The 230,686-nt window shown below is 35.6% G+C and carries 211 protein-coding genes, 2 tRNA genes, 6 pseudogenes and 1 other annotated feature (1 of these 220 cut by a window edge); of the genes and pseudogenes, 51 read left to right on the forward strand and 168 right to left on the reverse strand.

All coding sequences use genetic code 11. From position 1 onward, the window contains the following. Window positions 1-10 precede the first annotated feature (10 nt). Genes ID741_RS12985 through ulaG form a run of 4 tightly spaced genes read right to left on the reverse strand, consistent with a single transcriptional unit; the run spans window position 11 to window position 3,378 of the window. Window positions 11-310: a PTS sugar transporter subunit IIB gene (locus ID741_RS12985; RefSeq protein ID WP_218324776.1), complete on the reverse strand. Its 300-nt coding sequence runs from the start codon at window positions 308-310 to the stop codon at window positions 11-13. Between the two features lie 21 nt (window positions 311-331). Then, on the reverse strand, window positions 332-1,819 hold the full coding sequence (locus tag ID741_RS12990; RefSeq protein WP_438720244.1) for a PTS ascorbate transporter subunit IIC: 1,488 nt from the start codon (window positions 1,817-1,819) through the stop codon (window positions 332-334). Window positions 1,820-1,831: 12 nt separating this feature from the next. After that, the gene (locus tag ID741_RS12995; RefSeq protein WP_438720245.1) at window positions 1,832-2,293 is read right to left on the reverse strand and encodes a PTS sugar transporter subunit IIA; all 462 of its coding nucleotides are present in this window, start codon (window positions 2,291-2,293) and stop codon (window positions 1,832-1,834) included. Between the two features lie 17 nt (window positions 2,294-2,310). Beyond that, window positions 2,311-3,378: an L-ascorbate 6-phosphate lactonase gene (gene ulaG / locus ID741_RS13000; protein ID WP_438720246.1), complete on the reverse strand. Its 1,068-nt coding sequence runs from the start codon at window positions 3,376-3,378 to the stop codon at window positions 2,311-2,313. Between the two features lie 186 nt (window positions 3,379-3,564). On the opposite strand from ulaG, the gene ID741_RS13005 reads away from it, so the two are divergent. Next, entirely contained in the window at window positions 3,565-4,329 is a 765-nt protein-coding gene (locus ID741_RS13005; protein WP_438720247.1) for a DeoR/GlpR family DNA-binding transcription regulator, read from the forward strand. Between the two features lie 595 nt (window positions 4,330-4,924). Here the strand turns inward: ID741_RS13005 and ID741_RS13010 are convergent. Continuing rightward, the gene (locus ID741_RS13010; protein WP_438720248.1) at window positions 4,925-5,824 is read right to left on the reverse strand and encodes a diacylglycerol/lipid kinase family protein; all 900 of its coding nucleotides are present in this window, start codon (window positions 5,822-5,824) and stop codon (window positions 4,925-4,927) included. Window positions 5,825-6,461: 637 nt separating this feature from the next. Between ID741_RS13010 and ID741_RS13015 the strand changes: the two genes are divergently transcribed. After that, complete coding sequence (locus ID741_RS13015) at window positions 6,462-7,532, forward strand: iron-containing alcohol dehydrogenase family protein (RefSeq protein ID WP_438720249.1); 1,071 nt, start codon at window positions 6,462-6,464, stop codon at window positions 7,530-7,532. 143 nt (window positions 7,533-7,675) lie between these two features. Here ID741_RS13015 and ID741_RS13020 read toward each other — a convergent pair whose 3' ends face one another. From ID741_RS13020 to ID741_RS13030, 3 genes are all read right to left on the reverse strand, one after another. Continuing rightward, window positions 7,676-8,602, reverse strand: a complete 927-nt coding sequence (locus ID741_RS13020) for a carbon-nitrogen hydrolase family protein (protein WP_438720250.1) — start codon at window positions 8,600-8,602, stop codon at window positions 7,676-7,678. Window positions 8,603-8,722: 120 nt separating this feature from the next. Further along, window positions 8,723-9,772, reverse strand: a complete 1,050-nt coding sequence (gene allD / locus ID741_RS13025; RefSeq protein WP_438720251.1) for an ureidoglycolate dehydrogenase — start codon at window positions 9,770-9,772, stop codon at window positions 8,723-8,725. A 166-nt stretch (window positions 9,773-9,938) separates the two neighbouring features. After that, window positions 9,939-14,744 (reverse strand): SpaA isopeptide-forming pilin-related protein, encoded by a 4,806-nt coding sequence (locus ID741_RS13030; RefSeq protein ID WP_438720252.1) that lies wholly within the window; start codon window positions 14,742-14,744, stop codon window positions 9,939-9,941. A gap of 438 nt (window positions 14,745-15,182) precedes the next feature. On the opposite strand from ID741_RS13030, the gene ID741_RS13035 reads away from it, so the two are divergent. Beyond that, the gene (locus ID741_RS13035) at window positions 15,183-15,656 is read left to right on the forward strand and encodes a TspO/MBR family protein (RefSeq protein WP_438720253.1); all 474 of its coding nucleotides are present in this window, start codon (window positions 15,183-15,185) and stop codon (window positions 15,654-15,656) included. Window positions 15,657-15,751: 95 nt separating this feature from the next. On the opposite strand, the pseudogene ID741_RS13040 reads toward ID741_RS13035, so the two are convergent. The 8 genes and pseudogenes from ID741_RS13040 to ID741_RS13075 form a co-directional block, all read right to left on the reverse strand. Next, window positions 15,752-17,166 (reverse strand): annotated as a pseudogene (locus tag ID741_RS13040) (IS3 family transposase). A 91-nt stretch (window positions 17,167-17,257) separates the two neighbouring features. Next, a complete protein-coding gene (locus tag ID741_RS13045; RefSeq protein ID WP_438720254.1) occupies window positions 17,258-17,611 on the reverse strand; it encodes a PTS glucitol/sorbitol transporter subunit IIA in 354 nt (117 codons plus the stop codon). A 15-nt stretch (window positions 17,612-17,626) separates the two neighbouring features. Then, window positions 17,627-19,015, reverse strand: a pseudogene (gene lpdA / locus ID741_RS13050) (dihydrolipoyl dehydrogenase). Between the two features lie 13 nt (window positions 19,016-19,028). Beyond that, on the reverse strand, window positions 19,029-20,243 hold the full coding sequence (locus ID741_RS13055) for a dihydrolipoamide acetyltransferase family protein (RefSeq protein WP_438720255.1): 1,215 nt from the start codon (window positions 20,241-20,243) through the stop codon (window positions 19,029-19,031). Between the two features lie 11 nt (window positions 20,244-20,254). Next, window positions 20,255-21,051: pseudogene (locus ID741_RS13060) on the reverse strand (alpha-ketoacid dehydrogenase subunit beta). Between the two features lie 12 nt (window positions 21,052-21,063). After that, window positions 21,064-22,053, reverse strand: coding sequence for a thiamine pyrophosphate-dependent dehydrogenase E1 component subunit alpha (locus tag ID741_RS13065; RefSeq protein WP_438720256.1), 990 nt, complete (start codon window positions 22,051-22,053; stop codon window positions 21,064-21,066). A gap of 22 nt (window positions 22,054-22,075) precedes the next feature. Continuing rightward, the gene (locus ID741_RS13070) at window positions 22,076-23,029 is read right to left on the reverse strand and encodes a sugar-binding transcriptional regulator (RefSeq protein WP_218324760.1); all 954 of its coding nucleotides are present in this window, start codon (window positions 23,027-23,029) and stop codon (window positions 22,076-22,078) included. Between the two features lie 92 nt (window positions 23,030-23,121). Beyond that, window positions 23,122-24,369 carry an NAD(P)H-dependent oxidoreductase gene (locus ID741_RS13075; RefSeq protein ID WP_438720257.1) on the reverse strand — a complete coding sequence of 416 codons (1,248 nt, stop codon included), beginning with the start codon at window positions 24,367-24,369 and terminating at the stop codon, window positions 23,122-23,124. 256 nt (window positions 24,370-24,625) lie between these two features. On the opposite strand from ID741_RS13075, the gene ID741_RS13080 reads away from it, so the two are divergent. The 4 genes from ID741_RS13080 (at window position 24,626) to ID741_RS13095 (ending at window position 27,271) form a co-directional block, all read left to right on the forward strand. After that, on the forward strand, window positions 24,626-25,018 hold the full coding sequence (locus ID741_RS13080; protein WP_218324758.1) for a transcriptional regulator GutM: 393 nt from the start codon (window positions 24,626-24,628) through the stop codon (window positions 25,016-25,018). After that, entirely contained in the window at window positions 25,018-25,542 is a 525-nt protein-coding gene (gene srlA, locus ID741_RS13085; RefSeq protein ID WP_218324757.1) for a PTS glucitol/sorbitol transporter subunit IIC, read from the forward strand. The genes ID741_RS13080 and srlA overlap by 1 nt, the downstream gene beginning before the upstream one ends. Before the next feature lie 15 nt (window positions 25,543-25,557). Further along, complete coding sequence (gene srlE, locus ID741_RS13090; RefSeq protein WP_438720258.1) at window positions 25,558-26,583, forward strand: PTS glucitol/sorbitol transporter subunit IIB; 1,026 nt, start codon at window positions 25,558-25,560, stop codon at window positions 26,581-26,583. A 133-nt stretch (window positions 26,584-26,716) separates the two neighbouring features. After that, complete coding sequence (locus ID741_RS13095) at window positions 26,717-27,271, forward strand: helix-turn-helix transcriptional regulator (protein ID WP_438720259.1); 555 nt, start codon at window positions 26,717-26,719, stop codon at window positions 27,269-27,271. 63 nt (window positions 27,272-27,334) lie between these two features. Here ID741_RS13095 and ID741_RS13100 read toward each other — a convergent pair whose 3' ends face one another. The 3 genes from ID741_RS13100 to ID741_RS13110 are packed head-to-tail and all read right to left on the reverse strand — an operon-like array spanning window position 27,335 to window position 30,966. Continuing rightward, on the reverse strand, window positions 27,335-28,132 hold the full coding sequence (locus ID741_RS13100; RefSeq protein ID WP_438720260.1) for an HAD family hydrolase: 798 nt from the start codon (window positions 28,130-28,132) through the stop codon (window positions 27,335-27,337). Next, the gene (locus tag ID741_RS13105; RefSeq protein WP_218324753.1) at window positions 28,125-29,558 is read right to left on the reverse strand and encodes a 6-phospho-beta-glucosidase; all 1,434 of its coding nucleotides are present in this window, start codon (window positions 29,556-29,558) and stop codon (window positions 28,125-28,127) included. The genes ID741_RS13100 and ID741_RS13105 overlap by 8 nt, the downstream gene beginning before the upstream one ends. Window positions 29,559-29,577: 19 nt before the next feature. Beyond that, a complete protein-coding gene (locus tag ID741_RS13110) occupies window positions 29,578-30,966 on the reverse strand; it encodes a 6-phospho-beta-glucosidase (protein ID WP_438720261.1) in 1,389 nt (462 codons plus the stop codon). Window positions 30,967-31,174: 208 nt separating this feature from the next. On the opposite strand from ID741_RS13110, the gene ID741_RS13115 reads away from it, so the two are divergent. After that, window positions 31,175-32,083, forward strand: coding sequence for a MurR/RpiR family transcriptional regulator (locus ID741_RS13115; RefSeq protein ID WP_218324751.1), 909 nt, complete (start codon window positions 31,175-31,177; stop codon window positions 32,081-32,083). A 41-nt stretch (window positions 32,084-32,124) separates the two neighbouring features. On the opposite strand, the gene ID741_RS13120 is transcribed toward ID741_RS13115, so the two are convergent. From ID741_RS13120 to ID741_RS13145, 6 genes are all read right to left on the reverse strand, one after another. Next, entirely contained in the window at window positions 32,125-34,047 is a 1,923-nt protein-coding gene (locus ID741_RS13120; RefSeq protein WP_218324750.1) for a beta-glucoside-specific PTS transporter subunit IIABC, read from the reverse strand. A 12-nt stretch (window positions 34,048-34,059) separates the two neighbouring features. After that, complete coding sequence (gene licT / locus ID741_RS13125) at window positions 34,060-34,899, reverse strand: BglG family transcription antiterminator LicT (protein WP_218324749.1); 840 nt, start codon at window positions 34,897-34,899, stop codon at window positions 34,060-34,062. Window positions 34,900-35,432: 533 nt separating this feature from the next. After that, window positions 35,433-36,890 carry a glycoside hydrolase family 1 protein gene (locus ID741_RS13130; RefSeq protein ID WP_438720262.1) on the reverse strand — a complete coding sequence of 486 codons (1,458 nt, stop codon included), beginning with the start codon at window positions 36,888-36,890 and terminating at the stop codon, window positions 35,433-35,435. Window positions 36,891-36,901: 11 nt separating this feature from the next. Continuing rightward, window positions 36,902-38,737, reverse strand: a complete 1,836-nt coding sequence (locus tag ID741_RS13135; RefSeq protein ID WP_438720263.1) for a beta-glucoside-specific PTS transporter subunit IIABC — start codon at window positions 38,735-38,737, stop codon at window positions 36,902-36,904. Between the two features lie 112 nt (window positions 38,738-38,849). Continuing rightward, entirely contained in the window at window positions 38,850-40,601 is a 1,752-nt protein-coding gene (locus tag ID741_RS13140; protein WP_218324746.1) for a helix-turn-helix domain-containing protein, read from the reverse strand. 69 nt (window positions 40,602-40,670) lie between these two features. Next, window positions 40,671-42,161 (reverse strand): glycoside hydrolase family 1 protein, encoded by a 1,491-nt coding sequence (locus ID741_RS13145; RefSeq protein WP_438720264.1) that lies wholly within the window; start codon window positions 42,159-42,161, stop codon window positions 40,671-40,673. A 414-nt stretch (window positions 42,162-42,575) separates the two neighbouring features. On the opposite strand from ID741_RS13145, the gene nox reads away from it, so the two are divergent. Together nox and ID741_RS13155 are read left to right on the forward strand one after the other, a co-directional pair. Then, complete coding sequence (gene nox / locus ID741_RS13150) at window positions 42,576-43,910, forward strand: H2O-forming NADH oxidase (protein ID WP_218324744.1); 1,335 nt, start codon at window positions 42,576-42,578, stop codon at window positions 43,908-43,910. Window positions 43,911-44,067: 157 nt separating this feature from the next. After that, window positions 44,068-44,913, forward strand: coding sequence for a GyrI-like domain-containing protein (locus ID741_RS13155; protein ID WP_438720265.1), 846 nt, complete (start codon window positions 44,068-44,070; stop codon window positions 44,911-44,913). A 34-nt stretch (window positions 44,914-44,947) separates the two neighbouring features. Here ID741_RS13155 and ID741_RS13160 read toward each other — a convergent pair whose 3' ends face one another. Continuing rightward, window positions 44,948-45,874, reverse strand: a complete 927-nt coding sequence (locus ID741_RS13160) for a LysR family transcriptional regulator (RefSeq protein ID WP_218324743.1) — start codon at window positions 45,872-45,874, stop codon at window positions 44,948-44,950. Window positions 45,875-46,020: 146 nt separating this feature from the next. On the opposite strand from ID741_RS13160, the gene metE reads away from it, so the two are divergent. Further along, the gene (metE, locus tag ID741_RS13165; protein WP_438720266.1) at window positions 46,021-48,285 is read left to right on the forward strand and encodes a 5-methyltetrahydropteroyltriglutamate--homocysteine S-methyltransferase; all 2,265 of its coding nucleotides are present in this window, start codon (window positions 46,021-46,023) and stop codon (window positions 48,283-48,285) included. Next, on the forward strand, window positions 48,272-49,141 hold the full coding sequence (metF, locus tag ID741_RS13170; protein ID WP_218324741.1) for a methylenetetrahydrofolate reductase [NAD(P)H]: 870 nt from the start codon (window positions 48,272-48,274) through the stop codon (window positions 49,139-49,141). The genes metE and metF overlap by 14 nt, the downstream gene beginning before the upstream one ends. A 157-nt stretch (window positions 49,142-49,298) precedes the next feature. Here metF and nifJ read toward each other — a convergent pair whose 3' ends face one another. From nifJ to ssnA, 16 genes are all read right to left on the reverse strand, one after another. Next, the gene (gene nifJ / locus ID741_RS13175; RefSeq protein WP_218324740.1) at window positions 49,299-52,826 is read right to left on the reverse strand and encodes a pyruvate:ferredoxin (flavodoxin) oxidoreductase; all 3,528 of its coding nucleotides are present in this window, start codon (window positions 52,824-52,826) and stop codon (window positions 49,299-49,301) included. Window positions 52,827-52,841: 15 nt separating this feature from the next. Continuing rightward, the gene (gltA, locus tag ID741_RS13180; protein ID WP_438720267.1) at window positions 52,842-54,242 is read right to left on the reverse strand and encodes an NADPH-dependent glutamate synthase; all 1,401 of its coding nucleotides are present in this window, start codon (window positions 54,240-54,242) and stop codon (window positions 52,842-52,844) included. Between the two features lie 9 nt (window positions 54,243-54,251). After that, window positions 54,252-55,070, reverse strand: a complete 819-nt coding sequence (locus ID741_RS13185) for a sulfide/dihydroorotate dehydrogenase-like FAD/NAD-binding protein (protein WP_218324738.1) — start codon at window positions 55,068-55,070, stop codon at window positions 54,252-54,254. Window positions 55,071-55,094: 24 nt separating this feature from the next. Next, window positions 55,095-55,538 (reverse strand): flavodoxin, encoded by a 444-nt coding sequence (locus tag ID741_RS13190; RefSeq protein WP_438720268.1) that lies wholly within the window; start codon window positions 55,536-55,538, stop codon window positions 55,095-55,097. A gap of 297 nt (window positions 55,539-55,835) precedes the next feature. After that, window positions 55,836-56,426, reverse strand: a complete 591-nt coding sequence (locus tag ID741_RS13195; RefSeq protein ID WP_438720269.1) for a nucleotidyltransferase family protein — start codon at window positions 56,424-56,426, stop codon at window positions 55,836-55,838. An 11-nt stretch (window positions 56,427-56,437) separates the two neighbouring features. Then, entirely contained in the window at window positions 56,438-59,011 is a 2,574-nt protein-coding gene (gene xdh / locus ID741_RS13200) for a selenium-dependent xanthine dehydrogenase (protein WP_438720270.1), read from the reverse strand. Window positions 59,012-59,228: 217 nt separating this feature from the next. After that, window positions 59,229-59,594 carry a winged helix-turn-helix domain-containing protein gene (locus tag ID741_RS13205; RefSeq protein ID WP_438720271.1) on the reverse strand — a complete coding sequence of 122 codons (366 nt, stop codon included), beginning with the start codon at window positions 59,592-59,594 and terminating at the stop codon, window positions 59,229-59,231. A gap of 324 nt (window positions 59,595-59,918) precedes the next feature. Beyond that, window positions 59,919-61,256 (reverse strand): nucleobase:cation symporter-2 family protein, encoded by a 1,338-nt coding sequence (locus tag ID741_RS13210; protein WP_218324734.1) that lies wholly within the window; start codon window positions 61,254-61,256, stop codon window positions 59,919-59,921. Between the two features lie 21 nt (window positions 61,257-61,277). Beyond that, window positions 61,278-61,658, reverse strand: coding sequence for a RidA family protein (locus ID741_RS13215; protein WP_438720272.1), 381 nt, complete (start codon window positions 61,656-61,658; stop codon window positions 61,278-61,280). A gap of 27 nt (window positions 61,659-61,685) precedes the next feature. Beyond that, a complete protein-coding gene (gene arcC, locus ID741_RS13220) occupies window positions 61,686-62,621 on the reverse strand; it encodes a carbamate kinase (protein WP_438720274.1) in 936 nt (311 codons plus the stop codon). Between the two features lie 75 nt (window positions 62,622-62,696). After that, the gene (ygeW, locus tag ID741_RS13225) at window positions 62,697-63,896 is read right to left on the reverse strand and encodes a knotted carbamoyltransferase YgeW (RefSeq protein WP_438720275.1); all 1,200 of its coding nucleotides are present in this window, start codon (window positions 63,894-63,896) and stop codon (window positions 62,697-62,699) included. Between the two features lie 78 nt (window positions 63,897-63,974). Beyond that, entirely contained in the window at window positions 63,975-65,294 is a 1,320-nt protein-coding gene (locus tag ID741_RS13230) for a YgeY family selenium metabolism-linked hydrolase (RefSeq protein ID WP_218324730.1), read from the reverse strand. 4 nt (window positions 65,295-65,298) lie between these two features. Continuing rightward, entirely contained in the window at window positions 65,299-66,492 is a 1,194-nt protein-coding gene (gene dpaL, locus ID741_RS13235) for a diaminopropionate ammonia-lyase (RefSeq protein WP_438720276.1), read from the reverse strand. A 20-nt stretch (window positions 66,493-66,512) separates the two neighbouring features. Continuing rightward, window positions 66,513-67,883, reverse strand: a complete 1,371-nt coding sequence (gene hydA / locus ID741_RS13240) for a dihydropyrimidinase (RefSeq protein ID WP_438720277.1) — start codon at window positions 67,881-67,883, stop codon at window positions 66,513-66,515. Between the two features lie 12 nt (window positions 67,884-67,895). Beyond that, a complete protein-coding gene (gene ygfK / locus ID741_RS13245) occupies window positions 67,896-70,901 on the reverse strand; it encodes a putative selenate reductase subunit YgfK (protein WP_438720278.1) in 3,006 nt (1,001 codons plus the stop codon). Between the two features lie 27 nt (window positions 70,902-70,928). Next, window positions 70,929-72,263 (reverse strand): putative aminohydrolase SsnA, encoded by a 1,335-nt coding sequence (ssnA, locus tag ID741_RS13250; protein WP_218324726.1) that lies wholly within the window; start codon window positions 72,261-72,263, stop codon window positions 70,929-70,931. A gap of 268 nt (window positions 72,264-72,531) precedes the next feature. Here ssnA and ID741_RS13255 point away from each other — a divergent pair, with 268 nt between their 5' ends. Beyond that, window positions 72,532-73,164, forward strand: a complete 633-nt coding sequence (locus tag ID741_RS13255) for a helix-turn-helix transcriptional regulator (RefSeq protein WP_438720279.1) — start codon at window positions 72,532-72,534, stop codon at window positions 73,162-73,164. A gap of 57 nt (window positions 73,165-73,221) precedes the next feature. On the opposite strand, the gene yqeB is transcribed toward ID741_RS13255, so the two are convergent. Genes yqeB through ID741_RS13270 form a run of 3 tightly spaced genes read right to left on the reverse strand, consistent with a single transcriptional unit; the run spans window position 73,222 to window position 75,753 of the window. Then, window positions 73,222-74,043: a selenium-dependent molybdenum cofactor biosynthesis protein YqeB gene (gene yqeB, locus ID741_RS13260; protein WP_438720280.1), complete on the reverse strand. Its 822-nt coding sequence runs from the start codon at window positions 74,041-74,043 to the stop codon at window positions 73,222-73,224. Further along, on the reverse strand, window positions 74,031-74,771 hold the full coding sequence (yqeC, locus tag ID741_RS13265) for a selenium cofactor biosynthesis protein YqeC (protein WP_218324723.1): 741 nt from the start codon (window positions 74,769-74,771) through the stop codon (window positions 74,031-74,033). The genes yqeB and yqeC overlap by 13 nt, the downstream gene beginning before the upstream one ends. Further along, window positions 74,761-75,753: an XdhC family protein gene (locus ID741_RS13270; RefSeq protein ID WP_438720281.1), complete on the reverse strand. Its 993-nt coding sequence runs from the start codon at window positions 75,751-75,753 to the stop codon at window positions 74,761-74,763. Before ID741_RS13270 ends, yqeC begins: the two co-directional genes overlap by 11 nt. A gap of 285 nt (window positions 75,754-76,038) precedes the next feature. Between ID741_RS13270 and modA the strand changes: the two genes are divergently transcribed. Further along, a complete protein-coding gene (gene modA, locus ID741_RS13275; protein WP_438720282.1) occupies window positions 76,039-76,866 on the forward strand; it encodes a molybdate ABC transporter substrate-binding protein in 828 nt (275 codons plus the stop codon). 48 nt (window positions 76,867-76,914) lie between these two features. Here the strand turns inward: modA and ID741_RS13280 are convergent, their stop codons facing one another. The 9 genes from ID741_RS13280 to moaC form a co-directional block, all read right to left on the reverse strand. After that, window positions 76,915-77,607 (reverse strand): sunset domain-containing protein, encoded by a 693-nt coding sequence (locus tag ID741_RS13280; protein ID WP_438720283.1) that lies wholly within the window; start codon window positions 77,605-77,607, stop codon window positions 76,915-76,917. A 79-nt stretch (window positions 77,608-77,686) separates the two neighbouring features. After that, window positions 77,687-78,190 carry a MogA/MoaB family molybdenum cofactor biosynthesis protein gene (locus tag ID741_RS13285; protein ID WP_218324719.1) on the reverse strand — a complete coding sequence of 168 codons (504 nt, stop codon included), beginning with the start codon at window positions 78,188-78,190 and terminating at the stop codon, window positions 77,687-77,689. 12 nt (window positions 78,191-78,202) lie between these two features. Further along, window positions 78,203-79,231 carry a sulfate/molybdate ABC transporter ATP-binding protein gene (locus ID741_RS13290; RefSeq protein WP_438720284.1) on the reverse strand — a complete coding sequence of 343 codons (1,029 nt, stop codon included), beginning with the start codon at window positions 79,229-79,231 and terminating at the stop codon, window positions 78,203-78,205. Then, window positions 79,228-79,896, reverse strand: coding sequence for a molybdate ABC transporter permease subunit (gene modB / locus ID741_RS13295; protein ID WP_438720285.1), 669 nt, complete (start codon window positions 79,894-79,896; stop codon window positions 79,228-79,230). Before modB ends, ID741_RS13290 begins: the two co-directional genes overlap by 4 nt. Window positions 79,897-79,910: 14 nt before the next feature. Beyond that, window positions 79,911-80,882, reverse strand: coding sequence for a molybdopterin-binding protein (locus tag ID741_RS13300; protein ID WP_438720286.1), 972 nt, complete (start codon window positions 80,880-80,882; stop codon window positions 79,911-79,913). Between the two features lie 122 nt (window positions 80,883-81,004). Beyond that, window positions 81,005-82,021, reverse strand: a complete 1,017-nt coding sequence (moaA, locus tag ID741_RS13305; RefSeq protein ID WP_438720287.1) for a GTP 3',8-cyclase MoaA — start codon at window positions 82,019-82,021, stop codon at window positions 81,005-81,007. Between the two features lie 4 nt (window positions 82,022-82,025). Beyond that, the gene (locus ID741_RS13310; RefSeq protein ID WP_218324715.1) at window positions 82,026-82,271 is read right to left on the reverse strand and encodes a MoaD/ThiS family protein; all 246 of its coding nucleotides are present in this window, start codon (window positions 82,269-82,271) and stop codon (window positions 82,026-82,028) included. Next, entirely contained in the window at window positions 82,255-82,677 is a 423-nt protein-coding gene (locus ID741_RS13315) for a molybdenum cofactor biosynthesis protein MoaE (RefSeq protein WP_218324714.1), read from the reverse strand. Before ID741_RS13315 ends, ID741_RS13310 begins: the two co-directional genes overlap by 17 nt. A 131-nt stretch (window positions 82,678-82,808) precedes the next feature. Beyond that, window positions 82,809-83,282 carry a cyclic pyranopterin monophosphate synthase MoaC gene (moaC, locus tag ID741_RS13320; protein WP_438720288.1) on the reverse strand — a complete coding sequence of 158 codons (474 nt, stop codon included), beginning with the start codon at window positions 83,280-83,282 and terminating at the stop codon, window positions 82,809-82,811. Window positions 83,283-83,395: 113 nt separating this feature from the next. Between moaC and ID741_RS13325 the strand changes: the two genes are divergently transcribed. Beyond that, window positions 83,396-84,403 carry a HesA/MoeB/ThiF family protein gene (locus tag ID741_RS13325; protein WP_438720289.1) on the forward strand — a complete coding sequence of 336 codons (1,008 nt, stop codon included), beginning with the start codon at window positions 83,396-83,398 and terminating at the stop codon, window positions 84,401-84,403. Between the two features lie 19 nt (window positions 84,404-84,422). Here the strand turns inward: ID741_RS13325 and ID741_RS13330 are convergent, their stop codons facing one another. Next, on the reverse strand, window positions 84,423-85,769 hold the full coding sequence (locus ID741_RS13330; RefSeq protein WP_438720290.1) for a citrate/2-methylcitrate synthase: 1,347 nt from the start codon (window positions 85,767-85,769) through the stop codon (window positions 84,423-84,425). Between the two features lie 169 nt (window positions 85,770-85,938). On the opposite strand from ID741_RS13330, the gene acnA reads away from it, so the two are divergent. Genes acnA through ID741_RS13345 form a run of 3 tightly spaced genes read left to right on the forward strand, consistent with a single transcriptional unit; the run spans window position 85,939 to window position 90,087 of the window. Beyond that, window positions 85,939-88,596 carry an aconitate hydratase AcnA gene (acnA, locus tag ID741_RS13335; protein WP_438720291.1) on the forward strand — a complete coding sequence of 886 codons (2,658 nt, stop codon included), beginning with the start codon at window positions 85,939-85,941 and terminating at the stop codon, window positions 88,594-88,596. After that, window positions 88,597-89,814 carry an NADP-dependent isocitrate dehydrogenase gene (gene icd / locus ID741_RS13340; protein ID WP_438720292.1) on the forward strand — a complete coding sequence of 406 codons (1,218 nt, stop codon included), beginning with the start codon at window positions 88,597-88,599 and terminating at the stop codon, window positions 89,812-89,814. Between the two features lie 60 nt (window positions 89,815-89,874). Further along, complete coding sequence (locus ID741_RS13345) at window positions 89,875-90,087, forward strand: hypothetical protein (protein ID WP_218324708.1); 213 nt, start codon at window positions 89,875-89,877, stop codon at window positions 90,085-90,087. A gap of 70 nt (window positions 90,088-90,157) precedes the next feature. Here ID741_RS13345 and ID741_RS13350 read toward each other — a convergent pair whose 3' ends face one another. Continuing rightward, a complete protein-coding gene (locus ID741_RS13350; RefSeq protein WP_218324707.1) occupies window positions 90,158-90,382 on the reverse strand; it encodes a hypothetical protein in 225 nt (74 codons plus the stop codon). Between the two features lie 106 nt (window positions 90,383-90,488). Continuing rightward, entirely contained in the window at window positions 90,489-90,965 is a 477-nt protein-coding gene (locus ID741_RS13355) for a GAF domain-containing protein (RefSeq protein WP_438720293.1), read from the reverse strand. 269 nt (window positions 90,966-91,234) lie between these two features. Here ID741_RS13355 and ID741_RS13360 point away from each other — a divergent pair, with 269 nt between their 5' ends. Further along, window positions 91,235-92,596 carry a peptidoglycan DD-metalloendopeptidase family protein gene (locus tag ID741_RS13360; RefSeq protein ID WP_218324705.1) on the forward strand — a complete coding sequence of 454 codons (1,362 nt, stop codon included), beginning with the start codon at window positions 91,235-91,237 and terminating at the stop codon, window positions 92,594-92,596. 88 nt (window positions 92,597-92,684) lie between these two features. Here the strand turns inward: ID741_RS13360 and budA are convergent, their stop codons facing one another. Continuing rightward, the gene (gene budA, locus ID741_RS13365; RefSeq protein WP_438720294.1) at window positions 92,685-93,395 is read right to left on the reverse strand and encodes an acetolactate decarboxylase; all 711 of its coding nucleotides are present in this window, start codon (window positions 93,393-93,395) and stop codon (window positions 92,685-92,687) included. Window positions 93,396-93,398: 3 nt separating this feature from the next. Then, the gene (alsS, locus tag ID741_RS13370; RefSeq protein ID WP_218324703.1) at window positions 93,399-95,057 is read right to left on the reverse strand and encodes an acetolactate synthase AlsS; all 1,659 of its coding nucleotides are present in this window, start codon (window positions 95,055-95,057) and stop codon (window positions 93,399-93,401) included. A gap of 167 nt (window positions 95,058-95,224) precedes the next feature. On the opposite strand from alsS, the gene ID741_RS13375 reads away from it, so the two are divergent. Beyond that, a complete protein-coding gene (locus ID741_RS13375) occupies window positions 95,225-96,088 on the forward strand; it encodes an SPL family radical SAM protein (RefSeq protein ID WP_438720295.1) in 864 nt (287 codons plus the stop codon). A gap of 37 nt (window positions 96,089-96,125) precedes the next feature. Here ID741_RS13375 and ID741_RS13380 read toward each other — a convergent pair whose 3' ends face one another. Beyond that, window positions 96,126-98,180: an FAD-dependent oxidoreductase gene (locus tag ID741_RS13380; protein WP_438720296.1), complete on the reverse strand. Its 2,055-nt coding sequence runs from the start codon at window positions 98,178-98,180 to the stop codon at window positions 96,126-96,128. 265 nt (window positions 98,181-98,445) lie between these two features. Here ID741_RS13380 and ID741_RS13385 point away from each other — a divergent pair, with 265 nt between their 5' ends. From ID741_RS13385 to ID741_RS13395, 3 genes are all read left to right on the forward strand, one after another. Further along, complete coding sequence (locus ID741_RS13385) at window positions 98,446-99,330, forward strand: LysR family transcriptional regulator (protein WP_438720297.1); 885 nt, start codon at window positions 98,446-98,448, stop codon at window positions 99,328-99,330. A gap of 74 nt (window positions 99,331-99,404) precedes the next feature. Then, the gene (locus tag ID741_RS13390) at window positions 99,405-99,686 is read left to right on the forward strand and encodes a hypothetical protein (protein ID WP_438720298.1); all 282 of its coding nucleotides are present in this window, start codon (window positions 99,405-99,407) and stop codon (window positions 99,684-99,686) included. Then, window positions 99,686-100,606: a LacI family DNA-binding transcriptional regulator gene (locus tag ID741_RS13395; RefSeq protein ID WP_438720299.1), complete on the forward strand. Its 921-nt coding sequence runs from the start codon at window positions 99,686-99,688 to the stop codon at window positions 100,604-100,606. The genes ID741_RS13390 and ID741_RS13395 overlap by 1 nt, the downstream gene beginning before the upstream one ends. A 17-nt stretch (window positions 100,607-100,623) precedes the next feature. Here the strand turns inward: ID741_RS13395 and ID741_RS13400 are convergent, their stop codons facing one another. The 3 genes from ID741_RS13400 to ID741_RS13410 are packed head-to-tail and all read right to left on the reverse strand — an operon-like array spanning window position 100,624 to window position 104,387. Next, window positions 100,624-102,279 (reverse strand): amino acid ABC transporter ATP-binding/permease protein, encoded by a 1,656-nt coding sequence (locus ID741_RS13400; protein WP_438720300.1) that lies wholly within the window; start codon window positions 102,277-102,279, stop codon window positions 100,624-100,626. Then, window positions 102,280-103,989 carry an ABC transporter ATP-binding protein/permease gene (locus ID741_RS13405; protein ID WP_438720301.1) on the reverse strand — a complete coding sequence of 570 codons (1,710 nt, stop codon included), beginning with the start codon at window positions 103,987-103,989 and terminating at the stop codon, window positions 102,280-102,282. Further along, window positions 103,986-104,387: a YbaN family protein gene (locus ID741_RS13410; protein ID WP_218324695.1), complete on the reverse strand. Its 402-nt coding sequence runs from the start codon at window positions 104,385-104,387 to the stop codon at window positions 103,986-103,988. The genes ID741_RS13405 and ID741_RS13410 overlap by 4 nt, the downstream gene beginning before the upstream one ends. 278 nt (window positions 104,388-104,665) lie before the next feature. On the opposite strand from ID741_RS13410, the gene ID741_RS13415 reads away from it, so the two are divergent. Continuing rightward, window positions 104,666-105,442 carry an SDR family NAD(P)-dependent oxidoreductase gene (locus ID741_RS13415; RefSeq protein ID WP_246601356.1) on the forward strand — a complete coding sequence of 259 codons (777 nt, stop codon included), beginning with the start codon at window positions 104,666-104,668 and terminating at the stop codon, window positions 105,440-105,442. 40 nt (window positions 105,443-105,482) lie between these two features. Here ID741_RS13415 and ID741_RS13420 read toward each other — a convergent pair. The 9 genes and pseudogenes from ID741_RS13420 to rpsP all read right to left on the reverse strand — a co-directional run bounded on the left by ID741_RS13420 (window position 105,483) and on the right by rpsP (window position 112,661). Next, window positions 105,483-107,253 (reverse strand): annotated as a pseudogene (locus ID741_RS13420) (1-deoxy-D-xylulose-5-phosphate synthase). Window positions 107,254-107,375: 122 nt separating this feature from the next. Beyond that, window positions 107,376-108,353, reverse strand: a complete 978-nt coding sequence (locus ID741_RS13425) for a tRNA dihydrouridine synthase (RefSeq protein ID WP_438720302.1) — start codon at window positions 108,351-108,353, stop codon at window positions 107,376-107,378. 96 nt (window positions 108,354-108,449) lie between these two features. Then, the gene (locus ID741_RS13430; protein WP_438720303.1) at window positions 108,450-109,346 is read right to left on the reverse strand and encodes an NAD(P)-dependent oxidoreductase; all 897 of its coding nucleotides are present in this window, start codon (window positions 109,344-109,346) and stop codon (window positions 108,450-108,452) included. Window positions 109,347-109,478: 132 nt separating this feature from the next. Continuing rightward, window positions 109,479-109,826: a 50S ribosomal protein L19 gene (gene rplS, locus ID741_RS13435; RefSeq protein WP_218324655.1), complete on the reverse strand. Its 348-nt coding sequence runs from the start codon at window positions 109,824-109,826 to the stop codon at window positions 109,479-109,481. Window positions 109,827-109,960: 134 nt separating this feature from the next. After that, the gene (trmD, locus tag ID741_RS13440; protein WP_438720304.1) at window positions 109,961-110,698 is read right to left on the reverse strand and encodes a tRNA (guanosine(37)-N1)-methyltransferase TrmD; all 738 of its coding nucleotides are present in this window, start codon (window positions 110,696-110,698) and stop codon (window positions 109,961-109,963) included. Then, on the reverse strand, window positions 110,688-111,215 hold the full coding sequence (gene rimM / locus ID741_RS13445) for a ribosome maturation factor RimM (RefSeq protein ID WP_438720305.1): 528 nt from the start codon (window positions 111,213-111,215) through the stop codon (window positions 110,688-110,690). Before rimM ends, trmD begins: the two co-directional genes overlap by 11 nt. Window positions 111,216-111,233: 18 nt before the next feature. Continuing rightward, window positions 111,234-112,028, reverse strand: coding sequence for a hypothetical protein (locus ID741_RS13450; RefSeq protein WP_438720306.1), 795 nt, complete (start codon window positions 112,026-112,028; stop codon window positions 111,234-111,236). Window positions 112,029-112,128: 100 nt separating this feature from the next. Continuing rightward, complete coding sequence (locus ID741_RS13455) at window positions 112,129-112,374, reverse strand: KH domain-containing protein (protein ID WP_218324652.1); 246 nt, start codon at window positions 112,372-112,374, stop codon at window positions 112,129-112,131. Between the two features lie 11 nt (window positions 112,375-112,385). Continuing rightward, window positions 112,386-112,661 (reverse strand): 30S ribosomal protein S16, encoded by a 276-nt coding sequence (gene rpsP, locus ID741_RS13460; protein ID WP_438720307.1) that lies wholly within the window; start codon window positions 112,659-112,661, stop codon window positions 112,386-112,388. A 194-nt stretch (window positions 112,662-112,855) separates the two neighbouring features. Between rpsP and ID741_RS13465 the strand changes: the two genes are divergently transcribed. Beyond that, window positions 112,856-113,419, forward strand: a complete 564-nt coding sequence (locus tag ID741_RS13465) for an NADPH-dependent FMN reductase (RefSeq protein ID WP_218324650.1) — start codon at window positions 112,856-112,858, stop codon at window positions 113,417-113,419. A gap of 38 nt (window positions 113,420-113,457) precedes the next feature. Here the strand turns inward: ID741_RS13465 and ID741_RS13470 are convergent, their stop codons facing one another. Next, the gene (locus tag ID741_RS13470; RefSeq protein WP_438720308.1) at window positions 113,458-113,979 is read right to left on the reverse strand and encodes a dihydrofolate reductase family protein; all 522 of its coding nucleotides are present in this window, start codon (window positions 113,977-113,979) and stop codon (window positions 113,458-113,460) included. After that, complete coding sequence (locus ID741_RS13475; protein WP_438720309.1) at window positions 113,980-114,558, reverse strand: DNA-3-methyladenine glycosylase I; 579 nt, start codon at window positions 114,556-114,558, stop codon at window positions 113,980-113,982. Window positions 114,559-114,667: 109 nt separating this feature from the next. On the opposite strand from ID741_RS13475, the gene ID741_RS13480 reads away from it, so the two are divergent. Genes ID741_RS13480 through ID741_RS13500 form a run of 5 tightly spaced genes read left to right on the forward strand, consistent with a single transcriptional unit; the run spans window position 114,668 to window position 118,306 of the window. After that, window positions 114,668-115,054 (forward strand): GntR family transcriptional regulator, encoded by a 387-nt coding sequence (locus tag ID741_RS13480; RefSeq protein WP_438720310.1) that lies wholly within the window; start codon window positions 114,668-114,670, stop codon window positions 115,052-115,054. Next, entirely contained in the window at window positions 115,051-115,953 is a 903-nt protein-coding gene (locus ID741_RS13485) for an ATP-binding cassette domain-containing protein (RefSeq protein ID WP_438720311.1), read from the forward strand. Before ID741_RS13480 ends, ID741_RS13485 begins: the two co-directional genes overlap by 4 nt. After that, the gene (locus tag ID741_RS13490; protein ID WP_438720312.1) at window positions 115,946-117,148 is read left to right on the forward strand and encodes an ABC transporter permease; all 1,203 of its coding nucleotides are present in this window, start codon (window positions 115,946-115,948) and stop codon (window positions 117,146-117,148) included. Before ID741_RS13485 ends, ID741_RS13490 begins: the two co-directional genes overlap by 8 nt. A gap of 18 nt (window positions 117,149-117,166) precedes the next feature. Next, the gene (locus ID741_RS13495; protein WP_438720313.1) at window positions 117,167-117,778 is read left to right on the forward strand and encodes a VanZ family protein; all 612 of its coding nucleotides are present in this window, start codon (window positions 117,167-117,169) and stop codon (window positions 117,776-117,778) included. 15 nt (window positions 117,779-117,793) lie between these two features. Further along, a complete protein-coding gene (locus ID741_RS13500) occupies window positions 117,794-118,306 on the forward strand; it encodes a VanZ family protein (RefSeq protein ID WP_438720314.1) in 513 nt (170 codons plus the stop codon). A 46-nt stretch (window positions 118,307-118,352) separates the two neighbouring features. On the opposite strand, the gene ffh is transcribed toward ID741_RS13500, so the two are convergent. Genes ffh through ID741_RS13515 form a run of 3 tightly spaced genes read right to left on the reverse strand, consistent with a single transcriptional unit; the run spans window position 118,353 to window position 120,577 of the window. Next, window positions 118,353-119,768, reverse strand: a complete 1,416-nt coding sequence (gene ffh / locus ID741_RS13505) for a signal recognition particle protein (protein ID WP_438720315.1) — start codon at window positions 119,766-119,768, stop codon at window positions 118,353-118,355. 13 nt (window positions 119,769-119,781) lie between these two features. Continuing rightward, a complete protein-coding gene (locus tag ID741_RS13510) occupies window positions 119,782-120,120 on the reverse strand; it encodes a putative DNA-binding protein (protein ID WP_438720316.1) in 339 nt (112 codons plus the stop codon). Beyond that, window positions 120,110-120,577 (reverse strand): DUF523 domain-containing protein, encoded by a 468-nt coding sequence (locus ID741_RS13515; RefSeq protein WP_438720317.1) that lies wholly within the window; start codon window positions 120,575-120,577, stop codon window positions 120,110-120,112. The genes ID741_RS13510 and ID741_RS13515 overlap by 11 nt, the downstream gene beginning before the upstream one ends. A 171-nt stretch (window positions 120,578-120,748) precedes the next feature. Between ID741_RS13515 and ID741_RS13520 the strand changes: the two genes are divergently transcribed. Both ID741_RS13520 and ID741_RS13525 read left to right on the forward strand, forming a co-directional pair. After that, window positions 120,749-121,450 (forward strand): response regulator transcription factor, encoded by a 702-nt coding sequence (locus tag ID741_RS13520; RefSeq protein ID WP_218324639.1) that lies wholly within the window; start codon window positions 120,749-120,751, stop codon window positions 121,448-121,450. Then, window positions 121,447-123,186, forward strand: coding sequence for an ATP-binding protein (locus tag ID741_RS13525; protein ID WP_438720318.1), 1,740 nt, complete (start codon window positions 121,447-121,449; stop codon window positions 123,184-123,186). The genes ID741_RS13520 and ID741_RS13525 overlap by 4 nt, the downstream gene beginning before the upstream one ends. Window positions 123,187-123,226: 40 nt before the next feature. Here ID741_RS13525 and ID741_RS13530 read toward each other — a convergent pair whose 3' ends face one another. Beyond that, window positions 123,227-124,105 (reverse strand): phosphate ABC transporter substrate-binding protein PstS family protein, encoded by an 879-nt coding sequence (locus ID741_RS13530; protein WP_218324637.1) that lies wholly within the window; start codon window positions 124,103-124,105, stop codon window positions 123,227-123,229. A gap of 201 nt (window positions 124,106-124,306) precedes the next feature. Here ID741_RS13530 and ID741_RS13535 point away from each other — a divergent pair, with 201 nt between their 5' ends. Then, complete coding sequence (locus ID741_RS13535) at window positions 124,307-124,507, forward strand: hypothetical protein (RefSeq protein WP_218324636.1); 201 nt, start codon at window positions 124,307-124,309, stop codon at window positions 124,505-124,507. A 38-nt stretch (window positions 124,508-124,545) separates the two neighbouring features. Here the strand turns inward: ID741_RS13535 and ID741_RS13540 are convergent, their stop codons facing one another. Continuing rightward, complete coding sequence (locus tag ID741_RS13540) at window positions 124,546-125,712, reverse strand: pyridoxal phosphate-dependent aminotransferase (RefSeq protein ID WP_218324635.1); 1,167 nt, start codon at window positions 125,710-125,712, stop codon at window positions 124,546-124,548. Between the two features lie 236 nt (window positions 125,713-125,948). Between ID741_RS13540 and ID741_RS13545 the strand changes: the two genes are divergently transcribed. Beyond that, window positions 125,949-126,314 (forward strand): hypothetical protein, encoded by a 366-nt coding sequence (locus ID741_RS13545; protein WP_438720319.1) that lies wholly within the window; start codon window positions 125,949-125,951, stop codon window positions 126,312-126,314. Between the two features lie 92 nt (window positions 126,315-126,406). On the opposite strand, the gene ID741_RS13550 is transcribed toward ID741_RS13545, so the two are convergent. The 5 genes from ID741_RS13550 to ID741_RS13570 form a co-directional block, all read right to left on the reverse strand. Next, on the reverse strand, window positions 126,407-126,670 hold the full coding sequence (locus ID741_RS13550; protein WP_218324633.1) for a type B 50S ribosomal protein L31: 264 nt from the start codon (window positions 126,668-126,670) through the stop codon (window positions 126,407-126,409). A 98-nt stretch (window positions 126,671-126,768) separates the two neighbouring features. Next, window positions 126,769-128,064, reverse strand: a complete 1,296-nt coding sequence (rho, locus tag ID741_RS13555; RefSeq protein WP_438720320.1) for a transcription termination factor Rho — start codon at window positions 128,062-128,064, stop codon at window positions 126,769-126,771. 1 nt (window position 128,065) lies between these two features. Continuing rightward, the gene (locus tag ID741_RS13560) at window positions 128,066-129,343 is read right to left on the reverse strand and encodes a UDP-N-acetylglucosamine 1-carboxyvinyltransferase (RefSeq protein WP_218324631.1); all 1,278 of its coding nucleotides are present in this window, start codon (window positions 129,341-129,343) and stop codon (window positions 128,066-128,068) included. Between the two features lie 159 nt (window positions 129,344-129,502). Further along, window positions 129,503-130,372 (reverse strand): class II fructose-bisphosphate aldolase, encoded by an 870-nt coding sequence (locus ID741_RS13565; RefSeq protein WP_218324630.1) that lies wholly within the window; start codon window positions 130,370-130,372, stop codon window positions 129,503-129,505. Between the two features lie 167 nt (window positions 130,373-130,539). Then, complete coding sequence (locus ID741_RS13570) at window positions 130,540-132,036, reverse strand: helix-turn-helix domain-containing protein (protein WP_438720321.1); 1,497 nt, start codon at window positions 132,034-132,036, stop codon at window positions 130,540-130,542. A 183-nt stretch (window positions 132,037-132,219) separates the two neighbouring features. Here ID741_RS13570 and ID741_RS13575 point away from each other — a divergent pair, with 183 nt between their 5' ends. Further along, entirely contained in the window at window positions 132,220-133,008 is a 789-nt protein-coding gene (locus tag ID741_RS13575; protein WP_438720322.1) for a MerR family transcriptional regulator, read from the forward strand. A gap of 40 nt (window positions 133,009-133,048) precedes the next feature. Here the strand turns inward: ID741_RS13575 and ID741_RS13580 are convergent, their stop codons facing one another. From ID741_RS13580 to rpoN, 19 genes and pseudogenes are all read right to left on the reverse strand, one after another. Then, complete coding sequence (locus ID741_RS13580; RefSeq protein ID WP_218324627.1) at window positions 133,049-134,659, reverse strand: CTP synthase; 1,611 nt, start codon at window positions 134,657-134,659, stop codon at window positions 133,049-133,051. Window positions 134,660-134,830: 171 nt separating this feature from the next. Continuing rightward, window positions 134,831-135,277 carry a YueI family protein gene (locus ID741_RS13585; RefSeq protein ID WP_218324626.1) on the reverse strand — a complete coding sequence of 149 codons (447 nt, stop codon included), beginning with the start codon at window positions 135,275-135,277 and terminating at the stop codon, window positions 134,831-134,833. Window positions 135,278-135,342: 65 nt separating this feature from the next. Next, the gene (locus ID741_RS13590) at window positions 135,343-135,603 is read right to left on the reverse strand and encodes a hypothetical protein (protein WP_438720323.1); all 261 of its coding nucleotides are present in this window, start codon (window positions 135,601-135,603) and stop codon (window positions 135,343-135,345) included. After that, on the reverse strand, window positions 135,604-136,527 hold the full coding sequence (locus tag ID741_RS13595) for a nitrilase-related carbon-nitrogen hydrolase (protein ID WP_218324624.1): 924 nt from the start codon (window positions 136,525-136,527) through the stop codon (window positions 135,604-135,606). It abuts the gene before it with no gap. A 21-nt stretch (window positions 136,528-136,548) separates the two neighbouring features. After that, window positions 136,549-137,376, reverse strand: a complete 828-nt coding sequence (locus ID741_RS13600) for a helix-turn-helix domain-containing protein (RefSeq protein WP_438720324.1) — start codon at window positions 137,374-137,376, stop codon at window positions 136,549-136,551. A gap of 128 nt (window positions 137,377-137,504) precedes the next feature. Next, complete coding sequence (locus ID741_RS13605; RefSeq protein ID WP_218324622.1) at window positions 137,505-137,870, reverse strand: nuclear transport factor 2 family protein; 366 nt, start codon at window positions 137,868-137,870, stop codon at window positions 137,505-137,507. A 17-nt stretch (window positions 137,871-137,887) separates the two neighbouring features. Then, window positions 137,888-138,787, reverse strand: coding sequence for an amidohydrolase family protein (locus tag ID741_RS13610; RefSeq protein ID WP_218324621.1), 900 nt, complete (start codon window positions 138,785-138,787; stop codon window positions 137,888-137,890). Window positions 138,788-138,798: 11 nt separating this feature from the next. After that, window positions 138,799-139,710 carry an amidohydrolase family protein gene (locus tag ID741_RS13615; RefSeq protein ID WP_438720325.1) on the reverse strand — a complete coding sequence of 304 codons (912 nt, stop codon included), beginning with the start codon at window positions 139,708-139,710 and terminating at the stop codon, window positions 138,799-138,801. 11 nt (window positions 139,711-139,721) lie between these two features. Then, on the reverse strand, window positions 139,722-140,912 hold the full coding sequence (locus ID741_RS13620; protein ID WP_438720326.1) for an MFS transporter: 1,191 nt from the start codon (window positions 140,910-140,912) through the stop codon (window positions 139,722-139,724). A gap of 164 nt (window positions 140,913-141,076) precedes the next feature. Next, the gene (locus ID741_RS13625) at window positions 141,077-142,003 is read right to left on the reverse strand and encodes an FAD-dependent oxidoreductase (RefSeq protein ID WP_438720474.1); all 927 of its coding nucleotides are present in this window, start codon (window positions 142,001-142,003) and stop codon (window positions 141,077-141,079) included. Window positions 142,004-142,021: 18 nt separating this feature from the next. Continuing rightward, window positions 142,022-143,041 (reverse strand): annotated as a pseudogene (locus ID741_RS13630) (hypothetical protein); the annotation flags it as partial. Between the two features lie 14 nt (window positions 143,042-143,055). Continuing rightward, window positions 143,056-144,744, reverse strand: coding sequence for an amidohydrolase (locus tag ID741_RS13635; protein ID WP_438720327.1), 1,689 nt, complete (start codon window positions 144,742-144,744; stop codon window positions 143,056-143,058). A 236-nt stretch (window positions 144,745-144,980) separates the two neighbouring features. Then, window positions 144,981-146,585 (reverse strand): hypothetical protein, encoded by a 1,605-nt coding sequence (locus ID741_RS13640; protein WP_438720328.1) that lies wholly within the window; start codon window positions 146,583-146,585, stop codon window positions 144,981-144,983. Between the two features lie 302 nt (window positions 146,586-146,887). Continuing rightward, window positions 146,888-148,198, reverse strand: a complete 1,311-nt coding sequence (eno, locus tag ID741_RS13645; RefSeq protein WP_218324615.1) for a phosphopyruvate hydratase — start codon at window positions 148,196-148,198, stop codon at window positions 146,888-146,890. Between the two features lie 109 nt (window positions 148,199-148,307). Further along, the gene (tpiA, locus tag ID741_RS13650) at window positions 148,308-149,063 is read right to left on the reverse strand and encodes a triose-phosphate isomerase (RefSeq protein WP_218324614.1); all 756 of its coding nucleotides are present in this window, start codon (window positions 149,061-149,063) and stop codon (window positions 148,308-148,310) included. Between the two features lie 34 nt (window positions 149,064-149,097). Beyond that, window positions 149,098-150,288 (reverse strand): phosphoglycerate kinase, encoded by a 1,191-nt coding sequence (locus ID741_RS13655; RefSeq protein ID WP_218324613.1) that lies wholly within the window; start codon window positions 150,286-150,288, stop codon window positions 149,098-149,100. 138 nt (window positions 150,289-150,426) lie between these two features. Continuing rightward, on the reverse strand, window positions 150,427-151,428 hold the full coding sequence (gap, locus tag ID741_RS13660) for a type I glyceraldehyde-3-phosphate dehydrogenase (protein WP_218324612.1): 1,002 nt from the start codon (window positions 151,426-151,428) through the stop codon (window positions 150,427-150,429). A gap of 41 nt (window positions 151,429-151,469) precedes the next feature. After that, window positions 151,470-152,507 (reverse strand): sugar-binding transcriptional regulator, encoded by a 1,038-nt coding sequence (locus tag ID741_RS13665; RefSeq protein WP_218324611.1) that lies wholly within the window; start codon window positions 152,505-152,507, stop codon window positions 151,470-151,472. A gap of 181 nt (window positions 152,508-152,688) precedes the next feature. Further along, the gene (gene rpoN / locus ID741_RS13670) at window positions 152,689-153,990 is read right to left on the reverse strand and encodes an RNA polymerase factor sigma-54 (RefSeq protein ID WP_218324610.1); all 1,302 of its coding nucleotides are present in this window, start codon (window positions 153,988-153,990) and stop codon (window positions 152,689-152,691) included. Window positions 153,991-154,043: 53 nt separating this feature from the next. Between rpoN and ID741_RS13675 the strand changes: the two genes are divergently transcribed. After that, window positions 154,044-154,115 (forward strand) — tRNA-Arg (locus ID741_RS13675). A 116-nt stretch (window positions 154,116-154,231) separates the two neighbouring features. Here ID741_RS13675 and rpoE read toward each other — a convergent pair. Then, window positions 154,232-154,849, reverse strand: a complete 618-nt coding sequence (rpoE, locus tag ID741_RS13680; protein WP_218324609.1) for a DNA-directed RNA polymerase subunit delta — start codon at window positions 154,847-154,849, stop codon at window positions 154,232-154,234. A gap of 72 nt (window positions 154,850-154,921) precedes the next feature. Further along, complete coding sequence (locus ID741_RS13685; RefSeq protein ID WP_218324608.1) at window positions 154,922-155,356, reverse strand: DUF1934 domain-containing protein; 435 nt, start codon at window positions 155,354-155,356, stop codon at window positions 154,922-154,924. A gap of 139 nt (window positions 155,357-155,495) precedes the next feature. Between ID741_RS13685 and ID741_RS13690 the strand changes: the two genes are divergently transcribed. Then, window positions 155,496-156,299 (forward strand): lipoate--protein ligase family protein, encoded by an 804-nt coding sequence (locus ID741_RS13690; protein WP_218324607.1) that lies wholly within the window; start codon window positions 155,496-155,498, stop codon window positions 156,297-156,299. Further along, window positions 156,289-157,632, forward strand: a complete 1,344-nt coding sequence (locus tag ID741_RS13695; RefSeq protein ID WP_218324606.1) for an HD domain-containing protein — start codon at window positions 156,289-156,291, stop codon at window positions 157,630-157,632. Before ID741_RS13690 ends, ID741_RS13695 begins: the two co-directional genes overlap by 11 nt. Window positions 157,633-157,664: 32 nt before the next feature. Here ID741_RS13695 and ID741_RS13700 read toward each other — a convergent pair whose 3' ends face one another. After that, complete coding sequence (locus ID741_RS13700; protein ID WP_246601350.1) at window positions 157,665-158,099, reverse strand: NUDIX hydrolase; 435 nt, start codon at window positions 158,097-158,099, stop codon at window positions 157,665-157,667. A 173-nt stretch (window positions 158,100-158,272) separates the two neighbouring features. Here ID741_RS13700 and gloA point away from each other — a divergent pair, with 173 nt between their 5' ends. Next, window positions 158,273-158,644, forward strand: a complete 372-nt coding sequence (gene gloA, locus ID741_RS13705) for a lactoylglutathione lyase (protein ID WP_438720329.1) — start codon at window positions 158,273-158,275, stop codon at window positions 158,642-158,644. Between the two features lie 35 nt (window positions 158,645-158,679). Here gloA and ID741_RS13710 read toward each other — a convergent pair whose 3' ends face one another. From ID741_RS13710 to ID741_RS13755, 10 genes are read right to left on the reverse strand one after another with little or no spacing between them, the layout of a single operon-like run. Next, window positions 158,680-160,020: a TrkH family potassium uptake protein gene (locus tag ID741_RS13710; protein WP_438720330.1), complete on the reverse strand. Its 1,341-nt coding sequence runs from the start codon at window positions 160,018-160,020 to the stop codon at window positions 158,680-158,682. 12 nt (window positions 160,021-160,032) lie between these two features. Continuing rightward, the gene (locus ID741_RS13715) at window positions 160,033-160,665 is read right to left on the reverse strand and encodes a V-type ATP synthase subunit D (RefSeq protein WP_218324603.1); all 633 of its coding nucleotides are present in this window, start codon (window positions 160,663-160,665) and stop codon (window positions 160,033-160,035) included. Window positions 160,666-160,671: 6 nt separating this feature from the next. Then, window positions 160,672-162,048, reverse strand: coding sequence for a V-type ATP synthase subunit B (locus tag ID741_RS13720; RefSeq protein ID WP_218324602.1), 1,377 nt, complete (start codon window positions 162,046-162,048; stop codon window positions 160,672-160,674). Continuing rightward, the gene (locus tag ID741_RS13725; RefSeq protein WP_218324601.1) at window positions 162,041-163,822 is read right to left on the reverse strand and encodes a V-type ATP synthase subunit A; all 1,782 of its coding nucleotides are present in this window, start codon (window positions 163,820-163,822) and stop codon (window positions 162,041-162,043) included. Before ID741_RS13725 ends, ID741_RS13720 begins: the two co-directional genes overlap by 8 nt. A 13-nt stretch (window positions 163,823-163,835) precedes the next feature. Continuing rightward, window positions 163,836-164,147: a V-type ATP synthase subunit F gene (locus tag ID741_RS13730; RefSeq protein ID WP_218324600.1), complete on the reverse strand. Its 312-nt coding sequence runs from the start codon at window positions 164,145-164,147 to the stop codon at window positions 163,836-163,838. Further along, entirely contained in the window at window positions 164,137-165,129 is a 993-nt protein-coding gene (locus ID741_RS13735; RefSeq protein WP_218324599.1) for a V-type ATPase subunit, read from the reverse strand. The genes ID741_RS13730 and ID741_RS13735 overlap by 11 nt, the downstream gene beginning before the upstream one ends. Window positions 165,130-165,139: 10 nt before the next feature. Continuing rightward, on the reverse strand, window positions 165,140-165,724 hold the full coding sequence (locus tag ID741_RS13740) for a hypothetical protein (protein ID WP_438720331.1): 585 nt from the start codon (window positions 165,722-165,724) through the stop codon (window positions 165,140-165,142). Between the two features lie 12 nt (window positions 165,725-165,736). After that, a complete protein-coding gene (locus ID741_RS13745; RefSeq protein WP_218324597.1) occupies window positions 165,737-166,207 on the reverse strand; it encodes a V-type ATP synthase subunit K in 471 nt (156 codons plus the stop codon). Next, window positions 166,204-168,177 carry a V-type ATP synthase subunit I gene (locus ID741_RS13750; protein WP_218324596.1) on the reverse strand — a complete coding sequence of 658 codons (1,974 nt, stop codon included), beginning with the start codon at window positions 168,175-168,177 and terminating at the stop codon, window positions 166,204-166,206. Before ID741_RS13750 ends, ID741_RS13745 begins: the two co-directional genes overlap by 4 nt. After that, window positions 168,164-168,487: a hypothetical protein gene (locus tag ID741_RS13755; protein ID WP_218324595.1), complete on the reverse strand. Its 324-nt coding sequence runs from the start codon at window positions 168,485-168,487 to the stop codon at window positions 168,164-168,166. The genes ID741_RS13750 and ID741_RS13755 overlap by 14 nt, the downstream gene beginning before the upstream one ends. 97 nt (window positions 168,488-168,584) lie before the next feature. Then, window positions 168,585-168,633 (reverse strand) — a sequence feature (sodium ion sensor (DUF1646 type); this cis-regulatory element may regulate processes involved in with the transportation of sodium ions). Window positions 168,634-168,774: 141 nt separating this feature from the next. Between ID741_RS13755 and ID741_RS13760 the strand changes: the two genes are divergently transcribed. After that, complete coding sequence (locus ID741_RS13760; RefSeq protein WP_218324594.1) at window positions 168,775-169,497, forward strand: gamma-glutamyl-gamma-aminobutyrate hydrolase family protein; 723 nt, start codon at window positions 168,775-168,777, stop codon at window positions 169,495-169,497. A 40-nt stretch (window positions 169,498-169,537) separates the two neighbouring features. Here ID741_RS13760 and ID741_RS13765 read toward each other — a convergent pair whose 3' ends face one another. The 18 genes from ID741_RS13765 to ID741_RS13850 form a co-directional block, all read right to left on the reverse strand. Beyond that, window positions 169,538-170,353: an aldo/keto reductase gene (locus ID741_RS13765; protein WP_218324593.1), complete on the reverse strand. Its 816-nt coding sequence runs from the start codon at window positions 170,351-170,353 to the stop codon at window positions 169,538-169,540. Window positions 170,354-170,427: 74 nt separating this feature from the next. Continuing rightward, window positions 170,428-171,687 (reverse strand): ABC transporter permease, encoded by a 1,260-nt coding sequence (locus tag ID741_RS13770; protein WP_218324592.1) that lies wholly within the window; start codon window positions 171,685-171,687, stop codon window positions 170,428-170,430. Beyond that, window positions 171,680-172,579: an ABC transporter ATP-binding protein gene (locus tag ID741_RS13775; RefSeq protein ID WP_218324591.1), complete on the reverse strand. Its 900-nt coding sequence runs from the start codon at window positions 172,577-172,579 to the stop codon at window positions 171,680-171,682. The genes ID741_RS13770 and ID741_RS13775 overlap by 8 nt, the downstream gene beginning before the upstream one ends. A 17-nt stretch (window positions 172,580-172,596) precedes the next feature. Beyond that, window positions 172,597-173,286 (reverse strand): DUF2812 domain-containing protein, encoded by a 690-nt coding sequence (locus ID741_RS13780; protein ID WP_438720332.1) that lies wholly within the window; start codon window positions 173,284-173,286, stop codon window positions 172,597-172,599. Beyond that, complete coding sequence (locus tag ID741_RS13785) at window positions 173,286-173,600, reverse strand: PadR family transcriptional regulator (protein ID WP_218324589.1); 315 nt, start codon at window positions 173,598-173,600, stop codon at window positions 173,286-173,288. Before ID741_RS13785 ends, ID741_RS13780 begins: the two co-directional genes overlap by 1 nt. Before the next feature lie 259 nt (window positions 173,601-173,859). Further along, entirely contained in the window at window positions 173,860-175,635 is a 1,776-nt protein-coding gene (gene uvrC, locus ID741_RS13790) for an excinuclease ABC subunit UvrC (RefSeq protein ID WP_438720333.1), read from the reverse strand. Window positions 175,636-175,726: 91 nt separating this feature from the next. Further along, a complete protein-coding gene (trxA, locus tag ID741_RS13795) occupies window positions 175,727-176,041 on the reverse strand; it encodes a thioredoxin (protein ID WP_218324587.1) in 315 nt (104 codons plus the stop codon). Between the two features lie 80 nt (window positions 176,042-176,121). Further along, complete coding sequence (locus ID741_RS13800) at window positions 176,122-178,485, reverse strand: endonuclease MutS2 (protein WP_438720334.1); 2,364 nt, start codon at window positions 178,483-178,485, stop codon at window positions 176,122-176,124. Between the two features lie 53 nt (window positions 178,486-178,538). After that, window positions 178,539-179,087 carry a CvpA family protein gene (locus tag ID741_RS13805; RefSeq protein WP_218324585.1) on the reverse strand — a complete coding sequence of 183 codons (549 nt, stop codon included), beginning with the start codon at window positions 179,085-179,087 and terminating at the stop codon, window positions 178,539-178,541. Between the two features lie 12 nt (window positions 179,088-179,099). Next, window positions 179,100-179,525 (reverse strand): cell division protein ZapA, encoded by a 426-nt coding sequence (gene zapA, locus ID741_RS13810; protein ID WP_218324584.1) that lies wholly within the window; start codon window positions 179,523-179,525, stop codon window positions 179,100-179,102. Between the two features lie 225 nt (window positions 179,526-179,750). After that, window positions 179,751-181,103 (reverse strand): alanine/glycine:cation symporter family protein, encoded by a 1,353-nt coding sequence (locus ID741_RS13815; RefSeq protein WP_218324583.1) that lies wholly within the window; start codon window positions 181,101-181,103, stop codon window positions 179,751-179,753. Between the two features lie 278 nt (window positions 181,104-181,381). Continuing rightward, a complete protein-coding gene (locus ID741_RS13820) occupies window positions 181,382-182,023 on the reverse strand; it encodes a DUF4767 domain-containing protein (RefSeq protein WP_438720335.1) in 642 nt (213 codons plus the stop codon). Between the two features lie 140 nt (window positions 182,024-182,163). Then, window positions 182,164-183,120 carry a siderophore ABC transporter substrate-binding protein gene (locus ID741_RS13825; protein ID WP_438720336.1) on the reverse strand — a complete coding sequence of 319 codons (957 nt, stop codon included), beginning with the start codon at window positions 183,118-183,120 and terminating at the stop codon, window positions 182,164-182,166. Between the two features lie 23 nt (window positions 183,121-183,143). Continuing rightward, window positions 183,144-183,899 (reverse strand): iron ABC transporter ATP-binding protein, encoded by a 756-nt coding sequence (locus ID741_RS13830; RefSeq protein ID WP_438720337.1) that lies wholly within the window; start codon window positions 183,897-183,899, stop codon window positions 183,144-183,146. After that, window positions 183,896-184,855, reverse strand: coding sequence for an iron chelate uptake ABC transporter family permease subunit (locus tag ID741_RS13835; protein WP_438720338.1), 960 nt, complete (start codon window positions 184,853-184,855; stop codon window positions 183,896-183,898). Before ID741_RS13835 ends, ID741_RS13830 begins: the two co-directional genes overlap by 4 nt. After that, window positions 184,852-185,781 (reverse strand): ABC transporter permease, encoded by a 930-nt coding sequence (locus tag ID741_RS13840; protein WP_438720475.1) that lies wholly within the window; start codon window positions 185,779-185,781, stop codon window positions 184,852-184,854. Before ID741_RS13840 ends, ID741_RS13835 begins: the two co-directional genes overlap by 4 nt. A 205-nt stretch (window positions 185,782-185,986) precedes the next feature. Further along, window positions 185,987-186,877: an acetamidase/formamidase family protein gene (locus ID741_RS13845; protein ID WP_438720339.1), complete on the reverse strand. Its 891-nt coding sequence runs from the start codon at window positions 186,875-186,877 to the stop codon at window positions 185,987-185,989. Window positions 186,878-187,187: 310 nt separating this feature from the next. Beyond that, the gene (locus ID741_RS13850; protein WP_438720340.1) at window positions 187,188-188,906 is read right to left on the reverse strand and encodes a PrpR N-terminal domain-containing protein; all 1,719 of its coding nucleotides are present in this window, start codon (window positions 188,904-188,906) and stop codon (window positions 187,188-187,190) included. A 177-nt stretch (window positions 188,907-189,083) separates the two neighbouring features. Between ID741_RS13850 and ID741_RS13855 the strand changes: the two genes are divergently transcribed. Genes ID741_RS13855 through pdxA form a run of 3 tightly spaced genes read left to right on the forward strand, consistent with a single transcriptional unit; the run spans window position 189,084 to window position 192,242 of the window. Beyond that, window positions 189,084-190,055, forward strand: coding sequence for a 2-keto-3-deoxygluconate permease (locus ID741_RS13855; protein ID WP_438720341.1), 972 nt, complete (start codon window positions 189,084-189,086; stop codon window positions 190,053-190,055). After that, the gene (locus ID741_RS13860; protein ID WP_438720342.1) at window positions 190,048-191,259 is read left to right on the forward strand and encodes a four-carbon acid sugar kinase family protein; all 1,212 of its coding nucleotides are present in this window, start codon (window positions 190,048-190,050) and stop codon (window positions 191,257-191,259) included. The genes ID741_RS13855 and ID741_RS13860 overlap by 8 nt, the downstream gene beginning before the upstream one ends. A 2-nt stretch (window positions 191,260-191,261) precedes the next feature. Beyond that, window positions 191,262-192,242, forward strand: coding sequence for a 4-hydroxythreonine-4-phosphate dehydrogenase PdxA (pdxA, locus tag ID741_RS13865; RefSeq protein ID WP_438720343.1), 981 nt, complete (start codon window positions 191,262-191,264; stop codon window positions 192,240-192,242). A 475-nt stretch (window positions 192,243-192,717) separates the two neighbouring features. Here the strand turns inward: pdxA and ID741_RS13870 are convergent, their stop codons facing one another. From ID741_RS13870 to ID741_RS13940, 15 genes are all read right to left on the reverse strand, one after another. Further along, a complete protein-coding gene (locus ID741_RS13870) occupies window positions 192,718-193,326 on the reverse strand; it encodes a hypothetical protein (RefSeq protein WP_438720344.1) in 609 nt (202 codons plus the stop codon). Then, window positions 193,284-193,490, reverse strand: coding sequence for a hypothetical protein (locus ID741_RS13875; protein ID WP_438720345.1), 207 nt, complete (start codon window positions 193,488-193,490; stop codon window positions 193,284-193,286). The genes ID741_RS13870 and ID741_RS13875 overlap by 43 nt, the downstream gene beginning before the upstream one ends. A gap of 99 nt (window positions 193,491-193,589) precedes the next feature. Beyond that, entirely contained in the window at window positions 193,590-194,474 is an 885-nt protein-coding gene (locus ID741_RS13880) for a hypothetical protein (protein ID WP_438720346.1), read from the reverse strand. Window positions 194,475-195,331: 857 nt separating this feature from the next. Beyond that, a complete protein-coding gene (locus tag ID741_RS13885; RefSeq protein ID WP_438720347.1) occupies window positions 195,332-195,817 on the reverse strand; it encodes a DUF3841 domain-containing protein in 486 nt (161 codons plus the stop codon). 24 nt (window positions 195,818-195,841) lie between these two features. Next, on the reverse strand, window positions 195,842-196,054 hold the full coding sequence (locus ID741_RS13890) for a hypothetical protein (RefSeq protein WP_438720348.1): 213 nt from the start codon (window positions 196,052-196,054) through the stop codon (window positions 195,842-195,844). A 57-nt stretch (window positions 196,055-196,111) separates the two neighbouring features. Then, window positions 196,112-196,303: a hypothetical protein gene (locus tag ID741_RS13895; RefSeq protein ID WP_438720349.1), complete on the reverse strand. Its 192-nt coding sequence runs from the start codon at window positions 196,301-196,303 to the stop codon at window positions 196,112-196,114. A 155-nt stretch (window positions 196,304-196,458) separates the two neighbouring features. Continuing rightward, on the reverse strand, window positions 196,459-196,779 hold the full coding sequence (locus ID741_RS13900) for a DUF1292 domain-containing protein (protein ID WP_438720350.1): 321 nt from the start codon (window positions 196,777-196,779) through the stop codon (window positions 196,459-196,461). 16 nt (window positions 196,780-196,795) lie between these two features. Then, window positions 196,796-197,224 (reverse strand): Holliday junction resolvase RuvX, encoded by a 429-nt coding sequence (gene ruvX, locus ID741_RS13905; protein ID WP_218324575.1) that lies wholly within the window; start codon window positions 197,222-197,224, stop codon window positions 196,796-196,798. Next, the gene (locus ID741_RS13910) at window positions 197,221-197,490 is read right to left on the reverse strand and encodes an IreB family regulatory phosphoprotein (RefSeq protein WP_218324574.1); all 270 of its coding nucleotides are present in this window, start codon (window positions 197,488-197,490) and stop codon (window positions 197,221-197,223) included. The genes ruvX and ID741_RS13910 overlap by 4 nt, the downstream gene beginning before the upstream one ends. A gap of 191 nt (window positions 197,491-197,681) precedes the next feature. Further along, complete coding sequence (gene glnA, locus ID741_RS13915) at window positions 197,682-199,022, reverse strand: type I glutamate--ammonia ligase (RefSeq protein WP_218324573.1); 1,341 nt, start codon at window positions 199,020-199,022, stop codon at window positions 197,682-197,684. A gap of 42 nt (window positions 199,023-199,064) precedes the next feature. Next, window positions 199,065-199,448, reverse strand: a complete 384-nt coding sequence (locus ID741_RS13920; protein WP_218324572.1) for a MerR family transcriptional regulator — start codon at window positions 199,446-199,448, stop codon at window positions 199,065-199,067. Between the two features lie 131 nt (window positions 199,449-199,579). Next, complete coding sequence (locus ID741_RS13925; RefSeq protein WP_438720351.1) at window positions 199,580-200,830, reverse strand: aminotransferase class I/II-fold pyridoxal phosphate-dependent enzyme; 1,251 nt, start codon at window positions 200,828-200,830, stop codon at window positions 199,580-199,582. Next, window positions 200,817-202,061: a GTPase HflX gene (gene hflX, locus ID741_RS13930; RefSeq protein WP_438720352.1), complete on the reverse strand. Its 1,245-nt coding sequence runs from the start codon at window positions 202,059-202,061 to the stop codon at window positions 200,817-200,819. The genes ID741_RS13925 and hflX overlap by 14 nt, the downstream gene beginning before the upstream one ends. Window positions 202,062-202,063: 2 nt before the next feature. Next, window positions 202,064-202,984 carry a tRNA (adenosine(37)-N6)-dimethylallyltransferase MiaA gene (gene miaA, locus ID741_RS13935; RefSeq protein ID WP_438720353.1) on the reverse strand — a complete coding sequence of 307 codons (921 nt, stop codon included), beginning with the start codon at window positions 202,982-202,984 and terminating at the stop codon, window positions 202,064-202,066. A 7-nt stretch (window positions 202,985-202,991) separates the two neighbouring features. Further along, a complete protein-coding gene (locus tag ID741_RS13940; RefSeq protein WP_218324568.1) occupies window positions 202,992-203,507 on the reverse strand; it encodes a hypothetical protein in 516 nt (171 codons plus the stop codon). 193 nt (window positions 203,508-203,700) lie between these two features. On the opposite strand from ID741_RS13940, the gene clpP reads away from it, so the two are divergent. Continuing rightward, entirely contained in the window at window positions 203,701-204,294 is a 594-nt protein-coding gene (gene clpP, locus ID741_RS13945; protein WP_218324567.1) for an ATP-dependent Clp endopeptidase proteolytic subunit ClpP, read from the forward strand. 37 nt (window positions 204,295-204,331) lie between these two features. Here clpP and ID741_RS13950 read toward each other — a convergent pair whose 3' ends face one another. Both ID741_RS13950 and ID741_RS13955 read right to left on the reverse strand, forming a co-directional pair. Beyond that, complete coding sequence (locus ID741_RS13950) at window positions 204,332-205,102, reverse strand: TraX family protein (RefSeq protein WP_218324566.1); 771 nt, start codon at window positions 205,100-205,102, stop codon at window positions 204,332-204,334. 91 nt (window positions 205,103-205,193) lie between these two features. Beyond that, window positions 205,194-205,916: a DNA/RNA non-specific endonuclease gene (locus ID741_RS13955; protein WP_438720354.1), complete on the reverse strand. Its 723-nt coding sequence runs from the start codon at window positions 205,914-205,916 to the stop codon at window positions 205,194-205,196. Window positions 205,917-206,102: 186 nt separating this feature from the next. Here ID741_RS13955 and ID741_RS13960 point away from each other — a divergent pair, with 186 nt between their 5' ends. After that, window positions 206,103-207,272, forward strand: a complete 1,170-nt coding sequence (locus tag ID741_RS13960; RefSeq protein ID WP_218324564.1) for a DNA/RNA non-specific endonuclease — start codon at window positions 206,103-206,105, stop codon at window positions 207,270-207,272. A 107-nt stretch (window positions 207,273-207,379) separates the two neighbouring features. Here ID741_RS13960 and ID741_RS13965 read toward each other — a convergent pair. Together ID741_RS13965 and ID741_RS13970 are read right to left on the reverse strand one after the other, a co-directional pair. Then, window positions 207,380-208,794, reverse strand: a pseudogene (locus ID741_RS13965) (IS3 family transposase). A gap of 75 nt (window positions 208,795-208,869) precedes the next feature. Next, the gene (locus ID741_RS13970; protein ID WP_218324563.1) at window positions 208,870-209,547 is read right to left on the reverse strand and encodes a CPBP family intramembrane glutamic endopeptidase; all 678 of its coding nucleotides are present in this window, start codon (window positions 209,545-209,547) and stop codon (window positions 208,870-208,872) included. A 203-nt stretch (window positions 209,548-209,750) separates the two neighbouring features. Here ID741_RS13970 and ID741_RS13975 point away from each other — a divergent pair, with 203 nt between their 5' ends. Then, the gene (locus tag ID741_RS13975) at window positions 209,751-210,671 is read left to right on the forward strand and encodes a hypothetical protein (RefSeq protein WP_218324562.1); all 921 of its coding nucleotides are present in this window, start codon (window positions 209,751-209,753) and stop codon (window positions 210,669-210,671) included. 69 nt (window positions 210,672-210,740) lie between these two features. Here the strand turns inward: ID741_RS13975 and ID741_RS13980 are convergent. Further along, window positions 210,741-210,811 (reverse strand) — tRNA-Gly (locus ID741_RS13980). Between the two features lie 245 nt (window positions 210,812-211,056). Between ID741_RS13980 and ID741_RS13985 the strand changes: the two genes are divergently transcribed. Continuing rightward, a complete protein-coding gene (locus ID741_RS13985) occupies window positions 211,057-211,263 on the forward strand; it encodes a thioredoxin family protein (RefSeq protein WP_246601349.1) in 207 nt (68 codons plus the stop codon). Window positions 211,264-211,308: 45 nt separating this feature from the next. Here ID741_RS13985 and ID741_RS13990 read toward each other — a convergent pair whose 3' ends face one another. Next, window positions 211,309-211,947, reverse strand: a complete 639-nt coding sequence (locus tag ID741_RS13990) for a redox-sensing transcriptional repressor Rex (protein ID WP_218324561.1) — start codon at window positions 211,945-211,947, stop codon at window positions 211,309-211,311. Between the two features lie 212 nt (window positions 211,948-212,159). On the opposite strand from ID741_RS13990, the gene ID741_RS13995 reads away from it, so the two are divergent. Next, the gene (locus ID741_RS13995) at window positions 212,160-214,079 is read left to right on the forward strand and encodes an ABC-F family ATP-binding cassette domain-containing protein (RefSeq protein WP_438720355.1); all 1,920 of its coding nucleotides are present in this window, start codon (window positions 212,160-212,162) and stop codon (window positions 214,077-214,079) included. A 62-nt stretch (window positions 214,080-214,141) separates the two neighbouring features. Then, entirely contained in the window at window positions 214,142-214,792 is a 651-nt protein-coding gene (locus ID741_RS14000; protein ID WP_438720356.1) for a C39 family peptidase, read from the forward strand. Between the two features lie 60 nt (window positions 214,793-214,852). On the opposite strand, the gene ID741_RS14005 is transcribed toward ID741_RS14000, so the two are convergent. Continuing rightward, window positions 214,853-215,584, reverse strand: coding sequence for a winged helix-turn-helix domain-containing protein (locus tag ID741_RS14005; protein ID WP_438720357.1), 732 nt, complete (start codon window positions 215,582-215,584; stop codon window positions 214,853-214,855). A 228-nt stretch (window positions 215,585-215,812) separates the two neighbouring features. Between ID741_RS14005 and ID741_RS14010 the strand changes: the two genes are divergently transcribed. Both ID741_RS14010 and ID741_RS14015 read left to right on the forward strand, forming a co-directional pair. Further along, the gene (locus tag ID741_RS14010) at window positions 215,813-216,565 is read left to right on the forward strand and encodes a response regulator transcription factor (protein ID WP_218324557.1); all 753 of its coding nucleotides are present in this window, start codon (window positions 215,813-215,815) and stop codon (window positions 216,563-216,565) included. 4 nt (window positions 216,566-216,569) lie between these two features. Continuing rightward, entirely contained in the window at window positions 216,570-217,829 is a 1,260-nt protein-coding gene (locus tag ID741_RS14015; RefSeq protein ID WP_438720358.1) for a sensor histidine kinase, read from the forward strand. 50 nt (window positions 217,830-217,879) lie between these two features. On the opposite strand, the gene ID741_RS14020 is transcribed toward ID741_RS14015, so the two are convergent. The 12 genes from ID741_RS14020 to ID741_RS14075 all read right to left on the reverse strand — a co-directional run. Then, the gene (locus ID741_RS14020; RefSeq protein ID WP_438720359.1) at window positions 217,880-220,354 is read right to left on the reverse strand and encodes an ABC transporter permease; all 2,475 of its coding nucleotides are present in this window, start codon (window positions 220,352-220,354) and stop codon (window positions 217,880-217,882) included. Further along, the gene (locus ID741_RS14025) at window positions 220,355-221,014 is read right to left on the reverse strand and encodes an ABC transporter ATP-binding protein (protein ID WP_438720360.1); all 660 of its coding nucleotides are present in this window, start codon (window positions 221,012-221,014) and stop codon (window positions 220,355-220,357) included. Between the two features lie 90 nt (window positions 221,015-221,104). Then, window positions 221,105-222,241 (reverse strand): sensor histidine kinase, encoded by a 1,137-nt coding sequence (locus tag ID741_RS14030; RefSeq protein ID WP_438720361.1) that lies wholly within the window; start codon window positions 222,239-222,241, stop codon window positions 221,105-221,107. Then, on the reverse strand, window positions 222,214-222,888 hold the full coding sequence (locus ID741_RS14035; RefSeq protein ID WP_438720362.1) for a response regulator transcription factor: 675 nt from the start codon (window positions 222,886-222,888) through the stop codon (window positions 222,214-222,216). Before ID741_RS14035 ends, ID741_RS14030 begins: the two co-directional genes overlap by 28 nt. Window positions 222,889-223,013: 125 nt before the next feature. Further along, window positions 223,014-224,204, reverse strand: coding sequence for a MalY/PatB family protein (locus ID741_RS14040; RefSeq protein WP_438720363.1), 1,191 nt, complete (start codon window positions 224,202-224,204; stop codon window positions 223,014-223,016). Continuing rightward, on the reverse strand, window positions 224,191-225,234 hold the full coding sequence (locus ID741_RS14045; RefSeq protein WP_218324550.1) for a M42 family metallopeptidase: 1,044 nt from the start codon (window positions 225,232-225,234) through the stop codon (window positions 224,191-224,193). Before ID741_RS14045 ends, ID741_RS14040 begins: the two co-directional genes overlap by 14 nt. Next, a complete protein-coding gene (locus tag ID741_RS14050) occupies window positions 225,221-226,300 on the reverse strand; it encodes a M24 family metallopeptidase (RefSeq protein WP_218324549.1) in 1,080 nt (359 codons plus the stop codon). The genes ID741_RS14045 and ID741_RS14050 overlap by 14 nt, the downstream gene beginning before the upstream one ends. A gap of 51 nt (window positions 226,301-226,351) precedes the next feature. Next, window positions 226,352-227,698: a PTS sugar transporter subunit IIC gene (locus tag ID741_RS14055; protein WP_438720364.1), complete on the reverse strand. Its 1,347-nt coding sequence runs from the start codon at window positions 227,696-227,698 to the stop codon at window positions 226,352-226,354. A gap of 11 nt (window positions 227,699-227,709) precedes the next feature. Beyond that, window positions 227,710-228,042, reverse strand: a complete 333-nt coding sequence (locus ID741_RS14060; RefSeq protein ID WP_218324547.1) for a PTS sugar transporter subunit IIB — start codon at window positions 228,040-228,042, stop codon at window positions 227,710-227,712. A gap of 22 nt (window positions 228,043-228,064) precedes the next feature. Beyond that, the gene (locus ID741_RS14065) at window positions 228,065-228,370 is read right to left on the reverse strand and encodes a PTS lactose/cellobiose transporter subunit IIA (RefSeq protein WP_218324546.1); all 306 of its coding nucleotides are present in this window, start codon (window positions 228,368-228,370) and stop codon (window positions 228,065-228,067) included. A gap of 4 nt (window positions 228,371-228,374) precedes the next feature. Beyond that, window positions 228,375-230,303, reverse strand: coding sequence for a BglG family transcription antiterminator (locus tag ID741_RS14070; protein ID WP_438720365.1), 1,929 nt, complete (start codon window positions 230,301-230,303; stop codon window positions 228,375-228,377). Window positions 230,304-230,663: 360 nt separating this feature from the next. Beyond that, window positions 230,664-230,686, reverse strand: partial view of an ABC transporter substrate-binding protein gene (locus tag ID741_RS14075; protein ID WP_438720366.1) — the 3' end only. Its footprint extends 1,048 nt past the window's final position; only the last 23 of its 1,071 coding nucleotides appear in the window; its start codon lies beyond the right edge, outside the window; it ends in the stop codon at window positions 230,664-230,666.

A 230,686-nucleotide genomic window follows, 5' to 3' on the forward strand; every position in this document is an offset into this window, starting at 1 on the left:
TAAACCCCTTTTATTTCATTTTTTGATAAATTTCAGACTCAGCAAATTTCTCGCCAATTTCCTTTGCTGACATAACATTTTTGATACCTATCACTGTAGTTCCTTTTTTTTGCGCTTGAGCAAACATACTTAAAAAATTCATAGGAGTGAAAACAACATCATATTGACCTGCTGAGCTTTTACCTTCCGAAATTGCACAGTGATGAATTTTTGTTATAGTTACATCCAAATCTTTCATCGCTTTTTCTACACTTCTCATCATCATTAAACTAGTTCCAGATCCATTTGCACAAGATACTAAAATTCTCATTATAAATCCTCCTTAAAGTAATTAATTGTTTTGAAATTTTTCTGCATACTCTTCATAATCATCTACAATCATAAAATAGCCTTCTGGATTTTTCCGATACTGTAATTGAGGAATAATCAACAATCCAATTACCACGACGGCTACACCTACATAACCTAAAACTTTCATCACTACAGTCATTACTGGCCAAACAGTTGCCCAGTCAAACATTCCAATATAACCGCCAAATTTAGACAAACCAATCCATGTAGCGAATAAAGCAGATCCTCTTACTTGAATTAATCCTGAAATAAATGGGAAAATACATGCTGCTTTAAATCCGCCGCGATTATTTGCAAAAACAGCAATTACAGCATTATCAAAGAACAACGGAATGAAACCAGCAATGACAATTGTTGGTGATTTAAATAAAATTAATAAACCAATCATCACAAACTGACCTAGTGCACCGAATAAGAAACCAACTGTTACAGCATTGGGCGACCCAAATCCAAAAGTAGCAGCTACATCAATCCCGGGAACTGCTCCTGGTAGAATCGTATTGGAGATTCCTTGGAACGATTGTGTTAATTCATCAACGAAAGTACGAACACCCAGTTGTAAAATAGCTAGGTACACTGCAAAGTTCAAAGATGTCGTCATAATGTAAAATAGGAAACTTTGTCCCTGTTCCATAAATCCTGCTTGAACTAGATAATCCTGACCTAATACTAATAAAATAATGCCAAAGAAAAACAACATTAATAAAGAGGTAGCGACCATGTTTTCATTGAAAATTGATAAGAAACCAGGCAATTCCATATCCTCTAATTTTTTATCAGCTTGTTCTGATCGATGATTCTTTCTATCACGTTTCTTCATGAATTCTGCCAACTTAGCAAAAATAAATATGCCAAACATTTGTTGATGGGCTACTGCAAAACCAGCCCCTTCGGTCAATTCTTGAGTAATTCCCACAGTTAAGTTAGAGGCCACCGCCCAATAACATCCTAAAATTAGTCCCATAAAAACCAAAACTTCTATTCGACCTAAATTAGGGAAACAAAATAGTAAAATCCAAAATGCGGTTGCTGCTTGTTGAATTTGAACATTTCCGGTAGTGAATACTGCTCTTAACTTTGTAAATTTCTGAAAACGTACCAATAAAATATTCATAATAAAAGCAATTAGCAATAAAATCATCACGTCACCAAATGTACGACCAAATGTTTTCATTAAACCAGCATCAACAGCATTTTGACCAAAATAAGGATCGGTAACCATCGCGTCTAGATTAAATCGATCTTTCAATCCTACTAGGATCGGGCGGAAATTATTTACCAATCCACCAGAACCTACAGATAAAATAAAATAACCTACAGTAGCCTTTAAAAAACCAGCCAAACACTCATAAAAAGGTCTACGCAGTAAGATATAGCCTAGCAAAACTATAAAACCAATTAAATAGGCTGGTTGCGTCAGAATGTTAGTAGCAAAATATGTCCAAATTTTTAGTAAAAAATCACCCATTCATATCTCCCCCTAGATATTAAATTCTTTCATTATACGTTGATAGTCTTCGATAGACTCACTAGCGACTAGTTGATCAATTAATCCTTCTGTCATCAATAATTCAGACAAGTTCTGAATATTTTCCATATGTTCTTCCGAGTTTTTAGCGGCTAATGTGAAAAAGAGACTGGCTGATTTTTCTTCTTCATCATCACTTTCAAACACAATTGGTGATTTAAATTTTGTAAAAGCTATCGCTGTACCAAAAATCCCTTCACTTTTATCAGAAGAATGAGGCATTGCTACTTGCGGTACAATAACAATATATGGACCGTGTTTTTCAATACATGTGATAATTTCATCAATATATGTTTGATTAATTATTCCCTTATTCAGTAATTGTTGACAACTTTCACTAATTGCCTCCCGCCAATCAGTAATTGTTTTTTCTGAATAACTTACTAACTCATTTTCAAAAAAATATTTAAGCATTTTAATACCCTCTTTTCTTATAAGAATGATGGGAATGGCGTATCATTTTCGATAGAAAAAGCATCATCAAATCCACGATAAAAGTTAAATTCCAAATCGTCTTTATCTGTTGGATAAGTAAATTTCCCGCCTACTTGCCAAATGAAAGGTTTAAACTGATATTTCAAACGATCCTTTTTAAACTGCCACAATTCAGTGATCTCTTTTGGGTCCGCCATAAAATTCGCCCAAATATCGTAATGAACAGGGATAACAACTTTAGCATTTAATGATTCCGCCATTCGAAGCATATCGACAGAGGTAACTTTGTCAGTAATTCCTCGTGGATTTTCCCCATAGGCTCCTAAACAAACATCAATTGTATGTTCATTTCCATGCTTAGCAAACATATTAGAATAATGAGAATCACCTGCATGATAAATATTTCCACCAGAAGTTTCAAATAAATAATTAACTGCTATTTGATCCATATCTTGAGGTAATTTTCCTTTCAATGATACAGCAGGATCTTCACAAGTTACCAAAGCAGTACGATCAAATGCTTCTAAAGCAACTATTTTAATATCTTTAACCTGTACTTCATCTCCTGGTTTAACAATGATAGTTTTTTCTTCAGGGATCCCCCACTTCAACCAAGTAGCTACCACTTCTTTTGGCCCAATAAATTTTGCTGTTGGGCAGTTTTGATGGACCGCAGCAGCAGTATTAATATCTAAATGGTCTGAATGAATATGAGTAACAACTAATGCATCCACATTTTTGATCTCAAAAGGATCAATTACAAATGGCTGTGTACGTAAATTAGGTTGCATTTTTTGAACACCACTCATTCGCATCATTTGATGACCTTTTTTCATTTGACCATTTCCATGGCTACGTTTACCTGTACCACACCATAAATCACACAAAATGTTTGTTCCGGCAGCAGATTTCAGCCAGATACCTGTGCATCCAAGCCACCACATTGAAACAGTCCCATCTTTTACTTCAGTTTCCTCAATTTCTTCGTTTAAATAAGTCCCCCATTCTGGGAAGGTACTCAAAATCCAATCTTCTTTTGAAATATTATCTACCGTATTCGCCATAATTGAATCTCCTTAAATGATTTATTTGTTCTTTACATTTACAATCATATATTCAAAAAATCATTATGAAAACCCTTTTTTATGACCGTTAGAACATTATATGATTTTTTTGGATTAATTAATCTTTTTTTGTTGTATACTTGTTCATATGAGATATAAATAAAAAATTTTAAAGGAGGAACCTCAGTGAAAAATTCCATTGCCACTATTGAACAACGTCACAAAAATATTTTGAATATTTTAGAACAACATGAACGGATGACTACACAAGAGTTAGCAAACTCGTTAGGGGTATCGATTAGTACCATTCGTCGGGACCTGAATGTTCTAGAAGAGAAAAATGATATTCAACGTAAATATGGTTACTGCATTTTTAATTACGACAATCAAAAAAATTTCGATGCATCTGGTCCTGAATTAATCAAGCAATCTATCGCAAGAATTGCCAGTACTTATGTAAGCGATTACGATACTGTCTTTATTAATTCAAGTTCCACTGCTTTAAATACTGTGAATTACTTAAAAGCCAAACATTTAACTATTGTCACCAATAATTTGAAAATTGCTCACTTACCTCACAATGCAAACTATAATTACATTTTAACTGGAGGAGAATTACGTTTTCCAAAAGAAGTCTTAGTGGGTGATATCGCGATAGATACAATCACTTCCACTAATGCAGATATTTGTATTATTGGCTGTAGTGGTGTTGATATAGTAAATGGCGTTACTACCAAAATTTTAAACGAAGCAAAAATCAACGAACTCATGATTAAACAAACCGTTAAATATAAAATACTCGTTGCGGATCATCGAAAAGTCGGGTTAACTTCCAAATTCAAAATCGCTGATCTTTCTGTCTTTGATTGTTTAATCACCGATCGGTATTGTCCACCAAAATTAATTACTCAAATCGAAAAGGCTGGATTAAAAGTAATAAAAGTACAATAGCCAACATAAAAAAAACGCGAGGTTTTTCCTCGCGTTTGACTGTGAACAAGATCCCGTTTATAGATGCAATTGCAGCTTTTGCTTTTTGTAAGATTAAAGGCGAATACAAATGAAAAATTATTCGATGATAATCTCAAGCATGATGTATTCTTTAGGTTATCAGTATATACCGGCATGGGAAAACAAGAAATTTCTTCAATTTAATGGAATAACAAAAATTTTAAAAAGAAAACGTAAATATTCATCGAGCCTTCCTCAGAGACTTAGACAGTAATTATACATTGCTGACCGGGCAACTATTGCCACTTTTAAACGTATTTTTATTATTCATAGTGACATACTAGAAATTATGAACAAATGGCAAAAAACAGCAAAAACGCGTATGAAGGATTGATAATCAATTAAGCTGCTTAACATCTGGAATCAAAGGTGTTAAGCAGCTTATAAATTGTGGCTCATGACACACAGGAAATATCACCATCTAATTGAATAAATAGCATGGTATGAAAGCTTAAATAATAAATATCTAAAGTTTTTTATCAATATCTACTATTATAAAATCTATTTTTAGATTTCCAATCATGTGCAGTATACTTTATTTCTTTTGAGGTCCAACATAAATCTCTAAATGTTGTGGTAGAATTTTAAAACACAATGGTAACCCTGGACCTTCATCACCATCTACACTAGGATGCAAATCAACCTCTTCTTTAACTGATAAACTGCCTTCAGTGAAAGGTTGGTAACCAATGTAATCTGTCGAATGATCGATTCCCTTTATAATATCTGGGACACTTTTTACCATTTCGAGCACATTTTGGTTCTTCAGATATATCAGATACATTTTGCCATCATCAGGCCTAGCTTCTGGCACAATATGACCGTAACCACCGATAGTTTGGGTTAGCGCAATGACGACAGCGCTACTTTCAATTGTTCTTTTTTCACCTTCGATTTCTAACTCAAAATGATAACTTTCATCTTTTAGCACTTGCTTGAAACCAGAAGTAAAATAAGCTAATTTACCAAACTTAGTTTTTTCTTCAACCTCCACGTCACTGATAGCTTCAGGAATTCCACCGACTGCAACAATATTCATAAAATAATTTTCGTTGACTTTTCCAATGTCTAAAGCTATCCGACGAGCCAAATCCAATTCAGCAATCGCTTCTTCTGGTTCCATTGAGATATTCAGCGAGCGAGCCAAATCATTTACTGTACCTAATGGAAAGAAGCCAAATTTCGGTCGGTATTCTTGTTCTGCTAAACCACTGATCACCTCATTAACTGTTCCGTCACCACCCATAGCAAAAACACTGTCTACTTTATCTTTCACTGCTTGGTTCGCAAATTTAGTTGCATCTCCAGTGTCTCTTGTATGCTGTACCTCTACTTCATTAAATATATCCGTCAGTTTTTCCTTGACCAATTTCTCATATTCTTGAGCTTCCTCATTACCAGAACTAGGATTTACAATCAATACTGCTTTTTTCATTGTCGGACTGCTCCTTTCTTGCTATTTATCTATTTAGTATAGCAGGAATAATAACCTTTCATCTGTACATAGGATTATCAAATTTATTTGTACGTCTTCCTTATAAAACATCAATAATCAGAAAATTTTCTATATTATTTAAAAAAAGCTATTGATATTTTTTTAACATCTTGTTTCTTCTATTACTTAGGTATATATTGTTCTCCATTCTAATATCAGAAAATCAAAATTGAATTCACAAAATCAGCCATCAATCTCTCACCTCCAGCCCACAATCTCATATTTTTTTAAACTTATTTTAACTAAATTTCCATTTTTAGATTGACAAAGAGATATCTATTTTGTAAACTGTAAAGAAATATTGATACAATATTCCGAAAATTCAAAAAATAGTAGGTGAAGACAATGATGGAAAAAAATCAGATGGCAATTATTATTTTATTATTATAGCTGGGACTTTTTTGAGAATCTAATCAAAAAGTCCCTATTCACATTGCATTTAAAAGAAGGAAGAACTTCTTTTATGGAATGTTTTTTTTATACTCAATTTCAGTATTAGAAAAATAACATTTGTCATGATTTTGACTATCGCTACTATATTTAACAAATCAACTGATTAAGAAAGAAGGAAAATAATATGAGTCAAACAGTCTTTTTACCTAACTATACAATTGGTGTCGATGCTTATGAGCAAATCACAGATATCGTAAAAGAATACGGTAGCAACGCAGTTATGATTGGTGGCGAAACAGCACTAGAAAAAGCCGAAACAAAAATTAAAGAAGCACTATCACAAGAAATCGAAGTCACTAATACCCTTTGGTACGGTGGTAACTCAACTTATGAAAATGTCGAAAAATTAGTGAATAATGCTGATGTCCAAAAGGCAGATGTTCTTTTTGCAGTAGGAGGCGGCCGTGTTTGTGATACAGTCAAAGTAGTTGCTGAGAAAATGGGAAAAACGGTTTTCACTTTTCCTACAATTGGTTCAAATTGTTCACCAGTAACTGCAGTCTGTGTGATGTATACCGAAGAAGGTGAAATGCAAGGTCTCTTTTTCCCATCTAAACCACCTACGCATACATTTATCGATACTGCTATTATCGCCAAGGCACCAGATAAATATTTGTGGGCTGGCGTTGGAGATGCACTTTCTAAAGAAATTGAATCAACTTTCTCTGCTCGTGGAGACCAACTAGATTACACCGACGGATTAGGTATTCAAATTGGAAAAATGTGTACTGATCGTCTGTTGGAATATGGTACACAGGCCTTAAAAGACAGTTCTGCAGGGATTCCATCTTTTGCCATTGAACAAGTGGTTGCCGATATTATTGTTACTACTGGTTTAGTTTCAGTATTAGTAATCAATGACTATAACTCTGCGATGGCTCATTCTTTTTATTATGGCACAACAGTTCTTAAAAAAATGGAAGACTATTTACATGGGGCTTCTGTAAGTTACGGTGTTTTAGCCTTGTTAAAAATGGATCAGCAAGACGCTCTTTTTGAACGAGTTTATCGCTTCATGAAAGAAAATAAACTTCCAGTTTCACTAACCGAAATGGGACTAAATAATACAACCGACTTGACCGCTATTATCGATAAGGCGATGTCCACGAATGATATCGTTCATGTTCCTTATGAGATTACACAGGATATGTTTAAACAAGCAATCTTTGATGTTGAAGCTTATCAACTATCATAAATTTTTCAATCCAATCAATTAAAAATTTCTGAGAATATTTCTCTGATAAAAAAAGCTATAAATTGGTATTATCACGCCAATTTATAGCTTTAGTTTTTAATATAATCTTGTCAATTGACTGGGAACAAATGGTTGTTACTTAATTAGTTATTATTTACTTCCAAATGAAATACATCCGGCCGTGAATAATGCCCAGTCGGATCAAAATCCATTCGACTTAACGGTACTTGTTCCATGTCTAATTCTTGATAAATAATGGTCTCTTTATTCCAAACTGGTTCAACTAAATACTTCCCAAAAGGACTGACAATACAGCTACCTCCTGGACACAAATCTTCAGGTAATGCAGCTAATTCATTTTGAGAATGCAAGCCTTCTGGATACTGAGATTTTGTCACATGTTGATTACAACCAATCACAAAACAGCGTCCCTCCATCGCAATATGTTGCATCGTATGTTGCCATTCTTCACGATTATCGGCTGTCGGTGCCAAATAAATCGAAACGCCCTTTTGATATAAAGCAGCCCTAGCTAATGGCATATAGTTTTCCCAACAAATTAATCCACCCATTGTGCCAAATACTGTATCTACAGTCGAAATTGCCCCTTCATTTCCGTCACCCCAGATACAACGTTCTGTACCAGTCGGTTTTAGTTTGCGGTGTTTCGACACAATTTTGCCTTCTGGACTAAAAATAATAAAGGTACAATACAAAGTACAATTTTTTTCATCTCTTTCATTAATACCGATGGCAACATAGGCATTCGCTTCTTTGGCTGCACTTGCAATTCGATCGGTATCTTTACTGGGAACTACGACTGAATTGTCATAAAGTAATTTCCAATCTTGCCGACCTTCCATTGTTCGACTGCCTACAACAAATCCATATGAAAAACCTCTGGGATAGCAAGGAATAAAGGCTTCAGGGAAAACAATTAAATCGGCAGACTTTTGACTGGCATCTTCTATTAAAGCAATCGTCTTATCAATCGTTTTTTCTTTATCAAATAGAACAGGAGCTGCTTGAACAACGGCAACTTTACATTTACTTTTTTCAAAATCAATCATGGTAATGCCTCCTTAGATTATATTACATTTATTCTATCATTATTATTGTCAACAAAATCAATATAAAATAAAAAAATGTACCTATACCTATTAAATAGATATAAGTACATTTGATCTGATTTATTCAGCAAATTTATTCTTGTGATCGTAATAATCAAAATGAATATCGTCACTAACTAAATAATTATAAATATCATCAACGATTTCAATTCCGTTTTCTGCATATTTTTGTTCCCGCATTCGGCCTCGTTCACCAGGATAATTGACTTCTTTAAATCCTTCGCTTGGTACGATTTCTTTGATTTCATCTAACATGGTTGAAATTGATTTTTTAAATGTATCTAACCCAACAAAATATTCAGGATTGATGACTACATGAAGTTGTCCTAATTCACGTCCTTTAGAAAGATCATGATACATAGAAGACACATGTTTACCAAATGGTACGCCCAATAACACACCAGATAAAATATCAACCATCATCATTAAGCCGTAACCTTTTGGCCCAGCGATTGGTAACAAAGCATTCACTTTAGTTGAATCAGTGGTAGAATTTCCTTGTTCATCGACTGCCCATGAATCTGGAATAGATTCTTTACGAGAACGGGCATGTAAGATTTTTCCCCAGGCTTGAACTGTTGTAGCCATATCAAAAGTAATAATTCTATCATCATTACTCGGTGCAGCAAAAGCAATCGGATTGGTTCCAAAATAAGGTTCACTACCGCCAAAAGGTACAACCATTGGATCAGATTGACACATGGACAATGCAACCATATCATGAGTAGCTGCTCTTTCTACATAATAAGCTAGTGCGCCACTATGAGAAATATTTCTAATACCAACAACAGCAATACCGGTTTCTTTCGCGATTTCGATAGCATGATCCATCGCTTTTTCAGCAGCAACGAAACCTGAACCATTATCTCCTTCAAAAATGCCAACACTGGGACCAGTTTTTTTGAATTCAAATTTTGGATTTTGCGTGATACCACCTTTAGCAATCCGTTCTGAATAATATTCTACTCGCATTGCACCATGAGAATGAATCCCTCTTGCATCAGCAAAGGTTAAAACATCACTAACAATCGCTGCTTGATCTTCAGACAAACCTGCCTTATGAATTTTGTTTTGGATTAATTGATGTAAATCTTCTTTTGTTACGCGCATTTTCTTCACCTGTTCCTTTTTATTTTCAGACAAATAAACTTTTTCTAGTTAATAGTAAGCGTTTTCTGAGATTCTATCATTGGTTAAAACGAACAATAAACTGAATCTAATTGTCTGTTTTAACCAAAAAAGTTCCTATCACCTGAATGGCGATAGGAACTTTCCTTTAATTATATTTCTTTTTGTAAAATGTAAAAGCAGCTAATATCAACAGTATGATCGTACCAATCACTATTAGAATTGGTGAACTACTATTACCTGTTTTTGGTAAATACGTGTGGTTCCTACCAGCCGACTGTATAGCAGAGGTATTGCTTAATAATGATTTTTTGGATGTATCGTCATTGGTTGGATCTTTTTTGGTTGGTTGCTCTTTTTGATTTTCCTTTGTCAGATTAATCATATCAAAATTTTTCGTTGTTATTTCAAAGTCAATTGGTTGACTGTCTAATTTGTAACCCAATGGTGCTTTCGTTTCAACCAATTGATACTTTCCTACAGCTAATTTTTCAATTAATAATTTACCATCTTCATCGCTGACTAAATTTTCTTTGATGATTTCTCCTGCTTGATCTTGCAAAGTGAATTGAGCATTGGCTAATCCTTCACCAGTCACACTATCGACTTTTTTCATAAGTACACTTGAAGGGATTTGTCTATTGGTCTTTTTCACTTGTACTGCTTGATCTTGCTTACTCTTAATAGTAAATGTTACTGGTTTTTCATCAAGTTCGTAACCTTTTGGTGCTTCTTTTTCGACAAATTGATAATTACCAGGTGATAATTCATCCACTGCCAATCGTCCATTATCATCGGTAGTCATTTTTTCAGTTTTAATAGTTTCATTTTCTTGTGTCTGTAAAACAAATGTTGCACCAGAAAGTGGCTGTCCTGTTAATTCATCGACTTTTTCTAAAATAACACCTTGATTTATTTTTTTATTGGTTTTAGCTAATTCGATTTTTTCTGACGGATCTTTGACAGTAAATTTCACAGGTTTATTATCTTCTTGATAGCCAGTTGGTGCCTTTGTTTCAATCAACTGGTAACTTCCAGCCGGTAGTGTTTCAAATGAAATTTTACCAGATTTGTCAGTAACCAGTTCCAGATCGCTTGGCAAATCCTTTCCTGCGCTGTCTTGCAATTTAAAGGTTGCCCCTGCCAAAGCTTCTCCAGTTTCTTCATCAGTCTTCGTTAATGTAATAGTACCTGGATCTGGGTTTTTAATATTGGTTTTCTCAACAACAATCGCTTCATCTTGTCCTTTAGCAATTGTGAATTCAACTTCTTTTTCATCTAGTTGATAACCAGTTGGTGCCTTCGTTTCAATAAATTGATAATCCCCTGGAGCTAAGTCCTCCACTTTCAACTGTCCTAAGCCATCTGTTGCTAATTCAGATTTTAAGACTATCCCTTGCTTATTTTTCAGTTGGAAAATGGCGCCTTTTAATGGTTCTTTTGTTTGTTCATCAACTTTATTTAATATGACAGAACCAGTTAATAAAGTATTTTCTTTTTCAAGATTAACAACTTGTCCTTGTCGTTCGCTGATGGCAAATGTTACTGGAGTTTGATCTAATTTATATCCATCTGGTGCTTGTGTTTCAATAAATTGATATTCACCAATTGGTAAGTCTTTCACAGTGAAGCGCCCGTCAGTACCGGTCTCATGATCAGAACTAATAATTGTTCCATCGGATTTTTCTAGTTGGAATTTTGCCCCAGCCAACCCTTCTTTTGATATTTGATCGACCTTAGTTAACTCGACACTATTAGGAACAGTCGCTTGATTGACAACTTTGATAGTAGCCATTTTTTCAGTCAAGGTAATTGCTTTACCTTCTTGATAATCAGGATTAATTTCATAGCCGTTTGGCGCTTTGGTCTCTTTTAATAGGTAATTATCTAATGGTAGTCCTTCAAAAGTTAGCTCACCATTTTCATCAGTATCAGCCTTCAAGCCGGTTTCTGTTCCATCAGCTTTAAGGATTTCAAAAGTTGCGCCAGCTAAAGGTTCATCTTTATCATTGACTTTTAGTACCGATAAATTATCAGTCTTAATCACTCCAGAGCCGCTTCCGCTAGTAAAGCTTAAATTAACGGTTGCTGTACTTTGACGATAATACGTTCCTAAGCCGCCATAACTTGCTGAATTGACTTGAGAAAGATTTTTTACTGCACCAGGAAATTCACTGACCGTATTATAAGTCACTTGAATATTGCTTTCTGCCTGATAATCTAAGAAATTAATTTTGAAAGAATTTCCGCTTATGGTTAAGCGGTAATGTTCAGTACCAATTTTTTCACCAGTTGCCGTATCGGTTACGACAAAAGAAGTTGGATCATAAGTTGCATTAGTCGTTCCCTGAGTTAAGGTATCTGTAATTTCAGGATTATTAACTGGTAAATCAGTGGAAATATTCTTAGTTGTAATTGTCCAGTTGGCAACATTTTCTTTTGTGGCATCTTTAGCAACTGCTTTTTGTAACGCTGACTGATAGTTATAAGCATAAACACTATATTTTAAATCAATTGGTGCTTTATCATCATAGGTTACCTTAGCAACATTATCTAATTTTTGATAAACATACCAATCTTTTTTCACTCTTGTCCGATATTTTACATAGACCCGTTTTGAGCCTAAGTTGGCGAACTCTAAGTTCATTTGATTATCTTTAATATCGATTTTTGTTGGATACGCGTCTGAACCTTCTGGTACTAATTTATAGTCTGTCGACAGATAGTTAGCCATGTTTTCAATCATCGACTGACTCGTTACTTCTTCAAAACGTAAAGAATCTGGAACCAACTCAGTTCCTGCTGGTAAAGTATCTTCAAGTTTCGTCAGATTAAAATCTGAACCTTTTGAGTTTAAAAATACTAACCAATCTTGATATAAATATTTTTCTGATGTTTGATTGGATGTTTGGCCTATTTTTGTTGCTCCTGTGTAATAAGGATCTGTAAAAGTTCCTTTAGCTTCATATTCAACAACACCGGGAACATCGCCATAATTCAAAGTAGCTTTATTTTTTACTTCAGTTTTTTGACCTGAAGAATCAATTTTAGTTTTAATGGTAATCACCAAAGTATCTTTTAGATTTTGATAGTCACCTAAAAAATCAATTCTTATACCACCATTAAAACTATCTGGTGCGCCATTCACATTTGGCTGTGCGCCAACAGGAGAACCATTTTCATCAAACTTAGTCACTTTATAATCGACACCTTCAACTAAAGGTGTTGATTCTGTTTCTGAAATTTTCTTACTGATTGTTACACCTGAATAATCTTTTACTGCGCCAATAAAGTAATCGTGAACAACGGGATTTTTCATAGTATATTTCTCCGCATTCACAGTGATGCTCCATTCCATAGTACGGTCGAAAATATCTATTTTTCCGGCTTCTTTTGTTAAAAGATTGGGAATCAAACTAACTTGAACTTCTTTATTTATTGTTCCGTTGGTAACTTTATTTTTAATAATTCGTTCAGTTGGATCAGTTATTTTTGTGGAATATTTTATGATATACGCTTGCGTAGTGTTAGCCTTAGTCGTTAAAGTTAATGACCCATCCGTATTGGCTGACTGGTCAAAATCACCACTTCCATCACCTTTTGCTTGAACATCATAACTATTGCCACTAGTATAATTCAAATCAACTTTTTGAATATCTAGTGATCCATCTACCATCTCGACACCTTGATCTGCTAAGTTTGTTATTAGCTTAGAAGTAGATGTTAACGGCTGTTGATTGAAATTGTATTTGATCTCCCAATCAATCATGCCTGTTTCTTGATTAATTTTGCCACTGGCTTGTAACGGCTGCAAAGTGACAAAAGTTTTACTAGCAAATGCAGAATTCACTTGTGTTTCATTTTCATAAGTATAAGCATAGTTATATAAATAATTGTATTCATACCCTGCAATACCATCATCAACATAATTTTTTCCATCAATCCCAGAAATAGTAGCTTCTGTGACAATTGCTTTTTTTCCAATGGATTTTAACAAAGTAATATCAGCTGTCGCTTGAGAGGTATCATTGCCTTTGTAAGTAATTTGATAGTCCTCATCTTGTTTTAGCAGTGTTTTACTACCAACAATTGTGCCATTAAAATCAACATCACTAGAATAGACCTTAATTTCATCATAATTTAGTTTACTAGTATTATTGTTGACATAGATTTGATAGCGACGATTGGTATTGTCTGTCCGATCTAAATTAAAAACGGAATTGATCTTTGCTGTCTTTGGATTCAGAGTATCTGAAGTGATGGTTGTCGTCGTCTTTCCCTTATCAATACTGGAAGTCATTTCAAGCGTATAAATGGTCTGTTGAGGTGTTGTATCAAAAACTATTTTTTGGCTTTCTTCATCGACACCAGATATTTTTTCTAACGAAGTCACTAACGTTAGATCATAGTTTTCTGAAGAAACATTATCTTCTAAAAAAGTAATCGTTAACTCTTTAGTAGCAGCGCTAATGGACCATTTTGCTGAAGTCATTGGACTAAAATCACCAGATAAATCCTTTGCAATTGCTAACTGTGCTGGTAACTGTGTAGTAAATGTATCCCCTGCTTGGTAATTTTTATTGGCAAATGAAAAATTCATAGTTAGCTTGATACCTGACATATTCGGTATCGTATCAGTTGGTTGAATTTCATCGCCATTAATTTTATACATTTTAATAGAAGTAAAAATATTATCACTGATTGCTGCTTTGGTTTTTTTAGGAGTGACCGGCTTATTCTCATTTGATTGCTCCGTTGATTTAGAACTTTCAGTCGTCTTATTTTCTTCCGAGCTTAAAATAGAAGAAGACACTTTTCCTAACTCACTAGTTGTAGATGTTTTTTCTGAATTGGTTGTAGCGGTTGAAGCTTCTTGTGCATAAGTAATTGTTGGCATTAAAATTTGTAAAATTAATATTGACACAACAAACAATACAGATAATTTCTTTTTCATAAAAATGACACCTTTCCTTTAAAAAATTTTAAAAAAAACTTGTTTTTTATAAGAACAAAATAAAAAACATTATAATTAACTTCAAATTCCATCATAACTGTTTTTATTTGTGAGTTATCTTTTTTGAAACCGTTTGCATCGTTTGTTATATCATTTACATCAATAATTTTTTTAATAAGTCCATTAATTATTAAAATTCAGTTCAATCAATAAAATAATTCAAGGAAAAAAAATGATTCTCAATATATAAATAGCTATTTCCACAATATTTAGTAAATTTTTTTCTGTTATCAAGGCTTTTTCTGATAATTATTTAGGAAATAGGCCGTATAAAAAGAAGAAAATTCAGTTTTTCAGATTTTTTCTAGGTCATTTGAATCCAATTATTTATCTTTACTTGTTAAGCTAGGATTAATCAGAACAGAGGAGGAGTTTAAAATGAATAAAAAGAAATGGCTAATTCTGGTAGCGGCAATTATATTTACAGAATTAGTAGGTGGATTGTCTGGCTTATTAGCCGGTAATTCTCGCAGTATTTATGAATCTTTTGATAAAATCCCGTTGGCACCGCCGGGTTCACTATTCGGAATTGTTTGGCCAATTTTATATTTAATGATGGGTGTCTCACTTTTTTTCATTATTACCGGAAACATCCGTCAAACTCACAAAAGAAATGCTTATCTGTTATACGCTATCCAGTTATTACTTAATTTTACATGGAGTTTAATATTTTTTGGCGGAAATCAAATGGGACTGGCAATTATTAACATTCTCGCCTTGGATATTGTCGTTGCTTATCAAATTTTTTATTACCACAAACTTTCAAAACCGGCAGCATATCTATTGATTCCTTACCTAGTTTGGATTTTATTTGCTACTTATTTAAATATTGGTTTTGCCTTGATAAACTAAAAAAAGCCTGCTAGATGTAGTGACCCCAAATAGTTAGACTTTTTTGGAGTGGAGAAATCCACTCCTTTTTTCTTTGTTTTTACTGCTATTATATTTTAAGCTGCTTTCAATGCCGATTTTCTAAATTGCACCGGACTCTGCCAATTTAATTTTTTCTTCATACGTTCATGATTGTAGTAATAAATGTAATTATCAATTGCTTGTTTCAATTCCTCAAAGCTATGAAATTCTCGTCCATAATAAATTTCTTGTTTTAATAAACTAAAGAAATTCTCCATGATTGAATTATCCAAGCAGGTGCCCTTACGGGACATACTTTGAAATATTTTATGTTCTTTTAATTTATGATTGTATGCCTTCATTTGATAAGCCCAGCCTTGATCAGAATGAAAGGTTCGACGGTAGAGACAGTCTTTTGTTACTTGAATCGCTTCTTCCAATGCCTCCATGATCGCTAGTGCATTTGGCTTTTCAGAAATACGATAAGAAATAATCTCACTGTTGTACATATCTAAAAAGGGATCAAGATACAGTTTCTTTTCACGAATGGTCCCGGATTTGTCTAGTTCAAAATATTTTAGCTCTGTCGTATCTGTCGTAATCTTTTGATGACAAATGCTTGTGCAAAAGCGTCGATGAATTCGATTTTTCGTAACCGCACCGATCTTCCCACGATAAGAATGATAACGACGAGATTTCCTCGTGAATGAGCGGACCTCAATACCCAGTTTCCTAATCAAGCGTTGCACTTTCTTCTTGTTTACATGGAACCCACGATTACATAATTCCTTTGTTAGGCGCAAACAGCCATAATCCTTATGTTGGCTTCTTATCTTAAGTATTTCCTCTTCAATTTCTTGATCTGGATTTTGTCGATCAAACCGTTTTTGCCAATACATAAAGGTCGATTTAGGGAATTTCAAAGTTTCAAGAAGCTCAACTAATTTGAAGGATCCTCGGAGGCTGTCGATGATTCGTGCGATTGATTCTTTCGTCTTTGTTGGGCTTCCTGTTTTCGCAGCTTCCTCAATTCTTTTAAAAAAGCATTTTCAATCTGAAGAGAACGGACTTGTTTTTCTAATTCCTTGATGCGATCACGTTCTTCAAGGGTTGCTTTGTTTGCCTTTGGATTTTCTTTTTTCTTAGACAAAATCGGCGGACGTCCTTTCTTTTTTGAGAGTCCATCTACTCCTTCTGCACGAAAGGTTCTCATCCAATTGGCGATTAATGCAGGATTGTTTATCCCTAAATGATTCGCCACTTCACGATAGGACAACTCAGTTGTTTGATATAACTCTATCGCATCCATCTTGAATTGAACAGAATAACTTTGATTTTGTCGTTTACGAAGAAGCCCTTCTTCACCAAATTCTTGATAAGCATTGAGCCAATTTTTCATTTGATTTTCTGACTTCAACCCGTGTTTCTTAGATAAATAGGAGAAACCTCCTTTTCCGTCAAGATACTCTTGAAGGATTTTCAGTTTGAATTCAAAACTATATTTAACCATAAAAATACCGACCTCCAGAAGTTAGATTTTTGGTCTAACTTTTTGGGGTCGGTACAAGATTTATAAAAATCTAGCAGGGCTTTTTATTTTTTTAATAAATGTCAATAAAATCGCCAATCGCAAATGATGGAAATACTTCAGGAGAAGCAACTATTGCCCCTGGTAAGACTTCCGTTTCTTCATTCCGAAAATAAATAGAAATATGTCCTAATTCATCAAAATTCTGATTGGCAGCATCTCCAATTGATTGAATGTGATATTCTTGTTGATTAATTTTAATTTTCCCATTAGCCTTTAGGGGACTTTTTTCTATTTCAACTGGTTCGTGAACCACACAAATCGGTAATAATTCAGCCGTTACTTGTTGACCAAATAAAATCAGTAGCTTTTCTTCTTCAAAAGCCGGCACCATTTCACCGATATCAGTAATTTTTATTCGTACCATCAATTATCTCCTTTTTTACATATGGATTGGTAAACCTAAACCAACTTCACTGGCATCCATCACCATCTCTGATAAGGTTGGATGACCATGAATTGTTAGTGCTATGTCTTCTAATGTTAAATAAGATTCGATTGCCAAAGTAATTTCAGCGACTAAATCACTGGCATTTACTCCAACAATTTGTGCACCGACAACTAATTCAGTATCCTTTTCAAAAACTAAACGAACAAAGCCTTCTGTTGCATTTAATGACAAGGCACGACCATTGGCTTGCATTGGAAAGTTTGCCGTAGACACTTTTAAACCAGCTTCTTGTGCTTCTTTTTTAGTCAGTCCTACAGTAGCCACTTCGGGATCTGTAAAGCAAACTGCTGGTATCACACGATAATCTTTTTTCACATTTTTTCCAGCAATCACTTCAGCCGCTACTTTTGCTTCATAGCTTGCTTTATGAGCGAGTGCCAGGCCTGCAACTACATCACCAATCGCATAAATATTTTTTTCCTGGGTCTGATATTGATCACTCACAGGAATTAGTCCTTTTGAATCAGGCATGATAGCTAAATTATCCAAACCTAAATTGGCAGTATTGGATTTTCTGCCAACAGTGACCATTACATAATCTGCTGTCATTTTTTCTTTTTTTTCATTAACATCAATTTCAATCGTTACCGAGTCATTCGTCTGATCAGCTTTTAGCGCTTTAGCTGAAGTAACTACTCTTATATTTTTTTCTTTGAAACCTTTAACCACTAAAGCTTGAATATCCGATTCAAACGCTGGTAAAATATTAGAGCTACCTTCGACAATTGTCACTTTTGCACCTAAGTTGGCGTAAGCACCTGCCAATTCACAACCGATATAGCCGCCGCCAACTACAATTAATTCTTTAGGAATTTCTTTTAGATTTAGTCCTCCTGTAGAATCAATCACTCTTCCTTCAAACTTAAAATTAGGAATTTCAATTGGCGAACTGCCAGTAGCAATAATCGCTTGTTTAAACATTAGCTTTTCATCGCCATTTTTCGTCTTTACCTGCAAGGTTTTCTTATCAAGAAAAGAGCCAAAGCCTTCCATAATTGTGACGCCATTTTTCTTTAAAAGAGCACGAATACCATTCGTTAAAGTTTTTACAACTTGTTGGTCTTTCCATTTTTGGGTTTTGCTGAAATCTAACGTCACTTCTTTTGTCTTTACGCCTAAAAAATCCGATGATTGTGCTTCTTGAAAACGGTGGCCGGCAGTAATCAGAGCCTTTGAGGGAATACATCCAACATTTAGACAGACACCACCAATTTCTCAAGCTTCAACTATCGTCACTTTTTGACCCAATTGTGCCGCGCGAATTGCTGCTACATAACCTCCGGGACCTGCCCCAAGTACAACGGTTTCTGTTTCTCTCACAAACTTAACCTCCTTAAAGTAACAGTCCTAATGGGTTTTCCAACAATTCAACAATTCTAGATAAAAAGGCTGCCGCCGGTGCACCATCTGCTACACGATGATCAAAAGATAGACTTAAATTCAGTGTTGGCACCTCTACAAATTCGGGTCCAACTTCACTTTCAACCATTTTCCAAACTGATTTCATGCCACCTACTCCAAGAATCGCCACTTCTGGCGCATTGATAATCGGGTTAAACGACTGAACTTTTGAACGTCCCAAAGAGCTGATGGTAAATGTACCACCTTGTAAGTCATCACCAGTTAATTGACCATTACGGGCTTTACTAGTCAGTTCTTTGGTCTGTTTCGTCAAATCAGCCAAGCCCATTTTGTTAGCTTCTTTAATCACTGGAACCAGTAAGCCATCCGACACTGCTACTGCTATGCCTAAATCAATTTGGCTATATTGATAGATAGCGTCTTCTTTTCCATGGGCATTAAAAATTGGAAACTCTTTTAAGGCGACCATCGTTGCTTTCATAATAATTTCAGTGTAAGAAATACGTTCAGCAGTTTGAGCCTCCACCATTGGTAAGACTTGTTCACGTAATTCTTTTGCCTTAATCATATTGACTTCTGCTTGCATTGTTACATGAGGAATCGTTGTTTTACTGTACGACATACGATCAGCAATGACTTTTCGCATACCTTCCCAGGCAATAACTTCCACATCACTTTCAATTTCATGACTATTTTTACCAGTAGTTTTAGGAGATTGATAATTTTTTACATCTAACGCTTGTATTCTTCCCTTGGGACCTGAACCATTGATTTCAGCTAAATTGATTTGTTTTTCATTAGCTATTCGTCTGGCTGCTGGTGTTGCCCGAATTTTTGAAGTAGCTATATTTTCAGTTTTTGCTTCAGGCGTTGCCCCTGCTGTCTCACTAATTACTACTTCGGTCTCTACTATTTCAACACTAGGCGTAGTCTCAGGGACAATTTCTCCAGCTTCACCAATATAAGCAATCACTGAATTAACTGGCGCACTTTCACCATCACCAATGTATTTTTTTAATAGCATGCCTTCTTCATAAGCCTCAACTTCGATCGCAATTTTATCGGTCATCACTTCAAAGATTGCTTCGCCAATTTCAACAGAATCGCCTTCTTCTTTCAACCAAAGGGTAATGGTTCCTTCATCCATGGTGGAGCTAAGTTTGGGCATCGTTACTTCATGAGCCATCGCTATTCCTCCTAACCTTTCACTAAGTTGCGACAAGCTTCAACAATATCTTCCACTTGTGGCACCGCTAATTTTTCCAAATCAGGATGATAAGGAATCGGCACTTCTTTACCAGCTAAACGAACCAATGGTGCATCCAAAAAGTCAAAACTTTCACTTTCGACAATCACACTAGCTAATTCGGCGCTAAAGCCACTTCTTTTAACAGCTTCTGTCACCACTACGGCTTTACCCGTTTTAATCACTGAATCAATAATCGTTTGCTTATCCAAAGGTACCAATGTTCGAGGATCAACTACTTCAATATCGATTCCTTCAGCTGATAATTTTTCGGCTGCTTCTAAAGCTTTGTGAACCATAATACCTGTTGCCACTACTGTTATATCAGTTCCAGCTTTTTTAATATCTGCTACACCAATTGGAATTGTATATTTTCCTTCTGGTACATCACTTGTGGTGCGATAACAAAGCTTGTGTTCATAAAACATCACTGGATTATCATCTTCGATTGCAGCATGCAGTAGTCCTTTAGCATCATAGGCAGTTGCCGGTTGGATTACTTTTAAACCGGGAACATGCGCTGTCCAATTTTCTAAACTTTGAGAATGCTGGGCTGCCGCGCCAGTTCCCGATCCTCCGGGAGTTCGCATAACCAATGGAATTTTAGCTTTTCCACCATACCGCGACTGACTCCGAAAGCACCACCATAAATACCAATATCTTCACCGATCATGAAGACGGTTTCATCTGTGCGCATCGCTTCAGACATTGCCTCTCTTACTGCCTCTGAATACGTAATTTCTCTCATGACAATTCCCTCCTAATCCGCATAAACGTTTTCGTAAAGAGTTTCTAAAGCTGGCATTGGACTTTCTTCTGCAAAAGTCACAGCATCTTCAATTCGTTGTTTTGCCTGTAACCGAATTTCTTCAGCTTCTTCTTCTGTAAAAATGCCCGCTCCGATCATCTGTTCTTTCGCTAAGCGAATCGGATCACGATTTTTTCGCCAATCTTCCTCTTCTTCTTTTGTACGATATTTTTTAGCATCAGATTTTGAATGCCCTTTCCAACGGTAAGTCATTGCCTCAATCAAGGTTGGTCCTTCACCACGGCGGGCTTTTTCTACTGCTGCATAAGTCGTATTAATAACCTCAATCAAATCATTGCCATCGATAGTTACGCCTTCAATCCCATATGCTTTAGCCCGATCAGATAATTTATCTACTCGCATCATTTTCTTAAAAGGACCACTCATACCATATTGATTATTTTCAATAAAAAATATAACAGGTAAATCCCATATCGCAGCTAAATTGACAGACTCATGAAAGCTTCCTTCATTAGTAGAGCCGTCACCAGCATAGGCCAAAGCAACTGTGTCTGTTTTTTTCAACTTCTCAGTCAAAGCAGCTCCGGTTGCAATTGGAAATCCACCACCCACAATACCATTAGCTCCGAGATTTCCTGTGTCGAGATCAGCAATATGCATCGAACCACCTTTACCTTTATTGGTACCAGTCGTTCGACCAAATAATTCTGCCATCATCGCATGAATATTGGTCCCTTTAGCAATCGTCTGACCATGACCGCGGTGAGTAGCAGTGATCCAGTCAGTTTTTCTTAGAACCGCGCCACTTCCTGCTGCAGTTGCTTCTTGACCCACTGCCAAGTGAGTTGTTCCGTGAATCACACCCTTGGCGAAAAGCTGATCCACTTTCTCATCAAAAAAACGAATATTCCACATCGTTTCATATATATCTTTTAATTCTTGATCCTTTAATCCAGCATCATTTGGTAATGACATGCTCATTGCCGACACTCCTTTGTGACGACTACATAAAATCTAGTAATAAATTTGCGGTAATATCATCCGTAATTAAAATATTGATTAAGCCACCAGAAATCGCTGCATGAATACTTTCAACCTTATCATGACCACCACAGACACCAATCACTTTTGGTATTTTTTTCAAATCGTCTAATGGTAACGAAATCACTCGTTGATTCCAGTTACAGTCTACTAATGCACCTTGCTTGTCAATAAAATTGTAACAAATATCTCCAACAATATCCGTTCGTTTTATATCCTCAGCCAATTCATTGTTTTTTTCAGTCAAATAAATTTTAGTCATCGTTGAATATACTGGTGAACCACCGATTCCAACAACCGCAATATCCGCTGCTGCTGCTTTAGTGAATACCTTTTTAATAAAGGATTGATTCATAAAAACTTCTTTCGCTTCTTTTGTGTCTGTCGTAATCGGTGCATGCAAAGCTAAATATTGACCACCACTTTTTTGACCTAATATTTCACAGACGGTATTGGCTTGAATCGCACTATGTTGCTGACCCAATCCACCTGCCAAAGGAACAAAAGTCACTGATGATAATTTATTTTTCGAGTAAAAATTCAGCGCCATTTCATGCACAGTGTTGCCAGCTGACACGCCAACAATTTGGTTTGGCTGAATGACACGAGTTAGATATTTTGCTGCAGCTACGCCTAATTTTTTAATTAATTGCTCGGGTTCTTTTGAATCTACGCAAATCACTTCGTCTAAATTGTAGCGTCTTTTTATTTTGTCCTCGATATTTTTATGGGGATGAATCATTTCGTCATGAATAATAATTTCAACTAATCCCAATTCTCTTGCTTTTGTAAGATATTTTGAAACAAGCGAGCGGCTGATATTATATTTTTTGGCAATATCAGCTTGTTTCGCTCCCTCGTCGTAATACATTGTGGCAATGCCAACTAATAAATGCATATCTTGTGAATAGCTCATAATTCCCCTCCGAATTTTCCTTTTTATTAATACTCTTTATTTTACAAGAAAAATTAGTGAAAATGTATGGTTTTCACAATCAACCACATTTTTTAATCAAATGTACTATCTTGTAATTTTCTTAATTGATAAACTGTCGTTGATTCATCCAATACAACATCTTCTTCAGTAATAAACGTTCCCGCTTTAATTGGTCGACGGGCAATCACATTTCCAGAAATCAAACCAATTGGAATATGACCATCTTTCTTCATATCAACATGAGTTTCCAATACGCCACGAACACAGAATCCACCGATGCCATCTAGTTTTTCACCTTCAGCAATATCCTTTTTCGTTACAGCTACAGTTTCTGAAACTGGTGCGCCTAGCGGTACAATAGCATGATCATTTCTTAAAACTGCTTTTGCGATTGTAATCGGTGTTTCTAAACTTGCTAAGTGATATGGTCGATATAAAATATGATGATCCCGATCACCTCTCTTCATTAAGTAACTTAACTCATGACGGACGCCTTCATTTTGTCCTTTCACAATGACAAAGACTCCTGGTGCCAACCCATCAACATATTCTACTACGCCATATTGACTTAAGACACCTCCATTTTCTTTCAAATCTAAATCTTTAATAACCGAGTCTACATCTCCTGCTAGTCCATGCATTCCTACTTTATCCGGTACAAATCCGATCGCATTTGATAGTAAATTCATTTCTGCCATTGTTTTTGTACCATCTTGGAAGGCTGCCAACATATGTGAAGCCATTTGTTTCTTATCTGCTTCTGCTTGAGCAGTATCTGGATTTGCACCAACATTTAATTTATTATTTTTACCTTTACCAGCTACTAAAACTTCCATTCCCATTGATTTAGCAAATTCAAAAAGCTCGGTTGTTGCTGCGGGTTCATCTCCATCAGAACCGGTATAAACTAAATCAGCTGCTTGATAAAGCTTATGCATCAATGGCCCAATGGTGATATCAATTTCAACATTTAATAGAACCAATTGTTTTTTGGCGATCAACGTTTCCAAAGCAATTTTTGCCCCAACTTCTGGTACACCCGTCGCATCTACAATCACTTCAACGTTTAGCGAATGAATGACTTCTTTAAAATCGGTAGTTACTAACACTTTATTTTTGATATCTGATGAAGCTAAATACGCATCGGCTGCCTTTTGAGCAAATTCTTGGCGAATATCACTCACGCCAGTGACTGCCATTCCTGGGATCGTTGCAATTTGTGCAATCATGCCATAACCCATTTGTCCTGCACCGATTACCCCGACTTTGATTGGATTTTCTTCTACTTGTCTTTGTAACAACTGTTGATAAATTGTCATACTGTTATCGCTCCTTCTCTTTTGTTATTACACGTAACATATGATACACAAACAATCATAAAGCGCTTTATTTTAAAAGTCAATGAGTAAATTCATATTTTTTCTAATTGTAATGTAACATAATTTCCGATTTATTCACAAATATCACATATGTTCCAATATGTGAATTATGATAAAATTCCGTTGACATTGATTTCAAAAAAATTTAAGATTTTGTTTATACAAGCGCTTACATAGAAAAAAGAGGAGGAAGACTATGGCTAACTATGCTGGTTTAATTATTTTATTAGTGCTTTGTTGGGGAATACAGATTGGCATGTCATATTTTCAGCATAAAAATTATCATCATATGTTGAATCAAATTAAGCATCGATCTGATGGTTACTTAGGTGTGGGCGTCGCCAAAGCAAAATTTAAAATGGGAAAAGGTGTAATTTCTCTACTTGTGGCGGATGAACACGGTACGATTTTAGACTATCGCGAAATGTCTGGTTATACCGTTTTTGCTCGATTCAAACAAAAAGAACGATTGATAGGAAAAAATGTCAATGAAACAATGACGGCTTTAAAGGGGAAACAAAGAATCAGAGCTTTTCAACAAGCCTTTGATTTAATCAATCAAGAAATAATGAAAGCGGAGGGAATCTAATGGACTTTTTAGTAAAGATTGCAGAAGGATTTATCGGAATTTTTAATGCAGGTGGGGAAAACTTAGTTGGTTTAATTACTGGGATTTTGCCTACCTTGATGGTCTTATTAACATTTGTAAATGCTCTTATAGCTTTAATTGGAGAAGAACGGGTAACGAATTTCGCTCAATTTTGTACTAAAAATATTGTCTTACGCTACTCCCTATTCCCACTATTGGCGGTCTTTTTCATGACCAATCCGATGTGTTATTCCTTCGGACGTTTCTTAAAAGAAAAACAAAAACCAGCTTTTTACGACTCAGCGGTTTCATTAGTTCACCCAATTACTGGTCTATTTCCCCATGCGAATGCTGGAGAATTATTTGTTTGGACGGGTATTTCATCTGGGATTACTACTTTAGGTTTGTCAACAATGCCTTTAGCCGTTCGCTATTTTCTTGTAGGCTTAATCGTCATTCTAATTCGTGGTATTTGTACAGAAACATTAACTAAAATTATGTGGAAAGAACCGGCAGAAGCCTAGATGGAGGACAAAACTATGTATAGAAAAATCTTTGTAGGTCGTGGAAATAATGGCTGGGGACCTGGCTTTGAATTAAAACCTGAAGGAAAAAAAATAAAAATAGCCTCTGTAACTGGTGGTGGGATTCATCCAGTTGCTGAAAAAATTGCTGAACTATCCGGCGGAGAAGCCGTCGATGGCTTTAAGACTTCGATTCCTGAAGATGAGATGATGTGTGCTGTAATTGACTGTGGTGGGACTGCACGGATTGGCGTTTATCCCATGAAACGGGTGCCAACCGTGGATGTTCTGCCTTCCTCCCCTTCTGGACCTCTGGCAAAACATATCACAGAAGATATTTTTGTTTCTGGAGTGAAGCCAGAAAATATTCGGATCGTGGAAGAATCTGATGAAGTTAGTGTAGAACCAGTAGTAGCTCCTGAAGAAAATGAAGAAAACTTTCAAGATAAATATGCGCAGGCAAAAGTCGATGTCAAAGAGAAAAAAGCAGCTACGCAAAAGCAAGGTGGGATTTTCGGCTTAATTAATAAAATTGGTCGTGTCGTAGGACAGTTTGTCGGTGTTTTTTATCAAGCTGGGCGAGATACTTTAGACATGGTTATCAAAAATATCTTACCTTTTATGACTTTTGTAAGTATGTTAGTAGGTTTGATTAATTACACTGGTATCGGTAACTTTATTGCGACAGGTGTCCGACCTTTAGCAAATAATATTGTTGGGATGGTCATTTTATCCTTAATCTGTACAATTCCAATCTTATCACCAGTATTAGGACCTGGAGCTGTTATTGCTCAAGTTGTTGGTGTACTTTTAGGCGTAGAAATTGGTAAAGGTTCGATTGCTCCTGCTATGGCTTTACCAGCATTGTTTGCGATTAATTCCCAAGCTGGTGCAGATTTTGTTCCTGTTGGTTTAACTCTTTCTGAAGCAGAACCTTATACAGTTGAAATTGGTGTACCAGCTGTACTTTTCTCAAGGCTTTTGACGGGTCCCCTTTCTGTTTTAATTGCTTGGCTATTTAGTTTTGGACTATATAAATAAAAATATTTTTTGAACTCCACGAAGGATAATTCCTTTCTGGAGTTTTTTTTGTTGTTAAATCAATGATGCTAAGAATATTTGCTAGTAAAACCTCCTCTTTCATTTACAATTAAACTAAGCAAGGGGTGAAAATATGTTAGGGAATATTTTAAAAATGCGTAGAAATGAATTGCAGCTGACGCAACAACAAGTTGCTGATTATTTGTTTGTCTCTAGACAAACAGTTTCCAGTTGGGAAACTGAAAATAGCTTTCCGGATGTGCCTACTCTAATTAAAATCAGTGATTATTATCAAATGTCATTGGATGCGTTAATGAAAGGAGATGAGAAGTATATGAAAAAGCTTAAACAAGATGTTACCTTATTTAACTTAGTTCAACAAGGGGTTTTTATTAGCATCATTTCTTTTACTGTTATCATTGGCTCGATTGCCGGCTTTATTAATGTTATTCGTCAAACAGAAATTTTTGAAGCGATTATCCTAGTAATCCCTCTTCAATTAGCCCAACTTATTTTTCTTTTCTGGATCACCATTTATTATAAAGAGGATTTTTATCAACCAGTATCAAAAATAAAACTACTCATCAGTCAAAGAATGATTCAAGGAATAATTTTTCTTAGCTTTTTAGTTGTTTTCACTTTGTTAGTTATTTATTTTTTGGCTGCTTTTGGTATCATTAAAATCTAAAACTACTTGATCTCAACCGAAAAACAAGCAGCCAGCTTGAATAACACAAACTGACTGCTTATTTTAAATTGCTAACATTTTTGCTAATGTTACTAATACAGCATTTTCATCATTGCTCAAGTTCACTTGATAATTTGCGGCAGCTTTAGTCTCAGTGAATGCATTTTTCACAGCAAAGCTATAGTCGGATTCGGCAAACAATTCTATATCATTTAAACCATCTCCAAATGCCATTGTTTCGGATTTTGAAATACCTAACAATTTTTGCAATTCTTGAACTGTCGTGCCCTTATGGACATTTAGCTGAGCAATATCTATCCAGCGAGGTTCAGAAGCCACAAAATATGCTTGATCTTGATACTGTTCTAAAAGCTTAACCGTTTCAAAAGTACGTAGCTGATTATCCAAAACCGTAATTTTTATGAAATCATCACTTATTTGATCATACTTGTCAACAAATTTCACTACTTGGTACGACCCATTTACAAAAAATAAGTCAGCTTCCGGCGTATCTTTTAAGATAAAAGCGGCTTCTTCAGTGCAAGCGATAATTGTCTGATGTGGGATCTGTTGTAGCTTCTCAATCATTTTAAGACCGACTCTATTTGGCAACAAATCTTGATAAACAATTTTCCCTTGATGCTTGATTCGAGTTGCACTGTCTCCTAAAATCCATAAGTCTTCAAAGCCTACATTCACAAAAAGTTCCTCAACTCTTTCAGCTTGTTTTCCAGTCACGGGTGCAAAAATAATTCCCTTTTCTTGCATCATTTTACGCACTTTCAAATATAACTTCTCATCAAACAGACTTTGACTATTTAAAAATGTGCCATCTAAATCGGTTAAAACCAACTTAATCATTACTCAAATCCTCACCGTTTGTGGTAATCACTTTTTTATACCAGTCGAAAGATTTCTTCTTACTGCGTTTTAGACTGCCGTTGCCGTCATTATCACGGTCTACATAGATGAAACCATAACGTTTTTTCATCTCGCCAGTTCCAGCTGAAACCAAATCAATACAGCCCCAAGTTGTATATCCTAAAAGATCAACTCCATCTAACTCGACAGCGTCTTTCATTGCTTGTAAATGTTCAGCCAAATAATTTATCCGATAATCGTCTTCAACATAGCCATTTTCATCTGGTGTATCAACAGCTCCTAAACCATTCTCTACAATAAATAATGGTTTTTGATAGCGATCATATAAGTCATTTAAAGTAATTCTCAGCCCTAAAGGATCAATTTGCCAACCCCATTCACTAGCTTTTAAATAGGGATTTTTAATAGAAGCAAAAATATTTCCTTCAGTTTTTTCCAATAAATCAGGATCAGTGGTTGCCACTCGAGAAGAATAATAAGAAAAAGAAATAAAATCGACAGTATGATTTTTTAATAATTCTGCATCGCCATCGGCCATTTTAATTTCGATGCCGTTGCGTTCTAATTCTTTTATAGCATATGCTGGATATTCACCACGAGATTGAACATCAATAAAGAAATAATTTTCTCGATCATTTTTACGAGAAGCCCACACATCTTCCGGGTTACATGAGTACGGATAGTAAGCACCAGCGGCTAGCATACATCCCACTTTATTTTCCGGGTCAACTTCATGGGCAATTTTCGTTGCTATCGCTGAAGCAACTAATTCGTGATGGGCTGCTTGATATTTCACTTGTTCCTTGTTTTCTCCTGGTTCAAAGTAAAGTCCAGCTCCCATAAATGGCGCATGTAGAATCATATTGATTTCATTAAAAGTCAACCAATATTTAACCAAGCCTTTATATCGATTAAAAATCACCTGACATAAGTTTTCATAAAAACCAACTAATTCACGACTACGCCATGCGCCATATTTCTCAACTAAATGCATTGGACAGTCAAAATGAGTAATCGTCACTAGCGGTTCAATATTGTATTTATGACATTCTTTAAACAAGTCTTCATAAAATTTTAAGCCATCTTCATTTGGTTCGGTTTCATCACCTTTAGGAAAAATCCGACTCCAAGCAATCGATAAGCGATAAGTTTTAAATCCCATCTCACCAAATAAAGCAATGTCCTCTTTATAGCGATGATACATATCAATCGCATTTTTTGCTGGATAAAAATGGTCATCATCAAAATCAAACATTTTTTGCTCACCAGTAATGACCCCTATTCGATCTTTGCCAACTGGTGCTAAATCGACATTGGCAAGACCACGTCCACCTTGATCGTATCCTCCTTCACATTGATTAGCAGCTGTTGCGCCACCCCATAAAAAATCTTTTCTAAATGCCATGCATGATTCCTCCTAAGTTTTATACTTCTATTAAATCTAAATGACTAGCTACTTGATCCTGAACTTCGATTCCTTCTGCCATTAATTTTTCGATTGTTGCTTTAAAGTTTGGTAAATATTCTTTGTGGGCAATAAACAATTCATCCATTACTCGTTTGGCAGTTTTTCCTGACGGAATTAATGGATTAATCGTGAAGGCTTGCAAAACAGTATTATAATCACCTGTGACTGCAGCCTCAATTGTCAATAATTCCATTGCTTTCATCACTTGCAGCCAACCTCTTTCAGCTGTCGGTAATGTACCAAAGGCAACATTGCGTGCTCCTTGACCACCTACATAAGCAGTCACTTCAACAACACAATCCGCTGGTAAATCCGGAACAGCACCATCATTTTTAGTAGAAACGACCAATTGCGTGTTTTTATTGGCATAGATTGAAGCAATTGTTTCACAAGCTGCATCAGAGTAATACGCTCCACCCCGTTGCTGCAACTGCTCCGGTTTGTAATTTAGTGCTGGATCTTTGTAGAGTTCAAATAATTCAGTTTCTGTTTGCTTGACTTGTTGGGCGCGCGTACCAATTGTTTGATATTCTTCTAAAGCATGTTCCAGCATTTCTTCTTGACGATAGTAATACCGATGATAACCACAAGGAATCATTTTCATCTGTTCTAGCTGTTCATGATAAAAAGGAATATCGAAAATATTTTTCGGTAAGCCGTTGTCTTCTTCATACATTTTTTCAATGATATCCATCGTCACGTCATTGCCATGATTATCCGCAACTTTATGCCAGTGAAAATGATTTAACCCAGCAAATTTATAAATTAACTCATCTGGATTTTTCCCGATTAATGCTGGCTCAATCATCGTCGCCATCACAGGTACATTACATAAACCAATGACTTTTTCCCACTTAGCATAACGAACAATGGCTTCTGTCACCATGCCACTAGGATTGGCAAAATTAATCAACCAGGCATCTGGACAAAGCCGTTTCATATCTTCAACAATTTCCAGAATGATTGGCACAGTTCTTAACGCTTTAAAAATTCCACCTGGTCCGTTAGTCTCTTGTCCTAACATGCCATAATAAGCAGGGATTCTTTCATCCTTGATTCGTGCTTCCAATAAACCAACTCGAAATTGTGTGGTAACAAAATCAGCATCTTTTAAAGCTGCTTCGCGATCTAAAGTCAAATGGATTTTCACATCATATGGTGAAGCATCCCACATTCTTTGGGCCATTGCTCCGACAATCGCTAACTTTTCTTTTCCAGCTTCAATATCTACCAACCAAATCTCTGAAATTGGTAATTCCTCATATCTTTTGATAAAACCTTCCATTAATTCTGGGGTATAACTACTTCCGCCACCAATCGTGGCAATTTTTACACCTTGATTCATTAGCTCACTCCTTATAATTAATTTACAAATTTATTATCCTATCTGTAAAATATATTTACAATTCGTTTTGAGTTGATTCCAATACTATTTACAAATTTTATCTTTATATGCGGTATTATTTGTAAACGCTATTGCAAAACAGTAGTACTTTGCTTTAATATCATTTACAACAATACAAAAATATCGTAAATATTTTGGAGGGGAATATATGCTTATCCGTGAAAAAATGAAACAAATTCATTTTTCAACTGCTGAAGAGAATGTTATTAGGTTCCTATTACATTCTGACAGTCAGTTGAGAGACTTAACCGTTAAAGAAATTGCCGAAATCACTTATGTCCATCCATCCACATTAATTCGTGTCGCTAAAAAACTAAATTTTTCAGGTTGGTCGGCTTTAAAAGATGCTTTTTTAGCTGAATCCCACTATTTGAATACGTATTTCACTGATATTGATGCCAATTTACCGTTTTCGCCACAAGACGGCATTATGACAGTTGCTCATAAAATTGCTAGTCTAGAAAAAGACACAATCGCTGACAGCTTAAGTTTGCTCCATCATGATCAATTACAAAAAGCCCAACAATTATTGCTCAATGCCCGTACCATTAAGATTTTTGGAAGCAATGCCAATTTATTGATCGCTGAAGACTTCGCTTTAAAGATGCGCCGACTCAATCGAGCTGTTCGTGTAGTATCCACTATGAATGAACAATCTTATGAAGCACATAATACTCATCCCGATGATGTTTGCATTTTGATTTCATATACCGGTGAAAATGTCATGATGACTAAATTAGCTGAACTTTTTAATCAACAAAAAATTCCTTTTATTGCGTTAACAAGCATTGGTGAAAATACGCTTGCTGAAAAAGCTCAAGCTGTTTTGCACATAACAACCAGAGAAAGACTCTATTCAAAAATTGCAAACTATAGCATTAATAGTTCGATCAGTTTTTTATTAGATGTTTTATACAGCTGCGTCTTTGCTGAAGATTATGAAAAAAATCTTAATCACCTAATTTCCATCGGTGAACAAGTAGATATCAGAAAGTCCAGCTCAGATATTATGGCTGAACCTAACATTCAATATCGTGATTTTTTAAGACCAAATTAAAGAAAAGTCACTAGTTAAAGGACTTTTCTTTAATTATTGATTTACAATACCGCTGTTAATAGTTCGTCATTGTCGTTAATTTCTTTTTTATCTGATTCAACAATATCTAAATAATCAGCTGAGTTGGTAACGATTACAGGAGTTTCGACGGAATAACCAGCATTTCGAATTTCTTGAATATCAAAACTCACTAATTTGTCTCCACGTTTTACCTTGTCACCTTGTTTGACGTGATTTTCAAAGAAATTTCCATTTAATTGAACGGTGTCCATACCAATATGAATCAATAGTTCCATACCATGATCTGAAACTAAACCAATCGCATGTTTTGTCGGGAACATCGTCATAACTGTACCGTCAAATGGGGCAACGACTTCTCCTTTAGTTGGATGAATCACAACACCTCTACCTAAAATACCTTGGGCAAAAGCTTGATCACTTGCTGTATCTAGTGGCATTAACTGTCCTTCTAATGGAGAGGTAACAACTTCTTTCCGAATTTTTGCAGCATTTTCTGGTAATTCTTGATCAGCAACAACAGTTTTATCCTTCCAAAAAGCCATTGTTAAACCAAAACCAACGACTCCAGCGATACCAATCGCTATTAATGAAATCCACATGCCTCTAGCATTTCCATCTGGAGAAATGTAGTTAAAAATACCAAAAATTCCTAATCCACCTGATGTGAAGGCAGTCACTTGATTAATCATTAAAAACAGACCTGAAACAGCTCCGGCGATCATTGAGAAAACAAATGGCGTCTTTTTAGGTAAAGTAATCCCGTAAATTGCTGGCTCGGTTACACCGAACAAGCCTGAAATAATTGCTGGCGGGCATAAAGCTTTCAAATTTTTGTCTTTTAGCTTGAAGTACATAGCTAAAACAACGGCAGTTTGAGCAAAACTTGCGCCAAATGTACCTGTTAAAATCATACTTGATCCATTCATGGTTACTTGCATAATTGCTAATGGAACAATTGACCAATGTAAACCGAAGATAACCAGCACTTGCCAGAAGAAACCTAAAACCACACCATATAATGCTGGTGAGAAGGCCATCAATGCTTGGAAACCAGCACTTAAAAGATCAGTTAAAATTGAAATTACGGGTCCAATGACCAAAAAACCAATCGGTAAAGCAATTAAAAGAACTAAAAATGGTACAACGAAATTTTGTACAACAGTCGGAATAATCTTTTTCGCCAATTTTTGAATTTGGGCAGCAAAGGCAATAATAAAAATAACTGGTACAACACTACTAGTATAGTTTGCTCCTACCCATGGAATGCCAAAGAATCTCTCATATGCCGGTAATCCAAACAAGCTATATGGCGCAGCTGCATTTGCACCAGCAGCTTCAGTAAAGGCTGCCTGTAACGCTGTTCCTTGAACTGTTGGGTAACACATTGCAGCACCTACTACAATTCCCACCATTGGATTTAGTCCAAATTTTTTCGCTGCAGTGAAACCAAGAACTACTGGCATGAACATAAATATTGCGTCACCAATGGCATTTAACATCAAATAATTACCAGATGTCACCGTGTAGTTGAACCAGCCCAACGTTCCCAAAAATACTAACAAAGCATTTAAACCTTTAATCATCCCGGCCGCTGCTAAAGCACCTAAAAATGGTTGGAAACAACCACTTAAGATGTCGATTAAACGGTTAAAAATATTGCCATCACTTTTTGCGGCATCTTCAGATTCACCACTTATTCCAGCTACTGATTGCACATCTGCGTAGACATCAGGTACGTGATTACCGATGACTACTTGATACTGTCCGCCACTTTTCATGACAGTCACAACACCATCCGTATTTTTTAAAACTTCATCTTTGGCTTTATTTTCATCTTTCAATTTAAAGCGTAAACGGGTAATACAATGGGTCAGACTATTAATATTGTCACTTCCCCCAACATTATCGACGATCTTTTTTGCCAAATCTTCATATTTTCCCATCTTTTATCCTCCTCAAATAGTTTTTTGAACAAGTCTTGCAATATGAATTGTCAAATATAATTTTTCATCATTAGTCATTAAATACTGATATTTCTGATAAATAAATGTCGCAATTTTTTCCGTGCAATAATAAGCATTCTGATATTTCTTTTGGATCATCAATAATAATTCTTCGTCCGTTTCATCATTGAACTGTTTATTAGTTAAAATTCTTGAAGCAAAAAAGCGTAGATGCGTGGTAAAGCGATAAAAATAGACCGATTCTTCGTCAAATTGAACTTTAAAATAATAGCTGGTAATTTGAATGATTTCTTGCATCAATTCAGTTAATTCCTGGACGTTACCATTTTCAACATCGCTTTGTGCATTTACCAAATGCAAAGCAACATTTCCAGCTTCGTCATCTCCTAAATCAACTGAAAACAACTCTTTAACTTGGACAATCGCTTTCTTTCCCAATGCATATTCATCAGGAAAAAAACGTTTGATATCCCAAAGCAATAAATTTTTTAATTGGATTCCTTCTCTTCCTCTTTCAATCGCACCATGTAAATGATCCGTTAAAGACAAATATAGTGAATCGTTTAAGGGTTTATCTAATTTTTTCTTTGCCTCATCTATAATTTCAGTGGCCAACTCAACATAGATAAGAGGAACATTTTCTAATAATTCTTGAAACTTGTGAGATAAATTTTCATTATCTAGACGATAAATTTTATCAATCTCTTTACTAGAAATGACATCTCCGATTTTTTTTTTGAACGCTAAACCACGTCCCATTGCAACAACTTCATTATTATTTTGATCTGTTGTGATCACAACATTATTGTTTAGAATTTTTTGAATCTGCATGCTTAGATCCTCCATTTTCCTACTATCTGCAACAATAAATAATAAATAACCAACTCCTTATTTGTTATTTTTCATGACAGATGTGATATAAAATAAACACAAAAAATATTCATTTATTATTTTTTTGCAACAAAAAAACCCAATGAACGTACACAAAAAAGCGTACTTTCATCAGGTTTAGCTTGTACTTAAACAATCACTATCCATCAGTGGTCTATTTTCTTCAAAATCATCATAGCAAATTAAGAAAACGCTGTCAATGATTTTTTTTGTTCTTTTTTAGTTTTTTGATTAAAAGTCTTTGGAATTGTAAATGTTAGATTATTTTATAGTACTATTGTTAGCCAATTTAAAAGAATAATTACGTTTAAAATAAATTAAGAAGACTAATTTTCTATACTAAACTGAAAATATTATTTATTTCTTTTAAATTAGTTTTAATTTAAGGTGTATTTTCTGATTATTGATTTGTCAGCAGCTTTTAGTGCCATTAAAGCCGAAAAAATTCCTACCGGCTGGCAGGAATTTCTTTTTTATAATTCTTCACCGTTTGTCGCTATGACATTTTTATACCAGTCAAAGGATTTTTTCTTTCTTCTATTTCTTGTACCATGACCTTCATCGTCTTGATCAACATAAATGTAGCCATAACGTTTAGACATTTGTGAGGTTGAAGCACTGACAATATCAATACATCCCCACGAAGTGTAACCAAATAAGTCAACACCATCATGAATTGCCTCTTGTATCTGTTCAATATGTTGTTTTAAGTAATCAATTCGGTAATCGTCTTGAATGGTACCATCTTTTTCAATTTGATCAACAGCACCCAGACCATTTTCAGCAATAAATAATGGTTTTTGATAGCGATCATAGAGTTGATTTAAAGCAATTCTCAAACCTTTTGGATCAATTTGCCAACCCCACTCACTGCTAGGTAGATACGGATTTTTTATTCCGCCGGTAATCAAATTTCCTTCTGCATTTTCTAAATTTTCAGGATGAGCTGAGACAGCTGACGACATGTAGTAACTAAAAGAAATAAAATCTACTGGATACTGCCGCAATATTTCTTCATCACCAACTTCAGTCTCTAAAACAACCCCTTTTTCTTCAAACATTCTTTTTGTATAAGCAGGATAATAGCCCCGAGCTTGGACATCTGAGAAAAATAGAGAGGTTCTTTGACTTTCGACAGTTTTTTGAACATCATCTGGGTCACATGAATATGGAATCAATAATTGATAACTAATCATACAACCTACTTTTGAGTCAGGAATAATTTGATGACAAGCTTTAGTCGCCAGAGCACTTGCGATAAATTGATGATGTGCACCTTGATATTTAGCTTGTTCAATATTGGGATGATTTTCTTCGATCACACCAATGCTCACGTATGGATGGTGCTTCACACAATTAATTTCGTTAAAAGTCATCCAATATTTTACTTTATTCTTATATCGTTTAAAAACAGTTGTTGCAAATTTAACATAGAAATCAATTAACTGACGATTCGGCCAGCCACCATATTCGGTTGCCAAATGTAAAGGCATTTCATAATGGGACAAAGAAACGACCGGTTCAATACCGTATTTTAAAAGTTCATCAAACATTTTATCGTAGAAAGCTAGACCAGCTTCATTCGGCAAGTCCTCATATCCATTTGGAAATATTCGAGTCCAAGCAATCGATGTGCGGTAACATTTGAAGCCCATTTCTGCAAATAGCGCGATGTCTTCTTTGTAGTGATGATAAAAATCATTGCCGTTCCGTTTTGGATAATATTTTTTACTATCTGGATTTTGTGCCTCCGCCACTTGAGCATGTGTCATCAAATGCCATTGGTCTGTCCATTTTTCTTTTGGCAAACTACTGTCAAATGTATAAACATCTGAAACAGAAAGTCCTTTTCCGCCTTCGTCGAATCCACCTTCAACTTGATGAGCAGCTGTTGCACCGCCCCATAAAAAATCTTTCGGAAATTTTGTCATAGCTTTTCTCCTTATACTAAAAGTTCTGCAAATTGATCATTCAAAGGCAGACTTTGATTTTCATCTACAAATTCAATAGACCCAAATTTCGTACTGTTAGTGACCATTACCATAATTGTTGGATCATATCCGGCAGCTTGAACGGCTGCTAAATCAAAGCTTACCAATAATTCACCGGCTCTAATTGAATCATTTTCAGCAATTGAAGTTTTAAAATATTTTCCAGCCAAATTAACTGTATCAATACCAATATGGATTAAGATTTCAGCCCCTTCTGGTGTTATCATTCCTACTGCGTGTTTGGTGGGAAAAATAGAGGTAATGGTTCCAGCAACCGGGCTATAAACTTCTCCCCTAGTCGGAATGACAGCAAAACCTTCGCCCATTGCACCACTAGCAAAAGTTGGATCATTAACTTCAGTCAAAGCAATCGTTTTTCCTTGTGCAGGTTTTTCTAATACTAAGGCTTTTTCATTGGCTAAGATCAATTGGTCTTCTTCAGCGGCAACTTCATCTTTATAACCAAATAGGAAAGTTAAAATACATGAAACAAACATAGATAAGAAATAACTAGCGACTAGCCAAACAAAACCTTGACCAATATAGATTGGGAAAGACAAGATACTTCTTGTAGCGACAGCTAATGCGCCGGCACCAGCAGCACCTGCTACTCCACCAAAGATTGCACCAACACCGCAAGCAATATAAAATGGTTTTTTGTATTTTAAAGTAATCCCATAGACAGCTGGCTCAGTAATTCCAAATAATGCACTAATGAAAGATGAAATAGCTAAGCTTTTTACTTTTTTATCTTTAGCTTTGAAAAACACCCCTAAAACAGCCCCAGCTTGTGCGGCAACAGCTGTCATGCAACCAGGTCCTAAAGTATCTCGACCATAAAAGCTGATGTTATTCGTCATTACTGGCACCATACCCCAATGTAATCCGAAGATGACTAAGACTTGCCAGAATCCACCAATCACTGCACCAGATAAAATTGGACTGAAATTATAAACAGCTAAATACCCATTCGCAATTAATTCACTAGCCATATTTGCAATCGGACCAACCACCATTAACGTCAAAGGAACCATGACAATCAAGCAGATAAATGGGGTTAATAAATTTCTGACACTTTCATGGAGTCTAGGTCTAATTAGACGTTCTAAATGTGATAACACATAAACTGCCAAAATCGCTGGAATAACGGTGCTAGAATATCTTGCCAGCGAAACTGGTATGCCGATAAAATTTAACGCTGTTCCATCTGTAAAAGCTGTTGTAATTGATGGATATACTAACGCTGCGGCTAAAACCATGGCGATAAAGATATCTGTTTTGAATTTTTTTGCTGCAGTATAAGCTAAGAAAATTGGCAAGAAATAGAAGAAAGCATCTGCTGCAGCATTTAAAACAACATAAGTGCCACTTTCAATTGATAGCCAACCGACACTTGTTAACAAAGCCAAAACTCCTTTAATTAACCCACTACCTGCTAAAACACCTAAAGTTGGTGCAAAAACCGCAGCAATCATATCAATAAAACTATTTAAGATACTTTTCTTTTCTTTTTTTTCGGTTACTTCTGAGCTAGCAGTTCCGAGATTTGATATCTTAGTGATGGCTTCATAAACATCATTGACTGTGTTACCAATAACCACTTGGAACATTCCACCAGCTTCAACGACTGAAATGACACCGGTTAAATTTTCTATCTCAGCTTTTTTCGCTTTTTGCTGATCATTTAGCGTGAAACGTAATCTTGTGGCACAGTGATATAAATTACTGACATTTTCTTCTCCGCCAACATTTTTTAAAATATCTTTAGCCAATTGCTGATAATCCATTTTTGTTTCCCCCTTATAATTTGTATCCGTTTTCTATATCAATAGTATAAGAAGGAAAACCTTTTCATGCCATTCAAGATAAATCGTCACTAAAAAGGAAATTGACTGAACACTATTTTGTCGTTAGGATTTCACTGATTGCAGAAAAATCGGCTAGTATTTTGGGATTTTTAACATAGGATATATGGATCAAAGTTGAAATTTTTCTTTGCTGATAGATGATGGGTTCTTTTAAATGATATTCACGTATTTGAGACATACCACTTTCTTTTATTTCACAAGCAAATAAGATTTTTGAAGTAATAGGCACCAATACTAATTCACTAGAATTAGGTAATAATTGATGAATATTATCTATTTTTTTAGTAATATCTACCTGACTTTCTGCCCCATAGTATTTGGACAAAAAGTTTTTCTTATTTATTTCTTCTCGTTCACTAATAACGTGATAAAGCTCCGTGCTTAATTCATTCAGTTCTGCTTCTGATAAAACACTCGGAATAAAACTGAAGCCTGGATTCTCGAAAACTATTTCTTGTTCTGTGGTCAATAACACGCTGTAATCATGTTGTTCTTTTTTTGCTTCAAAAACATAAACTGGTTCAATTTGCACTTGGCGGATTTTTCGTTGTAAGCTATTCTCTATACTGCGTTTTAAAGCATTTAAAATACTCAAGGGCTGATTACTGACAATTAGCAAATTCCCCTCACTACGATAATTCTCTAATGCTTCTGCCAAATACAAGACTAAATAAGAAAGTTCAGCAAGATTCGGTCGCAAGTCAAAGTACAACGGAAAAAATCGACGCACTAAATAGGTTTCCAAAGGATAATTAGACAGTGTTTTTTGAGCGAAATGGTTTAACACATTGTGACCTGCCGCCATTCTAGTTGCCATCTGCTGAATATGGACTAGTAATGCATCGGGATTTTTAAAAAGTTGCTCAGTTGGTAGCTTTAAATAATCAATTAAAGCTGTTTCAAATTTTCGCAGTTTTTGTTTTAAAACTAAATTGTCGCCTTCGTTTAAATGTAAATAATTTAGTTCTAACAGACGATTTCCTAAAGCCGTTTGCTCATTATCGTCCAAAGAATAATCAAAAGTTTTATCTAAAAACAATGTTAGTTTGTCAATCACTGAAACTAAGAGATCATTTTGTTCTAACAATTCTAATTTTTTTTGATTCTTTCCTCTGACGACTGTCAAACTCACATAACGGGCATATCTTAAGAAATCTTCTCCAGAAACAATATAATTGGCCTCAATCAAAGCAGTTTGCATAAAGTTTTGAATCACTGATATTTTTTCTAACACTTCCATAATAAATGCTTCTGGTAATTTACTCTCGATTAGAACTGACTCAGTTCCCACCATTGAAGCAAAAATTCGTCGCATATTTTCACTACTATGAATTTTTAGCCCCTTGTGACTGGAAATCTCTAAATCTAAATGAACATTACGTTCTATCCAGCGTTGGATTGTTTTAATTTCATTTGAGATAGCTGTTTTTGATAGAAAAAAAAGATCAGCTAAGTGCTGCATACTGACGTAGTCTTCTTGAAATATTAAATAGATAATAATAGTTGATGCTCTAAAATTCATACTGGAATACATTTTATGTTTCTTTACTTCTGCTACGATTTGGGTTTGTAATTCTGGTGCTAGAAATAAAAGATGATAGCCATTACGTTTGTTACTTTCAATCTCTATATCATCTGGATAAAGTTCCAGCATGTTTTTAATTTCAGATTGTACCGTTTTTTTATTGGTGTGAATATGTTCAGCTAGCTTTTCACTAGTTAGCCAAGTATTGATATTGGCTAAGTAGACTAACAGTTCTAATTGCCGTTTTGTTAAATCCATTGAATGATCACCTCCATGCTTATTGTAGCAAAAAAGCTGTACTTAATAGTTTAAGTACAGCTAATTATTTTAAATGTTAATAGAAAGGTTAGCGCCATTTGTTTCAATCACTTGTTTGAAATAATCAAAGCTATCTTTTTTCAGCCGCTTGAAACTGCCACTGCCATCATTATGGCGATCGACATAAATAAAGCCATAACGTTTCTTCATTTCACCAGTTCCTGCTGAAACAATATCGATGGGTCCCCACCAAAGATAACCAATAACATCACAACCATCTTTAATTGCTTCTGCCATTTGTTCAATATGCATTTTTAAATAGCGCGCTCTTTCAACATCGTTGATTCTTTGATTTTCGTCAGGCGTTTCATCAATTCCCAAGCCATTTTCAACGATAAATAATGGTAGCTCATACCGATCAGTTAACTCATTCATAACATAGCGGAAACCTAGCGGATCAATTGGCCAATTCCAAGGTTCAGGAGATTTTTCAGTCAAGAAAGGATTATCAAAACCTTTTGCACCACCAGTGTCTACACGCATCTCAGCATCTTTACTGTAAACGGTACTACGATAATAACTAAATGCAACGTAGTCTGAAGTATACTCTGCTAATAAATCTAGATCCCCTGCAGCAATTTCTGGTGCACAGTCTTCTTCACGCCAAATCCTTTTGACATATCCAGGATAATGTCCACGACACATCACATCAGAATATAGATATGAATTGCGTTTAAATTCTAAGGCTCCAAAAACATTCTCAGGATTACAATCCACGGGATAAGTTGCTAAAGAAGAAAAACTACACATCACACCCATTAATGCATCAGGATCTGCTGCTTGCATCCTTTTTGTTGCTAATGCATTAGCGACAAATAAGTGATGAACCGCTTGAAAAATTTCTTTTTTAGTCAAAGTTGCAATTGGTTCTTTTGGATCTGTCGCCGGAAATTTGACTACACCTGCAGCAGCATAAGGCATCCGAAAAGCATTATTTATCTCATTAAAGGTCATCCAGTACTTTACTTTCCCTTTATAGCGATTGAAAATAACTGTCGCATAACGATCAAAAAAATCAATTAAACGTCTATCTTGCCAACCCCCATATTCTGCTACTAAAGCTAAGGGCGTTTCATAATGACTTAAAGTGAGCACTGGTTCCATGTGATATTTTAAAAGAGTCTCGATTAAGCGGTCATAAAAAAGTAGACCAGCTTCATTTGCCTCTTCTTCGTCACCTTTTGGAAAAATCCGTCCCCATGAAATGCTTGTACGAAAAGCTTTAAAACCCATTTCACTCATCATTTTAATGTCCTCTTCAAAACGATGGTAAAAATCTACCGCCTCGTGAGATAAAAAAGCGATATCTTCAGGTAAGTCCAACTCCCAAATTCCTTGGGCTTCATTCCATGAGATACTTGGATGCTGATTCATAATACCAACTAAAGTATCTGTTACATTAGGTAGTTTTCCATCCTCTAGCCAAGCTCCTTCTACTTGATTGGCAGCTACTGCACCACCCCATAAAAAATTTTCGGGAAATACATTGGTTTCTGTCATAATGACCCTCCTATATTTTCGAATCCGTTTTCTTAATATAAGCATATATTTATTGCCGTAAATTTGCCATACTAGAATTTTCCTATGTAAAAAAGAAATTTTGTGAACGAAAGAAAGTTAATTAGCCATTACCATTCTCAATTCTGTTACATAATGATCCTACTTTAACAGTCAAATACACTAATTTAACAATATTTCTCTTTTTTTGTAATTATTCTTAATTTAGTTTAACTTTTCTGGTATAATTTTAAAGTGAGAGCGATATCATAAAAAATAATACTTGAATCGCTCATCCCAAAAAACTTTATTTGTTAAAGGGGGAAAGATTGACCTTAGTTCTATCGTTTTTTGTGAAATACTTTACAATTGCTGTCGTAACAAATTAATCTTATTTTGGAAGTGAGGAATTTATTAATGACAAAGACAATTATTATCGGAGCGAACCATGCGGGAATTGCAGCTGCAAATACTTTATTGGACACTTATAAAGATCAAGAAGTCGTAATGATCGATCGCAACACAAACTTAAGTTATCTAGGTTGCGGAACTGCTTTATGGGTAGGTCGTCAAATTGATTCTTACGAAGGATTATTCTATACAAAGAAGGAAGATTTTGAAGCAAAAGGCGCTAGAATCATGATGGAAACTACGGTTGATCATATTGATTTTGATAAAAAAGAAGTTCATGCTTTAACTAAAGATGGCGAAAAAGTTGTTGAAACTTACGACAAACTAATTCTAGCAACTGGTTCTTTACCTATCTCACCGCAAGTTCCTGGTAAAGATTTAGAGAACATCCATTTCTTGAAACGTTTCCAAGACGGACAAGCTGTTGATGCGATTTTAGCAAATGATGATGTAGAAAATGTAGCTGTTATCGGAGCTGGTTATATCGGTGTTGAAATTGCCGAAGCTGCTAAACGACGTGGCAAAAATGTTCTATTATTTGATGCTGCTTCTCGCTCTTTACCAAACTACTATGACAAATGGTTCACAAATGACATGGATCAAGTTTTAACGAAACATGATATTCAATTACATTTTGATGAATTGGTTAACGAGTATAAAGGTGATGAAAAAGTTGAACGGATCGTTACTAAAGCGGGAGAATATCCAGTTGATTTAGTTATCAATGCAATTGGTTTCTTACCAAATAATGACTTAGCTAAAGATCATCTAAAATTATTTAAAAATGGCGCTTACTTAGTTGATCGTCATCAACAAACAAGTGATGAGAATGTTTATGCTGTTGGCGATTGTGCGACCGTTTATTCAAATGCCTTAAGAGATACAACTTATATTGCCTTAGCGACAAATGCTGTTCGTTCAGGGATTGTCGCTGCCCATAATATTGGCGGAACTCCTTTAGAATCGACTGGTGTTCAAGGTTCAAACGGTATTTCCATCTTTGGTTACAATATGGTTTCAACTGGCTTATCCGTTGAAGCTGCTGAAAAAAATGGCATGAAAGTAAAACATACTGACTTTGAAGACTTACAAAAACCTGGCTTTATGAAAGAAAACGATAAAGTGAAGATTCGAATCGTTTATGAAGAAGGTTCTCGTCGAGTAGTTGGTGCCCAACTTGCTTCAACTACTCCTGAAATTGCTATGGGTATTCATATGTTCTCATTAGCAATTGAAGAAGGTGTAACTATCGATAAATTAAAATTATTAGATATTTTCTTCTTGCCTCACTTCAATCAGCCATATAACTACATTACGATGGCTGCTTTAAGTGCTGAATAATTAAAGGTAAAGTGATAAGCGAAATCAATATTTTGCTTATCACTTTTTTTCTACATATTTTACACTCGCTGTTTTGTGCACAATTTAAGAGGCTCAACTGCAGAAATTACCTTAAACTATAAATACCACAACAGTTGTGGGAAAGGAAGTGAACTATTTGGATTGGTTAGAACGGTTAAATCAGAGCTTAAATTATTTGGAAAATCATCTAGAGCAAGAAATTTCTTATGAAGAAATTGCAAAGATTGCCTGTTGTTCCAGTTATCATTATCAACGGATGTTTTCTTATATTGCCGACGTCTCTTTAGGAGAATACATTCGTCGTCGAAAAATGAGTCTCGCAGCAGTCGATTTACAGAATAGCGGAAAAGTAATTGATGTAGCAGTCAAATATGGCTATGATTCCCCTACTTCATTTAATCGTGCTTTCAAAAAGATTCAAGGTATGACTCCGCAACAAGCAAAAAATTCTGATACCAAACTGCTAAGCTATCCAAAGTTAAACTTCTCAATTCAAATTAAAGGAGTGGCAGCAATGGCTTACAAAATTGTCGAAAAAGGACAGCTTCGTTTTATTGGAAAGAAAGTATCTCTGGGTCCTGATGTCGAAACAGCAATGGTAGAAATCCCAAAATTTTGGCAAAAACTCTCAACAGAAGGCGATCTCGAAAAATTATTTCCTTTAATTCAACCAGAATTTCCTGCGGTATATGGCATTAGTATTTCAGAAAACATTGATCAAAAACAATGGGAGTACATGATTGGTATTCAAAGTGATCAAAAATTATCAGGTTTCGATGAGTATTATTTACCCGCAGCTAAATGGGCAATCTTCGACGGGACTGGTGAGATGCCAAAAGGAATTCAAGAACTAAATAAACAAATTTATACCGAATGGTTACCCACATCTGGTTTCGAATATGCGAACTTACCTGTATTAGAGGCTTATTTAAACAACGACCCCATTCATTCAGAATTCCAAGTCTGGTTTCCAGTAAAATAAAGTAAAGCGAGGATGTAAAAATCCTCGCTTTATCTTATTCCCCAATGATAGTGAAACCAAAACCTCGAATGTGAGTTTTGAGCATTTCTAAATACTCATTGGCAATAGGTGTTAAGGCAGTTTGTTCATGTTTTAGCCAACCTAAAGTAATAGTATCTTCAACCTCTAGCGGTATCGCAACAATTTTATCATCATTTAATTCACTAGAAATGATTCCCGAACTAATGGTATATCCATTTAAACCAACCATCAAATTAAAAATAGTAGCTCGATCAGATACTTTGATTTGTTTTTTATGATCCAAGGTACTCAAAATTTCTTCAGAAAAATAAAAAGAATTCCCCTCACCTTGTTCATAAGACAAATACGGATAATCCAGCAAATCCTCTAAACTTACAGTTGTCTTTTTTGTTAATGGATTTTGAATCCCAACAAAGACATGGGGCTTTGCATCAAATAAAGGCGTGAAAATCAAGTTTTCTTCTTTAAATAGTTTCTTCAACACCTTTTGATTAAAATCATTTAAATATAAAATACCGATTTCACTTTTAAAGCTACTTAAATCTGTCAAAATATTTTGCGTTTCAGTTTCTCGTAAAGTAAATTGGTATTTTTCACTTTCCACTCCCCGAATCAACTCCACAAAAGCATGCACCACAAAAGCATAATGTTGTGCTGAAACTGAGAAAGCTTGTTTTCGCTTACTTTGTTGCTTATACCGTTCCTCTAATAAATTTACCTGATCTAAAATTTGACGGGCATAAATCATAAATTCTCGTCCTTCATCAGTCAGGGAAACACCCATTTTACTCCGTAACAGCAGTTTCAAATTCAATTCATTTTCTAATTCTTTAATTGCATTAGAAACACTAGGCTGAGTTAAAAAAAGCTGTTTTGCTGCCTCATTAATTGAGCCAGTTTTCACAATTTCCTCTAAATATTGCAGTTGTTGGATTCTCATTTTTTCTCCCTTATATCTTTTTAAATAGTTTACGTCAGGTTATAGTTTTTAGCTATAACTTTTGCCATATTTTTTCAATTATCCAAGCATTCATATTCATGTTAATCTTTCAAATAACAACAAGGAGTACTTAGGAGGAAGAATATATGACTACAACAATTATTGGTTTTCCCAGATTGGGTGAATTTAGAGAATTAAAATTTGCAACTGAAAAATATTTTAGAAATGAAATAAATGAATCAGAATTACAAGCTACAGCAAAAGAATTACGCCGAAAACATTGGCAATTAGTCAAAGAATCAGGTGTAGATGAAGTTGTCAGTAATGACTTTTCCCTATACGACAATCTCTTAGACACAGCTTTTTTATTCAATATCATTCCGTCAAATGTTGAAACTAGTCCCTTATCGTCTTTAGAAAAATTCTTTGCTTTAGCTCGTGGGCATCAGTCAGAAACAATTGATATCAAAGCTTTACCTATGAAAAAGTGGTTTAATACCAATTATCACTATTTAGTACCGAAGTTTGAAAAAATAACTAAAGTAAAAATTAACAGCAGTAAAATATTTAATGAATATCAAGAGGCAAAAGCATTAGATATCGAGACTCGTCCAGTTTTAATTGGACCATTTACCTTACTTTCATTGGCAGATTTTGAGGAGGGTATTTCTGCAAAAGATTTTGTGAATGATCTTACGATTGCTTATCAAGACATTTTCAAGGAGTTAAAAGCGTTAGGTGCCCAGTGGATTCAATTAGATGAACCCAGCTTAGTAACCGATCTTTCTGTAGAACAAAAAGCACTATTTTTAGATATTTACCATAATTTATTAAATGACAAACAAGATTTAAAAATTTTGCTACAAACTTATTTCGGTGATGTTCGTGATATTTATCAAGATTTGATTCAATTATCGATTGATGCTATCGGATTGGACTTTGTCGAAGGTCCAAAAAATATATCATTATTACAAACAGGCTTTCCTGCTGATAAAAAATTATATGCGGGTATCATCAACGGAAAAAATATTTGGCGAAATCAATATCAAAAAAGCTTAGCAATTTTACAACAATTACCTACTCAAAATGTTGTTTTAAATACTTCTTGTTCATTATTACATGTACCATTTTCTATTGAAAACGAAGAATTCCCTGTTGAAGTTAAAAAACATTTTTCTTATGCTACTGAGAAATTAAATGAGCTGGTTGAGTTATCAGAGATAGTTGCTGGAAAATCAGAAAAGCTAGAAAAAAATCAAGCCTTGTTCCAACAAGAACGATTCACAAAAGATCCAAAGGTAGAAGAAAAAATTGCTTCTCTAACGCCTGAGTCATATATCCGTCAACCAGCTTTTGAAAAAAGAGAACTTCTCCAACGAAAAGAATTCCAATTACCTTTATTACCAACCACAACTATTGGTTCATTTCCGCAAACCAAAGAAGTTAAGCAAACTCGTGCGCGTTTCAAGAAAAAGGAAATTGACCAGAAAACGTACGATCAATTCATTGCCCAGCAAATAGATAACTGGTTGCAATGGCAAGAAGAAATTGATCTAGATGTGTTAGTTCACGGAGAGTTTGAAAGAAACGACATGGTTGAATATTTTGGGCAAAACTTAGCGGGCTATTTATTTAGTAAAAATGGCTGGGTGCAATCCTATGGTACTCGCGGTGTCAAGCCACCAATTATTTGGGGAGACATTTATCGAACAGCACCAATTACTGTTAAATGGTCCAAATACGCACAAAAACAGACCAACAAATGGGTCAAAGGAATGTTGACTGGTCCAGTAACCATTTTAAACTGGTCTTTTCCACGAGAAGATATTTCTTTAAAAGAATCAACCTTACAAATTGCACTAGCTATACAAGAAGAAGTTTTAGACTTGGAAGAAAATGGCATCCGAATTATTCAAATTGACGAAGCTGCTTTACGAGAAAAATTACCATTAAGAAAAAATGATTGGTACAGCGAATATTTAGATTGGGCTATTCCAGCTTTTCGGTTAGTTCATAGTAAAGTGCAGCCACAAACACAAATTCACACCCATATGTGTTATAGCGAATTTACTGATATTATTCCGGCAATTGATCAGATGGATGCTGATGTCATCTCCTTTGAAGCTTCTCGGTCAAATTTAGAAATTTTAGATGAATTAAAAGCTAATCACTTTAAAACGCAAGTTGGCCCAGGAGTCTATGACATTCATTCGCCACGAATTCCTAGCACTGAAGAAATTAAAACTACAATTGATGCTATTTTAGCAAAAGTACCGCAAGAAAAAATTTGGATTAATCCAGACTGTGGACTGAAAACGCGAGGCATTAAAGAAACAAAAGCCAGTCTACAAAATATGACGGCTGCGGCAAAATTCGCCCGAAAGGAGTTATTAATCCATGACAAAAAATAAGACACCCTCCTTGTCTTTTGAAATATTTCCACCAAAAACACAAATCGGCAATCAGAAAATGCTGCAAATCCTCAACGATTTGCAGCAACTCTCTCCTGATTTTATTAGTGTCACTTGTAGTAATACCAAGGGAAGTTTTGAATCAACAACAATCAAATTGGCCGATTATATCCAAAATCAACTCAATATTCCGACTGTTACTCATTTACCAGCAGCTTATCTAACAAAAATTGAAGTAGCCACTATTCTTGATCATTTGAACCAACTAAATATAAAAAACATTTTAGCCTTACGTGGCGATATTTTACCTGAAGAACCTGCAAAAGATGATTTCAAATATGCCAGCGATTTAATCGATTTCATTCAAGCAAAGCAGCCTGATTTTAAAATCAGTGGCGCTTGTTACCCAGAAATTCACCCTGATTCTGCTAATCGTATTACGGATATTCAAAATCTTAAGCAAAAAGTCGATGCAGGTTGCAACGAACTAATTACTCAACTTTTTTTTGATAATGAACTTTTTTATGACTTCCAAGAAAAATGCCAACTAGCCAACATCAATGTTCCAATTTTAGCGGGCATTATGCCAATTATTAATCGTAATCAAGCATTGCGATTAATTAAAACAAGTGAAGCAAAATTACCGAGAAAATTCCTAGCCATATTGGAAAAATATGAGCACGATCCAATTGCCTTACGAGATGCTGGAATTGCTTATGCAATTGACCAAATTGTCGATTTAGTCACCCAAGATTCAGCCGGCATTCATTTATACACTATGAACCACGCTGAAACAGCAAACCAAATTGTAGCTGCCACAGCTTCCCTATTCCATAAACAGAAAATGATAAGTTAAATAAAGACTGTGACATAAGTATTTTATAGATGAAATATCCTGAATACCCTAATTATCAGAGGCCGTTCAGATATATTAATTCTGTTCTAACTTATGTCATAGTCTTTTTTTGCATAAAAAAACCCAAGCCATAATCTACAGCTTGGGAATAATTGATTTATTTTTTCTTCATGTTAGCCATGTCAGCATATGTTTCAGAACGTTTTTCCATATCTTCGACAGTTTGCTGATACATTTCTTCCACTACTTCTGGATCTTTTTTGATGCTCTTCAAGGCAGCAAAACGAGTCTGTGTATCCAATAAATCTGGAATTTTAGAGAAGTCAGCTTTCTTAAAGTCAATCCGCATTGGATCTTTTCCTTTAGCAGCTAAACGAGGATCATAGCGATACAATTGCCAATATCCTGACTCAACTGCAGCTTTTGCTTCTTGAATTGAGTTCGTCATCCCACCGTGTAAGCCGTGAGCAATACATGGTGTGTAACCAATGATGATTGATGGACCATCATAAGCCTCCGCTTCAGTAATAGCTTTAATAGCTTGAGTTGCATTAGCTTCCATCGAAATTTGTGCTACATAAACGTTGCCATAAGTGACAGCCATCATACCTAAGTCTTTTTTAGCCGTTTTCTTACCACCAGCTGCAAATTTTGCGATTGCAGATGTTGGTGTTGCTTTCGACATTTGTCCACCCGTGTTGGCATATACTTCATTATCCATAACAAAGATATTTACGTCTTCACCAGAAGCCAAGACATGATCAATTCCGCCAAAGCCAATGTCATAAGCCCAACCATCGCCACCAATAATCCATTGACTAGGTTTAACAAAACCATCTTGTTCAGCTAAAATTGCTTGTAATTTTGCATCCGTTTCCTCAGCTAAAACAGCCTTTAATTTTGCTGCTCGTTGTTGAGAACCGTCACCTTCTAATGCGTGATCTACCCAATCTTGCATAATGTTTCGAGTATCTTCAGTGCCTAAACCTTCTGCTAAAGCATCTTTCATCATTGTCATTAGACGTTGACGTTTCACTTGCGTAGCTGTGTACATACCGAAACCATACTCAGCATTATCTTCAAATAATGAGTTAGACCAAGCAGGTCCTTGACCAAATTGGTTAGTAGTGTAAGGCGTTACTGGTGCAGATGCGCCCCAAATTGACGAACAGCCAGTAGTATTAGCAATCATCATACGATCACCATATAATTGTGTTAATAATTTAATGTACGGTGTTTCACCACAACCAGAACATGCTCCTGAGAATTCTAATAATGGTTGTTCAAATTGTGAGCCTTTAACTGAAGCTAATTTCACAGGGTTTTCTTTTTGACGTAAAGTCATTGCAAATGCCCAGTTAACAGCTTCTTCTTTTTGTTCTTCATAAGGTTTCATGACAAGCGCTGAAGCAGGACATTGTTCCACACATAGTCCACAGCCAGTACAATCTTCTAATGAAACTTGAATTCTGAACATCAAACCATTTTTCTTGAAGTCACGAGTAATGAAACCTTCTGGTGCATCACCAATTTCATCTTCATCAATTAAGAATGGACGAATCGCAGCATGTGGACAAACGAATGAACATTCATTACACATGGTACATTTATCAGTTAACCATTCAGGGACTTCTAGAGCAATTCCTCGTTTTTCATAAGCTGCTGTACCCATCGGGATTCGACCGGCTAACATGCCATTATCAATCAAATCACCAACTGAAAGATCATCACCTTCTTGGCGATTCACTGGATCTAAAATATTGCGAACAAAAGCTGGACGATCAGAATCATCCACTTTTTCAACCACAACTTCAATTTCAGCCCATTCTTTTGGTACTTCAACTTCATGTAGTTTATCGAAAGTTTGATCAATTGCTTGCCAGTTCATTTCAACTACTTTTTGTGATTTATTGCCATACGTATTTTGAATTTCTTCTTTAAGTAATGGCAAGAACTCATCGCGTTCCATAATATCTGAAAGTTCAAAGAATGAAGCCGACATAACTGTATTAATTCTGCGACCTAACCCAATTTTGCTGGCAATTGACATAGCGTTGATAATGTAGAACTTGATATTATGCTCTGCTAAATAACGTTTCAACGAATTTGGTAAGTGTTTTTTAACCTGCTCTTCATCCCAAACTGTATTCAGTAAGAAAGTTCCGCCATCTCTTAGGCCTTTAACCAAATCATATTTGTGTAAGTAAGCGGCATTATGACAACCGACAAAGTTTGGACGTTCAACTAAGTAAATTGAATTAATCGGATCCATCCCAAAACGTAAATGAGACACGGTTAACCCGCTTGATTTTTTAGAGTCATAAGAGAAGTATGCTTGAGCATAACGATCAGTGTGGTTCCCGATGATTTTGATGGCTTGTTTATTAGCACCAACAGTACCGTCTGAACCAAAGCCCCAGAATTTTGCTTGATAAGTTGTATCTGGCGTCAAATCAAGAATTTCACGTTTTTCCAATGATAAATGCGTCACATCATCAATAATTCCGATTGTGAAGCGTTGTTTCATTTCATCAACTGGTTTCACTAATTCATCATAAACAGAAACAATTTGATCAGGTGTTGTATCTTTTGAAGCAATACCATAACGGCCACCAATAACGATTGGTCGTTTTGTATGACGATACAAGATGCTTTGAACATCTAATAATAATGGTTCGCCGTCTGCACCCGGTTCTTTGGTACGATCTAAAACGGCAATGCTTTTAACTGTATCTGGTAATTTTGCCAATAAATTTTCAGTTGGGAAAGGACGGTATAAGTGAATATTAATATGTCCCACTTTGCGACCTTGTTTATTCAAATAATCTACTGTTTGACGAATCGTTGGTGCCACAGAACCCATTGAAATAATCACTTCGGTTGCATCTTCAGCACCATAATAAGTTGTTAAATCGTAATTAGTGCCACGAAGTTTATTAATTTCAGCCATATATTTTTCAACAACTGCTGGTAAACGATCATAAAATTGGTTGACTGTTTCACGAGATTGGAAATAAAGATCCGGGTTTTGGGCAGTTCCTGAAACGTGTGGATTATTTGGATTCAAAGCACGATCACGAAACTCTTTTAGTTTTTCTTGATTAACTAAACCTTTTAAATCTTCATAATCTAATACTTCAATTTTTTGCAACTCATGACTTGTTCTGAAACCGTCAAAAAAGTTTACAAAAGGCAAAGTGCCTTCAATACTTGCTAAATGAGCAACAGCAGACAAGTCCATTACTTCTTGTACGCTACTTTCTGCTAACATCGCAAACCCAGTTGAACGAGCAGCCATTACATCACTATGATCACCAAAAATAGATAAAGCATTGGTTGAGACCGCACGTGCTGCAACATGGAATACACTTGGCAATAATTCTCCGGCAATCTTATACATATTAGGAATCATTAGCAATAATCCTTGTGAGGCTGTATAAGTAGAGGTAAGAACGCCCGTTTGTAAGGAACCATGAACTGTACCAGCAGCCCCTGCTTCCGATTGCATTTCAACTACTTTAACAGGTTCACCAAAAATATTTTTTTGTCCCTTTACAGCCCATTCATCGACTACTTCAGCCATTGTTGAACTAGGCGTAATTGGGTAAATCGCTGCAACTTCTGTAAATGCATAGGAAATATAGGCAGCTGCTGTATTTCCATCCATTGTTTTCATCTTTTTCATTGCAAACTTCCTCTTCTATTGATCTTTTTGCTGAGTAATGTAGGCATCGATCTCTTTGGCAGCAAGTTTTCCTGCACCCATAGCCAAAATAACTGTGGCCGCACCGGTCACGATATCTCCACCGGCAAAAAGTCCTGGGACGTTCGTAGCGCAAGTTTCTTCATCTGCATCAATATAACCCCATTTGTTAAGGTTCATATCTGGATAGCTTTCTAGTAAAATTTTGTTTGGTCCTTGACCAATAGCCTCAATCACTTCACTTGATTCAATGATAAATTCGCTATCAGGAATCGGTACCGGTCTCCTACGACCAGAATCATCAGGTTCACCCAATTCCATTTTTATACATTTCACACCGATTAAATTACCGTCACCATCACCTAAATATTCTACCGGAGCAGTTAACCATTCATATTCGATACCTTCTTCAACTGAATGATGGTATTCTTCTTCTCTGGCAGGCAATTCTTCAACAGTTCGGCGATAAATAACCGTTACTTGATCGGCCCCTAAACGTTTAGCCGAACGAGCTGCATCCATTGCGACATTTCCGCCGCCAATAACCGCAACTTTTTTACTTCGTTTGACTGGTGTATCATATTTAGGGAATTCATAACCATGCATTAAATTAATCCGTGTTAAAAATTCACTTGAGGCTTGAACACCATTTAAACCAGTCCCTGGAATACCCATGAAGTTTGGTGTTCCCGCACCGACTGCGATATAACAAGCATCAAACTGATCCATAATTTCTTCCATTGTAATTGTTCTACCAACAATCACGTTCGTTTCAATTTTTACGCCAGCTGCTTTGATTTGGTTGATTTCTTTAGCTACAATACTTTTTGGTAAACGGAACTCAGGAATACCATAGCTCAATACACCACCAGCTTTATGCAGCGCTTCAAAGATAGTCGCTTCATATCCCATTTTGGCTAAATCACCAGCCACAGTTAAACCAGACGGTCCTGATCCAATCACGGCAACTTTTCCTTTGTCCAATGGGATCGGTTCTTCCGAAACCGCATTTTCTAAAGCCCAATCAGCAACATAACGTTCTAGTTTACCAATTGCTACTGGTTCGAATTTTTTCGATTTTCCTAAACGGCAAACCATTTCACATTGCTTTTCTTGCGGACAAACACGACCACAAATAGCCGGTAAATTAGAAAAGCGATTAATAATACGATAAGCTTCCGGCATATCTTCATCTTTAATTGCTTGAATGAATCCTGGGATGTCAATCATCACTGGGCAATATTGAATACAAGGAGCATCTTTACATTGCAGACAGCGAATCGCTTCTAAGCGTCCCTCTTCATCCGTATAACCTAGAGCAACTTCTGAGAAATTAGTCGAGCGAACAATTGGATCTTGCTCTTTCATCGGTGTCTTTGTATAACTTCTTTTTGCCATTTTCGCCACCTACCTTCCCAATTGTTCTAATGAGAGGGTTTCTTCTTCACGATACTGTCTACTTCGCTGAACAAACTCATCCCAATCAACATCATATGCATTAAACTCAGGCCCATCTACACAAGCAAATTTTATTTCATTGTTAACCGTGATACGACAACAGCCACACATGCCAGTGCCATCAATCATAATTGGATTCAAAGAAACAAACATTGGTACTTCATATTTTTGAGCAGTTAAAGTAGCAAATTTCATCATCATGCTTGGTCCAATCGCCCAACAATAATCAATTTTTTCTCGTTCGAAAACATCCACCATTGCTTCAGTTACTAGACCTTTACGACCCAATGAGCCATCGTCTGTCATAATAATTAATTCGTCTGATAATTCTTCGACTTCATCTCGCAAGATGACTAGCTCATCTGTTTTTGCCCCTAGTACGCTAATTACTCGGTTACCAGCTAGACTTAAACCTTTAATAATCGGTAATAATACTGCGATTCCGACACCACCACCAACCAATAATACAGTTCCATAATTCTCAATCTCAGTCGGTTTGCCTAATGGGCCGACAATATCGCTAAGATAATCGCCATCTCTTAATTCAGCAAGCAAAATTGTCGAGCGGCCAACAACTTGGAAAATCACTTTGATGGTCCCAGCTTCTAAATCTGTATCTACAATAGTTAATGGAATGCGTTCCGCCTCTTCATCTTTTTTTAAAATGACAAATTGACCTGGTTGAGCCTTTTCAGCAATTCTCGGCGCTTCCACCCAAAATTCAAATTCATTTTCAGCTAATTGTTTTTGTCTTGAAATCAGAAACACATTAACCCATCCCTTTCAGTTTGACTAGGCATCAATTAATGCAGCAACAAATGCTTCCAATGTTACTACGTCTTCATCTTCTGCTTCATTTTCAATTTTCACAACATCAGCGCCTTTTTTAGCTCCTGTTTTTGCGAAAGCTGCATCAAAGTCATCTGCTGCTGTACAGAAATAGTCAGGATAAAGCTCACTATCACCAGTACCTACAACACCGTAAACTTTGCCGTCTAAATCTTGATCCGGTAATTCTTCATAGAAATCTTCAAAATCAAATGGTAATTCACCATCATTGTAAGTATAAGTTGCTACAACACAGATATCTGCATCATCAAAGAAATCATCGTCAGCGTCGTCTACTTCAACACGTTCCACATCGATTCCTTTGTCTGTAAATTTTTCTTCCAAGATTTCCGAAATTCCTTCTGTGTTTCCTGTCATACTTGCATAAACGATTTTTGCCAAAGCCATATTGCTCATCCTTCCTTTAAATCAGATTTTTTATGATAACAAATGAAGAAATGTGAAAAGCCTTACAAATTAATATACTTCGACTTTCCTACTTCATTTATAATATAACATATATTTCACAAATTTCCATAATTTTTTTTAGCACATCAAATTCTTTTTGCAAGACAAAAACTTTTTTTAAAGTCTGTGTAAACATTTACAAACTTATCTCTTAAAAAAGAGGTAGAATCTTAAAAGATTCTACCTCTGGACAAACGAATTTGACAGTGCGGTAATAGGTATTCACCTAACACTATTTTATAATACTTTGTTACTTTTTTCTAGTAATTCTTGATAATTTTCTGGCGTATCAATATCGAATAATTCTTCTTTCGACCAAGGAATTTCAATCGTAAAATCATGATACTTGTCACGTATTTTACGTCCACCAGTTTGACCACTTACTTCTTTTAATTCAGCTATATATTTTTCCCCAAAAAAAGTTGGGGAACTGGGATTTCCGTTATGGATTGGGTAGACAATATTTTGACTGTCCCCTTGTTTTGCCAGTTTTTCTAGCAATTCACTGGATAATCTAGGTTGGTCAATCGGTATAAAAATAAGATGTTTTCCACTAGCCTCTGAGGCACCTAACTTTACACTGGTGCTTTGGCCAAGACCGCTCTCGTGATTTAAAACTACTTTAACTTTTGGCGGTATTTCTATTTTAGCCAAATCCTCTGGTTTAATGACTAATAATACTTCATGAAATGCAGAATTTTTTAATGCTAACTTAAGTGCCCGCGTTAAAAATGTTTCCCCTTGATAAGTTAAAAATAATTTATTTTTCTTCATGCGATTTGAAAAACCACTCGCCATGATTACGATACTTGTATCAGAAATTACCATGAGCTACCTCATTATCTTTTCTTTTTTTGGTAAGGTGTATTGACTATTGGTAAGACATTTCTTAACTCTCCATCAAAGGCATGGTATGCTCCGGCTACTGCTGGTGCCGTTGGAATCGTTGAAAGTTCACCGACCCCTTTTATCCCGTACGCTAATCCTTCATGAATGTCTTTAGCTGCAACAAAACTTGTTTCAATTGGTGGTACTTTGGAAGCATCCATTAAACCAAGAGTAGCATATTTTGCTTTCACAAATCCATCTTCCATCGCAAAGTTTTCTGTCAAGGCATAGCCCAAGCCCATAACAATTCCGCCTTCAATTTGTCCTTCTGCTGCTCTTGGATTAATTACTTGACCCATATCATAAGATGCATATATTTTTTCTAGTTTTCCTTTTTCATCCAAAGTAACTACTTCAGATGCGTAACCATAGCCGGCATGGCTTACTGGATTTTCTTTTTCAGAATTTAATGGATCAGTAATCGCAGAGTATTCTCCAAAGTATTCTTGCCCTTCCAAGGATTCCAAAGTACGTCCCATATCTAAATCTACTCTCAATTGCATTGCTGCTCTTCGTGTTGCTTCACCAGTAAATAATGATTGCCGAGAAGCAGTGGTAGTACCTGAATCTGGTGTACGAGCCGTATCTGGCTGTTCTGCAATAATTAATGCTGGATCAATATCTAAAGCCTCAACAGCTATTTGAGTAGTAACCGTTTGCATTCCTTGACCAATACAAGCTGCCGAAGTTCGAACATGCACCTTGCCATCTTCAACGGAAACGATACATCGACCAATATCAGATAAACCAACACCAATTCCACTATTTTTAAAGAAACATGAAATCCCAGCTACATCGGCATTTTCATAGGCATCTTTAACAGCTAGCAAGCTTTCTTTCAAAGCCGCATTTTTTGAAACAACTTGACCATTCGGTAAAACATCACCTGGTTCAACTGCATTTTTATACCGAATTTCCCAAGGACTGATACCAACTTTTTCGGCTAGTAAATTCAAATTACATTCAATCGCAAAAGCTGTTTGACACACACCAAATCCGCGGAAAGCACCTGCTGGTGGATTATTAGTATAAACTGCAAAACCTTCAATATCGATATCTTTATATTTATATGGTCCTGCTGCGTGAGTACATGCTCTTTGTAAAACAGGTCCTCCCAAGGAAGCATAAGCACCCGTATCAGAATAAATCACAGCCTTCATTGCAGTTAAATTACCTTCTTCATCACAACCAGTTGTGAAATCCATTTCCATTCCATGACGTTTCGGATGAACCATCAAACTTTCATCTCGGCTAAGTAAAACTTTGACTGGTTTCTTTAATAGATAAGCTGCCAAACTGGCATGATGCTGGACGCTCATATCTTCTTTACCACCGAAACCACCACCGACAAGTTTCGCTTGAACATGGACTTTTTCTTTTTCTAAACCTAACATACGAGCACATTCTCGTTGCTCATCATAGATACTTTGGCCAGCACTCCAAAGCAATACCCCATCTCCTTCAGGTTGACCGATAGCACATTCAGGCTCCATGAAAGCGTGCTCATTAATAGGTACAGAATAATGTTCAGTAACTACATATTTTGAATTATTTAATTTTTCTTCGACATTTCCACGAATTAAATGCTCATGACTTAATACATTACCTTTTTCATGGATTTTTGGTGCATCCTCAGCCATTGCTTGCTCGCAAGACGTCAGTGGTTCAAGAACCTCATATTCAATCTCAACTAATTCTTTAATTTCGGCTAATGAACCTTTATTGCTAGAAACTACTAGCACAATAGCATCTCCAACATATCGAGTGATTTCACCTTCTGGAATCATTACATCCCAGTCAGAAATAAATTCTAAGTGACCAATTTTATTATTTCCGGGAACATCTGCTGCTGTGAGTACTGCTTCACAGTCTGGATGAGCCAAAGCTTTTTCTGAATTGATTTTTAAGACTTTCGCTCTTGGATAAGCTGATCTTACGGCAGATGCGTGAAGCATTCCAGGGACGACAATATCATCTACATAAATGCCTGTTCCTAGTGTTTTTTCTACAGCATCAACTCGTTTGAAATCATCACCTAATCTTCCTTCAGCTGGCTCCTCAGGGATTGGCGTTTCCTCTCTTAACATTTGCGCTGCTAATTGTATTCCTTCGATAATTTTCACATAACCAGTACAGCGACAAATATTTGCTCGAATACCTTTACGAATATCTTTTTCACTTGGATCTGGATTTTTTTCTAATAAACCTACAGCAGAGACAACAAATCCCGGAATACAGTAGCCACATTGAACAGCCCCAGTTTTAGCAAAAGCATATGCAAAAACATCTTTTTGGCGTTGGCTAATCCCTTCAACCGTTGTTACATCTTTTCCATCAACTTTTGATAATGAAAATAAGCAGCTTTTGGAAGCCCTTCCATTTATAATGACAGTACAAGCGCCGCAAGCTCCTGAATCACAACCATCTTTTGTACCAGTCAAACGCAAATCATCTCGCAAGAAATGCATCAATTCTTTATCTTCTTCACATGTGACTGGCTGGCCATTTACAGTAAATGAATACATATTTTTACACCCCTATACTATTAAAAATAAGTTTTTATCTCAAAAACATTATACCATCAAAAATATTTTTTGTATTCAAAAAATATTTATTTTTGGATATTTTAAAATTTATTATTCGTTATTTAAAGTTCGTTTATCTGCGATTTTTAAAAAAAGAAACAAGTCAAAATATAATTTTGATTTGTTTCTTTTCATTAAGTCAAATATAGTCTTCTATTTACTTATTTTGATTCATATCTTGCGAGAAGAAACGTTTAAAAGTTTTATCAACTAAACTATAAGTCTCTTTTTCGAAATTTTGATAATTAGTTAATAGTCGTTTACCTTCTTTGGTTAACTGTGATCCACCGCCATTCTTACCACCAACTATTGACTCTATCAATGGTTGTCCCCAACACTTTTCAGCTTTTTGTAAGATTCTCCAAGCTTTGTTATAAGACATATTCATTTCTTTAGCAGCTTTACTTAAAGAACCTGTTTCACTAACAAAAAAAAGGACTTCAGCTACCCCAGGACCAAAGAAGACCTCCCCTTTTTTTAGACGCAGTGTCATGGTGTAATCAAGCTTTGCTTCGTTATTCATTCCTTCACCTCGTTATTTTTAAAATAGATAACGGTTTTGAAATAAGAGGACTTTACCTTTTCAGCAGAGTCCTTTTCTTAATTATAAATGTTTTATTAGATATTTACTATTGCTTTATGGAAAACAGGAACAGCGAAAGTAGGTCAACTTAAATTTGCATCGAGAAAAACAAATTAGCTAAAGGCAATTAAAATGTAGAGGTAAGGTTTTTCTAAAAAAACTTGTTAAAATTAACGAACCTGTGAAGACTTTAAAATTTTATTTCTTATTTTTGAAGTTTGTTCAAACCTAAGATGATCTACTTTACAAAGCTCCTGAATTACACTATTTTTTTAATTTTGGTCGATTAAAAATGATGTTTAAAAGAATCGCCATAATGGCTGTTAAAATCACTTCTGACTCCCCGAAGATTGTTTGAAACCACTCTGGAAATCCTTGTAATGAATTCGCTGATAAAGCTACCCCAGTCCCTAAAGCTAGTGATAAACCAACAATAGTAGCATTTTGTGAGGTTAATTTTTCATTAGCAATGGTCTGAATTCCCGTTAAAGCAATCGTTGCAAAAACTGAAATAGTTGCGCCACCAATCACTGCATAAGGAATTGATGTTAACAGACTAGCAATTTTCGGTACAAAACCTGCAATAATTAGAATTGCTGATGTGAAGGTTAAAATATATTTATTAATTGCTTTAGTCGAAATCACTAAGCCAACATTTTGACCAAAAGTTGAAATTGGTACTCCACCAAAGAATCCTCCTAGAAAAACAGCTAAACCTTTGCCTAAAATACCACCAGATAATTCACGATCCGTCGGTTGTCGATCCATTGCTCCAACTGTTGTAGCTGTGAATTGACCAATGGCTTGAACAGTATCAACAAATATCAATAAAATCAAAGTGAATATTTGAACAAAGTTAAAGTTTAAGCCAAAATGTAAAGGCCGAATCATTTGAAACATACCAGCTTCTTTAACGGATTCAAAAGAAACCATTCCTAATGGTAATGAAATTAAATAACCTACAACCATACCAACTAAAATAGATGATAATTTTAAAAATCCTTTGCCAAAACTATTCAAATAAAAAACAATAATAAACGTAATAATCGCAACCAACCAATTTTTCATTGAGCCATATTCAGAACTTGAAACGCCGCCTGCCATGTATCCTACAGCAACTGGAAACAAAGACATCCCAATACTCAAAATGACTGTTCCAGTGACAATTGGCGGAAAGAAAACTCGAATTTTTTTGATGACTAATCCAATAAATATAACTGCTAGACCACCAAAAATTTGCGAACCAAAAATAGTTGCAATACCATAATTTGCTCCCATAGTAATTAAAACTGGAACGTAAGCAAAGCTCGCTCCCATCATAACCGGTAAGCGTGCTCCAAAATAACGAAAAACTGGAAACAATTGAATTAACGTTGCAACACCAGCAAAAATAAGCGATGTTTGAATGATTAGCGTGGTGTCGCTAGCGCTCAAATTACATGCCTGCGCAATCATTAATCCCGGTGTGACAATACCCACCACAGCGGCAATAACATGTTGCAAACCTAACGGCACCACTTCAATTAGTGAAGGTACGGCGTCATAGTCAAACAGGGCATTGGTTTTTTCTGATACGAGTATAGTTTCTTTGGGTTCTGCCATAACACGTACCTCCTTTAATTTTTAATCTCTTACTAAAATTGCTTCCATTTCAAAAAGTCCACCTTTTGGTAAGGCAGCAACCGCAATTGCTGAGCGAGCTGGTTCCCAATCAGTAAAGTATTGACTGTAAACTTCGTTGACTTCTGCAAAATTATCCATAGTTGTCAAAAAGACCGTCGTTTTTACTACATCAGAAAAAGTAAATCCAGCTTCTTCAATGATCGCTTTAAAATTTTCAAACCCTTGGATTGCTTGCTCCCGAACTGTTTCTTTTAAGTCACCTGTTGTAGGATCAATCCCTAATTGTCCAGAAACAAACAACATATTATCGTGTTGAATCGAATGAGAATAAGGTCCGATCGCTGCGGGTGCTTTTTCACTATTATTCACTTTATTTGCCACTTTAAGTCCTCCTTATAAAAAGTCAATTTATTTTGAAATAACTGTACCAGTTTTTCCAGCTAAGCCATCTTTGGCCTTTTCTAATGATGTAATTAATGTCCGTTTTCCTGATTTTTCAGCAAAATCAATGGCCGCTTCAACTTTTGGCAACATTGATCCTGGTGCAAAATGACCTTCACGAACGTATTTTTTCATTTCTTCAACAGAAACATTTTCAAGGTTCTTTTGTTCTACTGTACCGAAATTCAAAGCAACTTGTTCAACTGCAGTCAGGATCACTAGGAAATCAGCATCGATTGTTTCAGCTAATAAAACAGAACAGTAATCTTTGTCGATAACTGCTGGAACACCTTTCAAATGATCATTTGCTTCTTTAATCACCGGAATACCGCCACCACCACAAGAGATAACTAGTTGATCAGCACCGATTAGGGTGTTGATTGTTTCTAATTCAACAATTTCTTTTGGTTTTGGTGAAGCAACTACTTGGCGATAGCCACGTCCAGCATCTTCCATGACAGTAATATCTTTTTCAATAGCCATTCGAACTGCTTCATCTTTTTCCATAAAACGTCCAATTGGTTTAGTTGGTTTATCAAAGGCAGGATCATCTTTATCAACCACAACCTGTGTAGCAACCGTCACTACTGGTTTGTGAATGCCACGGTGCAGCATTTCCTCTCTTAGGGCGTTTTGTAAGTCATAGCCAATATAAGTTTGACTCATCGCTACTGCGACTGATAGAGATACTGGTGGATATTTTTTCTCATCAGTAGCAGTTAATTCATCCATGGCTAGTTTAATCATGCCAGCCTGTGGGCCGTTTCCATGAACTAAAACCACTTGATAACCTTCTTCAACTAAATCTACAATGGAAAGTGCAGTTTGTTTAACCGCTTCCATTTGTTCTTCCAAATTATTTCCTAAAGCATTTCCGCCTAAGGCAACGACAACTTTTGTCATTTTGGTACTCCTTTCGTATAAGAAAGAGGCTACAGAGATTGGTCATTAATCATCAGAGCCTCTTATATTTAATTATTATTTTTTAGAAATATTACGTTCGGTACCACGAGCTTCCAAATCTTTCAATGCTTTTGCAGGATCTTGGAATTTAGATAAGAAGATCATTGCAGCAATCACATATGGTTTGTAGCTTGCTTCACGATATAATTCATCACGGTAGCGATCAAAGACAGAAGCGTCAACTTCACCTTCTTCAGCAGAAACACCAGTAATGTCAGCTGGAAGTGGGTGCATATACAATGCTTTGCCAGCTTTAGTTAAGCTCATCATTTCTTCAGTTGCAGCCCAATCTTTATGATTGGCGTTTTGAACTAATAATTCTTCTTCTAGTTTATCAATGCCATCAAAGTCGCCTTTACCATAAAGCTCAGTTCTTTCTTCCATTGCTTTAAATGGTGCCCAAGATTTACAATAAATCACGTCAGCATCTTTAAAGGCTTCTTTCATATCATTTGTTTTAGAATACTTACCACCAGATTTTTCAGCATTTTTCTTAGCGATTTCTTCCACTTCAGGCATTACTTCGTAGCCTTCTGGATGAGCTAAGACAACATCCATTCCAAAACGAGTCATCAAACCGATAATTCCTTGTGCTACTGATAAAGGTTTGCCATATGATGGTGAGTATGCCCATGACATAACAATTTTTTTACCTTTTAAGTTTTCTACGCCGCCTAATTCATGGATAATATGATCCAAGTCTGCCAGCGCTTGTGTTGGATGATCTTGGTCATCTTGTAAGTCTACTAAGTTCGGACGTTGTTCCAAAATACCAGCTTCATGAGATTCTTTCACTGATTCAATGACTTCGCGCATGTAAGCATCGCCTTTACCGATATACATGTCATCACGAATACCAATTACATCTGCCATAAATGAGATCATTGTTGCTGTTTCACGTACTGTTTCACCATGAGAGATTTGTGATTTTTTCTCATCTAAATCTTGCACTGCTAAACCAAGCATGTTACAAGCTGATGCAAATGAAAAACGTGTCCGTGTAGAGTTATCACGGAAAATCGATACACCTAAACCTGAATCGAAAATTTTAGTTGAAATATTTCTTTCTCGTAAATCTCTTAACGCATCTGCCGTATTTAAAACTGCATCAATTTCATCATCATTTTTTTCCCATGTTTGTAGAAAGTCCCCGCCGTATAAACCGGAAGTATTTTTATCCTCAATATTTTTTACTAAGTCTTTGAATTCAGCCATTGTCGCTCTCCTTAAGATATATTTTTTAAGTGGTTTTCTAGTGAGTCAATAACAAGGGACTCACTAGAAAAAGCAAAATTATTTAGTGTTTTTTGTATAAATTGTTGGTAATGCTGCATAGAAAGCCGCACAGTTTACTAAATCTTGTTTCCATGAAATTTCATTTGGTGCATGTGCTTGTGCTTCAGCCCCTGGACCAAAACCGATACAAGGAATGCCGTTACGTCCCATAATTGATACACCGTTTGTCGAGAAGGTCCATTTATCTAACAATGGGCGAGCTTCACGCATTTTAATTTGTGTATCTGGGCCTAAGCGTTTTTCACCAAATAATTCATGATGAGTTTCCATTAAGCTTTGCGTTACTGGAGATTCTTCAGGAATTACCCAAGTTGGGAAGTACGCTTCGATTGGATAAACCAAACCTGTGTATGAAGGACGGTCATAATTATAAAGTGAAACTGTCACATCGTCGCCATAACGTTTTACAGCTGGTAATTGACGAATTTCTTCTAGACAACCTTCCCAAGTTTCGCCAGCAGTCATCCGACGGTCTAATGATACAGACGCACCATCTGCAACGGCACAACGAGATGGAGAAGAGAAGTAAAGTTGTGAAGCAGTCACTGTTCCACGACCTAAGAAACGCGCTTCTTGCCATTCAGGATTCCATTTTTCATGTAACATTTTTTCAAGACCTAAAATTTCGGTACTTTCAGTACAACCATTATTATTTAAATCACGTACATCATTTAAGATATCTGATAGTTTGTAGATTGCATTATCGCCACGTTCTGGTGCAGAACCATGAGAAGAAATTCCGTGAACATCGATACGAATTTCCATTCTTCCCCGTTGGCCACGATAGATGCCACCATCAGTTGGTTCAGTTGAAACAACAAATTCTGGACGAATTTTGTCTTCTTTAATAATATATTCCCAACATAAACCATCACAATCTTCTTCTTGAACAGTTGCTGTTACTAATGCAGTGTAATCATCATTTAATAAACCTAAATCTTTCATGATTTTAGCACCATAAACTGCTGAAACAATTCCGCCTTCTTGGTCAGATGTTCCGCGGCCACCGATTTCAGTATCTGTTTCGTAACCTTCATAAGGATCAAATTTCCAGTTGTCACGATCACCAATAGCAACTGTATCCATATGACCATCAAAAGCAATTAATTTTTTACCAGTACCCATATAGCCTAATAAGTTTCCTTGAGGATCGAATTCTACTTTATCAAAACCAAGTTTTTCCATTTCTTCTTTAGCTCTTTGTAATTTCGGACCTTCTTCAGCAGATTCACCAGGAATTGCTACTAAGTCTCGTAAAAATTTGACCATGTCTTTTTCATAATTTTTTGCTGCGTCTTTGATTGCGTTAAAATCCATCTTTCTATTCCCCCCACACAATGTGTTTATAATTATCAGGATCGGTGTCTCCTTCAGTTGAGAACATCAATACCTCTGATTCCGAATTTAATTCTAGTGCATTTTTTAAATCAGCATATTCAGGATCTTGCATTAAAGCAGCAACTAAGCCCATACCGACAGCTCCTGATTCGCCTGAAATCACTTGTTGATCTCCTTTAACCGGGTTTCCTAGCATTCGCATGCCTTTTGCAGCTACCCAGTCTGGACAAGATACAAAATAATCAACATGATTTTTCAAAATATCAAATGAAATCGTATTTGGTTCACCACAAGCAAGACCAGCCATAATCGTATCTAAATCGCCGTCAACAATTCTAATGTTGCCATCTTTTGCTTCAGCTGATTTGTATAGACAATCAGCAGCTTGTGCTTCCATTACAACTAATTTTGGTGGATTGTCTTTGTAAATATTGGCAAAGTAACCAACGACTGCACCTGCTAAACTACCTACACCCGCCTGTACAAAAATATGAGTTGGTCGTTTGTTTTCTTCTTTTAACTGTTTGGCAGCTTCTGAAGCCATCGTACCGTAACCTTGCATGATCCATGTCGGTAATTTTTCATAGCCATCCCAAGCAGTGTCTTGAACCATTACACCGTTTTCATCTTTTTCAGCTAAATCATTTGCCATCCGAACAGCTTCGTCATAGTTCACATCTGTAATAGTTACGTCAGCGCCTTCATTTGCAATATTATCGAAACGTGATTTAGCAGAACCTTTTGGCATCAAGACCACTGATTTTTGTCCTAAAGCACTAGCAGCCCAAGCAACGCCACGACCATGGTTTCCGTCAGTTGCTGTATAAAAAGTTGCTGTCCCAAATTCTTTTTCCAACTCTGGTGAAGTCAAACGTTCGTAGGTCATTGTTTCAATGTCGTCACCAACTTTATCTGCTACGTAGTTGGCAATCGCATATGACCCGCCTAATACTTTAAACGCATTTAAGCCAAAACGATAAGATTCATCTTTTACGAAGAAATCTTTTAAGCCTAATAATTTTGCCATATGGGTTAGATCAACCAGTGGCGTTTCAGAATACTGCGGGAAACTTCGATGGAAGAAGCCTGCTTTTTCCATATTTTCTTGGTTCATTAAATGTAAATACTGATCGTCTGATTTGGGCATCTCGTTCTTTACCCATTTGATTTTACTCACTGAATACGCCTCCTAAAAATTTAAGTAATCTTGCGGAAAATAAATTTCCCTTGTTTTGTTGAAATAATTTCGCCATTTTCTGCGACTTTATTTCCTCTTAAATAAACACTTCGGGCTTTACCCTTTGTTTGGAATCCTTCAAATGGTGTGTAATCACAATGTTGTAACTGTGTTTTTGCACTAATCACACCCGTAGCTTCCGGATCCCAAATAACGATATCAGCATCACTGTCGACTTGAATGATGCCTTTTTGTGGATATAAATCGAATTGTTTGGCAATGTTTTCTGACAACAATTCAACAAAACGTTCAGGAGTAATCTTGCCGGCTGCTACTCCTGCGGTATATACAAGTTCGGGACGACTTTCCACTCCTGGCATTCCACCAGGAATTTTTGTAAAATCATCTTTTCCTATTATTTTCTGATCTTTAAAATTAAAATCACAATGATCGGTAGAAATCGTATTTACTTCTCCATCAATAATTCCTTGCCACAGAGCTTCTTGATCTGCTTTTTTTCTTAACGGTGGCGAGCAAACATATTTCGCGCCTTCAAAATTTGGTAATCCGTAAGCCTCGTCATCTAACAATAAATATTGTGGACAAGTTTCTACGTAAACTTCCTGACCTTCAGCTCGTGCACGTTTTACCACTTCTAAAGCTTCCTTTGTGCTTAAATGCACAATATTTACCGCAAGATTTGCTTGTTTAGCAATCGTTAAGTAGCGATTGACCGCTTCGGCTTCTAATTGATTTGGTCGTGTTAATGGATGGTTTTCAGGACCAGTTTTACCAGCCTTTAAATATTCTGCTTGCAACTGATTGATGACATCGCCATTTTCACAGTGCACACCTAACATACCGCCAACTGATTTAATGATTTTCATTGCTTCATACAATTCGGCATCATTGGTCCGCAAATTGTCATAAGCCATATACATCTTAAAAGTTGTGACCCCTTTTTTGACCATCTTGGGAATCTCTTTTGCGATGTTTTCATTCCATTCGATAACTGACATGTGATAATTGAAGTCTGCCGAGGATTTTCCTTCAGCCATTTTGTTCCAAGTAACGAGACATTCATCTAAAGTGCCACCATGCTCAGGTGTCGCCATATCAATGACTGTCGTTGTCCCTTTTGCCACAGCGGCAATTGAACCCGTTGTAAAATCATCTGAAGTATCGGTCATCCCATTATTTAGCTCTAAATGGGTATGACCATCAATAAATCCAGGAAAAATGAAACATCCTGTTGCATCGACGACTTCTTCACCGTCGGCAATGGATAAACCATTGCCGAGTTCGGTGATTTTTTCGCCGTTAATTCTAATATCTAACTGTCGACGGCCATGACTTGAAACGACCGTTCCACCTTTGATTACGATTGACATTTCTTTCACCTCTTAGTTCGCTAAAACGAAAGCATAGTCATCAATAACAGTTTCCATCATATCTTGTAGGCCATTTGCTACCTTCACATTGCCATCATTTAATGAGAATGTATTTTCTTCGCCTTTGTTTCGAACCAAGACTAATTTACGACTTGGATCTACTACATAGAAACCTTCATTTGTACTATCGTGAAAATCTTCTTCTGAATTAAATAAAGTGAATTTATCTTTGTATGGTGCACTAGAGTATGGACAGAATGTTTCACAGTTGCCACATTCATTACACATCCGATCAACGTGCATGATTTGTGCTTCATCATGAACCATCACGACGATATTTGCTCGGTTTGGACAAACATCTACGCATGATTCACATACAGTTGAACATTCTAAACAACGAGCTGCTTGACTCATCGGGGTTTCCGGTATCACCATATCTCCACGTTTTGCTCGAACTGAAGCGGTATCAATATTTAGATTTGCCCGTTCATAGTTGCGATTATGAACTTCAACAATCGCATTACAAGCTTTTGTTGAATCTGCAATTGCTTCCACAATTGTTGCTGGTCCTAAGTTAGCATCACCAACTACAAAAACATCTTTTAAGTTAGTTTCCAAAGTTTGTGGATTAACTACTACACGACCAAGGTTATCTGTTTCGATGCCAACTGAATTAAAGAAGGTATCATCAACTTTTTCACCGATTGCTGAAATCACTACGTCTGCTTTCACTTCAACAAACTCGCCAGTTGGTTCCGGACGCTTACGACCTGATGCATCACGAGCTCCCAGTTTCATTACTTCACAAGTTAATTTACCATCAACTAATTTTATTGGTGCAAGTAGCTCACGGAAAGTAACATCATCATCTAGTGCCAAATACAATTCTTCTTCATCGGCTGGCATATTTCGTTTGTCACGACGATAAACTAGCGAAACTTCTTTGACTCCTGGTAATTGTTTTGCAGCTCTAGCACAATCCATAGCGGTATTTCCGCCGCCGATTACGACAATGTTTTCACCATACGGATTTTCTTGCGTGTTTTGCCGCGTTTTAACTAAGAATTCTAGTGAATTAATTGCTTCACCAGCTTCTAATTTCAAATTATTATGTTTCCACGCGCCAATAGCATAAATCACTTTTTCATATCCTTGCGCTCTTAAATCTTCTAAACTTGGTGCTGCTTTACCAGTCTTGAACTCCGCCCCCATGAAACGTGCCATCTCGACATCTTTTTGCACGCTTTCCATCGAAATTCTAAATTCTGGTACGACTTGACTACAAACGCCACCTAAGGTTGTATCTTTTTCAAATACAGTTACTGGGAAACCTTCGCGAGCTAATAAATAACCTGCTGAAATCCCTGCCGGTCCACCACCAACAACAGCTGTTTTTGGTGCATCAGTAACTGGTTCAGGTTTAACCATTGAAGCTAATAATTCATCGTAAGCATGTTCTGCCGCTTCTAATTTCACGCCACGAATATCGATAGCGCCTTCATAAAATTGACGGGTACATTTTGTTTCACAAGGATGGGCACAAATTGTTCCAGTGATAAATGGTAGTGGATTTTTATCCACAATTACTTTCAACGCATCAAGATATTTGCCTTCTTCTACATAACGTAAATAAGCTGGAATATCTTGGTCAATAGGGCAGCCACCAGTTCCGCGACAAGGCGCCGTATAACAGCTTAGTAAAGGTACTGTTTCTTTAATTTTCGGAGATCCAGGTAATTTTATTGATTTTTGATATTTTGCTGTTTCGGTTGATTTTTCAACTAATTTACTGACTTTTTCTAAATCAACTTTCACATGAGTTGGATAATCTAGGGTTGAAACAACATTAGCCATTTGGGTTAAGCGTTGATAACCGCCTGGTTTTAATAAAGTTGTCGCCACTGTTATTGGCCAAATACCTGCTTCAAACAAATCTTTCATATTGAATACATCGGCACCACCGGAATAAGAAATCTGTAGCTCACCATGGAAAGCGTCAGATAATCTTTTCGCAACCATAATTGATAATGGATACAATGAGCGACCAGACATATACATTTCTTCAGATGGTAATTCATCTTGTCCTACATCAACAGGGAAAGTATTGGTAATTTTCACCCCGAAGTTTAACTGTTCTTTATCAGCTAGATCTTGTAGCCTTTGTAACATCGGTACAGCATCTTCAAACTGTAAATCTTCAGTAAAATGATGGTCATCAAATTCCATATAATCGAAGCCAAGTTCATCCATAGTTTTTCTAGCATATTCATAACCTAATAACGTCGGATTGCATTTAATGAAAGTATTTAACTTTTGTTCATCTAATAAGTGAACAGCAATTTGTTCGATTTCATGCGGTAAAGTCCCGTGCAACGTCGATAGCGTAATAGAATGGGAAACTTTCGGACTAATATGATCAATGTAATCTTCATCCACTCGGGTAAATTGATTCAATCGACTTTTTGCTGCTTCAACACACTCCGCCCAAATTGGTGTAGCTTTTGCATCTTGCATCTCATGAATATATTTTTGGATCTTAGGCGTTTTAATTCCTTCTAAGTCATATCCAACACTCATATTGAAAATGAAACCATCAGGATCGCCTAAATCAAATTCACGCGCCAATAATTTTAAAACAAACCAGCCTTTGACATATTCTTCAAACGCTTGTGGTACACGTAACTCGGTAGACCACTCACAGTTGTAACCCTCATCGCGAGCTGAGATACAAGGTTTTGCTACAGGTAAATCTTCACCATCTAAAATTTGTACCGTTTTTAATTCGAAGAAACGTGAACCTGTTAAGTAAGAAGCAACTATGTTTTGCGCTAATTGCGTATGTGGACCTGCTGCTGGGCCAATCGGTGTCTCCATCTTTTCATTGAATAAAGAAATTTGTTTGTCGCCTTCTGGCTTAAAGAACTTTCTAACACCGAAAATTGTGCCAGACTTTTTATATTCCTGCATGACCCAATCAAGTAACGCATCGATTGAAATCGGGCGCATAATATCGCTCATATTTTTTCACCTCATTGATTTGACTTTCTATTTGTTAATTCTATTCCATAATTTAACAGCTTCTTCACGGGCACTTGCGTAAACTTCCTCTTGGTCAATTCCAACCACTTCACGGTTACGCATTCGAACATCTCCAGCAACAATTGTGTCAGTTACATTTGCACCATTCATACCGAATAAAATATGACTATTAAAATTACTTTCATTCATTGGAGTCGCTGCGTGATAATCTACAATGATTACATCGCCAGCAGCATCAGGTTCTAATACACCAAGTTTAGTGTCAAAATAGCGGTTTGCCATCGCAGCATTGTTGTCAAATAACATTGCTGGAATTTCAGCCCAAGCAACAGTTGGATCTGCTAAATGATGTTTATGAATAATGTTTCCTACTTTGTAAGATTCGGTTATATCTTGCGTGTAACCATCTGTCCCTAAACCACACATAATATTAAATTCATTAAACATTCGAATTATTGGTGGGCAACCTACTGCATTACCCATATTAGATTCAGGATTTGTTACAACCATTGTGTCTGTATCTTTAATTAGTTTCATTTCATGTGGATTGATATAAATGCAGTGACCTAACATTGATTTAGAACCTAAAATATCTAAATCATAAAGGCGATTAACGATTGGCTTATTGTACTTGTGTAGTGAGTCTTTCACATCAGCAATATCTTCTGCCACGTGAATGTGGAAACCAATATCTGAAGGTGTTACTTTACGTGCTTTTTCAAATGTTTCATCTGAAACTGTAAAGGCTGCATGCATCCCCATCATAGCTTTTTGCATATCATCTTTACGCGCTTTAGCAGCATTAATGAATCGAACATTTTCTTCAATTGCTTCCTCAGCTGGTTTTACGCCATTTCGATCAGAGACTTCATAACATAAACAAGTTCTGATACCCATTTCGTCAGCAGCGTTTGATAATTGTTCCAAACTACCGCTAACTTCTCCATAACTTGCTTGATGATCAAACATTGTAGTAACGCCATTTTTTATACTTTCTAAATAAGAAACTCGTCCGCTTTGTAATGTCGTATGATTGTTCATTTCACTATCAATTTTGAACCATTGACCTTCTAAAATATCCATAAAGTTTTTTGGATTGTAACCATTAATACTTAATCCACGAGCAAATGTACTATAGATATGATTATGCATGTTGATAAACCCTGGCATAATCACGCCACCTTTTGCGTCAATAAAATCTGCCTCTGGGTACTTTGCCTTCAAATCCTTTGTTTGGCCAACTTCTTTAATCGTTTTTCCATCGATTGCAACTGCACCATTTTCAATAAAAGCATTTTCTTTTTGACGTGTAATTAAGTGACCATTTCCAATGAGTAACATAGTTTTCCTCCTTTTAGATAACGCTTACAATTTTAATTTTTTAAATCATAAAAAACTTTTTTTGAAGCCCTTTACAATTTTGTGGTCAACGTTTCTTGTTGTTTCTTGCTTAACCATAGTATAGCACAAAACTAAAAAAAAAAAAGCCTTACTAAAAAATTTTTTTGTTAGTTTGTTTTCTCAATATTTTCATGGTAATATTGTTTTGAGAAAACACGAAAAATTAAAGTCTTGTTATCATGAGATTGGTATATTGGAGGTTTTTAAGATGCTATCAGAAAACAATGTGGAATTTTTGCGACAAATTGGTAAAGCGATTACAACTCAATTTGGTGAAGATTGTGAAGTTGTCATTCACAAGGTTGATTCAGACGATGCGGAGCATTCAATTATCTATATTGAAAACGGCCACGTGACTGCTCGTCATATTGGTGATGGCCCTTCTCAAATCGTATTAGAAACATTGAAAAAAGATCCAGAAGAATTACAAAACCGATTTAATTATTTAACCCGCACTCACGATGGTCGCGTGTTAAAATCTAGCACAATTTATTTTAAAAATGATGAAGGTAAGTTAGATGGTATCTTTTCAATCAACTTTGATACTTCCTCCATCTTTGCAGCTGAAAATGCGTTGCATAAATTAACTGCCACTTCTGAAGAAGAGACGACAACTGACAATAGTTTGATTCCAAAAAACGTCAATCAATTACTTGATGAATTAATTTTGGAATCTGTCCGAATCGTTGGTAAACCTGTCGCTCTAATGACTAAAGAAGATAAAGTTAAGAGCATCCAATACTTGAATAAAAAAGGTGCTTTCTTGATTACTAAATCAGGAGACAAAGTAGCGAAGTTTTTCAACATTTCAAAATATACTCTATACAATTACATTGGATAAATTCTAGGCCTGAACTAAAAATAGTTCAGGTCCTTTTTTTCAAAAAAAGTTTGGATATTAATCCAAACTTTTCAGTTGATTCATTTTAATAAAGGCCGCCTCCAAAGCCGCCCCCCCTAATGCTCGAGCTTTGTCAGAAATAGCTAAATAATCAATTTCTTCTGACGGTCGTGGATCAACATCAGCTACTTTTAAACCTTTTCGAATAGTTAGCCCTGCTTCGATTAATCCTCTTAAGGTGCCATCTAATGGAGACTTCACTTCCACATTATCAACTTTAAAAAGTACCTGATCTTTTTTTACCCGATCTCCAATTTGATGGATATGTTCAACTTTTCCGCCAGCAGGTGAATGAATTACTCTTTCATTACTTTTGCCACCAATGATACCTGGGACACCCGTGTTCGGTAAAGCCGCTCCAGAAAAAATTAATTTGGCTAGCGCGTGTCCGCGCATGGTTTCGATTACAATATCTACATCTTTTCCAGCTGTGAATCCTGGGCCTAATGCGATAGTTATCGGTGCTAATTGTTGACTGGTTCCTAAATTGCGTTTAGCCAAAATCGCATCCACCACAATGGTTGGTCTCAATTTTTCAATAGATTTCCCTTCAGGGTCAATTAGAATTGGTACCTCACTCGCTTGCCAGATTTTGTTTATTTCCTCAAATGAATCTGCTCTTCTAGCCTTAATATCTTCCACTTGATAAACACCATCGTAAACTGCGGAACACAACGCAACTGTTCGTCTAATCGCCAGCGGTTGGGCTATTTCCAAAATCAATACTTTAAAGCCCGTTCGTTGAAATTTTTGAACTACACCAGTTGCCAAATCTCCACCGCCACGAATCACGACGATTGTTTCATTTATTTTTCCCATAAAATTATTCCCTCTTCTTTTTGCCCACTACCAGCAATGATTTTAGTTATTTGATGGGGAAATTGATTGATTTCTTCTGCTAATTGTTGAGCATTTTCTAGATCATCTTTTGTATCTACTTGGTTAATGAATAATATTTCTATTCCCTGCGCTAAATAAAATAAACCTTTTTCTTGGATTACAATTTCAGCAAGGAGCTTTAAACTTATTTCTTTCTCAGCCACAACAGACAGCCATTCTAAAAATAATGGTAAGCGATGCACCGTAGTTGTATTAATTTTTTTATGCAAGGCTTTGATTGGCAGCACACCGATTGTGACCGTTGTCTCTGGCAAAATGACTGGTTCAAAATCAGCCCAAGCCTTTAATGGCAATTGTTTCGAACCATCCGCTTCTAAAAAAACCTGATCAAAATTTGCAAAAGATGCACGGACAGCCGGATCAGAAGGAAAAGTCACTTTTTCTTCATCTGACGTTACTCTTGCTGCAAAACTAATTCCGCTTTTTTTACCTAATTGGTCAAACTCAGAAAAATATATTTGATCATACTCATTCTTTTCAGGCATCCTCATTTTCGTCGTTGTGGCAACTAAAACTTTTTCAGCTGCATATTTTTGCGCCAAGTAGTTTAACAGAGTTGTCTTCCCACCACTGCCAATAATTGAAACAACGGCTTTTTCAGGTAAGTTAAAACATTCAGATAATTCTTTAGTCGGTTTAGTTTTCATTTTTTTCAGCTCTAACTTTGATTAACTCTCCTGCAATACTAATCGCCAATTCTGGTGGTGTTTCGGCTTTAATGGATAAACCAATCGGCATATAAATTCGCTCTATTTCAGTTTGGCTAAAACCTGATTCTTTTAATCTCTTCTTTTGAACTGCAATTTTATGCGCACTACCCATCATACCGATATAGTAAGCAGGTGAATGCAATAGTTGAACAGCAACTTTGAAATCAAATAAATGTCCTCTTGTTACCGAGATGACAAAATCATCTTTGGTAATTTCTACTGTTGCTGGAATATTTTCGAAATCTACCAGCTTTCGTTGATCAGCTGCTGGAAAAAGTACGTCTGTTAAAAATTCCGGACGATCATCTAGTACGACTGTATAAAAATCTAAATACTGTAAAACAGGAACTAAAGCTTGAGAAACGTGCCCGCCTCCGAAAATATAAACTTTCCCAGGCTGGCTTAGAACCTCTGCAATATACTCATTTTCTTGATAAATAATCACTCCGCTCTTCTCAGGAAAATCCTCTGTATCTTCTGATTTCTCAGCCAAAAAGATGATGGGTTGATCTGAATGTAAATCCAACGCTGTCAATAAATAAGCAGCTTGATTGTTTTGTAAAGCAGTTAAAGCCTGATTAATCACTGTAAATAATTCTTTTGTTTCAAAGGATAAATATTGGAACAGCATTTCCACTTGTCCACCACAAACCATACCCAAACCTGCCGCTTCCTTAGGCGTCAGTTTATATTTCTCAAAAGCATTTTCTTTTTTCGTTAATAAATCTTGGGCTTTTGTGATACAAGTGTACTCAACTTTTCCACCTCCTACCGTCCCTGCTAGAATCCCCTCTTCACCAACTAGCATTTTTGCTCCTTGTTTTCTTGGTACTGATCCGTGACTATTGACAACAGTAACTAAGACTACTGGTTTTTTCTCTTCAAATTGCTGTAACAAAAATTCAAATATTTCTTTCATAAATATCACCTACTTTTCTTAAATTATGATTATTTTGCAATATGTAACCGCTCTATTTTTTTGCTAAAAAAATTTCTTCTTACAAATTATATCATCAATTATTAGTAAAAACAAACAGACCAAAAAAATATTTTGGTTAAAAATACTGTTAAATCAGTTTTTTTAGTTGTTTCTAAAAAACTAAAAAAAATTTGTTTATACTTATTTTTTTTAAGAAAACGCTATCTTTTACACGAATAGCGTGCTAAACTTAATTTATCAAAAAGAAGTAGGAGGATATTTGACGTGAAAAAATTGAAATTTGGTTTATTAGCAGCAGGAGTATCTTTATTATTACTAGGTGGGTGTGGCAGCGGTAACGATACAAATTCCAACTCATCAGCAACTGACAGCAGTGGAGCCAGCAGTAGCGAGGAAAAAGTTACCGTTAAAATTGCAGCTGCAGCCAGCTTGCAATATGCATTTGAAGAAAAAATAATCCCAGCTTATGAGAAAGAACATCCAAATGTGACGATTGAAGGAACTTATGATAGTTCAGGTAAATTGCAAACGCAAATTGAACAAGGTTTAGATGCTGATATTTTCTTCTCTGCAGCGACTGCACAAATGACAGCTTTAGAAGAAGGTGGCTTTATTGATGATAAAACAGTCAGCAATCTTCTAGAAAACAAATTAGTCTTAATTGTTCCTACTGACAATCCAGATGATATATCGAGCTTTGACGATTTAACAAAAGCTGAAACCATTGCAATTGGTGATCCTGCGAGCGTACCAGCGGGACAATATGCACAAGAAGCTTTAACTTCATTAGGTTTGTGGGATGAATTACAAAGTAAGTTTTCTCAAGGAACAAATGTAACAGAGGTACTAAATTGGGTAGCTGAAGGTAGCGCCAATGCAGGGCTAGTCTATGAAACAGATGCTAAAACAACTGACAAAGTTGAAATCGTAGCAACAGCACCGGAAGATAGCTTAACAGAACCAATTGTTTATCCAATTGGACAAATCAAAGACAGTAAAAACAGCAAAGCTGCTGCAACATTTTTAAAATACTTAAAATCTGACGCAGCTAGTGATATTTTCAAAGATTACGGTTTTACTCCAGAAAAATAAAATGATAAAAAAGGATTCATGCATTTGGAAGTGCATGAATCCTTTTTATTAATTTTGAGGTGCACGATATCCAGCAGCCTCAGCTTCTGCAATAGTTTTAAACCACGCAACAACATTTGTTGTACGATCATAATACTTACTTCCTGGAATATGATAAATATTATTTTGAGAACCTTTAATTAATCCATTTCCTTGGGCATCAACATAAACGCCGCTATTGTTAGAATTACCAGGAGTAGATGGATTGACTATTGGTCGTCCTTCTCCAATGGCATACCAACCAATATTTTCATCATGCCAACCTGCTGATAATAAACTTTGTTGCTCACCAGTATTTGTTGTGTAATTATGGCTACCGGTTTGTGCGTTTGGATTATATGCGCGGTAAACGGCAACTGTTTCTTGCGTGTCTGAATACCAGCCAATCCCTTCATATTGCCAACCAACTGAAATTAAATGATCTTTTTCACTTACGTTTAGGGTATAGTGGTGATCTCCTACATTCGGATTATACACACGATAAACCGGATCTCCATTATCTGGAGCTACCCAGCCTGTTCCTTCGTACTGCCAGCCAGCGGATGCTAATTGATTTTTTTCAGTTCCGTCAGCCGTGTAAAAATGTTCACCTGAATTAGGATTGTACAATCTTAACATTTCTGCGGCGTCTACTTTCTCACCAACAGTAAACACACCAAGAATCGATAGTCCCAACAACCATACTAATAATTTTTTCTTCATTTTATTCCTCCTCTTGTTTGACTTATCTTAATTATCTAAATAATTTCAAAAAACGTCAATAATCTTTTATAAAAAATATTTATTTTTCAAAATGATTTTGAGAAGCTTGCTTTTGATTCTTTAATAAGGCCAATGCATGAGGGATTTGATCAATAATGTAGGACAAAGACTCATCAACTGCTTTGGTGCTTCCCGGTAAGTTAATGATTAATGTAGCTTTTCTTGTAACCGAAACGCCCCGACTTAGCATCGCCCGCTTTGTTATTTGCAAGCTTAAGCTGCGCATTGCTTCTGAAAAACCAGGAACCATTCGATCCGCAATGGCTAGTGTTGCTTCTGGTGTACAATCTCTCGGAGCAAGGCCCGTACCGCCAGTCGTTAAGATTAAATCAGCTTCTTCTTGATCAGCTATTTGTTCCATCGTTTGACTTAATAAGGCAGCTTCATCAGGTAAGATTATTTTTTTTATGACAGACAACTGATTTTTTTGACAAATTTCAATTACTTTTTCTCCACTTAAATCTTCTCTTTTTCCAGCATAGCCACTGTCACTTGCAGTTATTACAACGACTTTAAAAGCCACTATTTTTACCTCCTAATTTTTAAGTAATTGAATATCTTGAGCTGAAATTTTCAAATGACCGGAAAATTTTTCAGCTGCTTTTTGATTTTTTTCATATTCCCACCAGATGATTTCGTCTGAATATTCAGTCTGACAATATTTTTGAATTTCAAAAGGACTCTCTGTTTGGTCGATTACTTTCACTTTAAATGTATTTTGCTCACCTACTTGTCCTGCTTGAAAATAATGAGAACGTATCCCAAGATAACTAACGTCTGTTGATATTTTTTCATTAGTTGTTAGCTCAATACCCCAATCAAGCGCACGTAGTTGATAATCACTTATTTTTTCAATTGCTGAAAAATTTTTACAGCCAGTTAATTTTGATGTGGCCAAATACTTAGGTTTTGCGAAAATCTTTTTTAAATCACCTTGTTCAAGTGTTTCCCCTTGATGCAAAATAATTAGTTTTTCGCATAAACGATAGGCTTCGTTACGATTGTGGGTAACAATGAACACGTCTCCTTGATAATTATTAATGAAATTTTTCATTTCTAATTCGACTTTATCTTTTAAAAAAGTATCCAACGCGGAAAAAGGTTCATCTAGTAATAAAATTTCAGGTTCACTCGCTAACAAGCGAGCTAATGCGGCTCTTTGCTGCTGACCACCTGATAACTCTTCGCCGTATTGATTAGCTATGTTTTCTAGCTCGAATTGCTGTAATAGCTGGTTGGTTCGTTGATTAGATTTTTTCTTTAATCCGCTAGCAATATTTTGACGGACAGTGAAATTAGGAAACAAAGCGTAATTTTGAAATAAAATGCCTACTTTTCTTTTTTGCGGTTTCAAATTGATTTTTTCCTGCGAGTCAAATAAAGTTCGTCCGTTTAAACGAATATATCCTTCATCTGGTGTTTCAATTCCAGCGATACATTTTAAAAGCATACTTTTTCCAGAACCAGAAGCTCCTAATAATGCAGTCAAATCATCCTGTGAAGTAATTTCTGCTGAAAGAGTAAATTCCTGTAGTTTCTTTTTTATTTTCAATTCTAAGCTCATATTTTTCCCTTTTTTCTTCTTTTAAAAGTTAGCACATTCATTAGCACAACAATAACAAATGAAAATACGACAATAATTCCTACTTCTTTATAGGCGTCTTGCATACGACCCGCAGACACGTAAGAATATATTGATAACGGTAAGGTACGAGTAATTCCTGGAATATTTCCAGCAATCATCGCTGTGGCTCCGAACTCTCCCAAACCCCTCGCAAATGCTAAAATTCCACCTGATAAAATTCCAGGAGTTGCCAAAGGGAGCTGTATCCGTAAAAATATATAGGTTTCGGATAATCCTAATGTTCGAGCGGCATACAAGTAGTTTTCATCCACTTGTTCTAATGCACCCAGAGCGGATCGATACATCAATGGAAAAGAAATGACTACTGCTGCAATCACCGTTGCCCCCCATGAAAATGCAATCCGCCAATTAAATATTTCCAAAAATAATTTTCCTAATGGTCGCTGAACACCAAAAAGATATAATAAGAAAAAACCAGCAACTGTTGGCGGTAAAACCATTGGTAAAGTTAAAAGGCCATCAAAAACTGCTCGAATACTTTTGTGCCGTAAACCACTAACGAACTTTGCCGTTAGTAAACCCATTACAAAAGTAATCAAAATCGAAACTAGTGCCGTCTTCATTGACAGCATAAATGGTGACATAAAATCCCAACTTTCTACAATAATCCACCGTGTCCTAAATCAGCAATATCAGAAAAATCGACCGGTATATCTGCCATAATACGAGGGAAAATAAGGTCAAAAACAGTTCGTTTAGCAAAAATAACTGAGCCTGGCAATCCCATGATTGCTTGACCGGTTTTTGTATAAGCCAACGCAAACATGGCGCCCGGTAAAACTGGCGTTCCATAGGTTACAAAATCATCCGCACTTTCTTTAATTGCTCGCGGTGTCAGATCGTCAGCATCAACACTCATTCCACCTGTACATAAAACGATATCGGCAATTGCCAACATTTCGTTAATCGCTTCTTTAATCATCGATAATTGATCATCAACTATTTTCACTGCAACAATTTCAGTCGGATAGGCAGCCATTTTTTTTCTAAGCACTGGTTCAAAGCCGTCTTTAATTCGTCCTTTAAAAATTTCACTCCCTGTAGTAACGATTGCAACTTTTTTAAACTTAAATGGCGCAATCTCAAGTAGCGGTGCTGGGCCAACTAACTCGACAACTTGATTCATTTTTTCTTTTTCAATAAATAGAGGAGTAACTCGCATTCCTGCAACAGTCTGATCTTTTTCAGCTTCAAAATAAGTTGGCTTTGTCGCAATCATCATTTCACCAAAGCTATTAAGTTTCTTTAAACGTTCCACGTCAACTTTTAATAAACCCGAGACTTTAGATTTTGCTTCAATTTTCCCTTCTGAAACATCAGTTGGATAAACATTTTCAGAAGCACACATTTGATATAATATTTCCGCTGCCGCTTCTTCGTGGAGCATATCGTCAGATTCTGTCCAAACGTAGAGATTTTCTTTCCCCATCGATAACAAAATTGGAACATCTTCCGACTTTATCAAATGCCCTTTTTTAAAGCGAGGACCTTTTTTTTCACCTGGAATAATCTGAGTTACGTCTTGGACTAGTCTCATACCGACTGCATCTTTTGTAGCTATTGTTTGCAAATAAATCCCTCCTTCATAAAAAAACGCAGTAATCTTATTTTAAGATTACCACGTTCACAATTTAAAAGATAGCGCTTTATTGAAAAAAAGTTTGGTGTGTTTAAAATTATTTAGCACTTTATTTACCCACCAATTTGACTCATGTGTCGCCAGGTTGGCTTCTTATCTTTTACTTTATCAGCTTCTGCTAAGGCCATTTCATGGTTTTCTGGTTTTGTCCCTAAAATAGTTTGAATTTTTTCTTCAAAAGCTGAAAAATCAGCAATTTCTTCTCTAACGCTATCCTCTTCATCCCAATATAAACAAGATTTCACACAACCATCCGCGGTAACTCTCAGACGATTACAGCTTTCACAAAAATTGCAGCTGATCGGATGAATCAAGCCGAAGCTCCCCTTCCCACCAACTATTTTATAATTGTCAGAAGGACCGTTTCCTGCTAAATCGATTGCTTCAACTTTCCAACCTTGCATATCACAAATATCAAAAACTTGTTCAATACCCATATATTGTTTCGCCCAGTCCGCTTTATTTTCCTGACTAATCGGCATAAATTCAATAAAGCGAACATTAACATCATGATCAATGGAATATTTTAAAAAATCAACCATTTCATGATCATTTTGGCCATTGATAATAACCGTATTAATTTTGATTTTATCAAAAGGCAACTGGCTGGCGACTTCAATTCCATTTAGTACTCGTTGTAATTGGCCACCGCGAGTCATTGTTTTATAACTAACTGGATCAAAAGTATCCAAACTAATATTCAAGCGATTTAATCCGGCCTGGTATAATTTTTCAGCTTTTTTAACTAATGCTAAACCATTGGTTGTAACTGAAATATCTTCAATTTCAGGAATTTCAGCAATACCAGTAATTATTTCTTCAATATCTTGCCGTAATAATGGTTCTCCTCCTGTCAGGCGTATTTTTTTTACACCCATAGCAGCGAAATTTTCTACCATTTGAATAATTTCATGACCACTTAATACTTTGTCATCTGGAAAAAAAGGTAATCCTTCTTCTGGCATACAATAAACACAACGTAGATTGCATTTATCAGTCACAGAAATACGAACATAATCATGGACTCGCCCAAAACGATCTTTTAAAATTTTCGTTTCTGGTTTCATCATAGTTCTAACCTCCACTAACTGGCGGTATCAAAGCAATTTCAGCAACATCGTGAGAAAAATAGCTTTCGTCAATCACAAATTGTTGATTGATTGCCACGTTACACGTCTTAATTTCTCCTTTAAACAATGGATAAGCATGACTCATTGCTGAAAGAATAATCTCTTTGTCAATTTGTTCTGGTAATTCCAATGAAACTTCCGGGCTTACTTGCTCACTTAGATAAGCAAATAATTTAATTGTCTTCACCATTCATCGTTCCTCCCCATCTTGTTTCGTTTTTGTTCAATTCTTTTTTCCAAATTGGGACAGTTTCCTTTAAATGATCAATGATATATTCACAACCTTCAAAAGCCTCTTTACGATGCGGCATTGCCACGCCAATAAAAACTGCTTCATCAGTTACAGCTAGTTCCCCTAAGCGATGAACAATAATTACACGAGCGCCCTTTGCTTCCACAGGGGCTGCTAATTTTTCTAATTCTTTAATCGCCATTTGATGGTAAGCAGTATACTCAATTTTTTGAGTTTGTATGTCCCCGGTCCACTCACGAATTGTGCCATTAAAAGTCACAATCCCACCAAATTTCGGATCTTTTAATTGTTGATACAGTTCGTTTACTTGGATTGGTTCTGTTTGTAATTTTATGATGGCCATAAGAACATACCTTCCTATAAAAGTTCTCTTACGCTTATTTTTGCAAACGTTTCCTTACCAAATATTATATTACAAAAATAATTTTTTTGATACCTAAAAAAATATATTTTTTTATTATTTAAGATTGATTCTTATTTGTAAACAAAGTGACCACTCTTACCACCTTTTTTCTCTACTAAATGACAGTCCGTAATTTGCATTCCTCGATCCATCGCTTTACACATATCATAAACGGTCAGAGCAGTAATTTGACAAGCGGTCAAGGCTTCCATTTCAACACCGGTTTGATGATTCACTCGCACAGTTGCTGTGATTGTTAACGTATCAATCTGATTGTCAGAGAAATGAATATCCACACCACTTAACGGCAAAAGATGACACATGGGGATTAATTCACTGGTTTTTTTTGCAGCCATAATTCCAGCAACTTGTGCAACCGCCAGCACATCTCCTTTTTTCACTTGTCCCGCATGAATTCGTTGTAGCGTTTCTTCTGCCATAATAATTTTCACCGTCGCAGTTGCTTCTCTAGTGGTTACAGCTTTCTCACTAACATCCACCATTTTGGCACGATTTTGCTGATTAAAATGCGTTAAATTATCCATTTATTAGTCCTCCTAGAAATTCAATTTTAAAAAATACAATTACAAAAACTGCTTTATATGTTACTTTTGAGATAGTTATTACATTTATTTTATCAAATTGTGAGGAAAAAGCTATGAACCGTTATGATCGTCAAATCCGTGTTTCAAAAATTGGACAAACCGGACAAGATAAAATTACTCAAGCAACTATTCTAATTGTTGGCTGTGGCGCTCTTGGTACATACGCTGCTGAGCAGCTTGTCCGTGCTGGAATTAAACACTTATTTTTAATTGATCCTGACACCGTCGAATTAAGTAACTTACAGCGTCAAACACTTTTTACAACGGTAGATGCAGAAAAAAAGAGGCCAAAAGTAATTGCTGCTGCAGAACAATTACAGCAAATTAATCCTGCTGTCGAAGTCACTACGCAACAAGCTTACTTTGACCATGGTATTTTTGAACAATTTCAAATGGTGGATTTAGTATTAGATTGTACCGATAATTTTTTAGTTCGCAGTTTCATTAATGATTTTTGTTTGCATTATAAAAAACCTTTTATTTTTGCCTCATGTGGAGGGACAAGTGGACAAGTAATGGCGCTACATCCTAGTAAGGGACCTTGTTTAAATTGTGTTTTTCCTAATCTTACTGAATTAGAAGGACAAAGCTGTGAAACTTTAGGGGTAATTACACCATTAATTCCAATGATTTCTAGCATTCAAATTTCATTAGCTTTTCAGTTAATTGTTGAGCCAAAATTGATTGATTGGCACACGATGCACGTCATAGAAGCTTGGCCTTTTCATACTTACCAATTTAAAATTTCTAAAAACACAGATTGTCCTGTTTGCTCAAAACATAAGCTGCCGATTGAAACCCAAACCGTATCATTAAAAAAAGCCTGTGGTAATATTTTTCAAGCAAATTTTTCTAATATAGATCTTCAATTGCTGGAAAAATACGCCCAAAAAGAAAACTTAACTTACAAGAAAAATAATTTAGCTATTCAAATAAAACTAAATCAGTATAATATGACCAGTTTTAAAAATGGTCGCATGCTTTTTTACGGCTATCAAGATTTATCTGAAGTAACCCCTGTTTTTGAAAAGTTTAAAAAAATAATAGGAGATAAGCATTAATTTGCTTATCTCCTATTATTTATCCTCTTAAATTAATCGGCGTGTACTCTAAATCATGAGATACTTCCATGTAGGCCGGACGAATGATTTTATTACCATTTACCAATTCTTCAATCCGATGACTAGACCAACCAACAATTCTGGCAATCGCAAACATTGGTGTGTATAATTCTTCGGGCAATCCCAGCATATGATAGACAAACCCCGAGAAGAAATCGATATTAGCACTCACACCTTTATAAATATTTCGTTCTTCAGCAATTACTTTGGGGGCCAAATATTCGATACGTCGATACAAGTCAAATTCCGCTTGTGCTTCTGAACCCTTTTCACTCGCTAATTTTTCAACATAATTTTTGAAAATTGTTGCCCTTGGATCAGAATCTCCATAAATTGCGTGACCCATACCATAAATCAACCCTTGTTGGTCAAAGACTTCTTTGTTTAGAATTTTTTTCAAATAATTATAGATTTCTTCATCATCCGTAGGATCAGTAATTTCTTTTTTCAAAAAATCCATCATTTGTGTCACTTTAATATTTGCGCCACCATGTTTAGGTCCTTTTAACGATCCCAATGCTGCGCCAATGGCTGAATAAGTATCTGTGCCACTGGAAGTCACTACTCGAGTGGTAAATGTTGAGTTATTCCCACCGCCATGTTCCATATGTAGAACTAATGCCATATCTAAAGTTTGTGCCTCTTGGAAAGTATATTTTTTATCTGGTCGTAACATTGTCAATATCGCTTCAGCTGCACTTAAAGATTCATCTGGTCGATGGATATACATACTTCCTTGATTATCATAATGATTATAGGCATGGTAAGCATAGACTGCTAACATCGGAAAGATACTTATTAATGAAAGACTTTGATCCAAAACATTTTCAATTGACGTATTATCTACTTGGTCATCATAACAGCCAAGGGTCAGAACACTTCGTGACATCGCATTCATAATACTATGAGAAGGTTTTTTCATGATAACATCTCTCGTGAAGTTTTTCGGGAGCGTTCGTTTTTTAGCAATAATCTGCTGATAATTTTCAAGTTCATGTGAGGTTGGTAACTGTCCAAATAATAACAAAAAACTAATTTCTTCAAAGCCTAAACGCTCTTCAGAAACAAAGCCACCTACCAATTGATTAATATCAATTCCTCGATAACGTAGCTCTCCTTTATCAGAGATAATTTTTCCATCTACAATTTTTTGTGGATAAATTGTAGAAATATTAGTCAAACCTGCCAAAACACCTTTCCCATCAATATCTCGTAAACCTTTTTTTACATCATATTTATTATATAATGAAGTATCTAATTGGTCTTCTTTTCTGCAAAGCGCTGCCATTTGATTCAAATCTAACATGGATATGTCCTCCTAACCAATCTTTTTATGCATAAGTAATTTGATTTACATTATAGCATCATTATTTTAAAATGAAATACTTTTAACAAATAGATTTACTTTCTTTTTTTTTCACCGTATAATTAGTCAAAAGATTTCTATGAAATAACAATGATGGAGGTTATAGATTTTGGATAACAAAAAAAAGCTAACAGTAAATAACGAACAATATACCTTTTTTGATTTAGAATCAACTGTAAGTTCCTTGGGAAAAGATATCTCGAAGTATCCTTACAGCATTCGCATATTATTAGAGAGTTTAATCCGTCACAATGAATCCGAAGATTTAGCTGATTTAGTGAATTACGATGCAAAAAAACCAGACGGCGTGATTCCTTTCCGACCTTCTCGTGTCATTTTACAGGATTTTACAGGTGTACCTGCCATTGTCGACTTAGCAGCGATGCGAGATGCTGTCGTTAAACTGGGTGGCAAACCGCAACTAATTAATCCAGAAATTCCCGTGACACTAGTAGTCGATCATTCGGTTCAAGTTGATTGTGCTGGAAAGCAAACCAGTCTAGCATACAATACCGAAAAAGAATTCGAACGTAATCATGAGCGTTATCAATTTTTAAAGTGGGCGCAACAAGCTTTCGATAATTTTGAGGTTGTCCCTCCTGAAACAGGCATTATTCACCAAGTAAATTTAGAGTATCTATCTGATGTTGTTCTAACCGCTGAAAAAGCAGGCGAAAAAATTCTTTTCCCTGATTCTTTAGAAGGAACTGATTCTCACACAACTATGATCAATGGCTTAGGTGTCTTAGGCTGGGGAGTTGGTGGAATTGAAGCCGAAGCGGCAATTTTAGGAGAAGCTTCTTATTTTCCAACACCTGAAGTAATTGGTGTGAAAATAAGTGGTCAACTCCATCCTAGTACAAATGCAACTGATTTAGCTTTACATTTGACACAACTGCTTAGAAACGAAAAAGTTGTTGGAAAATTCGTTGAGTATTTCGGTGAAGGTTATCAAAAACTCAATCTTTCTGACCGAGCAACTATTGCTAATATGGCACCAGAATATGGAGCAACTTGTGGTTATTTCCCGATTGATCAGGAAACTTTGAAATACTTACGTCTGACTGGACGTTCAGAAGAACAAATTGCACTAGTAGAAGCTTACACTAAAGCAAATCATTTATTTTACGACCCAACAAAAGAAGCTGAATATTCACGGATTATCCATTTAAATTTAGCTGATATTCAACCAGCTTTAGCTGGACCGAAACGTCCACAAGACCGCATTCCAGTTAAAGAAGTAGCAGAAAATTTTAAAACGACTTTAACGAATCCGGCTGGTCCTCAAGGATTTGGGTTAACAACAGCAGAAATTCAAAAAACTGCTGTAGTCAAAGATCGCAATGAAAAACTACAAACTGGTGATTTAGCATTGGCTGCAATTACAAGCTGTACAAACACTTCAAATCCATCGGTCATGGTGGCCGCTGGACTATTAGCCAAAAATGCGATTGAAAAAGGATTAGCCGTTCCTGATTTTATTAAAACTTCATTAGCCCCTGGATCAAAAATTGTCACAAGTTATTTAGAAAAAGGTGGTTTAATGCCTTATCTGGAACAGCTTGGTTTTGATTTAGTTGGTTATGGCTGTACCACTTGTATCGGTAATTCTGGTCCTTTAGATCCCGCTATCGAAGAAACAATTAAGGAAAATGATTTGGTTGTTTCGGCTATTTTATCTGGCAATCGGAATTTTGAAGGACGGATTCATCCATTGATCAAAGCAAACTATTTGGCTTCACCACCTTTAGTCATTGCATATGCATTAGCTGGGACGGTCACTAAAGATTTAACCAATGAACCAATTGGATCAGGCCCAGCAGGACCCGTTTATCTAGAAGATTTATGGCCTAGTAATAAAGAAGTCGAAAACTATATTGCTAATTATTTAGAACCTGAAGATTTCACAGAAGCTTACAAGGATGTTTATCATTCAAATCAACGTTGGAATCAAATTGAAACATCAGTAGGTGCTGTCTATAGTTGGGATGGTGCTTCGACTTATATAGCAAACCCACCTTTTTTTGAAGACTTAACAAAAGAAGTTACCATCAATCAAGATTTATCTAATTTAGCGGTTTTAGCAAAATTTGGTGATACTGTTACGACAGATCATATATCACCTGCTGGAAATATCGGTTTGGATTCTCCAGCTGGAAAATATTTAAAAGCTGCGGGCTTAACTTACAAAGATTTTAATTCATTTGGTTCACGACGAGGTAATCATGAAGTAATGATGCGGGGAACTTTTGGCAATATTCGGCTGCAAAATCAATTAACACCTGAAATAACTGGCGGCTATACCAAATATTTACCAACTGGCGAAGAAATGTCAATCTATGATGCAGCAATGAAATATCAAGAAAACCATCAAAATACTGTCATTTTAACTGGAAAGGACTATGGTATGGGTTCTTCCCGCGATTGGGCAGCTAAAGGAACTGCCTTATTGGGTGTAAAAGCTGTTTTAGCTGAGAGTTATGAACGAATTCATCGTAGTAATCTAGTTATGATGGGCATTGTCCCATTTGAATATTTACCGGGAGAAAATGCCGAGACTTTAGGATTGACTGGAAATGAACAATTCAGCTTTGATTTACCAGCTGAACCTACGATTCAACAGTTAGTTACAGTTTCTGTAACTGGTGAGAACCCATTTAAATTTCAAGTAAAGCTACGGTTTGATGCGCAAGCTGATATTGATTATTGGAAAAACCAAGGTATTTTACCCTTAGTTATTAGAAAAAAAATAAAGGAGCGTGCCTAATTGTCTAATACACCTACTATTCCTTATATTGCCGGTGACGGTATTGGCCCTGAGATTTGGCAAGTTACTGAAAAAGTGGTAGATGCTGCGGTAACTGCTGCCTATCAAGATGAGAAAAAAATTAATTGGTTGGAAGTTTTAGCTGGTGGAAAAGCTTTTGAAGAAACAGGCACTTGGTTACCTGAAGAAACATTAGCAGCCATTTCAGAGCATAAAATTGCTATTAAAGGTCCATTAACTACCCCAATTGGCGAAGGATTTCGTTCGCTAAATGTGACCTTACGACAAGATTTTGACTTATATGCTTGCGTGCGGCCTGTTCGGTATTTCCCTGGCGTTCCTTCACCATTAAAGGAACCTGAAAAAACCAATATGACAATTTTTAGAGAAAATACTGAAGATGTGTATGCTGGGATTGAGTTTGAGAAGGATTCCAAAGAGGAAGCAGAATTGTTTAATTTTTTGAATAAACAATTAAATGTCAGTAAAGTTCGCTTCCCTGAAACTACGGCTCTTGGAATCAAACCAATCTCTAAGGAAGGTAGCCAGCGTCTTGTTCGCTCAGCAGTTGAGTATGCTATTGCAAACAAGCTTACGCGCTTAACGCTCGTTCATAAGGGCAATATCATGAAATTCACTGAAGGTGGCTTTAAAAATTGGGGTTATGAATTATTGAAAAATGATTTCCCGCAAACTTTTACAATGAAAGAATATCAAGATATTCTGACTCAGGAAAATCAAGCTGCTGCTGATGCTGCTTTAGAAGAAGCTAAAGCTGCTGGAAAAATTATCGTCGACGATGTGATAGCTGACAATTTTTTACAACAAATTTTATTATATCCAGAAAAATTTCAAGTTGTTGCGACAACTAATTTAAATGGAGATTACATTTCTGACGCTCTAGCAGCACAAGTTGGCGGCATTGGCATCGCGCCTGGTGCAAATATTAATTATCAAACCGGCTTCGCTATTTTTGAATCTACTCATGGAACAGCACCGGATATTGCAGGTAAAGGCTATGCTAATCCCTGCTCATTATTACTTTCGGCAACGATGATGTTAGATTACTTAGGCTGGAATGAAGCCAGTCAAAAAATTATCAACGCCATCGAAGTAGCACTAAAAGATCATAAAGTAACTAAAGATTTCGCTTCTGCATTGAAGATTGAGGCCCTTTCAACTAGTGAGTTCGGTGACTATTTGATTTCGTTATTATAAAATCATAACAACTTGCGCTCTGCTATCCTTTTGCCTAAAATAGATGTAGGAGGTGAGCAAATGAATTACTACGATTCAATCAGTGATTTATTGTTAGACTTGCGAGCAGATCTTGAAGAAATCGGCGATGAAATGATTTGGGCTTACTACAAAGATGAAAAATTAGTTGATTATCGCTATAAAAATAGCCCAGATGAATCAACCCCAAAAGGTTATAATGGTGAAGTTATCAAAGAAATCCTTGCTTCAGAATTATACCAAGGATTACGTTAAAAAGACTCCTTAGCAAAATGCTAAGGAGTCTTTTTGTAATTCAAACTCAAGATAAAGCTCTCAAAGATATTTAATTAAAGAATACACCATTAGAAACGCCGTGAATTTCACTATATTTAACTTCTATTTTGCCGTTAGACGCATCAATTTTATCGACATCCAGTCCATAAAATCGTTGAACATCAACCACACACTTGTCATCTTCTAACTGAATCACCTCACCAATGATCGGACGGGCAAAATCATTTTTACGACATTCATAGTTTCTTCCAACAATAATCGCTTCTTTATTCATATATTCACCTCATTGATTAATTTGACTACGTTTACATCGTAACATTTCTTCAAAAAGATTGCTATACAAACCGAATATTTCTCATATAATCATCTTATTAGATCATTTAATCCACATACTTCATTAATAATGTAATATATCTCTCTAAATATTCTCGATCCATTTGATCATAACTACCGATTTCTGTACTATCGATATCTAACACACCAATCAAATTATCCTTTTTCACAATTGGAACAACAATTTCAGAACGAGCACTAGAATCACAAGCGATATAATTTTTATGAGTTAAAACATTATCAACTATCATTGTTTGTCTCTTTTCCGCTGCTTCGCCACATACTCCTTTGCCCAGTTTGATATGCACACAAGAAACCCCACCTTGAAAAGGTCCTAAAATTAATTCTTCGTTCTTATAAAGATAATACCCTGCAAAAACAGTATCTGGTAAGGTCATATTTAACAATGCAGATGAATTTGCTAATATCGAAATGAGATCACTTTCTCCTTCCAACAATGCTTCTTGTTGCATTAACAATAAATCATAAGCTGCCTTTTTTTCTTCTTGATTTTTCCAACTCATTTTTGTCATCTCCTTAGGTGCAATATAGATTACTTTATCATTTCAACTGATAATTGGAATAAAATCAAATAATTGCGACTGTGTCAAGCTGATTTCAAGATAAATGAACTAGATTTTTATTTCAATTTGGTTACAAAAAATACGATTGGATAAAAATTCATCGTTTTTACTTTTTTCCTTCAAATATTTCTATATAATCAATTATGGTATTATCGAAGAATTGACAATAAATTATTGAGATAAATAAAAGGATTAAGTGAGGATTAAAAATGATCAAATTCAAGAAATCTACTGCATTACTAGTATGTGCACTAACGTTAGGCGGCCCTTTAGCGGCAAGTGCTGATGAATATGACCAAAAAATTGCTGAGCAAGATCAAAAAATTGCTGATTTAACTGGCCAACAGGGCGCAGTTCAAACACAACAAAGTACAATTCAACAAGAAATTACTGATTTAGAAACACAAGTAAATGATGTGTTAAAACAAAAAACAACTGAAGAAGAAAAATTAAGTGAATTAACTAGTAAAATCCAAGTTTTACAAGAAAAAATCGAAAAACGTGAAGCACGCTTAAAAGAACAAGCTAGAAACGTTCAAACAGACCAAGGTTCAATGAATCTTGTCAGTGCTGTAATCGATGCTGAATCATTTGGTGAGTTTGTTGAAAAAACAGTAGCGGTCACTAAAATGGTCTCTACTAGTAATGAAACTATGACGCAACAAAAAGCCGATAAAGATTCCTTGAAAAAACTAGAAACTGAAGCCAAAACAAAATTAGAAACCATCAACACTAAAACAAATGAATTAAAAGCACAACAAGATAAGCTAGTTGAAACAAAGCTTTCACAAGATGTAAAAGCAAATCAACTTCAAGCAAACTTAGCAACTGAAGTTAGTCAAAAGGAACAATATCAAGCACAACAAGCTGAAGCGGAAAGAAAACGTGAAGAAGCTTTGAAAGTCTTAGAAGAACAACGTAAAGCTGAAGAAGAAGCTCGTCAACAAGCCCAAAAAGAAGCCCAAGCAGCAGCAGCAAAAGCGGCTGAAGAAGCTGAAAAACAAGCAGCTGAAGCTGAGACTGCGGCACAAGCAGCGGCGGCACAAGTAGCAGCAGCTACGGCACAAGAACAAGCGCAAGTGGCTCAAACAGCTACAGATGCAACAGCAAATAATAATACAGTAGTTTCTACACCAACACCATCAACTAGCGCTCCTGCAAGTAATGCAAGTGGTTTTGCATCACCTCTAGGAATTTCATTAGTTGTCACTAGTCCTTTTGGTGGACGAGTTGATCCAACTGGTGCTTCTGGTACCCAACATGATGGTATTGATTTCGCTGGCGCAACTGGTACATCAATTTTTGCTTCAAAAGCAGGAACTGTTGTAGAATCAGGATTCCATTGGTCAGCTGGGAACCATGTTGTTATCCAACATCCAGATGGCTACTACACTTACTACATGCATATGGTTTCATCACCAAGTGTAAGTGTTGGTCAATCTGTGAGTGCTGGACAAGTATTAGGTGGCATGGGAACTACTGGTAATTCAACTGGTGTTCATTTACACTTCGGTGTATCAACAGCTTTATGGTCAGGGTTCTTAAATCCAGCACCATTACTAGGAATTTAATATTTAAAACACTTCCCTCTTTCTTATAAGAGGGTTTTTTTGCAAAAAAAGTAGTAAAGAAAATTCCTTTACTACTTTCAACTATATGCTATTCAGCTTCTTCAATATCTTTTGAAATACTATCAAAATCTATTTCTTGTTCCAAAAAGTCTTGGTCATTAATCGGAAAATGTTGACGGAACTCTTCTAGCTCTTCTAATGCGACCTTGCCTTCACTTAATTTAAAATCTAAAACATGACCACCAAAAGTGCGATCATCACTAATGAAGTGAAGATGAAACCCTGCAACAGAAGCCCCATGAAATAAACTGGGGGTAAAGAAGCCAACAATCGTCCCTTTCACGTCATTTGTTTCAAATTCTGGTTGATGTCTTGCAACTTCAACAAATTTAGGATAAGGCTTTTCTTGTTTTTGCACCACCCGCACATGCATATGCTGGAAAGTTCCGGTAATTTTCACAGCAGCAAACAAGTTGGGACTTAGTTTATCTAAAATTTCTTGTTTTACTTCTTGGCTATCCTTTAATCGATCAATTGGAAAAGTCTGTTGTTGAACGAATTTAGTAACTGCAGAATACGTAGCCAACTCTTGACCCGTTAAAATATGGACATTTCCTTCTTCATTAACATGATAAGCAACACCGTCAAGAATAACTAATTCGCCATTCGATCCACTCAATGTCCCGATACCTAAATCACCTTGTTGCAACATATCTGAAATTGCGACTGTGCCATCCATCAAGCTTGCCATTAAACCGCCAAGCGTACCATGTTGATATAAATAATTCAAAGTATTCACCTCTTAATAAAATTGATCTGGCAACATTGTTTTGCCTAATTCTTGGTTATCCGAATAATCAATTGGCACATCAATAATTACTGGTCCTTCTGTGTCCATTCCTTCTTTAATTGCTGCGTCTAACTCTTCAGCTGTAGTTGCTCGCAATCCTTTTGCGCCAAAACTTTCCGCATATTTTACAAAATCAACTGGGCCAAATTTTACACCAGAAGATCGATCATACTTCATTTCTTCTTGAAATTCCACCATGTTATAGGCGCCATCATTCCAAATAATATGAATAATTTTTGACTTCAAACGAACTGCTGTTTCCAACTCTTGAGCTGAAAATAAAAATCCTCCATCACCTGAAATTGAAAATATTTGCGTATTTGGTCGCACTAAAGCAGCTGAAATTGCCCAAGGTAAAGCGACACCTAATGTTTGCATCCCGTTAGAAAATAGCAAACGTCTTGGTTCATAGCTTCTAAAGTGACGTGCCATCCAAATGTAATGACTCCCAACATCAACAGTTACTGTCATTTCGTCAGTCACATTTTTTTGTAAAACATTAATGGCTTCCAATGGGTGTACAACTCCATCTTGCCCTCTTTCTTGATTTTTGTCATCTATTTTCAACTTTTCTTGTAACGTCGCTAGATAATCTAATGAATCTTTTGGTAAGTGATAAGGTTCTTTAAAAGCATCTGCCAAATAATCAATATTTTGTGCAATACTTCCAATTAATTCCAATTCTGGTTGCATAAATTGATCAATTTCCATTTGAACTTCATCAATCACAACCACATGGGCATCTTTTTCAGCATTCCAGTTTCGAGCTTCATATTCGATCGGATCATAGCCAATCGCCAAAACTAAATCACTTCGTTTCAACAACATATCGCCTGGTTGATTTCTAAATAAACCCACCCGACCAAAGAAGTCATCTTCCAATTGACGTGAAATAATTCCAGCGCCTTGGAAAGTTTCTACTACTGGTAAATGTGTTTTTGCGATTAAGTGACGAATTGCAGCTGTTTCGGCTTCTGCTGACGCACGCATACCAACTAACAAGACTGGTAATTTGGCAGCTTTAATTCTTTCGACTAAGTCTCCAATTTCTTTTTTGGAAGCTGCTCCTAGTTTTGGTGTCGCTAGTGGCTTAATTGCTTCCCCATTAACTTCTCCATCTGTGACATCTTGAGGAATAGAAAGAAAGCTTGCTCCCTTTTTAGCAGTTTTTGCAATCCGATAGCCATTCGCGATAATTTCCGATAATGTTTCTGGATCTTGAATTTCGGTACTATATTTAGTAATAGGCTCGAATAACGCAGCGTTGTCCATGCTTTGATGAGTTAATTTTGCTAAATCTGATCGCTTGACTTGACCAGCTAAAGCTAATACAGGATCTCCTTCAGCTGTTGCAGTCACCAAGCCTGTTGCTAAATTACTCGCTCCAGGCCCACTGGTAGCAATCACTACCCCTGGTTCACCAGTCAATCGCCCGATTGCTTGTGCCATAAAGGCTGCATTTTGTTCATGCCGTGCTAAAATTAATTGCGGTCCATGATCTTCTAATTCATCGAAAACACCATCAATCTTCGCACCTGGAATACCAAAAATATAGGGAACTTGATGATTTTCCAAACTTTTAACAATAATTTCTGATCCTTTTTTCGCCACTGTTATACATCTCCTAAAAATCTGTATTATTAACACAATGAATAATACCACTTAAACTCATATATATCAACAATGAAACACCGGATTTTTTTGTTATATAATTTTTAGTTTGTTTTCCCGTTAAGTTTAAGATAAAATATATACAAACATACGTTCTGGAGGTCGACATGCATTTTAAAACTTATAAAACTATTTTATCTCCTAAAAACCATTTAAATTTGTATCGCGGTTGCACTCATGGCTGTATTTATTGTGACAGTCGCAGCGACTGCTATCAATTTGATCACGTCTTTGAAGATATTCAAGTAAAGTCGGATGCCCTACTTATTTTAGAAAATGAACTAAGAAAAAAAAGAAAGCCAGCTATGATTGGAACTGGAGCTATGACCGACCCTTATATGCCAATTGAAAAAAAGTTACAGTTAACCCACGGCGCACTAAAATTGATAAAAAAATATGGCTTCGGTGTCAGTATTTTAACAAAATCCGATCAAATTTTAGCCGATATTGATTTGTTAGAGGAAATAAATCAACAAACAAAAGCAGTTATCCAAATAACTCTCACGACCTTCAATGAAGAATTATGTAAAAAGCTTGAACCAAATGTTTCAGGTACAAGGGACCGAATTGAAGTTTTAAAAGAAGCACAAAAAAGAAATATTCCGACAGTTGTGTGGTTGGGACCAATTCTGCCTTTTATTAATGATTCTATGGAAAATTTGGTGGCGTTATTAGCAGCGTGCATAGAAGTGAATGTAAAAGGTATTGTTTGTTTTGGTTTTGGAGTCACAATGCGGAGTGGAAACCGGGAGTATTTTTATCAGATGTTGGATCGTTTGTTTCCTGGAATGAAAGACAAATACCGAGGGGCGTTTGGCGAACAGTATGTCTGTAATAGTCCACATCATCAGAAATTGATGACCTATTTTATCGAGACTTGCCAAAATGCTGGCATACTTTGGCGTACAGAAGAGGTTTTTGATTACTTGCAGCAGTTTGAAACAAAGGATGAACAATTATCTTTATTCTAAAAAAAGAGGTGGAGATCAAGTCTCCACCTCTTTTTTTTTAAACTGTAGCTGCTAGTTGACGATCTTTTCTGTGGACAACTGTAGCTGTTAGTTGGCGATCTTTTCCGTGAACAGCAGTTAAAATATTGGCTCTTGCTTCTTGGGAACCTTCATAAATCCGACGTGCTTGTTTGCTGTCGCCAAGATTTAAGTAAGTTGCATTATTTTCATTAGCATAAGTAACAAAGTCATTTTCTAATGGTGCATCTGCTTTCATACCTAAGGCAACAAAACCTTTAGTAAATGGTAATTCTCTCTCTTCACCATTCGGCATTTTTACTAAGAAATTGTCACCACGAACTTCTAATAGTGTTGTATCTGTATGAACTTCGACATCATATTTTTCAATGACCTCCATCATTGCTAGACGGGTAATCATATCCAAATCTTTTCCTACAGTTCCTTGCATTTCCACGATAGAAACTTTTCTAGCACCACGTTCAGCGTAATATTCAACCACGTCAAGCCCGACAGCACCGCCACCAATAACAACGATTTCTTCACCTTCAAAAGTATCAAACTTAGCTAAATCCCCTAAAATATCAAAGATAGTAAAGACTTTACGATTGTCTTTGGCAAGTTCATCATGTAATCCTTTGATTGGTGGTAATAATGGTTTCGCACCAGTTGCATTAACGATAATATCTGGTTTTTCATTCGCTAGATCATTTAAACCAAAACGTTGATTCAAATGAACAGTGATATTGTTTTCTGTCGTACGATTTTCTAAATATTCAACAAAATCATCGATTCTTTTTTTATCTGGGAAACGTGCAATTTCGTGAGCCAAGCCCCCTAGATAATTTTTTTCTTCATATAATGAGACTTCAGCACCAATTTCAGCGGCTGTGTTGGCAGCTTCTAATGCAGTCGTTCCACCACCGACAACGACCATCTTGATTGGATTTTTAATTTGATCTTCTTTATAAGCATCTTCGTAATATACATCTGGATTAACAGTACAACGTAATGGTCGAGATTTAGCAATCCGATGATCGGCACAACCAATGTTACACGAAATACATTTTCTAAGTAAGGCTTCTTGTCCATTTTCAACCTTATTAGCCCAATTTGGTTCAGCTATTAAACCACGACCCATGTGTAAAATATCTGCATCGCCATTTTCTAAAATTTCAGTTGCTCTTTTTGGATCACGAATATTTCCAGAAGTTGCGATTATTTTTTCTGGGAATTTTTCTTTGACGGCCTTAGCCATATAACTTCTCCAACCATCAGGTAAATTCATTTTATCAATTTGATATTGTAATGAATCATTTAAAGCAGCAGACACATCGATTACATCTACATCTTCTGCAATAAAGTTCAATAATTCAATGGAATCTTCTAATGTATTACCATTTGGTAACATTTCATCCGCACTGATTCGCAAGAAAATTGGGAAAAATGGTCCAACTGCTTGACGAACAGCTTCGATTACTAATTTAGTAAAGCGCGCACGATTTTCTGGGGTCCCACCAAATTCGTCAGTCCGTTTGTTATAAATAGGAGAAAGAAATTGACTCAATAAATAAGAGTGTCCGGCATGGATTTCAACACTATCAAAACCAGCACGTTGGGCACGATTGGCAGCTTCACCATATTTCGCTACAATTTCATAAATTTCTTCTTTAGTTAATGGACGAGGAACGGTATTTCCTGTTTTACTTGGAATATTAGAAGCAGAAACTGGTTGAACGCCGTTTAAACGTAAACCATAAGCTGAAGCACCAGCATGGTTAATTTGTACACAGGTTTTTGTGCCATAAGCATGCATTCTTTCGTTAAACTCCCATAATCCAGGAATAAATTGGTCATTGTCCATTCTTAATTGAGTGGTTCCGTTGGTCCCCATTGGATAATCGAAACAAACATTTTCTAAAATAATTAGGCCGGTTCCACCTTTTGCTCTTTGTTCATAATATGAATAATGCTTATCATTAAAACTACCATTTTGATTCGCAAAATTAGTTCCCATCGGTGGCATCGCAATCCGATTCTTCAAGGTCATCCGTTTAATAGTTAATGGTTCAAAAATAGCTTGATATTTATTCAACTAACTCTTCCTTTCTTTTCAAGAAAAAATAACTAAAATTATTAAAAATACTGATTTCACAACGATTATAAATACATTCGAACAAATACAATTTTTCACAAATTCGTTTACAAGACCATTGTAAGAGATTTAATCAATAAAATCTAATGCTTTATTTGTATGGTAACAATAAATAAAATTTATTGATTCCTAATCAAATAACCCAGCAAATCATTATTTTTTCTGATACAATTGATGAAGAGAATTTATTAATTGAGGTGGAAGAATGAATTTAAGACAATTGGAGTATTTTTTAACTTTAGCAGAGACGGAACATATGACAAAAGCTGCCAAAGAACTAAAAACTTCTCAGCCAAATATTAGTCATGCGATGTCTAGCCTGGAGCAAGAGTTAGGTATTGCTTTGTTTGAAAAAGAGGGCAGAAATATTAAGCTTTCCCGTTACGGAAAAATATTTTACAGTTACGTCGCGCCTTCTTTGAAGGAAATTGGTGAGGGACAAAAATTTTTACAGGAAATAGCCAAACCGACAACTACAGAAATAAAGTTTGGCTTCATTTATACCATGGGATCCAAAGTAGCACCAAAAATTGTCAAAGATTTTATTGAAGAACATCCTGAAGGATTGGTTCAATTTGAATTCTTTCAAGGGACGTCGGCCCAAATGATTCAAATGTTAAAAGACGATGTCATTGATGTGGGGATTTGTTCCAAAGTGCAACAATCTTCTGAAATCCAATATTCGATTATCTATCAAGAAAAATTGGTTTTGGTAGTACCAGAAAAACATCCTCTTGCTTTACTGGAACAGACCTATTTAGCAGATATCATGAATTATCCTTTGGTTTATTTTACAAAGTATAGTGGTCTGCGTACTTATTTGGACGAAGTAATGACTGATTTAGATCTTCACCCTAAGATTGCTTGTGAATTAGATGAAGACCACAGTGTTCTTGGATTTGTTGAGAATAACTTTGGGATTGCGATTATACCAGATATTCCTTCGATTAGTTCTTATAAAGTGAAGAAGATTGAAATTGAAGATTCTCTGCCTGACCGTAACATTTTTTTAGCTACAAGAAAAAATAAAATTCCACTTCCAATTGTAAAAGAATTTTGGGATTTTTGCCGTCATCAATTTCGTCTATAAAAATTTTGACAAAAAGCTTGCATTGAAACTCGTTTCATAAATTATACTCAATTTATCAAAAGGAGGAATCATTTATGAACACGATTATGACTATTCAATCAGGTACAGAAATCCAAAATTTTGCAGTTGAAATATTTTTTGAAAAAGATTTCTTGCGTATTTTAAGTTCCCACAGTTTTCGTCGAGAGTTAATGGTAGATGTCCCTCTAAGAGAACTACAGCATTTGTATTTCGATGAATTTATTGGTGGTAAACGCGTCAGCTTTGTTTATCAAAATAAGCATTATTTCTTCTATCAAAACGGCACTGGTGTGATAGAATATTTACAACAACATTTGGTAAGTGAGGCTGTATAATGACAACGATTCGTGACATTGCTAAAATCACAGGTTATTCAGTATCAACAATCTCTCGGGTAATCAATGAATTCCCTTATGTAGATGAAGAAAAACGTCAAAAAGTGCTAGCAATAATGGACGAATTAAATTATGTCCCTAATCGTTTGGCGCAAAATTTAAGCCATGGTGAAACAAAACATGTAGGGGTTGTAATTCCATTTTTAAATGCCTCATACTACAATCAATTGTTAAAAGGCATTATGTCAGAAGCTTTTAAATATACCTATAAAGTCACTTTATTGCCAACAAATCACGACCCACAACTAGAAATGAACTATTTAAAAGAATTTGCACAAAAAAGTTTTGATGGATTGATTATTTCAAGTCGATCCAACCCCACCAAAGTTTTTAAAGAATACTTGAAATATGGCCCAATTGTTTTTTGTGAAGATATAGCAGAATTACCGGTAGCAACTTCTTATATTGATTTAGAGGCGTCACTCTCGGAAACTATGCTGTATTTAAAAGATCTCGGCATGAAAAAAATTGGTCTAACTTTAGGCAGAAGTCACGATATTAGTCGGAATTCTCGTTTAGCAGTAAAACTTGCCCACGAAATCTTTCCAACATTTGATGAAAAAAATATTTTTTGGGATTGTTGCGATGCTGAAGATGGCATTCAAGCTGCTGCTTTTTTTGAAAAACATCCAGTCGAGGCGATCGTTGTTAACGGCGATGATGTAGCTGCCAATATTTTATTGCATCACAAAGGGAAAAAACCAATTGTGGTGGGACGTGAAAATTTATTGGTCAGTGAAGTTTTGCAATTTTCAACTGTGGACCACCATTTAAAAGAATGTGGTGAAACAGCTTTTCGTCTCTTTCATACAGGTAGTATTCAGCAAATTCGTCATCCCCATACCTTTATTAAACGCTAACAGCTGACAAATATTTGTCAGCTGTTAGTGTTTTTTATTTTGAGTTTATGATTAGTTAATTCATATTGTTTTTGAGTAATAGCTAAAGTAGTCTCCCGATGAGAAATTAACAAAACGGTTTTATGTTTTAATTCAGAGGTTAAAGTATTTAAAATGGCTTGCTCATTTAAATAATCCAAGTTACTAGTAGGTTCATCTAAAAGTAAAAATGGTGCATCATGTAGAAATAATCTCGCCAACCCAATCCGTTGTCGCTCACCATCTGAAACAGTTCGTTCGTTTCCGCCAATCACTGTATTATAACCATCTGGCAAAGTCTCAATCCATTCTGACAATGCCGCTTTTTCAGCAGCCAATTTTATTTCAGCATTTGTTGCATTACTTTTTCCAATCGCAATATTAGCCGCTAAAGTATCTTCAAAAATAAAAGTCTGCTGTTCCATGACACCTTCAATTTGATGCAAAGTTGTTTCATCGATCGTTTTTAAGTCATGATGATTCATTTGTAAATAGCCACTTTGAGGATCCCAATAACGCATCAATAATTTGATTAACGTGCTTTTTCCGTTGCCACTCTCACCACCTATTCCGATAATTTCTCCGTGACGAATTGACAAACTTAAATCTTTTAAGACTTCCTTTGTATCATAGGAAAAAGATACATCTGTTAAACCAGCCGTTGCGAAATTTGCCAATGTTTGTTGACTATTTTGAAAAGTAACTGCTGCTGCTTCATTCGTCAGTTGATAAAGCCTTCTTCCACTGGCAAAAGTTGTCAACAGTGCACTGCCTAAACCGCTTAGTGCTAGAACAGGACCAAAAGAACTCAAGCTTAATACCACACTGACTACAACTATTTCGCTATTTAAATGAAGCTGATTGGCTAGTACAAAAATTGCGATAGCCGTTATTAATAAAACTGTTTCGCTAAATATTTTTAAAAAGCTTTCTTGTTTTAAACGACGGTCATATTGTTGATTTAATTTTTCACCTGCCTGATCTAGTTTGGTTAAACGATCAGAGGCAAGCTGATATTGATTGATATCTGTTAGACTAGCAACGTTTTCCATAACATTTTGATTTAATTGGACGAAGGCCGCTTGGTAATCATCACCTAACTGACTACTTTTTCGATAACCAAATATTGGAATGAAAATACCAACGACAATTTGTCCAATCAGCAAAACTACTGCTAATAATAGATTATAACTTGCTAAAAAAATAAAAGTCACTATCGTGTTACCGGTCGCAATCAGCACTGGAGAAATTGTGTGGGCAAAAAACACCTCTAAAGCTTCGACGTCTGAAGTAATCGCTGTGACTAAATCACCACTATTTTTCCCACTTAATTTTCCCGGACCTAATCTTCTAACTGTTGCAAAAATATAATCACGAATATCTGCCAATAAACTAAAAGCAATGTCATGGTTTAAATATTGCTCTAAATAGCGACAAACACCCCTTAAAACACCACAAAAAACCATGATTATTAATGGTCGAAACCCCTGTGACATTTCGCCACCAATTAAGCGCAACAAAGAAATTACGCCGACTATTGGAATCGCAATGACGGCTAAATTGCTAATAATTCCTAAAAAGACAGCTAAAGCAACTTTTTTCTTTTCACTGAACACAAAAGATAATAGCCAGCGAATAATTGTTTTCTCTTTCATCTATTGCCCTCCCGAAAATACTTCGACTTCTTCAGCAAAATAATTATTAAAGTAGCCTGTTTGGGCTTGTAACTCTTCTGGCGTTCCCGCCTCGACGATTCTTCCATTTTCAAACACATAAATTTGATCCGCAGATAGCACATTGTATAAACGATGAGAGATAAAAATAATAATTTTTTCCTGTGCCAGTTGTTTCAAACAATCTAGAATAATTTCTTCACTTGCTAAATCAACACCTGAGGTAATTTCATCAAAAATATAAACATCAGATTTTTTTAATAAAGCTCGCGCTAATAGCAATCGTTGTCTCTGCCCTCCAGATAAATCACTGCCATTTTCATTTAAAATTTCATCTAATTGATGGGGTCTACCTTTTACAAAATCAATTAATTGAACCTCTGATAAAACTCGCCACAATTCTGTTTCACTGGCTGTTTTATTACCCAATAATAAATTATCACGAATACTCATCGGATAAATGTAACCCTTATTATCCACCAAAGTACTTAAATTCGTCAGGCTTTTATGACTTAGCTCTTGCAACTCTAATTGATCCCAAACAATTTGACCCTGATAATCTTGAAAGCGATGAAGCATCAGTTGAACTAAAGTGCTTTTTCCAGAACCAGATTGGCCCACTATCGCTGTGAAATGTCCTTTTTTGAATTCGAGGGAGACATCTTTTAAAGCCAGCGCATAATCCGTATAGCCAAAATCGACATGTTTGAATTGAATTTCACTGACATGATTCATATCTTTTTCACCATAGATCTGTTCTGGTAACGCCAAATAATCAAATAGTTTTTTACAAGCACTGATCCCATTCATTGCTACATGAAATAATGAACCTAACTGACGCATGGGAATAAAAAATTCAGCTCCTAATAAAACGAACATTAAAACACCCATGATTGATATTTGTCCATTTTGATAACTGATTAAAGCTAAACCAATCCCTAATGCCGCACCAGAATAAGAAATAATATCCATTACGGTAATCGAATTTAATTGCATCGACAATAATCGCATGGTAATTTTTCTGAATTGCTCTGCACTGTCTTTTGCATTTTTTTGTCGTGCTTCATCTTGATGATAAGCCTTTAAGGTTGCTAAGCCACTTAGGTTTTCATGAAATTTTGCGCCCAAGTCAGTATAACGGGTCCAATATTTATCTAATATCTTTTTAGCAATTTTCATAACACTCATGATAACAACTGGAATCAGTGGCATGCAGATTAACAAAATAATTGCTGGGAAAACCGCAAATTGCACTAAGGTAGCAAAAATTAACAAAGAAGCCAAGACACAATAAAATAATTGTGGTAAAAAACGCGCATAATAAATTTCTAACTGTTCAATTCCATCAACAGATAGTTGCGCCAAAGTTGCTTGTGGTAATTGCTCTTGACTTTTCCCTAAACGAAAGGCTTTTGTCATTACTTGGTGACGCAGTTTTAAACGTAAATCTGCCGAAGCTCTATATGTTAAGCGCTCTGACCACTTGTTACTCAATGCTTTTAAGATAATGACTGCTATCAAGGTCAAAATTAATGGCAACAAATTGACTGGCTCTCCAGCGAGGTAATTCGCTAGCTTACCAGCAATTTGCCACCACATAATGATAGATAGAGCCAAAGAAAAAAGTCTGACTAAGACTAGCTTAATCAGATTTTTCTTCTCAGTTAATTTAAATAAACGCTGATCAATCAATCTAGTTCACCTATCTTTTCAGACTTAAATTTTCGAGCTTTCTTCCCTCTTAAATACCAAGTTAAGCCAATAACGTGACATATATAGACAACTGCTAATGAGATTCGCATGATAGTATTGTCTACCAACAAGCCAGGAATCAAGAAAATAATAAAGATCATCAAGAACATCCGAATCATACCTTTATTAGTAATCTTCTTTTCAATAATGGGACTTTTCACATATCGCTGATACTTATCAGATTGAACAAATTTTTGATACAATTTATCTGAACTTCTTAACCAAAAAAAGCCAGTTAATAAATAAAAGACTGTTGTCGGTAAAAACGGTAGAAAAATACCCAGCGTTCCTAATGCAAAGGTCATGCTACCTAAGAAAATAAATAATCCTTTCTTCATCTCAACACTCCTACTTTTTTGTTAAGTATAACACACGGAAAAATAATTGAGAATCATTATCAGTATTTTTTTACAAAAAAAGTTTGTTTTTAGCTTTTTTCTACAATTTTTTTCATGCTATTCTTTTTTTAATTCAGATACCTTTATAAAATTGCTTGTTTTAGATCTTAAAAATGCAATAGATTAAATTATTTTTGAAGGACCACTATGATTGTGTTGGTAGAACATTCACAATTGCGTTATACTAATAATAGTTGTTATAGAAAGGGGTTTCAATTATGTCAAATTTGTTTAATTTATCAGGGAAAGTCGCAATTGTAACAGGAGCATCTTCTGGTTTAGGTGCAGATGCTGCCAGAGCTTATGCTGAAAATGGTGCGGATGTCGCTCTTTTTGCAAGACGTGCAGAAAAACTAGAACAAGTGGCTGCTGATATTGAAAAAATGGGCCGCAAAGCGTTAGTTGTACCGACTGATGTAACAAACGAAGAAGCAGTTAAAGCAGGGGTTCAAAAAGTTATTGATACCTTTGGAAAAATTGATATTTTACTGAACAATGCCGGAATTGCTATCGGTGGTGGCGTTGAAGATATCTCTGAAAAAGATTGGGATACTGGGATGAATATCAATGTTAAAGGTCCATTCTTCATGAGTAAATATGTGGTCCCTCATATGCGCAAAGCTAAATACGGTAAAATTGTTAACATCGCTTCGGTGAACGCAATTATTGCTGATAAAATTCCCGTTTTATGGCGCCATAACTATAACGCATCAAAAGATGCAGTTCGTGGCTTAACAATGGGGATGGCCGCTTCTTATGCGCAAGATAATATCACTGTAAACTCAGTAGGTCCTGGTCTTTTCGAAAGTGAAATGACAGAAGGCACCCTATTCAAGAACGATGATTTCTTAAAAGGATACAACTTTAACACACCAGCATCTCGTCCTGGTAAACGAGGAGAACTAAATGGCGCTCTTCTATTCTTCTCATCTGATGCTTCAAGTTATGTAACTGGTCAGTTTATTACTGTTGACGGTGGTGCAACCATCGTTTAGTCAAAAAAGGTAGCCAACTTTTTTAGCTGGCTACCTTTTCTTATATTTTTGCCAGAATTTTACGGACAATATGATCAGTAGTCAGCCCACTATCTGCTAACAATTCTGTCGCTTCAAACCGATCATGAAAAGCTTTTTCCAAGCCATAATTCTGGATGTTTAAATCAGAATCCCCTAAGTAACTGGCGATTGTTTGACCATACCCACCATCTAAAAATCCCATCTTCTAATGTTACAACCACTTGATGATTTTCTTTTAAGGAATCTAACAATTCAGTATCTAAACCAGAAATAAATTTTGGATTAATCAAGGTAGGCTGTAAATCTAGTTTTTCTTTTAAATCAGCAGCTACTTTTTCCGCTAAAGAATAAAAATTCCCCACACCAATCAAAGCAACTTTTGAACCTTTTGCTACCACTTGATTTTTGAATAATTGACCATAATCAGTCACATCCTTTTTGCCAGTCTCAATTAAATCACCCACTGGTACTCGAATCGCTACAGGATGATTGGTTTGTTCAAGTGACCAATCTAACATGGCCAAATATTCTTCTTTATTTGTGGGTGCTAAATAAACCAAATTAGGAATATGACTTAGAAAAGGAATATCAAATATGCCCAAATGACTTTCATCATTCATACTATTAACCGAAGCCCCATAAACTAAAATTGTGCCTGGTAAATCATTTAAAGCTAAATCATGAGAGATTTGATCATAACTTCTTTGCATAAAGGTTGAATAAACTGCCCAAACTGGTTTTGCACCATTTTTTGCCAAACCAGCTGTCATAGTTGCTGCCTGTTCTTCAGCAATACCTACATCAACAAATTGTTTCCCTGCTTGTTGACGCTGTGCTTGATTAAATAAAAGCATTGGCGTACCTGCATTAATCGCGACAATTTTAGGATCCTTCGCCATTTTTTCTAGTAAGAATTCTGCTGTAACACTACTATAAGTGGCGGGATGATTTCCACTACCAAGATATTCTCCTGTCGTCAGACTAAATGGTCCCCCAGCATGAAATTGCTCACGATTTTCTTCTGCAAATTTAAATCCTTTTCCTTTAACCGTATGAATATGCAATAAAACTGGATGATTCACATCTTTCACCGTTTCAAATAAACTGATTAAAGCTGTTAAATCATTTCCATCATTTAAATAGTAATAGTCAAAGCCTAATGCCTTGAAAAAATTATTTTCTACTTGACCGTTGGATTCTCTTAAAGCCTTCAAGTTACCATAAAGACCGCCAAAATTATCAGCAATGGATTGATCATTATCATTAACAATAACAATCGTGTTGGTTCCTTGTTCAACAATATTATTTAAACCTTCATAAGCCAAACCTCCAGAAAGCGACCCATCACCAATCACAGCCACTACATTACTATTTTCATTTTTCAAGTCGCGAGCTTTAGCCACGCCATTAGCTAATGATAAAGAAGTAGAAGTATGACCCACCGTAAATAAATCATGCTCACTTTCTTTTGGATTAGTATAACCAGAAACATCATCATAATGAGCAGCATCAGTAAATGCTTGCATCCGACCTGTCAACATTTTGTGAATATAAGATTGATGAGAAACATCAAAAATAAATTTGTCTCGCGGTGAATCAAAAACATAATGCAAAGCAACTGTCATCTCTACTACCCCTAAATTTGGGCCATTGTGTCCGCCATGACTGCTAATTTTTTCCAATAAAGCTTGACGAGCTTCAGTTGAAACTTGTAGTAATTCTTCAGGTGATAAGTTTTTTAAATCTTGTGGTCCTTCAATTTTTTCTAATAACGTTTTTTGTAATAACATGACAATTCCCCTTTCGTACTTGAACATCCTACAACTTAAAGTGGACTTTAAGTCAAGCACAAAAAGAAAAAAATTTTGAAATAAAATGAAAAAGCCTCAGATCCCTCTGAGACTCAAGCTTATTATGCAAATATTTCTGGTCTTTCTTGCTGAAATTCAGCTAAGATTTCTCTGACTTGCTGGGTGGATTTTGTATTCATCAATTTCACACGTAAATCATTGGCTCCCGGAAATCCTTTGATATATATTTTGAAGAATCGATGTAAACCAACGATTGAACGAGGAACTTTTTCTGCAAACTGATCTTGTAAATCAATTTGTAATTGTAGCAAACCAATCAATTCTTTTGGTGTATGATTTTGTGGTTCTTTTTCAAAAGCATAAGGATTCTTGAAAATCCCACGACCAATCATAATTCCATCAACGCCGTATTTTTCAACTAACTCTATACCCATCTGGCGATCTGAAATATCTCCATTAATAGTAATCAATGTATCGGGAGCAATTTTATCCCGTAAAGCAATAATTTGAGGAATCACTTCCCAATGGGCATCTACTTTGCTCATTTCTTTTCTTGTTCGTAAATGAACCGATAAATTAGCAATATCTTGTTTTAATAAATGACTGATCCAAGCTTCAAGTTCAGCCATTTCATTAAAACCAATACGTGTTTTGACACTCACTGGTAAGCCACCAGCTTTGGCCGACTGAATCAATTCAGCAGCAACATCTGGTCGTAGAATCAGCCCGCTACCTTTTCCTCTTTCAGCAACATTTGACACCGGACAACCCATGTTCAAATCAATACCACTAAAGCCCATTTCCGCAAGACTGATACTCATCTCTTTGAAAAATTCTGGTTTATCACCCCAAATATGTGCTACCATCGGTTGTTCATCTTCCGTAAAAGTTAACCGCCCACGAACGCTTTCGATTCCTTCCGGATGGCAAAAACTATCTGAATTAGTAAACTCAGTAAAAAATACGTCGGGTGCTCCCGCCTCCTTGACTACATGACGAAAAACGACATCAGTCACATCTTCCATTGGTGCTAGTATAAAAAAGGGCTTTGGTAAATCAGCCCAAAAATTATTGCTCATTATCTATTCTTCCTCCTATTACGCTTACAAAACATTCATATTGTACTAAGAATTACAGAAAGAAGCAAAACTTGAGTTTGAAATTTTTCACTATTATTAATCAGCTAAATAGCCTTCGATATTCAGGATGACTTTTTTTGCTAACCGTTCTTTTGCCAAGGAAGTCATGCCCGCATTTCGATTACTCACGAATACGTTGTCTAATTCTGTAATTGTTTCACCTACCGATGCTGCTGTATCACCCAATACAAAATTTCCTGGTTGCGCAAGCCACTGCTTAACTGCTCTCATATTATGACTAGGTGTCAAGGAGACGTTAAATAATATTTTCCCATTTTCCAACAATTGAAATTCTTGCTCTTTAAGCAACACTGTATTTTTACTTAAGCTGGTGATTAAAATATCCACTGTCGGTAATAATTGGTGTAATTCCAAATAGTTTATATCATATTTTTCTTCTAAATCAGCTTTTCTAGTGCGACTATAATAGTAAACTTCAGAATTAAAAAAACGAAAAGTTTCTGCTAAAAGTGAGCCCAATGTCCCCATACCTAGTATGCCAACTTTTAATCCTGTTAGCTCTATCGCATCATTCTTCCACATCGCCGGACCATTACCTTGTAATAATCTAACCAGTTCACTAATCACATATTCTTTCACACCTTCATCGCCATAATCACGAACACCTGTGACTGTGATTCCCATTTTTTCAGCAGTTAAAATATCGACATTCGCATTTTCTGGTGCATAAAGACTGCAACACATGCCAATATATCTAATTTGCGGACAAGCTTCCAAGACTTCCTGATTTATTTCACTAGAAAAACTTAGCATTACACAATCAGCATCGCCAATTCGTCGGATAATCTCTTGCGAATCCTGCGGAATGTCCGAATAAAAAATACTTTCTGTCGCATATACTTTTAATTTTTCATTCCACTCAGGTAACAGTTTGGTTGGTTCAATCGCCACCATTTTTTTGAATTGTTTCATCATTCTGTACTCCTTATTTGAATTGTTTTCATTAGTATTCATTATAGCGATTTCATTTATCAATTGCTAATTTAGAAAAAAGAAAAAGCCTCAGATTTCTCTGAGACTTGACGTACATTTGTAAAACAAATATTAACGACGGATTTCTTTGATACGAGCTGCTTTTCCGTGAAGAGCACGCAAGTAATAAAGTTTCGCACGACGAACTTTACCATAACGAACAACTTCGATTTGTGCAACACGTGGAGTGTGAACTGGGAATGTCCGTTCAACGCCAACACCGTTAGACATTTTACGTACAGTATAAGTTTCGCTGATACCAGCGCCACGACGTTTGATAACTACGCCTTCAAATAACTGAATACGTTCACGGGTACCTTCCACAACTTTCGCGTGAACACGAACAGTGTCACCAGGGCGAAATGCAGGGATATCAGTACGTAATTGTTCTTGAGTTAATTCTTGAATCAATGGATTCATCTTTATCATTCTCCTTATTTCCAAACATTCTTAAGGAAAAACCTCAGCGGAATATCGTAATAGATGAGCTTACACTCACTCGAGTATCTTAACACAAATAAAAGAGCACTGTAAAGAGAATTTTCTTGTCAGAATCATTTTTCTTCAATTTTAATTTCTTTCAGCATTTTTTCCATTTCAGGTGTTAAGTCAAAATTCTCTAGCATATCTGGTCGACGTAAATAAGTCCGTCGCAAAGATTCTTTTAACTGCCATGCTTCAATTAGCTTATGATTTCCGTTGGTTAAGACTTCAGGAACTTTCATTCCTTGAAAATCAGCTGGACGCGTAAATTGAGGGTGCTCCAACAACCCAGTAGAATGAGAATCTGTTTGAGCAGAATTTTTATTACCTAAAACTTCAGGCAATAAACGAACCGTCGCATCAATCATCACCATCGCTCCTAGTTCGCCACCAGTTAAAACATAATCTCCCAATGACACTTCATCAGTAACTAAACTGCGAATTCGTTCATCATAGCCTTCATAATGACCGCAAATAAAAACTAACTGCTCTTCTTGAGAAAATTCTTCTGCCATTTTTTGGTCAAATTGTTTGCCGGCAGGATCTAACAAGATCACTCGCCGATTTTTATTGGCAGTTTCTTCTTCAATTGCTTTTAAATTATCATAGATCGGTTGAACTTTTAAGAGCATGCCAGCTCCGCCACCGTAAGGATAGTCATCGACTTGCTGGTGTTTATTATCAGAATACTCCCGAAAATTATGCAGTTTAATTTCTAATAATTCTTTTTCCACGGCTTTACCAATAATTGATTCTCCCATTGGACCTTCAAACATCCGAGGAAACAAGGTTAGCACATCAATCCGCATTATCTAACAACCCTTCAGGAATTTCTACATCTACCCGTTCATTTTCTAGATCTATTTTTTTTACGACTGATTCAATATAAGGAATTAAAGCATCTTTTTTTCCCTTGCGTTTGACTACCCAGACATCATTTGCTCCAGGAGACAGAATTTCAGTAATTTCTCCCAATTCTTGATTTTGTTCATCAAAAACTTTTAAACCAATAATTTCATGGTAATAAAATTCATTTTCCTCTAAATCAGTTAATTGATTTTCAGATATTTTTAAGACGCCATCTCGTAACGCTTCTGCCAAATTAATATTGTAAATCCCTTCAAAACTTAACAAATCAAAGTTTTTATGCTTTCGATGGTTCGTCACCGTTAATTTCGTTGGTTTTTTATCGTCTTCTCTAAAAAGATAAAGGGTTTCTCCAACTTGATACCGTTCATCTGGAAAGTCAGTCTGTGAAATTACTCGAACTTCACCTTGAACGCCATGGGTATTGACGATTTTACCGACAGTGTAATAATTTATCAAAATTTCCCCTACTTTCTATTATTGATTCATGGAGACAGCCATTTTTAAGCTGTTCATAGTATTTTCATTACTGATTTTATAAACAGTGGTTCCTTCTTGCCAAGCAACTACATTTGAATGATAGTCACTACTAGTTATCATAAAACTACCAGATCCAACATCTTTCGGCGCTGGTAAAAAAGCCTTCTCTAAGTATTCGACAATTTCTTTAGCTAAAGGTTGCGGGTCTTCTCCTTCTAAATTGTTTGCCTGGATTGCCATCGAACAATTGCCTTCTTGCCAATTCAAATAAGTCGAACCTGCACCACTTTGCTGATGCCCAATAATATTATGGCCTAAGTCAGTTGCTTGACCGCCAGCATCAGTATTGGGTGCGACATCATTTTTTGCTTCTTCTGTAGTATTATGGAGAATTCGTTGAAATTGTCCTATAGGTGTTGCATTTGATAATAATGGATCATTTAACGGAATTTGTTTATCTACTAAATAATAGGAAACCGTTAGCGTATTTTCCTCTTCACCAACTGCGATGGCGATTTCTTCAGTTGGATCAACTGAAGTGATCATTGGAAATCTTTCTCTTGGATAATGAGCTTGTAATTCAGTCATGGCTATATTATCACTAGTTTGGTTTTGACTTTTATTTACTTGATTGTCGTTGGAGATTGTTTCAGAAGTTTGTTGGCTATCCGCATTTGTCTGACTAGTTTCAACAGTTTTTTCTTTAGTAGAACTATTTTGACTATTCTCATCGTTGTTTTGACAAGCTGCAAATAAAAGTAACGTACTTGCCAATAAAAAATATTTTTTCATTGAAATCTCCTCCTGTATTTATTTTACCGTAAATACGTCCTAAACCAAATAAAAAAACCTGACGCTAAAATCAAAAGACTTCGGCGTCAGGTTCATTCATTTATTTACCATCAACGATATTTAGACGAACTTTTTTGGGGCCAGTTGTTCGAACACTATAAACTAATGTACGAATAGCTTTCGCTACCCGACCTTGTTTGCCAATAATCCGTCCGATATCTTCCGGCGCAACCGTTAAGTTGTATTCGAAAAAGTCTTTGGATTCGTCAATTTCTAATTTTACTTCGTCTGGCTTAGTAACCAGTGGATGAACAATTGCTAAGACTAATTTTGTTAAATCTTGCATCTGACTTCACCTTATTTCTTTGTAAATTTAGCTTCGTGATGTTTTTGCATGATTCCTTCTGTAGAAAGGATATTACGAACTGTATCAGAAGGTTGCGCACCTTTTTGTAACCAGTTTAAAATATCTTCTTCTTTTAAAACGACTTCTGCAGGGTTTTTTAATGGGTTATATGTACCTACAGTTTCGATAAAACGTCCATCACGAGGAGAACGAGAATCAGCTACGACGATACGGTAAAAAGGTTTCTTTTTAGAACCCATACGTTTCAAGCGAATTTTTACTGCCATGTATTACTACACCTCCATATAATTAATCACAAGATGTAGTCTAACATGCTTTCAAACTCCTGTAAAGAGTTTTTTCTTTACAGCGTGAAAATACTTTAGTTATCACCTATTTATAATGGTGAGCTTATTGTTTGATTAAATTACTTATTTTTTGTAAGATAAATTTGTAATCGAAATTTAGGAGGAAATTATTCATGACAAAAAAAATTGGTTTTATCGTAGGTAGCTTAAGAAAAGACTCTTTCAACAAAATCGTTGCCAAAAAATTCGCGGAATTATTACCAGAAGGTTTTGAAGCGGAATTTATCGAAATCGGTGACCTTCCCCTTTACAACGAAGATTTAGATGCTGAAGGAAATGTTCCTGCTGCATGGACTCGTTTCCGTAATGAAATGAAAAAAGTTGATGGTGTATTCTTCTTCACTCCTGAATACAATCGTTCAGTCCCTGCTGCTTTGAAAAATGCTTTAGATGTTGGTTCTCGTCCTTATGGCGAAAGTATTTGGGGTGGCAAACCAGGTTTAGTTGTTTCTGTATCACCAGGTGCGATTGCTGGTTTTGGTGCAAACCATCACTTACGTCAAAGCTTAGTCTTCTTGGATGTACCAACATTACAACAACCAGAAGCTTACATTGGCGGCATTGCAAACTTAATTGATGAAAATGGAAATATTGATCAAGGTACAGTTGATTTCTTCAAAGTAATCATCGAAAAATATGTAACATTCTTCAATAACTTAGCTGCGTTTGAAGCTTAATATAAAAAAATAAAGCGAGTAACATTCAAGACCGAATGTTACTCGCTTTTTTTCTTTAAATGTAACTCCGCAAATTGTCCAAATTGACGGGTTTCTACTAAAGTAAATTGCTGTTTTCGTTCTTGCGTTAAAAATAAGGGAATTCCTGAGCCTAATAGAATTGGAACAATCTGAATCCACCATTCATCAATTAGTTCGGCTGCCAATAATTCTTTAACTAGACCGGCGCCACCTACAACCCAAATGGTTTTATCTACTGGTAGATTTTGAACAAATCTAACCGGATCCCCTGAAATCAATTCAAACCCATCTATTAAATCTAGAGGCTGATGACTAAAAACAAAATTTTCAGTGTCAGCATAGAAATTGACTGTACCCATCTCTGCCTGTGCTCCTTGATAAGTCTTTCGACCCATCATAGTATAATCCAAGCTTTGGTAAAATCTCTCATAATCATCAGAATTATCTCCTGGATTTGTAGTTAACCACTCTAATGAATGATCCTGATCAGCCAAATAGCCATCTAAACTGATAGCACCATAAAAGACAACTCTTGCCATTTAGAAATTCCTCTCTAATTCTTTTACCTCACGATATCGAAAACAAGCGATTTCGTGATCATTTATTATGCCGACAGCTTGTAAGAAAGCATAAATGGTAGTTGAGCCAACAAATTTAAAGCCTTTTTTCTTCATATCCTTCGTAATTTCATCTGATAATTCGTTGGATACAGGAACCTCAGTGATATTTTTTCGCTTGCCATCAATCACCTTTCCTTGCGTAAATTCCCAAATATAATCTGAAAAACTTAATCCACCAGCTTCCATCTCCAAGACTTTTTGCGCATTATTAATCGCTGCTTCTATTTTTCTGCGATTGCGGATGATTCCTGCATCTTGCATTAACTCTGTAATTTTAGCCTCATCATAATGAGCAATTTTTTCAATGTTGAAATTATCATAAGCGGCATCAAAATTATCTGATTTATTCAATATTGTTGACCAACTTAATCCAGCTTGATTCATATCCAGAATTAATTTGCGGAATAATTTTTGACTATCATAAACCGGCACGCCCCATTCTTCATCATGATATTTTTCTTCACTTTTACTGCTGTTAGCCCACATACATCTGTGCATTTTTTCCACCTCATTTTCTTTAGTGTACCAGAAATTTCAAAAAAAAGATTGCGCCACTCAAGTGTACTATGTATACTAGTACACATAAAATAAAAGAAGGAGATTCCAGATGGTTAAAATAAATAAAAATAGCCATAAAGCCTATTATGAACAACTTGTCTTGGGTATTAAAGAAGATATTCTTCAAAATATTTTGCAGCCTGGAGATCGCATTCCTTCTGTTCGTGAAATGGCCAAGCAATTATTAATGAATCCCAATACGGTGAGTAAGGCCTATAAAGTTCTTGAGGCTGAACAAGTTTTAATCACCGTCAAAGGTAAAGGAACTTTTGTCCGGGAAAACAGTAAACTTCCTCGAAATGAACAAAAGATCCAACAATTAAAAGAACAAATTGGCGATTTAGTCGTAGAGGCAAAACATTTACAAGTTTCTTCAGAAGAATTAATTGGTTGGATACAACAAGAAGAAGACAAACTAGGAGGACCTAATCGATGATGATACACGGATTATATAAAACAATTAATCAGCAAATTGTGCTAGAAGATATTCATTTTACATTAGCTCAAAATGAAATTGTTGGTCTGATTGGTCGAAATGGTTCAGGAAAAACCAGTCTCTTTCGTTTATTAGCTGGCTACTATTTACCTGACTCAGGGGATATTCAAATTAACCAACAATCCATTTACCAAGAGCCGACAATCAAAGAGCAAATTTTTTTTATTGACGAAAAGGAAAATTTTTTGAATACTTATTCTCTTAAAAAGATTAATACTTTTTATCGTTTAAACTATCAAAACTTTGATCAAGATTTATTTTTGCAATTGACTCACCAATATGACTTATCACTTCAACTAAATTACCGTCAATTATCGAAAGGCATGCAAGGTTTGTTTCAAATGATTCTGGCGATTTGTTCCAACGCAACTTATTTATTACTAGATGAACCTTTCGATGGTTTAGACGTTATTGTTCGTAAGCAGGTCATTGGATTATTACTAGAGCATTTAAGTGAAAAAAATCGGACTGCTTTGATTGCTTCCCACAACTTAAGTGAATTAGAAGGATTAATTGATCGAGCATTACTTTTAAAAGACAACAAGATTAATAAAGAATACTGTCTGGAAAATATGCGAGAAACAGCTAAAAAAATCCAGCTGGTATTTAAAACCAAGAAAATCCCGGTAATTGTCAAAGAAAATTCTAAACTGATTAATTTTCAAGGTCGGGTGATTACTGTTGTTTTTGAACATTACACTCCAGAATTAGCTGATCAAATAAAAGCTTATGATCCTTTAGTTTTTGAAGAATTACCATTATCTTTAGAGGATTTATTTGAAGCAAATTTAAATGCGCCCCAGAAAAAAATTTTAGATAGGAGTATCTCAAATGGTTAAATCGATTTATTTTGAACGGTATAAAAAACCACTGATCGCCTTTTGCCTGCTGATTATCGGAATTTGTTTAGTCAATGCGAAATTTCAGAGTGACTCTTGGCATCAATCCTACACCCATTACACAGAGGACTCACAAGCTAAACAAAATTTTGAAGATTTTCAAACAGAATACTCCTACTGGGATGACAAATCTCAAAATAATCGAAATTACCAGAATTTCCAAGAATATATTGATTCTAATTTGTATGTCTATCAGCCAGCAACGAACATGTATAATCCATTGAAAATTCCCGCTGCAACAGACTATGAATCACATGAAACCTATATTACTAATACAACAAATTATTCTTCAATTTTATTATTCCTAGTACCATTAGCTGGTTTTTTACTTTTTTTCTTAGACACAAAAACAGGTTTCAATCATTTTCTTTTCTCTCTGCCAGTGACCAGAAAAGAATTATTTATAAAAAAACTTATCTATATTGGTGGACCGATATTATTAACAGTTCTAGCGGGACAAATTCTTTATGCTGTATTGATCCATAATATGATTCCAGCACCTTATATGAATGCCACATTAAGTCAACTTTTTGTTTCAGTTATCAATTATTTTTTCTTAATTTCGACAATATTTTTTGTCAGTACTTTTATTGGCTCAATGGTAGGTAATCTAGCTTTTGGGCCCTTGACTTGGTTGGTTTTTTGGATTTTCACCTATTCTTTCCCTAATGCCATCTCTGCTATTTTTGAAACCATTTCAATTAGTCAAAATAACACACCTTCGATACCTAGTAACTTATTTATCACCACAGTTGGAAAAACAGGTGGTTATTTATCGATGAGTCTGCTCTTTATATTGCTCAGTCTAGGCTTCTTAACTTGGGGATATAAAAAAAATCAGACAATCAGCCTAGAAAATGATGGTAACTATCTACTCAATCAAGAATCTCGCTGGCCCGTCTGGATTTTCATGACTAGCTTTTGTACATTCATTTTAGGAAATACTTTTTTTAGTCCTTGGTATTCATACTATATCAGCCGCTCAATTGGTGAAATCTATTCAGTTTGGCGGCCAATCGGAAGTAGTTTATTGATTTTAATCTTAGTTGGTTTGACTTGTTATGTGGTGGTTTTCTTTTCAACCATTAAAGAAAAATTTGCTTCAAGAAGAAAACAGATAATTCACTCAGAATAATTTTGGGAGGGATACTCCATGTTTTTAGAGATTCTTTTTACCTTATATCAGATTTTTTGTATTTTTCTTCCATGCCTTATTTATCAATGGATCTATTTACGAAAAAATACTGATCCAATTCCCTTATCTCGATTAGTTTGGCGTTATATTTTTATTTTTTATCTTTATTTAGTCATCAATATTACTGGTGTTGGAACACTTTGGGATATTTTAAGCTATCCAGAAATTATCAGAATTGACGAAATTAGTTTAATCCCTTTTCAGGCTAGTAGTTTAATGACAAATTTATTGAATGCTTTCATGTTTATGCCCTTAGGTTTTTTATTACCTCTGATTTGGAAAAAGTATCGTCAGTGGTTCGCTCCGATTTCCTTAGCCTTTGGATTTTCATTAATGGTTGAATTATTGCAACTATTCAATCGTCGAGTAACTGATATTAATGATTTGATGATGAATACCTTAGGTGCTTTTTTAGGTTTTCTTATATGGCGAGGATGGCAATGCTTAATAAACCAAGAGAGTAAAGAAATTATGGCATTTAACAAACATGAAGCTGCTAGTTATATTTTTCTTAGTTTGATAGGAACGTTCTTTTTATACAATTGGCGCTTTTTCTTGCGTTTTTTATAGAGGAGGACATTTTTAATGAATACAAAAAGAAATGGCAAAATACTACTGACAGTCTACTTAATTGTTCTTGTCTGGATTTTACTTTTTAAGCTCGCTCTTTCTTTACCTGGAATTATTCAATCGTTCAATACGCAACGCAGTCTTAACTTGATCCCTTTCCAAGGCTCAACAATTATTAATGGGAAAATTGGTTTTTTAGAAATTTTCTATAATTTTTTAATCTTCCTTCCTTTTGGTGGTTTACTGTCTGTTTCCAGTAAACGAACCTCATTTTTAGAAAAAACAATGCTGATGATCGCTTTTAGTTTAACCATTGAAATTCTACAGTTTATTTTAGGTATTGGGGCATCCGATGTGACCGATTTATTGATGAATGCTTTAGGTGGGATAATGGGTTTGCTGATTTATCGTTTATTATTACGTTCATTTTCTGAGATAAAATTAGACAAGTTTTTAGTGATGCTTGGTAGCGTAATTTTCGTACTTTGTTTAGCTTTCGTTGCCTTTATTATTATTTACAACTTATAAAAAAAATGGGGCATCCAGATAAGATGCTCCATTTTTTCACTTCAATCTATTTACGTTTCTTTTTCTTCTTCTTATTTTTCTTCACCATCCGGTTCATGGCCATCTTACCCATTTTACCTTTGATTCCTGAGCCAAACATTTGGTCCATTCCTGCTGGCATCGAGCCCTTAGACATTTGTTGCATCATTTTACGAGATTCTTTAAATTGTTTAATCATTCGATTAACTTCAACCACAGAATTTCCTGAACCTGCTGCAATTCGACGACGGCGACTTGGATTTAATAAATCAGGATCTTCCCTTTCGGCTTTCGTCATTGAATAGACCATGGCTTTTTTTCGTTCCACATCTTTTGGATCAACTTGAATATTTTCGATTCCAGGCATTTGATTCATTCCTGGAATCATTTTGATTAAATCTTCAATTGGTCCCATGCTCATTACTTGATCTAATTGTTCGATAAAGTCATTAAAATCAAAGCTGTTTTCCTTCATCTTACGCGCAAGTTCTTCAGCCTTTTGTTCATCATAATCTTGCTGCGCTTTTTCAATTAAAGTCAGCATGTCCCCCATCCCTAAAATCCGAGAAGACATACGATCTGGATGGAATACTTCTAAATCAGTTAGTTTTTCACCAGAACCAATAAATTTAATTGGCGCACCAGTCACTGACCGAATTGATAGTGCTGCACCACCACGAGTATCCCCATCTAATTTGGTAATAACAACCCCAGTGATACCTAATTGTTCATTAAAGCTTTCTGCTACATTGACTGCATCTTGTCCAGTCATCGCATCGACAACTAATAAAATTTCGTTTGGATTAGCCAATTCTTTGATTTGTTTTAACTCATCCATCAGCGTTTCATCAATATGTAAACGACCAGCGGTATCGATTAAAACATAGTCATTTTTCTTTTCGCGGGCTAATTCCATCCCTTGACGTACGATTTCAACTGGACTAACATCTGTTCCCATATCAAAAACAGGTACATCTAACTGTTGTCCTAAAACTTTTAATTGATCAATCGCCGCAGGACGATAAACGTCTCCAGCAATCATTAATGGTCGGGCATTTTCATTTTTTATTAGATAATTTGCCAATTTTCCAGCAAAGGTTGTCTTACCAGCCCCTTGCAAACCAGCCATCATAATTACCGTTGGAATCTTAGGTGATTTTTCTAAGCCGACAGTTTCAGAGCCTAAAGTTTTAGTCAATTCTTCATCAACAATTTTGACGATTTGTTGTGCTGGAGATAAGCTGTCTAAAACTTCTTGGCCTAAAGCCCGTTCCCGTACATCTTTTGTAAAGCGTTTCACAACTTGCAAGTTAACATCGGCTTCTAATAAAGCCAAACGGATTTCTCGCATCATTTCGGTAATATCTGATTCAGTAATTTTACCTTTTCTTCTTAATTTACTCATCGCCTGTTGCAGACGTTCGGTTAAACTTTCAAATGCCATTTATTTTCTCCTTCTATTCATCTAAATCTTGTAATTCTTTGATATCACTAGCTAAATGCTCATCTTTTGGATAATGTTCACTGACATACGTTTCAAGACGTTCTAACACATCTTGTCGTACCATATAGTCAGAAAACAAAGATAGCTTGCGTTCATATTCTTCTAAGATTTTTTCTGTCCTTTTGATATTATCATAAACTGCTTGTCGACTCACGCCATATTCTTCAGCAATTTCTCCTAAAGAAAAATCATCGGCATAATACAGTTCCATATAATTCATCTGCTTTTCTGTCAGTAATGTTGCATAGAATTCAAACAGTGCATTCATGCGGTTCGTTTTCTCAATATCCATTTAAGACACCCTCTAACTGACTTTCTTCTGAATATATTTTAATTCCATGATTGATAAAATAAGCTGTTGCAACACCGACACCGTTTATTTTTGTCCCTGAAAAAGTGCCATCATAAATTTTTTTACTGCCACAAGACGGGCTACGTTCTTTTAAAATTAATTCAGTTATTTGTTGCTTTTCTAGCTTTTCATAGGCACGAATTGCACCTTGCTTGAAAGATTCTGTCACATCTTGACCGTTTTTATCGATTACTCTAGCTTCTTCTTGCCAGACATCAAAGCCATCTCCGCCAACAATTTCTGCTGGTGTTCGTGGTGTTGACATCTCTCCTAAAACTTCTGGACAGATTAAAACTGCTTCATGGTCAGCTAAATAATCTTTAATTTGTTTGATTTCATTATGGTTACCATCATAACGACAAGCAATTCCCGCCAAACACGAACTAATTCCTAACATAAGCTCCTCCATTCCGATAAAAAAGGTGACAAAACTGCCTATTCATTATACCATTTATTCATAGTAGTAAATAGTCCTACAAGGATGAAAAGAAAACAACATTGATTTTTCATTTTTCAGATTTAAAAATAATAAGCGAACAATAATTTATATATTTAAAAGGAGAACCTAATGAAACATATACTGGTTGTTGACGATGAACCGTCAATTGTTACACTATTAACCTTTAACCTTGAAAAAGAGGGTTATCAAGTTACTTCAGCAGAAGATGGATTGATTGGTTATGAACTAGCTTTAGCAGAAAACTATGACTTTATCATTTTAGATGTCATGCTGCCTTCAATGGATGGTTTAGAAATTGCAAAGAAATTACGACAAGAAAAAATTGACACGCCAATACTAATGCTGACAGCTAAAGATGAGGCAATTGATCGAATTTTAGGTTTAGAGATTGGTGCAGATGATTACTTAACCAAACCCTTTTCTCCAAGAGAAGTTTTGGCCCGGATGAAAGCTATTTTCCGTCGGATCGAGCCTAGACGGGAAAAAGAAGATACTACTCACGAATATTTAACTGCCGGTGAAATTCAAGCTGATTTAAGCAATTATCAAGTCACAGTTCGTGGCGAAAAAATTGAATTAACACCTAAAGAATTTGAGCTGTTGGTATATTTTATGAAGCGTAAAAATCGAGTCATTGATCGAGATACTTTGTTAGATCGCATCTGGCAGTATGATTTTTCTGGTCAAAGTCGAATTGTTGATGTACACGTCTCACATTTACGGGAAAAAATTGAAGCCGATCCAAAACATCCGCAATATCTACAAACTGTTCGTGGCTTTGGATATAAATTTCAGGTACCGGAACAATGAAACGCAGACAACTAGACTATGTTGTTTTATTACTCATCATTGGGCTATTATTTTTTGGCAGCTGGCGTTTAGCAAATCGATTTTATACCAATCAATTAATTAGCCAACAGGAACAAACGCTAGAAGAAAATGGTCGCGTTTTATCCAGCCAACTAGATTTAAACAATTTAACTGATGAAAAAAATCAGCAAACCATTGATCAATTTTCACAAGAAACAGAAGAAAGAATTACTTTATTGGATGCTGATGCAAAAATTATCTATGATACTTTTGATCACAGTCTCCACGACAGTCGGAGTAATCGACCTGAAATAAAGTCTGCCATTGATGGTAATAGTGTCGGCTCTGCTGTCCGCTATAGTGTTACTTTAAAAGAAAATCTGCTCTATACTGCTCAGCCGATAAATCAACAAAATCAAATGGTGGGGATTATTCGAATTGCGAAACCAACAGCTGTTTTCGAAGAGCAAACGCAAAATTTCCGTCGCTCCATCTTCTTTGTCTTTTTACTTTTTTATTTAGTCATCTATGGTATTATTTTTTATTTAATCTATCAACGTAATCGGCCTATCCAAGCAGTTCTACCCGTATTAAAGCGAATGGTCGAGCAGCCTGATAAAAGCAATTATGTCATGCAAAACTCTTCTCAGTGGCAGGAATTATATCTGACCATCAATGAATTAGGGGAACAAATTAATCAAACATATGCTGCCTATACTTCAACTGAGGAACAATTTACTACCTTGTTTCATGAGTTAATGATTGGGGTTTTCATGATTGATACTGAAGGAAAAATTGTTATGATGAATCCAACGATGGAAGAGATGTTGCAAGTTGCTGGTGCGGAAAACCATTTCTATTGGGATGTTTTTAAAGACAATAAAATGATTCAATTAATTCAGCAAACACTTGTCGAAAAAAAACAGATTTATGAAGAAATTACTTTACAAGAACCCTCGCAACTTAGCTTAGAAGTGCGTATGCGTTATTTAGAAAATTTAGTCAATGGTGATCAGATTATGGCTACTGTTTATGACCTAACTCATGTCCGTAATTTAGAAAAAATTCAACGGGATTTTGTGGGTAATGTCTCCCATGAATTGAAAACGCCAGTGACTTCACTAATTGGTTTTACAGAAACCCTATTAGATGGCGCAAAAGAGGATCCTGAACTAACCACTCAATTCCTGGAAATTATCGAAAAAGACGCCAAACGTTTGCAACATTTAATTACTGATATCATCGAACTTTCTAAAGACAGCACCCATTTATCTGATCAGTGGCAAACGATTGATTTAGATTTATTTTTACAACAGCAAGTCGATTTGTATAATCATCTATTAACACAAAAAAATATTTCAGTATCCATTGATAAAAATGGTTCAGCACTTTTCCAGACACAATTAACTTTCTTCCAGCCAATTGTCAAAAATTTACTGGAAAATGCGATTCAATATTCTTCTCAAGATAGTCAAATTATCATAAGTTATGATAATGCCAATGACCCTTTAATTTTGAAAATTCAAGATCAAGGCGTCGGTATCAGTCAAGCGGATCAAGAACGTATTTTTGAAAGATTTTATCGAGTCGATAAAGACCGTAGTCGCCATTCTGGCGGTACTGGTTTAGGGTTAGCTATCGTAAAAGAATATAGTGAAATCCTTGGCGGCACCGTCAACATTGACAGCCATCCTCAACTAGGCTCAACTTTTATTGTAACTCTACCAAAACATTAAAAAAGGACTGTTAGATTTTTTCTAACAGTCCTTTTTCATATTATTGATTTGTTACATTACCCTCTGCATCACGTTCTACTTTCATTTCGGTGATTGGTAGATAACCTAATTTTTTGACTGGTCCATTTTGGATTTCATCAGTTGTCATATAATCCATGAAATCTTTCAATGCGCCTTTAGGTTCACCATTAGTATACATATGCTCATATGACCAAATTTTCCAGTCGTTGGTTTCAATATTTTTAGCATTAGCAGTGATACCATCAACTTTCAATGCTTGTAAACTATCATCTAAATAAGAAAGTGCTAGGTAGCTGATTGCCCCAGGTGTATCGCCAACAATTTTTTTCACAGTTCCTGAAGAATCCTGTTCTTGTGCCTTGATTGGCTCTTGTCCATCTAAAGCAAATTCTTCAAAAGTTGCCCGTGTACCACTTCCAGAAGCGCGATTGATCACGTTAATTTCTTGATCTTTTCCACCAAGTTCTGACCAATTAGTAATTTTACCCGTAAAGATATCAATTAATTCTTGTTTCGACACGTCTTCAACGCCTACATCTTTATTTACTACTGGAGCAAATCCTACAACAGCGACTTTATGATCGACTAATTTGCTAGCATCGACACCTTCACCGGCTTCAGCAAAAATATCTGAATTACCTATCTCAACAGCACCGCTATTAATTTGACTTAAACCAGTCCCACTTCCGCCACCTTGGACCGAAATTTGAACATTCGGATGTTCTGCTACGTAACTTTCTTGAGCAGCATCAACTAATGGTTGTAAAGCTGTTGATCCAACTGCAGTAATTTTAGCTGCCTCATCACCACCACTGCTATCCTGACTAGAATCATTACTACTTCCACAACCTGCTAATACAAGTCCTGATACAAATAACGTTAAAAATAATTTCTTCATCATTAATCTCCTTAACATTTCGACTGTCTTCGTCTTATTTGAAAAAGTCGTTTCTTTATTACAAAAACAACTTTAACAAAGCTTTGTAAATGAAGAATTGTTTTAAGGTAAAGCTCTCGTAAAGATATGTAAATTTTTAGTAAAGACAAAATAAAAGTCATTTTCCTAGTTTTGACGTACAATATTTTCGAGGTGAGGAAAATGCTTATCATTTATTATTTTATCGACGATACTGTTACTAAAAAAGCTTATCAAAATGCAGCGGATTTCATTGGTGCGCAATTAAAAGAAGTCCCCGATTTAGAAGATTACTATCGAATTGATAAAGTGATTTTAGCCGACCAAGAATTAACGCTGAAAAATAAAACTATCGGTGGCTTGTTCGATCATTTGAATAAATAAAAAATAAGGTTGCGACATCTAAATCGCAACCTTATTTCTTATTTCCCTAAATATTCAGTTAGTCGTTTTACCGCTTCTTCTAAATCTTCCATCGATGCAGCATAACTCAAACGGACATATCCTTCTCCTTCAGGACCAAAAGCACTTCCTGGGATTAACGCCAGTTTATTTTTCTTTGCTAAATCCAAACAGAAATCCATGGCATTCAACTGGATATCAGCAGGTATTTTTGCAAATAAATAAAATGCCCCTGATGGACGAGCCACATCAAATCCTAAATCCGTCATAGCTTGATACAAATAATCTCTTCTAGCTTTGTATTCTACCCGCATAATTTCACCATCGCGAATACCCTCAATTAAAGCCTCAACTGCAGCCATTTGAGAAATCGTAGATGCTGCTGTAACTAAATATTGATGGACCTTTATAATTTGATCGGTTAATTCTTTCGGTGCACAAATAAATCCAATTCTCCAACCAGTCATTGCATGAGATTTAGACAACCCATTAATAACGATAGTTTGATCGCGCAAGTATTTCCCAAATGAAACATGCTCACCTTCGTAATTCAATTCACTATAAACTTCATCACTTAGCACAAAGACTGAATATTTTTTCAAAGTTTCTGCCAAAACTCGTACTTCTTGATCGTTATAAGCAACCCCAGTTGGATTAGACGGTGATGTCATGATAATCGCTTTTACTTTATCACCATGCTCTGCCATTGCTGCTTCTAATTTTTCTGGCGTCAAAACAAATCCACTATCTCGTGTATCAATCGCAACTAGCTCAGCGCCAGCTAAAGTAACAATCGGTTCGTAGCCAGGATAAGTTGGCGCCGTAATCAGCACTTTGTCTCCCGGATTCAAAATCGCCAATAAGCTAGCAGAAATTGCTTCTGTTGCACCGACTGTAACTAAAATTTCATTCTCAGGATTGTAATGTAAATCATATTTCTCTTTGAAAAATTGACTAACACCTTCACGAACGTTCACTAAACCAGCCATACCACTATAATGACTGTAATTATTTTCAATCGCATCTTGTCCTGCTTTTTTAACATGCCCTGGTGTATTGAAATCTGGTTCACCTAAAGTCAATTTTAACATCCCAGGAATTTGTGATACTTCCTGATCAAATTGACGAATCAACGATACTTCAATCTTATAAACATTATCATTAAATCTATCCTGTAATTTATTCATAAAAACCCTCCATTTCTAATCATATTATCACAATAAAAAAGATAGTAAAGATTCAATTTCTTTTTTTCAATTCAAATAGAAATAGTTATTAAAATATCGCAAAATTTCCTTATCACTAAGATTCAATGGAAGAAAAATAAAATAACTTTAATTATCTATCATCATTCTTATCTGAAGATTGAATAATGATATTAGTAACTATAAAATAACAATATAATTACTATTAGGAGATAAATATGCTATTTTATAATAAAGTATGGTCGCTTTCTTTTCTCTACTTTTTAATTCCCTATTGCCATCTAGCTTTAGCTATTGACTACCAATACCATTCATTGCTAGGTATTTTCATTGCTTTATTTATCGTCTCCATATTAGGATTTTTTGCTGGTAAAACCAATTATGTTTTCCATTTATTATTAGGTAACTTTATCAATCTGATTCTTTCTTACCTGATTATTCTATTAGAAACAAAATTCGTTGTTGCTTATGACAATAGCTTTTTAAATATTTCTGTTTTGTACAGTTTATTCTTAATAGCACAATTAATCAGTTGCTTTTGGGGCAAACTGTTTAGGAGTGAAAAAAAAGGCTTACTAAAGTAGCAAAAATAAATAATTATTCAAAAAAAAAGAGCTTTCCTGTTGCCAGGAAGGCTCTTTGATTATTGTCATAAAAACAATCGCGAATAATTGAATTATTCTGCAGCGTTTGTATCTTTGAGACCGTATTTTTTGTTGAAACGATCGACACGTCCATCTGCTTGTGTGAATTTTTGACGTCCAGTATAAAATGGATGTGAGTCAGAACTTGTTTCAACACGAATAACAGGATAAGTATTGCCATCTTCCCATTCGATTGTTTCTTGTGAAGATTTTGTAGAACCTGACAAGAATTTGAAACCAGTCGTTGAATCCATAAATACAACTGGGTGATATTCTGGGTGAATTCCTTGTTTCATCTTTTTTCGCTCCTTTGCCCTGAATCATTTGCTGAATCAGAGTTATTTTTGCATTTTCGCAACAGATATATACTATCATGAAAAATTCAGCAATGCAATTATCTTTTCATATTTTTTCGTGGGGCGCGACTACCAAATGAAACATCTTTGAAAGCTTCAAAAAAGGCTTCATTATTATTGGTTTTACGTAGAAACTGAATAAATTGTTGGGTATATTCCAAAGAATCTCCCACCATATTTTTACGAATTTTCCAAATTTCTTCTAAGTGTTCTGGTGCCATCAGCAACTCTTCTTTTCGGGTACCAGATTTTTTAATATCAATTGCTGGGAAGACGCGACGTTCAGATAATTCACGTGATAATTGTAACTCTAAGTTCCCAGTTCCTTTAAACTCTTCATAGATAACGTCATCCATACGGCTACCTGTATCAACTAAAGCTGTAGCTAAGATTGTTAAACTACCGCCTTCTTCAATGTTTCGTGCCGCGCCAAAGAATTTCTTTGGTTTAAATAAAGCATTAGGATCAATACCGCCGCTCAAAGTCCGGCCACTTGGCGGTACTACTAAATTATAAGCCCGAGCCAAACGGGTAATACTATCCATTAAAATCACGACATCGCGTTTGTCTTCAACTAAGCGCATTGCTCTTTCTAGCACCAATTCAGAGACACGCGTGTGATTACTTGGTTGTTGATCAAATGTTGAATAGACAACGTCACCTTTAATGCTACGTTCTAAATCAGTTACTTCTTCCGGACGTTCATCAATCAATAGCACAATTAATTCAACTTCTGGGTAGTTATCTGTAATACCATTGGCAATTTCTTTTAACATAGAAGTTTTACCAGCTTTCGGTGGTGCAACAATTAATCCTCGTTGACCAAATCCAACTGGTGCAAATATATCAATCATTCGAGTAGATAAACGGCCACCGGTTGTTTCTAGCGTCATATGACGGTTGGGATAAAGTGCGGTTAAGGCTGGAAAATGAGGACGTTCTTTAGCTTCTTCAGGATCCTTACCGTTAACTGATTCTACGTGCATTAATCCGTAATAACGCTCTGATTCTTTTGGTGGACGGGCTTTTCCGGCAACTTTATCGCCATTTCTTAATCCAAAACGACGAATTTGCGAAGAAGAAATATAAATATCTTCCGCACTTGGCCCATAATTAATTGGACGCAAAAAGCCGTAGCCTTCTTGTCCGACGATATCCAAGACACCTTCCATATAAAAGAAGCCTTGCTTTTCAGCTTGGGCACGAATAACTGCCAAAGCCAATTCTTTTTTATTCATTTTATTGTAATAGGGAATCTTGAACTGGCGCGCATAACCGTAAATATCTTTTAGGGTTTTGTTTTCCAGCTCAGCCATTGTTAAATAGTCGCTCATTTTAAACCTCTTCCTGCACTTCTTCTTCGATCATTTCAATGGTTGCACCAAGATTTGTCAATTTTTCAATAATGTGGTCATAGCCTCTTAAAATATATTCAACATTGTAAATTGTTGTTTTACCTTCTGCCATTAATCCAGCAATTACTAAACAAGCACCTGCTCTTAGATCAGAAGCTACAACCTCAGCACCATGCAATTTATTCGGGCCATTTAAAATAATTAAATTACCCGCTACTCGAGCGTTAGCACCCATTCTTACCAACTCAGGAATATGATTAATCCGCTTTGAATAAATCGTATCAGTAATTTCGCCTGTTCCATGAGCCTTAAGCAATAATGATGTCAGCGGCTGTTGTAAATCAGTCGCGAATCCTGGATAAGGAGAAGTCGTCACACTAACCATCTTTAAATCATGAGAAGGCAATACTTCAATCGCATCTTCAGAAATATTCATTTTTACGCCAATTTCTTGTAATTTTGCGATAAAACTTTCTAAATGTTCATAAATCACATTGTGGACTGTTATCCCTTCACCCATTGCTGCTGCCATCGATAAGTAAGTCCCCGCTTCGATTCGATCGGGGATAATTGAATGAATCGTGCCATGTAATTCATCTACACCTTCAATTCTAATTTCATCAGTACCCGCACCACGAATTTTTGCGCCCATATTATTTAGTAAGGTCGCTACATCAATAATTTCTGGTTCACGGGCAGCATTTTCGATAATTGTTCGCCCTTTTGCTTTAACAGCTGCCAACATGACATTAATCGTTGCCCCTATGGAAACAACATCCATAAAAATTCGCTCACCATTCAGGCCATCCTCATTTGTACGCAAATAAATCACACCATGCTCATTGGAAACCTCTGCACCTAAAGATTCAAAGCCTTTAATGTGCAGATCAATCGGACGCGGACCTAAGAAACAACCACCTGGCAAACCAACAACGGCCTCCCCAAATTTTCCTAACAAAGCACCCATGAAATAATAGGATGCTCGTAGTGAATTAATTTTTCCGCTTGGCATTGGAATTGACACCACATTGGTAGGATCAATCACCATTTTATTATTTGAAAAATCAACCTTTGCACCCATAATTTCTAAAATTTCAATCAAAGAATACACATCTTGAATGTCTGGTACACCTTCTAAAGTTACCGGCGAATCCGCCATAATCGCTGCAGGAATCAACGCTACCGCACTATTTTTTGCTCCACTAACAGTAACATCGCCTTTTAATGGTTTCCCACCAATAATTTCTATTTTTTTCATAATTTATATTCACCTATACGTTTTTTATTTTCATCATTTTAAATTACATAGACCAACAACCATTTTATCATAAAATTGATTTTATAAAAAGATAGGCGTAAGAACTTATGAAAAGTACAAAAAAAACCTCGGATTTCTCCGAGGTTAAATCTGTTTTAATTAAGCTTTACCAGCTGAACCAAACCAGTCAATGTGTTCTTCAGCATCTTTGATGATTGCTTCCACACCTGGTGCTAATAATTTACGAGGGTCAAATCCTTTACCTTCTTGATCTTTACCAGCTTCGATGTAAGCACGTGTTGCTTTAGCGAAAGATAATTGGAATTCAGTATTTACGTTTACTTTAGAAACACCCATAGAGATTGCTTTTTCGATTTGTTCTTGAGGAATACCAGAACCACCGTGTAATACTAGAGGTACATCATTACCTACAGCATTTGCAATTTCTTGTAAGTGATCAAACGCTAAACCTTTCCAGTTTTCAGGATATACACCATGGATATTGCCGATACCACAAGCTAAGTAGTCGATACCAGTGCCAACCATTTGTACACATTCGTTTACGTCAGCTAATTCGCCAGCACCGATAATGCCGTCTTCTTCGCCGCCGATTGAACCAACTTCACATTCAACTGATACACCTTTTGCATGTGCTTTTTCTACAACGTCTTTAGCTAATTTCAAGTTTTCTTCGAATGGTAAATGAGAACCATCAAACATAACTGAAGTATAGCCAACTTCGATACATTCTAAAGCAGCTTCGTATGAACCATGGTCTAAGTGAATTGCTACGGGAACTGTGATACCCATAGAATCTACTAAGTCAGTAATTAAATCTACACATAATTTGTAGCCGCCCATATATTTAGCAGCACCCATTGATGTTTGGATTAAAACTGGCGCTTTTTTAGCTTCTGCAGCTCGTAAAATCGCTTGTGTCCATTCCAAGTTGTTTGTGTTAAATCCTCCGACAGCGTAACCGCTTTGGCGTGCTGCATTTAAGAACTCTGCTCCTGATACTACTGGCATAAATAAATTCCTCCTAAGAATTTTCTTTTTGGCTAAGACGAATCTTAACTAACGACCCTATCATATCAAAGTTTTTACAAGTTTGCTACCACAAACCTTTTAGTAAACACTTACATTTTACAAATATTTTTTATTTTATTTTTTTCAGATAAGTGAAAACATATGAATTAAATTGATGGACTGAAAAAAGTTGTTTCCTTCAATCGTGGAACCCGTAATTTATCTATTCCTTGTTGTAAATCAACCAAATTTTTATAAGAAGGAATATCCTCCACAACAAAAAGTTTATCATTGGGAATTTTTTTCAAAGTAAAATTGGCTACGTAAATATCCACTTCAATTGTTTGAGGATCTTTCAAGTAATAGAATGAGTCGGGCTGAACTTTAGTTTCTATTTTTTTGCCAAAAACTGCTTTTAGGTAATTAGCTAATGATTCCGCATGATACCTTCCTAGATCACTAAATACTGCAACTTCAACAACTTTTCTTAAATTATCAAATTGTAAAAAGAAGTCTTTCCAATAAAAAGCGACTACTGTAATCATATGGTCAAAATACATTGAATACCAAGGGCAATCAGTCTTTGCTTCTAAATCTTTTAAGATCTTTTCCATTACTTTACCAAAAAACAAATGATCTTGAGTTAGAATATGGCTGCTATACCAACTGCGATTATAAAAAATATATCTTGGATAAGGATAAATTTTATGACGCATATAAGTCTTTATAAAAGCCGCATTAATTCGCTCACGACTCTCATTATCGATGGTAAAGTCAAAGCTAGTAATTACTTGGTCAACAAAATCATAACCAATTTTTCGCAAACGCAATGATTCCTCAACGTTATCCCACGCAAATTCCCACCAAAAAACAGTAATGATAAAATCTTCTTTCCATTTTTCAGGGAGTTGATATCCTAAAGGAGCGATAATTTTTTCCATGTCTGGTTTATACTTTTCCATCAAAGCGATTAGTTTTCGATGCCTTGCAGTCATCCTTGGCACTTTGACCATTAAATAATTTTGCTCACTACGTACAATAGTTACAGCAATTGCATAAGCTAAATCAACACGATCTACATCACCGTGCTCCCAATGAAAATCTTGATTCATTTGTTCTACAAAATTATAGACCGCTTTTTGATCAAGCTTAAAGGGCCATTCATGAATGCCATAAGCCTCCCAAAAAAACCTCTTAAAAAAAATTTGGATTTGCCGTTCATTTTTTCCTTCAATTCGATAAGGTGTTTTATTTAAGTCCATCCCTCTTAAATTGAGTACTTTTTGAATCTTTTGTGCTAAACGATATAAAGAAGCGCTACTTAAATGAAACGTTTTTTTCCAGTATTCTGCTGTTCGATTTGGGTTAAAAAATATAGCTTCTAATAATTTAAAGGCGCTAGAATCCTTTAAAATATAGCGATAAATGTCATGGATCGAATGATCTTTCGATTGGATCAATCGATATCCTAATTTTTTTTGATAGTCCATCGTGATATATTCTGACCAATGATCTTCTAAGTAATGTAAATCTGCTATGACTGTCTTCCGAGAAACATTCGTTGCTGCCATTAAATCCTCTATCGTGGACCAACCAGTAGCACTATGTAACGCATATAATAAATAAAATCGCCGGCGCATCGTATTGGATAAAATTGTTTCCATATTGCAAAACTCCTTACCATAATCAATGTAAGCCCTTTATAAAATTATAGCACGCTTCATAATTATTTCCGTCTCCAAAGATTCTTTAAACTTGTTATACTAATTTAATAGAACACTACTTGACCTTCCAGCTACTGGAAAGCTTAGGCTAAAGATGTGGAAAATTTCCGAAGGAGAAAAATAATGTTAACAATCAATCAATTTTCAAAAGCCGCCCAAATTCCGGCAAAAACCTTGCGCTATTACGATGAAATTGGTTTACTAAAGCCTGCTAAAATCGATGCGGTTAACAATTATCGTTACTATTCAGTTCAGCAATTAGCAGATGTCATCACTATTCATTATTTAAAAAAGTATGATAGTAGTCTCGCTGAAATTCAACAGGTTTTAAAAGATGAAAGTTTTTTACCCACTCTTTTAAATCAAAAACAACATGAAATGATTGGTAAAGCAAAACATTATCAAAAGCTTCAAGAGGAAATCGCCACGGATATTACGGTTTTAGCTGAAGGAGGAGATTTTATGCTTTACAAAGATCAGATCAAACTAGTCAACAGTCCGGCACAACATTTATTTTCAGTACGAGAAACAATTAACATCAAGAATTTTGGTCAACTGATGGAGAAACTATTTTCCGAAATGAAAATCGCCGAGATACAACCTATGGGCGCGCCTATGGCGATTTATCATAGTGATGAATATACGCCAGAAAATTATGATTTAGAGCTAGCTGTTCCAATCCAAGAAGTAAATAAGTCTACTAGAGAATTACCTGCTTATCAAGCAGCAAAATTAGCCTTTAAAGGTAATTACCAAGAAATGCCAGCAGTTTATGCTTCTTTATCTCAGTGGATTGCTGAAAATAATTATCAACTGATCGATAGTCCTTTTGAATATTATGAAACAGATCCAAGTGAAGCAGCTCCTGATGAAAACGAGGTAATTGTTTATTTCCCAGTTGTTAGAAGCTAAAAAAACCAGCATGTCGAGTCGGCATGCTGGCTTACTTTTTCTATTTAACTTCTTTATTTGCTAATGCAGCGCCAACAAAGTCTTTAATTAACGGTTGTGGGCGGTTAGGACGTGAAATCAATTCTGGGTGGAATTGACAACCTACAAAGAATTTTTTATTTGGTAATTCAACAATTTCAACTAAGCGATTATCTGGTGAAACACCAGAGAAAATCATCCCTTGATCTTCAAATAATTGACGATAAGCATTGTTAAACTCATAACGATGACGGTGACGTTCTTGAATTACATCTTCATTTTGATAAGCATCAGCAGTTACTGTGCCTTTTTTTATTTTACATGGATATAAACCAAGACGTAAAGTGCCCCCAAGATTTTCTACATTTTCTTGGTCAGCCATCAAATCAATAATATTATTTTCTGCATCAGGTTTCGTTTCAGTTGATGCTGCGTCTTCCAAACCTGCTACATTGCGTCCAAATTCAACACACATCATTTGCATGCCAAGACAAATCCCTAAAAATGGTACATCATTTTCTCGAGCATATTTAATGGCTTCGATTTTACCTTCAACACCGCGATCACCAAAACCACCAGGAACCAAAATACCATCTGCATCTTTTAGTTTTTCATGAACATTTTCAGCAGTCACATCTTGGGCTTTGATCCAATCAACTTCAATATCAGAATCAAAGGCAAAACCAGAATGTTTCAATGCTTCAACTACTGATAGATACGCATCTGGTAATTCTACATATTTACCAACTAAAGCAATTCTCGTTGTTTTCTTCAAACTTAAAACTTTTTCTTCAAGTGCTTGCCATTCTGTCATATCAGCTTGTGGCGCATCAATTTTTAAATGATCACAAACGATTTGATCCATTCCTTGTGCTTGTAAAGCTAATGGAATCGAATATAATGTTTCAACATCACGAGACTCAATTACCGCTTCAGGTGCGACATCACAAAATTGCGCTAATTTATTTTTAGTACTTTGAGATACTGGTAATTCTGTTCGAACAACTAAAATATTCGGTTGGATCCCTAATCCACGCAATTCTTTCACGCTATGTTGCGTAGGTTTGGTTTTCATTTCACCAGCCGCTTTTAAATAAGGAATTAAAGTTGTATGAATGTACATCACGTTATCAGAACCCACATCAGCTTTCATTTGACGTAAAGCTTCTAAGAATGGTAGCGATTCGATATCTCCAACAGTTCCCCCGACTTCAGTGATGATCACATCAGAATCAGTCATTTTAGCTGCCCGCATGATTTTAGACTTAATCTCATTAGTAATGTGTGGAATGACTTGAACTGTTGCACCAAGATATTCCCCTTTGCGTTCTTTCCGTAAAACTTCAGAGTAGATTTTTCCAGTTGTCACATTTGAATATTTGTTTAGATTAATATCAATGAAACGCTCATAATGGCCTAAATCCAAGTCAGTTTCAGCACCATCATCTGTAACGAACACTTCACCATGTTGATAAGGACTCATTGTTCCCGGATCAACATTAATATATGGATCGAATTTTTGAATTGTCACTTTTAAGCCACGATTTTTTAGTAAACGACCTAAAGATGCTGCTACAATTCCTTTCCCGATAGAAGAAACAACGCCACCAGTTACAAAAATATACTTTGTCATATAAGAAAAAAACCTCCATTATAATTTTACAGGAAGTGTCTAGAAAATAATAAAAGCTCCCCACCAAAAAATGATAGGGAGCGTAATTTCTAAACCTGACCCTCTTAAAAGGGTGCCCAAGCAGTATAATAACCAGTCTTGCGAAAATTGTCAACTAGGATTTAAAAATTCTTAGTCAAATAGTCGCTCAAAGAAACTCTTTTTCTTGGATTCAGGTAATTCCTTTTTTTCCAAATCAGGATACTTTTCTGCTACATCAATTACTGGTTCATCTACTGCATGATCAGCCACCAATAATAAACCGATTTTATCATCACTTTCTGCTGTTGCCGTACTAACAATAGTAAAATCAATCTTATTGGTACTAGCAAATGTAATATATTTTTGCTGTAGAGTTTCTGGCATTGCTCCATTAATTAATAGTTTTGCATTGGGTTCCTTTTCAATTTCACTTTTCAAAGCAATTGAATAAATTGGATCACGCATTTCTTTGATATTCATGCTCAAATAACAACGTTCACGAAAAGTACCTAAGTATTTTTTTTGCTCATCAGGATTTATTTGTGGCTTGCCATACATTCCTTTATCTAAATGCTGTTGCAATTCATCTTTCGCCATCAAAATCGCTCCTTTAGTTTTGTTGCCAACATTATAGCAAACAAAATAAAGATATAAAAATTTTTCTATTTATTTTCGATAAAGGCCTGTTTAGCCGCTTGCAAGTTCGCTGAAGTATACGCACATATAAAAGCTGTCCCATTTGGATAAACTTCAGGAACCATCCTTTCAAAGATAACCGCTAACGGTGTATATTCCGTTTCCCAAGTTCTTACTTGAATATCCTCTGCCATTTTGATTAATTCACTTTTTGTGATTGGAAACTTAATATCTAACTCTGCTACAGCTTTAAAAAAAAAGTGCATACCAATATTAGGAAATCTCATCTAGTTTTCCTCCTGACGTAAATATTGATACATTTGTTTATCTTTACCAATACCAAACATATCAGGAGAAGCTGCACCACGATGATTACCCAGCCAAATTAAATCTCCCATATAAGCCTGTTTTTGAATTGCGTCACAAATTCCTGGATATAAATCCGCTTTAAAAATATATGGTAGACCCACAGGGGCTTGAGTAATTATATCTCCTTCTGGATTAACTACCATACTACGGCCAAACAAGGAATAACAATCATCCATTTCTGAATTATTGACGGCTACAACATAAACTTTATTAAAGTACGCTCCAGCTCGGTTTGTAATTTCATAAGCATTTTCAAAAGGTGTCATATAAGTCGTTAAACGTAATACAACATTGGCTCCTTTTGTCGCCGCTTCCCGCCAATTATCTTGGTAGTCTCCGTCAGAACAAATAATAGTAGCAATTCTTGCTCCTTTTGGTCCGGCAAAAACGTTAATTTCATCACCTGGACTAGTGGGTTCCACTGGATTCCAAGGCGTCACCTTCCGATAAACGTCAACAATCTCCCCGCGATCATTTATAGTAATACCACAGTTTTTATAAAAATTGCCATCTTCTTCATCCACACAAGCGCCTACTACTAGCCAAATCTGATATTCTTTACAAGTTTCTTTTAAAAGAGCAAGTTCTGGTCCCTCTAGAGAAATGCAACATAAAGATGCATGTGGACCAACACCATTTAAAGATGCTTCAGGAGTGACAATCATATCTAGACCTGGATAACCAGTGACTGCCCTTTCAATCCATTCAATCAATTTATCGACATTTTTCATTACTTCTTCTTTTGATTTCGGCACGACTGCTAAACTCATTTGAAAAAGCACAACGCTTAAACACTCAGTTTCAATTTTACCAGGTAAGGGAAAACAATTACCTACGTTCATATCTTCCTCCTAACTAAAATATCATTTAGACAAAGTAACACTTTCCATTAGATTTTTAGGTGACTGCTGAGTAAATAATTGAAATTCATGAATTAAGTGAGCCTGATCATAATAACCTAATTGACAAGCTAACTTCGCCAAAGTCATGTCAGTCTTAGCAAAAACAGCTTTGATCGCATTTTGAAAGCGAATAATTCGACTGTATTTTTTAGGACTAATCCCAATCTCTCTCCGAAAAATTTGTTGGGTATAGCGTCTAGAATAGCCTGTTTCATCGCCAACTTTTTCCATCGAAATAGCCGTTGTATTAGTACACAGCAAGACTGATAAATACTCCGACAATACTGAACGGCGATTTTCATCCAAGAAAATACTGCGATGATCAGCCAAAATCAAATCCTTCCGTTGTTGAAAATCCTTCACCAGTTTAAATTTTTGAATTAACTCATTTGCAGCGGGAAATTGGCTATCCAAAGAAACCAGTTGATTGACTAAACAGCTCTGATCTTTTTCCTTACAACGCAAACCGACATTGGTATAAGGTTTCACCCCAAAATAACAAATTCCCGGTTCGAAAATAGTTTCTTTTGCCTCGGTTAAAATCCCTAGCATTTTACTAGTCACTTCTTCTCCTTTGATTTCAAAGATTAGGTTGACACAAGCATCCGGCAGATAGGTAACCACCATCTCTTCCTTAACTTGAAACTGATAAAATAATGCCTCGGTTTTTAAATGTTCCCGCGACCAATCCAACAGCTCTTCTTGATAATCAATAATTCTATAATCATGGGAAAATAGCTGAAAAGGTTTGGCGTCAATTATTTTATTTTTGGTTTCCATGATTTTCATCAGACTCACTCTTTTCCATTATCAATTTAACTGAAGGACACAATCGTTATACTGTAAATCTAACATATTTTGTCATTCTTAGTTATAAAAATATGGCATCAAGAATTTTTTCAGTACCTACTCAGTTTCTATAAAGTTGTAAAACATTTTGAAACGATTTTCCATTGACCCTCAGTATCTTTAATCAAGTGGAAATGATCCTCCAAAGTCCCATCTCCAAAGAAACCTGTTTCATAGACGGTTGCTTCAGCAATATTTCCGGTTACTACTAAATGAGTAATCTCAGCCTTATAAGGGGCACCACTGTCTTTCATTGCTGGCTGAGAACCCACATCTTCGATAAAAGGTGTCGGTGTCGCAATCATCAAATCCGGTCCCATATAGCCAGTCATAATTGCACTAGGATGAAAAACTTTTTTCAACATTTCGGTGTCAGCAGTATAAGTTCCTTCGATATAATTCTCTACTACTTTTTGAACAGCTTCTTTTGTCATATTTTTTCCTTCTTTCCTTATAGTTTTAATAGTCTAGCAGCGTTATGATAAAAAACTTTTTCGATACTTTCAGGATCATTTGCTAAAGCTTTTTTAACCTCCAAAATTGAATATTTAAAATTACCAAAAGGATAATCCGTACCAAAAAGCACTCGATCTGCCCCTAATAAGTCCACCCCTTGCTTAATCAAAGTCGCATTACAGAAAGTGGTATCAGTATACACATTATCTAAACCAGCCGTTTTTTTAGCAAACTCTTCTGGCCAGCCACAACAGTGTGCTGCAATCAAATCATAATCTTTAAAGCGTGGTGCAAACTCATAGAAGTAACGCGGATCACCAAACTCTGGATTTTGCGGATAATTTACATCTGGACCATAATACTGACCAATCCCCACGTGGAAAATAACTGGTAGACCAGCTTTACCAAATAAATCTACCGCAGCTTCTACTTTTTCATTTTCCAAACTAATATTTTGCAAGATCGGATGGACTTTTAAAGCTTTGGCTCCTAATTTAATATCATTTAATAATTTTGCTTCCATCTCTGGAATCTCCAAATCAAAATTTGGACAAGTAAAAGGAATGAAGCGCTGATCTAATTTAGAGACAGCCAAATATTCCTCAAAGTTTGTGTTTGGCAAGACCGGTAAAAGACAAGCATAAGCAATCTCATTTTCAGTCATGTCGTGGGCAAAATTTTCCATCGTACATTCCCAAACGCGATATTGTCCCGCATCAATCAACTGTTGCAAGGCTACCGGATTTTCTGGGAAAAATGGCGTATTGTAACCAGAAGCTTCAAAAGGGATAAACGGATCAACATAATCACCTTTTTTATAATTGGTTTTAAAGGTAATACTACGATTTTCGTGGAAAATATCTCCTATATGAGTATGAAAATCAATAATTTTCATCTTATCTCCTCCTAATATCCTTCAAGATGTAAAATTTTAGCCGCATTTTCAAAGAAAACTTTATTCATCATTCTTTCGTCATCAGCGAAAGCCCGTTTAACTTCTTCGATTGAATATTTAAAGGTTCCAAATGGATAGTCCGTCCCAAAGAGCACTTTATCTTCGCCGATATATTTTACTCCTTGCTGCATCAATTCAGCCGAACACATAGTAGTATCGGTATATACGTTATCTAGACCCTTAGTATTTTTTGCAAAGTCCTCAGCCAACAAACAGCAATGAGCCGCAATCAACGGATACTTACTAAAACGAGGTGCAAAATCATAGAAATACTGTGGATCACCAAATTCTGGATTTGTCGGATAATCTTTATCTGGTCCATAATAGGAAGTCACACCAACGTGGAAAATTGTTGGAATATTGGCTTTACCGAAAACTTCCACCGCTGCTTCAACTTTTGGATCTTCTAAGCTGACATTTTGTAAAATCGGATGAATTTTTAAACCTTTCGCTCCTCGTTGAATGTCAAGCTCCAATTTTTTCTCTAATTCTGGAATCGATAAACTGAAATCAGGACAAGTAAAGGGAATAAAGCGAGAATCTAATTTTGAAACAGCTAGATACTCTTCAAAACTTGTATTTGGTAAAACCGGCAGCAAGCAGGCGTAATCAACATGATCTTCCGTCATATCATTGCCAAAATTTTCCATTGTACATTCCCAAACTCGGTATTGAACTGCATCGATTAAACGTTGATGGTCTTTTTCATCTTTAACAATCAGCGGCTTAGTATAGCCAGAACGTTCAACTTCAATAAATGGATCTTCGTAGTCACCTTTTTTAATATTGGTTTTAAAGGTAATACTGCGATTTTCGTGAAAAATATCTCCTACGTGAGTATGAATATCTAAAATTTTAACCATTGTTTTCTCCTTTACTCTGCTAAATTTTGTTGGTTCACATTTTTTGAGTTGCTGGTTTTGATACTCCAAAAAATAGTTATGACTGTTAAAATGGCTAGAAAAACTACACTAGTTAAAAAGACCGTACCGTCGTCAGCATTGGGAATTAAGCCAGCTAAGGCATTGATAATCAGTGGAGAGGCGGCTGCACCAACTGAGGTGAATGCCATGTAACTTCCCATTGAACTAGACATTTGTTCAGGTGTCGCCGTTTCAGAAATTGCCTGAATCCCTAAAGGAACCGACAATGAGAAACCAATCCCGGCCGTAATCGCTGCTAAAAAGACCACAGCAATACTTGGGAATAGTACCAATAGCAGATAGCCTCCTGCGGTTACCGCACATGCTAAGGTTAAGACGAAACGATTTAAAACTTTAAAAATTTTAGGAAAGGCAAAACCACCCACTACTCCGGCTCCGGTACTTAGTGACATAGCCAAAGCTACCGTTGAAGGGTCGCCTAAGTTCATTGAAGCAATATAAAGCGAAGCATTCAATGAAAAAGTCGAATAGCCAATACAGAACAAGCAGATCAACAAACCAATAAAATAAATCGAACCAGGAACTTTTGCTTTTGGCGCGCCACTATCAGCGGCTGTTTTTTCTGGTGCGACTTTTTCAGCTGGTAACCAGATTGTCACAATGATAATCGTCACAATGATAATCCCAAAAGTCAGATAAGCTTGAGACCACTGCACCCGCGCTAGCATCCCTGCTAACATCATCATGACTACTGAACCTCCATTTTGAAAAGCCGTCTGTAAACCATACATCTGACTACGCTCTTCTCCTTCAAATAACTCAGTAGAAATATTACTGATGGTCGTCATTAAAGTCCCTTGTCCGGCACCAATTAACAAACTTGAAGCATAAATATAAATCAATTGATCATTTAAAAAGGCTGGAATCAAACCGCCAATCATCATTAAAAACAATGCAACTAATACTAGATATTTCTTATTGATTTTATTACCTAGGACTCCTGCCAATAAGGTAGCAGGAAATGAAGCCACCATCCCAAAAGTCATTACCATCTGAATCGCTGTCAAACTGGCTTCAGGAAAGTTTTGCGCAATATTTGCTAAGACTGTCGAAGCCACCATGATTGCCATTACAATAAATGATTGAGATAGCACGGCAGCTTTTATTTTAAAGTTATTCACTACTTTTCCTCCTCGTACTACAAAAATGAGTGTCAATTTTGGGAAAATAGAACGAACACAAAAATCTTTCGTCATCTTTACTTTAAAATCATGATTTTAATTTTTGAATTTATTTTACTAAGGATGGCTTAGCTGCAGTCTAAACGCTCCTTAAATTCACATGCTTAAATAATGTCCATCGCCGCATAATAGCCGGTGTGGACGGCTTTTCTCACAACTGATGCGCCGGTACAATCGCCAATCGGCATAAAACTTTCCCAGCCATCCCAACTACGAATTTCTTCGACAATTTTTTCATTTGGTTTCATACCTACTGCGTAAATCACAGTATCAGCTTCAAGACTGTGAGCCTGTCCTTCAGCGTCTAAATAAGTTACGCCACTTTCTGTTACCTCAGTGACTTGAACTTGTGTCTGGCTATGAACCAAATCAGCCATTTTATCCATCATTTCAAATAGAGCTGCTTGATGAATCCGATTAGAATCGACTGCCAAGCCAGTTTGAAGTTTTAAAACGGTTACATCAACTCCTGCTTCAGCTAGGTGTAAAGCAACTTCACAGCCCATCAATCCCCCACCGATCATAATTGCTTTTTTTCCGACCTGCTCGGGGTGTTGATAAACCTCGGTTGCATGAATCATTTCAAACTTATCACTGCCAGGTAGTTTTAATTCCACCGGTGTGGCACCAGAAGCAACAATAATTGCTTGAGGGTTAAGTTTTTTCACCAATGCTAGATTCGCTTCTGTATTCAATTTCACTTCAACAGCATTCTTAGCTAGTTGTCTAATTAAATAATCCTTGAAGCGTCTTAAATCATCTTTATGAGCGTCAATATCAGTAAATTTTAAGTTGCCTCCTAGTTGAGCTTCCTTTTCTACCAAGGTTACTTGATGGCCTCTTTTGGCTGCGGTAATTGCTGCTTTCATCCCGCCAGGTCCACCGCCAATAACTAAGACCCGTTTATGATTGACTACATTTGGCGTTCTTAGTGTATACAATTCATTTCCGGCTATTGGGTTAACATCACATTCATTGTGACCATCATACTTACCACCTAAACAATTCGTACATCTTAAACAAGGTGTCACATCGGCTTGACGACCAGCAAAAATTTTATTTGGAAGTTGTGGATCTGCCACAATTCCTCGACCAATCGCAATAAAGTCAGCCTTACCTTCAGCAATAATTTTTTCCATGTCCTCTGGATTATAATGGGCACCAACTGTCACAATTGGTGTTTTCACCCCACCGTTTTTCATTGCTTCAGCTAGTGGTAAATTACAGCCATGAGGCAAGTAAACAGACGGGAAGGTATATTGTTTTGTAGCATAATAAGAACCTGCGGAAACATGTAATAAGTCAATTTTCCCATCTAACATTTTAGCAAATTCAACGGCTTCATCAATTTCCATACCGCCCTCTAGATATTCATCCCCACTAATTCGATATTCTAAAAGAAAATCTTCTCCAACTTTTGCACGAATCGCATCAACCACCATTAAAGGAAATTTTGCGCGATTTTCTAGACTCCCACCGTATTCATCTGTTCGATGATTGGTAGCTAGTGATAAAAATTGAGCCAATAATCAACCGTGGGCACCGTGAATCATAATTTTTTGGAAGCCACTGTATTTAGCATACCAAGCTGTTTCCGCAAACTCATCGGCCACCCGCTTCATGTCGTCTTCGTCCATCTCTTTTACAACAGTGCCGTTTTCTTTCGTAAAACCATTTGGCCCAATTGGTTGGTGTCCGCGGGTAAAAATAGGTTCACTAGTATCGCCACCGTGGAAAATTTGGATCGAAGGAACTGCCCCATGACGTTTAATTGCATCGGTAACTTTTAACCAACCAGAAGTCGGAAAAATAGCTCTTTCAAAATCAGGTACCAGTACATCATCATTCGGCCGTCGACTCGCATCATAACGATTAATCGCGGTTTCACTCAACGTCACACTAGCAGCACCACCGCGGGCCTTGTCTTCGTAATAAAAAACTGTGCTTTCATCAGGCATACCGGTATAATAATCCGGCCAAACTAAGGATGTCGGTGAAGCAAAAATGCGGTTTCTAAAGGTAATGTTCTTAATCTTTTTGGGACTGAATAAATGTGGGTACTGTCTCATTTTAATTCCTTCTTTCAGCTATTTTTATAAACAATCTTCCCATCAACCATTGTCATGACTACTTTTGTTTTACCAATTTCTTCTGGTGGAATCATTAAAATATCCTGGTCTAAAATCTGAAAGTCGGCTACTTTCCCAACTTCAATTGATCCCCGAACCGCTTCAAGGTGTTCTTGTTTTGCGCCATTAATGGTGTACATGCGAATCACGTCGGCACGCTCACTAGCTAAATCTGGACGATATTTATTTCCAGAGACGGTTTGCCGAGTCACTGCAAATTGAGCCCCTTCTAACCAATTTAAAGAAAAAATGTTAGAATCTGATCCATTGGAAACATTTACACCAGCTTTTTGATAGACATCCCAGGCAAACAGCGCATTTCCATATTCTTCGTCAAAACGCAACCGCATAAAATCCATCATTTGATAAGCTGCCACCGCTTGAACTGACATACTAATATCATATCTTGCAGCAACTTGGGCATTTTCGACTGTCATATCATCACCATGAATGATAAAATGACGAGGATTTTCCCGCGGATATTTTTCTAAGGCTTGTTTATAACCTTCAATAATTGTATCAATTGTTCGACCACCAATCGCATGAATTCCTAATTGCCAACCACGACGATGAACTTCGATAATTGTCTTAATCAATTCTTTTTCTTGTGCTAAATCGGTCTCTCCCGGAAAAGTTGAACGCCCATGATCTCCGACCACTTGATTATTTTCTCTTAGCCAACCGCCACCGTCACCGAATATTTTGACTGTCTCAGCCTTCACCCAGTTTCGATCTTGAAAATCTGGTAAAGTAGTTTTCTCCAGTCCTTCCGTAATTGCTTGATAACTTTGAATACCATCAATTCCCGCCAATAAATTAATACTTACTCGAGCAGTTAATTTATCTTCCCTTGCTAATTTTTCGTAAATTCCAATACTTTTCTCGCCCCAAGTGCCTCGAATGAGCTGATTACCACCAATGCCTAAAATATCCACATGGCTAGTAATCCCATATTTATTTAACTCTCGGTTCATTTCTAAAATACAAGCTTCAATTTCTTCTGCTGGTAATGTTGGCACCTGCTGCCAAACTAAAACTTGAGCACCCCATTCATTTAAATAGCCAGTGGGTTCTCGACTGTTTTCGAGTCGTTCAATTAAACCAGCTTCTGGTGGCAAATCCGGTGTTTTTTCAGAGATATCGCAACGCCCCAAAGCTTGACTATTAACCACCATTCGATGGGCGCCATAATCATTTAAAACAACTGGATTATTTGGTGAAACAACATCTAAATCCCATTTTTTTAAGGTTCGTCCTTCTGCCAGACATTCTTCAATTAACATTTCATTCCAGCCCATACCGACAATCCAAGCACCCTCAGGAACTTTTTTAACGGCTGCTCGAATAATTTCTTGTAGATCAGAAATTTTTTTAACTTTAGGAAATCGGACATCTAAAAAAAGGGGACTTAAAGACAAACCGGTATGAACACCATGCATATGGGCATCATGAGTGCCTGGCAACATCAACTTGCCTTGTAAATCAATAACTTCGGTTGCTTCATCGAGATATTTTTTAATCTTTTCATTTGAATCAACGGCGATAATCCAACCAGACTTAACCGCCACTGCCTCGGCTAATGAGAATTCTTCATCCACTGTTGCAACTTTTCCGTTTAAAAAAATCACATCTGCTTTTTCCAACTGATTGCCTCCTAAGTTTTACAAGCGCTCTCTTTTCTTAATTGTATCAATCGCTTGTTGTCTAAAATTGTAAAAAAAAGAACTAAAAAATTTTTTATCCTGCTAAATTACTTTGAAAATTAGCCAGAAATATTCTCTCAAAAAAAAGATACGTTTTTTATTCGAAAACACAAAAAAACCTGTGAGAAATTTAATTCTCACAGGTTGAACTACTTGTTTTTAATTACGCTATTAAATTATGCAAAACCTAAAGTATATACTTCATTTAACAAATCTGATTTATCTTTTTGGCCTAATGCGTTAAGTAGACTGCCGCCTGAAGCCAACCCACCTAAAGCGATTGAAGCACCATTTAAGACAGTTTGACGACCTTGATCAGCTAACTTCCATACCGTATTTAAAGCAAAGTGACCAGTTAATAATAGACCATTAATTGCTAATGGAATAATCCCTAAAATTGGAATCGCACTTAAAATACCTAGTGCCCAATAAGCTGCCACAAATGCAACTTCTACAACTGCATGTAGAGCAGTACTAGCGATTTGAATCCCACTATCTAACAGAGAAGGAACAATTGTACCTAGTGCACTTGCAATAAACAAAGCATTGTTCAAAGCTGCTTGATCAGCTACTGCTTGATCACGATCTGAACCCGTTACATTCATATTTTCAATATGACCATTAGCACTATCAAGTTGTGTTTTTAATGCTAAAAGCTGTGTAATTGTACTCAATGTGTTGTTTACAACTGTCCGACCTGTCATTAATAAATCTTTGCCGATATTAAATGCAGCGGCTGGAAAAGCTAACAATCCATCAAGGAACAACGGCAAAATACCTACAACTGGAATCGCACTTAAAAATCCTAATCCTAACATTGGTAAAAAGAAAGCCAAATCAATCGGTGTTTCCACAACACCTTCAACGACATTGGCAACTAAATTGGCACCTCCACCAACAACAGCTGATCCAGGACCAATCAAGCTTAAAATTGCAGCTTGAATGGCTTCTTCAGCAGCGTGTTTATCAGCAGCTAGCTGTTTATCTTGTAAATCGAAGCTTCCATTTCCAAGATTATGAATGTTCCATTCATTGCCTTCATCATCTGTCACATCTACAGAGCCCATTTTAGGAATACTAGCTACGACACCATTGATTAAAATAATACTTTCACCAGTATTTACATCATAAACAATCGTCATATTTCCTGCATTATTGATAACAATATCACCCATTGTGTTTCCTTCAAGGGATTTCAAATATTTTTGCCAAATGACATTTGTTGTTAAATCACTTTCAGTTAATACATTACTTGTAATACCTTCAGCGTTAATAGTTTTCACTTCTTGGTCTTTTTGGCTATCAGCAATGCCGTTTACTGATACCGTGTTATCGTTAATCGGTGAGGTACTTTGATTCCCAGAAGTTTTTTCAGTTTCTGCTTCTGGTGTTGTTTGATCCACCACTTCCTCTTCGGCTGGATCAGTAACTGCAGCATTTTCATCTTTGACTGATTCGTCTTCAATACTTTCGGTCACTTCTGGCGTTTCATTAGCGTCAGTAGAAACATCTGAATTTTCAGTGCTTTCTGGCACAACTACCTCTTCTGTAGTCTCAACATCAATAGTAGTTGTTGGCTGTGCTGTCGCTTGTTCTTGCAAAGTTGCCACGGTTGTTTGAACATTTTGTGTTTTTTCTTCTTGCTGCTGTTGTTCAACCGCTACCTGTTCACTTTGTTCAAGAACGTCAGCGCTTGCTTTCACGCTGCTTACAGTAGTCAGTACAGTCGACATTAATAAAACACTCAATACCCCCAATACTGGCTTTTTAATTTGTTTCATAATGTTATCTTCCCCTTTCATTTTAACATCTCTTTAAATTATATCATTAGTTATTATATTTTCAAATATAATTTTAAAAGATAACCAAAATCCTTATCAACAAGCTATTAAAAAGAGGATTACAGCACAAAAAAATAATATTAAAAGTTATATTAAAATGTTTTTTTGAGAGGAAAATATATTCCCTTTTGATACAAGAATTATTACTTGCAAAATAGGTTGCACATTGACAATTGATTCTTGAAATAAAAAAAAGACTGCGAGAGAATCTCACAGTCTTAGGTCCGAGTATTTAAATCAAATTAACCGATAAATGGGTTGTTTTTTAAGTTGTAGAAAGATTTGATTCCTTGGTATTCAGCAACATCACCAAGTTGATCTTCAATACGTAATAATTGATTGTATTTAGCAATCCGGTCAGTACGTGAAAGAGATCCTGTTTTGATTTGGCCAGCATTAGTTGCTACAGCAATATCAGAGATTGTAGAATCTTCAGTTTCACCAGAACGGTGAGAAACAACTGCAGTGTAGCTAGCTTTTTTAGCCATTTCAATCGCATCGAAAGTTTCAGTTAAAGTACCGATTTGGTTAACTTTGATCAAGATTGAGTTAGATACGCCTTTAGCGATACCTTCAGCTAATTTTTCAGTGTTTGTAACGAATAAATCGTCACCAACTAATTGAACTTTGTCGCCTAAAGCATCAGTTAATTTTTTAGTACCTTCCCAGTCGTTTTCATCTAAGCCATCTTCAATTGAGATGATTGGATATTTAGCAACTAAGCTTTCGTATAAAGCGATCATTTCGTCAGTTGTTTTTTCGCCTTCGCCTGAATCAGCAAGAACGTAAACACCTTTTTCTTTGTCGTAGAATTCTGAAGAAGCAGCATCCATAGCAAGAACGATGTCTTTACCAGGAACGTAGCCAGCTTTTTCGATTGCTTCGATAATTACTTCGAAACCTTCTTCGTTAGAACCGAGGTTAGGAGCGAATCCACCTTCGTCACCAACTGAAGTTGCTAAACCTTTTGCTTTTAAAATAGCTGCTAAAGCGTGGAATACTTCCGCACCATAACGTAAAGCTTCTTTAAATGTTGGTGCACCAACTGGCATAATCATGAATTCTTGGAAATCAATTGAGTTGTCAGCATGTGAACCACCATTGATGATATTCATCATAGGAGTAGGCAAAACTTTCGTATTGAATCCACCTAAGTAGTTATACAAAGGAATTTCTAAAAAGTCAGCAGCAGCACGAGCAACAGCGATTGAAACACCTAAAATAGCGTTCGCACCTAATTTACCTTTGTTAGGTGTACCGTCTAATTCGATCATTGCTTGGTCAATCGCAGCTTGGTCACGTACATCATAACCAATGATTGCTTCTGCAATAATGTTGTTTACGTTATCGACTGCTTTAGTAACACCTTTTCCGCCATAACGAGCTTTGTCGCCATCACGTAATTCAACGGCTTCGTATTCACCAGTTGAAGCGCCTGAAGGAACCATTCCACGACCAAATGCGCCGTCTTCTGTATAAACCTCTACTTCGATTGTTGGGTTACCGCGAGAGTCTAGGACTTCACGTGCGTAAACATCTGAGATAATTGACATGTTTTGTCTCTCCTTTAAGATTGTTTTTATTAATAGGGCAAGCCCTTATTATTGATAATAGTGAAAATTTAGCGTTTCTGCAAACAAAAACGTCGATTTTCAGAAAAAATTATTGAGCGCCTTCTAATAATGCTAAGAATGACTCTGTTTGTAAGCTTGCGCCACCAACTAAAGCACCATCAACGTTTTCTTTTGCCATATATTCTGCAATATTTTCAGGTTTTACTGAACCGCCGTATTGGATACGAACTTTGTCAGCAACCTCTGAACCGTAAATACCAGCAACTGTTGAACGAACTACGCCACAGATTTCGTCAGCGATTGTTGCATCCGCAGATTTACCAGTACCAATTGCCCAGATTGGTTCGTAAGCGATGACCATACTTGAAACTTGTTCAGCTGTTAAATCAGCTAAACCGGCTTTAATTTGACCTTCGATCCACTCAGAAGTTTTATTAGCTTCATAAGTTTCTAGAGATTCACCACAGCAAAGGATTGGTAACATGCCGTTTGCAAAAATAGCTTTGGCTTTTTTATTAATTTCTTCATCTGTTTCATGGAAATATTCGCGACGTTCAGAATGACCGATGATAACATAGTCAACACCTAAGTCTGCTAAAGCAGCTGGTGAAGTCTCACCAGTGAAAGCTCCTGAATTTTCCCAGTAGCAGTTTTGAGCAGAAATTTTCAAGTCAGTACCTTTAGCAGATTCAACTAATTCTTGTAAGAATAAAGCTGGTGAGCCAATCACAGAATCCACTTTGTCGTTTGCAGGAATTTTATTTTTAACTGCTTCAGCAAAATCTTTTGCTTCAGAAGCTGTCAAATTCATTTTCCAGTTTCCAGCGATAATAGGTTTACGCATTTCTTGCACTCCTTTTGATATATGATTTTTTTAATTATTTATCGTTAATTGCTTCTAAGCCTGGTAATGCTTTGCCTTCTAATAATTCTAAGCTGGCACCGCCACCTGTAGAGATATGGGTAAATTTGTCAGCAAAACCTAATTGTTCAGCTGCAGCGGCAGAGTCACCACCACCAATGATTGTTGTTGCACCTTCAAGATTAGCAATTGCTTCGCAAACACCGATTGTTCCGCGTGCAAAATTACTCATTTCGAATACACCCATTGGGCCATTCCAAACAACTGTTTTTGCACCACTTAATGTTTGAGCAAATAAAGCAATTGATTCAGGTCCAATATCAAGACCCATTTGACCTGTTGGAATATCACCAGTGTGTTCTTCAGTTGGAAGATCGTTTGAAAATTCTGCAACAGTAATTGAATCTACTGGTAAAACTAATTTGTCGCCAGCTTCAGCAATTAATTCTTTTGCCAATTCAACTTTATCTTCTTCCACTAAAGAATTACCGATTTCCATACCTTTAGCTTTATAGAAAGTATAAGTCATTCCACCACCGATTAAGATCTTGTCAGCTTTTGGAATTAAGTTTTTGATTACGCCAATTTTATCTGAAACTTTTGCGCCACCTAAAATTGCCACCATAGGACGTTTAGGATCTTCTACTGCTTCACCGATAAATTTGATTTCTTTTTCCATTAAGAAACCAGCAACAGTTGGAATACCAGTTGAGGCAATTCCGACATTTGAAGCATGGGCACGGTGAGCTGTACCAAATGCATCATTTACAAATACATCGCCTAAAGAAGCCCAGTATTTGCCAAGTTCAGCATCGTTACCACTTTCTTTTTTACCATCAACGTCTTCAAAACGCGTATTTTCAAAAACCACAACATCGCCATCTTGCATTTTGCTAATTGCGCCTTCTAATTCTTTACCGCGAGTTTCAGGTACGAAAGTCACAGATTTACCTAATAATTCACTTAAACGTTCAGCAACTGGTTTTAAAGATTTGCCAGCTTTATCTTCTTCTGTTTTCACACGACCTAAATGTGAGAACAAAATAGCTTTGCCGCCTTGTTCTAAAATATAATTAATTGTTGGTAATGCTGCTTTGATCCGAGTATCGTCAGTGATTACACCGTCTTTTAATGGTACATTAAAATCTACACGGACTAAGACTTTCTTATCTTTCAAGTCAATGTCTTTAACTGTCATTTTTGCCATGAAAGAAACCTCCTAATATTTTATTTGTTGCACAAATCAAATTATACAACTAGATAGCTCTTTTGAGCCAATATTTACTCTAAAAAAAGCGGAGAAGCGCGCAGCTTCCCCGCTCGATTCAGACATTTTCGTTAAATCTTATAAGTTAGCGAAATATTCTAAAGTACGAACCAATTGTGCAGTGTATGACATTTCATTGTCATACCAAGAAACAGTTTTAACTAATTGTTTGTCGCCAACAGTCATTACTTTAGTTTGAGTAGCATCAAATAATGAACCGTAAGTCATACCAATGATATCAGAAGAAACGATTTCGTCAGTGTTGTAACCATAAGATTCGTTAGCTGCTGCTTCCATAGTCGCGTTGATTTCGTCAACAGTTACTTCTTTGTCTAAAACAGTTACTAATTCAGTTAATGAACCAGTCGCAACTGGAACACGTTGTGCAGCGCCATCTAATTTACCGTTTAATTCAGGAATTACCAAGCCGATTGCTTTAGCAGCACCAGTTGAATTAGGAACGATGTTTTCAGCAGCAGCACGAGCACGACGGAAATCACCTTTAGGATGAGGGCCATCTAATGTCATTTGGTCACCAGTGTAAGCATGGATAGTTGTCATTAAACCTTCAACAATACCATAGTTATCATTTAATGCTTTAGCCATAGGAGCTAAGCAGTTAGTAGTACATGAAGCACCTGAGATAACAGTTTCTTTACCAGTTAAAATTTCGTGGTTAGTGTTGTAAACGATTGTTGGTACATCGTTTCCACCAGGAGCAGTGATGATTACGCGTTTAGCGCCACCTTTTAAATGTAATTCAGCTTTTTCTTTAGAAGTAAAGAATCCAGTACTTTCTAAAACGATATCAACGCCTAAGTCAGCCCATGGAATTTCTTCAGGGTTGCGGCTAGATAAAACTTTCACTTCTTTACCATTTACGTCAAAAGAACCTTCGTGAACTTCAACGGTACCGTCAAAACGTCCTTGTGTAGTGTCATATTTTAACAAGTGTGCCAACATTTTAGCATCTGTTAAGTCATTGATTGCTACTACTTCTAATCCTTTTACGTTTTGGATGCGACGGAAAGCTAAGCGTCCGATACGTCCGAATCCATTAATTCCAACTTTTACTGTCATTAAAGATTTCCTCCTCAGGGATGTAAAAAATTTTTTTATTTTTAAAGGGTAGGCCCTTTTAAAATCTCATTTGCTGCGGCTTCATCAGTAATCAGCCACGTTTGTTTTGGTGCATTGTGCATGTAAGCAACAACTGCTTTGGCTTTTAATCTACCACCGGCAACTGCTAGTACAATCGGCAACTTTTGAACATCTTCTAAAGAAAGTCCAATTCTCGGTGCCCGATAAACAATTTCACCATATTCATTAAAGAAATAACCGAATGATTCTGCTACGGCGTTTTCTTTTTTTAAATGAAGAATTTCTTCCTCACTCATTTTTCGTCGACCTGCCATATGCAACGCGCGACCAATACTATGAACCACACAATCAGCATTTTTAATTGTCTCTAAAACACTTTTAATAGCTGGTTCTTTTAACAATGTATGATAGGCAGCTTGACTTAGCTGTTCTGGAACATATAAAACACGATGGGTTCCACGGGCATTTGCTGCCATGGTCGCGCTGACAGAATTGGCTTGAATCGAAACTGATTCACCTATTCCTCCGCGAGCAGGTACAAATATATTGTGGCGATTGGCTCGTTCCAATGGAGTCAATTGCTGTGCAATTTCCGCCATGGTTGTGCCACCCATTACTGCAATAATATTTTCTCCATCGGGAAGTCTTTCATTTAATGTTTCATCAATGATTGTACCGAAATCACTAATAACCTTAGGCTGTTCGTCAGAATTTCCTGAAACAATTAAACAGCGTTCAATCCCTAGTTCGTCAGCTAGCTTTTTTTCTAATTGATCCATTCCAAAGAACTGATCCATTAAGTCTTCCAACTGAGCGAGTAATGCCGTACCTTTATCGGTTAACTGCATGCCACTTTTTGTTGCATCGATTAACTGATGTTCTCGTAAAAAATCTGTTTCACTTCTTAAAACACGTTCTGTTAGATGAAGTGATTCAGCAAGATTTCGACGTCCAATCGGTTGCATCCAGAAAATACTTTGCAAAATTCGGTAGCGCTTATTGACTTGTTCTAAAATGTCAGGGACGATTGTTTCCAATACTTTTAATTCACTTAACAAAAGGAATCCTCCGTCTTTGGACTTAATTAGTCCCTCATAGACTTTTTTTGACCCATCAAGCTTAAAAAAAAGTAAGAAATTGTAAAAATAAACTCATTTATTTCAAACTTCCTACAAAACAGAGTGTATCAGTTTTTTCCATTTTCTGCAAGATAAAAAGCCAAGAAGTTTCCCCTTTGGCTTAATCAAAACGTTTTCTCTTAGCTGAACTTGGAATTTTCAAATTTTCACGATATTTTGCAACCGTTCGGCGAGATAATTTTTCGCCATCGTTTGCTAATAATTCAACTAACTTTTGATCAGACAGTGGCTTATTTTTGTCTTCTTGATCAATCATTTCTTTAATCTTCAACTTAATACCATCAGCTGAACTATCTTCATTATTGACTTTATTAACAAAAAATTGACGCAACTCAAAGGTCCCAAAATCTGTTTCAATATACTTTCCATTGACAGCGCGGCTGATAGTTGATTCATGAACACCCGCAATTTCAGCAATTTCTTTCAATTGAAGTGGTTTTAAGGCACCAGATTGGTTTAAGAAAAAATCTTTCTGTCGTTCAACAATAATCTCACCAACTGTTAAAATTGTATCTTGCCGCTGACCCAAAGTTTTTTCCAACCATTGGAAACGTTGCTGTTTTTCTTTTAAATATTGTAATGTCTCTTCATCCGCTTCTTTGCTTAATCGCTCAAAATACTTGGTTTGGAAATTCACTTTCAATTGACCTCGTCGGTTAGAGACCACGTTTAACTTTTCGCCGTCTCTCATTAAAGTCAGATCTGGAATAATAAATTCCGCTTGATTATCTCCAAAGCTTGCTCCGGGAAAAGGATCCAAACTACGAATATAGTCTAAAATATTTTGTACTTCTGGTAAACTCAATTGATATTTCTTGGCAATCTGCTGAAACTGTCGATTGGCAATCGCTTCAAAGGCTTCTTCTAATATTAAATAAGCTAGTTCAGGTGCATTGTCATCTCGCTCTGTCTGAAGCATTAAACATTCCTGCAAGCTCCTAGCGCCTACACCAGCAGGATCTAATTGTTGTAATAAGGTTAAGCCATCTAAAAATTGAATGTCACTAGCCTGAAGTTGGGCTTTAACTTCTGCCTCATCTACGCGCAAATAACCATTTAAATCTAATGATTCCGCAAGAACTAGAACAATTTTGCGTAAAAAAGTATCACGATAATTTAGATGAATCTGATTCATTACATATTCAAACAGGGAGATTTGTACATCAGGAATTTGAATTGTTTGATTGTCTTGACTGGCGGGACTTTGACTCTTCATTAAATCACTTTGCAGTTTTGGTGCCCGGACTTCGATTAATGGATTTTCCAAAGCTTCACTTTCAACAAAAGTTAACAGTTCTTCAGTATTATATTGTAAAATTTGGATAGATTGCTGTAATTGTTGGGTCATGGCCAATTTTTGCGTCTGTTGTTGTTTTTGACTTTGTTGTTGTTGAAACTTCATTGGAATTTCCCCTTGTATTTTCTAATTTTTATGCTAAACTATCAATTGTGCCTGCGCCCTTAGTGTAGTGGATATCACGTAAGATTCCGGTTCTTGAGACGGGGGTTCGATTCCCTCAGGGCGCGTCTTTTTACAAGTATAACTGAATTTTTTATTTTTTTAAAGCTTCCTCGCCCTTCAATCGGCGAGTTTTTTTATTTAAAAATGCCAAGTAAGCAATCGCTCACTTGGCATTTTTTCTTTAAATATCCTCTTCGTCGTCATCTTCATCATCATCGTCGAAATCATCATCGTCAATAACGCTTAATTCATCTTCGATTCCGCCGGGTACGATTTCTTCATCATCTTCATTTTCTTCATCAGCACCGATTTCTTGTAAATCAGTATTGTATTCTGCGATTTCATCATCATCGTCATCATCGTCATCGTCATCGATTTCATCTTCTTCATCGTCCACAAGATCTGTATCTTCTGGATCGTCATCGTTATAGTCAATTGCATCTTCATCATCATTAATGAAGGCATTCACTTTTTTACGTTTCTTACGACGTGGCGCATCTTCTTCATCGTCTTCCAAACCATGGTTGACTTCTTCATCGATGGAATCAATCGCATACCATGAGCGTAAGCCCCAACGATTGTCGCCTAAAGAAATGAAACTGCCATCAATATTTAAATCAGTATAGAATTGTGCCAAAGCATCACGAATTTCTCCATCAGATTTGCCTAAATAATTTTGAATTTGGTTAACCAAATCAGAAAAATCCATCACATCGGCACGTTCTTCTAAAATTGCATGAGCCACTTCAATCATTGACAATTCATCTTTGTTTAAGCTCTCAAATATACTAAGTTCCAAGTATGACACGTCCTTTCAAAGTCTACTCTTTATCATACAAAATTGATCTTCAAAAAGCAAACCTTTCTTTTCTTAAGTGGTAAATTCTAATACCATATGATAGTCACCCACTTTGGCATCTTTCATGTACAAACCATAATCGATTGTCACGATTCCAGAAAACGGCCGGTCTTTTAAACTGACATGTAAATCTTCTGTATAAGTAGAAATTAGAAAAATCCCATAAGGTGTCCGATAGTTCGTATCCATCTTCTTTCGATAAGCAAATTTCATCTGCATGCGAACATTGCCAGAGCGAATGATGGATATTGTGCTGTCAGGCGTGATTTTTACTGTCACTGGGACAGTCTCTCCATCTTCTTGTTTTTCTTTATAACGAATGTAAAGCGTGTCTCCCATTTGAACAACTTGGCCATTTAAATCGAAGGCAAATTCTTCTTTTTGATTATTTTGAATCACTGTTGTACGTAATTTTATTTTTGCTGGACTTCCTTGTTGGATACTCATTTGAATCCGCCCCTTTCAGCATATATTTTTGACGGTTTTTTAATTTTTGTCAACTACTTCTAACTTTTTAAGCAGATTAATCCAATAACTACCAAATATTGTTTATAATAATGAAGAAAATTCAAATGAAGGAGCTTTTATGGATAAACTATTATTTTTTGATCAAGGCTTAGTAAAACCATCAGAAAATTTCTCCCCTTTTGCTCTAACCGATGTGTTAACAGCCTTTGCAGGTGATCAGAAACAACCTATCATACATTTTTGGCAATTAGATAAAACGTTAATCTTAGGCATGAAAGACAGCCGTGTTCCATTTTTGGCAGATGGGTTAAAATCTATCCAACAAACTGACTATCAAGCTTTGCTTAGAAATGCTGGTGGCTTAGGTGTAATCAGCGATTTGGGCATTTTGAATGTCTCCTTAATTTTGCCAAAAGGAGATTTATCAATTGATCAAGGCTATCAAAAAATGATTGCTTGGTTAGAACAAACGATGATTGCAAAACAACCCTTAATTAGTGGAGAAGTCACTGATTCTTATTGTCCAGGAAAATTTGACTTGTCTTTAGCTGGCAAGAAAATTGCTGGGATTGCACAACGTCGTGTGAAAGACGGTGTGGCTATTATGATGTATTTAAGTGTCAATGGAAAGCAATTCGAACGTGGGGAAATTGTCAGAGATTTTTATTTAGCTGGACTTAAAAAAGATTTTGGTGAACATGGTTACCCACCAGTTAATCCAAATAGTATGACAACTCTCGCTGATGCGTATCAAACAAATCTATCCGTCGAAGAAATTAAAGCGGACTTAATTGCACCCTTATCAATTGATCATCAGACAGACTTTTTAGAAAATTTTTACCATACAGAAGACTACCGCAAGCGAATCGATAGCATGATTCAGCGCAACCAACTACTAACAGAGGTGACTCATGAAAATTAATAATCAAGCATTACCAATGGAAAAAGTTTTTCGTGACCCGGTCCATAATTATATCCATGTCCAACATCAAGTGATTTTAGATTTGATTAATTCTCGCGAAGTACAACGTTTAAGACGAATCAAACAGTTAGGCACCTCATCTTTTACTTTTCACGGTGCCGAACATAGCCGTTTTGCCCATTCACTAGGCGTATATGAAATCACGCGTCAGATTTGCGATATTTTTAAACGTAACTATTCAATTGAAAAAATTGGTCCTGATGGTTGGGATGACAGTCAGCGTTTGGTTACTTTATGTGCCGCTTTATTACACGATGTGGGCCACGGTCCCTATTCCCATACCTTTGAGCATATTTTTAATACTGATCATGAAGCTTTAACAGTCGCAATTATCACTTCACCGGAAACAGAAGTATTTCAAATTTTAAATCGGGTGGCTGAAGGGTTTCCTGAAAAGGTTGCTAGCGTCATAACTAAAACCTATCCTAATCAACAGGTCGTACAAATGATTTCTAGTCAAATTGACGCTGACCGGATGGATTATTTATTACGAGATGCTTATTTTACCGGCACAGAATATGGGACCTTTGATTTAACTAGAATCTTACGAGTAATTCGTCCTTATCGCGGTGGAATTGCCTTTTCAATCAATGGGATGCATGCAGTTGAAGATTATATTGTCAGCCGTTATCAAATGTATGTTCAAGTTTATTTTCATCCTGTTTCTCGTGGCATGGAAGTAATATTGGCTCATTTATTAGATCGCGCCCATGAATTATTCCATGAGGATAATCAATTATTCGAGTACCATTCACAATTTTTAAAACCCTTTTTAAAAGGGAAATTTACTTTAGAAGATTATCTACGTTTAGATGACGGTGTATTAAATACCTACTTTTCTCAGTGGATTTCGGAAAAAGATTTGATTTTAAGTGATCTGGCTCGCCGATTTCTAGATCGTAAACCATTGAAATCAATTACGATTGATTCAGTTGACAACCCTAATCTACCAATCATGCGGGATTTAGTGGAAAAAGCTGGTTTTAACCCTAATTATTATACAGCAATAAATTCCAGTTACGACTTACCTTACGACTTTTACCGCCCCGAACAAGGACGTCATCGCACTCAAATAGAACTAATGGAAAAAGATGGCTCATTGGTGGAATTATCGAAAGCCAGTCAGTTGGTTGCAGCTCTAGCAGGTCAAGGGCAAGGGGATGCTCGTTTTTATTTTCCAAAAGAAATGATTCAAAAAGATCCGACAAATTTGTTTGAAGATTATTATCAAGCTTTCAGTAGCCACATTCACAATGGTGCATTGGCAAAATAAAAAAAAGTTTAGTGACCGCATGTTGTCGGTCACTAAACTTTTTTTAACCAATTTTCAACAGCCCATTTATGGCTGCCTCTTTTTAATAAAACCATGGCCTCTTCAGGAGCAACCCAGCGGCTCAAACTTCCTTCTTCGGTTGGTTCAGAAACTTTTTCCCAATTTTTTGCTACAAAAAAATAACCTGGATTATAAAAATAAGTATCTCGATGGCGGGAATAGAAATACTCGTCTGCCTGACCCAAGTATTCTGCCAAGTCGACTTTAAAACCTAATTCTTCCATCATCTCGCGATCAATCGCTTCTTCTTTCGTTTCAGAACCTTCGATTTCTCCACCTGGTAAAAAGAATGCTCCATTTGGCGCTTCCACGATTGCTATCTTCCCGTGTTGATTAACTAAAATCGCATAAGCTGCATAACGTGCCTGATAATCTTTTTCTTCTTTCGTACCAAATGTTGGAATCATAATTCTCCTCCTAAGATGTTTTATTTTAGTTTACCTGATAAAAATCCCACAAACAAGCCAACAAGCAAATATTTCCAGCTTCTTTTTTAATTATGCTATGATACAGTTAGCAATTCATTTCAATCCACTTCACTTATTTTTCTTACGTGGATTAAATAGGAGGAAATATATTTATGAAAATGGCTCATACTTGTGTTCGTGTAAAGGATTTGGATGCTTCACTAGCTTTTTATCAAAAAGCTTTCGATTTCGAAGTTTCTCGCCGTAGAGATTTTCCTGAATCAAAATTCACTTTGGTTTACTTGACCTTAGCTGGAGATGACTACGAATTGGAATTAACTTATAATTACGATCATGAAGCTTATGACTTAGGTAACGGTTATGGTCATATCGCTATCAGCGTAGATGATTTGGAAGCATTACATGAAAAGCATCAAGCAGCTGGCTTTAACGTAACAGATTTAAAAGGATTACCTGGTACTGATCCTTCTTATTATTTTATCGTTGATCCTGATGGTTACAAAATCGAAGTTATTCGTGCCTAATCAAAAGGTGAACTGAAAATTCAGTTCACCTTTTTTTATCCGATCATGACACTTTCTTCTGGCAATTTATAGTGTCCAGTTGCTTGATTTTTTGCAATCTGAATAGTCAATGACAAGCCAATGGTCAAGATTCCTACCCGACCAATATACATCAACAAAATGATGACTAATTTGCCAACTACTGTCAAATCAGGTGTCAATCCCATAGTTAAGCCAACTGTTCCAAAAGCTGAGACAACTTCAAAAAAGAAATATTCCACTCCAGCAGTTGTAGGCAATTCTTCCGTAATTGATAAAATCACCACCGCAACGATACAAATCGACAAAGCTAAAAAGAACATTGTTAGAGCTTTAAAGACCACTGATGGTTTGATCGTTCGACCGAAAGCTTCCGCTTTATTACGCCCTCTTAGCATTGAAAATATTTGAATCAATAATACTCCGAAGGTAGTCGTCTTTAACCCACCAGCTGTCGAACCCGACGTTCCTCCAATAAACATCAAAAGGATTGTCACAATAATCCCAGCAGAGCTCATTTTGAAATAATCGATCGAGAAAAAGCCAGCTGTTCTTGGCGTGACAGCTAAAAAGAACATATCAACTAATCTAGTTAAGCCACCATTTCCATTAGTTTCAGTTAGATAGAACAATCCAGTTCCGACAACTAATAAGCCAATCGTCACGGTCAAAGCAATTTTACTATGAAGAGAGAATTTTTTCCTTTTTGTAAAATCCAACAAATCTCGCCACACGATAAAACCCAGCCCACCAGCAATAATCAAGCCGGCAATAATCATTAAGACATAAGGATTATCTTCAAATCCCACCATGCTATCGCCAAATAAATCAAAGCCAGCATTACAAAAAGCTGATACAGCATGAAATATGCTCAACCAAAGTCCTTGCGCAATACCATATTTAGGTAAAAAATCTATTGCCAACAAGAAGGTTCCTAATAATTGAATACATAGAGCCAGCCGAATAATATAAAGCATTAATTTCATTACTCCAGACAATGACTCCAAATTTAAGGCTTCTTGCAAAACAATCCGTGCTCGCAATCCCACCTTCATTCGAAACATTGAAAAAAATAAAATAGGGATCATCATAAAGCCTAAACCACCGACTTCAATTAAACATAAAATAATGGCTTGCCCACCAAAATTCCAATGTAAATCTGTCGCCAAAGTGGTCAATCCAGTAACGCATGTAGCCGATGTAGCGGTAAATAGTGCATCAATAAAGGGTGTTGTTTCACCCGACTGACTAAAAAAAGGCAATGTTAATAAACCACTACCTATCAGAATTAATGCTAAAAAGCCCAAAGGGATATATTGAATACTGTGGATTCTAGAAACATTCCTCAATTTTTTCATTCGCTTTATCCTTTAATTATTCCCCATATTTTTGATTTTTATTAGACGTGTAACCTCGGCCCGTTCATTTTCTTCCAGCTTCATCTGAATAAAATAAATCGTTTCTTCTAACTGAGGAATGGTCATATATTCTAAGGCATTCACACGACGTCGAGTTTTTTCAATTTCTTTAGCCATCAATTGACAAGTTTTTTCAATCTCTGTCAGTTCCAAAAGCTTTGGTAATACTTCTGCAAAACGAGCGACACTTTGATCAAGTTCCTCATTAGAATTTAAAAATCCATACTCTAGCGGTCCATCAGCCAAATCATTTTGATGTTGAAAATTCATTACCGGTACTTTGACACTCATGACATCTTTTTCAATCACATCTACTGATACGCGATCTTTTGGCACCGCTAATAGTTCATCAATAAATTTATCATTAATCATAGCGTCAGCTAAGGCAAAATCTTTCATCGCTTGATTTAATTCTACCTCAACTTCTTTACGCAACTGATTATTTTTTTTGATTAAAATAATAAAACGACGCATCAATTCATCTTGTTTATCTTTTAATAATTTGTGCCCTCGTGTCGCTGTGACTAATTGTTTTTTTAGTTTTGACAACTCCATTCGGGTTGGGTTGACATTTAACTTTGCCATGAGTGATCACACTCCTTTTGACAAATACTCATCAAGCATATCATCTTTGATTCGTTTTAATTCAGTACGCGGCAACATTGATAATAGCTCCCAGCCTAAATCTAAGGTTTCAAAAATTGAGCGATTTGTGTAATAACCTTGATTAATATATTCGGCTTCGAAACAATCTGCAAATTTTGCATATATTTTATCGGTATCAGATAAAGCTGAATCGCCTAAAACAACTGCTAATTCTTTGGCTTGTTTACCTTGGGCATAAGCAGAGAACAATTGATTCATGGTAGCAGCATGATCTTTTCGTGTTTTTCCTTCACCGGTCCCTTTATCTTTTAGTCGAGATAAGGATGGCAAAACATCAATTGGTGGTTTGATTCCGCTCTTGTATAAATCTCGAGATAAAATAATTTGACCTTCTGTAATGTAACCAGTTAAATCGGGTATCGGATGAGTCTTATCGTCTTCTGGCATTGATAATATTGGAATTTGCGTGACTGAACCCTTCAAACCGCGTATCCGTCCAGCCCGCTCGTATAAAGTAGCTAGATTAGTATATAAATAACCAGGGTAGCCTCGACGACCAGGAACTTCTCGCCGCGCAGCAGAAATTTCTCGCAAAGCTTCACAGTAATTGGTCATATCTGTCATGATAACTAGGACATGCATCCCTTTTTCGTAAGCCAAATATTCAGCCGCTGTTAAGGCCATTTTAGGTGTCGCGATTCGTTCAATTGCCGGATCGTTAGCTAAATTCATAAATACGACAGAGCGATCAATCGCGCCGGTTTTACGGAAATCCTCCATAAAGTATTCGGCTTCTTCAAAGGTGATCCCAATCCCTGCAAAAACTACAGCAAAATCATCATTAGCATTTAAAACTGCTGCTTGGCGAGCAATTTGAGCTGCCAATTCTTTATGGGGCAAACCTGAACCAGAAAAAACTGGCAATTTTTGTCCACGAACAAGAGTATTTAAATGATCAATCGCTGAAATCCCTGTTTGAATAAATTCATCAGGGTAATCACGAGAAACTGGATTGATTACTTCGCCGTTAATATCTAGATGTTTTTCTGCTAAAACTGCTGGACCATTATCTTTAGGACGTCCTAGTCCATCAAACACCCGGCCAATCATATCTTCAGAAACGGCTAATTCAAGTGGATGACCTAAAAATCGAGCTGTAGATTCTTGCAAATGAATTCCGCTAGTTCCTTCAAACACTTGAACCAAGGCCTTATCTTCACTAATTTCAAGAACTTGTCCTCTTCGAATCTCGCCATTTTTCATACGAATTTCTAACAATTCTTCATACTTGACGCCTTCAACTTTATCAACAGCCATTAAGGGACCTACCACTTCGCTGATTGTCATATATTCTTTAATCATTGGTCATCCCTCCTTTAGCAACTATCTCTTGTAAAATAATTGGTATGCTTTGATGAATATCACTCAATTTTTCAATCTCTGCTTCTGGTAAATACTTACTGCGGGCAACTTTATCTCGCAAATCAGTTGTTCCCTCCATGATTTCTTTCAAGTAGGCACCTAGATCTAGCGCTTTGCGACTCTCACTATAAAAAGTCAAAATATTGTTTAACATTTTAAATTGCTTTTCTCTTGAAGTAAATGTATCCACATCATCAAAAGCATTTTGTTGCAAATAATCTTCGCGAATAGATTTCGCTACTTCCAAAGTTAAGCGATCTTTTTCAGACAGTGAATCAATCCCCACTAAACGAACAATCTCACTTAACTGCGATTCTTCTTGTAAAATTTTCATTCCTTCAGTTACTAAGTCTGACCAAGAAACTTGCATTTGCTGGTCTAAATATAATCCCACTTCATTTGAATACAATGAGTAACTAGACAACCAATCAATTGATGGGAAATGCCTTTGTTGGGCTAGGTTTGCACTCAACCCCCAAAATACTTTTACAACTCGTAAAGTATTTTGCGTGACAGGCTCTGAAGTATCTCCCCCTGATGGTGATACAGCCGAAATTGCAGTAATGGAACCTTCACGCCCATCTGATCCCAGTGCCACGACTCGCCCAGCACGTTCATAATACTCCGCCAAGCGAGAACCTAGATAAGCGGGATAACCTTCATCACCAGGCATTTCTTCCAAACGTCCACTCATTTCTCGCAAAGCTTCAGCCCAGCGAGAGGTTGAATCTGCCATAATTGCTACGTTATAACCCATATCACGGAAATATTCAGCAATGGTAATCCCAGTATAAATAGATGCTTCTCGTGCTGCCACTGGCATATTCGATGTATTGGCAATTAAAATCGTTCGTTCCATCAAGGATTCTCCTGTTTTAGGATCAATCAATTCCGGAAATTCATTCAACACATCGGTCATTTCATTACCACGTTCACCACAGCCAACATAAACTACTAAATCGACATCGGCCCATTTGGCTATCTGATGTTGCACAACCGTTTTCCCAGCACCAAATGGTCCTGGTACAGCAGCCGCTCCACCTTTTACCACTGGAAAGAAAGTATCAATTACTCGTTGACCAGTGATCATTGGTGCTTCTGGATTTAATTTTTCTTTGACTGGTCGACCGCGACGAACAGGCCATTTTTGCAGCATTGAAAAACTTTTTTCACCTTCTTCAGTCGCTAAAACATAAACGGTTTCAGTGATATTAAACTCACCTGAGTGAATTTTTGTAATGGTGCCGCTAACACCATTCGGAACCATAATTTTATGTGTTAGTACTTTCGTTTCTTCTACGATTCCTACTACATCTCCAGCAGAAACAACTGTACCAATTTCTAAAGCTGCTTCAAACCACCATTTTTTTTGATGATCTAAAGCCGGTAATTGGACACCTCGACTCAAAAAATTACTTTGGGTCAACGTTTGAAATTTATCTAAGGGTCGTTGAATGCCATCAAACATTTGAGACACAATTCCTGGACCTAATTCAACCGATAAAGCTTCTCCCGTTGTTTTTACGACTTCCCCTGGTCCAATCCCAGCAGTTTCTTCATATACTTGGATGGAGGCGACATCTTTTCGCATTTCAATAATTTCGCCAATTACCCCCAGCTCTCCAACATAACAAATATCTTGAATTGCTGCGTGACCCATATTTTCAGCCATTACTAACGGCCCAGATACTTTGATTACTCTTCCTTCTTGCAAGCTGTCTGCTCCTTTACAATATATTCATTCCGACTGCTCGTTCTACTTGATCTTGAATCATTTTTTGCCCCAGTCCATCTGTTCCTGCAAAATTTGGAATTAAAACAATCGCAGGGATCATCTCTTCTTCATATCTTTTGACAGTTTCAGGAACCAGTTGCGCAAATTGTTCAGTCAGATAAATGATCCCATAACCTGACTGAGCCATTTCTTCAATATTTTTTCGAATAGCACTTGGTTGTTTATCCGTTCTTACATCAAAATCAAATAATTTGAAAGGCAATACCGAGTCTTTATCGCCAATTGCACCAATTTTATGCGTCATGGGTTACTCGCATCCTTTCCTTAATATCAGATTGATCCATTCCGATTTTTTTTCCAACAACTAATAAACGCAGATTTTTTATTTCAGTTTCTTTTCCGTGCAACAAAGCTAACATTGGTAATGGACCGAAAGCTTCAACTTGATAAGCTTCAAATAAACTTGCCAAATAATCATCTTTGGCCTTTTCCAATTTTGCTAAGTCAACTTTTCCATCTACTACCGCTGAAGCTGCTTCATTTCCATAAGGACTAGCCAAAATAAAATCAGCAAATGTTTGGGGCTGTTCAATAATCGCTAATAAATCTTCTTTGGCGATACTTCCTTGACTAGAAAGAACTGTAGATAGAAAGGCTTTACTTCGTTTTTGACGAATGCCACGACCTAAAATAATTAAATTAGTAAAATCAATAAAGGCTGTGATTTCTGATAGTAGCGCGACATAGCCTAACTTTTCTCCTACTATTTCTTGATTACGCAAAAAATCACGGTCAAAGATAATATCGATTCCTTGTAGACTATTAGACTCTGAAAAATGTGCCTTAACCGCATTTACCGTACCGATAATCTCATCAGGTAAACTATTAGATTGTCCAGTTTTAACCACACTTTTAATTTGTTCTAAAGAATAAAATCCATCATACAAAAATAATTCATCAAAGTTTTGTTCAAGTAATTCTGCCTTCATCAGGGCTTTTAAATTATGATAAGTAAATCGCATCGTATAAATCCATATCACTTCCGGCTCAGGTGCCAGTTCGATTAATTCTGTAATTAATTGATTAAAAGAGTTTTGTAAGCTTTCTTCAAAAGTCTCAGCAAAATCTCCCTGTAAAAATTCCCCATAAAAAGTACTATTTAGCAATTGCTGAACTTCTTTTAAGTCTTTTGCAGCAACTAAACGATCAAACATATCTGGGGTTAACAATTCAAGTTCTTTTAAGCGAATCAGAGGATTTAACTCATGATAGCTATAAGTTTTCATTTAGACCTCCTTAATCCAAAAAGGTTTGTGCCAGTTCGAAGCTTAATGTTTCTTTTTGTTCCTCGATTAATGTTTGATAGAGAAAATTATATTGAATACCTGCTTGATCTAAAATGAACCCCGCTTGATTGGGAATCACTTCATCTGATAATGTTAGTTGGTATTTTAACTGTGCATTTTGGATAGCCAACCATTCTTCGGTGTAAACATCTTTAGTTATTCCACCAGAAATGAATTTCAGCGAGCCAGAAACTGCTAATTTTTTTAATGCTCCATTAGCAAAATTTTGGTGTTCTTCAATTGACCAGTCATTCATGGCTTCTTGTGCGGCAATAAACATTTCATCCAATAATTGTTGTTTTAAATTTAAGTTAGTTTGTTTAGCTGCTACTTGTTGGCGATTTTTTAATTGCTTATTTTTTTCTTCTAATTGATCTAATTGATTTTCATATCTTTTTTTCTGTTCCAATTCAATCTCTTGTAAACTAGCTTGAAATTCTTGCTCAATTCGCATTTTTTCCGTTACTTGAAATTCTGTTTGCTTAAGTTGTGCTTCTTCATTTAATTGATCAATGATTTTTTCAATAGCATCCATTTAAATCGCTCCTTATACTTGACCTACTAATAGGAAAGAAATAACGAAGCCTAAAATGGCATAAGTTTCTACCATTGCTGCATAAATGATTCCCTTTGTTGCGTGCTCAGGTTTTTTAGCCAAGATTTGGATACCCGCTGCAGCCACTTTCCCTTGGGCAATTCCAGAAAATAAACCAGTAAAAGCAATGGGTAAAGATGCTCCTAAATAGCCTAACCCTTGAACAACTGTTAAATCAGACGATAGATTAGTAAAAATTAAGAAGGCAATTACGAACCCGTACAATCCTTGTGTTCCGGGTAATAGTTGTAAAATCAATGATTGTCCAAATTTTTCAGGTTGACTAGTTGTTAGAGCTGCCGCTGCTTCACCGGTCATCCCCACACCTTTCGAAGAACCAATTCCTGAAAAAATTGTTGCTGTTGCCATACCCAAAATCGCAAAAATAATCCCACCACTATTGTTAATTAAATACTCTGTCATTTTGAAATTTCCTCCAATTTATCTTTCTTTTCAATATTGATATATTTTTCCTCTGTTTTCAAAGGCTTGAAGGGTTTGCCTCCACCTTGATAAAATTTGCCGAAAAACTCTACGTATTGTAATCGTGCACCGTGAACATAAGCACTTAATAAGGATAAGAAAATGTTCAAGCCATGCAAGACCAACATTAGCAAAATCCCTACACTAAATTTTGCAACCGGTGGCATATAACCCACCAGCATATTAAACGCTGCGGCGATACTCCCACCTGAAATACCTAAAGCCATCAAACGTGTATAACTTACTAAATCTCCGATATAACCTGTGATGCCGTATAAATCATAGGCCCCACCGGCTAACGCTGCCAATTTTGATTTACTGCCAACCATCGGTAAAACGACTATTGAAAGAGCGCTAATTCCAGCAATAATTATCCCTAAAATAAAGATTGGCGAACTAGTTAAAAGCATCTTCCCAGCGGCAGCAATAATACCGCCTACAAAAATCCCTTGCCAAGCAAAGCCTTGAGAAATAGCTGCCAAATAATTTTTTGCTTTAATATTTTCTGCAGCTGCCAATCCTAAGCCAACGAAAATTTGGATCAATCCGAAAATGATGGATAAAATTAAAATCGTAATTACATCATTACTGGTAGACAATATTGGTTTGTATGGTAATGAAAAACCAAAGAATCCATTATAAATGAGTCCCCATACAATAGTTGGTATGGACAAAATTTGAAAGAATTCCATGAATCGCTTGGTCCCATTTGGTAATATTTGCGATTTTAAAACTATTGTCGTTGCTATCAACATCAATAATCCATATCCAATATCAGCGACCATCATGCCAAAAAACACTAAATAAAACGGCGTGAACCAAGGTGTCGGATCAATTTCTTCATATTTCGGTAGTGCATACATCTCAGTCAGCATTTCAAAAGGCTTAACTAAACGACTATTTTTAAGCTTGGTAGGAATTTCTGTTTCAATTTCAACCAGATTAGGCTCTTCCACGCTTAAATAAACTTCTTCTGTTGCTAACCTTTTTTCCAAAGACAACACTTCATCCTCAGCAATCCAACCTTGCAAAACAAATAAATGGTCTGTTTGGATATAGCTCTTATGGACTAACAATCGATTTTTCTGGGCAAGTAAAGTCTCTTCTGCCCACTCCAATTCATGAATATTTACTCGCTTTTGACCAATCATAGTAGATAATTGCTGTTTTGCTTGATAAACATCATTTTGCTCAGAATGAATTTCAGCTAACTTATTTTTTGGTAACTGGCTTTCTAGATAATCAAACTTCGTGATACTAAAATGAGCGATTAATTGCTTGACGACTGCTTGTTGCTGGTTTAAATAAATTAAACTGAAATTAGTGATTTTCCCATCACTATAAACTTCTTCGAAATAAATTGTTTCTTGCTGTAGATCAGCTTTTAGTTTTTCCCAATTCTCAGTCTCAACTGTTCCTAAAAAAGTTTGACTCGTTTTCAAATTATTTTGCTGTGGAATAACATCTAAATACTGCCATTTAGAAAAAACTTCTTCCTCTACCGTCAATGTTTTTTCTCTTTGATTCAGTTCTGCGAAACGACTGATTAAGTTTTCAATTTCTGTTAATTCAGTCAATAATTTTTCTGGATCAAATTGTTCTTCTAATTGCTGCAAGGTCAAAAATCTGCGTTTTAAATGAATCGCTTTTTCTTTACTGCTACCATGATCTTTAATAAATTTAATACTTTGATGAATAGCTTCAATTTGTTGATCGATCTGTTGAATTTGGTCTTGCTGATCATTTGGTTCAAAATCAGTAAAAAAAGCTTTTACCCACTGATTATTTTCCTTTAAATCGAAAACATCACGCACTTCAACGCCTTGAAATCCTTGAAGGGTAACTAAAATTTCATGGGTTTTTTTATCTTCAGCAATGAGTGTCAGTTTTTTCATTTTACTGACTGCCATATTTTTCTCTCACCCCTTCTAAAATTTTTGTAATTGCTTGCGCCTTAATTAATTCAAAATTTGCTTGATAATGATCCGCTAACTGTTTTTTTTGCTCTTCTAGCTGAAGCGCTTCTTTTTTTAGGTCATCATTCAACTCACGATTTCTCTCAGTTATTTTTTCGTTATTCTTTTTTTGTAAATCTGCTTGTTTTTCCTGTAACAATTGTTGATTCTTTTTTTCAAGTTTTAACAATTCTTTTTTGACTTGGTTCATTTGTGCTTCGTTTCTTTCTTCGGCTGCTTTGATTTTTTCCAGTGCCTCTAGCATCCCGCTCCTCCTTTAATTTGGTTATCTTTTATTTTCATTTTTTTGATGATTTTCGTTTTTTTAATTGAAAACAAAAAAAGGCCGCAAATCTTCAAGTGTTTCTCTCACCCCTTGAGAAACATGATCCTTGAAGCTTACGCCCAACCATTTTGAATAATAAATTCAATTCCATTATAGTATATCAGAAGTTATTAAGAAAAAAAAGGATTCTTATGACAGAGTAGGTTATCTTGCCAAAAAGATTATTTTATGTTATCAAAAGGATAAACCATTTAAAGGAGTTTTATATGAAAAAACCAATCATTGGTATTGTTGCCAACCAACATTATTTAGATAACACAGCTTTTTTTGATCAACCTTTTAGTTATACTCCCCAAGGTTTTATTGATGGTATCCATCAAGCAGGTGGAGTTCCTTTAGTACTTCCTCTTGGTCTTGCCGATTTAGCAGCAGATTATATTGAAAAAATTGATAAACTTTTGCTAGCTGGTGGACAAGATATTACCCCTAGCCTCTATGGGGAAGAACCTCATCCTAAGTTAGGTGCGACTAGTTTGGAGCGAGATTTGTTTGAAATGGCTCTTATCCAAGAAGCTATTGAACAAAAGAAACCAATTTTTACTGTATGTCGTGGCACGCAGATTTTAAATGTCACTTTAGGAGGAAATCTCTATCAAGATTTATCCTTGTATAATGATTGGTCAGTGAAACACGATATGTTCCCAACACCACCTGCTTTTGCTTTACATTCGATTAAAGTAGCAAATAATTCTATCTTAGGAAATTTATTAGCTGAAGAAACACAGGTCAATTCATTTCATCATCAAGCCTTAAAAGAATTAGCTGAACCGCTAAAAGCGATTGCTTGGTCCAAGGATGGTATTATCGAAGCTGTTGAAAGCAAAGATCCTGGTGTGCCGATTTTGGGTGTTCAATGGCATCCTGAATTAGTTCATAAAGCAGACCCTAAAGAGCAGGAATTGTTCAATTTTTTTGTCCAAAAATTCTAAAAAAACGAGCGCCGTCAACTGAATGACGACGCTCATTTTTTTAAAAATTAAAATTATCTGGATCTCCACCTAAACGCTCATTAATGTTTAAGCTATCGATCTCTTTCATATCATCTGGACTTAGTTCAAAATCAAACACATCAAAATTTTCTTTGATCCGATTTTCATGCACTGATTTTGGAATCACAATAATATCACTTTGTAAATGCCAGCGAATAATCACTTGGGCTACACTTTTTTGATGGGTTTCAGCAATTTTCATTAAAGTTGGATTGCTTAAAATTTTCCCTTGTCCTAGTGGGGACCAAGCTTCAACTGCAATATTTTCACTAGCTAAATATTTGCGCAAAGGCTCTTGTGTTAACGTAGGATGAATTTCAACTTGATCAACCATTGGTTTAATTTTTGCAGTTGTCATTAATTCTTCAATATGGTGTTGATGGAAATTAGAAACACCAATTGCTTTTGCTCGACCACTTTCATAAACTTCTTCCATCGCTTTCCAAGAATCGTTAAATTTACCTGGAACTGGCCAATGAATCAAGTATAAATCAACATAATCTAAACCTAATTTTTTCAAGCTTTCATCAAATGCTTGATGTGCTGTTTCATAGCCTTGATCAGCATTCCATAATTTTGTAGTAATAAACAGCTCTTCCCGTGATACGCCAGATTGGCGAATACCTTCACCAACTTCAGCTTCATTCTTATAAATTGCCGCTGTATCGATTAAACGATATCCTGCTTGAATCGCCCATTTTACCGAATTAATTGCATCTTCCGGATCTACACGCCAAACACCTAGACCAAAACGTGGCATTTCTAAACCATTAGCTAATTTTTTTGTTTTTTCCATACAAAATTCCTCCTCCAAATCTTTCAACTATACTTTATTTTGAAGAAAATCTTTTATTTGGTCAAATATTTTGATTATTTTTCCCGATCATTGCGCATAATTGAAAATGATTGGCGCAAGGCACTCACCATGCCACCTTCACTATAAACCAATACATTTGATTTATATAACTGAGCTGAAAATAAGTTCAATAAAATGGTGAAAACAATCAAGACAACTAAAGAGATTACAGCCCCAGAAAGACTCACTGTATCTGTCGACAGTCTCAGTGGCATACTATATGAGGAAAGAAATGGAATATATGCAGTGACCTTTACAATAATATTGGTTGGATTGGCTGCCCCCATAATGATATTTAGCATATAACCAATTAATGAAAGATACATCACTGGCTGTATCGCCTTTGCAGTGTCCTCAGGTTTGTTAACTAAAGAACCACATAAAGCAGATAATACTGCATAAAGTAAAATTCCGAAAATCATAAAGGCCAGCATAATGATTGTGTTTACGCCAAACAAATGTTTAAAGGTGACATTATTAGCTATCCCAGCAATAAAATCGGTATTTTTAAATTGCTGATAACCCACAACAATGGCGACACCGTAAATAATTAATTGGGTCAACGCAACTAGTAAAACGCCAATAAGCTTCCCATAGTAATGAGTTTTAGCCTTCATACTGGATAATAAAACTTCCATAATTCGGGTCCCTTTTTCTGAAGCAATTTCTTGTGCAATAATTGAAGAATAACTCATAATAAAAATAAACATAATAATAGTTGTTGCAAAACTAATCCAATATTGCGCGCCGGTATCAGCCTCATCAACTTTCATTTTACCATCTTCAAAATTCACACGTTTTGCTTGAAATTGCCCGGGTTCAATAATATGAGCGACTTGTTGATTGTTGATATTTAACTGACCAGCACGTAATCCCAACTGCAATTGATTAGTTATTTGTGTCAGCGCACCTTCTGTGGTCGTACCTAATGATGAGGTACTATATAGGGTACTTTGAACAGTATCATCATCTTTTGTATCGATAACGAAATAAGCATCAATTTTTTCATTCTCCAATTGATTTTGTGCTTGTTTCTTTGAATCCATTACTTTGAAATTAAAATCCTCTGACGATTGGCTTTTTAATTGTTCTGCAACTGCCGGCTGATTACTAATGATACCAATTTCGTTAATATCATTTGTATTACCAAAGAAATGTTGTGCCAAATAAAAGATACCCATTAGCAAAAATGGTGCCAAAATCATGATGACAAAAGCTGTTGATTTAACATTTTTTTTGTAAACGTCTTTAATAATAATTCCCATTTTACTCATGTTGGTCACCTGCTTTCCATTTGAATATCTCTTCTAAAGTTGGTGGTTGCTGATTGAACATTGGAATATAGCCATTTTCAGTTGCTTTAGCGAAAATATCTTTGCCAATTTCCGGATCAGACAAAGTTAAATCAAAAGTGCCATCTTCTTTTTGAACAATTTTTTCAACACCAGCAAATTCATCCAATTCCGCAGCTGTTAATGAAGAATCTAGATACAGTTTCGTTCGTCCAAAAGATTCACGAATTTCATGAACCTTACCATCTAAAACAGTTTGGCCATTCCGTAACATAATTAAATTGTCACAAATTTTTTCGACATTATCCATATTATGACTAGAAAAAATAACACATGAACCTTTACCTTTTAACTCAATGATGCCATCTTTTAATAGTTCCGCATTCACTGGATCCAAGCCAGAAAAAGGTTCATCCAAAATAACTAATTTAGGCTCATGAATCAAAGTAGCGATCAATTGAACCTTTTGCTGATTCCCTTTTGATAAGGATTTAACCTTATCTGTTTTCTTACCTTTTACTTGGAATTTTTCCATCCATTCATCAATTTTTGGTACAATTTCAGCTTTTTTCTTGCCTCTTAAAGCGGCAAAAAACAATAATTGTTCTTCAATCGATACTTTTGGATACAATCCTCGTTCTTCTGGTAAATAGCCAATGATGCTATAATCCTTCTCAGTTAATGGTTGTCCGTTCCATAATATTTTCCCGCTATCTTTTGCTAAAAAATCTAGGATCAAACGAAATGTTGTCGTCTTACCGGCACCATTTTGTCCAATTAAACCTAAAATTTTCCCATCCTCAATCGTTAAAGATAAATTATCTAACGCTTTGAAGTCTCCAAAAGTTTTACTAAGTTGCTCCACTTGTAACATTCTTCCCACTCCTTCATTTATAAACTCGAAAACAATAATGCGAAACCAACACCAATCACGGCTCCGATGACTGCGCCAATAATCATTAAAATAGATTGGTCGCGAATAAACGATTGCTTTTTAGCAAACTTATCTGGTTGGTTGTAATATCTTGTACGATCTCGGTAAAACAATTTATAAAACAACATCGTTGCAAAAATACCAATCGGAAAAAAAACACCAAAAAGCCCAAAAAAAGCAATGAATAATAATAATCCGTTAGGTACCGGCCACTCAGCTGCTTGAATAAAACTAATTGCTACCAGTACAATAAAGCCGAACAGTGCATAAATCAGCGAGCGCAAAAAATTATAGCGCCATTCCAACTTAAATTTTTCACGATAGCTTTCTTCGTCGGAAAAAATACTAGGTGTATCTTTATCAGCAGAAAAAAAATAATATTTTTTTCGGAAATCACTGACTTTTTGCCAACCACTTATTTGATACATCTCTAAATACTCTGAGAGATCTTCTGATTTACCAGAAAAATAATCAACTGCATACTGCCGGTTTTGTGGAACGCCTTTCTTGAAAACTAAAAAGCCAAAAATATTTAACTTCTCAAACTCCCAACCTTTAGCAGCTTGTTTTTCAAGGCGAAGCATTTCTTTTTCTGGATAAAAGGCCACACCTAAGCTGAGTAAATATTTCTTCTCAAACAACCCCATTAACCTTCGCCTCCTGCATCAGATAGTAATCTCTCACCGAATTGGTAAAATAATTTTCGTCGTCGGACGTCTTTTCGTAAAACTTCTTTTCCACTATCTGTAATTTGATAGATTTTCTTTCGATCAGTACTTTCTTCCAAAGTAATGTAACCACTTTTGGTTAATTTTTTTAAAATCGTATACATACTAGCGGGCCCGATCTCAAAATTTCCCTCAGTTAAAGCACTGACTTCTTTCATAATGGCATAACCGTGTTGTGGTCTTAATAAAGCCAACAAAATTAAATAGTTCGAATCTGTTAATGCTTCATCCATCTTTTCACCTTCTCTATATCACTCACTGATATATCTCTTAACGATATATTATCGAATGATATATATTTTGTCAATTTATTTTTAATTTTTTTTGATATAAGAAGAAAAAATCGAAATGATGTTCGTTAATAATTCTGAAACTCTTTCTGCCGTAAAAATAGCATCTCTGCTCGTCGATTACTATCCAATCCCTTTTACATCGTCCGTTTTATCATAAAAAAATAGCTTTACCAAAAAAAGACCAGTGAAATAATATTCACTAGTCTTCATGTAATTTTTGATAAACATTTTCGGCAACCTTTTGAGGTAAGCCGATCATTTTTAATTCTTCAATTGAAGCTGCTTGGATTTTTTTCAAAGATTTAAATTCTTTTAACAATAATTTTTTGCGTTTAGGGCCTAAACCATCAATCGCATCTAGTTTAGAAGCAAAACTATTTTTACTTCTTAATTGACGATGGAAGGTAATTGCAAAACGGTGGACTTCATCTTGAATTCTTTGTAGTAAGAAAAATTCCTGCGAGTTTCTTTCTAGTGGGACCACTGACAAGTCTGCTCCAAATAACAATTCACTGGTTTTATGTTTATCGTCTTTGGCTAATCCAGCAATCGGAATATCTAGACCCAGTTGATTATCTAAAACTTCCTTTGCAGCATCAACTTGCCCTTTGCCTCCATCAATTACAATTAAATCAGGAAAAGGTAGGTCTTCTTTTAATACGCGAGAATAGCGTCGATAGATAACTTCTCGCATCGATGCATAATCATCTGGACCTTTAACGGTCTTAATTTTATATTTCCGATATTCTTTTTTAGCAGGCTTACCATCAATAAAGACTACCATAGCTGCCACCGGATCAGTTCCCATAATATTTGAATTATCAAAAGCCTCAATTCTAATTGGTGCTGGAATATTCATAGCATCACCTAATTTATCGACAGCGCCAATTGTCCGCGCTTCACTCCGTTCAATCAGATTGAATTTTTCATTTAGGGCTACTCGAGCATTTTTACTAGCTAAGATTACCAATTTTTTCTTTTCGCCTCTTTGAGGTTGTAAAACTTTAGTATCTAACAAGGCTTCAACACTGGCTTGATCAATATCGTCAGGGATTAACACTTCTTTTGGAATAAAATGTTCATTTTCTTGGTAAAACTGACCTAAGTAAGTTAAAAAATCTTCTTCAGCGTCATTGTAAAAAGGAAACATTGAAACATCTCGTTCAATTACTTTGCCTTGGCGAATGAAAAAGACTTGGACACACATCCAACCTTTGTCAGTACTATATCCAAACACATCCCGGTCAACTAAATCAGCGTTGGTCATTTTTTGTTTCGTCATAACTGTTTCAATCGATTTAATTTGATCCCGGTATTCCGCTGCCTTTTCAAATTCCATATTTTCAGCCGCTTGAGCCATTTTTACTTCTAATTGTTCCTGAATTTTTGTATGACCACCATTTAGAAATTGTTTAATTTCATTTACCATTACCCGATAACGGACTGTTGGAATATCAAAAATACACGGAGCCAAACACTGTCCCATATGATAATACAAACAAACTTCTTTCGGTAAAGTTTTACATTTTCGCAATGGAAACAAGCGATCCAATAATTTTTTGGTTTCATTTGCGGCACCAACATCAGGATAAGGACCAAAATACAACGCTTTATCTTTTAAAACCTTCCGTGTAATTAATAATCGAGGATAATCTTCATTAGTGATCTTAATAAAAGGATAGGTTTTATCATCTTTTAGCATGATATTATACTTGGGATCATTTTTCTTAATTAAATTAATTTCTAACAATAAAGCTTCAATATTAGACTCAGTAACAATATATTCAAAGTCCTCAATTTCACTAACCAATCTTTCAGTTTTCGTATTATGACTGCCAGTAAAATAAGAACGTACACGATTTTTTAAAATTTTAGCTTTACCTACATAAATAATTGTGCCATTTTTATCTTTCATTAAGTAACAACCAGGTTGATCTGGTAAAAGCGCTAATTTATTTTTTATTCTTTCATTCATTTGGATTCTCCTAAGTTTTCGCTAGGAATATTTTCTCACAAAAAGAAAGCCGAGACAAAAATTTTCCTTTGTCCCGACTCTGTTAACGAGCTTACATATGTGATGTAACTAATTCTTTTAATTGGTCTTTGGTATGTACACCAATCACTTTATCGACGATTTCGCCGTCTTTTTTAAGAACTAAAGTAGGAATACTCATGATTCCAAACGATGAAGGAGTTTCGGGATTTTCATCCACGTCCATTTTTACGATTTTTAATTCGCTATCATCATATTCTTCAGATAATTGTTCTAAAATTGGTGCTTGCATGCGACAAGGACCACACCAAGTTGCCCAAAAGTCGATTAAAACTAATCCTTCGTCAGTTTCTTGACTGAAAGTTTTATCAGTAACTACTTGTGACATAAATCTTCCTCCTTTGATTTGCTAAATGTATTATAGCACGATGTTTTTCTCCTGCAAATTTTTCTGCTTACAACTGTAAACTATTTAAAAGTGACCACAGTTGCACCATTTCCACCTTGATTTGCTGGTGCAAACTCAAAACTTTTGACTTGACGATTATTTTTCAAATAGTCTGTAATTCCTTGACGTAACGCGCCAGTTCCTTTGCCATGAATAATTCTGACCTGAGCATAACCGGCTAATAAAGCTGCATCAATATATTGGTCGACTTCTGCTAAAGCTTCTTCATATCGTTTACCACGTAAATCTAATTCCATTTTTACGCCAGCAGTATTTCCCCGTTTTACACCAGAAACTTGGCGGGCTTTTGGCTCTTCCAAAGGGGCTACTTGCGTCATATCATCTTCTGAAATAGTCATTTTCAAAATACCGATTTGAACTTGCCAATCTTTATTAGAGACTTTATCAATCAGTGTCCCTCGTTGGCCATAAGTTTCGACGATTACTTCGTCACCAGCCTTGAATTGTTTCTTGGCTTTGGCTTTTTGCAATACTTTATTTTTTTTCAGCTGTTCAGCTTGTTTCAAGTTGGTCAACTGACTTTTCGCATCGATTAATTCGTGCTCTTTGATATTTCCTTGCCCACCGCTTAACTGCATTTGGCGAATTTCTTTAATAATTTTTTCAGATTGTTCTTCTGCTTCATTTACAATTTTATTGGCCTTTTGACGGGCATTTTCCATTTCTTTTTCTCGTTCATCAAAGAAATAGCTATAAGCATTTTTTAAATCACGATAAAGCTTTTCGGACTCCTCCACGTAATACCGAACTTCCAAATATTCTGTTTCCGTCGCTTTACGTTGATTTTCTAAATCAGAAATCATCTCATTCAAATCTTGACTTTCTTCATCAATAATTTGTTTGGCACTGTCAATAATCTGATTAGCCAAACCTAAACGGCGAGAAATTTCAAAGGCATTACTCCGTCCTGGTACACCAATCAGTAAACGATAAGTTGGACTCAATGTATCTACATCAAATTCCATGCTGGCATTAATTGTGTTTGGACGATTATAACCATAAATTTTTAATTCAGGATAATGCGTTGTCGCCATTACATAAGCCGATTTCGCACCAACAGCATCTAAAATAGCAATTGCTAGCGCTGCTCCTTCTTGCGGGTCGGTTCCGGCACCTAATTCATCGAATAAAACCAAGGAATGTTCATCAAATTTGTCTAAAATATTCACGATATTGGCCATATGAGATGAAAAAGTAGATAAGCTTTGTTCAATACTTTGTTCATCACCGATGTCTGCAAAAACTTCTGAGAAAATACCCATTTGGCTATCTTCATCTACAGGTAATGGAAATCCGGTTTGTCCCATTAGTTGCAGCAAACCTAAAGTTTTTAAAGTAATTGTTTTACCACCTGTATTTGGTCCAGTAATAACTATCGCCTGGTAATCTTCCCCAATCATAATATCATTAGCAACGACCATTTCTTGATCAATTAAAGGATGACGCGCTTGCTTGAAGAAGACCTGATTTTCATCATTGATTGCTGGAACAATAGCTTTTAATTCTTTTCCAAAACGGGCTTTCGCATTCATTAAGTCGAATTGTCCTAGAACATACGCATTATGTAAAATATCTTTACGGTATGGTACTAAACTAGCAGAAAGTTCAGCGAGAATCCTTTCAATTTCATTTCGTTCAGCAATTTGTTGTTGGCGTAGACGATTATTTAATTCGACAATTTGCTTTGGCTCCATAAATAATGTTTGACCAGAAGCACTTTGATCATGTACAACACCACCAAAAACACCACGATACTCTTGTTTAACCGGAATCACATAGCGATCGTTACGCATCGTTACAATAGCATCACTTAAATATTTCGCATTTTTACCACGAATTAAACCATCTAATTGTTCACGAATATTTTGTTCACTGCGGCGGATCTGACTGCGAATTGTCCGTAACTCAGCTGAAGCTTCATCACGGATCGAACCATCCGCTTCAACAGAACGTCTTAACTGCCCACTTAATTCAGGTAAAGTAACTAATTGGTCATGCCAAAAATACAATCGTTCAAATTCTAATTCACTATCATGCAAATCTTCGACAAAACGAACCACTTCACTAGTGGTCGATAAAACTCGTGATACTTCGGCTAATTCTAACCCATTTAAATTAGCGCCAATTTCAATTCGTTTCATATGTGGTGCGATATTATTTAGTTTTGGAACTGGGATACCACCGCGAAGACGTTGAACTTTTAATCCATCTGCTGTTTCGGCCAGCCAACTTGCTACTCGTTCCTTATCGCTAGAAGGCGTAAGTTGACGTAAATTCTCTGTCCCTTGTTCTGTTGTTAAATATTGTTGAATTTGATTTTTCACTTGTTCAAATTCTAATGTTTTTAATATACGTTCATTCATTATTTCACCTTCTTACATAAAATAAACCGAAACCAGTTGGTCTCGGTTTTTCCTTACCCTATAATATTCGTAACCCACAAAGTGTCAAATAAACGGCTCAAAATCAAAGAATGTTCAATAATCATTTTACCATACCAACTTTGTTCGATGAGATTTTGCACAAATCCCATTGGTACGAAGGTCATCAGTTTCAAAATTAAAAAAATCGCAACATAGCAATTAATGATTTGTAAAATCATTGAAACTAATGAATCATAACGAGGTAATAATTTCTTAAATAATAAATTGCGGAAAAAAATCCCAACAAAATGTGTCAATAACCAACCAATCCCCAAGATTAGCAGAAAAGCAAAACCAGCATAAAAAGCTTGATCTAATCGAAAAGCCTCTTCAACTGTATAATAAACCATTTGAGAATTTTCTGTCACTGAAGGATACGGCACATACAATTCAAACTTTGATCCTAAATTTTGATATAGCTGACGCGCAACAATAAAAGAAATCAAATAGCCAATCGAAAATACTAATTGATAAGCAGTTCCTCGGCGATAACCGGTATAAATAGCCAATAAAAAGGCGAATAAAATGATAAAAGTTAACATATACGACCTCGCTTACTTATCTGCTGCACGTTTTTGAATCTCCCGTTGACGATTTTTATTGACAACATCTTGTGCATCCACATGGTTCCGAATACCGGTTTCGTCTTTTCCTTGTTGCCGTAAAATCTCTTTGGCCTCCGCTTCAACTGCTTCGATTTTTTTTATTCGCTCTAAATTATGAGCAGCTTCTTGTTCCTTAGCGGTATACCTTTTTTGTAGCTTTAAATTTTCTTCTTGTTTGACAAGTTGATCGCTCATTGCGTTAATCGCCAATAAAATAGCGGCTTTTTCTGTAGAAATTCCAGGTGAAAGCTGCTTAATTTCGTTCAATTGTTCATTCACTAAAGCGGTCACCATATCCATATGTTGTTTGCTTTCTTGACCAATGATCGTATAATCTTGACCGTCTACAGTGGCTTTATATCTGTTTTGAGTCATCTGACTTCCCTCCATAGGAAATATGCTAAAAATACCTACTTATTATATGATAAAAAAGGCTACTTGTACAATTTTGAAAAAATTAGATAGCAATTTGAAAATGAACGACTGTTTTTACATAAAAAAATACACCAGCAAAAGGAATTGTTGAAGTGACCCCAAAAAATTAAACCAAAGATCTAATTTTTTGGGGTCAGTACATGTTCACTTTCTACTGGTATTTTTTTAATCCATTAAATCATATTCTTGCGTTGTTTTCTTAATTGATTTATACAATGCTAAGATTGCTAAAATATTAGGAATAATCATTAATCCATTAAATAAGTCTGCCATACTCCACACAAATTCAACTTTTAATGAACTACCGATGGCAATAAAAATCGCGACTAATACAGCATAAATCGGTACTGCTTTTTTTCCGAATAAGTACTTGATATTTACTTCTCCAAAGAAATACCAGCCAATCAATGTTGCATAAGCAAACAAAGTGACACAAATTGCAATAAATGGATACCCTAGATTACCTAAAGTTTGAGAATAAGCATATTGGGTTAATTCAATACCATCCAAAAATTCACCATGCTGCATTATTCCAAGCGAATTAGTAGTTAGGATAACAAATACAGTCATCGGTAATAAAATGATTGTATCAATAAAAACTCCCATCATTGCAACTAATCCTTGTTTGGAAGGATGTGAAACTTTAGCCAAGGCATGAGCATGAGGAGTGGACCCCATTCCTGCTTCGTGAGTGAAGAGCCCCCGTGCGATCCCAAAGCGTACACTTTCTTTAACACCCACCCCGAGGATACCACCTAAAACAGCTTCTGGTTTAAAAGCACCAACGAAAACATCTCGTAAAGCTTCTGGAATGCCTCTAAAGTTTACAATCACTACAAACATTGAGACAATTGCGAAAAATACCGCCATGATTGGTACAATTTTTTCTGTAACAGCCGCAACACGTTCTGTTCCACCAATAAATACATAAAGACTAGCTAGTCCTAAAATGACTCCGGTAATTAGTGGATGAATGCCAAAAGCGGCCTCCATTGCTTGACCAACTGAATTTGCTTGTACCATATTCCCCATAAATCCCAGTGCTAAAATTAAGAATATTGAGAAAATAACAGCAACAACTTTTCCTAAGGTCCCTTTAAAAGCTGCTCTGATGTAATAAACTGGTCCACCAACAACTTCATTTCCTTTTTTAGTTCGGTACATTTGTGAAAGAGTTGCTTCTGAATAAATAATTGCCATTCCTAAAATTGCACTAATCCACATCCAAAAAACCGAACCAGGCCCACCCATAACCATTGCTGTAGCAACACCAGCCAAATTACCAGTCCCAATTTGAGCCGCAATCGACGTCATTAACGATTGAAATGAAGTCATTCCCTCATCGCCAGCCTTAGTTCCTTTAAAAGAAATATTTCCGAAAGTTAATTTAAAGCTTTCTTTTAACTTTCTAAATTGAATGAAACGTGTCTGAATTGAAAAGAATATACCAGCAAAACATAACAGTGCGATAATAATGTAGTCCCACAAAAAATCTCGAATCCCATTAATAATCTCCATTTTTCCCAACCTTTCAATTTTAATTAGTAAAATTGTATCATAATTTCAGTGTATCAAGCATGAAAAAGCAAAAAAATATTCCATTTTACATAAATATTTTTTATTTTAACGCAAAAAAATCCTGCACGCTTTATGTGCAGGATGTCTAAACTAAATTGCAGAAATAGTACTATTAATAATAATTGATCTAACTATTCTACATAGAGAATCCTGTTAAAGCATCCAGATTTTTTACCATAACGATTCTCGAATTTTGATTTTTTAATTACTTCTCTTTATCAAGACGGATTAACAATGTTTTGAAAGCCATTTTTTAACTCTTGATTCTCAGTTTGACTAAAATGGAAGGCACCATCAGGCATTCCTTGATTTTGCATGGAAGTTAAAACGACTGGATCATTATTATGAATAGCAAAGAAATATACATGTTTTGCAGCAAAAGCAGCGGTATCAGCGTCTGAGTATACTGCAACTATACTATATTCAGCAGCTGATTCACCGTTTCCTGACCATTCTGCTGATACGATTTGATTATCTACTGCCATCGGTTGTTTTTGGGTATTTTCCAGTACGTCATCTGGTAGTTGTAAACCATAAAAATTAACATTGTTTTGCGGTTGATATTCTTGATAAGACTGTCCCATAGTCGCACTCCAGTTAACTATAAATAAACGTAGTGCATCTGCTTTTTCACTATCCCAGATGTTTTTTGTTACATTATTCTCAGGTTCTTCTGAATTTGTAGCTGATGTCGAACTGGAAGATTTCTCAATGACTTTCTTCGCCTCACTACTATTACTACTTGTTGTAAAAGTTTCTTGCTTCTGTATCTCATCATTTTGCGTCGTAGCAGTTTTTCTACAAGCACTTAAACCTAACAAACTTACTGATAACATCAAACCAACAATAATTTTTTTCATTATTTCCCTCCCAAATTACATACAAATCAAGCTTACCAAAATTAAATTAGGAAAGGTAGCCAAATCTACTTGAAAACAAATAAGGATACACCAAGATCATTATCTTAGCGTATCCTCACATCATTTATGTTCTTATCGAATTACTCAAATGCTTTTTTTACATCATCTAGCATTCTTTGCAGTGATTCTAATCCGCCACCACTTAAGTACCAAACTTCAGGATCTAGTTCAATTACTTTATTATTTTTACCAGCATTGGTTTGTTGAATTAGTTCATTACTAGCAAGGTCATCATTAGTAGTATCTCCGCCAATCGCTTTTGTTCGATCAATGACAAACAAAACATCTGGATTGGTTTCTAGTACATATTCATAAGAAACATTTTGACCATGAGTAGAAGCTTCAATCTTATCATCTGCTTGTTGGAAGCCAAAAGTATCATGGACAATCCCGAACCGAGAACCATCACCATAAGCCGAAAGTTCTCCTTCATTGATTAAAACAACTAATGCTTTCTCACCACTAGACTTAGCCTGATCACTAACTGAAGTGATTTCTGTTTGTAACTCATCTAATTGTTTTTCTGCTTCTTGGGTTTCATCAAAAATTTTGCCTAGAGTCTTTACATTTTTTTGAATAGACGCCCATGTGTCAGTATAATCAACTTCTAAATAAATTGTTGGTGCAATTTGGCTCAATTGATCGTAATAATCAGCCTGCCGACCGGAGATAATAATTAAATCTGGAGACATCCCATTAATTGCTTCCACATCAGGTTCTTTGATGCCACCTGCCGAGGCTACATCTGCATACTTATTAAGATATTCTGGCAAGCTATCAACTGCAGCCCCAATAACAGTATCTCCTTTACCTAATGCATCGATTGTATCTAACGAACCCATGTCGAAAACGACAACTTTCTCTGGGTTTAATGGCACCTCCACCGTACCATTCGCATCAGTTACTTTCATTGTCTGACTCGAAGATTGTTCTGTTGCTTTTTTTGAAGAGTCAACTGTATCGCTCGCGCCTGATCCACAGGCCGCGATCGTAAATAATGTAGCTACCAAACCTAAACTCATTAAAAATTTCTTCATTAATATTTCTCTCCTCTACTTGTTTAAAAGTACATGCAAAATCTTTTTCCTTCAATTTCGCAAATTTTTATATTCATATCATATAAGGGATTTAATACTTCTTTTTTGATCATATTTTCTGTTTCTCCTCGAGCAAAAATCTGACCTTTTTTCATCGCTACAATTTCATCAGCGTAACTAGCCGCGAAATTAATATCGTGTAATACAATCAAAATCGTTTTACCTAATTTATCAACTAAATGGCGTAATGTTTGCATCATTTGAACCGCATAATTCATATCCAAATTATTCAAAGGTTCATCTAATAAAATATAGTCTGTATCTTGCGCCAAAACCATTGCAATATAAGCTCGTTGAAGTTGTCCACCAGATAATGTATCAATCATTTCTTCAGCTAAATCAGACAAACCTAAATTTTCTAAAGCATCCTCCACTAACGCATGATCTTTTTTTGATAATCGACCTTTGCTATAAGGAAAACGACCGAAATTCACTAATTCGCGAACCGTTATTTTTAAACCAATCCCATTACTTTGCTTTAATATAGCTAATTTTTTTGCTAACTCTTTAGATTTCCAAGTTTTCACTTCATTATGATCTAAATATATTTCTCCTGTATCGTGAGGAATTAATCGACTGACCATTGAAAGCAAGGTGCTTTTTCCAGCACCATTAGGACCAATAAACGCAGTTAATTTTTTTTGACTGACTGGTAACTGTACTTCAGCAACAACACGTTTTTCTCCGTAGTGTTTTGATACATTATGAATTTCAATCATGCTGTCTTCTTCCTTTCATGGACAATTTTTCCAACAAAATAAATGCCACCAACAAATTCGATCACAACACTTAAAGTTGCATTTAAAGCAAAAACTTGTTCAACTAAAAATTGTCCTCCTACGAGCAGAATAATACCAATTAAGGTACTCGTTAAAAATAACCAACGATGTAAATAGGTTTTGGTCAATTGATAGCTAATATTTGCCGCAATAAATCCTAAAAAGGTAATTGGTCCAACTAAAGCCGTAGCTGTTCCCGTTAGCAAACTGATTAAAGCAAATAATAGCGTTTGAAAACGAGAAACCTGAATTCCTAAATTAGTCGCTTGATCATTTCCTAAATGTAAAACATCTAAATAAGGTGATAATTTCATCAAGAGAGCCGCTCCTAAAACAATAATAACCGTTGCCCAAATTAAATGATTTCCATTAATGTTCCCAAAACTAGCAAACAGGCGACCTTGCAGTAAATCATATTCATTAGGATCCATTAATACTTGTAGAAAAGTGCTCAAGCTACTAAAAAGTGTTCCTAAAATCATACCGATCATTAGCAATAGAAATAAATTATTTTGACTTCGCTTTAACAAAAATTTACTCAGCAAAAGACTGACCAACGTCATCAATAATATATTGGCAAAAAACATACTCAATGTCTCCTGCGACAGCATGGTCACACCACCAATAAAGAAAAATAGTAAAGTTTGAATGACGACGTATAAAGAATCGTAACCTAAAATATTAGGAGTTAAAAAATGATTTTGCGTCATTGTCTGAAAGGTAACCGTCGCAAAGCTAACTGCAATCGAGACTAAAATAAAAGCGATTAATTTTCGACCTCGAATTTGTAAAGCAAAATTTAAATTGCCATGGGTCTGATACGTTAAATATAAAAAACACAATAAAACGGCAAACACTGCTAAAAACGAAAGCCTAAATAAAAACTGTTTTTTCATAGCCGCTGCCTCCTTAATAGTAAAAAGATAAAGAGGACACTGCCGATAACTCCGACAATCACACTAACTGGTATTTCATATGGTGCAATAATTATCCGTGATAAAATATCACAAGAAATTAAAAAAATACTCCCAGCAATTGCTGTTAAACCTAATGTATCTTTCATATGATCACCATAAATCATGGCAACGATATTTGGCACGACGACTCCTAAAAAAGGAACCGTTCCAACCATTATCAAAGTTACAGCACTCGCAATCGCTACCAAAAAAATACCAAAAAATTGAGTTACTTGATAATTCAAACCTAAGTTTTTGGCTAAATCTTCCCCCAGACCGATAATTGTAAACCGATAGGCAAAAGCATAAATCACAATAAAAATTGGAACGGTTAAATAAAGTAATTCGTAACTTCCTCGTGTGACCGTTGCAAAATTTCCTTGTAACCAAGAAGACATATTTTGTACTAATTGATACTGGTAAGCAAAAAAAGTCGCCACTGAGCCAACAATATTACCAAACATCACGCCAACTAAGGGCAACATCATCTGGCTTTTTCCAGGCAGATAACGTGATAGAAATAAGAACGCTAGCGTTCCTAATAATGCAAAAATGAATGCCACAAAACCTCGTGTCAAAGTTGAGGCACTTGGCAAAACCAACATCACAAAAACAATCCCAAGACGTGCACTGTCCATGGTTCCTGCTGTTGTAGGCGAGACAAACTTGTTTTGCGTTAAATGTTGCATCACTAGTCCGCAAATACTCATTGTCGCACCTGCTAAAACTAAACTAACTGTTCGAGGTAACCGAGTAGTCATAAATAATAACCGCTGTTGGCCAACATTTTCCAATAAACCATTCACAGTCAGATCATTCACCCCAACAAAAAAAGAAAGAGCAACAAGTAAAATTAAAAAAAAAATAATGTAAATTTTTTCATTACTATACCTTTCTATTTTTTAATTGAGAATGATTTTCATTCCTAATGATTAGTTTAAAAAAAATTTAGCATTAAAGCAAGTTTTTTTTAGTTTTATCAAAAAATAATTTAGTGAAAGACATAAAAAAAAGAAAGAGCACTCAACTCTTTCTTTTTTTATCAAAATTATTATAAATATTGACATATTTTTAATCTATCCATTTTTTCAAATAAGACAAGGGTAATTCCATTCTGACAGTTTTATTGGGATCGACAATTTGGCAAATTTTTAAGTTTCCTGCTAACGTTAATAAGTGTATCGCCTCTCCAGTCGATAATTCTGTATAATTTTCTACAAGCTGGACCATATTTTTTGTTGCAGCAATAGTAGCTTCGTCAACTGTTAGCTTTGAAGAAATCGTGCTGATTTTTCCGTTTCTAATCAAAAAAGGTAAGGGCCATTTTTTATTTTTAATAACAGAAACAGAAACAGTAACCTCGCTAGGAATTTCTGCACCACAACCAGATACTTCACCATCACCCATCGCTGCATGACAATCTCCCAGTGCTAGTAAGGCACCCGCTATATTAACTGGTAAATATAATTCAGCACCTTCACTAATTTCTGTACAATCCATATTCCCCCCATGAGCGTCAGGAGTCCCACAAGAAATTGGTGCACCTTTTGGAGCTGTCCCAATCACTCCAATCATCTTATTTAATGGAATCTCAATCTCATCAGTCAGCTGAACTTTATTTTCTTTAATATCTAAGACCCGAATGACGTTTTCTTCCAACTCATCTCCCATAACACCTAGATCTGGGCCGGTAAAAAGTGTCGCATTTCCTTTAATCGCAATTTTTTTTATTGAAATTTTTAATGTATCACCAGGTTCAGCACCTTCCACAAAAACTGGACCCGTAGCTGGATTAATCTTGTTCCAGTCCACTCCTTGATAGGAACTAGTTTCATCAGAAATTTGATTAGTAAAACAATCATAGGTTTCAAAAGTAATTTCTTCCCCATCTTTAACAGTTAAAACCGGTTGATTATTTTTATCCATTGCATAAATACAGTTTTCTTTTTTAACAAAGTTCATTTCATTGCCACCTTCCTATTTTTTTATAATATTATCATTAATTAAAAATAGGAAAAGGTATAAAAAGAGCACTGTTTATTTGTTACTGCCTCGATTACTATTTGAAATAATGCTATTTTTTAGTATGAAAATCATTTCATGAATATTAAATTTATATTTTGTAGCCATCATAGTTTCATTGTATGTGAAGACATCGAAAGTTAATATCTATTTAGCTTTTTTTATTAACCGCTTAAATTTGTATTACGTAAAAAATTTAACCTTTCAATTAATGAATATCTTGAGGACACTTTATTATTTTTTCTACTCATCAATCCTTCAACATACGCCACAATGTACTCCGGCCAATTCCGAGAGTTTCAGCAGTTTTTGTCTTATTTCCATGATTTTTATAAAGCATTTCTTCAATGATACGTTTTTGTATTTCATTTAAGGTTAAATCTTCGAGTGATTCAATTAAAGTTTTTTTGCTACTTTCTTCAAGAATAATGCTCTGTTTTTCTTTTGCCAAAGCTTCTATTACCATTTTTTCAGAAATCATTGAACTGTTACTATAAATAACTAATTCTCGGCATACTTTTCGTAATTGCTTTAAGTTCTCTGGCCAAGAAAATTGTTGCATGCGTGCAAATGCTGCTGGTACAAATCCCAGTACATTTTTGTTCAGTACGGTATTAAATTCATAAAGGTACAAACTGGTAATCGAACTTAATTCGTCTAGACGTTTTCTTAAAGGAGACAGATCAATTTGATAAAAAAGATGCTCTTTTTTAATCACCTCAAGATTGTTATTTTCTTTTTTTGTTGAATAACAACCAATCCATAAATGATTGATGTAATCTGTTTCTTGAATAAAAATCAATAATTGGTGCAATTTACTTTTTGACAATGATTCTATACCGCTTAAAAGAATTAAAGTCTGATCATTTAAAAACACTGATTCTTCTGACTCAAGTAGCCAGATCCATTCCTCTTCACTTAATTGATCTAATTGAATCATCCAATTATTTTCATATTTTAATTTCCTCACAATAACTTGCATCAATTGATTTTTACCTGTGCCAACCTCACCCTTCAGTAAAATATTCAAACCACTATTGATTCCTTCCGAAACCATTTTCTGCGTGTCGCCAATAAAGACCGAACTATTTTTAATGGAATCATTTTCGGAAATCAAACGAATTGCTCCTGTCGATTCTGATATTTGAACTTCGTTAACTGAAGCAATAATTTCTGTTTTTGACATCGCCAAAGTGATGCGATAGAGCTTACCATAGTATTTTTGAAAAAAAGTGACGGGCCGTTCTTCTAGTAGTTTTTCTCTTTTTACTACGTTAGTCACTAACGTACATATTTTTTGCCGATTTTCTAATGTCTCTATACTTTTTATCTGTAACTGCCGACCAAGAATCACTAGGGAAAATCCTAGATATTTTTGCGCCAGTTGAAGGTCTTGATTTTTTTGTTGCTCACAAGCTAGACTTTTCCCTAAAGTCACTGTTAAATCTAATGCAGACGTGATACTCTCAGTGCCAGATTCTAATAAAATAGAATTTAAATTAACTTCAGCCGCATATGTTGTAGTAACCTTATCACCGATTACCAATGTATAATCATTTGTCATTAAAGTTTTAAAGATTTCAGGCAATTCATCCCGATGTTCAATTGTAATAATATCTAATGATTTCTCCAAAATTTCAGCCAAAATTTGTACTTGCTTTGTAATATTGGAGAAACCGATGAATGCGTAACGTTGCGTATAGTTTTCAACCAACTTAATAGTTCTTAAAATATCTAAAATTGATATTTCAATTTCAATTACTGGAAGATGAGTATTTTTTTTAATTTGTTGCGCTGTTCCTCCACGAGACAAAATTAAATCATAACTTTTTCCCAACTTCTCCACGATTTTGACACCATCATGCAAATCCCCAACATATGTATCTACTTCCAGCTCAGGATATTGGCTACTTAAAGTATCAATTCGCTGTTTTAAATTTTCATATGGAGCAATTGCTAATATTCTCATGACTTTCCTCCGTTTTATTTTGAAACATTTTTTCTAATTAAATTATAAACTAATTTTAAACAAAAGAAAACGTTTCAAAGAGATACAATAAAGCCTTTTCACAAGATTGTTGATTTATAGAAAGCGTTTTATTATGAACTTACGAATTCGTTGAATAAAATTTTGGAGGAAGTAATAATGAAAATATTAGCAACGGTTAAAAAAATTCCTGGTGGCATGATGGTAGTCCCCTTATTATTGGGCGCCTTAACAAATACGCTGTTTCCAAGTATTTTTGCTCTAGGTGGGTTTACTGAGGCATTATTTAAAACTGGTGCAACTGCTTTATTAGGTGCCTTTTTATTTTGTAGTGGTGCGCAAATCAATATCAAACAAGCGGGTGTTTCTGTTTACAAAGGTGTTGTATTATTAATAGTAAAAGTAACTATTGGCGCTTTATTAGGAATTTTAGTCAATCACTTTTTCGGTATAGCTGGTGTTTTGGGAATTAGTCCGTTAGCAATTATTTCTTCATTAACAAATAAAAATGGTGGTTTATACGCTGCTTTAGCTGGAGAATACGGAGATTCAACCGATGTCGGTGCAACATCTATTATTGCTTTAAGTGATGGCCCTTTCTTCACAATGATTGCCTTTGGTGCAACTGGTTTAGCTCAGATTCCACTTTCAGCATTATTAGCAGCTGTTCTACCGATTTTAGTTGGTTTCATTCTGGGAAATCTTGATGAAGATATTCGTGATTTTTTAGCACCTGGTACTGCGGTTTTGATTCCTTTCTTTGCTTTTCCTTTAGGTGCAAGTCTAAACTTTGGTCAATTAATTACTGCAGGTGCTTCAGGAATTTTACTGGGAGTTTTGTGTACTTTGATTACGGGTTTTGCAGGTTATTTCGTCTTCAGAGTATTGAAATTTAAATTCCCACAAGTAGGTGCAGCAGTTGGTGCTACAGCAGGAAATGCAATTGGTACACCTGCAGCTGTGGCAGCAATTGATCCTAGTTTGGCTGAAGTTGCTTCCCAAGCTACTGCTCAGGTTGCTGCTGCAATTATAGTTACTGCATTATTGTGTCCTGTTCTGGTCAGTTTTTTAGACCGCTATGAGAAAAAAAGAAAAGGCCTAACTAGAAAAGAGGTTATTACAAGTGAATAAAAAATATCTGATTATCGCCGATGATTTTACTGGGGCAAATGATACGGGTGTCCAGTTAAGGAAAAACAATATCGAAACTGAAGTATTGCTTTTCCCATCAAAGGTTAGCCATGAAAATTCAATTGTTTTAGACACTGAATCCCGTACCATACCTGCTAAAGAAGCTTACAGAAAAGTTCGTTCAATGACTGAAAAAATTCTAAAAAAAGACAACTTCGATTTAGTTTATAAAAAAATTGATTCCACTTTGCGAGGTAATATCTCTGAGGAATTGCAAGCAGTCATCGATGTCTATCAACCGGATAAAGTTGTTTTCGCTCCGGCTTTTCCTAAGATTTCACGTCAAACAATTAATGGTCGTCATTATCTAAATGGCTATCCGTTGATGGAAACTGAAATAGCTAATGATCCACTCAATCCTATTTGGACAGATAATTTAGTCGAACTTGTTAAAAAAGTTACGTCTAATATCAAAGAATATCAATTAAACGAACTTTCATCAGATTTAATTTTAACTGATTCGTATATTCATATTTTTAATATCGAAACAGATCAGCAGCTAAACATACTATCAAAAGCATTAAAAAAGCAAAATGAAAAAATACTTTTTGTTGGATCAGCGGGCCTTGCTGAAAGCTTATTTACAGTCGAAGATCAACCTGTCCTTTCAGTTGTTGGTAGCATCAGTGAAGTCAGTTTACAACAGATGACAGTAGCTGAAACCCAAGGAACTAAAGTGGTTTCATTAGAAATCAACGATCTACTACAAGAAGATGTCAACGACAGATATACAAAAAAAGTCTTATCTCTTTTAGAAACCAAACAAGACGTCATTTTAACAGTAACAAGAAAAAAAACCGATTACTTAGAGACTGTTAAGTTATTTGAATCACTAGGTATAACTGATAAAAAAGAAATCAGTAATCTTATTAAAGCACGTCTAGCTAGTATCACAAAAAAAACATTGGAAAACACGAACATCGCTGGAATTTTTCTTACAGGTGGGGATACAGCTATCGAAATTATTCATCAGCTCGGCGGTAATGGCTGTAAAATTATTGAAGAAGTTGACACTGGAGTTGTAAAAAGTCGATTAGTCGGAGGTTTATGGGATGGTTTACAAATAGTCACTAAAGCTGGTGCGTTCGGCCAACCTGAAACAATCCAGCAAAGCATTGAAAATCTAAAAAATAAGAAGGTTTAAAGATGAAAAAATTAGTTGGAATAACCATTGGTGACCCTGCCGGCGTTGGGCCAGAAATATCAGTTAAAGCATTGATTGCTAACGAGACAAATTTAATGAATAGCATTATCTTCGGCAGTGAAGAAATTATCGCCTACTATATGAAAAAATTATCAGTAGATAAAGAGTTAAATATCATTCATGATGTAACAGATTTTAAAGACGGAGCCATCAATTTATTCAATGTTGTAGATTTAACTTTAGCCGATACTCCGATTGGTGAGGTTAACCCTACATCGGGAGATGCCGCTTATCAATATCTAGAAACTGCCATCAAATTATCATTAGCTGGAAAAATCGGTCCAGTTGTTACTGCACCTTTAAACAAGGAAGCACTTCACTTAGGGGGACATAATTTTGACGGACATACTGAAATTTTTGCACATTTAACGCACACTGAAAAATACACGATGATGTTGTGGAGCAATTTATTAAGTGTTGTTCACGTTTCTACTCATGTGCCTTTGAGTAAAGCATGTAAACTAGTTAAAAAAGATCGTGTTGAAGAATGCATCGATTTAGCCTCTGATGCTTTACAAAAATTAGGCATAAGCGAACCTCGAATTGCTGTTGCTGGTTTAAATCCTCATAGCGGTGAAGCAGGATTATTTGGACACGAGGAAATTGATGAGATTGAACCGGCAATTTGTGCAAAGCAGAGTGAAGGAATCAACGTTACTGGACCTGTCCCACCAGACACAGTCTTCTTAAAAGCAACCAAAGGAGAATACGACATTGTAGTAGCAATGTATCACGATCAAGGACATATCCCAATGAAATTGTTAGCATTTGATGAAGGTGTTAATGTTACATTAGGATTGCCAATTATCCGTGCTTCTGTTGATCACGGAACTGCCTTTGATATTGCTGGTAAAGGAATTGCAAATGAAAGTTCGATGCTAGAAGCTATTAAACTGGCTACTCGTTTTAGTGAGAATATTTAATTGAAAAAATGTTAACTATTTCATAAAAAAAATATCTATAGTATTTTCATTCAAAAAAAGGAGAAACACAATAAACAGGTTTCTCCTTTTCGCTATTTCCTTTTATTCTTCTTCAGACATGAAGTTGTGTCATCGATTGATAGTTATAGATAGTTATTAATTCAGAGTTTTAGTGAATAACTATGATAGATTGAGAAGTTGATTGTATTCAAAAAGGTATTCAAGTTGCGTGGCGTGCTTTTGATACGAAATCGTAAGACCTAGTTAATCAAACGACTTATAAATATTATAACACTACTGATTAATAAGCTATATCCAAAAAAAGCATTCATTCAGATGAATTAATCTCTATAGAATACAAAGCTTTCATTATCTCAAACCATTACCACAACTTGGCAAGTCGGTTGATTGAAGAACACCTCATTATGCACTTATAGCAGTAGAGCAACAAGTTGAGCTATTGTTGCAACAGAAGCTAAGAATTCTGTACCCATTTAATTTTTTTTAGACTATCTACCGCAAACTTCAGCATAGTTTTTTTAGGCTTTTCTTTAATAACTTCATCTTTAATGGTTTCAATATACTCCTGAGCCTCGTCTACCTCTTTTTCAGGTAAGAAATCATTCAAATCCTCCATAAGCAAATCAAGTTTTGATAATAATTCCGACATATCATTAGTAGAAACACTCATATTATTATTGTGGCCTTGCTGTATATTAGTGTTGTAACTATTTCCAAATATATTTACTTTATTAGATATTGAATTGTTACTCATATAGTCCTCCAGTCGCCCTGCTGCATTACTTGCATCTTGTAACGTCACAAAAAAATCTCTCCCCTGTTGGTAAATTGATTCAACGATTTCAAATTCTGGATTTCCATAGTCGCGCCATTCGTACTCTTCATTAAAGTATTTTCCGTAACTATGGTTAAATTGCACAGAATTTTTACCAATTTTCCTTAGAAGTTTTATCTCTCTCTCAGAAATAAGATTTTTCTCAAAAGCTGTTTCAACTATCTGAAAATCACTAAGAAATGTTACTAAACAGAAGATTGATTCATTAATAGTTGTTGAAAATTCCATGGTATTTTATTCCAAAAACCATTCTTAATTAACGCCTCTTTTTTTTCAACAATCTGTGATTTTACATTTTCTGTATATATCTTCCAATTATTGACGTCTTCCTTAATATCCGAAATCGATTGACCTTCATAAGAAGTCCCTCCACCAAAAAGTCCTTGAACCATTTTATCTCATCCTCTCTATAATAATTGCTCTAAATCCAATACTTGGTACAAATGATAGCATTTCGTGTGGTAACATGATTGCCATCGGTCCTGTTTTATTTAATTTGACTTCAATACTTGGTTTGTTGATGAAATTTTACCAATTGACTCCATCGATCGTTTCATGGAATCTGTATTTAATATTTTCATTGATTGTAGAGATTGATTTATTCCCTCTGTTGCTCTTCTGATACCTTCAGTATCAAAATTTTGCATGATTGCTCGCTGAACTGATAATGTTTGACCTATTGACTCTATCGACCTCTTCATGGAATCTGTATTTAATATTTTTATTGATTGTAGAGATCGATTCATTCCCTCTGTTGCCCTTCTGATACCTTCAGTATCAAAGTTTTGCATGATTTCTTGTTGAATTGATAGTGTTTGACCTATTGACTCCATCGACCTTTTCATGGAATCTGTATTTAATATTTTTATTGATTGTAGAGATTGATTTATTCCCTCTGTTGCCCTTCTGATACCTTCAGCATCAAAGTTCTGCATAATTTCTTGCTGGACTGATAATGTTTGACCTATTGACTCCATCGACCTTTTCATGGAATCTGTATTTAATACTTTCATTGCTGATAGAGATTCTGACAATTTAGTAATACCTGCTAAATCGACATTACTAAAATAATTTCCAATATATCCTTCAAAATCATCTGACATATCACTAAGATCTTCACCAGCAATATCTCCAGCCAATATTTTTTGCAAAGCTTTCTCTAGTTGATTTGTATATCTCTTCAATTTCTTTATTAATTCTTGGTATAAAGCCATTTCTATTTCTTTGTTATGGCTTACAATATTTCTACCTTCTCTGATTAAACTCATGTCCTTTTGAATTTCTTCTAGCTTAACATCCATATATTTACTAAATACTTCACTCCACAAAGAATATGAATCAGGTATAGTGTGACTGTTATCTTGAAATAACTTCAATAATTGATCCTGAGATATTTCTTTATATCTTACAATATTCTCTTCATTTTCTTGGGTAACTAAAATATAATTTTCTCCAAAGAGATATTCTTCAAAGTCATATAAATCTATCCATTGTAAAAGATTCTTTGAGTCGAACTTTCCTGTTGCTTGTATCTGTTTTCTTTTTATTGACGAAATAATTTCATTTGAATTGATTCCTCTGCCCAGTTATCAGAAAAATATGCCGGAGCTAATAAATAGATTAATTTTCTTAATGCCCATTCGTAACTATGCAAATACGGTAATAGTTTTTTCGAAAAAAACAACGCATTTGTATCTAAAAGCGTAGTTAGTTTAATTTTGATTTACTTGCTTCAATATTGACCTTAGCTAGGAAAATTTGAAATATATGTACCTCTTTTATTCCTATCTTACCAGTCTTATTATACTGAAATATTACGTGTAACGAATCATTATAGTTCTTTATGTCAAAGCTAAATTCATAATTTTTTTCCTGCTCCTGAAATCTTAAGATGGAATCACTAATATATGGTGACAACACTCTCAGAAAGATTTCTTCGATATTTTCCATTCTTCCTTTTTTTGGATAATATAAATATTCAACAACTTGCTTATTAATATTTCATCAACTTCTTTCCTTTCAACAATTTCAATTTTTCCTATTAACTTAATATTTGCTACATGATCCCCGACTAGCAAACATAAAGAGAACTTTTTCTTTAGCTTGATAACTGTGTTAATTACTGGTTTCTATTTTCTATTTCTTTATAGTATTGTTCTTCTACTTTTAATATTCTTTTAACTTCCTTTTTTATGTCAGCATACATAGATATACTATTTATTTGATACCTCAATTATTTTTGTGTAATTCGTTTGATCCAATCTTTATGCAACCGTGTCGTAACACCCTGCACAGTGCCTTGTCGCGGATGTTTAGGGAGGTCAAAGATTCGCTCAAACTCATTGATTTCTTCTCTATCTTCTCCCCAAATGTGGTTTAATGGTGCATGCCAATCAATAAAATCAGACCAAAGAATGTTTTCTTTGAATGCCCTAGCAGGAACCTCGAAAGTGAAGAACGAATAACGATTAAAATCAGTAAAGCTATCTTTGCGTGCATAATTCAAGTGATAGACATCTTGCCAAAGCCAGATAAAATCTCGATCCAATGGCAATTGGATTCTCCTAACATATTGTTTTTTCATCCATTCGAGCGCGCCTAAAGCACTGGGATTATCGGTAAAAATGGACAAGTCTCTTTCTAATCTTTGCGGAATAATAAAACCATCTTTATCAGTATGTTTCAAAAAATCTCTCAGCTGTATCGTGTATGCTTTCATCAAATCTCCTTCAATTAGAACGTCTCATTTTATATCTAGTAAGAAATCAAACCACACCGAATTATCTTTTTTTCGATACATCAAGGTATATAAGTCAGAATTGTTTAATACCATAACGTTGTCAAATCGAGAATAAATCTGCGTAAAATTTTTCATAGACTGCACGTAGCATTTTCGAATCACGTCTTCTGGAATACCATGTCCGCCTTTTTTTACACGCTGATCTACTCGATCCATCGCAAAATCCACCTCCACCAGATAGATATAAATTAGCGTGGTTTCGTATCCTAGATTTTACGCTTGCTCTAAACGCCGTTCAAAACCGTGCACACTATCGGACAAAGTTGTTTCATGATGAAAAGATTTTTCTTCTTCGAAATAGCTGTTCATGCGCTTGATTAATTCTCGCATGCTCTTAGCGTTGTCAGAATTAATCCTCCAATTTCCACCTTGTTCATGTGAAATTTCATCTGCTTTTAAACGCAAAGTTTGCTCATTTAACAAAAGAAACCAAGGAAAAAACCATTGAGAAATTGACCAATCACCTAAATTTCTGACAGACTGTATTCAATCTCGTATTCAAATCAAAACACAAAAGAGCTGAACCCTTATACATCAAGAATTCAGCTATCATTTCAGTTCTATTCTTCTTCAGACATGAAAGTATTGAAAACTTCTTCAATCATATTCCATTCTTCATCAGTTTCAATTTGTAACAATTCACCTTCGCTACCATCTTCATTTTCAAGATAAGCATAAGCTTGTAATTCTACATCTTCATCTTCAGGGACACCTGCCGGATAAAGTAAAACATAATTTTTTTTGAATTCTTCTTGACCATCAATAGTTAAAAGAATTTCGTATAATGTTTCATTTCCTTCATCATCCACCAAAGTAATCATTTCGTGTTCATGACTATGGTCGTGATCGTGGTCGTGGTCATGTTTGTGTTCGTGTGCCATCTAAATTCCTCTTTTCTTAAAATTTGTTTCCTGTTCGGTCGAGATAATTTTGTAAGATCATCACTGCTGCTACTTTATCAATGACCTTTTTTCTTTTAGCCCGGGTCGTATCAGCTTGTTCAACTAACATGCGTTCAGCTTGAACCGTTGTCAGTCGCTCATCTTGATAATCAACAGGTAAATTGAAAAGTTCTTTAATCTTGTCGCCATAGGCCATCGAAGCTTCAGCTCTCGGCCCAATAGTATTGTTCATGTTTTTGGGTAATCCCACGACAAATTTAGTCACCTGATACTCCTTAACAAGCTCCGATAAACGATCAAAACCAAATTCCTCATCGTCTTCGTTAATGCGGATAATTTCTACCCCTTGTGCCGTCCAACCAAATGGATCACTGACTGCAATTCCAACGGTTTTCGATCCGACATCTAATCCCATAATTCTCATCGAAGTTCAATACCATGATCTTCTAAATAATATTTAACTAAAACTTCCATTACTTCATCACGTTCATGACGACGAATTAAATTTCTAGCATCATGGTAACGGGGAATATAAGCAGGATCACCTGATAATAAATATCCTACAATTTGATTAATTGGATTGTAACCTTTTTCAGCCAATGCATTATACACAATAGCTAACGTTTCACTGATTTCTTTTTTTCGATTGTCGTCAAAATCAAAACGAACTGTTTCATCTGTATATCCCATCAGTACACACCTCTTTATCATTCACTTATTTTATTCTACTTAAAAAGTATAACAAACTTACCACAAGGTTGAAAGCCATGATACTTTTTAAAGAAAGAAAAAATTAAATTTTAAACTAATTGAGAAATTTGTTACAAAACTCCATTAAAAAACCTCTGGTAAAAGATCACCAGAGGTTGTTGTTGTGTTGATTAATACAACTCTAAATATTGCTCACGTTCCCATTCAGAAACTGTTTGACGGAAGGCCGCCCATTCTAATTTCTTCGCTTCGACAAAGTTAGAGTAAATATGTGAGCCTAATGCATCCACAATTACTTGATCTTCACGCATAGCTTTAATCGCATTGTGAATAGTAGAAGGCAAGTCATAGATTTGTGCTTCTTTACGCTCTTCTTCGCTCATCACATAAATATTACGATCAACGGCTGCTGGCGGTGTTAATTTATTATCAATACCATCTAACCCTGCTTCTAATAATGTTGCCATTACTAAATACGGATTAGCAGAAGGATCAACTGAACGTAATTCTAGACGAGTAGATAAACCACGAGATTCTGGTACGCGGATTAATGGAGAACGATTGCGTCCACTCCAAGCCACATAAACTGGCGCTTCAAATCCTGGTACTAAACGTTTGTAAGAGTTAACTGTTGGGTTACATACAGCTGTATAGGCGCGTGCATGTTTCAATAAACCTGCTAAAAATTGATAAGCTGTTTCACTTAATTGCATTGGACCATCTTCATCATAGAAGACATTACCTTCATCATTAAATAAAGACATATTACAATGCATTCCTGAACCGTTGATTCCGTATAAAGGTTTTGGCATAAAGGTTGCATGCAAACCGTGTTTACGAGCAATTGTTTTAACTACTAATTTGAAAGTCTGAATGTCGTCACATGCTTCAATCGCATCAGCGTATTTAAAATCAATTTCGTGTTGACCTGGTGCCACTTCATGGTGAGAAGCTTCCACTTCAAATCCTAAATGTTCTAATTCTAAAACAATATCCCGACGGCAGTTTTCACCAAGGTCAGTAGGAGCAAAATCAAAATAGCCACCTTTGTCATTTAAGTCTAATGTCGGATCGCCATTTTCATCAACTTTAAATAAGAAAAATTCTGGCTCTGGTCCTAAGTTAAATGCAGTGAAACCATAATCTTTCATCTTAGATAAGGCACGTTTTAAGTTTCCACGAGGATCCCCTGGAAATGGATTGCCATCTGGACTATAGATATCACAGATTAAACGAGCTACTTTGCCATGATCGCTTTCCCAAGGGAAGATCATCCAAGTTGTCAAATCTGGGTATAAGTACATATCGCTTTCTTCGATTCGAACAAAACCTTCGATAGATGAACCATCAAACATCATTTTGTTACTTAATACTTTTTCTAATTGACTCACAGGAACCTCGACATTTTTAATTGTTCCCATAATGTCTGTAAACATTAAACGTAAAAATCGAACATTTTCTTCTTCAACGATTCGTTTGATATCTTCAACAGTTAAATCTCTTTTTGGCATAGTATCCCTTCCTTGCACTTCATTTTTTTATTTCCACAATCACTACAGCCGTGGACCTTGTGATTGGTATGGATGTTGTTGTTGGTTTAAACCACTTTGGGTCATCATTTCATCATAAAAAATTCGGCGAACATCTTTATCAGTTAACGGTGGTTTATCTTTAGCAGCTTTGGCTTCATCTTGACGCATTTGATAAACTCGTTTAATCCCTGCCATATTTAATCCGTCTGATAGATAATCTTTAATCTCTAGTAACACATCAATGTCGTTTAAAGAATACATCCTACGGTTCCCATCGCTACGTTCAGGATGAATCAGTTCTTGTTCTTCGTAATATCTAATTTGTCGCGCCGTTAAATCAGTTAGTTTCATAACTGTACCAATTGGAAAAACAGCTAAAGATCTACGTAATTCCTTTTCCCGCATGACTTATCCTCCTTGCCTCTTGATGTTGAAAATAGAATACCAAAGCGTTAGACCGGTTGTCAACCCAAAATGTTAGATTTCCTTACATTAAAAATAAATTGTTCGGAAATGAGGGATTTTTAATTTAACTATTACCGGTAAAAAACTTCATTAATTGCATTGGAAACAGCGATTTTAACATGTTCAAAGGTCAAGCCACCTTGTAAATATAAGGAATAAGGTTCTCGCAATGGACCATCAGCACTTAACTCAATGCTGGCACCCTGAATAAAAGTTCCAGCCGCCATTATTATGTCATCTTCGTAACCAGCCATGTATGAAGGAATAGGCGCAACATACGCATCAATTGGTGAGAATTTTTGTATCGCTTGCGCAAAAGCAACCATCTTTTCCTTATCTCTAAAGTCAATGAGCTGAATTAGATCGGTGCGAGGTTCATACCATTTAGGTGCAGAATTCAAATCATGTTCAGCTAAAATTGCAGCCGAATAAATTGCACCGCTAATAGCTTGGCTGACTACATGAGGGGCCAAAAAGAATCCGTATAACATATCATAGACATTTCCCAGCATGGCTCCACCTTCAGCACCTACTCCTGGAGTTGTTAGGCGGATAGCAGCTTTTTCTACCAAATCTTCTCGCCCAACAATATAGCCACCCGTTTTTGCAATGCCGCCACCTGGATTTTTAATCAAGGAGCCAGCTATTATATCCGCACCTACTTCAGTCGGTTCAGTTAGCTCAGCAAATTCACCATAACAATTATCGACAAAAATAAACACTTGTGGTGCGATCTGTCTAATGAAATCACACATTTCTTTGATTTTTTCAATCGTAAAAGAAGCGCGCATAGCATACCCGCGAGATCTTTGAATAGCAACAATCTTAGTACTTTCAGTTAATTTATTTTTTATTCCTGTAAAATCAACTGATCCATCTGGTAATAAATCAACTGCATCATAGCCAATATTATATTCTTTAAAAGAGCCTACGCCATTACCAGTTTCACCTAACACTTCCAACAAAGTATCGTAAGGAGTCCCTGTAATATATAAAAGTCCATCTCCAGGGCGTAGATTTCCATACAAAGCTGTTGCAATTGCATGGGTACCAGAAACAATTTGTGGACGAACTAAAGCAGCCTCTGCACCAAAAACTTGGGCATAGACTGCTTCTAATACATCGCGACCTAAATCATCGTTACCATAACCAGTTGAAGGTAAAAAATGGGTCTCTGAAACCCGTTGTTCACGAAAAGCTGTTAAAACTTTTTGCTGATTTGTTAAAGCAATATCTTTTACTTCTTTTAGGCGAAGTTCAATTTGTTGGTCCACTTGTTCAATCTTATTTTTTAATTCATCTGGAAAATTATTCTGCCACATTGTCACCCATTCTCCTTATCCATTGAGAATTTTCTTTCGCAAAACCACGAATTTGATAGGTTTCACTAGACTCGTCAAAGTCTTCCGCTAAAACCAATGTTTCTCGTTTAATTGTGCTTAATAATTGTCCCTCACTAGCTGAAATACTTAGCAAATATGGGCTCAAAATTTCCATTATTTCTTTTCTAATACTTTCTGACAGCTGTTCTTTTCCTTTAGAGGATTTAGCTGAAATAAGTGTATTAGGAAATAGGGTTGGTGCAAATTGAATCGGATTGATTTTATCGGCTTTATTGTAAACAGTCAGTGTGGAAATATCTTCCATCTCCAACTCTTTCAACAAATCTAAAACCGTCTGTTCTTGCTGCTGACGGTCCTCAGCACTAGCATCCACCACATGTAATAATAAATCCATTCCACGGCTTTCTTCTAAAGTTGAATGAAAGGCATCCACTAATTGTGTTGGTAAATCTTGAATGAATCCAACAGTATCAGTTACCGTTGTTTGCATTCCTTGCGGTAATGACCAACGTTTAGTCAAAGGATCTAAAGTGGCAAATAATTGATCTTGTGAATAAGTATCAGCGCTCGTAAGTAAATTAAAGATCGTTGATTTACCGGCATTAGTATAACCTATTAAACCAATTTGAAAGACAGTTGAATCGTTTCTTTTTTGACGAGAACGTTCACGATGGGCTTCCACTTCTTTTAAATCTTTTTTAATAGCAGAAATTCGTCGGCGAATATGTCGGCGATCTGTTTCCAATTTGGTTTCTCCAGGTCCACGAGTACCAATCCCACCACCTAAACGAGATAAACTTTGCCCTTGACCAGTTAATCGATGAAATAAATAATTTAATTGCGCCAACTCGACTTGCAATTTGCCTTCTTTTGAACGAGCTCTTTGGGCAAAAATATCTAATATTAATTGAATACGATCAATTACCGGCACACCTACAATACCTTCAATTGTCTCTGCTTGGCGAGGAGATAAAGCATGGTTAAAAATAACTAAATCAGCTTCATGAGCTTCTACTAATTGTTGCAGTTCAGCCATTTTTCCTTTACCGATAATTGTTTGGCGGTCTACTTTTTGACGTTTTTGGGTCAATGAATACACAATTTCACCATGGGCCGTTTTAGTTAATCCGGCCAATTCGTGCATGGATTCTAAAAAATTGGATGTTGTATCATCTGTTTCTACACCAACTAGAATTACGCGTTCTGACAATTCTATCCCTCCTTAAGCCATGTTGCCACAGCATTTTCTATATTTGTAATAGTTTCTGGTTGTTGCACCAAATCATACCAAACAACAGGCATTCGATTTCTAAACCAAGTCAACTGCCGCTTGGCATATCTTCTGGATTGCAACTTAATTTCTTCGGTTGCTTCAGTTAAAGATTGTTCTCCTCGAAAATATGGGAATAATTCTTTATAGCCTATTCCTTGAGCTGCTTGAACAGTAGGCGTAACAAAAAGTTTTTCGGCTTCATCCAATAACCCATCATTAATCATTTGATCCACCCGTTGATTGATCCGCTGATATAACAATTTTCTTTCTGTATTTAAGCCAATAATCATTGGATTATAAAGCAATTTAGGTGTTTTTTCTGGTGAAAAAATTGAACGTCCAGTTAATTCAAAAACTTCCAATGCTCGAATAACTTTTTTTTGATTATTAAAGTGGATTTTCTCTGCTGCTAATGGATCGAGCGCTTTTAACTGCCCCCAAAGTGCTGATTTGCCGTTTTTTTCAGCAAATATTTCATATTTTTTTCTTAACTGAGGATCATGGTCAGTTTCAGCTTTACCTAACTGATAATCCCATAACAAGGATTGAATATATAAGCCTGTACCACCTACTACGATTGGTAATTTTCCCGTAGCAGTAATATCCACAATTTTTTTTCGCGCTTCTTTTTGAAACTCTGCAACTGAGTAATTTTCATTTGGATCCTTAACATCAATTAAATAATGGGGAATTCTCTCTTTTTCTTTTTCAGTCACTTTGGCAGTACCAATATCTAGTGTTCGATAAACTTGCAAAGAGTCACCACTAATAATTTCACCGTTAAATTTTTTTGCTAAATCAATACTCAAACTGGTCTTACCAACCGCTGTTGGTCCAACTATAACTAATACTTTCTCCATTATATTCCTACTTTACATCAAAATAGCGTAACGGTTCTTTTGTTAAACGTGCTAATTGATTTTTCTTTTCCTGCGTAATTGAAAGTAATTCATCAGCAAAAGATTCCATCAATACTCGTCCACCCTTGTATGCGTAACCTCCCAAACGAACGGTTTCTTCAGGTGAAATAACCATTTTACGATGGGAAATATTTTTAAAAAACTCTTCCACTAGATATGTCGGTAAATAAAAATTATTTTGTGCGGCAAAAGATTGCAAATAAATATAATCATCAATTGCTATATAAGTATCATCAAATGCATTGAAACTAACGTAATTTTCCATCATTAAGCTACGTTTACTCAAAATTTCATTGATTTTTTTATTTAATAAATTCATTACTTCAATTTCTTTTACTCGGTGTTCAAGTTCTCGTTTCCGATAAGTTTGTCTTTCTTGATATTTAAAAAAGAAAAAAACTGTCACGCCAACAATCGCAGCACCAATCAAAACACCGATTAACCCAATAAGTCCAGTACTCATTTTTCACCCTCTTTTCCTGTCTTTTATATTACCATATTTCCGAAATAAAAAGGATGGTTGAAGAAAGTCAAAATAATCGTCCAAAACATTTGACCAATGTTGACCAATCGATTATACTATGTTTTAGAATTTAGCAATTACACTTGAAGTGTGCTAAAATAATTTTGAAAAAAGATTTGAGGAGGAATTTCCTATGAATTTAGTCCCTACAGTTATTGAACAATCATCTCGTGGCGAAAGAGCTTACGATATTTACTCTCGTCTATTAAAAGACCGGATTATTATGTTGAGTGGCGCGATTGATGATAACGTGGCAAACTCAGTGATTGCCCAATTACTATTTTTAGATGCACAAGACTCTGAAAAAGATATTTATATCTACATTAACTCTCCTGGTGGTAGTGTATCTGCCGGTTTAGCAATTTTTGACACAATGAACTTTGTAAAAGCCGATGTCCAAACAATCGTTTTAGGGATGGCTGCATCAATGGGTAGTTTCTTATTAACAGCTGGCCAAAAAGGGAAACGTTTTGCCTTACCGAATGCTGAAATCATGATTCACCAACCATTAGGTGGCGCCCAAGGTCAAGCAACTGAAATCGAAATTGCAGCAAAACATATCTTAAAAACTCGCGAACGCTTGAATAAAATTTTAGCTGAACGGACTGGTCAACCACTTGAAGTGATTGAAAAAGATACTGACCGTGACAACTATATGACAGCTGAAGAAGCAAAAGCATATGGTCTAATTGACGAAGTAATGGAAAATAGTTCAGCTTTAAGCTAAACAAAATGACTCCTGCAAATTTTTTGCAGGAGTTTTTTTATATAAACATATTTACTAAATAAATCACCCATAGATGCAATGGATAAAAAACGTAAAAGAAATATTTAGATGTTTTGGTTTGATAACCGCCTCTTTTTCCATTGTATAAATAAATCAATGGTAATACCGTCACCATCATAAACTCATTATCAAACGTCAAATATTGATACAAACTCTCCCCAGTATTCATCTGCCAAAAAATAACAATACTCCACGCAAACAAAACAAAACAAATAGCAAAAACTCCTAAATAAAGAATTTTCGAATTTTGCTTCAAGTGGCTAAAGTAAAAAATTAAGCTAATTGGCAATAAATAAAGACCACCTTCACTGAACAAAATTGGCAGTAATAAAAATCCCGCTACTACTAAATATTTACCATTCTCTCGACTTAAATCAACTGCCCATATCAAAGCGAACAATAATGCCAATGTTAGAAAAATATTATTTGGTCCAATTAATTGCAACACACTAAAACCACCAGTGAAATGATCGGTATAATTGTCAGCCAAAAAATTAATTAAACTATTCCCTAAAAGCATTATCCCCGCGCCTAAGCTTAATCGCCTCAAATATTTTTTTCGACTATGAGTATAAAAAAATCCTTCAATCAATAAAAAAACAAATAATGGTGCTACAAATCGACCCAACCAAGATACCCACAAAGGCCACCCTAAACTTGCACCAAAATAAGTATTGATATGATCGATTACCATAAAAACAATTGCTATAATTTTTAATTGATAACTAGATAAACCTTTTTTTAACATTTCATCTCCCCGCTTTCAATTCTTATCTTAGCAAAGAAAAACTTTATAAAAATGGGACGTTAGTCTGAAATGCTGCGAACAAAATTGTCACTTAGCTCGCTTTAGAATAACCAGTGGTATAATCAATCGTTACACCATCTTGCACATTGTAAATAAAAACATTATACGAAACATTTGAATCCTCAATACTTTGAGCTTCCATCTGGACCCCACGAGCAACCAATTCATCGTCTTTAAAATAAGGTGATACACGATAACGTACATGATGTTTTGTTTCACGAATATAATCGCCAACCTCTTCCTCATACTTAGTCATACCCGGGTGATTGAAACGAGCCGTTCCAGTCATCAAGTTTTTCCAGTTATTATTTTCGCCACTTAATTGAAAAGCAACCAGATGACAACGATTATATAAAGGTTGATCATCATAAAATTTTTGATGCCAGCCAGTTGGCTTAACGTTTAAACTTTCTCTTTCTTCTGTTGGCATCAACTCTTGACTTAACATTCCATTTGCTGGTCCTACGCGATTGAGATCATCTAAATCAGAAAAAATTGTCCATGAACCATTGGCTAATGACAAGTCAGTTTCGTTAAAATTGGAATTATTTTGGTTCAACGTAATGACTTTTTCACCATTATAATCTGGAATTTCTGATAAATGATCAATCGTAACACTTGGCATCGTAGATGAAATACTAGGTTCTGTTGATATCGTCTGATTTTCTGGATTGCTTTGACTGTAAACACCATAAGCAATTGCTAATAATATAATAATGCCGCTAACGACAGTCGGTCTCTTTTTTTTAACCATACATACCTCTTTTTTTAATTTTTTTGCTTAATTATTATAGCAGATTTTTTAAATAACGATGAAGATAATTTTTTTTAGAATGTTTGATACTAATTAAAAATTATCTTCAGGATTTCTTTTAATATAAAAATTTTTTCGAGATTTTTGGAAGAAGTTTGATAAAATAAATATAAAGGGGGCGTTAGAATGGAAACATTATTAATTGTGTTAGGCTTCATCGCTTTTGTTTTTGGTATTGTCAATTTTATTTCGGCATTTCGTAAAAAAACTGACAAGAAAAAAAGTGGCTATATTATTGTTGGTTCATTATTTATCATGGCTGCCGGCAGCATCTTGGCACCTGAACCTCAACAAACATCACCAACAACTGTATCAACGACGATTGCTTCAACAGAAACAAGTAAGAAAAAAGATTTACCAGATACAGGAAATGCCGGTAAAACAATTGCGTTGGATTTCCAAAAAGAGCAACAGCAGATCCATCAAGAGCTGGCAGCCATGGAATATACAGATCAGCAGACAATCGATGTAAATGGCGGTAAACCGACTTTTACTGAAGAAGACTCGGGTACAGACATCGGGTATTGGGAAAGTTATGGTGACTTAGATTCATTAAATCGGGCAACATACGGTGAAGCCTTACTAAACAAATCTTTGATGCCAAGTGAAAAAAGAGAAGCCCTAACGGTTGATCCGACAGGTTGGCGAAATAAAAAAATTGATAACAATTATCTCTACAATCGTAGTCATTTGATTGGTTTTCAATTAACTGGTCAAAATAATAATTTAAAAAACTTAATTACCGGTACACGGCAACTAAACAGTCCTGAAATGTTACGCTTTGAGTCTGATATTGCTTATTTCCTAAAACAAAATCCGAAGAAATTTGTTCGTTATTCAGTCACACCAATCTTTCGTGAAAATGAATTAGTTGCACGAGGCGTCCAACTTCAAGCTCAATCAATTAATAACGATGAAATTAGTTTCAATGTTTATATCTTTAATATCCAAGATGGTGTTGAAATTAATTACGCCGACGGAAGTAGTCGAACCACTGCTGAAATTCAAGCAGAAAATGACCGGAAAGCTGCGGAAGAACACGCAGCAGCTGAAGCTGAACAAGCCAGAATTGCTCAAGAACAACAAGCGGCGGCGGCTGAGCAAGCCAGAATTATAGCCGAACAAGCTGCGCAACAGCAAGCCGCCCAAGGAAGAACTGTTTACGTAGCACCACAATCTGGAAAAAAATATCACTTTAACGCCAATTGTCGCGGACTTTCTAATGCAAATTCAGTTGTTTCAATGACTGAATCTGAAGCTGCTGCTCAAGGATATGGCCGTTGTGGTTTTGAATAAATAAAAGAGACTAGCAGATTGTAGTGATGTAGTGACCCCAAATAGTTAGACTTTTTTGGAGTGGAGAAATCCACTCCTTTTTTCTTTGTTTTTACTGCTATTATATTTTAAGCTGCTTTCAATGCCGATTTTCTAAATTGCACCGGACTCTGCCAATTTAATTTTTTCTTCATACGTTCATGATTGTAGTAATAAATGTAATTATCAATTGCTTGTTTCAATTCCTCAAAGCTATGAAATTCTCGTCCATAATAAATTTCTTGTTTTAATAAACTAAAGAAATTCTCCATGATTGAATTATCCAAGCAGGTGCCCTTACGGGACATACTTTGAAATATTTTATGTTCTTTTAATTTATGATTGTATGCCTTCATTTGATAAGCCCAGCCTTGATCAGAATGAAAGGTTCGACGGTAGAGACAGTCTTTTGTTACTTGAATCGCTTCTTCCAATGCCTCCATGATCGCTAGTGCATTTGGCTTTTCAGAAATACGATAAGAAATAATCTCACTGTTGTACATATCTAAAAAGGGATCAAGATACAGTTTCTTTTCACGAATGGTCCCGGATTTGTCTAGTTCAAAATATTTTAGCTCTGTCGTATCTGTCGTAATCTTTTGATGACAAATGCTTGTGCAAAAGCGTCGATGAATTCGATTTTTCGTAACCGCACCGATCTTCCCACGATAAGAATGATAACGACGAGATTTCCTCGTGAATGAGCGGACCTCAATACCCAGTTTCCTAATCAAGCGTTGCACTTTCTTCTTGTTTACATGGAACCCACGATTACATAATTCCTTTGTTAGGCGCAAACAGCCATAATCCTTATGTTGGCTTCTTATCTTAAGTATTTCCTCTTCAATTTCTTGATCTGGATTTTGTCGATCAAACCGTTTTTGCCAATACATAAAGGTCGATTTAGGGAATTTCAAAGTTTCAAGAAGCTCAACTAATTTGAAGGATCCTCGGAGGCTGTCGATGATTCGTGCGATTGATTCTTTCGTCTTTGTTGGGCTTCCTGTTTTCGCAGCTTCCTCAATTCTTTTAAAAAAGCATTTTCAATCTGAAGAGAACGGACTTGTTTTTCTAATTCCTTGATGCGATCACGTTCTTCAAGGGTTGCTTTGTTTGCCTTTGGATTTTCTTTTTTCTTAGACAAAATCGGCGGACGTCCTTTCTTTTTTGAGAGTCCATCTACTCCTTCTGCACGAAAGGTTCTCATCCAATTGGCGATTAATGCAGGATTGTTTATCCCTAAATGATTCGCCACTTCACGATAGGACAACTCAGTTGTTTGATATAACTCTATCGCATCCATCTTGAATTGAACAGAATAACTTTGATTTTGTCGTTTACGAAGAAGCCCTTCTTCACCAAATTCTTGATAAGCATTGAGCCAATTTTTCATTTGATTTTCTGACTTCAACCCGTGTTTCTTAAATAAATAGGAGAAACCTCCTTTTCCGTCAAGATACTCTTGAAGGATTTTCAGTTTGAATTCAAAACTATATTTAACCATAAAAATACCGACCTCCAGAAGTTAGATTTTTGGTCTAACTTTTTGGGGTCGGTACAGATTTGCTAGTCTCTTTTCTTATAACGAACCTAATAAATTAAATAAGAGATGAATTGCCATACTGTAGCGTAAATCTTTCGTATATAAATAAGTTCCTGCTAGAATCCAACCTAAACTTGCATAATATAAAAAAGCCAGTGAAAAAGAAGCTTCATGCATCAAACCAAAAACAGTTCCAGAAACAATAATTGCTAATATGTGTGAATTACGTCGATTTTGATTAAAAAAATAATTGAAAAAAATACCTCGAAAAATTATTTCTTCTGCTAAAGGGCCAAAAACGACCGTATTGAAAACTGCCAGCATAGGCACTAAAGCGGTTGCTTGATTAATTGCTTCTTGATTATCTGGTGTATCTAAAGACAAGAAACTACTAAAAACAATAGCAACTATGTTCATGACAACAAACATACCTACCGTAAACAAAATCTTATTTCCAGCTAGTTTTTCTTTTCCAAAATGATTTGGGTTAGCAATTCTCAGCTGATTCCGATAACGACTATACAGGAAATGTAACAAAAAGACACTTAACGTCACCTCCCCAACTAATAAAGGCAGTTCATATTGCTGCATAAAATTGGGAAAATAAGGAGCAAAAGCTTCAAATTGTGGCACTCCTAAAATTTGAATAAATAAAAAAAAGAAAAATATTTTTAAGATTAACTTTAAAAAAACAGATTGATCTTTATCAGCCATTAGATTCACCTCATTTCATGAGTTTATTCTACACCAGTATTTGTGTAATCAATGTTTCATTTCTGTAAGATTGGTTTGGGCGTACTGAGTTTCAATAGAATTAAAAAAGGAGTTTTATTATAATTATTTTCAAAATATTTGTACTTTGTTTCAAGATTCGATAAAATATAATTGAAAGCGTTTTATAAAAAGGAGGAACTATCATGAGAAAAGGTTTAATAGCTTTATCTTTGGGAACTGCTGTAGGATTTTGGGGGTTCGTAGTCAATAGTGAAGATGCGTCAGCGGCGGAGATGTATCGTCTTTACAACGCCAATAGTTCAGAACATTTTTACACTGAAAACAAAGGAGAAAGTGACAATTTACGGAAGGTTGGCTGGCATTATGAAGGTATAGGGTGGATAGCTCCAAATAGTGGTTCACCAGTTTATCGTTTATACAATGCTAATGCTGGCGATCACCACTACACGATGGACACAGGTGAAAGAGATCATTTAATAAGTGTTGGTTGGCAATACGAAAATATCTCGTGGCTCTCAGCTGAACAAAATGATTTGCCACTTTACCGTCTCTATAATCCTAACGCCGTGGCGGGAGCTCATCATTATACTTTGGATACTGGCGAAAGAGATAATTTAAAACGTGCCGGCTGGAAAGATGAAAATGTTGCATGGTATGCTGAAAGTCGTCCAACTTATCCATTTGCAGTGGCTAACAATGAAATCAGTGGTACAAAGAATTTTTATATTAGTGGCGTAAACGTCCCGAATAATATCTCAACAACCTTTACAAATCCTTCCAGTTCAGCAAATGGTCAAGTGACATTCAAATACACTGATTACAATGGTCAACAAAATTCGATTGTCTACAATGCTACTTTACAACAAGTAGCAACCAAAGATGTCCGAATTTTTTCTGCCAAAGATCATAGCATAAAAACAAATTCAGTAAATACCACTATTAAACTTGGGACTATCGTTTCTGGAGAAGAACAACAAGACCTTGTCGGTGATCTCTATCTTCAATACAATGACTCCGGCAGTATTTCATTAATCACACCAAATTATGCAGGAAATGTTATGCCAGAAGACACTGATGTGATGCTTGAGTATCTGATTCAATAATAATTACTTTTGTTAAAAAAATTACTAAAAAGCACGAAACCTTACTTGATAGGTTTCGTGCTTTTTTTAAGCGGGTGACGAGAATCGAACTCGCGACGGAAGCTTGGGAAGCTTCTGTTTTACCACTAAACTACACCCGCATTACCATAAAAAGTATAACGCTTTTTATTTTTTTCTACAAGCAAGAAAAGATGTTTGACAAAAAGATCATAATCTTCTACCTTCAACAGTATAAGATGGGAGCTAATTTTTTATGGACACTTTAAAAAATACTCAACAAAATATTGCTGATAAGAATAATACCGTTGTTTTTATCTCTTCACCAAATTGAAGTATCTGTCATGTTGACGAGCCTCGGGTACGAGCGCTAACAGAGAAATACCAGATGCCTTATTTTCATTTAGATATCATGACAGAACCAGACTTAGCCGGTTACTTTGAAGTGTTGACAGTTCCGGCAATTTTAATTTTTCATAATGGTCGTGAAGTTTTACGTCAAGCGCGTTTTTTACAAATGAAAGACATTGAACATATTTTACAGCAACTACCAAAAGAATCCGCAGATGTTGACTACAATGATTTATTTAATTAAAAAAGCTCGAAGCAATTGTTGAAAATTGCCTCGGGCTTTTAAAATTTACTTTTCATCATTTCCATGGTGTAAGAAATAAATCAAGGTTTGTAATTCATTTGTTAAATCAACGCTTTGAATAATAATATTATCTGGCGCGGATAAGCGAGCTGAAGTAAAGTTCAAGATTCCTTTGATCCCTGCTTCAACTAATTGATCGACTACTGCTTGTCCTTGTTCAGCTGGAATTGTTAGAATTGCAATTTCAATTTGTTGTAATTTAATTTGCTCTTTCATGCTATCTAATGGATAAACGGGAATACCATCTACAATCCGACCAACAATATCTTCTTTTACATCAAAGGCGCAACTTACACGAATACTATTGCTTTGATGAAATTTAAATTTTAATAGGGCACTACCTAGATTCCCCACCCCAACCAATGCAACGTTGGTTAATTGGTCATCGTTTAAAATTTTACCGAAGAAATTCATCAAATCTTCTACATCATAACCGTAACCTCTTTTACCCAGTTCACCAAAGTAAGAAAAATCACGGCGAATTGTCGCGCTGTCTACTTGAATCGCTTCACTTAATTCTGTTGAGGATACTTTTGTCTTGCCAGCGCTATTTAAAATCCGTAAATACCGATAATATAACGGCAAACGTTTAACTGTTGCTTTTGGAATTGAATTTTCTTTCACAATAACTCTCCTTATAATAAAAATTGCAATTTGCTTTACTACAAACCTATAATAGCAATTTTTATACTAAAAAAGCAATGGCTATGCTCACTAATTGTGAAATATTCACGTTGCTTTAAGAAAGCTAGTACAATTATTCCACCTTTTTCTAAAAAATAAAAAAGAAATATGATAGACTAAATCTAGCTAAAACAGATAAAAGAGGAAAAAATATGATTTTATTACAGGCAAATCAGGTCGCCCGCTATTTTGGCGCCGAAACATTATTTGAAAATCTCCATCTCGAAGTTGCCAGCAAAGCGCGCATCGGTCTTGTTGGGCGGAATGGCGCAGGAAAATCAACTTTACTAAAAATTATTGCTGGTATCGAAGCACCCGACGCTGGACAAATTATTAAAAATAAACAAGCAACTTTAGGTTATTTAGCACAAGACACTGGCTTAACTTCCAATGAAAATGTTTGGAATGAAATGCTAAAAGCTTTTGACAAAGTGCGTCAAATGGAAAGCCGCATGCGAGAATTAGAAGTACTAATCAGCACCACTGCTGAAAAAGATTCAAATTATCCTAGTCTGATGAAAGAATACGACCAACTACAACACGATTTCAATGACCAAAATGGTTATGGCTATGAAAATGAAATCAGAAGTGTCCTACATGGTTTTAATTTTGATGAATCTTTTTATCAGCAGCCGATTGATACCTTGTCTGGTGGTCAGAAAACCAGACTGGCTTTGGCTCGTATGTTATTGGTCAAACCAGATATTTTAATCTTAGATGAACCTACTAACCACCTCGATATTGAAACTTTGGCTTGGTTAGAAGATTATTTACAAGGCTATCCTGGCGCATTACTGATTGTTTCCCATGACCGCTACTTTTTAGATCACGTGGTGAATCAAATATATGAAATTGCCCGCCACAAAATGACTCATTACACGGGAAACTATTCCCGCTATTTAGATCTGAAGGCCGCTCAATTGCAAAGTGACTGGAAAGCCTATGAAAAGCAACAAACAGAAATTGGTAAGCTGGAAGATTTTGTTGCACGAAACTTAGTCCGTGCTTCCACTACGAAACGTGCCCAAAGTCGCCGGAAAACACTAGAGAAAATGGATCGTTTAGATCGACCAGATGGCAAAGAAAAATCAGCAACATTTATGTTTGATATTAACAAGACTTCTGGTAATGTGGTATGTCAAGTTGAAGATGCGGCTGTTGGATATGATGAAATTTTAGCTGATCCTATTAATTTAGATATTCGCCGTCAAGACGCTGTTGCGTTAGTTGGACCTAACGGAATTGGAAAATCTACATTACTTAAATCAATTATTGGTCAAATTCCTTTTATAAAAGGAGAAGCTCATATTGGGACAAATGTTTCAATTGGTTATTATGATCAAGCACAGGCCGAACTACACGGCAACAAAACCATTTTAGCTGAATTATGGGATGAACATCCTACCACTCCAGAAAAAGATATCCGCACAGTTTTAGGTGGCTTTTTGTTTAGTGGTGAAGATGTCGAAAAAACCATTCCTTTATTAAGTGGTGGTGAAAAAGCTCGTGTCGCTTTAGCAAAATTATCTATGAACAAAGAAAATTTCTTAATTTTAGATGAACCTACTAACCATCTAGACATTGACAATAAAGAAGTTCTAGAAAATGCTTTAATTGATTACGAAGGAACATTGCTATTTGTTTCCCATGACCGTTACTTTATTAATCGAATTGCTAATAAAGTCATTGAATTGCGTCCTGAAGGTAGTAAATTATACTTAGGTGATTACGATTATTACTTAGAAAAGAAAAAAGAAGAAGAAGAAATCGCAGAAATGTTAGCGGAAAAAACTACCGTTACCGAAGCACCTAAGAATAAATTCTATCAAGATAAAGAACAACAAAAGCTGCAGCGCTCGCTATCTAGAAAGATTGCCGCAATTGAAGAAAATTTAGCAAAACTTGATGAAACGATTGGACAATTAGAAACAGCCATGACCAAACCTGATGCGCTAAATGATCATGTGCGACTTTTAGAACTGACAAATCAATTGGAAGCTGTTAAAGCTGAACAAGAAAATCAAGAAGCTGAATGGGAAGAATTAAGTTTATCTTTAGAAGAGTTGGAATAGGTCTTTAGACAGATGACACCTCCGGATCTTTATTGTTTAATGAAGACAACGGAGGTATTTTTATGCGACGAAAAAGTCGATTTCCGAAATTTTTATTTTTATTACTACTATTAGGTGGCGGCTATTTCGGTTACCGCTATTTTATTGAAAGTAGCCAACCCGTCGATGCTGATTTTGTCAGTGAAGCCAATCAAAAATTACAAACAGACGGACAAAAAATGCCATTAATTTTACAGACTGATCCTACTTGGGCCAACACTCCTTACGGCAGTGGTTCGACGACTAACGATTTAGCTACCAATGGATGTGCCATAGCTAGTCTTGCGATGGTTGCTTCCTTTTACCAAAGTCGTAACGTGAGTCCTCAAGAAATTTTAAACTGGAGCGGCAATACATATTATACTGAAGGTTCTGGGACAGCATGGTCAATCTTTTCCGCTTTTGCGGCGAATAATGGTTTGAATTATCAAAATTTAGGAGTGGATGGCAGCGCTATTCAAAATGCTTTAAATCGAAATATACCAGTTGTTCTTTCAGTTAATCCAGGAGAATTTACCGATGTTGGTCATATTATGGTTATCATGAAAGATCTAAATACTGATCAAATCCGGGTATTCGATCCAAATGACTCACCACGAAAAAAGCATTACAATCAAACTTATAACCTAATTGACATCTTAAACCAAACTTCAAATGCTTGGGCATTTAGTTGACAAAAAAGGACATTGGAGAATTATTTTTCTTCAATGTCCTTTTTTGTATTTAGTAATTACTTAGACTGATATATGATTTAATAATTGTTGGTTTTCATAAGCTGCAATTTGTTCACAAAAATGCTTTGAAAGATAGTAACCTTTTCTCCAATTAGTAATAATATAATTACCATCAATATTCTCATTTTCCATTTTTTGTCGTAATTTTCGAATGATTTGTGACAACTGGGCTAAGTTTGATTGGGTAGTTTCTCCTGTCCAAAGACAACTAGCCAATTCATTTCGGCCAACAATTTCCCCATTCGCTTGATACAATTCATTAAAGGCACGCCGCTCATTTTTCGATAAGTCATTCAAGAAATTTTGTAATGATTGCTGTTCAGTCTCTTCACCTTGTAACCCAGCGGACATTTTTAATCGGTCATTTTCAGTTGTTAGTCCAGTTTTTATCAATACTTCTCTAATTTCTTTTAACGACATATTTGGTGTTAACCAACCAGAAAGACCCATTTCTTCAAAATCTTCTATTAAAGACCCCTCATCTACTCGATAAGTTCTGATACCATTTTTAGCTATTTTTCTTAATAATTGCTCCGTCGTATCATCAGATAAGGTCTCACTAAAAATAATAATTTCAAAAACAGACAAATTGTTGAATGCCCGTGTTCGATCATTAAGTATTAAATTTACTAAAGAGTTCGAGCATAAAACTTCGTAACCTAATAATTCTAATTTTTGTCGCAAATCATTTTCGGCCAAAAGATTTTGCGTTAATATTAAAACTGTATTCATAATCCACACTTCTTTCACAAAAAATTATTTTAGTACTTTAGTTATTTTAAAATTTAAGAAATTTTTGACAGAATAAAAGATTTTTATTTATTTCACTGTACAAATGTTACTACATTAGCTTTTCTTTCACATCCCTTTGAAACCGTTTTCTCAACATCTTGAGTCTTTTATCTATTATTTTTTGAGTAATGTGATACTATCGTTTTAGAAAAGAGGAGGGATTAGCTGATGCGTATTTTTATGATTGACGATCAATTTATTATTAGAAAAAAAATAAAGGACGTAATTTCTGCATTAGCGTTCACAAATCTTTCTTTAAATGAAATTACGAATGAACAGGAATTTTATCAAAAAATATCTGAGCTCGAAATTTTTGACGATGATTTCTTTATCTTAGATATTGACCTAAAAACTTATTTTTCAGGAATTGATCTTGCTGAAAAAATTAGACAGCAAAATAAATCAGCGTTTATTGTTTTTTTGAGTGCCTTTGACTCAAAGGGAATTGAAATTTTAAATCGACAAATCTTCCCCCTTGGTTATCTACTAAAGGATCAGTCTGCTGATGAACTGACTGTTGCGATAGAAACGCTTTTAAAAAAAGCCAATTTGAAAGTTATAGAAAAACAAAAAGAAGAACAGATCTTAGTATTAGATAATTTTGAAACTGATATTTTGATTTTAGAAAGTAATATTTTTTATGCGGCCACCGTCCCTGGGTTTAAAAAAACGGTACTGATTAAGCATAAAGATGGTGAGTGTATGGTACGTGGGAAACTATCTGATCTGAAAAAGTCGATGAAGAGTCCTTATATATGTAAGGAATTAAAATCTTTTATCATTAATTTAGCATTGGTGAAAAATATTAGTACTTTAGAAGGAACCGTTCAGTTTACTGATGGTACGAGTTTGGAGATTGGTAAAGTTGGAGCACGTAAAATGAAATTATTTTTGAAGGGCCTTGAGTTAAATGAGCTTTAGCTTTATGGTCACTGCCTATGCAATTAATTACTTGGCATTGATCTGGAGTTTCTTTTACAAGAAGTTACTTTCAAAAAGACAGGCTTTAATTTTATCTGTTATTACTGCGTCAACCGCTCTCCTTTCAGTCTATACTAGTGATAGTTTCTTATACATTAATATTCTAGCTTACTTCTTTATCCAATACTTTATGATGTATAACCATACTAAAAATTGGCTTTTGCCTGCTGTATTTCTAATTTTTGCTGACAGCTTAATTATGTTAGTTTGGGTAGTTACCTATCATTTCCCTAGAGAAATTATGAATTTGTTAGGTCAACCGTTCCATTACAACCACTTAATTGTTAGTGTTCTTCAATTTTTATTGTTATTGCTCTGCTCATTCGGGTTTAGTAAATTAGATAAAAAATATGCCATTTGGCAATCTTTAAATGATACATCCCAAAAATATACACGTTTAGGCTTAGGTATTTTCCTACTATTCCTAATTCTAATGTTTTTACATGTCTACATTTCTATGCGTGGAGTCGTGGTCACACTCCTTTTAGTACTATGTTTAATGTTCGTAATCTCAACTTTACTGATTTCTTTACTGACTTTAATCAATAAAAATTATCAACAGAGAAAATATGTAGAAAATCTGACACTATCTTTGGAAGATGAAAGAGAGAATTTTCAGCTAATTAGAGAATATCGCCATGATTTTCGAAATATCATGTTAGCCATGGAAGAATACTTGTCTAATGAGGATATCACTGGTGCTCAGGAATTTCTGGAACAAATCGTGGGTAGTACAAAAGGATATCTGAAAAATTATCATTATGATCAAATTTCAGTTATTCAAAATACTGCTTTGAGAGGATTAGTCACTGAATTCATTCGTGTTTGTGAACAAGAAGATATTGAATTGACTTTGAAAATTGATCCAATTTCAACAATTCCAACAGTATCATTAGTTGATTTTTTAAGGGTATTCTCTATCTTAATGAACAATGCAATCGAAGCAGTTCAAAACGAAAAGAATAAAAAAATCTCAGTCAGTTTTACTAATGATCGTGACAAATTAATCATTAATGTGGCTAACCCTTCTAGTAATCCTGTCGATATAGCAGCTATTCTAAAAAAGGGAAATAGCACAAAGAACAATCATTCTGGCCTAGGTTTATGGAATTTAAAGAAAATTATCCATTCTTACCATGATTGCCAATTTTTACTAACGAATGAAAATGGCTTTTTTAATGCAAAATTGATCCTAAAATATTAAAACCTTTAAGCGAAACCACTCAATGGTTGCCGACTTAAAGGTTTTTTCCATTATTCAGAATAATGAATTCGAGATATTATTGTTTCTCTTGTTACCATTTTAGTAGTTGCAAACGTTAAAATCAATTGAACGATAATTACAATTAAAATTAATAAAACGACTTGTATCGTTGGATAGGCATAGGTTTTTATTTGTAACACCCGATTTGTTACAGCATAAATATAAGCGCCATAGCCAAGTATGCTACCAAAAAATACCGACAATGCAATAATACCTACTGCATAAAATAGTCCTTCTCCCTGTAACATACGACGCATTTGACGATTCGACATACCAATCGCTTGCATGACACCTAACTGTTTTTTGCGTGACAATATACTATCTATAGTTGTATTGATTAAATTCATCACACCGACAATCCCAAGAATTATCATGATTCCATAAACTGCACCACTCATTAAAACAGTGATTGATTCCCATTCTTTTTCAATTTCTGTAAATGAATCCATTGTCAAATAATCATATCTATTGATAATATTAGTTAGTTTTTCTTTGATAGCAGTCATTTTTTGAGGTTGGACCTGGACATCAATCGAATATGTCATATTGTGGGGTGACTGTTCTTTTATGAATTGATTACTTGTCAATAGAGTTCCTCTACCTACAATTCCTTCGGGAACATCAGCGATAGCTGCAACCGTTAGTTCTTGAATGTGGGACTGATCTCCAGCAAATAATTCTACTTTTATTTTACTTCCTACTTTGATCTCCGGATAATGTTTCACTAAAACTTCTGTCGCAATCACTTTATTGCCAATTAATAAGTCCGCAAAACTAACATCCTCTTTCTTCACGTAACTCTTTATTTTCTTAAATTGTTCTTCGTCAAAGCCTTTAAGAAATCCTGTTAATGCACCATCACCGTATACACTCCTTATTGCGGGTGCCTCAAAACTCATCATTCGCTGAGGATAGATTTTTTGAACACCAGAAAGTTGTTCAATTTTTTGTAGAGTATCTTCAGACAATGGATTATTTTGTTGAATTACTGTCCATTCTTGCTGAGGATTCATTTTATCTCCTGAAACAGCATCTGTTTCTATCCTAAAGTCTTCAGCAATAGCATCTCTGGCAATCTGAGCTGGTTTCATACAGGTAAAAATAGTTGCCACGATAATAAATAAAATCCCAATCAAACTCAATGAAATAATCGTTGTGAATGTTCTTTTTTTATTACGGAAAAGATTGGTTTCAGCCAGCTTTCGCAAGTTTAAATTTGTAAAACTTTTTTGATGTTTACGTTTTTTCGATTTCTTTCCTGCATAATTCATCGCTTCAACAGGCATGATTTTACTAGCGAATCGCATAGGTTTCAAAGATGAGATAACCACTGTTAACAATGTAACCACTATTGCCAATATTGCAATCCACGGAATAAATAAACTAACCTTACCTTCCGCAATAATTTTCTGTATAACGATCATCATTTCATTTTCAGTATAAGTAGACATAATTTGTTGGAAGAAAAATTTCGCAGAAAAGATACTAATGATTAAACCAATTGGAATCGCAATAAGGGCCACCAATAAATTTTCAACCAATACAACTATTCTAATTTGCTTTTTGTTTGCACCTAATGCTCTGAGTTTCCCGTATTCTTGGACTTTATTAATCATTGAAACGTAATAGATACTATAAACCGTTAAAGCTCCCACTATCAGAATGATTGCAACAATAAAAATCATTCCTTTAAAAAAACTAGGATCAACATAATTGGCAAAAAGATAATCACTATTCATGACAGTATCTGCTTCTGAAATATCAAAATCTTCTGCGACTTTTTTTGAAATATTTTCTATCTCATCAGTTGTACTTGCTTCGCTCGTACGAAATCTTACTAAAACTCTATATGTCCTTTCTGTTTCAGGAATAACTGATTTAGTAAAATTCTCTGAAACCAGCATCGATAATACTTTATTTTTCTTCGTTTGCGTTCCTTCTGGTAAAATACCTACTAATTTAAAATCATTAGTTTGTGCGATACTTAAACCTTCTTTTTCATAACGTTGGTAAGCTATAGGAATTGTGTCTCCCAATTTAGCATCGGCAAATCCTATAGACAAAAGCCCTCCTTTAGATAATGCGATCTCATTATCTTTTTGCGGTGTTTTTCCTTCTTTGATAGTACCTTTTGACAATTTTAAGGATTGCTTGTCAAAATGCGTTATTACTATGCGTCCATCCTCAATAGGTATCTCGCCGATGTCTTGTCTTAAGCCATAAGCTTCAAAAGATTGATTCAAAATTAATTGATCCTTCACTGGCTCCGAAACATTTCGATACATCGTATGAAAAGTTGGATAAATACTATTTACTGCATAATTTTGTGTATTGACCATTCCCATGCCAATACTAATAATTAGATAAACCAAAATAGTAGTAAATATAATCGCTAAACCGGATAAAATATTTTTAACCCGATGATATTTCGTATTCGCCCAGGCTAAATTTAGTACGGTTTTCATTTAAATCACCTGCCCATCTTCAATATGGACAATCCGATCCGCCATTTGTGCAATCATTTCATCATGGGTAATCATAATTAACGTTTGACCAAAATTTTCTACTGAATTTTTCAATAATGTCATGACTTCTAGTTCTGTTTTTGTATCAAGATTCCCGGTTGGCTCATCTGCTAAAATTATTGAAGGTTCAGCTGCGATAGCTCGTGCAATTGCTACCCGTTGCTGTTGACCACCAGATAATTCGCTGGGTAATGCACGTTTTCGATCTGCTAAACCAATCGTCTTTAATAAGTCTTCAATGAAAGGTTCTTTCACTTTTCGACTGTCTAAACCAATCGGTAAAACAATATTTTCCCAAACATTCAAAGATGGAATTAAATTATAGCTTTGAAAAATAAAGCCGATTTTTTTCCGGCGAAATTCAGCAAGCTTTTCGTCTTTCAAAGTGAAGATATTTTTATCGTCTATTATAACTGCTCCAGAATCTGGTCGATCTAAACCACCAATTAAATTTAACAAGGTGCTTTTACCAGAGCCTGATTTGCCGACAATCGCAACAAATTCCCCTTTCTCCACTAACAAATCTATATGGTCTACAGCCTTGACAATTGTACTACCATCATCATAATGTTTTACCAAATCATTAATCTCCAAGATCATTTTTAACGCCCTCTTTCCTATCTCTTACTACAAGTATAAAAAAGAAAGCTTTCAATCAGCTTTCAATCTAGATAACAGAACTGTAAGAAACTATTTAATTAAAGGCAAGGTTATTTGAAAATTTGAACCTTGAGGATATTGATTTTTCACCATGAGAGCATCATGCTGTTCTTCAATAATTTTCCGCGCTAAAAATAAGCCAACCCCTGAACCTTCAATTTCTGTTTCAACTGTTTGCTGACCGCGATAAAAACGTTGATAAATTAGACTTAACTCTTCTTTGGCAATCCCTGGACCTTGATCAATTATTTCTATTAAGGCGTATTTGACTAAACTAGAACAGCGAATACGTATTTTTGAGTCAGTTGGTGAGTATTTTATAGCGTTCTCTAAAATGTTTCCTAGAGCCTCCCGTGTCCATTTGATATCAACAAAAATATCGATAGCTTCAGTTTGAATGACTTCAATCTCAATCTTCTTTTCAATTGCCGACATAATCAAACCGTTGACAACTTTTTCTAATAACTTTTCCAAACTATATTGTTGAGGGCTTAACGAAATTAAATCTGCCTCTAATTGAGAGATTTTAACCAAACCATCTAACATCAAATCTAGCTTATTTATTTGTATTTCAGCTTGCTTCTTAAAATCTTGCCGCTCATCTACAGAATAATTTTCAGAAAGGGCAATCTCCATACTTAATTTCAAAGAAGAAATTGGCGTTTTTAACTGATGAGCAATTTCAGTTATGCTGGATTTAATATCGTCAACTTCTTTAGACTTTTTTTGAAGCTGCAATTGAGTTAACGTAATAGCCTCTGTTTGTTCAGTCAATTGATTATCCACTAAAATCTGTTCTTTTCTTAGCCTTTTAAGATGAAAAATAAAAAAACCAATCAATAAAAACACTGTTGTAATAGTAATTAGCAGATTTTTGATTGTATATTTCTGAATCAAATTTTGTTGAGTTGTTTCTTTGTTTAGCAAACCATATTTTTCTGATAATAACTGACCTGTCTCTATTTGTGCTTCATCAGTTTCTTGATTAACAATACGAATTACTTGTTCTTCTGACAAACTACTTTCTTCAATCAGTTTTCCTAATAAATAAGCCTGGTTTTCACGAAATCCCGTTTGAAAAGACTGATAGTTCCAAAACAATAATCCACCACTAAAAAGCAATATTAGCAGACTGATTATTAAGATCTTTGAACTGCGTTTACCCATAAATAGCCCACCCCTCGAATTGTTTTTATATTTTCTTTTCCAACTTTTTGTCGCAAACGGCTAATATTAACAGGAATCGTATTTCTATCTATGTAACCTTCTTTTGTATCCCAAATAGTTTCCAACAATTGTTCTTGTGACAAAATCTGTTGAGGATTTTCCAAAAATATTAATAATAATTGCAATTCTGTTTTACTTAAAACCACCACTTCATCACCAAGAGTCACTTTCATTTCAGCTGGGTTGAGTGTTAAATCGTTTGAATGTAAAATATTGCCACGATTATTTTGAACTCGCTTGAATAAAGCGTTAATCTTTGAAATCAAAACCATTAAACTAAAAGGTTTAGTAACGTAATCATCTGCACCTTGTTCATAACCGGAAACAATTTCATATTCTTCTTTATGTGAGGTCAATATTAATATCAGAATATTTGAATGTCGACGAACTTCTTGACAAAAGTCCAGGCCATTGCCGTCAGGTAAAGTAATATCACTAATCAATAGATTAAAACTTTGTTCAAAGAATACCTTTTTAGCGGCTACAATGGTAGAGCAAATTATTACTTCATAGCCTTCTTTTTTCAAGCTTAGCTGAATTCCTTTACTTAAGCTTTGATCATCTTCTAACAATAGTATTTTACTCATGACAACCTCCAAATTTTTCATTCTTTAAAACTATTGTAGCAAAAGTTTAAAGGGAATTTCTTCCTTACTTATAAAAATCTAACCAAAAAAATAAAGTGTAAGCTTTATACTTACACTTCACTCGTTTATTTTTTGATCATATCTAAATAAGCAATGCTTCTCATCAAACGCTGAGCTCCCTCAATAATTTTGTCCTGTGGTGCTCCTAGATTAAAACGAAGATAATTCATTCCTTCTGGACCATAGGTTTCCCCACGCATGATGGCGACCTTTTCTTTTTTTACCAATACCTCTTGAAGATCATCCATTGAATAAGGTAAAGTTTCAAGATTAATCCAGCCTAAATAAGTCGCTTCAGGGATTAAAAACTTTATTCGTTTATCTGAGTCTAGCACTTTTTTTAATGCGTCAAAATTTGCATCAATTGTTTGATTTAACCTTGTTAACCATTCCTCTTGATTATTATAGCAATCCATCAAGGCTAATAAGGCCAAATAAGGTATTGAAGACAGACCATCGCGTCCTTTTAGAATTGCTAGAAATTGTTCTCTTAATTGTTCATCGGGAAAAATAGCATATGATCCTCCTAAACCTGGTGTATTAAATGTTTTAGAAGGTGAAGATAACAGTACAACTGGTGTTTTTATATTATTTTTTAAAGCTAATATAGGTAAATGAGTTTTTCCAGGTCGACGAACATCCATATGAATTTCATCACTAATAATTGCAACATTAAATCGGTTACACAGTTCAATTATTTTTGTCAATTCCTCTTGATTAAAAACACGTCCTGTTGGATTATGTGGATTACACAAAAGAAATACCGATGGTCGTTCTCTTTCGATTGTTTCTGCCAACATCCTAAAATCAATTGTAAAAAATTCATTTTGATTGGTTAAAGAAAATTCCAACAATTCCCGTTTATTTTCTTTGATACAATTAAAAAAAGCATCATAACAAGGAGTCAATGTCATGACTTTGTCATTTTCTTGACTAAACATTTGAAGTGCAACTGATAGACTATAGATAATGCTAGGCGCATACACGCACCATTCTGGATCAATTTTACAATCGAATTGTCGAAGAAACCAACCACTTATACTTTCTTTAAAATCAAAATGATTCCAGCGTGTATAGCCAAAAAAACCTCGATTGACTGCTTGATTTAAAACTGCCGTCGTCCCTTCTGGAATCATAAAATCAGTATCAGAAATAGAAAATGGCAGCAAATTTTTTTCACCAAAACGATCTTGCACATAATCCCATTGAGTCGAATAGGTACCATAGCGAGACTGCTGCTGTTTAAAATTGCTCAAATATATCACTCCTTTTATCTAAAACTTCTAAAACCGCCAAAATCAAATCAATTGTCCTTTGGATATCTTTTAAGTCAACTATCGAATGCCATGAATGACAATATCTCACAGGAATACAAAGAACTAAAGTAGGTTTGCCATTAAATAGTTGGACTGAACCAGCATCAGTTCCACCACCTGCCAACAAATCATATTGCCAATTAAGATTTTTTTCTTCAGCAATCTCTTTTATAAAATCTAATAATTTTAAATTACCTAAAGCTGTACGATCAGCTAAAACTAAGCCCGGACCGTTCCCTAAGATTCGATTGGCAAATTGAGCGGCTTTTGGTGTGTCTTTTCCATTAGCTACATCAATCACTAAATTAAGATCAGCATCGACATTTTTTACAGCAACTTTTGAGCCACGAGTGCCGGCTTCTTCCTGTACAGTTGCGACCCCAATCACCTCACAATTTTGCCCTTGATATTGATTTAAAACTTCTGACATAACCGTACAGGCTACACGATTATCCAATGCCTTACCGATTATTTTTTGCTGATTAAAAGTATAATTAGCTATTGTATCTGGTAGTATCATATCTCCAATTTGTAGACCTGCTGCTATCAATTCTTCTGCCGAACTAGCACCAAAATCAATATACATTTCATTTATTGGTACCACAGATTTCATATCATGATTTTCTTTTGGTAATGTTCCCACCACACCTTTCAGCGTGTAGCCATTTTTTCGACAAGTTGCTCGCACAGTTTGACCTAAAATCACATGACCCCACCAACCACCAATCGGATAAAAATAAACAAATCCCTCTTCGGTAATTCGATGCACAAAAAAACCAACTTCATCCATATGAGCGTATATGGCTATCTTTTTTCTAGTAGCCGTTAGGTTGCCAAAATATAAATTCCCAAAGGCATCTTGCTGACTTGAAAGTTGAATTTCTTCTTTCAATGCAAGCCTAACTTGTTCTTCTTGTCCTGGTAACGCATCTAAATTTGACAATTTCATCAATAAATTAGCAAGTTTCATCAATCATCATCCATTCTTTTGGAAATTTTGTCAGTATTTCTGCAGTACCTTCTTTATTCACCAAAATATCATCTTCGATTCTGATTCCAAATTGCTGTGGTAAATAAATTCCCGGTTCAATCGTAAATGTCATATTTTTCTCAATTTTAGTCGTTTCATGAGGTGCCAAGGACGGATATTCATGACACGACAATCCTAAACCATGACCTAAATTATGACTAAAAAAATCAGCTATTCTGTCTTCCGCAAATCCGTTTCGAGCTTCTTGATCCAGTTCACCAAACGCCTTTCCTGTCACTACTTCTTTGATAGCTGTTTTTTGAACAGCTAATACTTTTTGATAGATCGTTTCAATTTCAGCTGACACTTGACCAAAAGCAAATGTTCTAGTGATGTCTGAATAATAACCTTGATTAATCGTGCCAAAATCAATCATGATTAACTCATTGACAGAAATTTTTTTGTGACTGGCATGTGCGTGAGGCAGTGCTGTTCGTTGACCGGAGGCTACAATTGTTTCAAAAGCTGGACCATCACTCCCTTTTTTCTTACTGCGGTAATCAATTTCATTAGCTAATTCTATTTCAGTCATACCAGCTTGAATGAATGGAATGATTTCTGCTAAAGTCTCATCTGCCAATTGTGCTGCTTTTTTTATTTTAGAGATTTCTTCATCTGTTTTGATCATCCTCAACTTTTCAATTAAAAAATTAGTAGGTACTAATTTACCGATATTTTTCTCAGCAATTGTTTGGAAAAGTTTGAAAGTTTGATAATTAATTGTTTGTGCCTCAAAACCAAATGTTTGCTGTTTAAATTTCTTTGCTAATAATTCCTCTAATGAACTACCAACGGGAATCTCACAAATTTTTGTATCTTTTGTTTGCTGCTGCGCTTGTTCAGTATACCGACCATCTACAAACAAATGACTTTCTTTTTCTGTAATTAACAACAAACCATTAGATCCAGTAAAGCCTGATAAATAACGTCGGTTAACTTTATCTGTTACCAATAGACCATCCAAGTTATTAACTGCTAAAAGGGACTGGATTTTCTTGCTATTCATGCACTCACTCCTTTAAAAGAAAAAGGACAGCTTTTAAACTGTCCCGGTTGTTTAAAAATCAATATCCGTTAAATATTGTTCATCTTCATCACTAATTATTTGATTTGATTTAGCAATATTCTCTGCTTCACGGTCCAATTCTTGTTTTTCTAAAACTTTGAAAAATGGTAGATACAAACCAAACGACAACGCAATTTGAACCACTTGAATAATAATTGCTCGCCAGTCAAAACCAGTTAAAAATCCTTCCATAAAAATCGGCACATATGGTGGATCAAAAATTGGAAAGTTTAAAAATCCTAATTTCATCGCAATCATTGGTAACATTCCCACAAAGGCGCCTCCAAAAATAAATGGAATCATTAATACTGGATTTAGAATAATCGGTACCCCGAATAAAACGGGCTCATTAATTCCGAATAGAGACGGTAGTAAAGCAACCGCACCAACTTTTTTATATCGAGCCGATCGGCTAATTAACATCGCAATAACCAGTCCCATTGTTACGCCTGAACCGGTAAAATTAGCAAAAGCAGATAACGTTCCATTTGTAATAACATGAGTCAACGGTTGTCCAGCTTCGTGAGCAGCAATATTTTCAGATAAATATTGAACAGCAATTGGTGATAAAATTGGTGACAATACCGCCGAATGAATTCCGAAAAACCAAAAAACTAAACGTAAAACCAAGACGATATAAATAATCCAAAGAGAATCTAAACTACCAATAGCTGGTGCTAAAACATCCATAATTACTTGAGGTAATAAAACACCACCAGATAAGCTATCAGTTACTGCACGAATGACAATAAATAAAATCCCGATTGTTGCAGTTGGCGTAATTAATTCAAAAGAGCTGGAGACAAAATCCGGTACCCCTTCTGGCATCTTAATTACCAGTTTATGTTTCGTGAAGAATTGATAAATTTTAACTGAAATAATAGCTACAAAAATAGCGGTAAATAATCCTTTTGAGTCTAAATAACTAGCAATAATATTCCCGTTTTCATCAACATCCATTGCTACTATTAAAAAAGCAATAGCAGAAAGCATCATGGAGCCGACTGTATAAAGCTTATAGTTTTCACTTAAAAAATAAGATATTGCCAACACTGCATACAAACCAACCAGACCTAGCGAAACTTTTGAAATAATACTAAAAATATAGCCATAAGTTTCAAACCAATTTGCAACCGCTTGCGTTTTTATGAATTCAGGAATCGATGGGAAAATTGCTGCAATAGATCCCAATAATAAGACAGGTGTCATTACCACCATCCCTTTTTTAATTGCTGTTAAGTAGGGATTGTTATCTACTTTATTTGCAACTGGTACCAACGTTTTTCGAATAAATCCTTCAACCTTGTCAAATGCACTTTGTTTTTGTGGATTTTCCATTTTTTAGCCTCCTATGCTTGCGCTTGATTTTTTCGATAAGCAACCAATGCTTGTTTCATGACAGTCGCTCCATCCATTGAACCATAGATATCTGAAGTCAAAAGCACAGTTGGTTTATTCACTTTATCCGCTTCTGTTTTTATAAATTCATATTTATGGCTCAATTGTGGTCCGACTAAAATGACATCGTAATCATTGATATAACGATCCAATTTGTCGATTCCGATTGCTTCCATCGGATAATCCGCTTCCTCTAACTTTTGAGATTCTTTAACAACTTTTTTCATGGACTCCATCATCATGGTTGTTGAAAAACCTCCGGCACAAACTAATAACGTTTTCATTTATATTTCCTCCTTTTATTTATTACTTTTCTCGTAACATCTCAATCATTTCTTCAATCAAATCTCTTGCTAAAATGCTATTCATTAAATGGTCTTGCGCATGAACCATCAATAAAGAAGTTTCAGTTTTATCCCCATTTATTTCTGCAGTAATCAATTTTGTCTGGACATCATGAGCTGCGATACTTTTTTCTTTTGCTTCCTTCATTTTGTTATCAGCTGCAGTAAAGTCCCCTTGTCGTGCAAAACGCAAAGCTTCAAAAGCAGCACCTCTTGAATCTCCTGCCGCCGAAATAATTTTAAAAATGTCCATTTCTTGGTTGGTCATATTGTTATCCTTCTTTCATCAAGCTTTTTATATAAGTGATAAATTCGTTATATGAATTTATTTTTGCTAATTGATTATTTAATTCTGGATCATCCATCATTTGAATCATCAAATGACTAATTTCTTTATGAAGTGTTAAATGATCTTTTTTTATATTGATTAAAAAAATAATTTTGACTTCTTTATCGTGATAATTCAGTGGATTTTTTAATAAAATGAGATTGATTATTTCTTTTATGGCTCCTTGCTCCATTGGATGAGGGCCAGCGATACCTTTTTGGTAAATTGTGTCAATTAAATTTTCCCGTTCCAGTACACTCTTAGCAAAACCCGGTTTAGCTACTTCAAATTTTTCTAACTTAACTGCTTCATTTTGTAAAAGAGTTAAATAATCAGAATTCTCGTAAGAAATTCTAAACCATTCCTCTTTAAAAAGATCCAGCACAATTTGATTCGCATCTCGGCCATGTTTTTGTGATTCCCGTAAAATCGTTAAATCCTTTTCTATTTTAGAAAGATCCTTAGCATTTAAAATCGGCTTAGTAAAAATAACTGGCAAATCAATTTGATCTGTTTCTAACGGCACAGTTGATATCAATAAATCATATTGATTTCCTATTCGACTAATTTCATTTAAAGCAAAAGTAGTGACCTCTGCTTTGGCAAATAAGCGTTCCAAATTCACTTTTAGCAAATAAGAAGCCCCGCCTCCGGTTGCACAAATAACTGCAATTTTTTGATAATCATCAACTACTTGATTGGCATACTTTTCCAAACTTGCAGCAAAATAAATTGCCACGTAGCCGATCTCATCTTTACTAATTTTGACGTCTGAACCTTCGTTTAATAAATCGATAAATGTTAGTGCCAAACTAAAGACATTGGCATATTGAGTATAGATATCTTCTATTAAAGGATTTTCCAATTGATGGCCCGTATACAATCGTTGCAGTAGCGGCGCTACATGCATCAATAAAGCATTAGCTAATTCTTGGTCGCTGCTAAAGCTTGTTTGATAACGACGATCAATTATTTTCAGTGCCTGATGTATTTTATCAACAAGGTGATGATTATCAGTTTGATTTTTTAAAACTGTAAACTTTCCTCGTAATTGTTCTTTCAAATAAATTTTTTCCGATTGACTAAAACTTAATTGATAGTGATCTGTTAAGTACTGAAGCAAATTTTTGGTCAATTGATCATAAGTATCCTGAATCTGAGAATTAAAATTTTCTTCGTCAGAAAGTGTATTGTGTTGAAGCATCCGAAAACTCAATAATTTAATATGCTGCATCACGTTCTCAAAAACGATATCACTAACTTTTAAATGATTCAGCTGTATTTGCTGCTGCAGAAAATTTCGTAAATCAGCTTCATCAAATATTCTATTGAATTCTTGATACTTCTCGGTCAGCATAGGTAGTTTTATATTTTTTCTAAGTAGGTCTAAAATTGCTTTTCGCTTTTGCATTTCTGAGCCGGTAATTTTTAATCCATAATGAGCTTTACTATATAATTTCAACTGATATTTTTGACAAAATGCTTCTACTTTTTTCATATCGGTCTTAATAGTTGATAAACTGACTACTAGATAATCAGCTAATTCTTGTAAAGTAATAAAATCTTCGCTGAACAATAAAACAATCAAGCTACTTTTGATCCTTTGCTCTGGACTAGTACTGTCAATTAGTTCGTCATGAAAACTATCTGTTAAAAAGCTCTGAAATTTTTCTTCAGAGACAATCACTAATTGATAGCCACTCCCTCGAATTCTTTTTAAAGCGAAACCTGCAGATTTTCCGATAGCGTTGATTAGTTTAATATCATTCGCTAAGGTTCTTTCAGAAATGCCGAATGCATCAGCAATTTTTTGAGGCGTAACAATCTGATCTTGGAGATATAAATATTCAACTATTCGCTCTTGCCTCATCATATGCTCCTCCTTACAAATCAAACTATATAATGTAAGCCCTTTATTTAAAATGGCAAATCTTGCAGCCAAAATTTGCAAAAAAAGTCTCATATTATTTTGAAGGTTGATTATAGCATATCGTCATCTTAAAATAACTAAACTAAAAGTTTATACATGAGATGAATTCCTTATTTATTCTTTGAAATATTTTTTTTAAACCTATAAAACACTTCTTTTTAAGATTATAAATGTATTTTTCTGAAAGCTGTATTAGTACTTGGCGAACATCACATATTCTTTTAAAAACACATGATTATTTTCCCGTAATAATTAGTCAAAAAAAAAACGGCAACTATGGCCGTTTTAAATACTTCGATTATGTTATTTCCGATACATCTTAAACT

The organism is Enterococcus sp. AZ103 (assembly GCF_051714685.1).
Lineage (GTDB): Bacteria > Bacillota > Bacilli > Lactobacillales > Enterococcaceae > Enterococcus_A > Enterococcus_A alishanensis.

What these genes read in the sequence shown, in the direction of transcription:
- ID741_RS12985 (WP_218324776.1), bottom strand. Translation starts at nt 310, where the DNA reads ATGAGAATTTTAGTATCTTGTGCAAATGGATCTGGAACTAGTTTAATG.
- ID741_RS12990 (WP_438720244.1), bottom strand. Translation starts at nt 1,819, where the DNA reads ATGGGTGATTTTTTACTAAAAATTTGGACATATTTTGCTACTAACATT.
- ID741_RS12995 (WP_438720245.1), bottom strand. Translation starts at nt 2,293, where the DNA reads ATGCTTAAATATTTTTTTGAAAATGAGTTAGTAAGTTATTCAGAAAAA.
- ulaG (WP_438720246.1), bottom strand. Translation starts at nt 3,378, where the DNA reads ATGGCGAATACGGTAGATAATATTTCAAAAGAAGATTGGATTTTGAGT.
- ID741_RS13010 (WP_438720248.1), bottom strand. Translation starts at nt 5,824, where the DNA reads ATGAAAAAAGCAGTATTGATTGTAAATCCTAGTTCTGGTAATGAGGAA.
- ID741_RS13015 (WP_438720249.1), top strand. Translation starts at nt 6,462, where the DNA reads ATGAGTCAAACAGTCTTTTTACCTAACTATACAATTGGTGTCGATGCT.
- ID741_RS13020 (WP_438720250.1), bottom strand. Translation starts at nt 8,602, where the DNA reads ATGATTGATTTTGAAAAAAGTAAATGTAAAGTTGCCGTTGTTCAAGCA.
- allD (WP_438720251.1), bottom strand. Translation starts at nt 9,772, where the DNA reads ATGCGCGTAACAAAAGAAGATTTACATCAATTAATCCAAAACAAAATT.
- ID741_RS13030 (WP_438720252.1), bottom strand. Translation starts at nt 14,744, where the DNA reads ATGAAAAAGAAATTATCTGTATTGTTTGTTGTGTCAATATTAATTTTA.
- ID741_RS13035 (WP_438720253.1), top strand. Translation starts at nt 15,183, where the DNA reads ATGAATAAAAAGAAATGGCTAATTCTGGTAGCGGCAATTATATTTACA.
- ID741_RS13045 (WP_438720254.1), bottom strand. Translation starts at nt 17,611, where the DNA reads ATGGTACGAATAAAAATTACTGATATCGGTGAAATGGTGCCGGCTTTT.
- ID741_RS13055 (WP_438720255.1), bottom strand. Translation starts at nt 20,243, where the DNA reads ATGGCTCATGAAGTAACGATGCCCAAACTTAGCTCCACCATGGATGAA.
- ID741_RS13065 (WP_438720256.1), bottom strand. Translation starts at nt 22,053, where the DNA reads ATGAGCATGTCATTACCAAATGATGCTGGATTAAAGGATCAAGAATTA.
- ID741_RS13070 (WP_218324760.1), bottom strand. Translation starts at nt 23,029, where the DNA reads ATGAGCTATTCACAAGATATGCATTTATTAGTTGGCATTGCCACAATG.
- ID741_RS13075 (WP_438720257.1), bottom strand. Translation starts at nt 24,369, where the DNA reads ATGACAATTTATCAACAGTTGTTACAAAGACAAGTAGAAGAAAATCCA.
- ID741_RS13080 (WP_218324758.1), top strand. Translation starts at nt 24,626, where the DNA reads ATGGCTAACTATGCTGGTTTAATTATTTTATTAGTGCTTTGTTGGGGA.
- srlA (WP_218324757.1), top strand. Translation starts at nt 25,018, where the DNA reads ATGGACTTTTTAGTAAAGATTGCAGAAGGATTTATCGGAATTTTTAAT.
- srlE (WP_438720258.1), top strand. Translation starts at nt 25,558, where the DNA reads ATGTATAGAAAAATCTTTGTAGGTCGTGGAAATAATGGCTGGGGACCT.
- ID741_RS13095 (WP_438720259.1), top strand. Translation starts at nt 26,717, where the DNA reads ATGTTAGGGAATATTTTAAAAATGCGTAGAAATGAATTGCAGCTGACG.
- ID741_RS13100 (WP_438720260.1), bottom strand. Translation starts at nt 28,132, where the DNA reads ATGATTAAGTTGGTTTTAACCGATTTAGATGGCACATTTTTAAATAGT.
- ID741_RS13105 (WP_218324753.1), bottom strand. Translation starts at nt 29,558, where the DNA reads ATGGCATTTAGAAAAGATTTTTTATGGGGTGGCGCAACAGCTGCTAAT.
- ID741_RS13110 (WP_438720261.1), bottom strand. Translation starts at nt 30,966, where the DNA reads ATGAATCAAGGTGTAAAAATTGCCACGATTGGTGGCGGAAGTAGTTAT.
- ID741_RS13115 (WP_218324751.1), top strand. Translation starts at nt 31,175, where the DNA reads ATGCTTATCCGTGAAAAAATGAAACAAATTCATTTTTCAACTGCTGAA.
- ID741_RS13120 (WP_218324750.1), bottom strand. Translation starts at nt 34,047, where the DNA reads ATGGGAAAATATGAAGATTTGGCAAAAAAGATCGTCGATAATGTTGGG.
- licT (WP_218324749.1), bottom strand. Translation starts at nt 34,899, where the DNA reads ATGCAGATTCAAAAAATTCTAAACAATAATGTTGTGATCACAACAGAT.
- ID741_RS13130 (WP_438720262.1), bottom strand. Translation starts at nt 36,890, where the DNA reads ATGACAAAATTTCCGAAAGATTTTTTATGGGGCGGTGCAACAGCTGCT.
- ID741_RS13135 (WP_438720263.1), bottom strand. Translation starts at nt 38,737, where the DNA reads ATGGATTATCAGCAATTGGCTAAAGATATTTTAAAAAATGTTGGCGGA.
- ID741_RS13140 (WP_218324746.1), bottom strand. Translation starts at nt 40,601, where the DNA reads ATGGATTTAACAAAACGGCAATTAGAACTGTTAGTCTACTTAGCCAAT.
- ID741_RS13145 (WP_438720264.1), bottom strand. Translation starts at nt 42,161, where the DNA reads ATGACAGAAACCAATGTATTTCCCGAAAATTTTTTATGGGGTGGTGCA.
- nox (WP_218324744.1), top strand. Translation starts at nt 42,576, where the DNA reads ATGACAAAGACAATTATTATCGGAGCGAACCATGCGGGAATTGCAGCT.
- ID741_RS13160 (WP_218324743.1), bottom strand. Translation starts at nt 45,874, where the DNA reads ATGAGAATCCAACAACTGCAATATTTAGAGGAAATTGTGAAAACTGGC.
- metE (WP_438720266.1), top strand. Translation starts at nt 46,021, where the DNA reads ATGACTACAACAATTATTGGTTTTCCCAGATTGGGTGAATTTAGAGAA.
- metF (WP_218324741.1), top strand. Translation starts at nt 48,272, where the DNA reads ATGACAAAAAATAAGACACCCTCCTTGTCTTTTGAAATATTTCCACCA.
- nifJ (WP_218324740.1), bottom strand. Translation starts at nt 52,826, where the DNA reads ATGAAAAAGATGAAAACAATGGATGGAAATACAGCAGCTGCCTATATT.
- gltA (WP_438720267.1), bottom strand. Translation starts at nt 54,242, where the DNA reads ATGGCAAAAAGAAGTTATACAAAGACACCGATGAAAGAGCAAGATCCA.
- ID741_RS13190 (WP_438720268.1), bottom strand. Translation starts at nt 55,538, where the DNA reads ATGGCTTTGGCAAAAATCGTTTATGCAAGTATGACAGGAAACACAGAA.
- ID741_RS13195 (WP_438720269.1), bottom strand. Translation starts at nt 56,426, where the DNA reads ATGGTAATTTCTGATACAAGTATCGTAATCATGGCGAGTGGTTTTTCA.
- xdh (WP_438720270.1), bottom strand. Translation starts at nt 59,011, where the DNA reads ATGTATTCATTTACTGTAAATGGCCAGCCAGTCACATGTGAAGAAGAT.
- ID741_RS13205 (WP_438720271.1), bottom strand. Translation starts at nt 59,594, where the DNA reads ATGAATAACGAAGCAAAGCTTGATTACACCATGACACTGCGTCTAAAA.
- ID741_RS13210 (WP_218324734.1), bottom strand. Translation starts at nt 61,256, where the DNA reads ATGGCAGAACCCAAAGAAACTATACTCGTATCAGAAAAAACCAATGCC.
- arcC (WP_438720274.1), bottom strand. Translation starts at nt 62,621, where the DNA reads ATGACAAAAGTTGTCGTTGCCTTAGGCGGAAATGCTTTAGGAAATAAT.
- ygeW (WP_438720275.1), bottom strand. Translation starts at nt 63,896, where the DNA reads ATGGCTGAATTCAAAGACTTAGTAAAAAATATTGAGGATAAAAATACT.
- ID741_RS13230 (WP_218324730.1), bottom strand. Translation starts at nt 65,294, where the DNA reads ATGGATTTTAACGCAATCAAAGACGCAGCAAAAAATTATGAAAAAGAC.
- hydA (WP_438720277.1), bottom strand. Translation starts at nt 67,883, where the DNA reads ATGTCAATCGTAATCAAAGGTGGAACGGTCGTTTCAAGTCATGGCCGT.
- ygfK (WP_438720278.1), bottom strand. Translation starts at nt 70,901, where the DNA reads ATGAGCGATATTATGCGCCCGATTTCAATCGATGCGTTACTTGATTGG.
- ssnA (WP_218324726.1), bottom strand. Translation starts at nt 72,263, where the DNA reads ATGTTACTCATTGGAAATGGTCACTTAATTACACGTCAAAAAGAAAAT.
- ID741_RS13255 (WP_438720279.1), top strand. Translation starts at nt 72,532, where the DNA reads ATGCTATCAGAAAACAATGTGGAATTTTTGCGACAAATTGGTAAAGCG.
- yqeB (WP_438720280.1), bottom strand. Translation starts at nt 74,043, where the DNA reads ATGGGAAAAATAAATGAAACAATCGTCGTGATTCGTGGCGGTGGAGAT.
- yqeC (WP_218324723.1), bottom strand. Translation starts at nt 74,771, where the DNA reads ATGAAAACTAAACCGACTAAAGAATTATCTGAATGTTTTAACTTACCT.
- ID741_RS13270 (WP_438720281.1), bottom strand. Translation starts at nt 75,753, where the DNA reads ATGAAAGAAATATTTGAATTTTTGTTACAGCAATTTGAAGAGAAAAAA.
- ID741_RS13280 (WP_438720283.1), bottom strand. Translation starts at nt 77,607, where the DNA reads ATGAAGAAAAAATTATTAGTATGGTTGTTGGGACTATCGATTCTTGGT.
- ID741_RS13290 (WP_438720284.1), bottom strand. Translation starts at nt 79,231, where the DNA reads ATGAGCTTAGAATTGAAAATAAAAAAGAAACTACAGGAATTTACTCTT.
- modB (WP_438720285.1), bottom strand. Translation starts at nt 79,896, where the DNA reads ATGTCACCATTTATGCTGTCAATGAAGACGGCACTAGTTTCGATTTTG.
- moaA (WP_438720287.1), bottom strand. Translation starts at nt 82,021, where the DNA reads ATGATGAAACCAGAAACGAAAATTTTAAAAGATCGTTTTGGGCGAGTC.
- ID741_RS13310 (WP_218324715.1), bottom strand. Translation starts at nt 82,271, where the DNA reads ATGGTGAAGACAATTAAATTATTTGCTTATCTAAGTGAGCAAGTAAGC.
- ID741_RS13315 (WP_218324714.1), bottom strand. Translation starts at nt 82,677, where the DNA reads ATGGCCATCATAAAATTACAAACAGAACCAATCCAAGTAAACGAACTG.
- moaC (WP_438720288.1), bottom strand. Translation starts at nt 83,282, where the DNA reads ATGGATAATTTAACGCATTTTAATCAGCAAAATCGTGCCAAAATGGTG.
- ID741_RS13325 (WP_438720289.1), top strand. Translation starts at nt 83,396, where the DNA reads ATGAACCGTTATGATCGTCAAATCCGTGTTTCAAAAATTGGACAAACC.
- ID741_RS13330 (WP_438720290.1), bottom strand. Translation starts at nt 85,769, where the DNA reads ATGTTAGATTTGAATCAAATGGCAGCGCTTTGCAGAAAAGAAGACCAA.
- ID741_RS13345 (WP_218324708.1), top strand. Translation starts at nt 89,875, where the DNA reads ATGAATTACTACGATTCAATCAGTGATTTATTGTTAGACTTGCGAGCA.
- ID741_RS13350 (WP_218324707.1), bottom strand. Translation starts at nt 90,382, where the DNA reads ATGAATAAAGAAGCGATTATTGTTGGAAGAAACTATGAATGTCGTAAA.
- ID741_RS13355 (WP_438720293.1), bottom strand. Translation starts at nt 90,965, where the DNA reads ATGAGTTGGAAAAATCAAGAAGAAAAAAAGGCAGCTTATGATTTATTG.
- ID741_RS13360 (WP_218324705.1), top strand. Translation starts at nt 91,235, where the DNA reads ATGATCAAATTCAAGAAATCTACTGCATTACTAGTATGTGCACTAACG.
- ID741_RS13375 (WP_438720295.1), top strand. Translation starts at nt 95,225, where the DNA reads ATGCATTTTAAAACTTATAAAACTATTTTATCTCCTAAAAACCATTTA.
- ID741_RS13385 (WP_438720297.1), top strand. Translation starts at nt 98,446, where the DNA reads ATGAATTTAAGACAATTGGAGTATTTTTTAACTTTAGCAGAGACGGAA.
- ID741_RS13390 (WP_438720298.1), top strand. Translation starts at nt 99,405, where the DNA reads ATGAACACGATTATGACTATTCAATCAGGTACAGAAATCCAAAATTTT.
- ID741_RS13395 (WP_438720299.1), top strand. Translation starts at nt 99,686, where the DNA reads ATGACAACGATTCGTGACATTGCTAAAATCACAGGTTATTCAGTATCA.
- ID741_RS13400 (WP_438720300.1), bottom strand. Translation starts at nt 102,279, where the DNA reads ATGAAAGAGAAAACAATTATTCGCTGGCTATTATCTTTTGTGTTCAGT.
- ID741_RS13410 (WP_218324695.1), bottom strand. Translation starts at nt 104,387, where the DNA reads ATGAAGAAAGGATTATTTATTTTCTTAGGTAGCATGACCTTTGCATTA.
- ID741_RS13415 (WP_246601356.1), top strand. Translation starts at nt 104,666, where the DNA reads ATGTCAAATTTGTTTAATTTATCAGGGAAAGTCGCAATTGTAACAGGA.
- ID741_RS13425 (WP_438720302.1), bottom strand. Translation starts at nt 108,353, where the DNA reads ATGAGCAATAATTTTTGGGCTGATTTACCAAAGCCCTTTTTTATACTA.
- ID741_RS13430 (WP_438720303.1), bottom strand. Translation starts at nt 109,346, where the DNA reads ATGAAACAATTCAAAAAAATGGTGGCGATTGAACCAACCAAACTGTTA.
- rplS (WP_218324655.1), bottom strand. Translation starts at nt 109,826, where the DNA reads ATGAATCCATTGATTCAAGAATTAACTCAAGAACAATTACGTACTGAT.
- trmD (WP_438720304.1), bottom strand. Translation starts at nt 110,698, where the DNA reads ATGCGGATTGATGTGCTAACCTTGTTTCCTCGGATGTTTGAAGGTCCA.
- ID741_RS13450 (WP_438720306.1), bottom strand. Translation starts at nt 112,028, where the DNA reads ATGAAAAAATATTTTTTATTGGCAAGTACGTTACTTTTATTTGCAGCT.
- ID741_RS13455 (WP_218324652.1), bottom strand. Translation starts at nt 112,374, where the DNA reads ATGCAAGATTTAACAAAATTAGTCTTAGCAATTGTTCATCCACTGGTT.
- rpsP (WP_438720307.1), bottom strand. Translation starts at nt 112,661, where the DNA reads ATGGCAGTAAAAATTCGCTTGAAACGTATGGGTTCTAAAAAGAAACCT.
- ID741_RS13465 (WP_218324650.1), top strand. Translation starts at nt 112,856, where the DNA reads ATGACAAAAAAAATTGGTTTTATCGTAGGTAGCTTAAGAAAAGACTCT.
- ID741_RS13470 (WP_438720308.1), bottom strand. Translation starts at nt 113,979, where the DNA reads ATGGCAAGAGTTGTCTTTTATGGTGCTATCAGTTTAGATGGCTATTTG.
- ID741_RS13475 (WP_438720309.1), bottom strand. Translation starts at nt 114,558, where the DNA reads ATGCACAGATGTATGTGGGCTAACAGCAGTAAAAGTGAAGAAAAATAT.
- ID741_RS13480 (WP_438720310.1), top strand. Translation starts at nt 114,668, where the DNA reads ATGGTTAAAATAAATAAAAATAGCCATAAAGCCTATTATGAACAACTT.
- ID741_RS13485 (WP_438720311.1), top strand. Translation starts at nt 115,051, where the DNA reads ATGATGATACACGGATTATATAAAACAATTAATCAGCAAATTGTGCTA.
- ID741_RS13490 (WP_438720312.1), top strand. Translation starts at nt 115,946, where the DNA reads ATGGTTAAATCGATTTATTTTGAACGGTATAAAAAACCACTGATCGCC.
- ID741_RS13495 (WP_438720313.1), top strand. Translation starts at nt 117,167, where the DNA reads ATGTTTTTAGAGATTCTTTTTACCTTATATCAGATTTTTTGTATTTTT.
- ID741_RS13500 (WP_438720314.1), top strand. Translation starts at nt 117,794, where the DNA reads ATGAATACAAAAAGAAATGGCAAAATACTACTGACAGTCTACTTAATT.
- ffh (WP_438720315.1), bottom strand. Translation starts at nt 119,768, where the DNA reads ATGGCATTTGAAAGTTTAACCGAACGTCTGCAACAGGCGATGAGTAAA.
- ID741_RS13510 (WP_438720316.1), bottom strand. Translation starts at nt 120,120, where the DNA reads ATGGATATTGAGAAAACGAACCGCATGAATGCACTGTTTGAATTCTAT.
- ID741_RS13515 (WP_438720317.1), bottom strand. Translation starts at nt 120,577, where the DNA reads ATGTTAGGAATTAGTTCGTGTTTGGCGGGAATTGCTTGTCGTTATGAT.
- ID741_RS13520 (WP_218324639.1), top strand. Translation starts at nt 120,749, where the DNA reads ATGAAACATATACTGGTTGTTGACGATGAACCGTCAATTGTTACACTA.
- ID741_RS13525 (WP_438720318.1), top strand. Translation starts at nt 121,447, where the DNA reads ATGAAACGCAGACAACTAGACTATGTTGTTTTATTACTCATCATTGGG.
- ID741_RS13530 (WP_218324637.1), bottom strand. Translation starts at nt 124,105, where the DNA reads ATGAAGAAATTATTTTTAACGTTATTTGTATCAGGACTTGTATTAGCA.
- ID741_RS13535 (WP_218324636.1), top strand. Translation starts at nt 124,307, where the DNA reads ATGCTTATCATTTATTATTTTATCGACGATACTGTTACTAAAAAAGCT.
- ID741_RS13540 (WP_218324635.1), bottom strand. Translation starts at nt 125,712, where the DNA reads ATGAATAAATTACAGGATAGATTTAATGATAATGTTTATAAGATTGAA.
- ID741_RS13545 (WP_438720319.1), top strand. Translation starts at nt 125,949, where the DNA reads ATGCTATTTTATAATAAAGTATGGTCGCTTTCTTTTCTCTACTTTTTA.
- ID741_RS13550 (WP_218324633.1), bottom strand. Translation starts at nt 126,670, where the DNA reads ATGAAACAAGGAATTCACCCAGAATATCACCCAGTTGTATTTATGGAT.
- rho (WP_438720320.1), bottom strand. Translation starts at nt 128,064, where the DNA reads ATGAGCGACTATTTAACAATGGCTGAGCTGGAAAACAAAACCCTAAAA.
- ID741_RS13560 (WP_218324631.1), bottom strand. Translation starts at nt 129,343, where the DNA reads ATGAAAAAAATAGAAATTATTGGTGGGAAACCATTAAAAGGCGATGTT.
- ID741_RS13565 (WP_218324630.1), bottom strand. Translation starts at nt 130,372, where the DNA reads ATGCCAGTAGTATCAGGAGCAGAGTTCTTAAATGCAGCACGCCAAAGC.
- ID741_RS13570 (WP_438720321.1), bottom strand. Translation starts at nt 132,036, where the DNA reads ATGGAAACAATTTTATCCAATACGATGCGCCGGCGATTTTATTTATTA.
- ID741_RS13575 (WP_438720322.1), top strand. Translation starts at nt 132,220, where the DNA reads ATGTTAACAATCAATCAATTTTCAAAAGCCGCCCAAATTCCGGCAAAA.
- ID741_RS13580 (WP_218324627.1), bottom strand. Translation starts at nt 134,659, where the DNA reads ATGACAAAGTATATTTTTGTAACTGGTGGCGTTGTTTCTTCTATCGGG.
- ID741_RS13585 (WP_218324626.1), bottom strand. Translation starts at nt 135,277, where the DNA reads ATGGCGAAAGATGAATTGCAACAGCATTTAGATAAAGGAATGTATGGC.
- ID741_RS13590 (WP_438720323.1), bottom strand. Translation starts at nt 135,603, where the DNA reads ATGAGATTTCCTAATATTGGTATGCACTTTTTTTTTAAAGCTGTAGCA.
- ID741_RS13595 (WP_218324624.1), bottom strand. Translation starts at nt 136,527, where the DNA reads ATGAACGTAGGTAATTGTTTTCCCTTACCTGGTAAAATTGAAACTGAG.
- ID741_RS13600 (WP_438720324.1), bottom strand. Translation starts at nt 137,376, where the DNA reads ATGAAAATCATGGAAACCAAAAATAAAATAATTGACGCCAAACCTTTT.
- ID741_RS13605 (WP_218324622.1), bottom strand. Translation starts at nt 137,870, where the DNA reads ATGACAAAAGAAGCTGTTCAAAAAGTAGTAGAGAATTATATCGAAGGA.
- ID741_RS13610 (WP_218324621.1), bottom strand. Translation starts at nt 138,787, where the DNA reads ATGAAAATTATTGATTTTCATACTCATATAGGAGATATTTTCCACGAA.
- ID741_RS13615 (WP_438720325.1), bottom strand. Translation starts at nt 139,710, where the DNA reads ATGGTTAAAATTTTAGATATTCATACTCACGTAGGAGATATTTTTCAC.
- ID741_RS13640 (WP_438720328.1), bottom strand. Translation starts at nt 146,585, where the DNA reads ATGAAACAAATTAAAAAGCCAGTATTGGGGGTATTGAGTGTTTTATTA.
- eno (WP_218324615.1), bottom strand. Translation starts at nt 148,198, where the DNA reads ATGTCAATTATCTCAGATGTTTACGCACGTGAAGTCCTAGACTCTCGC.
- tpiA (WP_218324614.1), bottom strand. Translation starts at nt 149,063, where the DNA reads ATGCGTAAACCTATTATCGCTGGAAACTGGAAAATGAATTTGACAGCT.
- ID741_RS13655 (WP_218324613.1), bottom strand. Translation starts at nt 150,288, where the DNA reads ATGGCAAAAATGACAGTTAAAGACATTGACTTGAAAGATAAGAAAGTC.
- gap (WP_218324612.1), bottom strand. Translation starts at nt 151,428, where the DNA reads ATGACAGTAAAAGTTGGAATTAATGGATTCGGACGTATCGGACGCTTA.
- rpoN (WP_218324610.1), bottom strand. Translation starts at nt 153,990, where the DNA reads ATGAAGTTTCAACAACAACAAAGTCAAAAACAACAACAGACGCAAAAA.
- ID741_RS13685 (WP_218324608.1), bottom strand. Translation starts at nt 155,356, where the DNA reads ATGAGTATCCAACAAGGAAGTCCAGCAAAAATAAAATTACGTACAACA.
- ID741_RS13690 (WP_218324607.1), top strand. Translation starts at nt 155,496, where the DNA reads ATGGATAAACTATTATTTTTTGATCAAGGCTTAGTAAAACCATCAGAA.
- ID741_RS13695 (WP_218324606.1), top strand. Translation starts at nt 156,289, where the DNA reads ATGAAAATTAATAATCAAGCATTACCAATGGAAAAAGTTTTTCGTGAC.
- ID741_RS13700 (WP_246601350.1), bottom strand. Translation starts at nt 158,099, where the DNA reads ATGATTCCAACATTTGGTACGAAAGAAGAAAAAGATTATCAGGCACGT.
- gloA (WP_438720329.1), top strand. Translation starts at nt 158,273, where the DNA reads ATGAAAATGGCTCATACTTGTGTTCGTGTAAAGGATTTGGATGCTTCA.
- ID741_RS13710 (WP_438720330.1), bottom strand. Translation starts at nt 160,020, where the DNA reads ATGAAAAAATTGAGGAATGTTTCTAGAATCCACAGTATTCAATATATC.
- ID741_RS13715 (WP_218324603.1), bottom strand. Translation starts at nt 160,665, where the DNA reads ATGGCAAAGTTAAATGTCAACCCAACCCGAATGGAGTTGTCAAAACTA.
- ID741_RS13720 (WP_218324602.1), bottom strand. Translation starts at nt 162,048, where the DNA reads ATGATTAAAGAATATATGACAATCAGCGAAGTGGTAGGTCCCTTAATG.
- ID741_RS13730 (WP_218324600.1), bottom strand. Translation starts at nt 164,147, where the DNA reads ATGACGCATAAAATTGGTGCAATTGGCGATAAAGACTCGGTATTGCCT.
- ID741_RS13735 (WP_218324599.1), bottom strand. Translation starts at nt 165,129, where the DNA reads ATGAAAACTTATAGCTATCATGAGTTAAATCCTCTGATTCGCTTAAAA.
- ID741_RS13740 (WP_438720331.1), bottom strand. Translation starts at nt 165,724, where the DNA reads ATGGATGCTATTGAAAAAATCATTGATCAATTAAATGAAGAAGCACAA.
- ID741_RS13745 (WP_218324597.1), bottom strand. Translation starts at nt 166,207, where the DNA reads ATGACAGAGTATTTAATTAACAATAGTGGTGGGATTATTTTTGCGATT.
- ID741_RS13750 (WP_218324596.1), bottom strand. Translation starts at nt 168,177, where the DNA reads ATGGCAGTCAGTAAAATGAAAAAACTGACACTCATTGCTGAAGATAAA.
- ID741_RS13755 (WP_218324595.1), bottom strand. Translation starts at nt 168,487, where the DNA reads ATGCTAGAGGCACTGGAAAAAATCAAAGCAGCCGAAGAAAGAAACGAA.
- ID741_RS13760 (WP_218324594.1), top strand. Translation starts at nt 168,775, where the DNA reads ATGAAAAAACCAATCATTGGTATTGTTGCCAACCAACATTATTTAGAT.
- ID741_RS13765 (WP_218324593.1), bottom strand. Translation starts at nt 170,353, where the DNA reads ATGGAAAAAACAAAAAAATTAGCTAATGGTTTAGAAATGCCACGTTTT.
- ID741_RS13770 (WP_218324592.1), bottom strand. Translation starts at nt 171,687, where the DNA reads ATGAGTAAAATGGGAATTATTATTAAAGACGTTTACAAAAAAAATGTT.
- ID741_RS13775 (WP_218324591.1), bottom strand. Translation starts at nt 172,579, where the DNA reads ATGTTACAAGTGGAGCAACTTAGTAAAACTTTTGGAGACTTCAAAGCG.
- ID741_RS13780 (WP_438720332.1), bottom strand. Translation starts at nt 173,286, where the DNA reads ATGGGGTTGTTTGAGAAGAAATATTTACTCAGCTTAGGTGTGGCCTTT.
- ID741_RS13785 (WP_218324589.1), bottom strand. Translation starts at nt 173,600, where the DNA reads ATGGATGAAGCATTAACAGATTCGAACTATTTAATTTTGTTGGCTTTA.
- uvrC (WP_438720333.1), bottom strand. Translation starts at nt 175,635, where the DNA reads ATGAATGAAAGAATAAAAAATAAATTAGCGCTTTTACCAGATCAACCT.
- trxA (WP_218324587.1), bottom strand. Translation starts at nt 176,041, where the DNA reads ATGTCACAAGTAGTTACTGATAAAACTTTCAGTCAAGAAACTGACGAA.
- ID741_RS13800 (WP_438720334.1), bottom strand. Translation starts at nt 178,485, where the DNA reads ATGAATGAACGTATATTAAAAACATTAGAATTTGAACAAGTGAAAAAT.
- ID741_RS13805 (WP_218324585.1), bottom strand. Translation starts at nt 179,087, where the DNA reads ATGTTAACTTTTATCATTTTATTCGCCTTTTTATTGGCTATTTATACC.
- zapA (WP_218324584.1), bottom strand. Translation starts at nt 179,525, where the DNA reads ATGACTCAAAACAGATATAAAGCCACTGTAGACGGTCAAGATTATACG.
- ID741_RS13815 (WP_218324583.1), bottom strand. Translation starts at nt 181,103, where the DNA reads ATGGAGATTATTAATGGGATTCGAGATTTTTTGTGGGACTACATTATT.
- ID741_RS13820 (WP_438720335.1), bottom strand. Translation starts at nt 182,023, where the DNA reads ATGAAAAAAATTATTGTTGGTTTGATGTTATCAGTAAGTTTGTTAGGT.
- ID741_RS13825 (WP_438720336.1), bottom strand. Translation starts at nt 183,120, where the DNA reads ATGAAGAAATTTTTAATGAGTTTAGGTTTGGTAGCTACATTATTTACG.
- ID741_RS13830 (WP_438720337.1), bottom strand. Translation starts at nt 183,899, where the DNA reads ATGATTGAAATTCATAATGTATCAAAACACTACGGAGAAAAACGTGTT.
- ID741_RS13835 (WP_438720338.1), bottom strand. Translation starts at nt 184,855, where the DNA reads ATGAAAAAACAGTTTTTATTTAGGCTTTCGTTTTTAGCAGTGTTTGCC.
- ID741_RS13845 (WP_438720339.1), bottom strand. Translation starts at nt 186,877, where the DNA reads ATGAACTTTGTTAAAAAAGAAAACTGTATTTATGCAATGGATAAAAAT.
- ID741_RS13850 (WP_438720340.1), bottom strand. Translation starts at nt 188,906, where the DNA reads ATGAGAATATTAGCAATTGCTCCATATGAAAATTTAAAACAGCGAATT.
- ID741_RS13855 (WP_438720341.1), top strand. Translation starts at nt 189,084, where the DNA reads ATGAAAATATTAGCAACGGTTAAAAAAATTCCTGGTGGCATGATGGTA.
- pdxA (WP_438720343.1), top strand. Translation starts at nt 191,262, where the DNA reads ATGAAAAAATTAGTTGGAATAACCATTGGTGACCCTGCCGGCGTTGGG.
- ID741_RS13870 (WP_438720344.1), bottom strand. Translation starts at nt 193,326, where the DNA reads ATGGAATTTTCAACAACTATTAATGAATCAATCTTCTGTTTAGTAACA.
- ID741_RS13875 (WP_438720345.1), bottom strand. Translation starts at nt 193,490, where the DNA reads ATGGTTCAAGGACTTTTTGGTGGAGGGACTTCTTATGAAGGTCAATCG.
- ID741_RS13885 (WP_438720347.1), bottom strand. Translation starts at nt 195,817, where the DNA reads ATGAAAGCATACACGATACAGCTGAGAGATTTTTTGAAACATACTGAT.
- ID741_RS13890 (WP_438720348.1), bottom strand. Translation starts at nt 196,054, where the DNA reads ATGGATCGAGTAGATCAGCGTGTAAAAAAAGGCGGACATGGTATTCCA.
- ID741_RS13900 (WP_438720350.1), bottom strand. Translation starts at nt 196,779, where the DNA reads ATGGCACACGAACACAAACATGACCACGACCACGATCACGACCATAGT.
- ruvX (WP_218324575.1), bottom strand. Translation starts at nt 197,224, where the DNA reads ATGAGAATTATGGGATTAGATGTCGGATCGAAAACCGTTGGAATTGCA.
- ID741_RS13910 (WP_218324574.1), bottom strand. Translation starts at nt 197,490, where the DNA reads ATGGGATATACAGATGAAACAGTTCGTTTTGATTTTGACGACAATCGA.
- glnA (WP_218324573.1), bottom strand. Translation starts at nt 199,022, where the DNA reads ATGCCAAAAAGAGATTTAACTGTTGAAGATATCAAACGAATCGTTGAA.
- ID741_RS13920 (WP_218324572.1), bottom strand. Translation starts at nt 199,448, where the DNA reads ATGCGGGAAAAGGAATTACGTAGATCTTTAGCTGTTTTTCCAATTGGT.
- ID741_RS13925 (WP_438720351.1), bottom strand. Translation starts at nt 200,830, where the DNA reads ATGTGGCAGAATAATTTTCCAGATGAATTAAAAAATAAGATTGAACAA.
- miaA (WP_438720353.1), bottom strand. Translation starts at nt 202,984, where the DNA reads ATGGAGAAAGTATTAGTTATAGTTGGACCAACAGCGGTTGGTAAGACC.
- ID741_RS13940 (WP_218324568.1), bottom strand. Translation starts at nt 203,507, where the DNA reads ATGAGTACTGGACTTATTGGGTTAATCGGTGTTTTGATTGGTGCTGCG.
- clpP (WP_218324567.1), top strand. Translation starts at nt 203,701, where the DNA reads ATGAATTTAGTCCCTACAGTTATTGAACAATCATCTCGTGGCGAAAGA.
- ID741_RS13950 (WP_218324566.1), bottom strand. Translation starts at nt 205,102, where the DNA reads ATGTTAAAAAAAGGTTTATCTAGTTATCAATTAAAAATTATAGCAATT.
- ID741_RS13955 (WP_438720354.1), bottom strand. Translation starts at nt 205,916, where the DNA reads ATGGTTAAAAAAAAGAGACCGACTGTCGTTAGCGGCATTATTATATTA.
- ID741_RS13960 (WP_218324564.1), top strand. Translation starts at nt 206,103, where the DNA reads ATGGAAACATTATTAATTGTGTTAGGCTTCATCGCTTTTGTTTTTGGT.
- ID741_RS13970 (WP_218324563.1), bottom strand. Translation starts at nt 209,547, where the DNA reads ATGGCTGATAAAGATCAATCTGTTTTTTTAAAGTTAATCTTAAAAATA.
- ID741_RS13975 (WP_218324562.1), top strand. Translation starts at nt 209,751, where the DNA reads ATGAGAAAAGGTTTAATAGCTTTATCTTTGGGAACTGCTGTAGGATTT.
- ID741_RS13985 (WP_246601349.1), top strand. Translation starts at nt 211,057, where the DNA reads ATGCCTTATTTTCATTTAGATATCATGACAGAACCAGACTTAGCCGGT.
- ID741_RS13995 (WP_438720355.1), top strand. Translation starts at nt 212,160, where the DNA reads ATGATTTTATTACAGGCAAATCAGGTCGCCCGCTATTTTGGCGCCGAA.
- ID741_RS14000 (WP_438720356.1), top strand. Translation starts at nt 214,142, where the DNA reads ATGCGACGAAAAAGTCGATTTCCGAAATTTTTATTTTTATTACTACTA.
- ID741_RS14005 (WP_438720357.1), bottom strand. Translation starts at nt 215,584, where the DNA reads ATGAATACAGTTTTAATATTAACGCAAAATCTTTTGGCCGAAAATGAT.
- ID741_RS14010 (WP_218324557.1), top strand. Translation starts at nt 215,813, where the DNA reads ATGCGTATTTTTATGATTGACGATCAATTTATTATTAGAAAAAAAATA.
- ID741_RS14015 (WP_438720358.1), top strand. Translation starts at nt 216,570, where the DNA reads ATGGTCACTGCCTATGCAATTAATTACTTGGCATTGATCTGGAGTTTC.
- ID741_RS14020 (WP_438720359.1), bottom strand. Translation starts at nt 220,354, where the DNA reads ATGAAAACCGTACTAAATTTAGCCTGGGCGAATACGAAATATCATCGG.
- ID741_RS14025 (WP_438720360.1), bottom strand. Translation starts at nt 221,014, where the DNA reads ATGATCTTGGAGATTAATGATTTGGTAAAACATTATGATGATGGTAGT.
- ID741_RS14030 (WP_438720361.1), bottom strand. Translation starts at nt 222,241, where the DNA reads ATGGGTAAACGCAGTTCAAAGATCTTAATAATCAGTCTGCTAATATTG.
- ID741_RS14035 (WP_438720362.1), bottom strand. Translation starts at nt 222,888, where the DNA reads ATGAGTAAAATACTATTGTTAGAAGATGATCAAAGCTTAAGTAAAGGA.
- ID741_RS14045 (WP_218324550.1), bottom strand. Translation starts at nt 225,234, where the DNA reads ATGAAACTTGCTAATTTATTGATGAAATTGTCAAATTTAGATGCGTTA.
- ID741_RS14050 (WP_218324549.1), bottom strand. Translation starts at nt 226,300, where the DNA reads ATGAATAGCAAGAAAATCCAGTCCCTTTTAGCAGTTAATAACTTGGAT.
- ID741_RS14055 (WP_438720364.1), bottom strand. Translation starts at nt 227,698, where the DNA reads ATGGAAAATCCACAAAAACAAAGTGCATTTGACAAGGTTGAAGGATTT.
- ID741_RS14060 (WP_218324547.1), bottom strand. Translation starts at nt 228,042, where the DNA reads ATGAAAACGTTATTAGTTTGTGCCGGAGGTTTTTCAACAACCATGATG.
- ID741_RS14065 (WP_218324546.1), bottom strand. Translation starts at nt 228,370, where the DNA reads ATGACCAACCAAGAAATGGACATTTTTAAAATTATTTCGGCGGCAGGA.
- ID741_RS14070 (WP_438720365.1), bottom strand. Translation starts at nt 230,303, where the DNA reads ATGATGAGGCAAGAGCGAATAGTTGAATATTTATATCTCCAAGATCAG.